Genomic DNA, 230,686 nt, shown 5'->3' on the forward strand with positions numbered 1-230,686 from the left:
GGCGGTACAGAACAACATTCCTTTCTGGCACCGTACCAACATGACAGAGTTTGACAAGTATCTTACACAAGAGCATCTGAACCAGTATATCAATCACGACAGGTATAAAAATGTTAAGGCTGCGGAGAGTGGTGATGCTGTGGATGGTAGTGAATAAAAGGCCTTACAGACTCAGCATAGACTTGATGAGCTTCAACTGAGGTTAGGATATGGTCAGGATACATAAGCGCAGTCAGCCTTCCGCCAAACACGCAGCCTGTATCAATGTTAATGGTGTTGTTGCGCCAACGCGGCTCATGAACCGGAGTATGCCCGTAGATTACAATGGCTTTGCCGCAGTAATCGGCAGCCCAGTCCAGGCGAATGGGTAAGCCTTTTTCATCGGTGCCACCCGTTGTTGGGCCATATAGACATAGTTCTCTTACTACTTTTGTATTACGGCCATGCAGCCGCTCCTCTAAACCGGCATGGGCAACAACTAGCCGTCCTTCATCTAATATGACATGGTGTGGCAGGCTTTTAAGAAAATTTTTCACGCGGTTTAGAAAGGTTTTGTCATAGGGCTCCAGCTGCTCTTTGGTAAGCTCCAGGCCATGCCTGATTTTTACGTTTCGCCCGATAAGCATGCGGTAAAGCTTGTCGTCGTGATTGCCGCTCACACAATAAGCCACACCCTGATCCACCATATCCATAACCAGTCGAAGCACTTCCGGGGAATTGGGTCCGCGGTCAACCAGATCGCCAACAAAAACGGCCTTACAACCTTGGGGGGCATCAACTTTATAGCTCTGCTCTGTATCAGAAAAGCGTATAGTATAACCCAGGCGCTGCAGCAGCAACATCAATTCATCGAAACAGCCGTGCACGTCCCCGATCACATGAAAGGGCCCGTGCTCATGCAGGAGTTCCAGGTTGAATATATGATCGCCGTTATTATTACTCATTTTAGCGGAATTCTTGTGAAAATGTAATCTATCTCTGCCCAATAGGCACTACCTTCTTTTAATAACAGTAAAAACCACGCAGAGGTTAAGGAAAGCTACATTATTTTTACTTAACAAGCTGTAAAACAGATGAAATTTAAGTTGGGGTTGGTGCTGCTTCTTCCTAATTTTGTAGAATCAAAGTCCAAATTTTTCAGGCTTACATCTGAAATGCCTTATTATAAAAAAACAAAAATCCCTCTGCTGTGGTTGCGCCGCCATACCTCTGACCGTGAGTTTATGCTCATTTCCAGTGTGTTGGTTGGCCTTACGGCAGGTTTAGCCGCTGTTGTTCTAAAGACGCTGGTACACTACATACATGTGCTGCTTGCTTACGGAAACCGATTACTGGACCAGCCCTATTGGCTAGTGGTTTTTCCGATCATAGGCATATTGCTGACCGTAATCGTGGTGAAGTATATCTTTAAAGGAAGCATAGGCCGTGGCACGGCGGGGGTGCTGTTTAATATTTCCCAGAAATCCAGTATGGTAGAGCGGCATAAGATGTACTCCCACATAATTACGAGTGCGCTTACGGCTGGCTTTGGTGGTTCTGCCGGTCTGGAGTCTCCTATTGTGGTAACAGGCTCAGCCATAGGCTCAAATTATGGACGGGAGTATCACCTGAATTACCGAGACCGCACCCTATTGTTAGCTTCCGGTGCCGCTGCCGGTATCGCTGCTGTGTTTAATGCCCCAATTGCCGGGGTGTTGTTCGCCATTGAGGTGCTGTTGACGGATATAAGCATCTCTGCATTTATCCCGCTCATCATCTCTGCGGTTGTCGGGGCATTGTGCTCCAAAATGATCCTGCAGGAGGAGATACTCTTCAATATTGGACAGCGTGAGTTTTTCGAGGCTTCGCACCTGCCCTTTTATGTGATGCTCGGCATACTTTGCGGGATGATTTCGGTGTATTATACCCGCATGGCCTTACGTGTGGAGGAAATGTTTGAAGCGTACCAGAACAAGAGCTATAGCCGCGCTATGGTGGGCGGTATTCTACTGGGTTTGCTTATTATGCTATTCCCTCCTCTCTTTGGAGAAGGCTACGACAGCATCCGATTACTGGAGGGCAACAATGCGCAGGAAATGCTCCAAAACAGCTGGCTCGCATTTTTCGGCACCAACGAGTGGTTTATACTTTGCTTTGTCGGGGCGCTGGCGCTGGTTAAGGTGTTTGCCGCTACCATTACCATTGCTTCTGGCGGCAACGGGGGAAATTTCGCTCCGTCAATGTTTGTGGGGGCAAGTACCGGCTTTTTCTTCTCGCGGCTGGTAAACCTGCTCAGCCTGAACAACCTGCCGACAAGCAGTTTTTCGATGGTAGGTATGGCTGGCATTTTGAGTGGAGTAATGCATGCGCCGCTCACGGCAGTATTCCTTATTGCAGAGATAACGGGAGGCTATACATTAATGATCCCGTTGATGATTGTGGCAGCCACCTCTTACGCCATGGTAAAATATTTCGAGCCATACTCGCTGGATACTAAAAAGCTGGCGCAGAAAGGGCAATTGCTCACGCATAATAAGGACCGCACCATTCTGCGCATCATGAAAATCCGACACCTGATAGAGACGGAATTTCAACCGGTTTCTCCGGACGCAACGCTTGGTGAGCTCGTCGAGGTAATTGCGCACTCCCGCCGCAACCTGTTCCCGGTGGTTACCCAAGACCGCAAGCTTGTCGGCGTTATTCTGCTCGAAAACGTGCGCGAGATCATGTTTAAAACCGAGAAGTATGACTTGGTGAAGGTTAAGGAGCTAATGATAAAGCCGCCAGCCATTGTGCAGTATGACGATAGCATGGCCGATGTAATGAAGAAATTTGATGAGTCTGGTGCGTGGAACCTGCCTGTGCTGCGCGAGGAATGCTATCTTGGCTTCGTTTCAAAATCAAGTATCTTCACTAAATACCGCAAACTGCTAATCAAGACCACCAACGTAGCCTAAGCAAAATTATAATCAAGCTTCCTGCGACGCTCTGAACCAAAGTGCACCCTGCTCAATCTGCAGCGGCGAGGGAATGTTGTTGTGGTATAATTGTCCGGTCCCAAGTCCTTGTGGCGTGGTTATGTCGTACTGCGCAGTAAACTGGCTGATGGCATTAAGCCCAATGTTTGACTCCAAAGCTGATGTAATCCACCAGCCTGCCCCCTTGGCTTCTGCAAGTTTTATCCATGCAGCACTGGAAGCCAAGCCACCCACTAACGTGGGTTTCAGGATGATGTACTGCGGGTTTACGGTTTCTAGTAAATGCTTTTTTTCTTCGGACGAGCGTATTGCGATCAGTTCCTCATCTAAGGCGATGGGTACAGGGGTATAGGCACACAATTTAGCCATTTCATGCAGTTGGCCTGCTTTAATGGGTTGCTCAATCGAGTGAAGTTCATACTTTGCCAGCCTTTCCAGTTTCTTAAAGGCTTCCTGCGGCGAGAAAGCTCCGTTTGCGTCTACCCGCACCGTTAGGCAATCGGCTGGGGCCACTTCGCGGATACTCTGCAATAGGTCAAGCTCAGCCGTAAAATCCAGGCTCCCGATTTTCAATTTCAGGCAGGTATAACCCTCAGCCAGCTTCTTCTCGATCTGCTGCTGCATAAATGCTTTGTCGCCCATCCAAATCAGCCCGTTGATGGGTATGCCAGTTTCTCCTTGGCTAAAGGCATTATCAAATATTTTCCAGCCACCGCCATGTTGTAAGTTTAGCAGCGCGGTTTCCAGGGCAAATGCAATGGCAGGCCAATCACATAAATCAAGCTCTTCTGCCAAACGGTTGACCTGCAGCAGTTCCAATTCTCTGCTGTTAACCTGCTGAACCAATTGCTCCAGCTTTTGCTCTAAATCAGGCCGGTAGTCTATACTTAAACCTGCCAAAGGCGCGCATTCACCCGTGCCATACACTTCTGGTTGCTCCTTATCCCATACTTTTAAATAGTACACAATGTGCTCAGAAATAGCTCCCCTAGATGTTCGGGCATCAAACTTAAATTGTAAGGTATGGCGGGTATAGCTTAGGCAGAGGCTCATAAGTATAAACGTTATTCAGGTGGCAAGATAAACCATTCGTGGCAAATCTGTCGTAAATGAAATACAATGTATAACCAATCCGTGGCAAAGCAAGTACATAGTTCGTCTGCTATCTACGGCCAGTCACCTACAGGTGGCAACCAGACTTACATAAAAATAGAATTTAGGCCTTACCCCAAGCATATATAAAATCCTCCTATCTGGCCAGATAAATCATTCAATATATGAGCACACTAACCACGTCAGCCACATACGCCTTGTTGCAGCGCTACCACACTACCCGCAAACAGACTGTAAAACTCTGCGAACCTTTAGAGCCGGAAGACACAGTGGTGCAGCCCATTATTGATGTAAGTCCGCCTAAATGGCATATGGCCCATACTAGTTGGTTTTTCGAGACGTTTATACTTGTGCCGCACCTGCCGAACTATAAACTCTTTCATGAAAGTTACAGCTATCTGTTTAACTCTTACTACAACAGCGTAGGCAGCCGTGTGCAGCGCGACCAACGCAGCACACTTACCCGCCCGCCGCTCCGTGATATCTATTCCTACCGAAACCATGTGGACACGCATATCACTCAGCTGCTCGAGCATATATCCGATGAGGACTTGCTTAACATTTTGCCTGTATTAGAGCTGGGTTTACAACATGAGCAGCAGCACCAGGAGCTACTGGTTACAGACATTAAGTATATTCTTAGCACCAACCCTTTGCTGCCTGCCTATAAACCCCAGTCCAATGGTAAGGTTATTGAAAAGGCAACAGAGGCACGTTTTCTGGAAATACCCGGAGGAGTTTACAAGATTGGCTACACCGGAAACGATTTTTGTTTCGATAATGAGTTAGGCGTGCACGAGGTGCTGGTCAATGATTTCGAAATTATGAACAGGCTGGTGACAAACGGCGAGTACCTGGCATTTATGGAGGACGGCGGTTACCATGACTTCAGGCATTGGTTAGACGAAGGATTTGCCATGGTAAACTGTGACAAGCTGGAGGCACCGTTATATTGGGTAAAACAGGATGACGAGTGGCACCGTTTTACCATGCATGGCTTGCAGAAGGTAAACCTAAATGAGCCTGTAACGCATATTAGCTTTTACGAAGCTAATGCTTATGCCACCTGGGCCGGCAAGCACCTTCTTACTGAGTTTGAATGGGAAGCCGCCTCGCAAGTATACCCGCCGCAATCAGGCAATTTTGTTGAAAGTGAGCACCTAGAACCAATCGCCGCTGATCCGGCTAAAGATAGCTTGCAACAGATGTACGGTAACCTTTGGGAATGGACTTACAGCGCTTACCACCCATACCCTGGGTTCACCAAAGCCCCCGGAGCAATCGGCGAGTACAACGGCAAATTCATGATCAACCAGATGGTGCTCCGCGGAGGCTCCTGCGCTACCCCCGAAAACCATATCCGTACTACGTACCGTAACTTTTTTCACCCAGACAAGCGCTGGCAGTACACAGGCATACGGCTAGCCAATAAACGATAACATATGATTTCAACCGCAACGATAGCATCCATGGTTAACTTAAGCCGCAAACAGGACGGCTCTAACGACACAGCAGCCTTTGCCAACGATGTGGCCGAGGGCCTGAGCCAAGAACAAAAAACGCTTCCCTCCCGCTACTTCTACGATGGCCGCGGCAGCAAGCTTTTTCAGCAGATTATGGATCTGCCGGAGTATTACCTTACTCGCGCCGAATTCGAAGTCCTGACGGATAACAGGCAGGATATGGCCGCATATTTCTCGGGGGAAGGTTTTTTCCATATGATTGACCTTGGCGCCGGAGATGCACTTAAAACCAAGATTCTCCTCCGCGAGCTGGAAAAGCAACAGAGCATGTTTGATTATGTGCCGGTTGATATATCGGGTGATGCCATGCAACAACTCAGTGAGAGCTTGCATGACGAACTGCCTGAGTTGAAGGTGGAAGCTGTGGTTGGTGAGTACTTTCAAGCCTTAGAGTGGTTGCAAGATAATAAATCGGAGCGTAAGGTGGTCCTGTTTCTAGGATCAAACATTGGCAACTTCGAGCTTACTGACAGTAAAGCTTTCCTGAAATCTGTCAGAAGTTATCTGAAATCGGGTGACCGCCTGCTTATGGGTGTGGATTTACGCAAAGACCCACAGGTTATTTTAGATGCCTATAACGATGCAGCGGGCATAACCGCTGAGTTTAACCTGAACCTGTTGCACCGCATAAACAGGGAATTAGGGGCGGATTTTGATGTAAACCAGTTTAATCACTATGCCTTGTACAACCCCCAGGAGGGCGTTATGCGCAGTTTTCTGGTGAGCAAGCTAGAACAACAAGTTACTATAAAGGCAACAGGCCAGTCTTTCTCGTTTGATGCCTGGGAATCTATCCATACAGAAAACTCTCATAAATATACGCTTAATCAGATTGAGGATTTGGGTAAGGAATGCGGTTTTGCCATCGAAAAAGTATTTTACGATAGCCAGCGTGGGTTTGCGGATGTACTTTTTACAGTAAGCTAAAGTATGATCGCCAGCGAAGGCCCCTGCAAGTATGGAATTTATGTTTTATACTTGCAGGGGCCTTCGCATTTAAGCTTTACCCGAAATAATTTAAGATAAGTAAACAGCAACCATGGAAGTAATCTCCCTTGCCGCCGGCACCTCTTATTTTAAAAGCCCTGAGACTGCCATAGATGCGGCAGTACAAGCCTTGGAGGCGGGCCATACCTTATATGGCCCCACAGAAGGGACTTTGGCATTGAGGGAGACTATTTGCAGAAAGTATAATTTAGATGGAATAGATTTAAGTGCTTCTCAGGTAGTTGTAACGCCGGGTACAAAGCAGGCGCTATTTAATTTATTAACCGTACTCATCCAGCCGAATGATGAGGTAGTTGTGCCGACCCCTGCATGGTTCGGCTTCCATGAGTTGATGCGCTACAGCCCGGGTAAGCTGGTGCCATTACCAACACACCTACAGGATGGGTACAAGCTTAGCCCGGAAATGCTGGAAGCAACCCTCACTGAACGCACACGCATCCTGTTGCTAACAAACCCTGGCAACCCCAGCGGCAGACTTTACAGTAAAACAGAGTTAGAAGCTCTGCTAGCAGTTACTAATAAATATCCTAACCTTTACATTATCTCCGATGAAATATATGACCTTATTACTTACAGCCGGGCTTTTACTACTATCCTTTCCTGCGAAGGGGCGAAAGCGTCAAGAACAATCATTGTAAATGGTTTTTCGAAGACGTTTGCTATGTCTGGTTGGCGCCTGGGGTTTATAATTGGGCCAAATGACCTCGTTAAAAAGAGCATCGATTTTCAGGGTGCTACCTTTTCGGGGGTGAGTGTTTTTTTACAGGAGGCGGCTAAAGCTGCTATTGAGTTAGGAAGTGCGCATTTAGCCTTGCAAAAAGATGTGCTGACGCGAAACCGTGAGATTATGCGACAAGGCCTAGAAGCCATCCCTAATGTGAGGTTTTACCTTCCGGATGGCGCGTATTATTTTTTTCCGGATTTGAGTGACTATCTCGGCCACACCAGTATATCCGGCGAGCAAATCAGAACGACTGATGACCTTTGCCGCTATTTTCGGAGCTGTTATAACCTTGAGCTCGCCTCAGGTGACTTGTTTGGCGCGCCCGGGCACGTCCGGATGTCGTTTGCTGTAGAGCCCCATCGGTTACAGGATGCAATGCAGCGTTTGCGCCAGGGGTTGCTCCTGTTAACGGCGTAAAGTATACTTTCTGCCAGGGCTTTACATGCATGTAGTGCCAAGCCTACAACCATAATGGATTAAAAGCTGTGGTTGTCGGTTATTTCCTCTAATTTTGCGGCCGTTTACCCCATACTTTTGCCGCATGGACAGCCTCAGTTATAAAGATCATTTCGCCAAAAACTTCACACTTGCCTTTCCGGTGGTACTTAGCCAACTGGGTCATATTTTGGTGAGCGTGTTCGATAGCCTGATGGTGGGGCGAATAGGAACACTTCCGCTGGCTGCCGCCTCGTTGGGCAACAGCATTTTCACCATCACGCTGGTGTTTGGGCTGGGCGTATCCTATAGTATAACGCCGTTGATCGCGGCAGCCGATGGCCGTAACAACTATACCCGTATTTCGCTTTTGCTGTTAAATGGCCTGATCTCCAATGTTATGCTTGGCGTGCTTCTCTTCATTGCTGGGTATTTTTTATCCCCGTACATTACGTTGCTTGACCAGCCCGAAGACGTAGTAACGCTTGCGGTGCCGTATATCAACATTCTCTTTCTATCCATGGTGCCGCTGATGGTGTTTCAGGCTTTCAGGCAGTTTGCTGAGGGGCTTTCGCTCACTAGGCAGGCCATGTATATATCCATCATTGCCAACGGCATCAATATCATCCTTAACTATATCCTGATATTCGGAAAATTTGGGGTGGAGCCCATGGGTCTGGTTGGCGCTGGGTGGGCAACCCTTATCTCCAGAATACTGATGGCTATTGTAATGGCTGTCTGGGTTCTATATGCCAAAAGGTTTGAGGTTTACTGGCACTTTCTGCGCCTGAGGCATTTATCTTTCATCCATATGTACCGCATTTTCAAATTGGGCTTACCAATTTCAGGGCAGATGATCTTTGAAATGGGGGCCTTCAGTTTCTCAGCGGTAATGATAGGTTGGTTGGGAGCCAAAGAGCTGGCTGCACACCAGATTGCCATAAACGTGGCCTCCGTAACCTACATGATGGCCAGCGGGATAGCTGCCGCTGCTACCATTCGGGTAGGCAACCAAAAAGGGCTGGGCAATTATATTGCTATGCGCATGGCTGGCTACAGCAACCTGGCAATGGGCGTTGCCTTCATGATGGGTAGTGGTTTGTTGATGGTACTTTGCAAAAATCTCATCCCAATGCTGTATATTGATGATGTGGAGGTAATCCAAATGGCTTCCAGCCTGCTTATTATAGCTGCCTTGTTCCAGATATCTGATGGTATACAGGTAGTTGGGTTGGGTGCGTTAAGGGGATTGGAGGATGTACGAATTCCGAGTCTTATCTCGTTATTAGCCTATTGGGTTATTGGCCTACCAGTCGGATATTATTTGTGCTTTAAATCTGATTTCGGGGTGAACGGCATCTGGTTGGGGTTATTGGTTGGCCTATCGGTGGCAGCCGTATTACTGACTGTGCGTTTCCGAATATTAAGTAATCGCTTGATAATCAGGTAAAGTACAAATTACTGGCACTTTTTATATTTTACAGCTGTTGCAGTTTGTAAGCAGATTTACACTTTTAGCCAAAGTATAACATGTTTACTTTCACCCTTTTCCTATCCTTATGGGCAAGGATATTTACGCCCATGCCTGATCCAGGTGTGCCGCTTATTGCCGATACAAGTAACGGCAATGACTTCGCAGCCCAGGTTGTATGGTCTGAAAGCAGGCGTTTAACTTGGGAAGACTTCAAAGCACTCCCTGATAACGATAACCCTCACCACGCTCTTACTGCCGCCAACCTGGCAGTAAACGCCAAATGCAAAGACGGTAAGTTTACATACATTGTAAACTGCGTATTTCTACCCGAGCAGTCTTGGACCAAAAACAATAGCTCCGAAAAGTTGCTGGCGCATGAGCAGCTGCACTTTGACCTGACGGAAGTGCATGCCCGCCAGCTTCGCCGCGATTTGGAAGCATTAAGTTGCGGCACTCTTAAAGCCAGCCTGAACCCAACAGTAGCCAATGCCTTCAAGAACTGGAAGGCAGAGCAAGACGCTTTTGATAAAGCATGTCGGCATGGGCTAGACAAGCAAGAGCAGCTACTATGGGCACAAGACATAACCCAGCGGCTACACAGTTTAGAAATGTATAGATAAATTGAGTATTGTTTATAAAGCATCAACGGCGGCTAAAGTAAGATTTAGTCGCCGTTGATGCTTTTTCGCTCGGTAGCTTTATTCTGCTGGTCCTAGGTCGTGTTTAGTTGGGCCAGTAATTACTTTACCAAAAGGGTCAAACCTGGAGCCGTGGCAAGGGCAATCCCAGGAGCTTTCCACGCTGTTCCAACTAACCACGCAACCTAAATGTGGGCAAATGGCAGAACACTGGTGCCTGATGCCATCCTGATCACAATATACCGCTACCTTAGATGCGCCTTTGCGTATGATTTTACCTGTGCCCGGCATGACCTGCATAGGGTTCCCTACATCTCCCGAAGTTAGGTAGTCCTTTATTTGGGCTGCTACATTCATGTTTTCCTTGATGAATGTGCCAGCTGCCTTTAAGCCGCTCCGCGATGGATCATATAATTTTTCCCAGGCGTTAGGCCTGCTCATAATTAGATCAGTGATAAGCATCCCTGCAATGGTGCCATGGGTCATGCCATGGCCTGAGTCACCGGTAGCTATAAATGTATTTTCGCCATGGCTCGGGTCGCGGCCAATGTATGCCAATCCATCAACAGGCTCAAACACCTGCCCAGACCATTGGTAAAGCACATCTTCAGCCATCGGGAACTTCAACCTCGTCCAGCGGATCAGCTCCTGAAAACATTCAATGGGGTGGTTGTGCTGGCCTGTTTTGTGATCTTCCCCACCAACTATCAACAGGTCGTACTGCTCTTCGGAAGTAGTGTTCTTCTGCAGCCTGATATAATGGTAAGGATCTTGTGTATCCCAATACAAAGCATCCTCAACGGAGTTAGCCGGTATCTGTACGCCAATGGCATAGGTTCGGTATGGCGCTTGCTTGGTATGAATTTGAAAGCGATGGTTAACCGGCGTATTGGTTGCAACAACCATGTGGTTAGCCGAGACGGCATGGCCTGTTGTGGTTACAGCCGTTGTAACCATGCCTGGCTGAAAATCAATGACATGAGAATCCGTAAAAATCTTTCCCCCTAAGTTCAAGAATGCTTGCGCGAGCCCTGCCAAGTATTTCATGGCATGAATTCGGCCCTGATTCGGGAACTGCAGGCATGGTAGTGCGGTAAGCGTGCCAACCGGCGACTTTTTGCGCAGTACCACGTCGGCCCAGCCTATTTGCTGAACTGCTTCTAGCTCCTGCAGCAGGTTTTCTTCTTCTTCCCGGTTATTTGCAAACAGATAACCATCAACCCGTACAAAGTCGCAGTCAATGCTCTCAGCTTTAGCAATCTCCTCTATCTTATCAATAGCCTGCGCATGGCTTTGGCAGGCCAGTCTAGCAGATTCTTTCCCAAACGTCTTAATCAGGTTTGTATAGCGTTCATCCAAAGCATTGGAAAGGTGGGCCGTAGTGCGGCTGGTTTCTCCCCCTCCTATCTCCTTAGAATCCAGAACTACAACTCGTTTGCCCTCTTTCGCCAGCAGGTAAGCTGTTGTTAACCCGGCAATGCCGGCACCAACCACACATACATCGCACGTTACATTTTCCCCGAGCGGGTGTGTGCTTGGCAGCTTCACGTGGTTCATCCATGCAGTTAAGGTAGATCCGGATTCTCTTTTCATAGTTTTTTATTTTGTACGAATGGCTGATAACTACCTTTGCAGAAGCTTGAACAGATAGTTGCATAGGATTACGGAGCATAGGGGCATATGTTGCCAAAGTATGGCAATACAGCGATTCAAGGCAGTTTAAGACGGTTATTGCAGGATCAGTATGCTTTTATAGGTAAGTTGTGCTAACTTGAAATCCTTAAGCAAAAAAGAGATAAAATATGTATGCACCAGCAGAAGCCATGGACGATATCTCGTGGAAGCACTTTGAGCAAACCGATTTACGCGCGGGCACAATTGTGGCCGCCAAAGAATTTCCGGAGGCTAGAAAGCCTGCCTATAAATTACAAGTGGACTTAGGCCCCTTGGGTATTAAAAAAACAAGCGCACAAATAACACAACACTATAGGCCCCAAGAGTTGGTTGGGCTGCAGGTGATATGCGTGGTGAACTTAGGCAAAAAGCAAATTGGTAGCTTCATGTCTGAAGTGTTGGTGACAGGCTTTGCTGATGAAAACGGAGATATTTTACTGGCGCGCCCTGCTGGTTATGTACCCAACGGCAGCAAATTAATGTAGCAGGCTTACTCAGCTGTCAGTTCCTCTAGCTCAGGTTTCTTGCCTTCTCTGATCTGTATTTTAGTTTCGCGCAGGCTAAGTGTGTCTACAACTGTTTCGTAGAGCGCATCCATTTCCGTTAGGTTTTGCAGGTAATAGCGGTATGTTTCCTTGAAAGACTCAGAGGTTACGCCATACTTTTCAAATATTTCCTCCTGCTCTTTGTTAAACACCATCAGGGCAGTATCCGGATAGATGACGTTGGACTCAATCAAGGCCTCGGTCATATGGATATCTGCCAAAATAGGTACCAGCTTACTTTCCGGTATCAGATTATCAGGCTTTTTATCGTTCTGGCGCTGGCAGCCAAGCAGGCTGAGGCAAAAAAGTATGCAGAAAAGTTTTTTCACGGATGAAAATTACGAGATTATACTTTAATTTTAAAATCGGACCTGAGGGCACCTCCAGATGAAAGAGCTTGTAAAGAAGCTAAGAAAATACGAGATACGCATACGAAAAGCTATAACCACACAAATGCAGGGTGATTTTCATTCTGTATTCAAGGGAACGGGCTTGGAATTTGACGATGTGCGCGCCTACCAATACGGGGATGATGTACGGGCCATTGACTGGAATGTGTCCGCCAAGGGCCATGGCACTTTCGTGAAAACTTACCGCGAGGAAAAAGAACAGTCGGTTTTTCTGATGCTGGATGTTAGCGCCTCGCAGCTGATTGGCACCGGTGAGCAGCAAAAGCTGGATGTGGGCAAGGAGATATGCGGGGTGCTGGCACTTTCTGCGGCCCGCCAGCAAAGCCAGATCGGCATTATCTGCTTTTCAGATCAAAAAGAAAAATACTTGAAACCCGGCAAAGGCATCCAACAGGCCTACTCAATTATTAAGGCGCTGAACGAGCTGGAACCTGTATCGCAGAAAACCAACCTTGCTGCCGGCATTAAACTTACCCTGGATATTATCAAGCGCCGAAGCATTATCCTGCTTCTCTCTGATTTTATTGATAACGACTACGAGAAAGAGCTTGGAATGCTGGCCAAGCGCCACGACCTGATTGTGCTGCACCTCCAAGACTTGCGCGAGCAGCGCTTGCCCGCCATGGGCATCGTACCTATATTTGACAAAGAAACAGGGCGCACACATTGGCTGAATACCTCCGGCGATGAATTCAGGAAGCGTTACCTGGCAAGATATGCCCAGAATAAGCAGGAACTAATGCGCATCTGCCAAAAGTATCAGGCCAATTACCTTACCATCGAAACGAATGAAGATTATGTGCCGCAACTTATAAACCTGTTCAGGCTCCGTAATAAGTCCACCAAGAAAAGTGCGTAACCATTCTATATTCTTTATACTTTGCCTGATGCTGCCTTTCTCAGTTCTGGGGCAGCAACAAAGGCTCCCCCTGGGGCAGTTTAGCCGGGATAGCATCCAACTGGGCGAGTTGGTCGAGTATACCTTGGTGTATCGCCATCCGGCAGCAGAAGAGGTCGTTTTACCCGCCGAAAAGTATAACTTCTCCCCTTTCGAGCTTGTCCGTAAATCGTTTCACCCGACAGTTACAATGGGGGGCATTAGCACCGATAGCGCCATTTATACCTTGCGCACATTCGAGACAAATGCGGCGCAGCAATTATCCTTGCCTGTATTTATACTTAGGGAGCAGGACACCGTGCATGTTTTTGCCGCAACTCGTGAGGTACATGTTAAGCAACTGGTCAGCAACCTGGCAGAGCCGCTACAGGTAAAAGCCATTACCGACCTAGCCCTTGTGGAAGAACGTTTTAACTGGCCTGTGGTATTGCTCTGGGTAATCGCCAGTATCACTTTTCTGACACTTGTATGGCTGATTTTCGGTCAATCTATCAGGCGGAAGTATAAACTTTATCGCTTGCGTAAGGATCACTTATACTATGCTTCGCGCTTTAACTCGCACAAAGACCGCTTCGAGAAATCCGGTGCGCCGGTAAGTATAGAGAAAGCCGTTACCCTCTGGAAAAACTATTTAACCAAAATGGAACGCAAGGCCATTAACTCCTTCACCACTAAAGAGATTGTAGAATTTTATGACAACGACGAAGAAGTGAACACTGCCCTGCGCATCTGCGACAAAGCAATCTATGGCAACCTCCAGTCTGAGTCGGAGGGCGAAACTAATCTGGCCCTAAGTATGCTGCGCCGCTTTGCAAAAGCCCGCTATAAGACACACCGAGAACTCATCAGCAATGCTAGAACTAGATAACGAACACTGGGACTGGCTGAGCTTTGACTGGTTTAGCTACGCTACGCTCCATTCGTTCGATTGGGTATACCCCTTGGTGCTATATGCGCTGCCGGCCATTCCGGTTATTTTTCTCCTCAAATCCATACTTCGCCGTAACACCCGCAATAAGGTGGATGTCGCCCTATTTGCAGGCACTACCCGCTGGCAATGGACGAGCCTGCTTCGCTTTGTGCCCCGCATTGTTTTCATGCTTTTTGTGTGCCTGGTGATGCTGGCTCTGGCTAGGCCGCAGCGCGTTAACGAACAATTGGAACTCACATCCGAAGGAATAGACATTGTGCTGGTGCTCGATGTTTCTGGCTCTATGGAGCTGCAAGACATCTCGCCTAATCGCCTGGAGGCAGCCAAGGAAGTGGCGCTGGACTTTATAAATGGGCGCGTGCAGGACCGTATCGGGATGGTGGTTTTTGCCGGAGACGCCTATTCCCTGGCACCATTAACTACTGACTATGACCTGCTGCGCGAAAGCATAAACTCCATTGCCCTTAAGATGATCCCCAACGATGGCACAGCCATTGGAAGCGCCCTGGCCGTGGCCATAAACCGCATGCGCGAATCAGAGGCTAAAAGCAAAGTGGTTATACTTATCAGTGACGGCGAAAACACTGCCGGCAGCCTCGACCCCGAACTTGCCGCTCAATTAGCCTTCGCTTACGACATAAAACTTTATAGCATCGGGATTGGTAAAGATGGGCAAGTACCTTACCTGGATGAGAATGGAAACACGATGTATATAGAAACCCAAATGGATGAGTCTAGTCTGCGGCAGATTGCCAGCATCGGAACCGGTAGGTTCTACCGTGCTGACTCCCGTGATGCGTTGCAGCTCGTGTTCCGTAATATTAATCAGCTGGAGAAAACAGAGGTAAAAGAACTGCGTTTCCGCGACACGCAGGATTACTACCAGGTCTACCTGAAGTGGGCACTGCTCCTGCTCCTGCTCTGGATGTTGCTTAAGAACACGTTTATTAGCAATGTGCTAGAGGATTAGCCGAGCGTAGATTATACTTTAACTGACGCGCGATAAATTGTTAGCATATAAACTCTTATATATCACTCTACAGAATAAAACATGAGCATCAAAAATAATATTTTATACTTCGATGAGCAGCTGCGGCCTACACCCTGCCGCTTGGTTGCCGTTTCTAAAACCCACCCGGTAGAGGTAATTAAAGAAGCCTATGACGCGGGGCACAGACTCTTTGGGGAGAATAAAGTGCAGGAACTAATTGAGAAGTATGCATTGCTGCCCCATGATATTGCCTGGCACCTTATTGGGCATCTACAAACTAACAAAGTAAAGTATATCGCTGAGTTTATCGATACCATACAGTCGGTGGACAGCCTGAAACTACTAATGGAGATTAATAAAAGGGCCGAAATGCTAAACCGCACTACACCCATTAATTGCATGTTCCAGATCTCCATTGCTGACGAAGCCACAAAGTATGGAATGACTTGCCAGGAAGCAGAAGCTATACTTCAGTCGGATGCGTACCGCGCTATGAAGTATATCCGCATCACGGGCGTGATGGGCATTGCTACAAACACAGAAAATGAGAACAAATTGCGCAGCGAGTTCCGAAACTTACGCGCCTGCTTCACCCGCCTGAAGGAAACTTTTTTTGCAGCCAACGATGACTTTAAGGAAATATCTATGGGTATGACCTCTGATTGGCAATTGGCGCTGGAAGAGGGCAGCACCATGATCCGGGTGGGCAGCGGCATTTTTGGAGCAAGAGACTACAGCAACTAAGCTTAAATTGCCTTTGGTCAAAGTATAGCTCATGCAGAGTTTCCTGCCATAGGAGCAGTAACCTTTGGGTTTAAAAAAAGCCTTAGCTAATGCTTTTTATTGACTTCCGAAGCGTACAAAGTATACCATATGGATTATACTGCCCTCCATAGCAAGCTGCTTAGGTTAGCCTACAAAGTCATTGGCTTGTGAGAGCTTTAACGCTAGTAACGGCTCCCTAAAGCAGTGGAGTGTGGACAAGCCTAGATTCAACTCTCAAAACTTGAACCGCAAGCTATAGCTGTTAACTCCAAATCTGGCTTATAGCATAAGTATGCTCATATTTGTGTAATTTGCTGCAAATTCATAGATTTAGATATAAAAAGGGAAAAGATCATGACAGAACATGCCGCAGACATCGAAAAGCAATACAAGACCTTCATTCAGCGTGTTGTAGAGACTGGGAAAGTATGGGGGCTTACCAAAGATGAAACTTGGGCTACTTCCAGCTCATCAGAGTTTGAAGACACAGAAGTGATCCTTTTCTGGTCTGAGCAAGAGCTCGCAAAAGCCTGTGCCGCCGATGAGTGGGAAGAGTATTCTCCAGAATCGATTTCTTTGGCTGAGTTTCTTGAGAACTGGTGCGTAGGCATGTATGGCGATGAGCTGCTTGTTGGCGCTAACTGGGATGATAACCTGATAGGTAAAGAAGCCGAACCACTTGTTGTTGCCCTGGATGTGGTAACCCAATTAAAATCCGAAGGCAAAACTATAGAGTTTGAGCAATACGACAACCAACAGGAGTTTGAGGATCAGGTAATTGAGGCACTAGAGGCAGAATAAGCGTTAACATCCGTGACACAGAAAACCATAATCTTAATTGCCAGCTTGCTGGGGGGGCTTACTGTAGCTATTGGTGCCTTTGGGGCGCATGCCTTGTCGGCCACATTACAGGCTACCGGCCGCGTGGATACTTTTGAAACGGCTGTAAAATACCAGATGTACCATACCTTGGCACTGCTTGCCGTAGGGCTTTTGCTGTTCCGTGTAGAGCAGCCCGCGCTACAGGTTGCCGCTTGGTGCTTCTTTCTGGGGATACTAGTGTTCTCAGGGTCATTGTACACACTTTGCGCTACCGGTATCACCTGGCTTGGCGCCATAACTCCTATTGGCGGAACACTTCTTATAGTTGGCTGGGGCGCATTGTTTTATGCCATCATGAAAGCTCTATAAGTTTTAGATAAGAATTATTTTTAGAGAGCTGCCATCGGTGTTCAGTACATCATCCGGCAGCTCTCTTTCTTTATTAGAACCTTCGGCTCAGGCCAAACTGCAGCAAGCCTTCATACCCATACCCAAGTTCAGCGAATAAGCCGGTTTGCTTCGTAGTTCTTATACCAATGGCTGTCACTTGGTAGGCCATGTTGGTTTCTTGTTCTGTAGATCGCTCAGCATAGTTATAGCTATAGGTCGTGTGGTTTATGCCTAAAGCCAGACCACTGTAGGCTTCCAGACGCTCCTTTTTCCCTAAGTATACATTAACTTCTGGCATCAAAGTATAATATTTTCCCCTTGATTTAATGGAGCTGTTCCCATTCTTGCCCCCTGACTCCCGTAGGGTTAATTGTGCGAAATTAGCATTCATGCCAATATTAACCCGCTCATTGAGGTGGTAGCTATACTTTAGACCGATTGGACCCAATGCGCTTAAAGCATCATCTCCGGGAACAAAAAGTTTAATGAAGCTTGTCTCCAGCACTCGCGATGTGGCGAAGCCATAGCTCACGCCAACTTCATGAGGCTTATGCTGTTCCGATGCCTGGTTACAGCTTAGCAAAGCAACAGCTGCAAGGATAATTTTAACTTTGTTTTTCATATAGATGTTTTGGGGATGTGCATTTTTCGATAACAGATGTTAATAGGTTTTACTGGATTGGTATGTTATAGCCAATATTTAACAAGCCATCAAAACCAGTACCGGAATCAATGTAGAAGCGTTTTTTACGGCCAATGCGTGCACCCAACGGCGTAACGTGAAAGGCTGGCACAAAAGCATGTGTAACATCTTCGTTAGTAGACTTTTCGTGGAAGAAAGACGCCCCCAGCTTAATGCCGGAGTAAAACTCGACTTGCGGTAGCCTGGCCCAGTAATACTGAAACTGTGGCATCAGGGTGATAAAATGGTTTTTGGAGTTTACCTGATCGGAAGTATAGTCTTTGTTTATGTAGTTGGCATAGTTGGCTTCTATGCCAAGACTAAGCTTTTCGGAAGGGAAATAATTATAGCCTATTATAATTGGCCCCATAAACAGAGTGCGGCTTTGCCCCCTGGAAAACGAGTCGCCGATGGCATCTGCAAGTATAGAAACCAGTTGAGGCAGCGACATAAAACCGTATCCGGCGAAAATCTCGTGCTTGATTGGGGGTGCAGCAGCTATATCTTGTAAACTGGCGTCTGGAGGAGACGATTGTGCCCATGCCAGGTTTATACAAAGCAGCGAACCACTACAGGTAAGCTTAAATTTGTATGCAAGTTGTCTGTTTTTCATAGGAGGTTCGCATTGCTTTGATTAATACAATATCAACCTAATATTCAACTATTTAAAATATTTAGAAGAAAATAATTGCTAAATACTATATAAAAAGAAAAGCCCTCACGAGGAGGGCTTTAACGTAATTAATACGTGCTAGGCTACTTATTTCTGAGAAGCGCTGGCAGTTGATTTGTCTTTGATATTAGTAACGATGTAAACATACTTCGTGCCTTCTGCCGCGTTTGAATGTATGGTTAAAGGCTTCTTTTGCTGGCCCAGTTTACCGGCGCTGTTAAATTTGGCAGTGATGAATCCACTCTTACCCGGCATTACAGGCTCCTTAGTCCAGTCTGGGGTGGTGCAACCGCAGGAAACATCCACGCGCTCAATAACAAGCGGCTGGTTACCAGTATTCTTAAACTTAAACGTGTGCTCCACTACATCACCCTGGGTGATATCGCCAAAGTTATGCTCGGTTTCTTCAAAAGTGAGGGCAGCACCAGTTTTGGCTTGCTCCTGAGGGGCTGTAGTTTTAGGTTTTTCCTGGGCAACCGCTCCACCGGCAACAAGGGCGGCAAATGCAAACGAAAGAAGTACTTTTTTCATCTTATGAAAGGGTTAAAGTTATTACGATAGCTTATATACTAATTTTGCTTCTTAAACGATGCAAAATAATATTTCTTTTGTCAGTCAACTAATAATTGCTCATTAAAGTTCAGCAGGAATAGCTCTTCGGATGACCTTGTAAGAGCCGTATACAGCCACCGGGCGAGTTCTTCGTTCACCATATCTTCCTTCAAAAAACCCTGGTCTACGAACACAGCCTGCCATTGGCCACCCTGCGCCTTGTGGCAGGTGAGCGCATAGGCAAACTTAACCTGTAAGGCATTAAGGTATGGGTTTTTCTTTAGCTCCTTGTAGCGCTCGCGCTTGGTCGGGATGTCCATGTAGTCTTTCAGCACTTCCTCGTAAAGCTTCTTGTTCTGGTCCGAGGGTAAAGCGGGGGCATCGGTGTAGAGGGTGTCAAGCATTATTTTAACTTCTTCCTCTTCCGCATCAGGGTAATCCACGAAACGGAGCCGCACATCCGCGAAGCGGAAGCCATACATCTCCTCGTCGCGGATAATCTTGGTTATCTCCACAAAATCACCGTTCGCCATAAAGCCGATATCCGAATCCTTGGCAAGCCAGAAGTAGTTGTTGCGCACTATCATCAGGTAATCTCCCACACCGATTTCGTCCTCGGCAAAGAACATGCGCCGCCGGATGTGCTGGTTATACATGTTGGCCGTTTTATTAGAACGGCAGATCACAATTGTGTTTTCGATGCCAAACTTATCATAAGCATAGCGTAGCCCGTCCTCTAGCTTTTCCCCTGTCATCCGGAAAATATCGCGCCAGCCTTTGGTAAACAGTTTTATCTCGAGGGGCTGCTGTTGCATGCGGTCCCGGAGTTGGGTGGCATTCATGAGTATGCCAGAAGCTTCTGCCTGGCGCATTACCTGCCGAAGCTCCATGCCTTCCACATGGCACCGGAAGTTGTTTTTCATATACTCCATATCCAGCGAAGGGCTCAGCGCCTGCCCTACCGGCGGCAGCTGCGCCGTGTCTCCGATCAGGAGTAGTTTGTTATTCTTCTTATCAAAAACATACTTAAGCAGGTCCTGCAACAAGCCATTCTCACCGAAGCCGCTTTCGTCCGAGATCATCGAGGACTCATCCACAATATAAACCGTATGGTCTGATTTATTTGGTTGCCGCGTAAACGCAAGCCCCTCGGAAAAGGGATTTGCAGTTTGACGGTAAATTTTTTTATGAATGGTAAAAGCCGTACGCCCACTGTAGCTGGCCATTACTTTTGCCGCACGGCCCGTGGGAGCCAACAGCACATACTTATAGCCAAATTTGTTCAGGATTTTGACCAATGAGGTAACCACCGTTGTTTTACCGGTACCGGCATATCCTTTCAGCAGGAAAACCTGCCGTTCATCCGTTTTATTAAGTATAAATTCATCCAACTTGGCAAACAGCTTTGCCTGGTCCTCTGTCGGTTCAAACGGAAAACTATTCCGTAAAGCTTCTACTGTGCGCATAGCGGCAGTTAATAAGTTTTAGAGTAGGAGAGTTTGTGAGTTTTAGGGAGCCGAATTTTAAACTCTTTACGCCTCTTTCCCTTTAACTCTCAAAATGTCTTCCGGGGTGATGGTGGCCATACTTGTGCTGGCTTTGGCGATGAGCAAGGGTTTCCCTTCTCCTTTTACAGCATACACTTCGGCTTCGCAGAAATTTATTTTCCGCCCTTGCTTTAAAACATAACCTTTGGCCAGCAGCTTGTCTCCCAACCCCGGGTGAAAGTATGATACCTTTATTTCAGCCGTAACCACATGATGATCTTTGGGGACTAAACTCACCGCTGCAAAACCCGCCACGATGTCGGCGAGGGTGGCAATAACACCACCGTGCGCAAAACCTTTATGCTGCAAATGCTTTTGTTCTAAAACCAATTCGCCTTCTATCCTGCCAACTTCTATCTTTGTTACGTTAAAGCCCATGAGTTGCATAAATTCTTGCCGCTTTAGCTTCTCACGGATGTCAGCTTCGTAATCGGGGTTGTACGTTTGTATCATTCTGTAAAAATACTATTAAAAACACCCATAGCCAACCATGCCAGATTTAAACCCAGCTGCCAGCACATTTGCCCACAAATTACGCGTACGTGTTTGCGGCATCTGCATCCAGGATCATAACTTGCTTTTAGTGCGCCACGCAAAAACGCTGGCTAATGATGTGTTTTGGGCCCCGCCGGGTGGAGGGTTACAGTATGGGGAAAGTATGCAGCAATGCCTGATACGTGAGTTTAAAGAGGAAACAGGCTTGGATGTGGAAGTCAGCAGATTCTTGTTCGTGAATGAGTTTGTATACGAACCACTCCACGCAATTGAGTTTTTCTTTGAGGTACAGGTTTTAAACGGAGAGCTGCAAAAAGGCACTGACCCGGAGCTAGACGAGCAAAGCCAATTGATTGAAGAAGTAGCCTGGATGAGTATGAAAGAAATCCAAAGTATACCTATCCCAGACCGACACCGTGTGTTACAATATTTAATATCGCTGGACGATCTGATGGGGATGCCGCATAATTTTATGCCATAAGGCGCAGAATGCTGCCAATTGCCATAATTTTTTTATACTTGCATAAGCGCGCCCGGGCCGCAAAAGCATTCACAGGATTCCAGACACTTTGAACACCATTAACACACATTACAGGCTCTCCCACCAGATTCAGGATGAAGCTTTTATACTTTCGCAGGCAGCCAAGTGCAATCTGTACCTTTCTATCAGCCAAAAATCTATTCGGCTTGCAGTTATGGATACGGAGCGTAATAAGTTTGTAGTACTGGAGGATTACGAGCTGATCACGGTGTTTACCCCGATGCAGGTAGCTGAGCAGCTTCGCCTCATTGCGCAGGAAAACCCACTGTTGCAGGAGCAAAAATGGAATACCATCCGTTTGGCTATCAGTAACATACATTTCACGTTGGTGCCCGAAACGCTTTATGACCCGGCTCATCAGCATGATTACCTGCGCCTGCATTCAGACCTTAACCCATTGCAGGATGTGGTGTTGGCCTACCGCCACAACAGCCTTGAGGCAATCAATATATTTTCGCTGGATGCCTCTACTTATCAGGCTTTGGAGGCTTTGTTCCCGGAACGCCAGTTGCAGTTTGTGCACCAAACCAGCACGCTTATAAGAAGCGTTTTACACTTGGCACCTCGTACAAACCTGCGCAGCATGTATGTTTTTGTGGAGCGCAATTATGTAACGTTGCTCGTGGTGGGGCCATCCGGGTTAGAGTTCTGCAATATTTTTCATTACCTGAGCCCCGAAGATTTTATTTATTACATCATTTTCGTGATGCAGGAGCAAAAGATGAACCCAGAGCAGGAAACGATTATGGTATGGGGCGATATCACACACGACTCCTCCTTGTTTAACATACTTCAGAAGTACATCCGGCAAATTAAACTGGGTAAAAAACCTTCTGACCTGGAGTACAGTTATAAGTTTCATGACATGTTTGAGCACCGCTACTTCGAGCTATACAGCCTGCACCTGTGTGAGTAATTTTTTGTTGGATTGTTTGAAAGTATAAATGTCTGTGATCCGCTTCGTCGAACGATACAGTAATCCCAACCAATAACAACTAGAAAATTCAGCAGCCTGCCTAATCAGCGTACATCAGTTTAACCATCAAGCCATTCAACAATAATCTAATGAAAAGAATTGCCCTCTTCCCCGGTTCATTTGACCCTTTTACCAACGGCCATTATGATGTGGTGATGCGTGGGGCAAAGCTTTTCGATGAGGTAATTGTGGGGATAGGGAATAACAGCAGCAAGCAGCGCTATATACCCGTAGATAAGATGCTGGATATTATGACCCGCATCTTTGAGAATGAGCCAACTATAAAAGTGCAGATGTTTACCGGTTTAACGGCAGAATATGCCCGTGAGGTGGGTGCACAGTTTTTGCTGCGTGGCCTGCGCAACACTACCGATTTTGAATATGAAAACACAATCGCTCAGGCCAACCGCCATGTAAACCATGATTTGGAGAGCGTTTTTCTGATAACATCACCTCACCTTGCCGCCATAAGCTCTTCCATTATCCGGGAGATTCATCGCTTTGGCGGCAACGTGGATGAGTTTATACCTTTCCAGTTTTCTGAGATTGCAGATATTGTCGGATAATGAAGGCAATGGAAGTATACGCTTTTGGCAGCACTTCCTGTACTTCTTCCGGCGTCATCCAGCGCACTTCCTCAATAAACTCCTCGGCTTGCGGCTTCATTAGGCTATCGTCGGTGCACTGCATTATATACCAGCTGGTTTTCTTCAGGATTTTTTTGCCTTTAAATGCATAGGAGTGCCAGGTTTTGGGTAATTTCTCTATCACCTCCACCTTTATGTTGCACTCCTCCTCTACCTCGCGCAGGGCGCCTTGCTGCACTTTCTCTTTTTTCTCAAGCTTGCCTTTCGGAAGGTCCCATACACCCAGGCGGTAAATCATAAGAATTTTTCCGTCCTTAAGCACTAAGCCGCCTGCTGCGCGTATTATTTTGAACTGATCTTTCAGGTGCTCGATCAGCTTTTTCTTTTTCTGCCCCACCAAAGTAAGTGATTTCAGCTTCTTAAGCTTCTTCACCTCCATTAGCCGTACCAGGCGGTCGATCAGGTGCGGATCAGCCTCTTTAATGAGGACGTCTCCCACTAGGTCTTTAGAAGTAAAATGGTCAGACGCTTTAAGTATAAGGTCATACTCATGCTTGTAAACTTTGTCTGAGGCCTTTTTAAGGATTAAGGGAATATCGTTAATAAAAACGTTCATGTGGTTTGGGTGCTTCTGCTGAAGCGCTAATTTATACAAAACAAAAAATAAATCGACTCTTTCAAAATACGCATCCTTAAAAAGGAAGATTATTTATGTAAATTCGGGCATGGATTCTATGACAACAGCACATCAGGTTGCCTCTTACCTGCTAGAGACAGAGGCGGTGAAATTAAGCCCCGATCAGCCGTTTAAATGGAGCAGTGGCTGGAACTCACCTATTTACTGCGACAACCGTGTAACGCTTTCCTTTCCGCACATACGCAGCTACATAAAGCAACAGCTTGCTGATCTGATTAAGCAACAATACCCCGAGGCTGAAGCTATAGCAGGCGTTGCCACAGCCGGTATAGCCCAGGGAGCCCTTGTGGCTGACTTGCTCGAAATGCCTTTCCTATACGTGCGTCCGGAGCCAAAGAAGCATGGTATGGGTAACCAGATTGAGGGCCGTTTGTTGCATGGCCAAAAAGTGGTGATGATAGAGGACCTGATTTCTACGGGCGGAAGCTCCCTTAAAGCCGCTGAGGCCGTGAAAGTTGCAGGTGCCGAGGTAGTTGGTATGGCTGCCATTTTCACCTATGGTTTTGCCTTAGCAGATGAAAACTTTAAACAAGCAGGCATTCCGTTGTTCTGCCTTAGTAACTATAACGCGCTGCTGGAGGCCGCCGCCAAGCAAGGTTACATTCAAGAGTCTGCCATGGATACGCTGGCACAATGGCGCCAGTCTCCGGACACTTGGAACGTTTAAGACTTTACTCTTTTAATTATATCAAGGCAGTGGCATCGGGGGGGCACTCCTTTTCCACTGCTTTTGTTTTAAGTGAAGCCTCAGCTGCTTTTTAAGCATACGCTCAAAACATGCTTGCCTAAAAGTCAGTATCATCTACCTGACCAATAGACCTACTATGCTTAAAATTGGACTGCTTTCAGACACCCATTCATACCTCGACGACCAGATCCTGCGCCTTCTCGCTGACCGCGATGAGATATGGCACGCTGGTGATTTTGGAAATATGGAAGTATCGGATAGATTGCGGGAGTTGGCGCCGTTGCGCGGCGTGTACGGCAACATTGATGGTGCAGACATCCGTCATGTTCACCCGAAGGTGCAGCGCTTTGTAGCAGACGGTTTAGACGTAATGATGACACATATTGGCGGCTACCCGGGAAAGTACCACCCGGATGTGCGGGAAAGCATAAAGCTAAACCCTCCGCAGCTATACATTACCGGCCACTCACATATTTTAAAAGTGATGCCCGATAAAAGCATTAACAACCTGCTGCACATAAACCCGGGTGCTGCAGGAAAGCACGGCTTTCACAAAATCCGGACAATGGTGCGCTTTGCCATAGACGCCGGCGTGGTGCAGGGCCTGCAAGTGATAGAACTAGGCAAACGGGCATAAAAAAAGTGTGCCTGCCTAAGCAAACACACTTGAAGTCTTTTTTCAGTAAGCCGCCGCCATTTGCTTGGAACAGCAGCGGCAGCAGATGGTCTTACTTACGCGAAATAAAAAAACTATTCAGCTGCAGTTTCTTCCGTCTGCTCAGCTTTCTTGTTTTTTGGCGCTTCACCGAACTGAGCTCTCAGTTCATCCATATCAACGTTCTTGATAACTGGTGTCAACAGAAGTTGCTTAATTCTAGCTACTTTGTTGTTTGCTCTTGCCTTATTTCTGCGATCTTTTCTTTTTAATCTAGTAACTCCCATCGTTGCAATGTTTTTAATTTGAACGGCAAAAGTAAGTTATTATTTTTACAATGTAAAGCATTCCTAGAGCAAATTCATGATTCAAAATATAGACCTCCGCTCCGATACCGTAACAAAACCAACGCCCGAAATGCTGCAAGCCATGTTTGCCGCACCTGTTGGCGATGATGTTTACGGCGAAGACCCCACAGTGAACGCGCTGGAAGAAAAGACCGCTGCCTTGTTTGGCATGGAGGCCGGCCTCTTCTGCCCTTCCGGCACCATGACCAACCAGATCGCGATAAAAGTGCATACGGCCCCACTCACTGAAATCATCTGTGAGGTAGACTCGCACATACACCAGTATGAAGGCGGCGGTATTGCCTTTAACTCGGCAGCATCTACGGCTTTAGTACACGGTGAGCGGGGCAAGATGACACCGACACAGGTTGAGGCGCACATTCGGCCGCTAAACAATATACATTTCCCGGAAACGCGCCTGGTGTCCTTGGAAAACACTTGCAACAAGGGTGGCGGCTCCTTTTATACCTTGTCAGAAATTGCCGCGGTTTCTGATGTTTGCAAGAGGCATAGCCTAGCAATGCACCTAGATGGGGCCCGCGTGTTTAACGCCCTAGTGGCCTCCGGTGATCGGGCTGCATCTTATGGCCTTTACTTCGACAGTATTTCCGTGTGTTTATCGAAAGGATTGGGAACGCCAGTTGGCTCAGTCTTGCTGGGTACTAGACCGTTTATTCAGCAGGCCAGGCGCGTACGCAAAGTATTAGGGGGCGGCATGCGACAGGCAGGCTACCTGGCAGCAGCAGGCATATATGCACTAGAAAATAATATTGAGCGATTAGCAGAGGATCATGAAAAGGCAAAACAGCTGGAGCAGGTCCTTAAAGAAGCCAATTACGTTAATACTGTGCTTCCCGTGGATACAAACATTGTCATCTTCAAACTGAACGACAGGTTTACCGACGCACAGTTTGTGGACGCCTTAGCAGAACAGAACATACTTGCCAGCAGCTTTGGCCCGCAGATGATCCGCCTTGTGACGCACCTTAACATCACTGATCAGATGCAGGAAAAGCTTTTGGATACGCTTAAACGCCTATAACACCTAACTGCTCAAGCTTATCATACTTCATACTTCCTGATGCAAGATTCCCAACAGAATAATCCCGGCGAAGAGATAATGCAGGCACTTGCCTGTGATGAAACTATTTGCAGAATAATTCGTGCTGGCAGGCCACTGAAATCCTCTCGTTCTGAAGATTTATACTTTAAACTGCTAAGCTCGATTGTGTCGCAGCAGCTGAGCACCAAAGTGGCTGCCATTATCTTTAAACGCTTCACAGAACTTTTTCCGGAACAGTACCCGCATGCGCACCAACTGCTCGATGCTCCGGATGAACTACTACGGGGAGCTGGCTTATCTTTTCAGAAAATCGGTTATGTACGCAATGTAGCAGCCTTTGCATCCAAAGGTAACTTGCAGCACAGCACGATCAGCACCATGGAAGACGAAGCACTCATCAGGCATCTGACCCAGATTAAAGGCGTGGGCCGCTGGACCGTTGAAATGCTGCTCATGTTTGCCCTAGAGCGACCGGACGTTTTCCCGGTGGATGACCTGGGCATACAAAACGCCATGAAACGCCATTACAATCTGGAGTTGAGTGGCAAAGCCTTGCGGGTAAAAATGCAGGAGATAGCCGAGAACTGGCGCCCTTACCGTACCGTTGCAAGTAAATACCTATGGCAGTCGCTGGAAAATATGCCGAAATAATTAAGCCGCTTTCTTCTCGCGGGCTACACGCTTCAGCATTTTAAGCACAAATTGCTCGGTAGATGACAAATGGTTTTCCGGTGAGTTTTCCGCGTTGTGCCGCTCCAAATACTTTAGCAGGCGGTCTTCGCGAAACATGTTGACCACCTCCGGGTGGATGTAATACTTTGTACAAACCGTAGGAGTGTTTCCTAAGCCTTTTGCCACAGTTTTCACCGCTTCTCGTATGGTTTTCTCTTTATCGCCATCTTCCTTTTCCTCAATCACTTTCTCCAGGCACTCCACCATGCGCACGGTGCCGCCCCAAGTCCGGAAATCTTTAGCCGTGAAATCATACTTGGTGACCTCGCGCAGATACTCATTCACATCGCCAGACTCCAGTACTTGCCTGTTGCCGTCTTCGTCGTAATACTGAAACAGGTCATACCCCGGAATATCGCGACACTTTTTCACTAGCTTTGCCAACCTGCGGTCTTTTAAGTCAATCTCATGCTCCACACCTTTTTTGCCCCTGAAAGAGAACTTTATACTACTGCCATTAATTTTAACGTGCTTATCGCGAAGGGTCGTTAGACCATACGACTTGTTTGACTTGGCGTAATGCCGGTTCCCTATGCGTATCAGGGCATTATCCATCAGAGAAAGCACAAGCGCTGTAACTTTTCTGCGATCGAGGTTACGGGTACTAATATCAGCATCGATCTGTTCCCGGAGCTCTGGCAGGCACTTACCAAACTCAATCATGCGGTCGAATTTAGTGAGGTTGCGTGCCTGCTGCCACTGCGGGTGGTAAATGTACTGCTTGCGGCCTTTAGCATCTCTGCCGGTAGCTTGCAAATGGCCTTTGACGGATTTGCAGATCCATACATCCGTCCAGGCTGGCGGAATCACCAGTGCCTTTATGCGGGCAAGCTCCTTTTCATCCTCTAGGCGTTGACCTTTGTTGTCGAGGTAATAGTATCCTTTTCCGGCGCCTTTTCTGGTATAGCCGGGTTTATCGTCTGAAGTATAGCGTAAGCCTGCCCATGCTGCTGATTTGCTCGGGTCGGCGTAGAGTGCGTGTACCTTGTTGGTTTTTGCCATAGTATTAAGCCTTGTTTAATAGTGGCTTTCAGAACTTCATACTTCAGATTTCAGCAAAAGTTGTACAATTAAATGCACCTAAGTAGTAGGTTTGCCTGTAATCAGGGTCATGCTTGCACATTAGACAGTTTTCTGCCACTATCCCACACCAGACTATTTCTATCATACTTTTATCAGGATTCTGGCTTATCTTTAAGCTCGATTTAAGCGCGCAACCAAAACATTTATGCACAAAAACATCTCCTACTTATATGCATTTTTCGGCTTCTTTATGCTTGGCTGCGGCATTGTAGCCGTAGACTTGGCCGGCGAGCAAGCCAAAACAGCTTTAATTACAGGGGCTATTGGCGGCTTACTGGGTTTAACCGCCGGGCATTTCCTGAACCGTGGCAAACGCTGGGGCTTTGTGTTAGGCACTATAGAGGCAGGCCTATTAACAATGCTGCTCGGTTGGCGTGCCGGTACTTATTTTATTCGCTTGCTAGGCATGGTGCAGCAGCCGCAGGGGCCAGAAACCACCGAAACCGCAGGAATGGCTTTTTTGCTTACCACTGCCATGCTTGTCATTGCCTTGCTCACGTTTACAGTCTCTGTTATGTTTGGTAAGCAGGTGTTAAGCGAGACAAAATAGGGTTTCGTCTATAAAATTTCATATTAATATTTTGATGTGCTATCTTGATTAGGAAACTAAATTTCCAATCAACTAACATCGCACATGGTAAATAAAACCGTCCTGAGCATGATACTTACCGCAAGTGTGGTAGGTGTTGCAGAAGCTCAGACAAAACTCGTGGAGCAGGTAACCAGAAAAGGAGATGAACTGGTTATTCCTTACACCAAGTATAAACTTGCCAATGGTCTTACACTGATCGTTCACGAAGACCACTCTGACCCTGTAGTACACGTAGACGTGACCTACCATGTGGGTTCTGCCCGAGAAGAAGTTGGCAAATCAGGTTTTGCGCACTTTTTTGAGCACATGATGTTCCAGGGATCAGATAACGTTGCCGATGAGGAGCATTTTAAGATTGTGTCGGAATCCGGCGGGACGCTGAACGGCACCACCAACCGCGACCGCACCAACTACTACGAGACCGTGCCAAGCAACCAGCTCGAGACAGCCCTATGGCTGGAAGCCGACCGCATGGGTTTCCTGCTGGATGCCGTAACGCAGCCTAAGTTTGAAGTGCAGCGCGAAACCGTTAAAAACGAGCGCGGCCAGAACTACGATAACCGCCCATACGGCCTAGTGTATGAAATGACCTCTAAGAACCTGTATCCTTACGGGCACCCATACTCCTGGACGACTATCGGCTATATAGAGGATCTGAACAGAGTAAACGTAAACGACTTAAAGAATTTTTTCCTGCGCTGGTATGGGCCAAACAATGCCACTCTAACGGTGGGCGGCGACGTGAAGCCAGCAGATGTTGTAAAGCTTGCTGAGAAATACTTCGGATCTATTCCGGCGGGACCTGCGGTGGAGAACATGAAACCTGCACCAGCCAAGCTCTCCGAAGACCGCTATGTTAGCTACGAGGATAACGTGCGTTTCCCGATGCTGCGCATGACCTTCCCTACCCCAGAAGCCGGGCATAAAGACGAGCCTGCACTGGACGTGCTCGCCGAGGTGTTAGGCCAAGGCAAAACGTCTATCTTCTATAAAAACTTCGTGAAGGAGCAGAAAGCCATGCAGGCGTCTGTTTATAATTCAACCTCCGAGCTTGCCGGTGAGTTTGGCATTTCGGTAGTCGCTTACCCAAACATGAAACTTTCTGAAACAGAAGCATTGGCGCGCCAGTCAATTGCTGAGTTTGAGAAGCGTGGCGTAACCGATGAAGATCTGCAGCGCTTTAAGGCACAGGCCGAATCAAGCCTGATTAACCGCATGGCCAGCGTGAGCGGCAAAGTATCGCAGTTGGCATACTATGAGACCTTCCGCAATAACCCGAATTATATTCAGGAAGAAATCAAGCGTATTCAGTCGGTAACCAAAGAAGACGTGCAGCGGGTTTATAACCAGTATATCAAAGGAAAAAACGCTGTTATACTTAGTGTGGTACCAAAAGGCAAAACAGAGTTACTTGCCAAAGCTGATGATTACACTATTTCTAAAGATGGCTTTAAACCGGCTGCGGATGAGTACAGCGGCCTGAAATATACAAAAGCCGTTGATACCTTTAACCGTTCTCAAAGACCTTCATCGGGCGCAAACCCAGTGGTTGCTGTTCCTAACTATTATACTTCAAACTTTAAGAATGGCCTGAAGCTGATCGGCACTAAATCTGATGAGATTCCGACAGTAACCATGCAGCTTAGCATAAAAGGCGGACACCGCTTGGAAAGCAATAACCCCGGCAAAGCAGGTGTTGCCAACCTTACGGCTGATATGCTGAACGAGGACACACAGAACTATACTTCAGAGCAGTTCAGCAACGAGCTGGACAAGCTAGGCAGTTCTATTCGCATCGGGTCCGGCACTGACGAAACTTACGTTATAGTGCAGTCGCTGAAGAAAAACCTCGACAAAACCCTTGCCTTGGTTGAGGAGCGTTTGTTCCGCCCTAAGTTTACGCAAGAGGATTTTGATCGCTTGAAAAAGCAGCAGCTTGAAGCCATCGCAAATCAGGCTACACAGCCAACTGCCATTGCCAACAACGTGTATAATAAGCTTCTCTATGGCGAAGGTAACATCATGGCAATCCCTACTTCAGGTACCTCCGAAACTGTGGAGAATATTACGCTTGCCGATGTGAAAAACTTCTATAACAACTACTACTCTCCTTCTGTCACAGAAATGGTAGTTGTAGGTGATATTTCGGAAAAAGAGCTAATGGGCAAACTTAACTTCCTTAAAAACTGGAAGAAAAAGGATGTAAAACTGCCTGTTGCCGCTAAAACTCCTTCCATCGATAAAACACGAATTTACTTTGTAGATAAGCCTGATGCCGCGCAATCTGAGATCAGAATCGGTTACATGGCTATGCCTTTCGATGCCACCGGCGAGTATTACAAAGCCGGACTGATGAACTATGCACTGGGTGGAGCGTTTAACAGCCGCATTAACCTGAATCTGCGCGAGGACAAAGGCTATACTTACGGTGCCCGCTCATACTTTAGCGGTGGTCAGTTTGCTGGGCCATTCACGGCGTCTGCCGGCGTGCGTGCCGATGCTTCCGCAGAATCGGTTACAGAGTTTATGAAAGAGCTTACCAACTTCCATAAAAGCGGAATATCTGAGGATGAGGTTAAGTTCATGAAGAGCTCCATTGGCCAGGCTGATGCGCGCAAGTATGAAACGCCGTATCAGAAAGCCGGTTTCCTGGGCCGCATCCTGGAGTATAATCTGAGCAAGGATTACGTGAAGAAGCAAACAGATATCCTCAACAACATCACTAAAAAGGATATCGATGCACTTGCCGCGAAAAACCTGCCGGTGAATAACATGCACATTGTGGTAGTGGGTGACAAAAAAACCGTACTCCCAAAATTGGAGGCTCTCGCCTACGATGTAGTTGAGCTTGACACAGATGGCAACCCGATTGGGAGCTCGTCCGTAAAGTAAGCAGCATACTATACAAAAGTAAAAGCCTCCGCAAAGCCGGGGGCTTTTTTATTTTGCACGCTTTTTGGCATATCTTCGTCCGCAACCTTGGCTATGGCCATTTACGTAAATCATGTTGCCGTTGTAAATATAGCTTTACGCAATTATTTGACCTGGCAAGTATAAAAGTATGGCGCAGCAGCGTTGCACTAAAACCAACTAGCACTTATGATGAAGAAAACCCTTTTTGCCCCATTATGGCTATTAGCCTTGGCATGCACCCTTACGCTTACGAGCTGCGACAGCAACGACGGCGTTATTTTTTCGATACAGGATGATATTAACCTAGGTAACCAGGTAGCTCACGAGGTAGACTCTACGTACAAAGCACAAGGCAAGCTCCTTGACCGCAGCAGCAGTAACGCGAATACCCAAAAGGCCTACCAAAACCTCGACCGTATCGTAAACCGTATTCTAAACTCAGGGCAGGTAAAGTATAAGCAGGAATTTCCGTGGAAAGTAACCATCATTAAAGAGGATAACACCCTAAATGCCTTTGCTACACCTGGCGGGCATATTTACGTGTTTACCGGACTGGTTAAATTCCTTCAGGACGAGGACCATTTTGCAGGCGTGCTTGCGCACGAAATTGCTCACGCCGATAAGCGCCACAGTGTAAAGCAGCTTCAGCGCGATTACGGTATAGCGTTGCTCCTTTCGGTAGCTCTGGGTAATAATGCAGGTACCTTACGCCAGATTGCAGCCCAGCTGACCGGTACGCTGGCCGGCCTTAAATTTAGCCGCGACGCAGAATCTGAGGCAGACGAAACATCAGTGGCATACCTTGGCGGTACAAGCTACTACGCCTGCGATGGCGCTGCTGGTTTCTTCGTAAAGATGGAGCAGGAGTCGCAGCAGGGAGCTACCCCTGAGTTCCTGAGCACGCACCCAAGCCCTGAGAACCGTATTCAGGATATACAGCAAGAGGCAAAAGACCGGGGATGCAGCACATCGTCTGCACCGGATTCAGACTTTCAGCAGCTAAAAAGCGCACTGAATCTATAACTTTAAAATGCCTGCCCTGAACCAGCAGGCATTTTTTTTTATAAGCTCTTAACTATGAAAAACCTAAAGGACAAAGCATCTAAATTTATACTTAAGGGAGAAGAAAAACTCGATCTTCTTACGTTTCAGCTTAAAAATAAACTAAAGCTGAACACTCCCCTGCAAATCGTTACTTACAGAAGCTACGGCACCCCAGAGCGCCTCTATGTAAAAGGCCGCGTGCTGGTAGACAAAGGTATCCGGCAGTCGGAGGAAAACGATACCACCTGGGAAAACCTAATGAATATGTACCGCCGCTTCGAAAGCGATGAAATACCGAACGCGCGGGTGCAGCTAAGTTTGCAAGGCCAGCAACACGAGATAACGACGGATGCAGAAGGCTATTTTGTGCTAAACCTACAGCCTGAATCGCCCTTAGAGTTAGATGATATCTGGCACCCCATCAACATAGAGCTTATTGAAGCGCCTGTGCATGATTTTAAATCGGGCATTACTGAAACGGCTCATGTGTTGGTGCCGCCACCGGATGCAGAGTATGGCATCATTTCAGACATCGATGATACCATTGTAAGAACCGGAGCCACCAGTTTATTGCAAACTGGCAGAAACGTGCTCCTAAATAATGCCCATAGCCGCATCCCCTTTCATGGTGTGGCGCAGTTTTACCGCTCTCTGCAGCTGGGCCGAAACGGCAAGCGCAACAACCCGTTCTTCTATGTTAGCAGCAGCCCCTGGAACAACTATGACCTGCTCTACCATTTTCTGGAACTGAACGAAATTCCACAAGGCCCACTCCTTCTCCGCGACTTTGGCATTGATGAGAATAAATTCTTAAAATCGGACCATATGAGCCATAAGTACAAGGAGATCGAGAACATACTTATCACTTATCCGCACCTCAACTTTATACTTATCGGCGACAGTGGGCAGGCAGATGCAACCATTTACAGCGAAGTTGTAAAGAACCATCCTGGCCGAATCATGGCGATCTACATTAGGGACGTAAATGTAGAAAATCGCTCTAAAGCAGTTACTTTGCTTGCCGATACACTCAAAAAAGAGGGTGAGGTAGAGATGGTTCTCGTAAAAGATACCGCCGCCGCCGCCGCACATGCCGCTGAGTGTGGCTTTATATTTACCGAAGAGGTGGAGGAAGTTGAGAAAGAAGCTGAATTGGATAAAAAAGGAGATGCCTAACTGAGGCACTTACTAGAACAAAAACAGCAGGTATAACAACCTGCTATTTTTATGGCTCTGCCAGTAAAAGTAGCTTAAGTATACTTTCTCTCGTATCAGCCTATAAACTGAGAATGCAACATGACAGAAGAGCTTTGGTACAAAAACGCAATCATCTATAGCCTGGACCTGGAAACATTTATGGATGTAAACGGTGATGGAGTAGGTGATTTTGAAGGCTTGGCACGCCGCCTGGATTACCTCCATGCCATGGGCATCGACACGGTTTGGCTTGCGCCATTCCAGCCTACACCCAATAAAGACAATGGCTATGACATTAAAGACTATTACGGTGTAGATCCAAGGCATGGCTCTAGCGGCAATTTCGTAGAGTTCATGCACCAGGCCAACAAACGCGGCATCAAGGTAATCATCGACTTGGTCGTAAATCACACATCTGATCAACACCCCTGGTTTAAAGAAGCCCGCAGCCACGAGGATTCGAAATACCGGGATTGGTACATCTGGTCTAAAGAGCGCCCCTCCGACTGGAATGAGGGCATGGTTTTTCCGGGCGTTCAGGAAGAAACCTGGACTTACGATGAGAAAGCAAAATCATACTATTTTCATCGGTTCTACAGTTTTCAGCCTGATCTAAATATTGAAAACCCGGCAGTGCGCGAGGAGATTTGCCGGATTATGGGCTTCTGGCTAGAGCTTGGCGTGGCAGGATTTAGGGTAGATGCGGTTCCATTTATACTTGAGACAACCGCTCCCGGCAAAGCCACCCCGGAAATGCGCTTCGAATACCTGCGCGAAATGCGCCGCTTTCTGCAGTGGCGCCGCGGCGACGCCATTTTGCTCGGAGAGGCCAATGTGCTTCCTGAAGACAGCAAAGCCTATTTTGGGCATGAAGGCAGCGGCATTCAGTTAATGTTTAACTTCTATGTGAACCAGTACATGTTTTATGCGCTGGCCACCGGAGATATAGGCCCGTTACAGGAGGCGCTGGAGGAAACCCGCGTGGAATTCCCTATTTCGCAGTGGGCTCACTTCCTGCGCAATCACGACGAGTTGGATCTGGGCCGGCTCACGGAAGAGCAACGGCAAAAGGTATTCGCCAGGTTTGGCCCCGAAGAGCACATGCAACTGTACGAACGCGGCATCCGCCGCCGCCTGCTGCCCATGCTTGGCAACAGACCGCAAACCGAAATGGCCTATAGCTTGATGTTCTCATTGCCGGGTACGCCCGTTATCCGTTACGGGGATGAAATAGGAATGGGCGATGACCTAAGCCTAGAAGAACGCAAAGCCGTCCGGACACCCATGCAATGGTCTGACGACAAACAGGCAGGTTTTTCTACTGCTGACAAACTGGTGCACCCGGTTATTGACAAAGGGCCTTATGCCTACCGCCACATAAATGTCGAAAACCAGCGCCGGGAACCGGATTCCCTACTAAATTGGATGACGACACTCATTCGGCTTCGCCAGGAATGCACTGAAATAGGTTGGGGAGACTGGCAGCTAATAGACACCGACGATGCCAATGTACTGGGCATGCATTACAGCTGGCAAGGTAGCTCCTTGCTTATCTTCCATAATTTTGATGAAAAAGCGCACGAAATTGTTATCAACCTAAAAAGTGAGAAAGAAACCAAACTGATTGACCTGATGGTAAAGTATACCAGCGAAGCCGATGCAAAAGGTCGGCACCACATTACCTTGGATGCCTATGGCTACCGCTGGTTCAGGGCAGGTGACCTTAGCCACCTCATGAAAAAAGGTTAAGCCTGACTAACCAAAACGATATGAGTAGAGCTTTTGTAAAAGAAGATGATGCCGGCGAACCACCTTTAATACCTTCTCGGCCTGCATTGCCGCCCGGAACGGCAAATTACGTGACACCAGAAGGGCTACGGAGGTTAAAGCAGGAGCTTGATGAGCTGGAAAGGGAAAGGGCTGCTGTTGAAGCTAACCACGACGATGAAGCCAATAGAACACGGCAACTGACTATACTTAATGGCCGCCTAGCTGCTCTGTATGAACGAATCTCGAGTGCAAAAATAGTTGAATTGCAGAACCAACCCGCGGATGAAGTACGCTTTGGGTCTACAGTTACGCTTCGTACGCTGGAAGGAGGTAAGGTTGGGGCTTTACGAACATTCCAGTTAGTCGGCGTGGATGAAGCGTCTATTGCCGATAGAAAGATTGCCTTTATCGCCCCTATCGCAAAAGCCATTACCGGTGCCCGGCAAGGGCAGCAGGTTAGTGTGCAATTGGGCCGAAACCGGGAGGTTGTTGAAGTTATAAGTATAAAGTACTAGCTGGAGTGGTCGGCTATTATTCTCCAGCCCTCCTCAAATTTTTGGAAGATAACTGAAAAGTGGCCCTGCAAATCTCCTTTTGCTGCCTCACGCTTTAAATGCCACTTGCCCACCACTAACATTGTTTCCGGCGATAATTCTTTCACCTCCTTGAGCTCAAAATCGAGTTTGCCCATAGTCGCAGGGTCGGGGTAGCTGCTTTTGTAATTATCTAGCGTTTGCTGCCAACCATAGGTCAACCCTCTCGACCCGATAAACAACAGAGAGTCTGATTTCCAGTAACCCTGCATATAGCACTCTAAGTCCCCTTTGCTCCAGCAAACAGCCTGCTCAGCCAAAACCTGCTTTACAGCAGCGGCTTCGGAGTTTGTTTGTCGATTCGGGAATTGGGTGGCACAGGCCGTACAGAAGGCCAGCAAAAGTATAAAGTAGAAATTAGTTCTCATCCTCTTCTGGTAATATTTCCTGAATATACGTGGTTCCTCCCAATCTGCTCATGGCTCGTGCAATGCGGGCACGGCGCGTGCGCACATACCCTGATGGCCTCTTGGCAGAAAACCTGATCGGGTTGGGCAGTACGGCGGCAAGCAGGGCAGCTTGTTGCCTGCCAAGGTCCTTGGCAGGTTTATTAAAGTACGTTTGCGAAGCAGCCTCTACCCCGAAAACGCCATCACCCATTTCGGCTATATTCAGGTATACCTCCATGATGCGTTCTTTACCCCAGAGCAATTCAATCAGCATCGTGAAATAAGCTTCAACCGCCTTTCGTACGTAGCTGCGCCCGTGCCACAGAAACACGTTTTTGGCTACTTGTTGGCTTATAGTGCTTCCTCCCCTGATTTTTTCCCCTTTTTGGTTTCGTTTGAAAGCATCCCAGATCGCATCAAAATCAAATCCGTGATGGAGTAAAAACAATTGATCTTCTGAAGCGACGACTGCAAGCGGCAACTGTGGCGACATATCCTTTAATGATACAAAAGTATACTTTATCTCTGGTTCAGGCTTGCCAGCGGCACCTGCCTCGGCGCGGCGCTGAATCATGTGCAATGTAGCTGGCGGAGAAACCCATCGATATAATAAAACCCAAACCACACTCAGCAGAAAAAGGCTAAGCACCAGTTTTACGAATAGCAGCCTTATTTGCTTCAGCCCCAATCGTTTTTTAGCCATATATATTATTGGTTTAAGGGCGCAAAGGTAAGCAGTTTGCACCATTTTTCTATGTTTGGGAGGCAAATGCTGTCAACTGAATTAGCACTGTAAGCGTAGTCTGAACATAGATGCGCTTGTCATTATTTTAGATGCGCTACAGTTTCACCCTCTGCCCTTGCCAGCCATGAACGCTAGAACTAAATACCTGCCCCTGTTTCCGCTCAGCATCGTAGTATTTCCGGGCGAAAAGCTTAACCTACACATTTTTGAGCCACGGTACCAGCAACTTGTCATGGACTGCATAAACGAAGAGAAAACGTTTGGCATCCCAACTTTTTTGGAGAATAATGTAGGGATGTACGGCACCGAAATAGAATTGCTCGAAGTGGAGAAGAAGTATGATAACGGGGAAATGGATATCAGAACGCGCGGCTTAGAGATTTTTAAGATCAATCAGTTCGATAAAATGGCTCCGGGCAGGTTGTATGCGGGCGGTGAGGTAGAGTATGTCGATAATAAGTATGACGAAGACATCATCACAAAACTTAAGATTAAGGAATACCTAAAAAAGTTATACGATGAGCTTGGGATAACCAAGCTATACCTTGACCTGCCGGAAGATTTCAAAAGTTACGATATTGGCCACCAATTAGGCTTGAGCACTGATCAGGAGTATACTTTACTACAACTTTTTAGTGAGCAGGAACGGCAGGAAGCTATACTTCAGCACCTGCAGCAGGTACTCCCGGTTGTGCTTGAAACAGAACGGTTAAAGGAACGCGTACGGCTGAATGGCCATTTCAAGAATCTTACACCGCCAAACTTTTAGAGCTGCTGCTGTTTATACTTATATGCTGGTATACTTTCTTATTATCGTCCCGACGCTGCTTTTTACATTCTTTGCTTTTAGCTACTGGCAGGAGCGTAAATACCGTCGCAAGCCATTTTACCGCCTCTCCGACTTGGGGTGGAAACGGCAAGCTCCTCCCTCAACCGGCCTGCTTCAGTCTGTAGCTTTGCTTGGCGATGCTGGCGCTATTCAAACGGATGGGTCAGATCCGGTGATGAAACTAATCAAACAATGGCAATTAGAGGCGGGCAAAAAGGGAACAATGCTCTTTCTGGGGGATAACCTATACCCTATCGGCTTGCCAGAAGCGGGCCACCGGCATCGCCTGATGGCCGAAACCCGCCTACAGATGTTTATCAACAGTATAAAAGACTATTCGGGCAAAGGCATTTTTCTGAGCGGAAACCATGATTGGCTTAAAGGCCGCAAAGGTGGATTAGAGCAAATGCTACGGCAACAAGAATATGTACTGCAGCACCTGGACCAGCAAGACAGTTACCTGCCACTTAACGGATGCCCAGGCCCAACCTGCCTTCAGCTTGATGAAGGGCTGCTACTGCTTGTAATCAACACACAATGGTTCGTGCATCGGGGCGAGAAACCGCTTGGCCATGCACAGGGCTGCCCTTACACTGATATCGAAGAGTTTTTTGTGCAACTCAACAAGATACTTAAGCGAAATAGACACCAGCGTATACTAATTGCTGCACACCACCCACTATATAGCAATGCCCTGCATGGAGGTAAGTTTACTGTAAAGCAGCATATTTTCCCGCTTACGGCCATGCATCGCCGGATTTACATTCCATTGCCTGTGTTTGGCTCGCTGTACCCGTTTTACCGTAAGTTTTTTGGGGCTTACGAAGACATGTCGCACCGTAAGTATAAACGCATGCGCAAGCGTTTGCTTAGAATCCTGCACCGCTATAACAATATCACTTATGTGGCCGGCCACGACCACAATTTGCAGCATTTTGAAGTTCGCGGGAATAACTACATTGTGAGCGGCTCGTGCAGCAAAACGGCTTTTGTGAAAAAAGGCGGTAAAGCTACTTTTACCCTAGAAGAGCTGGGATTTTTTGTGTACAACTACTATAGCAACGGAGAAGTATGGATTGAGTGCCGCACCGTTTCCGAAAGCGAGGTTAAAGGCCAGACAGTTTTCCGGAAAAAGCTCAATTATACTTTAACTGAAAAACCGGCTACCGTGGTAGCAGCCGGTTAAGCATCTACTCTTCGTCCTCAGGCAGCGGCAGAATTACCTTAAGGCTTCTTGGCTTAATAGCGACTTCCACCATTTCGCCCATGTTCGCCGGTTCTCCATCAATATGCATTACTTCGCCATCCAGGTTGTATATAGTGGCCCGAGTGCAGCTGATGGTGCGTGTATACACACTGCTGTCGATGCTATCTGTATAGAGCTTATAGAGTATACCTATGCCAGCGGCTTTCGGGAAAGGCTCTATTAGGCAAATCTCAAATTTACCATCGTTTAGTATCCCTTCGGGATTAATATTGGCGTTGCTTCCAAAGGCATTGGCGTTAGCCACTGTCACCATAAAAGCCTCCCCCTCAAAATTCTCCGTGTCAGTTTCTATTTTATATCTTTTAGGCTCATAACTAAGGTACTCCTGCATAGCGATCCAGGCATAGGAGCCGGGCCCACGAGTTTCCCCCTCACTAAAAAGCTTAACAACCAAGGCGTTAAAACCAAAATCGCAGAGGTGTATGGAGGGCTGCCCATTGAGCGTGATTGTATCAATATTTCTGACAATGTGGCGGCCAATCAACTCAAAGGCTTCTTCGGTATCCTGCGGGATATTAAGGTCTTTAGAAAGGCCATTTCCTGAGCCCAGGGGTATGATTCCAAGGGGGGTGGATGTATCAATTAAAGCAGCTGCAACCATGTTCACGGTGCCGTCGCCACCTATTGCGTAAACGGCATCATACTTTTTTTCTTCAAGCTGTTGTTTTACCTTTTTCTCATCTTCCTCACCGGTTGTTTTGTAGATGTCATACTTAATCTTAAGTTCCCCGCAAAGTGATGCAATCTCCTCCTCTAGGTCGTCTTTCTCCACATCACCGGAGATTGGGTTTAATACAAACAGGAGTTTGGTGTGTCTGGTGGTATCCATAGTTTATTAGGCAAAAATCTTTTGCCAATCATACGAGAAATTGCACCAAAAGTAAGGAGCTGAAACAATTAATACCTCTACCGGATTCTTAAGTGCTTAGTCTTCATAAAAACAAGCTAGTATGATATCAGAAATATAAATCTATGCTGAACAACCAATCAGTGTAAGTTATTGCTTCAACCCCTGTGGCAAGCCATTTGGATATTCCTTTGCAATAGCCTTTTCAATTTCTGCTACACGGTTGCCGGGGTTTGGGTGGGTTTGCATAAACTCCGGCCCGCCGGCGCCGCCACTGGCTTGCTCTAGGATGCGCATCACATCCATCATGGCTCTAGGGTCATAGCCAGCTGCTCCGGTCAGCTGCACGGCCAACCTATCCGATTCCAATTCGTCTTCGCGGCCATAACGCATGTTCATTAGTTGGCCAACCATGGCAGCCACGGCGGCCCCTGCCCCGCTTGATGGGTTTTCAGGGTCATAGGTTGCAATGGCGGCAGCACCGCTGAGGCCTTGGGTAAGTTTTGCCTTAGCCAACTGCTGTGCAGAATGCCGCGCTACCACATGGCCTATTTCATGCCCTAATACCCCAGCGAGCTGCGCCTCCGACTCTAAGCGGCTCAGCAAGCCTGCGGTGATGAATATTTGCCCACCAGGCAGTGCAAAGGCATTCACAGTTTGCTCATCGGCCAGTAAATGAAAATCAAATGAATAAGGGGTTTTACTGGCGCGTGAGCTTTGCACTAACTTTTGCCCTATTGCCTTTACGGCTGCTGCTGCCTCCCTGTCAGGGTGCAGGCCACCGTATTGTTGTGCCATTTCAGGGGCTGCCTGCAGCCCCAGTGCAATTTCCTGTTCCACGGTCATATCAACGTGCTGCTGCTCACCTGTAAACTCGTTCTCATCGGTGCTACACCAGTAGGTCACTAACGAGACTGCTGCAACTAGCAGCGCAATAATAAATTTTATGACTCCTCTCATGTTAATTCACGCATTAATGTGCTTAGGCTCTAAATGTCATGATCAACGTGCTTCGTAAGATTCCGGTTGTTTGTGCGTCTTGTTCCTTGAATTGAGCAGGCCGGTAATCGCACAATTATTTAATTCTTACTCAGCTTTCGATCAGAATTTATACTTTATACAATTTCCTGCGTAAAAGGCCTATCCGTTGCAATGGATGCAGCGGCTATGTAATAAACCTTACGACCATGAATCAGAAAAGAACATTTGGCACCCTGCTTACAATACTTGGTATTGTGGGTATTATTTGGGGAGCTTATGCCTTTTTAATGGGTGGGGATGGTGCCGCAATTGGAAAGTATACTTCTGTAGTACCGTTTCTGGTAGGCTTGATTTTCTTTTTTTCAGGCATTAACCTTATTAAAACCACCAAGGATCAGGCATAGCCTAGCGCTCATAAAAAAACCACCTGCCGGGTACCCGGCAGGTGGTTTTGTATATCTATAGTTGCTAAAAAGTAATATCAGATATTTACAGCTGTATTCAGGCCGGCTTCCTGTGCAAAGGTTTCTATTGCCTCGTAACTGTCCAGGAACCGCGAAGCATAGTTAGTATCATTACCATGTATATAGAGCACAGATTTATCCTTAATAGTCAGAATCACCTCTTTAGAAACCTCTGAGGGTACTGATGGGCAACCAAGGCTGCGCCCCAATCTTCCGTACTTTTTCACAAAACTCTCGGTTGCATAATCGGCTCCATGCACCACAATGGCCCTAGACATAGCATTGGTATTGAAGCCTTCGTCCATGCCCTGTAGCCGTAGCGATAAGCCATGCTTGCCGTAATATGTAGCATCAGTAAGGTAGAACCCAAGGCTGCTCATATTAGAGTTTGGTGTATTTGAAAACTGTGTCGCCTTTGCTTCACCAGTATTGCGGCCATGCGCCACTAATGTGTTAAAAAGCACTTTTTTTGATTTCAAATCTATAATCCATAGGCGTTTTTCGGAGCTTGGCTTGTTAAAATCCACAACCGAAAGTATGGATTTAGAAGGTGATATCATTTTCAGCCTCTTAAAGTTCTGAAAACCAACAACAGCCTTGTGAAAAACATCATAGGACAGGCCTTTGCTTTTCAGGTTCGCATCATCGTAAAGCGCTTGTATATGACTTTCGAAGGCTTCCTTCTTTATCGCTGCTGAAGACCTAGATAAGTCCTCTGCCGCCATAGCTATAGTGCTAGGAGCTGCCGCCGAGCTGGCTGTAACGTGTTTTGGTGTTAGCGATGTAAAAGATAATAATCCGAGGGTGATCGAGGTTAGAAATACTTTTACCATAGAGTAGATTAAGCTTCAGTTTTACAGGTTAGTGCTAGATTAACAGGCATTACAACCTAAATTGTTCCATCTTCCTGCATGTCTAATTCCAAACCTAATCAATTTAGAAGCGATTCTTAACTTATGCAACCTTGTTTTTGAAACCATGCCACTTTATTAATCAAGTTATACTAAGTATGCATTTGTTACAATTAAGTGGTTTTTTTAAGCGTAAACTTGTACGGCAAGCGTGCATGCTGCAACTTTATACCCTAAACTATGATGTATGATTAAGCAATTATATTCTATAGCAATTATAGGTGTTTTATGCCTTTCTGCTTGCAGCACCCCGGAAAGCCTTAAAAGCTTTGATAGCAAGACTTGGAAAGATGACCGTTATGCCTGCAGTGGAAAACGAGGTGATCTAGTGGATGACCTAGAAGCCATAAAGAAAGAGCTTTATGGCAAGAAAGAATACGTCTTGCGTAATGTGCTCGGCAAACCAGACAGCGAAGAGCTAATGGAGCGCAACCAGCGTATATATTACTATTACCTAGAGCCTGGCACACAGTGTGAGAACAGAAATATGCTCTCTGATGCCAACAGGGTGCAAGTACGTATTAACTCGTTAGGTAAAGTATCTGAAGTTTCATATTACAGACCTATAAAAACAACAAAGCCCGAGTAAAACCCAGGCTTCGTTGAATTACAATAGAAGTAAGTATAAATTAGTTCTCATCGTTTTCAGAGACAAACTGCATGCTAAACCGGCCTTCCATTTTCTGGTAAGCCTGCAATTGATCTGCAGAAAGCACATCCTGCAAACGTTTGTCGTTAGTAAGGTTGATGGATCTAAACTCTTTAGAGCGCTGCAACGGGTTTTTCGCAAATGTTTTGTCAGCATGCTCTAGCTGCTCGTAGCGGAAGCTATTAAGTTGCGCTACCTGCACATACTGCTCTTCCGATAAATTAAGCTCCTGCCGCATTTCCAAGTTGGCCATTTCTGTGCCGTCCATATCCATTGACAAAACTACTAGGTCTAAGTCATCATCGGTTACGCGCATTTTTTGTGCATTGGCAGCCATATAAATCATGCTGAATGCACATATAAGTAAAAAATTTTTCATCTATGTAAGGGTGTTATTCAGATTAATAAAGGCTTAAAAAGCTGTCTTAGTTGCTTTAACGGATTTCAGCAACGCAAGTTAAATAATTACGGAAATAAATTTATACTAATTCAATACATAATTATCAAATGGCAATATTTGTTTCAATTAAATATTGGATAAGAAAGATAAATATCTTGATTTTGAAATATTGCACTGGATTTGCAACTATACGCTCGCGTAGCGGTATACTTAAAGTATAATTCTAAATAGAACTTTTAAGCAGTTACCCAGCGAAGCATTGAGATTATATCATGTTTCGATTTAAAGAAAACAATATGAGGACACGGTTTTACAACCCAAGCAAATTGGAGGTTAACTTCGCAAAAGCGGTTAAGGATCTGACGCCACAACTTGAAACTAAACTAGACGAGGGTGAGCGGGTAATCGGGATTGAATCCGTTCATGACGCCGATAATCCGCTTGTTATTTTTAAACTCGAAGACAAGGAAGGGGATTTACACGAAGTAGTAGTGCAGATAATTCAGCGGCCAGACAGTATTGTAAAATAGTAAACCATATAAAAAGGGGCGAGCGCCAGTTAATAAGTTTAACTGGCGCTCGCCCCTTTTTATATCTGCTACTAACTCTGTTATGGTTAGGGTGCACCTGGAACCTTATGTTCTCTTTGCTTGAAATACTGCATGGCAATAAATGCAATCATAAATCCAGAAATGACGCCCTCTAGCATAAGAACCGTGAAGATGACCACACCAGGTGTAGCAACTATCCTCTCGCCAAAATACTGTTCAGCAGAAAGCATTTCTATAAGAGCCGTTCCCCCTATCTTTACATAAGAAACCATGAATACAGAGAAGATTGTGGTGCTCACTACCGCAGTCACAATGCCAGTACCTAAACCCTTAAAGTATCCTATTTTGTTAGCTACTTGATTCTTATAAGCTTTAATAGCCAACACTACCCCTACTGCCATAATTACGCCATTAAAAAAACGCAGCTCAATGATATGCACTAAGCCAAGAACCCGCATCAACAGGAAATACACGATGAGCCCGATAGCAGTAAGCAGTCCATACTTTAGGCCTATTTTTTCCATCATAAGAGCGTTACGTAATACATTAATTTAGATTTTCTTGGGCGTAGTGTGGTCCTGTCGCTTAAACCATTGCATCGCAATAAAGGCGATAAAAAAGCCTGGCCAGGTGCCGTGAGCCACTGTAATCCAAAACATGGTAAGTATGGAAAGCCCTTCAGGAAACAGTGCGCTCGCGCTCAAAGAGTCCACAAAAGTATCATCGAACAAGGTCACAAACAGCACCAGGAACAAAGCCAGCATCAACGATGATACAAAGGCAGTTACTACCCCGATGCCAAGCCCTTCGAAATAGTTGATCACGCCGCCCTTTATGCGCTTGAACTTGGAAATAGCCATTACGATGCCTGCTACCAGGAACAATCCGCTGAGATAGGATAGCTCCACGATGTTTATTAGGCTAAGCAGGCGCATCAGCAGGAAATACGCAATGTGCGCTAGGCCCACTAACAACCCATACTTAACAGCTATATTTTGGAAGGATACATTAGCATTTGTCATTCTTATAAATAGTTTTAATTAAACTCAATTTTCTTAAAAAGGAACAGAATAAAAGTCTGATTGGTTATGATATGCAAGCTAAAAGACATCTTTAAGCATGCATTAACAATGCTCACGAATATTATTAAAACTATATACTAAAGTTAGTCTAGTGGCGTTGTGGTTTGAGCTTGTTTTTTTATGGCTGGCAACTTTTATGGCTGGTTTTCAATCGCTATGCTTTGGCGATTATTCCTGTTTATTCCACTCCGGTGCTGTTATGGCTAATAAACCACGTTTTTATTTCGTAGCTTTGTAATCAATTCAAACAAACAGTTTCATACATAAGCTTTTATGATTAGTACGAACAATGTCAGCCTGTCTTACGGCAAGCGCACATTATTTGAGGATGTAACTATCAAGTTTACTCCCGGTAACTGCTACGGCCTAATAGGTGCAAACGGTGCGGGTAAGTCAACTTTTCTGAAGATACTTTCCGGTGAGATAGACCCTAACACCGGCACCGTGGATATACCTGCCAATGCCCGCCTGGCGGTGCTGAAGCAGAACCACTTCGAGTATGATGAGTATCCGGCTCTTCAAACGGTTATCATGGGCCACAAACGCCTCTGGAGCATTATGGAAGAGAAGGATGCCATTTACGCCAAACCCGACTTCAACGATGAGGACGGTCTGAGGGCTGCTGAACTTGAGGGCGAGTTTGCCGACCTGGAGGGCTGGAATGCCGAGTATGAAGCAGCGGAACTTCTTAGCGGTCTGGGCATTACTGAGGACCTCCATCATTCCCAAATGAAAGACCTGAGCGGCAGCGAAAAAGTACGCGTGCTTTTGGCCCAGGCTCTCTTTGGTAACCCGGATATCCTGCTACTTGATGAGCCTACCAACCACTTGGATGCGGAATCCATCATGTGGCTGGAGAATTTCCTTGACAATTTCCAGAACACCGTGATCGTCGTATCGCACGATCGTCACTTCCTGGATGCCGTGTGTACGCATGTGGCAGACATAGACTTTGGAAAGATAAAAATGTTTGCGGGTAACTATGGCTTCTGGTATGAGTCCAGCCAACTTGCCCTGAAACAGCGCGCTGATGCAAACAAGAAAACGGAAGATAAGCGCAAAGAACTGGAAGAGTTTATTCGCCGCTTTAGTGCCAATGCTTCCAAGTCTAAGCAGGCCACTTCCCGCGCTAAGTTACTCGAGAAGTTAACGGTGGAAGACATTCAGCCGTCGTCTCGCAAATACCCTTACATTGCGTTTAAGCCTGAGCGTGAAGCTGGTAACCAGATACTGCATGTAGAGAACCTGAGCAAGTATGTAGACGGTCAACCTATCTTCACCAACATCAGTTTTATGGTGGACAAAGGTGATAAGATCGCCGTTATCGGACGTAATGACTTATCGGCCTCCACGTTCTTCAAAATCTTGTTTGATGAGGAAAAGGCGGATAAGGGTGAGTTTAAATGGGGAACCACTATCACTTCTTCTTTCTTCCCGAAAGATAACCAAGAGTTCTTCGATACAGACCTGAACCTAGTAGACTGGTTGCGCCAGTACTCTGTTGAAAAAGACGAAAGCTTTATCCGTGGGTTCCTTGGCCGCATGCTTTTCTCTGGTGAGGAGTCTCTCAAAAAAGCAGATGTGCTATCCGGTGGTGAGAAAGTGCGTTGCATGTTTTCGCGCATGATGCTTCAGGCTGGCAACGTACTTGTGTTCGACGAGCCTACTAACCACCTGGACCTGGAATCTATCACAGCACTGAACAACTCGCTGCGTGAGTTCGATGGCACTATCTTGTTCTCTTCCCATGACTTACAGTTTGTGGATACAATTGCCAACAGAATTATCGAGCTAACTCCTAATGGCATCATCGATAAGCGTATGACCTATGAGGAGTATCTATCAGACGAGACCATAAAGGAGACGCGTAAGAAGATGTATGCTACTGCCGTTGTTTAATTAACCTTTGATCAACTACATGCAAACTCACGCTTCTTCCCGGCCAAAGCTGTTGCTGGCCGCACTATTTTTCTTTTTTATTAGTTTTCAGTCGATGGCGCAGGTGCCTGACAGCACCTATCGTAAGCCGGAGCTACCTACAGGACCTCCGGTTCCGGTGGAGCAACCGCAGCAGCCACGTCCAAAGCAACGCGTGGAAGAACAGCCAAAGCCTGCACCGGTAGTTGTAGCGTCACAGGAAGAAGAGAAGCAGCAGGAAGAGCAGGAACTTCGTTTTATTGACAAGTTATATGTGGGAGGTAGCTTTGGGCTCCAGTTTGGCACATATACAAATATTTCGCTGCTGCCAACAGTGAGCTACGCCATTACCCCAAAACTTTTTGGGGGGTTAGGTGTGGTTTATCATTATGAGAGTGGAGAAGGTTTTAAGCTCAACCATTATGGAGGTCGGGCATTTACACAGCTCGAGATGTTTGATATTGGTGATGGCGCTGTGTTAGCACATGCTGAGGTAGAGTCTTTATCAATTGAAGTACCTTATTATGATGCTTTGGGCCGCAGGCAAACAGACCGCAATGCCTTAACCATTCCGCTAATTGGCGTAGGGTATCGCCAACGGATATCTAACAAAGGATCCTTTGATATTCTGGTTTTATACAATGGCAACGATGACCTGATAAACCCATACAGCAACCCCGTTATACGGGTAGGATTCAACATACCGCTCACACCTCGGTAAGAGTTATGCATAGCATAAAAAAAGCGCCTTCTAGTAAAATAGCAGGCGCTTTTTTTATATTAATTTCGTACATGTCAACCCCTAATCAGGCGAAGAAGCACAACAATAATTGCAATTACTAATAGTATATGTATCAATCCGCCAACAGCATCAGGGAATCCGAGGAAACCGATTAGCCAGATAATGACGAGTACAACTGCGATTATATACAATAAATTTCCCATAGTTTTGTGTGTTTAGTTTGAGGAATGTTGCTTTTATATTCTATAACGAAAATATTACCAGCAAGTTAGGAACTGCGTATTATACGGAGCAGAACTGCCACAACAGCTAGTACAAGCAGCACATGTATAATACCACCTACGGCGTCAGGGAATCCTAGGAATCCAACCAGCCAGAAAATCACTAGTACGACAGCGATTATATAAAGTAAATTTCCCATAGTTTTAATCTGTTAAATTTATAATGACGGAGGCAGTTAAAGGGCGATATTCCTGGCTTGCAACCGTGTTGTTTTATTTGTATTTTTTAATTTTTAGCATTTACGGTGCACCCTAACAAAGGGTTTATCCTTATGGGTTTAGCAACAGCAATTTTGTTTAAACATCTTGTAAAGTTTATACATTTCTCTGCTATAATTTTAATCTATAGCCTAATTGAGCTTAATATTTCGGGTAAGTATTACAGTATATTCCACGGTTTAAGTGTTAGCATAGGGTATAATGTATATAGTATTATAGCCGAAGTAAATTTTTAAGTATTCGAAGAAACTTAGCAACAAGACCATCTATAGCCGTAAACTTGCTAGCTTTGTATAGATTTTAATTAAGACATATTTATATCATCAACCTATGAAGAAAATTGCAGTAATAGGCTCGGGCACCATGGGCAACGGTATTGCACATGTGTTCGCACAAAACGGCTTTAATGTGTCGTTGGTGGATATCTCAGAGGACGCTTTGCAAAAAGCACTCGGAACCATCTCAAAGAACCTTGATCGCATAATTGCTAAAGGGAACCTGACTGAGGAGCAAAAGCAGGAAACCTTAGGAAATATCAGTACCTATACTTCGGTTCAGGAAGGCGTTAAAGAGGCAGATCTAGTTGTGGAAGCCGCCACCGAAAACGTGGACCTGAAGCTTAAGATTTTCCGCGACCTGGATAGCTTTGCTAAACCCGAAGCCATACTTGCTTCTAACACATCCTCTATCTCAATCACTAAAATTGCTTCGGTAACAAACCGACCGGATAAAGTAATTGGCATGCACTTTATGAATCCAGTGCCTGTTATGAAGCTTGTGGAGGTGATTCGCGGTTACTCTACCTCAGATGAGGTTACTGCTCAGATTATGGAGCTATCGAAGCAACTTGGCAAAATTCCTGCTGAAGCAAACGATTACCCAGGCTTTGTAGCTAACCGCATTCTTATGCCAATGATTAACGAGGCTATTTACAGCTTGTACGAAGGCGTAGCGGGCGTAGAGGAGATTGACACAATCATGAAGCTTGGCATGGCACACCCAATGGGTCCGCTACAGCTGGCAGACTTTATAGGCTTGGATGTGTGCCTTTCTATCCTGAATGTGCTGCACGATGGTTTTGGCAACCCAAAGTATGCCCCATGCCCATTGCTGGTAAATATGGTGCAGGCCGGCCACAAAGGCGCTAAATCCGGCCAAGGTTTCTATTCCTGGACGCATGGGACCAAAGAGTTAGTAGTGGCAGATCGTTTTAAGAAGAAATAATCGGTCTACTTAAATATAACTTCAATCCCCGCTTAGCATTTGTGCCAAGCGGGGATTTTGTTTTCCTCCCCTAACGACAGATACCAAGGTTGCTTCAGTTTAACATAACAATCGCACTAAACAAGTATCACTACCATAGTCAATAAAAAAGCCCCTGCTGCTTTTACAACAAGGGCTTAAGATCTAATTTATACTTTCTGACTGCTTAAACAGCAACCGCGTGGTCGCGCAGCACATCATTCAGTGAAGTTTTCAGGTCAGTGCTCTCTTTGCGCTGGCCAATAATAAGAGCGCATGGCACCTGAAACTCGCCTGCAGGGAATTTCTTGGTGTACGAACCCGGGATAACTACCGAACGCGGTGGCACATAGCCTTTATAAATTTTCTCTTCGCTACCAGTTACATCGATAATCTTGGAACTCCCAGTAATGGTAACGCCAGCGCCGATTACTGCTTCTTTACCAATGCGGCAACCTTCTACCAAAATGCTGCGCGAACCGATGAATGCGCCGTCTTCGATGATTACCGGTGCAGCCTGCACTGGCTCCAATACTCCACCAAGCCCAACGCCACCGCTCAGGTGCACGTTTTTACCTACTTGTGCGCAGCTTCCTACCGTTGCCCACGTGTCTACCATTGTGCCGGCATCCACATAAGCACCAATGTTAACGTATGATGGCATCATAACCACACCTCTTGCCAAGAAAGAACCGTAGCGAGCCACTGCATGAGGCACTACACGTACACCCAATTGCTCATAGTTACGCTTCAGCGTTATTTTATCATGAAACTCAAACGGGCCTACTTCAATGGTTTTCATCTGTTGAATCGGGAAGTATAAAAGCACCGCTTTCTTAACCCACTCATTAACTGTCCACTCATCACCGTTTGGCTCTGCCACCCGGATAGCCCCCTTGTCCAGATCCTCTATAACTGAACGAATGGCTTCAACGGTGTCTGACTCTTTTAACAGTTCACGGTTTTCCCATGCCTGCTCTATTATTTGCTTTAGCTCCATTGTCAAAAATGCTTATAATATATTATTGCGTAAAAGTAAGTAATTTTGGTGGATGTCGGAAAAGAGAATCCTGATTGCCTCGCTACTTAAGCCCATAAACGATACCCGAATGTTCGAGAAACTTGGGCTGTCTTTAAGCAAGCTTTCAGGGGTGCAGGTGCATATAATTGGCTATAAGGCACCTTTACCACCAGCTCCCACCAATGTGTTTTTTCATCCGGCGTTCAACTTTGAAAGGGTAAGCCTTAGTCGTCTGACTGCGCAGCGAACCTACAAACAGCTCCTCGAAAATATTAAGCCGGATTTGCTCATAGCTTGCACCCATGAGCTGCTTGCCGCAAGTCGTAGCTATTGCTTAAAGTATGGTGCAAAACTTATGTACGATGTACAGGAAAACTATGCACTTAACCTTACCTCCCAGCGGAATTATCCGTTACCAGCGCGCGCGTTTTTAGCTAACCTGGTAAGAAAAACAGAAAAAAAAACGGCTCCTTTTATTTCCCATTTCCTATTAGCAGAGCGCAGCTATGCTCAGGAGTTGCCCTTTTTGGCTAAAGGCAAGTATAAAATACTGGAAAACAAGTATAAACCAAATGCCAGGTACGACACCCCTGCAACCCCTGTTTCGCTAGCGAACGGCCCACTAAAGTTACTTTACTCAGGTACCATTGCTACTTTATATGGCGTGTTCGAAGCCGTGAGTTTGGCAGAACAGCTCCACGATATGGATGCAAGCATAAGCTTAACCATCATAGGGTACAGCCCAGACAAACAGACGCTTAAGCATCTGATTAGCCTTATCCAAGGCAAGCCTTTTATTCGTTTAGTAGGAGGAAATCAACTTGTGCCCCATGAGCAAATCTTACAGTTGATAAGAGAGAGCCATGTTGGGCTGCTCCCATACCAACCAAACCCCAGTACTGAGAGGTGCATTCCTACAAAGCTTTACGAGTATATGGCCTACGCCCTACCCATGCTTGTGCAGCACAATAGCATCTGGCAAAGTATACTTGCCGAGAAAAAAGCCGGACTCATGATAGACTTCAAAACTGAGCGGCCATCCGATATACTACTGCGTATACGACAGCAGGATTTTTATACTTCAGGCATTCCACAGAATATTTACTGGGAACACGAAGAGCTGAAGCTGCTCGAAATAATTAAATCAGCCTTAACTGATTGCTGAAATAGCATGATTTAATTTTTAGATGAATCTAAATTCAATTTAAAACAGTATATTTGTCACATAAACCAACTATAAAGTATGCGTAATTCGAGAATTGCAGGCGTTGGCCACTACGTACCGGAGAATGTTGTTACGAACAAGGACCTTGAGAAGCTCATGGATACCACCGACGAGTGGATTCGTGAGAGAACAGGGATCGTAGAGCGGCGCTATTTTCAGGAAGGTGTAGACACTACTTCCAATATGGGTGCCGAGGCCTCGCGAAGAGCCTTAAAAATGGCGGGGCTGGAGCCGCAGGACATAGACCTTATTGTGTTTGCAACGCTTAGCCCAGATTACCTTTTTCCGGGTTCCGGCGTATTGATGCAGCGCGAGCTTGGCCTAAAAGAAATCCCGGCGCTTGATATCCGTAACCAGTGCTCTGGTTTTGTATACGCGCTTTCTGTTGGTGATCAGTTTATAAAAACCGGCATGTATAACAATGTGCTGGTTGTTGGTTCAGAGATTCACTCAACCGGCCTGGATTTTTCTACCCGCGGGCGCGGTGTATCAGTCATATTTGGCGATGGCGCTGGTGCTGTGGTTCTAACTCCTTCTGAGAGCAACGACCAGGGTATACTTTCCACGCATCTTCACGCGGATGGTGAGTTTGCAGAGGAATTGGCTGTAACAGCTCCTAACAGCAACAAGAAAGAACGCCTGACACACGAAATGATTGATGACGGAAGCGTGTACCCTTACATGAACGGCAATATGGTATTTAAGCATGCCGTAACCCGCTTCCCGGAGGTAATTATGGAAGCCTTGAACAAAAACGGTTACCAGCCCAGTGATATTGACCTTTTAGTTCCGCATCAGGCTAACCTGCGCATTACTTCATACATCCAGCAAAAAATGGGTCTGCCAGCTGAAAAGGTTATGAGCAACATTCATAAGTATGGCAACACCACAGCTGCCTCCGTGCCTATCGCGCTGAGCGAAGCCTATCAGGAAGGCCGCATTAAAGAAGGTGACCTGGTTTGCCTTGCTGCCTTTGGTAGTGGCTTTACCTGGGCATCCGCACTGATCCGCTGGTAAGTATAATTTTGAATAACTGAATTTTGAATAATGAAATTAGTCAGTGCAAAAAAAGGAGAAATGCTGTAACGCTTCATAACTGTATTCATTACCAATTATTTACTCCCTGTGGGTTAAGTAACTTATTCAAAATTCAGTTATTCAATTATTCAATATCAACATGAGCCACAGCTATACTGAAGAAAACTATATCAAGGCCATCTATAAGCTATCGGCTAATGGTTCTCAGGAAGTGAACACCAACTCCATTGCGGAAGTGCTTGAAACCAAGGCAGCTTCCGTAACCGACATGCTGCGCAAGCTAAGCTCCAAGAACATAGTTAACTACGTGAAGTATAAGGGCGTTTCGCTAACCAGCGACGGCGAACGTATTGCCCTTAAGATTATTCGCAAACACCGCCTCTGGGAGACTTTTCTGGTAGAGAAACTTAAGTTTAACTGGGATGAAGTGCACGATGTAGCCGAGGAGCTGGAACATATCTCTTCGTCGCTGCTGACCAGGCGCCTCGATGAGTTTCTGGGCTTCCCTAAATTTGACCCGCACGGTGACCCAATCCCTAGCGAAGACGGTGAAATGAAGCTGAAAAAACAGCAGCTGCTCAGCGATATGGAACTTGGCGATGAGGGCAAGGTTGTGGGTGTTAATGATTCGCAGCCCTTATTCCTGCAGTTCCTCGATAAGTTGGGGATCGGCCTTGGCTCCCACATTAAAATCACGGATAAGATCCGTTACGACAATTCTCTGGAGATAGAGCTGAATGGTAAAAAGGAGTTATTGCTATCAGCAGAAGTTTCGAAGAATATTTTTTTATCCGCTTAAGCACAGCCTGCTGCATATTACTATGAGAATAACGCTGCTTACTGCCCTGTTTGGCCTTATCCTATTCGCCAGTGCATGTACTCAAACAGAAAACAAAGGTACCATACCTTCCGGCGAACGCATGCAAGTGGTAACCACTACCAGCATACTAAAAGACGCAGCCCAGCATATTGTAGGCGATCTGTCCGATGTGTCGTCTATCATGGGCAGTGGCGTAGACCCGCATCTGTACAAAGCCACCCAAGGCGATCTGCAGAAATTAACTGATGCAGATGTGATCGTTTACAACGGCCTGTTTTTAGAGGGCAAAATGGGTGAAATAATGGATAAGCTCAGCCGCCAAAAAACAGTGGTGACCGCTACCGCAGGTATTTCCAAAGACAAACTGCGAGCTTCGCCGGTATATGAAAACAGCAGCGACCCGCACGTATGGTTTGATGTGCAGCTATGGCAGGAAGTGGTAAAGCATGTAAGCCAGGAACTGCAGCAAAAAGATCCAGCCAACGCTGAGGCCTATGAAAAGAACACGCAAGCTTACCTGGAGGAACTCGACACGCTGCACCAATGGGTGAAAGAGCAAATTAACACCATTCCTGAGCAACAACGCATCCTTATCACGGCGCACGATGCCTTTGGTTATTTCGGGGATGCTTATAGTATAAAAGTGCGCGGCCTGCAGGGCATTTCAACTGTTTCTGAGTTCGGCCTTCAGGATGTATCGTCGCTTGTGAACTACATTGCCGACAATAAAATCAAAGCGGTGTTTGTAGAGTCTTCTGTATCTCCGAAAGCTATAGAAGCAGTAGTTATCGGGAGCAAGCAAAAAGGCCACGCAGTAAAGGTAGGTGGCACCTTATTTTCCGATGCCCTTGGCGAGGAAGGCACGCCTGAAGGAACATATATAGGCATGGTAAGGCACAATGTAAACACTATAGTATCTTCTCTAAAATAATAACCGCATGATACTTCAAGTAGATAATCCGGTAGTAGAGGTACACGACCTGACGGTGAGTTATGACCGCAAGCCGGTACTTTGGGGCATCGATTTAACCTTGCCAGCCGGTGCACTTGTAGGCGTTATAGGTCCTAATGGCGCTGGTAAATCGACCATGATCAAAGCGATGATGGATTTACTGCCAGTGGGTAGTGGCTATGTCCGGATATTTGATAAACCGATAGACGAGGTACGCAATCGCATCAGTTATGTACCGCAGCGCGAGTCGGTGGACTGGGACTTTCCGGCATCAGTTTTTGATGTGGTGCTGATGGGTAGCTACGGCAAGCTGGGCCTTTTCAAGAGACCGCGTAAAGCTGACAAGGACGCAGCCATGGAAGCTTTGAACAAAGTAGGGATGCAGGCGTTCGCCGACCGGCAGATCTCACAGTTATCGGGTGGGCAGCAGCAGCGCGTGTTCCTGGCCAGAGCCTTGGCGCAAGATGCTGACATTTATTTCATGGATGAGCCTTTTGCCGGCGTAGACATTGCTACCGAAACAGCTATCATCGAGTTGCTCCGCACCATGCGCGAGCAAGGCAAAACCGTAATCGTCGTGCACCACGACCTGCAATCTGCCAACGAGTATTTTGATTGGGTAGTACTCCTGAACATGCGCCTGGTAGCATCCGGCCCTACAGAGCATATTCTTACCCAGGAGCTATTAGAGCAAACCTATGGCGGCAAATTAACTGTGCTCACCAAAGTGGGCGAGCTGTTACGAAAGCAGGAGTTTCCGTCTAGAGAGGCAAAATAATGCAGCCAACATTCTGAAAGTATAAACTGCTTGTATGAACGATTTTGTAGAGTTCTTTTCTTTTTCAGACACCAATATCCGGTACGTTACACTTGGCTCTGTGCTGTTGGCAAGCAGCTCGGCCGTAGTTGGCTGCTTTACGCTGCTCCGCAAAAGGGCGCTGGTAGGCGATGCCGTGGCACATGCCGTGTTACCTGGAGTTTGTCTTGCGTTTATACTTTCAGGCACAAAGAACCCATTTATACTTCTATTGGGAGCCTTCGTAACAGGCTGGCTATCTTTAGTTGCGATAGATTTTATAACTGCCCGCTCCCGCATTAAAGAGGATACGGCCATTGGGCTTGTACTTTCTGTTTTCTTTGGCGTTGGCATACTGTTACTCACTGCCATACAGCATTCCGGAAACGCCGCGCAAAGCGGTTTAGATAAGTTTCTGTTTGGCAAAGCGGCTTCCCTTGTCGGCGAAGACCTGATTGCCTTTGCCATTGTGGCGGTGCTGCTGCTGGTTACCACCATCATATTTTATAAAGAGCTCACGCTGCTATGTTTTGATCAGGCATACGCTAAGACAATCGGTTTTCCGGTGCGGCTACTTGAGTTATTACTAACCACGCTTACAGTTTTTGCAGTAGTGGTGGGCATTCAGGCTGTGGGAGTTGTGTTGATGGCGGCCATGCTGATAACGCCTGCCGCCGCAGCTCGCTTCTGGACTGATAAACTAAGTCTCATGCTGGTGCTGGCTGCGCTGATAGGAGCCTTTTCCGGGGTGGCAGGCGCATTTGTGTCCTACACGGCTCCAGCTATGCCTACGGGGCCATGGATTGTGCTCATCGTATCCATGATCGCTATATTATCCTTCGCTTTCGCACCGAAAAAAGGCTGGGTGTCGCGGTTGCTACGGCAGCGGCGCAACAAAACACAAATTCTGGAGGAAAACCTGCTCAAACTGATGTACCAGCTAGGAGAGCAAAAACCAAATTACGATGCACCGAGGCAACTGCACGAACTGCTGGAGAGAAGAGCCATCCCGCAAAAAGAAGCGAAGGCAGGTTTGAAGAGGCTTCAGAACCAAGGCTATGTAGAGAAGCTGCCTTCAGGCTGGAAACTTTCTAGCCAGGGCCAACGGCGCGGGGAACGTGTAGTAAGGCTGCACAGGCTTTGGGAACTCTACCTAACGCAGTATCTGCACTTGGCCTCCGACCACGTACACGAGGATGCTGAGACCATCGAGCACATTATTACGCCCGAACTGGAGCAAAAGCTCATAGAGGAATTAGATTTTCCGGTAATGGACCCTCACAGCGCCCGAATACCCTAGTAAGTTAAAGAGTTAGAGAGTTTGTAAGTTAAAGAGTTAGTGAGTTAATGCGCTAACATTCAAAATCACCACTTTAATAATCAAGCAATTACGCCATATAACAATTAAATAAGTGAACGCTTTTTGGATCATACTTACCGGATCATTGGTGGCAACGTGCTGTAGTTTGTTGGGCTGCTACTTAATTTTGCGCCGCATGGCCATGGTAGGCGATGCCATTTCGCATGCCGTGCTGCCAGGCATTGTCATTGCTTTTTTGCTAACCGGCTCCCGCGACTCGGTGCCGATGCTGATTGGTGCAGGGCTGTTAGGTGTGTTAACCACCTTTCTCATTGAGTTCTTCCATCGCTATGCCCGCGTGCAGGCCGATGCATCTATTGGTGTTACCTTTACCTGGCTGTTTGCCATCGGCATCATACTTATCTCTGTTTTTGCCGGCCAAGTAGACCTGGACCAGGATTGCGTACTTTACGGAGAGATTGCCTATGTTCCCTTAGACCTTTGGATTACAGAAGGCGGTTTAAGCTTAGGCCCAGGCACCGTTTGGACCTTAGCTTTTGTTACCATACTTATCCTGCTCTTTATAACGTTTGGCTACAAAGAGCTCTTCCTGACTGCTTTTGACCCAGGCTTTGCAGCAGCCATTGGTATTTCAACAACAGCCTGGTACTACTCTCTCATGACAGCAGTATCGCTTACCACTGTTGCCTCTTTCGAGTCTGTGGGTGCCATACTTGTTGTAGCCTTGTTGGTAGCGCCGCCGGCCACTGCTTATTTACTAACCGATAAATTTAAGAATATGCTGCTGCTATCGGTGCTTGCGGGCATCATAGCCTCCGTGGCAGGTTATTACTTGGCCGTTTGGATAGATGGCTCCATTGCGGGAGCAATTGCCACAGTAACAGGAATAGAATTTACGTTGGCTTTTCTTTTCTCGCCAAGCCGTGGCATACTTTTGAAAAGAAAGCAATTACAGCCAGTGCAGCATTAACCAGGAATTTATACAGTAGAATTGCTGTTACCGAAGCTACTTTAAAAACCTTACTTGAACAGTATCCATACAATGATAAAAAGAACAGCTATACTTTCGGTGCTTGGATTTGCTTTACTGGCAGGCTGTAATACCAGTACACCGCAGGCAGTATCTTCCGGCACAACAGATACAGCGCCCATAGCTACTCAAAGCAATACAACACAGGCTTCATCAACCACTAAAGCCACAGAAATACAGTGGCTAAGTATAGAGGAAGTTGCCGCACGCATGAAGCAGGCACCAAGGAAAGTGGTGATTGATGTGTACACAGATTGGTGTGGCTGGTGCAAAAAGATGGATAAAAGCACCTTTACCGATCCTGAAGTGGCTCAACTCGTAAACGATCATTTTTACGCCGTGAAATTGGATGCCGAAGGGAAAGAGCCCATCACGCTAAATGGCAAGACGTTTAACTTTAAGCCAGAGTATAAGGCGCATGAGCTGGCTGTGGCCTTGCTGCAAGGGCAAATGAGTTTTCCGACCACAGTTTACCTGGATGAAAATATGAACATGCTGGCTCCTGTTCCGGGTTACCTGGATGCAAAGAACTTCTCCAAAATACTACGTTACTTCGGGGAGAACCACCATCAGAACATGAATTTCCAGGAGTATGAAAAACAGGCTAAAGGCAATTAAGCTTTAGTTTAAACCTAATTCTCCAAACACTATCTCCATTGAAGTATGAAGTTGAGTTTATACTTTAAGATAGGCAGGACTCCAGCCAAATTTGAGACTTTTTAGGGGCAAGTTCGGTTTCGGCAATTTTGCCTAAATTTGTGCCGCGCTAAACTATACTTCGGTTTGATAAATCATACTTTCAATAACGATACAATTGTAGCCGTAGCTACTGCCCCAGGTGTGGGCGCCATTGCTGTCATCCGCCTTTCCGGCCCTGAGGCAATAACAATTACAAACGAGGTTTTCAAAGGAAAGGACCTTTCCAAACAGGCCAGCCATACTATCCACTTCGGAACCATCCGGGATGAAGGCAAGCTGCTGGACGAAGTGCTTGTGTCGCTGTTTGTGGGGCCTCACTCCTACACCAAGGAAAACGTAGTAGAAATTTCCTGCCATGGCTCTGATTACATTGTGCAGCAGATTATGCAGCTCCTGCTTAAAAAAGGCGCACGACTTGCCAATGCGGGTGAGTTTACCAAACGCGCTTTTCTTAACGGCCAATTTGACCTGGCGCAGGCTGAAGCTGTGGCCGACCTGATCTCCTCTGACTCTGCCCTCTCCCACGAAGTAGCTATGAAGCAAATGCGTGGCGGCTTTTCGCAGGAAATCAAGCGCTTACGTGCCGAACTGGTGCACTTTGCCTCTATGATTGAGCTTGAGCTGGACTTTGGCGAAGAAGATGTAGAGTTTGCCGACCGCGAACAATTGCGCACACTCATCCTGAACATACAAGCCATTATCCGGGAGTTGCTAAAGTCTTTTGAGCTAGGCAACGTGATCAAGAACGGCGTGCCTACGGTGATCGTCGGCAACCCGAATGCCGGTAAATCTACGCTACTCAACAAGCTGCTGAACGAGGAGAAAGCCATCGTGTCAGACGTGCCCGGCACTACCCGCGATTTTATTGAGGATGAGATAAACATCGAAGGCATTACTTTCCGCTTTATAGATACAGCCGGCCTCCGCGAGACCACTGATAAAGTTGAAGCCATTGGCGTAGAACGCACCATGCAGAAGCTAAGCCAATCTTCGTTGATCATTTATCTCTTCGACATGATGGAGGTGACTGCCGAAGAAGTGCAAGCCGAACTGGACAGGCTGAACCCGAAGAAGCTGCCGCTGGTAGCCGTAGCTAACAAGATCGATCAGGCATCGCCGGAGAAGCTTGCGGCCTTTGCAAGTATAGATAACCTGGTACAGATCTCGGCGGCGGAAGGCGCCAACCTGGACGACCTAAAGCAAGCGCTGGTCGAGAAAGTGAACCTCGGTAAACTAAATACCCAAAGCCAAACCATCGTCACGAACCTGCGCCACGTAGACAGCCTAAACAAGACCTACGCCGCCCTAGACGATGTTCTCAATGGCCTGGCACTGAGTATCAGTAACGACTTGGTGGCCGCCGACATTCGCCGCGCTCTCTACAGCTTAGGTGAGATAACCGGAGAAATTACCACAGACGATTTGCTGGATAATATTTTCACTAAGTTCTGCATCGGCAAATAACTTATAATCAGGGTTCGCAGGATTAAAAATGATTTTCAGGATGTGCTATAGTTGAGGTTTATAAGTGCTTCTACTTTTTGTTTCATCGTCCAGGCCCTTCTGCGGACAGGTCGCGACCTGTCCGCAGAAGGGGACTCTTGGTAAAATACATCGTCATTCAAAAAGGCTGAGGTATTTTGAATATAGTTTTTGATGTGTTCATAAGCTCTTTCGTGGCGTATGATATGATCGTGGAAAGAGCGTTGCCAGGCAAAGTTAACCAAACCAGCCTGCCGTATCAGTTTGAATGTGGTGATTTTATAAGCCCCCATCAATTCAGAAATTAATTTTATGTTGTGCGATTGAAATGTATGGCTTGCTGTTTCATCGACAGGCCGTTTCTCGGACTGATCGCCATCTGTCCCTACAAGGTAATGATCAATTTCAATGATAGCATGCACATGGTTCGGCATCACCACAAAAGCGTGTAAAACGACATACGGATACCGCTCTGCCAGCCAATGCCATTGCTGTATTGCCATCTGCCCATACCTATTCAGTTCCATCTCGCAATGCGCCACATACCCAAACACATATGCTTCTCCAACACACAGGAAGTCACAAAATCCAGCCCTTCGCGGCTATAATCATACCCCAGCATCCTGTTCCGTTTCCGATCCGGTAAAGCCAGGAAAAGGTATGCGCGCTTTACCACTCGTAGGGACAGGTCTCGACCTGTCCGCAGCAAAGGCTGACCGATGAAACATAAACTTATCAAGTAGTCAGAATCAGGATTTATAAGATTTATTTTTTTGTGCAGGATGTTCGATAGGTAAGGTTTATCTGATTTATACTTTATGTTGCATCGATAGGCTATTGCACGGTCAGTTCTGAGGAGGATTCGGGAAATTTTTGTGGGAACGATTCAGACAGGTCGCGACCTGTCCCTACGAAGAGATAAATATTTTGCATCATCTATATATTTTTCTTCCTTTTTCTATACCTTGTAATACTGTTTTAACATGGATTACAAGTATACATGGCCACTAACAATACCCCCTCCGCCAAAGCAAAGGCGGATATAGATTTTGAAAACGAACTCTGGAATGCTGCCAACGAGCTGCGTGGCGCTGTAGCCGAGAACCAGTACAAAGACTACGTGCTCTCGCTGCTGTTTGTAAAACACCTCTCCGAGCGCTACGAACTGCGAAAGCAGGAAATACAGCAGGACTTTGCCAACCCCGAAAGCGATTACTATAACATAGAGGCCCACCAGCAAGCCGAGGTACTCGAAGACGAACTGGAGTACCAGGTAAAGAACGTGTACCGCCTGCCCCAGCAAGCCACCTGGGAGTACCTGCGTGAGAACACCGAGCAGGACGACATAAAAGTGAAGGTAGACCAGGCCTTTGTGCTGCTCGATGAGCTGCTGGCCAAACGCAACCCTGACTACAAAGGTGTGCTGGAGTCGATCTTCGTGAAAAGCCAGCTCTCTCCTACGCAGGTGGCCGGGCTCATCAACCTGTTCTCCAAAGAGAAGTTCTCCGAGATCAACAACCCCGAGTCCGACATCTACGGCCGTGTGTATGAGTACTACATCGGCAAGTTTGCCATGGCCGAAGGCTCCGGTGGGGGGCAGTTCTTTACGCCGGGCGCGGTGGTGCGTTTGCTCGTGGAAATGCTGGAGCCGCTCAAGGGCCGCATCATGGACCTGGCCTGTGGCTCGGGTGGTATGTTTGTGCAGAACCTCAAGTTTTTACAGGCGCATGGCGGCGACAAAAACGACATCTCCATTTACGGGCAGGAGCGCTACGAAGGCACGCTGCGCCTCTGCAAAATGAACCTGCTGCTGCGCAACCTCTCCTTCGACGTGAAACTGGGCGACTCGCTGCTGCAGGACCGCTTCCCCGACCTGAAGGCCGACTACGCCCTCATGAACCCGCCGTTTAACATCTCTAACTGGCACCCCGAGTTGCTACCAGACAACGACCCGCGCCTCTTCGGGGCTAAAGATACCTTTACCACGCCCGGCAACGCCAAAACATGTGTAGCCGCATGATTAGGCACCACCTGAGCGAGCGCGGCACGGCTGGCGTGGTGATGGCCAACGGCGCCATGACCACCGGAAGCGCCGGCGAAAAGAACGTGCGCGAGCACATGATACAGCAAGGCATGGTAGACTGCATTGTGCAGATGCCCGACAAGCTGTTCATGACCACCGGCATACCGGCCTGTATCTTTATACTGAGCAAAAACCGCGACGGCCGCGACGGCGAGCACCGCGAGCGCAAAAACGAGATCCTCTTTATAGATGCCCGCAAACTGGGCACGATGGCCAGCCGCCGACTGCGTGTGTTCGAAGATGCCGACGTGGCTCGAATTGCCGACACCTACCATACCTGGCGCAACATCAGCGGCAGCTATACCGATGCAGAAGGCTTCTGCAAGGCCGCTACCTTAGTCGAAGTGGCCGCCAACAATTACGTGCTCTCGCCGGGCCGCTATGTGGGCTCCGAAGCCGAGGAAGACGACGGCGTTCCGTTTGAAGAGAAGATGAAGCTGCTGACCACCGATCTGGCCGCTCAGTTTGAAGAAAGCGCCCTGCTGGAGAAGCGGATTCGGGAGAATCTAAAGGGAATTGGGTTTGACATTAACATCTAATTTTAAGCATGAAAATAGATTTAGAGGAAAAGTCTAAGCAACTCAAAAATTTAGTTGCCCAGTTTGACTCCAAAATGTTTTTAGGAGAACTAAGTGGAATGAAACAATTTATTTCACCAACCAACCAATTAGAATCTCTGAAAGGTTTAAAATCTCCGCTCAGGCAGTTTTACTATTTAGCCAGCCTAAATCTTACATCATCACCTGAAAATATCACAAAGGACCGATTTTCTGATGAGGAGTGGGAAGAAATAAAGTCTCTTCTTATCGAAATAGAAGAAGGTTATATACAATATTTCTTGCCAGATGGCGAAACTGAAATCAGTGAGGAATGGATCAAAAAAAGAAAGGTAGCTATGCCTTCTTTTCTTAATTATTTCAACCAGACTGCACTTAACTATGAAGAACAAGTTATCGAAAGGATCAAATTATACTTTAATCCTTTAGAGAAAGAAATCATAAATCAGTTTGGGCTAAGCATAGATGATTTTATATCCATCTATAATTACATTGATTCTGTACCTAATAAGTTCCTTGAAGAAAAGATTCATAAGAAAGAGGGGCAACAGACATGGGAAGAGTTTGCTGAATCAATGATAGAGCAGGGTATAATGCCAGATAAATGGCAGGAACACATGCCGGAGCACTTTAGCAATTTCTTTAACTTCCTGTATGATCATGGAAGTATGCTAAGATTTACATTTGAACAGTTAGAACAGCAATTCGGTCCAGAGAAAGCAAAAGCATTTTTAGATACTTTCACTATCGAAAGAAATGAAACAGGGTTTTTATACTATACTGAAAAAAATCCATTATTCATAAAGCCTATTTTTAAAGTGGGAGAAAATGAATATCAGTGTTTAGAGTATAAACAAGTTGTTCACGCAATTTATGACACTCTATTTGAGTTCTGTTTTAATGACAAAAAACTAAAAGAAAGGCTTTTAGCGATTAGAGGTAAAAAGTTTGAGGATAAAATAGTAGAGGTTTTCCAAAGCTTCTTTAACAATGAAGCTACGGTATATAAAGGATTTTACACACAAGATGGTCACGAACAAGATCTACTTTTCTTGATTAAAGGCTTAGCATTAATTGTTGAGGCAAAATCATCTAAACGAAAAGAACCCAAAAGAAATCCTGATACAGCTTATCCCTTTATTGAAGCTAATTTTAATGAAACTATTCAAAAAGGGTATGATCAAGCATTTCGTATAAAAGAAAAGTTTATAGATCGAGAAACAATTAAAATTTATAGTGATCAAAAGCTTAAAAATCATGTAATTGATTTAAAACCAAAAAACTTTCATAGTGCCTACTCAATAATTGTAACTCAAGAAGTATTTGGTCATATTCAGATACATTTAAGTGAACTTCTTGATGTTTATGAAGATGATACATATCCTTGGAGTGTAAGCCTAGATGATTTAGAAGTCATACTACTTTATATGAAAAAGGAAGGTTTGAACTTACGTGATTTTATCAAGTTCCTACAAGTTAGAGAGTGCCTTCACGAGAATGTTACCGCAAATGATGAGTTAGACGTGTGCGCCGGTATTCTTTCCCATAAGATTACTAAAGAAGTAGCTAAAGTTGAACATTTACTAGTGATTCCACCTGAGTATGCAGGTATTTTTGATGAACACTACCATAAAGGTGGTCTCGGCTTCAAGGAAGAAAAAAATATGAAGTATAAGACTAGTAATAAGTACATGGTACTTGGATCACATAGATAATAATTTCAGGTAACTAGTTAAATATTTTCATGAGATACCCATTTGAATCAATAAATTTAAATAAACATGATTTTAAGGAGTACACCTCAACTGAGGGCAATGAATTTGTAAGTAACCTATCTAAAATCAACATCTTTATAGGTACAAACAACTCTGGTAAAAGTAGGTTTGCAAGGACACTGTTCTCTAAGAACGACTTTGGTGTCTTATACAGAAATGTCTCAATTGATGAAATCAATAACATAATTGAGGGCTTAAAGGTCGATATAACAAAGTTTTACTCTGACCATAGAATGAATGACTATGGAAATGTACAAAATGAGATATTTCCCAAACTCAAACCATTACATTTTTTCGCTAGTGACTTAGATATTAAAAACTATTTAGTTGAACCATTAAAAAGAATTGCTTCATTAGGAGGAAACGGTGGGTTAAGTGGTAACGTGAATAGACAAGACCTGGCCACATTTCTTAGAGATACTGGAGAGAATTATTTAAGAACATTAGAAGAGCTAGGCATTGTAGATTTTAAACCTGATTTTAGAAAAATCTATATTCCGACATTAAGAGGATTAAGAACTCTTGGCCGTTCAAATGGTAAATTCATTCATGAAGACATTTTTTTAGAAAGAACTAAGGTTGACTATTTTCCAAATATAGATGAGGTGAATAGCAAAATTTATACAGGCTTAAGTTTATACGAAGACACAAAATCTTTATTACTTGGCACTAAAGAAGATCGCGACAAAATCAAAAATTTTGAAGATTTTCTGAGTTCTAATTTTTTCAATAATCAGCCCATCAATATTATACCTAGACAAGGTGATGATGTTGTACATGTTCTACTAGGTTCAAGAGAGTTACCAATTTATAACTTGGGTGATGGTATTCAAGCAATCATAGTTTTAACTTACCCTCTATTCTTTAATCAGGGTAAAGAGATGAAAATTTTTATTGAAGAGCCTGAACATTATCTACATCCAGGATTTCAACGCGTATTTATGGAAACGCTTGTAAGACCTGAATTTGATTCATTCCAATATTTTATAACAACACATTCAAATCATTTACTAGATATTACAGTTGATTTGGACAGTATTTCTGTATACACTTTCAAATCAAACTCTAAAAATCAATTTTTAATTGAAAATGTAGAGAATGAAGACACTAACATATTAGAACTAATCGGTGTCAGAAATGCCTCTGTTTTTTTATCAAACTGTACAATATGGGTTGAAGGCATAACAGATAGAATTTATATAAGAAAATATCTTGAAATTTATCAGAATAGCTTACAGTCTAATTTAGAATTCAAAGAGGATACTCATTATTCATTTGTCGAATATGGAGGTGGTAACATAACCCATTGGTCATTTTTGAATCCTTCTGACCCTAACCACAAGAATATTGAAGTTAAAAAATTATGTGGTAAACTATTTTTGATAAGTGACAAAGATGGAGCTGGCCTAAAGGCTGATGGTCAACCTGATTCAAGAAAGAAAAAGAAGTATGAGCGACATGAAGAACTTAAGAAGAATCTAGGAACTAGATATTACTGTTTAGAGTCCCGTGAAATAGAAAACACATTAAGTTCTAAAATTCTAAAATCCATTGTGACAGATTATGAAACAAGAAAGGGAAATAAAAACTTTAGCTTTACTAAATTCACTCATGATGATTATAAAGACAAATCATTAGGAAAGTATTTAAATAATCACATCGTAGGTAGAAAAAGAGATTATTCTGATGATTCTGAAACAATAAATGATAAATTAAACTTTGCTAAAAAAGCTGTTGAACGTATTAAAGATTTAAGTGATTTAACTGATGATGCAAAAAACTTAGTTGAGCGTATTTACTCTTTTATAAAGGATAATAATTAGACAATGTAGCTTCTTGTAATATCTTGATGAACTGAAGCCGGAGTTTCTCTACAACCCCGGCTCAGATCTGCACCAGCGCAACCACGCCTTCCACCTCAAACTCAGCAAAGGCATCAGCAAAACCTGGAAAGACGACAGCGGCAAACAGCACTTCGGCCACTTCTACTCTATCGCCTACGACGACGTGCACCAGAACGACTTCCGGGTAGTCAACCAGTTCACGATCATCGGCAAAAGCAATCGCCGCCCCGACCTGATCATTTTCGTGAACGGCCTGCCACTGGTGCTCTTCGAGTTCAAGGACATGTTCAAACAGGACACGACCGTAGAAGCCGCCTACAACCAGGTGCAGCACTATACCTACCAAATTCCGCAGCTCTTCGAGTACAACGCCCTCACCATCGTCAGCGATGGCCAGACCACCCTGCACGGCATGTACAGCAGCGGCCTGGAGTAGTTTGCCGCCTGGAAAAGCACAGACGGTCGCGAGGTGGTAAACAATGGATTTGCGCTGGAAACCCTTATTAAAGGCCTGCTCGTGCCAGAGCGCCTTTTGCAATACGTGCGCTACTTCATCTTCCATGAGCCAGACAAAGGCCAGCTGATAAAGAAAGGCGCCAAGTACCACCAGTTCTTCGGGATACAATATGCCCTGCAGGAAACCATGAAGTCGGTAAAGCCCAACGGCGACGGCCGCATTGGCGTGGTATGGCACACCACCCGCTCCGGCAAAAGCATTACCATGGCCATTTATACCGGCATCCTCCGCCAACTGCCCGAGCTCAAAAACCCAACCATTGTGGTGCAGGTAGACCGCTTCGACCTCAACCGCCAGCTTTTCGACGATTTTGTGGCTGCCAAAGACCTGGTAGGCGACGTGAGCATTGCCAACACCACCGACGAGTTGCGCAGCCTGCTGAGCGGAGAAGGCGGAGGCGTGGTATTTAGCACCGTGCAGAAGTTTAACCTGAAAGACAACGCCAATGGCCGCGAGCTGGAGCATCCCGTCCTGAGCACCCGCGACAACATTATTGTGATAGCCGACGAGTGCCACCGCACCCAGTACGGCCTGATACAGGGCTTTGCCAATAACCTGCGCCGTGCCCTGCCGCAGGCCAGCTTCATTGGCTTTACCGGCACTCCCGTAGATAGCAAAGACGCTGACACCGAAGCCGTTTTCGGGGAGATCATCCATACCTACGACATCAGGCAAGCCACCGAAGACAAAGCCGTAGTACCGATCTACTATGAACCGCGCCTGGCCAAACTGCATTTAGGCAACGAGCAGCTAGAGGAAGAAGCCGAAGAGATAACCGGCGGGCTGGAAGACAGCGACAAGAACAAGATACTCTGGGCTGCCATGGAAGACGCAGCCGGTTCTGCCGCGCGTGTGGAGGCTATCGCCAAAGACATGCTTCAGCACTATACCAACCGCAATGCCAGCCTGAGCGGCAAGGCCATGATCGTGTGCATAAGCCGGCGCAACTGCGTAAAGCTCTACGATGCCCTCACCGTGCTGGAGGGTTGCCCCGAGGTAGCCGTAATCATGACCACCAACATCGCCAAGGACCCTGTTACCTGGAACCCGCACGTGCGCACCAAAGAGCAGATGGAGGCCATCAAAAGCCGCTTCAAAAACCCCGACGACCCGCTAAAACTCGTGATCGTGCGCGACATGTGGCTGACAGGCTTCGACAACCCGGCCATGCACACGCTGTATGTAGACAAGGTAATGAGCGGCCATAACCTGATACAAGCCGTAAACCGCGTCGCCACCGTTTTCCGAGACAAGCCCAGCGGCCTGATCGTGGACTACATCGGCATAGGCGACAGGCTCCGCGACGCCACCAACAAATACACCACCTCCGGAGGCCAGGGCAAAGTAGCCTTTGATATTGAGGAGGCGTTCTCACTTACCCAGGAAGTAATAGCGCTGCTGCAAGCGTCATTGCCCGATGGCGTGAACTATAGCCCTTGGCTTGCCTTAACCGGACCTGAAAAGATAAAGCTGGTAAGCCAGACTACCAATCATTTTGTATCGGATGATGAGTTGTGCAAGGCTTTTATGCTGAACGAAAAGAAACTGAGCAGCCTTGCCCCTATTGTAAAGAACCACGCCAGCATTAATGCCATTTCCGTAGACCTTATCTTTTTCCAGCATGTTGGCGCTGCCGTGCGCAAAGTAAAGTACCCGACCACCAACATCAAGAAATCGCAAGGCCAGATCAAAGACCTCATTCACCGCAGCATCGAAAGCGAAGACGTTGTAGACGTGTTCCAGATGGCCGGCATCGAGCGCTTCGACATCTCCATCATCAATGACGATTTCCTGGCCACCGCCAAAGCCCATAAAACCGGCAACGAACTGAAGCTGGAGCTAATCCGCCAGATCCTGAACGATGAGATAAAAGTGCGCTCCGCTAAAAACCTGGCAAAGTCACGTAAGCTGAAAGAGGCAGTAGAGAAAATCCTGGCTGACTACCACAACCACTTTTTCGATAGCCTGGTAGCCATGGAAAAACTACGCGAGGTAGCCAAACAGATGCAGGAAGAAGACGAACGCCGTAACCAGCTCGGCCTCACCGAAGAGGAAGAAGCCTTCTACGAGATTCTGGCCAACCACCCCAACGCAGTGCAGGATTTCGACCTCATAAAGGAACTGGTGCAAAAGATACTGGCCGAAGTAAAGAAAAGCGCCCAGCAACCCGACTGGTACAAAAAGGACGACACCAAAGCTCAACTGCAACTAGCCGTTAAAAAGGTGCTGCGGTTTAAAGTGAATGGTGAACTGCAGGAGATATTGGATGAAGTGATGGAGCAGGCTGAAGCCAGGTATAGCAAGTGGGGTGATATGCGTGTGGCGTAGTCCATTTTTGGTAGGGCCAACTCACGACCTGGCCGCAGAACAGCTAATCTATGTAACCATAAAACAACATCACGATAAAGCAAAATTCTATATTGTGGGAGACGGTTCAAACAACGGAGGATTTTGAATTAGTCTGCTTGCATTACCTTAACTAATCTACTTATACTTCATAACACTAGAGAAACAGGAGAACCCTTGTAAGTATCAGCTTTTTAACTTTATTTCGTGCGAAAATTAATTGATTAGCTTAATTTATGCCAACTTCCTCTCCTATTCCGGCAAATGAGTTTGAACGAGTACTAGACCTGATTGAACTCGACCTCGATTACACAGCCCAGCACGAAAGTTTTGAAGACCTTGTAAAGCTTGCCGCTCGTGTGGCAGGCACAGAGATTTCGCTGTTGAACTTGATCGACTCTTTTACGCAGTGGACAATTTCCAGGCATGGTATGGATATGGAGCAAATGCCACGTGAGGATACTGTTTGCCAGTTCACCATTATGGAGAGCGATTTTCTGGAAGTAAAGAATTTGATGTTGGATGAGCGTTTCCGGGAGAAATCATACGTGGCCGGCGATGCAGCACTACGCTATTATTTTGGAGTGCCGCTAAAGACACCGAACGGGTACAGCATTGGCGCACTTTGTATGCTCGATAGAGTAGAGCACACCCTTACACCGGAAAAGGTAGAATTGCTTAAAATTATTGCGGATGAGATTGTAGCCCGCCTGATCATGGTCCAGGCAATTAACAACCTGAAGTACGATCTGAATGAGGCAAAGGAAGTTAAGAAGCGCGTTGCACATGATATTAGAGGGCCAATAGGTGGCATTATTGGCCTGGCGCAACTTATTAGCCAGCGAGGTGAGAAAAATAAGCTGGATGATGTGCTTCAGTTCATAAAACTTATTCAGAAAAGCGGCACGTCCTTACTGGAGCTAGCCGATGAGATTCTGAATACTGACGTGAAATCCATACAAGCTGCACCTGAGCTTACTGAGCATGAGCTTAACCTTTTAGTATTTAAGGACAAGCTGGAAAAGCTATACTTACCACAGGCTAAAAACAAAAGCATAAGCTTCCTGGTAAATATTAACCCTGAAAATGGCGTAGTGCCATTCCCTAAAAATAAACTGCTGCAGATTACCGGCAACCTTATCTCGAACGCCATGAAGTTTACGCCTGTAAATGGCAAGGTTACCGTGGATTTGGACTTAGAACTGAAAGACAATGCCAAAAACCTGCATATCGTAGTTCGCGATACGGGTGTGGGGTTGGATGTGCCTAAGATGGAGGCTATTCTTAACGGGACGGCTGCCTCAACCGACGGAACGAGTGGTGAACAGGGCTACGGTTTTGGCTTACCGCTTGTGAAGCACTTAGTTGATGGCCTTAATGGTACGCTCACCGTGCAATCAGCCCTTGGACAAGGCGCTATTTTCGACATCAAATTACCTTTTAATTAACCTGACGTATATTTTTGGCTTAAACCGTGTGCTATGAGTTTAAAAAACTAATAGCACACAAGCTATCTTCCTTTTCTATAGGAGCTAACCGGAAATAACCGCTCCTCTTCCAAACTCAATGCATAGGGCGCGCCATTCCAGTGTATAACAGGCACCATGTCGGCGGGTTGTTTTGCGCTGGTGTCGGCGGGCAAATACAGCATGGTGTTACCAGCGTAACTTATACCGCTAATGCCCAGCCTGCTGGATACAAAGGCTATAAAATCGGCTTTTTCTTCGGGTGTGGATGAGTAGCCAATCTCGTGCGTACTTAGCCCTTCGTTAGCATCCTCGCGTAGGTAAACTATTTTGGAATACGTATCAATGGAAATATGCGGAATGGCCAATTGCGGCACTTCTGTTTGCGCCTGAGCGGTTACCACAGGTGCGCGCTGGTTCTGTTTTTTTACAGCCATCACCTCTTTGGTTTCCCGCCTGAACGGCCCAAGCACAAAGGTTCTGCCAATTACCTCCGGCCTTGCTGTTGCTTGCTCTGTTGCTGGCATCTGCATTTCTTTTACCGCAGTGCGTGGCCTTTTTGTATCGATAATAGCCGTGAAAGTACTCAGAAAATGGTCCGTGTGCTGCAGATGAAACAGCTCTAACTCGTGCAGCCTGCCCCGCCCCGAAAGGTACACGTGGATGCGCCGCGTCTTATCATAAACCGTGAGTAATTTTTGCGTATGAGCGGTGCCTTTATAGCGCTGGTAAAGGTCCTGCAGGGCGTCCAGGCGCCTTGCTGAATTTTCAAAGTATGGCAGCTCCTGCTGCTGTACACCTTCCTGTTGGCCAACTACGGCCCTATTGCCGCTGGCGTTCTGTGTCCCGAAAAGCGTTCTGAAAAAACTGTTCATCGGGATAGTATACGTTTGAGATGTTCCGTTTCTATGGCCACCTGCACTTTTTCGGCGAGTTTGAGCTGCTCCTGAATGTCATCCAGCTTTTGCAGGTAAGCATCCAGTAATTCCTCCTGTTCCTCGGTTAGTATGCTGTTAGCGGGTCTGGCAGTATCCTGTGGCATCAGTTCGTTTCTATTCGTTTCGACTTACCAAATGTGCTGATGATTTTATTGTGAAGCTCTTCCTGCACTTCGGCCAACTCTTTCACGGCCTCTGCCCGCTTCTTGCTTCCTTCTTCGGATATCTTCAGCACAGAATCAAGGGTTTCCACCATGTCGCGATTTACTTTTTTAAGCGTTTCTACATCCACTATACCGCGCTCGTTTTCTTTTGCTGCGCTTACAACGTTGGTCTTCAGGAGCTGTGAGTTTTTGAGCAGCATTTCGTTGGTGGTGTCTGTAACTTTTTTCTGAATCTCCAGTGCCTTGCGTTGCTTTTCCAGTCCGAGCGCAATGGCTACCTGCTGCCTCCAAACAGGTATAACCGTTACAATGGAGTTCTGTATCTTTTGAGCGAGTACTTCGTTGGTGTTCTGGATCATCCGGATTTGCGGCATACTCTGGGTGGCAATGGTATGCGAGAGTGTCAGGTCGTGCACCTTTTTCTCCAGGCGCTCTTTAAAGGCAGCCACGTCGCTCAGGTGCTGCACAGCCAGTTCATCCTGATCGCTGGCTTCTACCTCTGCCTGCAGTTTAGGAAGTATAACTTCATCCAGTTCCTCCACCTTCATTTTGCCAGCCGCTATCACAGCCCTTACCTCGTGTATGTACTCCACGGCCTGCTTAAACATAACCTCCAAGCCGGTAGAATCCTTTAGTATACTTTGGCGCGTTTTCTCGAGCTTTACTACCACATCATCCACGTTTTCGGAGATAGTGTTATACTTGGTTGCGATGCGCTGCGAGCGGTCTTTATACTTGCTAAAGAAAGGAATCCGGGACATTAAGCCTTTTTTCTCCTCCTCATCAATACGGATCATGTTTATCTGGTTGAGCAGCTCGTTTATGGCCGCGCCAACATCGCCGGAGTCTTTTGCTTTTACCTTGGTGAGCAGCTCGTTTGAATAGTAGCCTAGTTTACGCTGGGTTTCCACACCAAAATTGGTGAGCGTTTCCGGTTTCTCTGGGTCAATGCTTTTGCTGATGTCAAGGGCGCGCTGTTGTATCAGTTCTTTGTCTTCTACAAGCGAGATGTTAGTGTTTTCCATGGTTCTATACTCCGAAGTGCTCTTGGTGAAGGTTATCGATTATTTGCTGTTGCCTGGTGATGTTATTCTGTTTTTCTGTACGCTCAAACCACTCTATTTCGTTGGCGGGCAAGTAATCGCCGAGCAGTTCGCGAACTTCGCGCAATAAGGCTTCCCCTTTCTTCGTCCTGAATTCCGGGTTCTTATAAAAGGCACTGTGGAAAGTAACTTTTACCTGACCGGCCTGAGTAACGGCAAGCTCCTCTACCTCTACCGTCAGCTCAGAGGTTTGGTTATGATCTGTGATAACGGTGCGATAAACGCCTCGATTGCCTTGTTGCATGGCAGCGGCACAGGCCTCTTTAGCAGTTTGAATAGCCCGGCGCAACTGGCGGTTCGGTTTAATTTGGTGGCCATAAAAATACCCTAGCACTGCTCCTATCACTAAAGCCCAGAAAATTAACATAAGCGATGGTACTTTTGATGCGAGATGTAAGACTATACTTTTATACGTGGATTCTGCACCCTAAGATGGCTGAATACGCGCTGCTCAAAATATTATCCGCAGGCAAATTGGCTACGGACTTGTGCTGTTCGGCTTAGGGCCTACTTTTCTGTGTATAAGGAGTGTATCCGTTCCAATTCCAGGGTGTGTAGGTATCGCCTATACTTACTTCTAGCAACGCTTTAAAAATGCTCTCCGCATTATCGCTATTGCTCAGTATAACCACACCAGTGCCTTGCTCCGGGAAAATAATGGAATAATGCTGAAAGCCCTCGCTGTGCCCTTCCTTAAAAGCACCTGTACCGTGCGGCGTTTGGATCAAGCCCCAACCCAAACCGTAACTCAGCGTTATGCCATCGTAAGCTGTCGTATCTTTTAAACTCAACGGGCCAAACTGCCTTGCAGAGCGAATCCTGATCTGCGGGCGGAACATCTCGCTGGTGGTGCCTTGGCTTATGATTTTATGTTGCAGCACCGCCGAAATAAAACGGGCATAATCATCGGGTGTGGTCTCGAGGGTGCTGGCCGCTCTGGCTTCGTTATCTTTATCCTTTTTGTATAACTCTCCCGAAGAAGTGTGCCCCACAGCATGATCTGCCTCAAAGCGCGGCTGCCAGGTATAAGAAGATTGCGCCATGCCAGCCGGGCCGAACACTTTTTCCTGCATGAGTTGCTCCATCGGCTTACCGAGCAGCTTTTCTAACACAACCTGTAAGTACACCAGCCCTTCGCCAGAGTAGCTGTACCTGCTGCCAGGGCTAAGCTTTACCCTCAGTTTTTTATCCGGTTCAAACCAGCGCCAGTTCGGGAACCCTGAAGTATGCGCCAGGCACATCCTGGCCGTAATACGCGCGTAAAGAGAATCTTCTTTTAAATCGCTGAAATCATCATGCCACTTGGTCTGTGGCTTGTAAGTATAAATTGGTTTTGGTAGGTATGATTGCAAGGGTTTGTCCAGGTCGATTTTCCCCTCCTCCACAAGTTTCATTACCAGCACTGCGAACACCGCCTTGCTAAGCGATGCGCCATAAAAGTTTGTGCTTCCGTTAATCGGTTCTTTTGTAACTGCGTTTTTGTATCCGAACGCTCTTTGGTAAACTGATTTGTTATCGTTAAAAACCGTCACTACCAAACCTTGAACCTGAGCAGCCTTTACAAGCGCATCAATTTTCTGGTCCAGCATTTTAGCTTCTATCGTGGTCCCGTTCAATCTTTTGATTTTTTGTGCTGAAGCGCCTAAAGTGAATGCAGAAAGGAAAATACAAAGGGTGAAAAAGTTTACCATGAACGTTAGATTTATAATGACACAAGCAAAAGTACTATATATGGCTTATACTAGGTTAAAGCATAATAGGTTAAGCGTTAAGCGGCTATGCTGATGTCAATCATTGATTTGATAGTGTTACGGCTTTTCTGTAGGTAGACCTGTATGCAAAATAAACGCTATACACCTCAGAAATTATACGTACCTTTAGCTACAACTATAACCATTACACTTATGGCAAAGTCTCAAGACGCAAAAAAAGATGTGAAGAAAAAGCCAGCCAAAACCGCTAAGGAAAAGCAGGCCGCGAAACTCGAAAAAAAGAAAAACAGCTACGATTAAATAAAAAAGACCTCTGCTTAAACAGAGGTCTTTTTGTTTGCGGGGTATTACCTGTGCAGCGCATACGTATGCGCTGGTATGCTTGCTCTAAGCGCCATAAGCTGTTCTTCGGAGAGCGGTGCGGCATGGGCAGCTGCAAGAGCATCTTTCAGTTGATTTTCGGTACGGATGCCAAGTATAGCCGAAGTAATGCCAGGTTGCTGCAAGGCAAACCGGATAGCTACTTCAGCGGCATTATACTTGTCTGCAACTAGTGCATGTATGGTTTCGGCTGCGTGCTGCACATTTTGGGCGCTATGCTCCAGATATGCTTTTGGCGCCTTTCCTGCCAAAAGCCCCTGGGCCAGGCTTCCTCTTGCCAATATTCCCACCTGATTTTGCGCTAGCAATGGCACCACTGTTTCTTCGGGCCGCCGGTCTAGCAAACTATACTGCAGCATCACACTGGAAATTGCGGAACGACTGGAATACTCGCGGATTACGTTTGGGCGGATAGACGAGATTCCGTATTGCTTTATTTTGCCCTGCTGTTTCAGCAACTCAAAGGCTTCAATGGTTTCCTCGATAGGGTCATCAATGGTGCCGCCATGCAGCTGGTATAAGTCAATGTAATCGGTTTGCAGCCTTTGCAGGCTGGATTCCACAGCAGCAAGTATATAATCCTTACTTGGGTTCCAGTACCAGCCGCTGCCATCGGGCCGCCACTGGTTTCCTACTTTTGTGGCAAGGTACACTTTCTCGCGCAGGCCCTTAAAAGCTTTGCCAAGCGTTACCTCGTTCTGCCCCTGCTGATATAAGTCTGCTGTATCAAAGAAATTTATACCGTTATCCAGCGCTTTAAGTAACAAGGCTTTGTTAACGGCATGGTCGGTGCCCAAAGACATGCAGCCGAAGCCAATTTCGCTTACCTTTATATCTGATTTGCCAAGTTCATTATACTTCATAGTTTGGCCCTTGTTGCTGATTGATTCAATTTTAATTCTTCAGCAATGCGTAGTTTCTGACTCATGATTCACTGCCTTCTGGGTTTTAGGTAAGTTACAGTGATCGCTGCTAGAATGTTCAAACTTTAAATTCTTTTCCTAAGTATGTTTAATCTTCTAAACACATCAAAATCCTTCTAACTTTGTGTAAGTATACTTTTATTTGGATACAAAAGTATAAACCTATGTTAGTGTATCCATTTATGCGAAGATCAGTCATAGAAACGATATAACATGAGCCAACTAATCATCAGAAGCCTGGCTGAACTCACCCAGCACGAGGGCACTGAGATGGGCGTATCAGCCTATCACACCATTACGCAGGAGCAGATCAGTAAATTTGCCGACGCCACCCTGGACCACCAATGGATTCACTTGGATGCGGAGCGTGCCAAAACCGAGTCGCCGTTTGGGTCTACTATTGCCCATGGTTACCTCACGGTATCGCTGCTGCCGTACCTCTGGACGCAGATAGTTTCCATTGAAAACCTTAAAATGCAAGTGAACTACGAGATCGAAAGCCTGCGTTTTAACCAAGCCGTTGCCGTTAACAGCGAAGTGCGCCTGCGTGCTAAACTGCTTTCTGTAAAAGATTTGCGCGGTATAGCCAAAGCGCGCTTAGAGGTTACCCTTGAGATTAAAGACAGTAAGAAACCGGCATACACGGGCATTATCACCTTCCTTTATCATTTCAACAGCTAAGCCCGGAATGATTCTATACTTAAGCAGAGGTATAGCATGACGGCACAGATAGCAAAGCCAAGTTGTAAATGAGCTGGCTTTGTTGTTTAGATACTTACCTAGGCTACCTCAAAGGTGCTTTCGTTTATGCCAAGTTTATTTTTTGACATGAGCTCTACCGGAAAGCCCCACAGATACCGGATATGTTCCAGCGTATTCTTCGCGCTCTGGTGGTCCAGGCGGCGGTCTTTCTGGATATAGTGGGTCAGGTATAACTTGCTGGTCTTGTGCAGATCAACTTTAGTGACTTGTATGTTCGGGACGATGTTGGAGCGGTCGTACTGGTTGCTGAGCTGTTCGCGCACTTTCCGGTAACCGCGCTCATTATGAATAGCGCCAATTTCATAGGTATCCTCGTTCTCATCATCCACAATGGTAAACAGCTTCATATCCCGGATTACCTTAGGCGAGAGGTACTGGAGTATAAAACTGTCGTCGCGGAAGTTCTCCATCACGTAATGTACCTGGTCCAGCCAGTTTTTCCCGGCAAGGTTAGGGAACCAGTACGTATCTTCTTTGGTAGGTTGCTGGCATATGCGTTTAATATCCATGAAAATGTTAAACCCCAACGTGTAAGGATTTAAGCCAGCGTAATATTTGCTGTTATACTCCGGTTGGTAGAGCACGCCGCTATGGCTCTTAATAAACTCCAGCATGAAGCCGTCGTTTACATAGCCTTCGTCGAAGAGCTTGTTGATGATATGGTAGTGCGTAAAAGTGGCAAAGCCTTCGTTCATTACCTTGGTTGCGCCCTGCGGATAAAAGTATTGCGCAACTTTCCGCACAATCCTGATGATTTCCCGTTTCCAGGCTGGCAGTGTGGGCGCATACTTTTCTATAAAGTATAAAATATTCTCTTCAGGCTCTTTCGGGAAACGCTGCTCCTCTCCTGCCGGCCCATGTTCGGGTATGCTTGGCGGCGATGGTAGGGTTCTCCAGAGCTCGTTGTAGTTCTCCCTTTTAACAGTAGCCAGGTTTTTCAGGCGTTCGTTCTCTTGCCGCGCTGAAATTTTGGATGGTTTTTTATATTTGTCTACGCCATGGTTGGACAAGGCATGTGCGGCATCCAATACGCGCTCCACTTCCTCCTCACCGTATTCTTCCTCGCATTTAAGTATAAACTCACGCGCAAACACCATATAGTCAACTATTGAGTCGGCCGAGGTCCAGTCGAGGAACATGTAGTTGTTGGCGAAGAAAGCATTGTGGCCCTGGCAGGCATGCGCAATTACCAGCAACATCATACAGGTGGAGTTGTTCTCCATGTTGTAGCTAATGCAGGGGTCGGAGTTGATTACCAGCTCGTAAGACAGGCCCATGCGCCCCTTGGTATAGTTATTCTGGTTCAGCACAAAGTCTTTCCCAAATTTCCAGTGTGGGTATGAGGTGGGCAGGCCGGTAAGCGCATAGGCATCCAGCATCTGCTCAGAGGTTACAATTTCGATTTGGTTCGGGTAGGTCTTCAGTTTCAGGTATTCGCGGCCAATCTTGCTGATAACTTCGTCTGCCGCTTCCAGCGTGGTGTAATCCCAGTTTGGGTTACAGAACATCGCTTTGTATTGATCTTTGTCCATCATGGCTTTCTTTGATTGAAGGGTGCAGTGTATCACAATCCGGCTTCGGATTATACTTACTAGCGTAGCTTGCTGCCTAATGTATGGTAAAGCATGACACACGGTTAGGCTTCTGCCGGCTCGCTTCGCTTCCTGAACAGGCCCTGGAACACCGGCCAGATTTCATAGGGTTCATAAATGTGCCGGATGGCAAACTCATCATCGTTACTGATCCTGCTATAGGCCTGCCATAAGTCACTCTCCCTACTTTTGTTGCTGATCTCGATATAGGCCATGTATTGTATGGCTGGAAGTATAGTTTCTAGCACGATGCTTTTACATTCCTGGGCATCCTGTTTGGACCATACATCACCATCGGAAGCCTGGCAGCAGTACACGTTCCAGCCCTCTGTATAACGTTCGCGTAGAATCTTGTCCATCAGTTTTAGGGATGGGGCTACCACTGTGCCGCCGCTCTCCCGGGAGTTGAAGAACTCTTCCTCGTCCACTTCCTTGGCTTCGGTGTGATGGCGTATAAACACCAATTCCACGTTCTTGTATTGCCTTGTCAGGAAGATGTAGAGTAACGTGAAGAAGCGCTTGGCAATGTCCTTTTCATGCTGCCCCATAGAGGCCGAAACGTCCATGATACAAAACATGACAGCTGATGTTATGGGCACGGGTACTTGCTCAAAATTATTATAGCGCAGGTCTATGTCTTCAAAAAATGGAATGGTGTTGGCTTGCTTTCTTACTTTCTCTATCTCAACAAGCAGCGTCTCTTTTTCTTCAGTGGCAGTTACAGACTCAAGTTTCTGGTGCAGCACTTTCAGCTTTTTCTCAAACACACCTTTCAGCGCCAACTGACGCCCTAGCGATTGTTGGTAACTGGATTTTATATTCAGGCGCGAAGGAACGCTGTCTTTGGTATAGCCAGCTCGGCGCATGGCAAAGCTATCGGTGCTCTCCATCAGCTTCTTCACCATGTTCGGCAGGGCCAAGTCATCAAAGAAATATTTCAGAAACTCCTCCCGCGATAGCACCACTGTAAAATCATCCTCGGTCACTTCGGGGCTGTTTGATCCCTTTCCTTTGCCGCTGCCCTCGCCGTCCTTGGGTTTAGGCACTCTGTCACCCTCGTTAAACCGGTCGTTGCCTGGCTTAACAATCTGCTTTTTGCCGGTTTTAGGGTCATGGCGAAACTGCGGCTCATCCAACCCGCGAACGGGTACTTTCACGCTGCCGCCGCCGCTACTGTCCTTTATGCTTTCCTGACTGATGATATCGGGGATGGCTCTTTTAATCTGGTTTTCGACGCGCTTCAAAAACTTCTGCCGGTTACCAGTAGATTTCCCTTTATCATTCTTCCTTCTATCGATAATATGGCTCATGGCGTTAAGGGTTAAAGAGTTTGGGAGGTTGAGAGGTAAGGAGTTTAGGGGTTTAAGAGGTAGAGAGTTCGTTTGAGCGTTATTCTTTTAACCTCTTACCCTTTCTAACTCCTAAACTCGCAACCTGTCCTATCCCATAGTTTTTCGAACGCGCATAAACCAATCTACTAGAATCCTGATCTGCTTATCGGTGTAGCCGCGTTCCTTCATTCTGCGGGTGAAGTCTTTGTGCTTCTTCTCATCTTCAGCGTTGGATTTGGCGGTGAAAGACACAACAGGCAGCAAATCCTCGGTGTTGGTGAAGATTTTTTTCTCGATCACGGTCTTTATCTTCTCATAAGAATCCCAACGCGGGGTTTTACCGCCGTGGTTTGCCTTGTAGCGTAACGTAAAATTGGTAACCTCGGCCCTGAAATCTTTCGGATTAGCGATTCCTGCCGGTTTTTCAATTTTCTCGAGTTCAGCATTAAGTATGCTTCTATCGAAAATCTCACCGGAATCCGGGTCGCGGTAATCGTTGTTCTGCATCCAGTGGTCGGCGTAGATCACATACTTCTCGAAGATGTTCTGGCCATACGAGCTGTAAGATTCGATGTATGCCTTCTGAATTTCGTCGGCGATAAACTCGGCATACTTGCTGGCCAATACGGATTTGATCAGGTGCAGGTACTTGGTCTCGGTTTCCGGGGGCAGCATCATCTTCACAACTTCCTGTTCCAGCACATAGAGTAAGTGCACCGGGTTGGCGGCAATTTCCTCGCTATCGAAGTTAAATACTTTGGATAAGATCTTGAAGGCGAAGCGGGTAGAGATACCTTGCATGCCCTCATTAATACCTGCGTCGTCGCGGTATTCCTGCAGCGATTTGGCATTAGGGTCGGTATCCTTAAGGGTTTCGCCGTTGTAAACGCGCATTTTAGAATAAATACTGGAGTTTTCAGGCTCTTTCAACCGGGATAAGACAGAAAATTCAGCCAGCAACTGTATTGTTTTCGGTGCGCACGGGGCATCGCGCAGCGAGCTTTCACGAATTAGTTTTTCGTAGATTTTAATTTCTTCGCTCACGCGCAGGCAGTATGGCACCTGCACTTTGTAGATACGATCCAGGAAGGCTTCATTTTTCTTATCGTTCAGGAATTTGGCCCACTCCGACTCATTAGAGTGCGCAAGTATGATTCCGTCAAACGGGATGGCGCCTATAGGCTCGGTACCTTTATAGTTTTTCTCCTGGGTGGCGGTAAGCAGTGGGTTAAGCACTTTAATCGGCGCTTTAAACATTTCCACAAATTCAAGTAAACCTTGATTTGCCAAGCACAGGCCACCAGTATAAGAGTAGGCATCCGGGTCGCTTTGCTGGTACTCGGCTAACTTGCGGATGTCCACTTTGCCAACCAGTGTCGAGATATCCTGGTTATTTTCATCGCCCGGCTCGGTTTTAGAGATTGCTATCTGCTCCTGAATGGAAGGGTAAAGGCGAATTACTTTAAACTTGTTGATGTCGCCATCGAACTCCCGCAGGCGCTTAGATGCCCAGGGGCTCATGCAACTTGGCACATAACGGGCAGGTATGCTGTACTCCTCCTCCAGTTCATCGGTATAATCGGCAAAAAGGCCAAGCGGGCTCTCAAACACAGGGCTCACCTCGTCGCCGGCTTTAAGCACGTAAATGGGGTGTTGCTGCATCAGGTGCTTCAGCTTTTCCGCCAAAGAGCTTTTACCGCCGCCTACCGGCCCCATCAGGTATAAGATCTGTTTCTTTTCCTCAAGGCCCTGCGCCGAGTGCCTGAAGTATGAAACGATCTGCTCTATGGTATTTTCCATACCGTAAAAGTCCTTGAAGGCAGGATAAACCTTGATCTTCTTATTCGAGAAAATCCTGCTTAATACCGGGTCCTGGCGGGTGTCCAGCACTTCGGGCTCCCCTATCGCATCCAATATCCTTTCGGCAGGTTTGGCATACGCTTTAGGGTCTTTCTTACACTCCTCAAGATAGGCAGCTACTGTCATCTCATTAATCGAGGCACTGTAATTTGTCTTAATCTTTTCTAAAATGTTCATATGATTTGTGTCTTTATAACATAGTCAGAATCATTTTATAATGTGAAGCAACAAGCAGTATCTCAAGTAAATGGATTTGTAGCCTAGGATACTACTAAGGAGCTAATCTGATCATCGGGTATGATGGTTATAGGTTAATAGATTTTATTTCTAATCGGGAAACTTTCGCCTTTTAAATTTATAGCCCCCAGCTTTCTAAGATCTATGTGGCTGTTGCTTATGTCGGTGTCAAGTGTTAGATCTTGCTGCTGCACTATAACATAGCAGCGGATCATGAGTAAATGCAAGCAGCAACAAATTGGCAATACTGTCGCTCGTGGAAGGCTGGATAACTGAAATCTATACTTCTAAAAAGCTACTTCAGGTATCCTATGTTAAAAAGTCTGAATTATCTGGTTAATCAAGACTGGCGCCTCGTTTTGCACCAGTGTGCTATTAAACCTCCTATTGATTGGTTACTACTATATGGAACAGCAATTCGTTTTATTAAATTCAATAGTTGTTATATTTTATAATAAAATTATATACGGATATTTTATTAAGATGGCTTATCCATACATCGTCGTTTACCATAAAGTATAAAAACAGCGATTCTGAGGCGTTTTTATACCTACATCAAGTCCTAAGCAGTACACTTTGTTCCTAGGCTCAAGCAGGCATGGCTTCGAGAAACTTTTTAGGATTCCTGCATGCATATTGAATTACTTAGAATATCAAGTAAGTTTAAGTTTACTCATAGAAAAAGCTTCCATCCAACCTTAAAAAACAATCATACAAGCCTATCTGCAAGGCTTCTAAAGTACTGACCCAGGTGCCTTCGCGTAATCCTTAGATGGAGAATTAAACATGCTTCCTTTTAGCATTTGGATCTGAGCGATATTTTGGATGAAGCTTGAGCAAACACATTAGCCTTATTTTTGTTAAAAGCGGCCAGTGATGTGCAAATGGAGAATTACAAATCAATGACGCAAACCACAACTGCAGCGCAAAAACCTGAGCTAACCCGCTTAACTTTATGGTTAATGACTGTTGCTTCGGGCATAGTTGTGGCCAATATTTATTATAACCAACCCCTGCTTGTAGAAATTGCCCGCACCTAACAGGTAACGGAAGCCAAGGCCGGAATGATTGCGATGTTAACCCAGGTTGGCTATGCCGCTGGCCTGCTGTTTATTGTGCCCTTAGGCGACATGCTGCGCCTGAAGCGCCTTATCCTTTGGGATTTTATCCTCATAATTTTTCGTTGAGGCTGGCCGCCTTTTCCCCTGACATACAGACGCTGATGGTTGCCAGTGTTCTTATTGGTGCTACCTCTGTGGTTCCACAACTGTTTGTGCCCATGGCGGCGCATCTGGCAAAACCCGAAGCTCGCGGAAGAGTGGTTGGCACCGTTATGAGTGGCTTACTGATTGGTATACTTTGCTCCCGAACCTTGAGTGGATTTGTGGGCGCCCACTTTGGCTGGAGGGCTATGTTCATGATAGCAGCTGGTTTGATGCTCGTGCTCTGGGTAGCTCTGTTTTTCCTTTTGCCAGAAGTTAACCCACTATTCTCGGGAAACTATAAATCCTTGATGAAGTCGCTGGTGCACCTGTTTAAAACTGAGCCAAAACTGCGCCTTGCTTCTGTGCGTGGTGCACTGTCGTTTGCCTGCTTCGGAGGGTTCTGGACGGCACTGACTTTCCTGCTGGAAGGTCCGCCATTCTTTGCCGGCAGCGAAATAGCTGGTTCGTTTGGGCTGATAGGCGCGGGAGGTGCTATAATGGCATCAGTTATGGGCCGCCTAAGCGACAAGTTCGATACGCGTAACCTGCTCGTTGCCACCATCAGCATGATCATACTTTCATACCTTGCGTTCGGGTTTTTCGGCTATAGTATGCTTGGGCTCGTAGCAGGCGTTATTCTTCTTGATCTGGGCCTGCAGGCATCACACATTGCTAACCAGGCACTTATTTTCTCACTACAGCCAGCGGCCCGCAACCGCCTGAATACTGTGTATATGTTCTTATACTTTATCGGAGGCGCAACAGGCACGGTGCTAGCCAGCCAGGCATGGCACTTTTGGAAATGGAATGGCGTAGTGGCCGTGGGGCTCATCTTTTCAACGCTTGCGCTCTTGGTGCACCTGCTGTTCTCCATGTCAAGCAATAAAAACGTGGCTGCACAGGCGGAGCAAGTATAGTTTTAAAGGCAGGTCTATACTTCCACGCTGTTATTTGAGGTACCTTTCAAAAACCAAAAATTAAAATCCGCTGTTATAGTATCTTTGCTAAAAGAATACAAAGTATGGAGCATACTAACTGGGATGAGCAAGCATACAAGGATCTTAACACCTATTTCAAGATCAAAATTGAGTTAATGCTTCAGAATGATCCTGCCTTGGCAGCAAACACGTTGCAGCTGGAGGACCTTGTGGCGCAGTTTAACTCGGAAGACCAGGAGCGCTGGACAGAGTTTCTGCGGCTGGATAAACAAAAAATGGAGATCGACATGTGGAATCACCTGAACGGCAATGGCACAAGGTTTCAGCCGGGCGTAGGTTTTGTTAACCCAGATGATGACACTACCTGGTAAGTATGATTTAGCTATCGAAGCTATACTTGGCATCGCTCCAGAACTCATCCAATGCAATAATGCGCGGCTTCAGAAATGAAATTAAGCTAGGCCAATCCTCTTTGTTAAACACATTAACCGGGCTCAGGTCTTTGTAAATGCGGCTCACTATACGCCCCGACTCATCGGTTGAATGCAGCACCCACTCCCACTCCTCGCCAAGCACTGCATGAAGCATCGTTTTGTGCTCCAGAAACTGATCAAACAGCAGCTCCTGCATCTCAACATCCGGGTGCGACAGTTCAATAGCTATATACGCCCGCTTACTGTCTGCATTCATCCGGAAGTAAATATCCTTCACTCCAGTTTTATAGTTTACCCAGTTTACCTTCCAGCCCTCAGCCGAGAGTTGTGGCGAAAGGTATAAGCCAAACGTGGTCCAGAATTGCTGCCTTAGCTGTGATGCCTGATCGCGGGTATACATACCACAAAATTAACCATTTCAAGCTAATTCTGGCAAAACCAAGTTCTTTAAATAATGAGTTACCCAGCGGCAAGCACGAATCACTGCCGCTGGGTATACTAGGAGATACTTCAAAAAAAACTACCGTTGCAGTATAAGCTTTACTGTTTTAGCACCGGATGGTGAGACTATTTTAGCAATGTATAATCCGTTTGGCAGATCTTCCCCATTGATATGAAATATAACTTGCTCTCCTGTATTGGCCACTTGTGTTTGTAATCTTTTCACAACAGCCCCTCTACTATCGTAGAGCGCCGCTGTGTAACCCCCCGGATGTATGGCTGCGATTTTGACCACAGCCATACCCTGGAACGGGTTAGGGTAAGCGAGCACCTCCTCCAACAGGCTATTATCCTCCACTTTCATACTTGCCGATTTGGTTGCCGCCAATAGATCTGTGGCATGCTGAATGATTATTTGGCCTCTCTCCACTTTGTGCAAATATTGCGTCAGGCTTTTCTCCTGGGTTGATGTGCCCTGTGTATCATACACCAAGACATTATACTTGTCCCAAAGCTGAATTCTCATTCTGTCATCCGGATCGTTAAGGCCCGGAGCGCCTGCATCGTTCACTGTAATCAGGAATTTATAGCCAACTTGCCCATCTAAGGTGCCGGTGCCTTGCCATGCGGCACGGTTCCCATTCACCACAAGCCAATCATGAGAGGTGCTTTGGAAACGGTTGCGGCTATTAAGTAGCAGCAGGGTGTTGCCTACAGGTCTGGTGGCAGTGGCATCAGGATACCGGACGGTAAAAGCAAAAGACGATTTTTGATAGCGTTGCACATAGGCCAAAGGCACAAAATCGTGGGCAATCTCGCCGGCGCCGGCTACCGTACCAGCCTCGGTTTTATACACCACTAACTGCTGTTTATAGCTGTTTGATGTAGGTTTCAGGCAACTGGCACCAAAGTCCAGCCCTATAGTATAAAACCCTGTTTCCTGATAGCGGTGCTGCCCAGTTATTCTAGCGCTTCCTGGAGTTGTGTACGCCATAGAGGTGCTACTGTCGCCCCAATCCCACCGTAAATTTTTGTCCGTTAGTTGGGTGTAGTTTCCGAAGTCTGCGGTTGTTCTAACCTGCTCGCCAACGGCCATAGCATGGGGAGGCAAGTATAACTTAACCGGCACTGGCGAAGCACACCCACCCAACATGCCGAACTTATAAATAATAAGCTCTACCAGGCTTGCAGGTTCTTCGGCAGGCATCCGGGTGGCTGCTACAAAAAGGTTGCCTTTAGCGTCAAAATTAATGGATCGCCCATACGTGCGGCTTGTAGTACTCGGTGCATACTTGTTTTCCCAAACCTGCTGACCGGCATCATTATAAAGTATTGAAACAAGCGCAGGCTCCTGTTTATAGATAGGCGGAATGAAGAAAGCTGGTGGCTCATCAAATGCCGCACCGTAGGCTGTCATGGCTATGTTGCCATCAGCATCAATGTCCACGTCGGCAGGGGATAATTCATTAACCGTTATCCCTTTATAGGTATTCAGCGTATGATACCATTTCTTGTGTCCGTTTGTACCTACTTTAGTTATAAAGTAGTCTCGGGTTTGCCTGTACTTTTCTTCCCGGCCAAGTATAACTGCCTCGTCAAGCTTGTTAAAGGCAGCATCCACCAGCAGCGACTCATCGGTATTTCCTACATTTTGTTGCCATTTTAAACTGCCGTTGCTATCAGTTTTGAGCAGAATTACATTAAAAACGTAAATACCTGCTTTCGCACTAGCTAAAATCATTATATCACCGGCGGAAGTTACATGTACTCTTTGCGCCATACTTTCTGTGGCATCCATGCTCTTTAAATCAACATGGTAGTTTTTATCGAGCATAGTTTGGCCATCGGCGTGTTGCAACTTCATTAGATGTATGGTCGGTAGCTCGTAAAACCCTGTAGGGATTGTGCCAGCAACGACCAGGCTGCCATCCTTGGTAAGGGCCAATGAATTTGCGTAAGTACCTGGTGTAGTGCGACTCCAAGCAGTTTTACCGTTCTCGCGAAGTCTTTTAACGATGCTTATACTCTTGCCATTTTTAGTAGTATGCCCCGCTATAAATACCTCCTGTTCCGTGCTTACTATAAAGTCACCAACTCCCTTGAAATTATAGTTATCAGATGTGAATGTTCTTGCCCACAGGCGTTTGCCATCTGGGCTAAACTTTGTAAGCAAGACTCCTGTTGCGCTGGAATCTTCATAGTGATAACTCTGCACATAGCTGTTACCATCTGCATCAACTCGTAGCCTGGCAGGAAATCTTAATCTTTGGTTGCCTTTTTGCCTCGGGCTCAGCTTCCATAGCAATTGCCCGCCTTCAGCGTATTTATATAAAATGATTTCTGAGCTATCGGTTTGTGCTAGAACCAGCAAATTTCCAGACGGGTCAACGGCTGACTCGGTTTGAACTTCGGCCGGCCCAGCATTATCCCCGAAAGGCTCGACTTGCCAAAGCAACTCGTACTGGCTGAAGGCAACGGTAGGTGACAGAAGAATTAATAAAACCAGCGCGAACGACTTTTTCACTAAACTGTGATAAAGTGCGCGGAAGCAGTAAAACGCTTTAAATAGTAAAGTTTTGTTCATAGCTTTTGCTTAGATGTGTAAGGCAAGAAACAAGTACAGAAATAATAGCTCGTTCTAAAGCTTTTGGTTAGCAGCGGGTTTGCGTTTAGAAGAGGACGAAGAGTTTAAGGATACTAGTATATAATTATACTTTGCCAATAAATAGTTGTTTTGATATTCACTAACCTAAAACATACCGCAACAAGAATTATGGTGTAGTTCCGTGCTAAAGTATTATCGTGCTAATATCTGAAGAATTTATACTGAGCGAGCTATAATTATATTCGCTTAATGTTTGATGTTATGATGCGTCACTTTTAAAACCGACATTTCTAAACAATTATGAAATAGTATAACCTTTTGCTTGTGAAACGTTAATAAGGTAGATCGATGAGAATTGAAACATTATTACATTGTTAAAATGAGATATAATGCTATAACTCCATTTCATTTTAGAACAATTTTCTCTAATTTCGCTTTATTAAGAGACACAACAACGGACATAAATAAAAAATAACATGTCAGAATTTGCTGAAATTATTTTAGAAGGTAAATCTTACCAAATGCCTGTAGTAGAAGGCACTGAGAACGAAAAGGCTATTGACATTTCTTCTCTGCGCGCTCAGTCAGGCTATATCACCCTGGATTCAGGATATAAAAACACTGGTGCTACAAAAAGCGCTATTACATTCTTGGATGGCGAGCAAGGCATTTTGCGTTACAGAGGCTATCCGATTGAGCAACTGGCCGAGAAGTCTAACTTCATCGAGGTTGCATACCTGCTGATCTACGGTTCACTGCCAACTGCTTCTGAGCTTGATGATTTTAGCAACAAAATAAAAATGCATACTTTGGTGAACGAAGATATGCGTAAAATCCTGGACGGTTTTCCGTCTGCTGCACACCCAATGGGCGTTCTTTCTGCACTGGTTAGCTCACTAACCGCTTTCTACCCAGAGTCGCTTAACCCGAACCAGACAAAAGAAGAGTTAGACCTTTCTATCATCCGTTTGATGGCTAAGATCTCTACCATTGCTGCCTGGTCTTACAAAAACTCTATCGGGCACCCGGTTAACTACCCTAAAAATAAACTGGATTACTGCTCAAACTTCCTGCACATGATGTTTGCGTACCCAACCGAGGATTATGAAATGAATCCGGTTGTTGTGGATGCGCTCAATAAACTGCTTATCCTGCACGCTGACCACGAGCAAAACTGCTCTACGTCTACGGTGCGTCTTGTTGGATCTGCTAACGCCAGCCTGTATTCTTCAGTATCTGCTGGTATCAGCGCACTGTGGGGCCCGCTGCATGGTGGTGCTAACCAAGCGGTAATCGAAATGCTTGAAGAAATCAAAGCAGATGGTGGCGACTCTAAGAAGTTTATCGAGAAAGCAAAAGACAAAGACGATCCTTTCCGTTTGATGGGCTTCGGACACCGTGTTTACAAGAACTTCGACCCACGCGCCAAGATCATTAAAAAGGCCGCTGACGAGGTACTTACTGCCCTGGGCGTAAAAGATCCAATCCTGAACATTGCCAAGGAACTGGAAGAGGCAGCCCTGAACGACCCATACTTTGTAGAGCGTAAGCTTTATCCTAACGTAGATTTCTATTCAGGTATTATTTACCGTGCAATCGGAATCCCAACCGATATGTTTACTGTAATGTTTGCCCTTGGCCGTTTGCCAGGTTGGATTGCACAGTGGAAAGAAATGCGTGAGAACAAAGAGCCTATCGGCCGTCCGCGTCAGGTTTACACAGGTGCCACCGAGCGTGATTATGTAGATATCGAGAAGCGCTAAGTGCCTAAATAATACTAAAAAAAGGCTGATCTCAGGATCAGCCTTTTTTTTAGATGCCTACCTATGTTTAGCTAATAGGCATGCACCTCTTATTAATTAAAAGATATCTATCTTTAAAGGATCTTCATTTCGATGCGCCGGTTAACCTGACGGTTTTCTTCAGAGGTATTCGGCTTAACAGGTTTGCTTTCGCCGTATCCTTTGTAACTGATACGGCCTTTCCCGATGGCATTGCTATTCAGGTAATCTACCACCGATTTTGCCCGCTTTTCTGACAGCACCTGGTTAGCCTCGTCTGAGCCAACATCATCCGTATGCCCCGCAATCTCGATCTTAACCTGCGGGTTTAGTTGCATAAATGCTATAAGCTTATCCAGTTCGGTTTTAGACTTTCGCTCTAAGGTATACTTTCCTGTGTCGAAAAACAGGTTACTAAGCACTACGGCGGCACCAGCTTTTATAGGCTCCAAGTATACATCCAGGGCAACCGGCGAAAGCGCCTTAGAAGTGTAATCAAAACTCAGGCTGTTTGTAAGGTACCCGGGGCTGGAAACATAAAGCGCATATTGCTTGCCTTGTGTAAGGACAACAGTATATTCCCCGGAAATTCTATCGGAGCTAACCTGCTGCATCAACGAATCAGCATCTATATTATACAGTTGTACTTGGGCCGAAACAGGCTTTTTGGTTTGGGCATCAAAAACACGCCCTTGCGCATAAGTGCTCCTCTCCTTACTCTGCCAGGCAGCCGGTACATCAAATTGAAACAGCTGTATACTTGGCATGCCCGACTCGTTATTAACTTGCCGCGAGTAGTAACCTATTTTATTATCCGGCGTGATAAATAAAGATCCTTCGTCGGCAAAGGTGTTGAGCGGATAGCCAAGGTTTTGGGGTGCTGACCATTTTTTATTTGTCGTCAGGTCGGCTTTGAAAATATCCAGGCCGCCCATACCTGTGTGGCCATCACTTACAAAGTATAACGTGGAGCCGCTCATGTGTATGGAAGGCGCCATATCTCTTGCAGGAGAGTTTATTGGTTGGCCAAGATTGCTGGGCTGTTGCCAGCCTCCATCATCGTTGCGGTATGTTACCCAGATATCCTCTTTGCCATTTCCCCCGCCTCGGGTAGAGGTAAAGTATAGTGTGCGCCCGTCAGCAGAAAGGCTCGGTTGGGAATCCCAAGCTTTGGAATTGACGGTTTTACCCATGTTCTGAGGCCTGCTCCACTCGCTACCAGTCCTGAAGGAGATGTACAGGTCGCAGTCGCCTTGGCTATCGGGGCGGTTGCAGGAAGTAAACACCAGCGTTTTGCCGTCGCCGGAGATAGTAGCAGCACCTTCGTTAGCTGGCGTATTGATGTTAGTTGATATAGGCAACGGGCGTTGCCATTCCTCTCCGGACCTCTGGCTTACATAGATATTCTCATCGTGCTCCGGGCGGGCACTCTCACGGGCAGTGTAGATAAAATAGCGCTGATCGGCGGTTGTGTACGGGAAATACTGTAACCCGAAAGCATTCAGTGTTTTCGGAAGCTGAACAGGCTTAAAATCTACCGGCTGCCCCATAGCCTGCTTCGCAAAATCAGCTGTATTAACCTGTTGCTTTGCCCACTCCACCATCCTAGTATTGCTAGAGCCGGTGTTTAGAAAGGTTTCATACCATTTTGTAGCTGCATCATACTTACCCTGGCTAAAATTTAGTTCGGCCAGCTCAAAGTAATTATTTGCTTGCCCTTTAGTGAATGGCAGCAGCTGAAGCCCTTTTTCCAGGTTATCAAAGGCTGCGGCCTTGTTGCCCATCATTTTGTGCAGGTTAGCTGCACGCAGATAGGCTTCTGCAAAATTTGGGTCTTTGTCTGTGGCTTCAGCCAGTAACTCTAGGGCTTTGTCAAAGTTGCGGCCACGGATGTAGCTATCTGCTTTCTCATACAGTTTCTCTGCCTTGGCAGAAGTAGTATGTAATTGATTGGACTGAGCAAGTGGAACAGAAGCTGCCCCGAATGTCAGGAAGAAAGCAGTAAGCAGTGTTTTATACATTTTTAGATGTTATGGAATATCCATGTACTTGTGGGTCTGCAACGATACGCGCCATCGGGGATTGCTTTTAACATACTCCACAATTAGCGGGGTAATCTCGACGGCTTTGCTCCATTCCGGCTGTAAGTACAGCTGGCAGTCAGGACCAACCAGTGCAGCATGCTCCTCAGCCCACTTAAAGTCGCTCTTATTAAAGATAATGACTTTAAGCTCATTTGCAAAGGGATAAACGCTTTGGTCTGGCGCTTTAAATTTTTTAGGCGATAGGCAGATCCAATCCCAGGAGCCGCTTACAGGATACGCCCCTGAAGTTTCGATATACGTTTTAATGCCGCGAGCCTGCAATTGCTCAGTTAGTGGCTTAAGGTTGTAAAGCAAAGGCTCTCCCCCTGTTATTACCACCGCTTTTCCCGGATAGGCATCGGCAGCGCTAACAATATCCTGCACAGGAGTTAACGGATGCGATTCCGCGTCCCAGCTTTCCTTTACATCGCACCAATGGCAGCCAACATCGCAACCACCAAGGCGAATAAAGTATGCGGCGGTTCCTGTGTTACCGCCCTCTCCCTGTATCGTATAAAAAGCCTCCATTAATGGCAACAGACTCCCATCTTTAGGAACCTGATGAATGGAGGCCGTTTTAGTAGATTTAATTTCTTCCAATGTCAATTTGTTTCGGCCCTGTTTCTAAGCGGCCAAGTATACTTTACAATAGTATGGCTACATGCTTTCGCCATAAAAGAACCTGCAAGTTAGCTAAAAAAGAAACAAGGTGATTACTTCCTATGTTCCTTCACCCGCAACTCTTTACCAACAGCTGTTCCCAGGACTTGTATAAGTATAAACTAGCTTGCCATATCTCAACAAAACAGCCTCATAGTATAAAAACTATGAGGCTGCTGAATATTATACTTGATATCGGTTAACCGTACACTTCTTTCTTTGCGGCACGTAACGTGTTAGTCATCAGCATGGCGATGGTTAAAGGACCTACGCCACCAGGCACTGGGGTTATATAGCTGCATTTCTCGGCTACGTTCTCAAAATCCACATCACCTCGCAGTCGGAACCCGGATTTGCGCGTTGCATCCGGTACACGCGTAGTGCCTACATCAATAACTACAGCGCCTTCTTTCACCATGTCCGCTGTGATAAGGCCTGGCTTGCCTACGGCTACAATTAGGATATCGGCCTGCAACGTATGAAAAGGCAAGTTAACTGTATTGCGATGGCAGATTGTAACGGTAGCTTCGCCTGGATAGGTACACTTAGACATCAGGATGCTCATTGGAGTACCAACAATGTTGCTGCGCCCTACAACTACACAATGCTTGCCTTTGGTTTCAATCTCGTAGCGCTTCAGCAGCTGCAGGATGCCAGCCGGCGTGGCAGGCAAATATGCTGGCAGGCCCGCCACCATGCGTCCCACGTTAGTCGGGTGGAAACCGTCTACGTCTTTTTTGGGGTTGATAGCCTCGATTACTTTCTCTGTGTTGATGTGCTTGGGCAATGGCAACTGCACAATAAACCCGTCAACCTCGTTATCATTGTTCAATTCGTTTATCTTGGTCAACAGCTCCTCTTCAGTAACTGTGTCTTCGTAACGTATGAGCGAGGAGCCGAAACCAATACGCTCGCAGGCCAGCACTTTATTGTTAACGTAGGTAACGGAGCCTCCGTCGTTGCCAACAAGTATGGCTGCCAGGTGAGGTACCTTGCCCCCCTTTTCTTTAATAGCCGCAACTTCAGCCGCTATCTCGTCCTGAATGGTCTCAGATGTTTTTTTACCGTCGAGCAGGTTCATTTTACTATCTATGTATAAATGGGTTGAAATCCGAAGGATTATACGTTGGGTGAGTTTTCTGACTCCTGTTAAAGCACAAGCCCCAACGCGCAGGGGCACATCGGGGCTTGTTATACTTTAGTCGAGTTTTAGCACGGCTAAGAAGGCTTCTTGCGGAATTTCCACGTTGCCTACCTGGCGCATGCGTTTCTTACCTTTCTTCTGTTTCTCGAGGAGTTTACGCTTACGGGAAATGTCACCGCCGTAACACTTGGCCAAAACGTTCTTTCGCATGGCTTTCACCGTTTCGCGGGAAACAATTTTCTGACCGATGGCAGCCTGAATGGCAATCTCAAACATTTGACGCGGCAACAACTCACGTAGCTTCTCGCAAAGGCGCTTGCCCCAATCATACGCTTTATCGCGATGCACGATGGCACTAAGTGCATCCACTTTCTCGCCGTTTAGCATGATATCCAGCTTTACCATGTTTGAAGGGCGGAAACCGATCAGCTCATAATCCAGGGAGGCGTAACCGCGGGAGATTGTCTTCAACTTATCAAAGAAATCGAAAACGATTTCTGCAAGCGGCATTTCGAAGGTCATCTCTACGCGGTCGCTGGTGAGGTAGGTCTGGTTTTTCAGAATACCGCGCTTGTCCATACAAAGCGTGATAATCGGGCCTACGTAATCCGACTTGGAGATAATTTGCGCCTTAATGAAAGGTTCCTCAATATGATCAATATAATTAGGCTCAGGCATCTCCGATGGAGCATTTACCTTAACCATTTGTTCTTTGGTAGTATAGGCATGGAACTGCACCGAAGGCACAGTGGTAATCACCGTCATGTCGAACTCACGCTCCAGGCGCTCCTGCACAATCTCCATGTGGAGCATACCCAGGAACCCGCAACGGAAGCCAAAGCCAAGCGCGGCAGATGTTTCAGGCTCCCATACCAGAGAGGCATCATTTAACTGCAGCTTTTCCATAGAGGCACGCAGTTCTTCGTACTCGCTAGTTTCTACCGGGTAAATACCGGCAAATACCATAGGCTTCACATCTTCAAAACCCTGAATGCCTTTTGCCGGGCGATCCACATGCGTTATAGTATCCCCTACTTTTACCTCTTTGGCATTTTTAATGCCTGAGATCAGGTAGCCCACGTTACCGGCGCCCATTTCCTGGCGCGCTTCCTGGTTAAGCTTAAGCACACCGATTTCATCAGCCTCATACGTCTTACCCGTATTGATGAACTTTACCTTCTCCCCTTTCTTCAGGGTGCCGTTAAAAATACGGAAGTATACTTCGATGCCTCTATAAGAGTTAAATACAGAGTCGAAGATCAGTGCCTGCAAGGGCGCTTCCGGATCTCCTTCGGGAGCTGGAATACGATCGCAGATTGCGTTAAGAATATCCTCTACCCCGATACCTGCCTTACCAGATGCGTGGATAATGTCTTCCCGCTCACAGCCAATCAAGTCAATGATCTGGTCCGAAACTTCTTCCGGCATGGCGTGTGGCAGGTCAATCTTATTTAGTACCGGAATGATCTCCAGGTCGTTGCCAATAGCAAGGTATAAGTTAGAAATGGTCTGCGCCTCAATTCCCTGGGACGAATCTACGATCAATAAAGCTCCTTCGCAGGCAGCAATGGAACGTGATACCTCATAGGAAAAGTCAACGTGGCCGGGCGTATCAATCAGGTTCAGTACATAGTCCTCGCCTTTGTAATGATAGTTCATCTGGATGGCGTGGCTCTTAATAGTAATGCCGCGCTCGCGCTCCAGGTCCATGTTGTCTAGCAGCTGGTGTTGCATTTCACGCTCCGCTACCGTCTGGGTATATTCTAACAGGCGGTCGGCCAGGGTACTCTTGCCGTGGTCTATGTGGGCGATGATGCAAAAATTACGGATGTTCTTCATAAATATCTATACGAAGAACAAAGTTAAGAAGAAAGAAAGTTTATTTACACTACATGCAGCAAAAACGTACAATTAAAGTATGAAATAGCCTCTGAACGAAGCACGGGCTATGGTCGGCTTTATGCCTAAAATTGCCTATATTCGCATCAAATCTGGAAAAAAACTGTTTAGATAAGTATGCACCTCACTACTGTAGAACCATACAAGCCCGTTAACCATATCCGTATCGTAACGGCGGCCTCTCTTTTTGACGGCCATGATGCTGCTATCAATATTATGCGCCGCATCATTCAGTCATCTGGGGCAGAAGTTATTCACCTGGGCCACAACCGCTCCGTGCAGGAAATCGTGGATTGCGCCATTCAGGAAGATGCACAGGCCATTGCCATAACTTCCTACCAGGGCGGCCACATAGAGTACTTTAAATACATGCACGACCTGTTACAAGAGCGTGGCAGCGAGCATATCCGCATCTTTGGAGGCGGCGGCGGAGTTATCCTTCCGGATGAGATCGAGGAACTGCACGGATATGGCATTGCCCGTATCTACTCCCCAGACGATGGCCGCGCCATGGGCCTTCAAGGTATGATTAACGACATGCTGCAGAAGTGCGATTTCCCTACTGGCCAGAACCTAAACGGTGAAGCTAAGCATCTGCAGGAGAAAAACCCAAAGGCCATAGCGCGCCTTATTTCTGCCGCCGAGAACTTTCCGGAGGAAGCCAAGAGTATACTTCAGGAAATAAAGGAGCAGGCTAAAGCCATTACAACACCTGTCCTCGGTATTACGGGTACGGGTGGAGCCGGAAAGTCTTCTTTGGTAGATGAGCTGGTACGGCGATTCCTGATGGACTTCCCGGAGAAAAAAATTGCCATTATATCAGTGGACCCATCCAAGCGCAAAACTGGTGGTGCTTTGCTCGGCGATAGAATCCGGATGAACTCTATTTCAAACGAGCGTGTGTATATGCGCTCCCTGGCCACGCGCCAAAGCAACCTGGCGCTAAGTAAGTATGTGCAGGATGCTGTTGACATTGTGAAGGCAGCTAACTTCGACCTGATTATACTTGAGACTTCAGGCATTGGCCAGTCTGATACCGAGATTATTGAGCATTCTGATACCAGCTTATATGTGATGACACCGGAATATGGCGCCGCCACGCAGCTGGAAAAGATTGACATGCTGGACTTTGCCGATGTGATTGCGCTCAATAAGTTCGATAAGCGTGGGGCCTTGGACGCTCTGCGCGATGTGAAGAAGCAGTACAAGCGCAACCATCAGCTTTGGGATATCAACGATGATGACATTCCGGTATTCGGAACCATCGCCTCGCAGTTTAACGACCCGGGCATGAACCAGCTTTACCGCGCCATCATGGCCAAAATCTCTGAGAAGACAGGTGTTGCATTTGACTCCAACTTGCAAACCTCCAAAGAGATGTCGGAGAAGGTATTTATCATCCCTCCTAGTCGTACACGGTATCTGTCTGAAATTTCAGAAACGATTCGCGGCTACGACAAGTGGGCCAACGACCAGGCTGAAATAGCTCAGAAACTATACGGCATCAAGAAGTCTATTGAGGCTGTGCAAGGTATAGAAGTGGAGGACAAAGACCGTCTGGTAAAACAACTGGAGCAAGCTTATGCTGAAGTAGAGCTGAACCTTGACGGCCAGAACAAGAAAATCCTGGAGAACTGGAAAGAGAAGGTTCAGGCTTATAAAAATGAGTTCTACGTTTTCAAAGTTCGAGACAAAGAGCTGAAGATAAAAACACATACCGAGTCGCTATCGCACCTTCAAATACCAAAGGTTTCTACACCACGTTACGAGGCTTGGGGCGATTTGCTAAAGTGGAACCTGCAGGAGAACGTTCCAGGCGAGTTCCCATACACGGCAGGCGTGTTTCCGTTCAAGCGCGAAGGCGAAGACCCAACCCGTATGTTTGCCGGTGAGGGCGGGCCAGAGCGAACCAACCGTCGTTTCCATTACGTAAGTTTAGGCATGCCAGCTAAGCGTTTGTCTACGGCCTTCGACTCGGTAACCCTTTACGGCGAAGACCCGGACTACAGACCAGACATCTACGGTAAGATAGGCAACTCAGGTGTAAGCATTTGCTGCCTGGATGATGCCAAGAAACTATACTCTGGCTTTAACCTGGCCGACCCGAAAACCTCCGTATCTATGACCATTAACGGTCCGGCGGCTATACTTACCGGCTTCTTCATGAACGCGGCCATCGACCAGCAATGCGAACTTTATATTAAAGAACATGGCCTGGAAGAGGAGATAAACGCCAAGATTGAGGCTATTTATAAAGAAAAAGGTATTGCCAGGCCAAGTTATCAGGGTCCGTTGCCAGAAGGGAACGATGGTTTAGGCTTGATGTTGCTGGGCGTTACCGGAGACCAAGTGCTGCCTGCCGAAATATACGAACCGATTAAAACACGCACCCTGGCTGCCGTTCGCGGAACCGTGCAGGCCGATATTCTGAAAGAGGATCAGGCACAGAACACCTGTATCTTCTCCACGGAATTCTCACTTCGTTTAATGGGCGATGTGCAGCAATACTTTATCGACAAGAGCGTACGTAATTTCTACTCGGTTTCTATTTCCGGTTACCACATTGCAGAGGCAGGTGCCAACCCAATCTCGCAGTTGGCATTTACACTGGCAAACGGCTTTACATTTGTGGAATATTACGTGAGCCGCGGCATGGATATCAATAAGTTTGCGCCAAACCTGAGCTTCTTCTTCTCTAACGGGATTGATCCGGAATATGCCGTGATTGGCCGAGTAGCACGAAGAATCTGGGCCAAAGCCATGAAACACAAGTATGGCGCCGATGCCCGCTCTCAGATGCTCAAGTACCACATCCAAACATCGGGCCGTTCGCTGCACGCGCAGGAGATTGACTTCAACGATATACGCACCACGCTGCAGGCACTTTACGCCATTTACGACAACTGTAACTCGCTGCACACCAACGCTTACGACGAAGCCATCACCACACCAACCGAGGCATCGGTGCGCAGAGCTATGGCTATTCAGTTGATCATCAACCGTGAGCTGGGTCTTGCCAAGAACGAGAACCCGCTGCAAGGCTCATTCATTATAGAAGAGCTGACTGATTTAGTGGAAGAGGCTGTGTTGACCGAGTTTGACCGCATTACCGAACGAGGCGGCGTGCTAGGCGCCATGGAAACCATGTATCAGCGCGGTAAAATTCAGGAGGAGAGCCTATACTATGAAACCCTGAAGCATACTGGCGAATACCCTATTATCGGCGTTAACACCTTCCTTTCCTCAAAAGGCTCTCCAACGGTTATCCCAACCGAGGTTATCCGTGCCACCGAAGAGGAAAAGAAATATCAGATCAACATGGTGCACGCACTTCAGGAAGGCAACTCCAGCAAGTCAACGGAGATGCTTACCAAGTTGCAACAGGTAGCCATAAACAACGGAAACATTTTCGAGGAGATGATGGAAACCGTTAAGTACTGCTCGCTGGGCCAGATCACAAACGCCTTGTTTGAAGTGGGTGGTCAGTATAGAAGAAATATGTAACTCAACATTTTTTATACTTGAGAAAGCCGGGCCATTAGGTCCGGCTTTTCTTTTAGCATGTTAATAATAATTAACTATAACTGAGTTAAGCACTCTTCGTAAATATCATTTTGAATATAACACTAACGTATGAAACGAACTGAAGCAACTCCGCTGCTATACTTGATTGGATCCGCCTTGTTGATTGGAACAGCAGCATGCCTGTTCGTATACAACTGTTTTAGCGGTGATGAATTTGAGCTAGATACTTACGATGAACATAACGAGGATTATTTGTAATGCCTTACCCTTATAAAAAAATAAAAGCCGCGCCCTGACTCAGGGTCGCGGCTTTTATGTATGGTGTAGTTATACTTAGTTTAGCATATAATTGGTGCTGAACTCGCGGGGGGCAGCATGTTTAGAGAAGTATAGTTCTTTAAATGTGGCATGCTTGCCTTGCTCAATCCTTCTGTAAATTTTATCCGGCTTAATATCCGTTAAGGTGGCAAAACCACATGCTTCCATCACCTCAACCGTGGATTTCATGGTATTGCCATGGAAATTAGCCACACGAACTTGCTTGTCTGCCACATCAAGTCCCTTGTATAAGTTTGCATCCTGCGTGGCAATACCAACCGGGCAACGGCCTGAGTCACACTGCAGCGCCTGAATGCATCCAAGTGCAAACATCATCCCGCGCGCACTGTAGCAAATATTGGCTCCGAGCGAAATCGCCTTTATAATATCCACGGCAGTGATAATTTTGCCAGCCGCTACCAATTTAACTTCATTGCGAAGGCCATACTTTTTAAGCGTGCTGTGGGCAAAGGCTAGCGCATCGTATAGCGGCATGCCCAGGCTATCTGTAAATTCGAGTGGTGCCGCTCCGGTACCTCCTTCTGCCCCATCTATCGTTATAAAATCCGGAAACATGTTGTTATGCATCATTTCCTGGCATAGCCGATCGAACTCTTGTTTCTCACCGATACAAAGCTTTATACCCACTGGCTTTCCGTCCGATAAAACACGAAGTTTTTCAATGAAAAGCAGCATGGTAAACTGGTCGTTAAAAGCAGCGTGCGCTGGCGGCGATGCAACCGTTGTATAAGGCTCCACTTTGCGAATAGCTGCAATCTCAGGTGTATTTTTGGCAGCCGGAAGAATACCTCCATGGCCAGGCTTTGCCCCTTGTGAGAGCTTGATCTCCACCATTTTGATGTTTGGATGAGCGGCTTGTGCTTTAAATAGGTCTTCTGAGAAATCACCGTTTTTATCGCGGCAGCCAAAGTATCCGGTGCCAATCTGCCAGATCAGGTCGCCGCCGCCCTCAATATGAAATGGGCTCACGCCGCCCTCTCCTGTGTTGTGAGCAAAGCCTCCCAGTTTGGCGCCCGCACTCAAAGCTTTTACGGCCGTTTTGCTCAGCGAGCCATAGCTCATAGCTGAGATGTTATATATACTAGCATTGTAAGGCTGTGTACAACGGCTGCTCCCAACAGTAACTCTCAGGTCTTCTTCGCGCACATGCACCGGGAACATAGTATGGGAGATCCATTCATAGCCCTGCTCCTGGCTGTTACTTTGCATACCAAACGGCACCGTTTGGCGCTGGTTCTTGGCACGCTGGTATACTACAGAGCGCTGGCGGCGGCTAAATGGTTTACCATCTAAGTCAGATTCAAAGAAATACTGACGAAATTCCGGGCGGATACTTTCAAATAGGTAACGCAGGTGGCCAACCAAGGGATAGTTGCGCAACAATGTATGGCGCGACTGCCTTACATCATACAGATATCCAAGGTGAAATGGAACAAGCACCAGCAGCAACCAAAGCATTTGCCGGTCAAAAATTGATAAAGAAAGAAATACCAAGTAAGCTGCGATAAAAGCATACGACATCGTTTGCCTAACGCTGATTTTTGTTGCCATTTGAATTGAAGGTTTTTACAAGAAGTATTTTATTCGATTAATATCATCCTGAACCCTACGCATACTTGCATGTGTGGGCACCTGAAGTTTGTGCTAAATTTGGGGGAAACTGATTAGGTACAGCAACTCGTGTTTTGATAAGCAAAGTACAATGTATTGTTTTTGTAAGCCGGGAGGCTCACAAATTTTGACTTACTACTCGCCGGACTGTTTTGTATATGTTGCAAACCCATGCATAAAATTTTGCCGCAAAGGTATATCATTCTCCCGGACAAAAACCATAAAGCACACAGATGAATTTTTTGGAAGTGTTATTACAGGCTATCAACCTGGTCAACTATTCTATCATCCGTAATCATGCAGCAATCCTGATTCTGTATAATTAACTGGACAACAAGTAGATGCATAAGATTAATTGATTGATAACTTCTACAAAACCTGCAGTTTACAAGAAATGGCAACCTTGCAAGCGAAATAGCGTTTTAAACCGGAACTTAACTTTAAGCTTTAAAAGAATGAGACAAATTTCAGCTATCTTCTCTCTACCTTTACTAGGAAACAGAGTTGGCCTACTTATAAAGAGCATGTTAGCACCAGATACTATCGTGATTGATCTATCTGAAGAGGATTACCAGCAGTACTTATAACCAAGAATTAAGGTAAACAACTAAGGTGCCTTTATTAAGTGGCCTTAGATGCTTGCACAAGTTCGTTTAGAGCCAATTCATAGGTATATCCACGTTAATTCTATCGCTTAAATAACAAATACTTTAGGATACGAAAAAGTACAGCCCTTTGCATCATTGCTTTTGATCAGCCTAGTGTAGCACAGCATAAACACCTACTTTATCTTATAAGACCTATCTTCTACTTCAAACGACAGTGTGCACACCTGCTTCGATGGCGTGAACACCATTTTGGCAGCGTTCTCCGAATACTCATTAGGTAGCACAAGGATATGCTTTTGAATGACTGTGATCGGCCCCATATTAACTCATTGATGTAGCCATTAATGCACTTTGCTAGTGGCCCTAAATTTTGTAGTTGCGTAAGTTAAAACAAGTAATGCATATTTAAGGCCCACATATTTTAGTAAACTTTTGGTTAAGTATAAAATATGTAGCTTTGTAGTATTACATACTGTAGAAAATTATAAACATATACTTAACAGCACGCTAGCGTGCACAACTACGCACTATGGATTTAAAAGAAAAGATCAGCTACATCATTGGCCGCGACATGGCAACTAACCTGAAGAAGCAAGGCATTGAGGTGGAGGCAGACTCTTTTATGAAAGGACTTAAGGACATACAGTCAGGCACTGAGTCAAGCTTAACGCAGCAAGAAGTTCAGGAAGCTATGATGGCTTTGCAGCAGGAAATGGCGCAGAAACAAAATGCAGCCGGAAGCGCTAACCAACAGGCAGGTGAGGCATTTTTAGCTGAGAACAAGAACAAAGAAGGTGTACAGACACTTCCTAGCGGCCTCCAGTACATCGTTCTGCAGGAAGGCAACGGTAAATCACCGTCTGCAAACGATACTGTTACCACGCATTATCATGGCACACTAATCGATGGTACCACCTTCGATTCATCGTATGAGCGCGGCCAGCCTGCCACCTTCCCGGTGAATGGCGTGATTGCTGGCTGGACAGAAGCCTTGCAAATGATGAAGGAAGGCGCTAAATGGAGACTTTTCGTACCAGCCAACCTGGCTTATGGTGCACAAGGTGCTGGCGACGTTATCGGACCAAATTCAACACTTATTTTTGATGTTGAGCTTTTGCAGGTAAAGTAAAAGTTAAGCAATTAAAGAAAAGGCCTGTGTCAAACATAACACAGGCCTTTTTTGTATCGTTGCTTTAGCCTACGCGGGTGGATGCAGCTAGCTTAAAATCATGCATTTGGTTTAACCACCGCTGTGCCTCCTCTTGATAAAGAAAGTGCTGTAAAATCAAGAAGCTGTTATCATGTATAAACTCATCCCCATTAAGCCCTCCCACTAGGGCATGGAATTGTGTTACCGGAAGTACAACTGCTACAAATAAATCTCTATCAATCCTTCGGAGTATCTCCGGGAAAACTTCCTTGAACACCCATTGCTGATCTTCTTTTGAAATTGGATGCCTTTTATGTATATCTAAGAGCCATTTTTGAGGCTTATAATCCATCAGTGCTTCCCTGATTAAATTATAGCCATTTCTAAGCTCCTTAGAACTCGTCTTCCCCGACCAGTTTACTAGCAAGGTTTTATAAGAGGCGCAGTACTCAATTTTTAAATATGCAGCTGAATACAGTTCGACAGCCGCTTGCTGCTGCTGTGATGAAATTCCGGCTTCATAAATTACTTCATTCATAAACATTGGTTTTGAAGCGCTAATGACTCAATCAATGTAACGTCACTTAGTTAATAACGTCAGGAGCATAACATACTTGCCCCAACGTTAATATAATTTTCGCATGGCAAAATTGCTCTATATAAATATCAAAAACAAATATATAGAATATATAATTTAATAAATTGAACAATTCATTAAATTATGCAACTACCAATCTATCATCATGATGATACTAAAAGCTGGTGATTATACCAATAAATCAAGTTAAGCGAACAAAAGCATCAAAGAGCCGTTCATTAAACATCTGACCAACATCAAAAAATTAGAACCCTTGTATGGCAAACAACTCAAATGAAGGTAGGAAGTTTTTAGACAGCGTCCATCAGTATTTCGACCATGCCGCCAGCTATTCTAGGCTAAGCTCTGGAATTATTGCACAGATTCGTGCCCCAAACAGTGTATATAAGGTTTCCTTTCCGGTAGAGATAGATGGCACCGTGGAAGTCTTTGAAGGCATACGAGTGCAGCATAGCCATCATAAACTACCCTCCAAAGGCGGCATCCGTTTTAGCATGCAAGTTGATGAGGACGAAGTGAAAGCTCTTGCCTCGCTGATGACATTTAAATGCGCCGTTGTGGATGTGCCTTTTGGCGGCGCCAAAGGCGGTGTGAAGATTAACCCTCGAACCAGTTCTGTTAAAACGCTGGAGAAAGTAACCCGTCGCTATGCAGCAGAGCTAATTAAGAAAAACCTTATCGGGCCAGGCATGGATGTGCCGGCACCTGACTATGGCACAGGCAGCCGCGAAATGGCCTGGATTGCTGATACGTATCAGGCCTTAAAGTATGGTGAGACCAATGCTTTAGGGTGTGTTACAGGCAAGCCTGTTGGGCAAGGCGGTATCCGTGGAAGAGCCGAAGCCACAGGATTAGGCATATACTTCGGACTACGGGAAGCACTGAGTGACGGTGACTTGCTTAAGGATAAGCACATGGATGGCAACACCATGGAGGGAAAGCGCATTATAGTTCAGGGATTGGGCAATGTAGGCTACCACGCAGCTTATTTTTGCCAACAAGATGGTGCAGTAATTACAGGCATAGCAGAACGCGAAGGCGGTATTTTTAACCCGAATGGCATTGACGTTAAAGAGGCCTTTAAACACCGAAGCGAGAATGGGTCTATTCTAAACTTTAAAGACTGCAAGAACTTCGACAGTTCCGAAGAGATGTTGGAGATGGAATGCGATATTCTTTTGCCTGCTGCACTTGAGAATGTGATTCATAAAGGTAACGCAGCAAACATAAAGGCAAAAATTGTTGCTGAAGGTGCAAATGGTCCTGTAACCAGAGAAGCTGAGGAGATATTACTCCGAAACGGCATAATCATACTCCCAGACCTATACTTAAACGCAGGCGGAGTTACCGTTTCATACTTTGAATGGCTCAAGAACCTTTCTAATGTTAGATTTGGCCGAATGGGTAAGCGTGCTGAAGAAGCAAGTTACAGACGCCTAGTTAACGCCATCGAAACAAGTTCGGGCAAATCAATGTCTACACAGGAGCGTGCATTTCTTACACAAGGCTCTGACGAGATAAGCCTAGTTCGCTCCGGCCTCGAGGATACGATGATCAACGCTTACCATGAAATACGCGACGTGATGCTAGAGAAGAACATTCCGGACTTGCGCACAGCGGCTTTCTTGACAGCTATTGAGAAAATCGGGGTGAGTTACGAGTCTTTAGGCATTTTCCCATGATCTGCCTTCACTAGTTACAGAGAATTTAAAGGTCAGAGCCTGGCATTGCAACCAGCAGGTTCTGGCCTTTTTTCATTTCCTTTAGCCAAAGTTCCGCCTCTTGCCGGTTGGTGAAATAATTAAAATGTATAAAACGCTGGACTGGCAAAGCTGACGGCACTTTGTAATTGGAAACAATTGCTTTAAAGTGATCTTCTGAGAAAACAACGGCTGCCCAAATATCTTCCGTTATAATGTGCTGCACCTTAGGATAAAACTCCTGCACCAGCCATCCTTCCTGCTGGGCATCAAAAGCACCAATCAGAATCTGATCTGTGTAAAAAAGCCTGATACAGGGTTGGGTTTCTACAAAGTATAAAGCAGAAAGATAGGCCGCTTTAAACTCTGCCATACAAGGTTTTTGTATCCAGGTTATCTGCAACAGGTTAGCTGGCCTGTTGAAATATATACTCACCTTACTCGTTTTAAATAGTACCATTAAGCTCCGTTAACTGGCTAACTACAAGCTGAAAGTTACATAGCTATATTTTAATTTACAAATAGACGCGCTTGTGAAAGCATTACTGTATCTCGTTCATTTTTAGCTTACTAATTAGGTTACACTTCGTAAGGGCTCTATAAACATTAATAACTATGAACAAAAGTAACTTGGTAGCTGCTTCGCTGGTATTGGGTGTGAGTCTCATCATCTGTACTTTATTCTTTACCCTATCTTTAAGAGCCAGGGACAAAGCAAATCAAACAATTAACGTAACTGGGTCTGCTAAGCGAGACATAGTTTCTGACCTGGGTGTATTGCGCAGCAATATACAAGCTAATGGCCCCACCGCTGAAGCAGCTTATAAGCAATTACTGGCGCAGCGCCCGCAAGTTCTCAGCTATTTAAAGTCGAAGGGGTTTACCGAATCAAGTATAGAATTTAGCCCGATCAACCTAAACCCTATCTACGAGATCACTGATAAAGGCTATAGTAGCAATCGTATTTTGGAGTATACTGCCAATCAACTAATTGAGGTTAAAGCAAAGGATGTCATAAAGATTAAGAGTGTGTCGCTGGATATGATTTCACTGGTGAACCAGGGTGTGAATATTACCGTGATGCCCCCAGAGTATTATTATACAGGCCTGGCAGACCTTAAAATAGAAATTCAGGCAGATGCAGCTAAAGATGCTTTGAACAGAGCCAACAAAATTGCGGAAGCCACCGGCAGCGACTTAGGCTCTATCACAACCGCACGCATGGGAGTAATACAGATCACGCCCGTTAACTCTAACATGATTTCAGATTATGGAATAAACGATGTCTCCTCTATCGAAAAGGAGATCACAGCTGTTGTGAGCGCATCGTTTAGGTTAGATTGATAGCAAGCTTTTCAAAGCAAAAGGGCGACAGAATCTGCCGCCCTTTTGCTTTGAGTAAATACTTTGGGATATTAGCTATTGCTGATAGCCAACCACGTGTTGTAAATTTTATCCTGCTCTGGCGTCGGGTTTTCAACGCGAACAAACTGGTAGCGAACGCTAGTGTCTTTAACCATTTTGATAGCGAGTGTCTGTAGTTTCCCATCTCTTGATATCAGGACTTGCGCAGTATCTCCAACGTTCAGGTTTGCAATGAAACGATCCAGGTCATCGCCTACGCGCCACCCGTTTATGGCCAGAACCTCATCACTTACATTCAAACCGCCATCCCAGGCGCTGCTTCCGCGGTTCACGCCACGCACCATTAACTTACCATCAGATAAATACGTGCTAGCACCCCAGTTTATTGCATTGCTGCCTTCATTGGCATTAACAAGTTTAAGGCCGGCTGCATCGTAGAATTTGTTATAGTCCGGAGATTGCGTGCCGTTCACGTAATCACGGAAGAAGGCATCCATGCTTCGCCCAGAAATCGACTCTATAGCTTCTTTGATTTCTGATTCTCTAAAGCCACGGCCCATTTTTTTGTAATATCGTTGGTACATATAACGCATAACATCATCCAGGTTCTTCTCCCCTTTTGTAGCCTCCATAATTTCCATGTTAAGCAAGCTACCTAATACCCCACCTTTGGTATAGTATGATACTTCTGCGTTGTTAGAGTTTTCGTTTCGGCGATAATATTTAATCCAGGCATCGAAACTCGCTTCTGCCACTGGCTGAATTTTATTTCCAGGCGTATTTTCAACAGAGTTTATACTTCCGGCAACGGTGCCCAAGTATGCCTCCGGAGATCTGAATCCGGCTCTGCGTACTATAAGGTCATCATAATAGCTTGTTATACCTTCAGAGACCCAAAGCAAGCGCGTATAGTTTTCGTTATTATAATCGAAAGGGCCAAGGGCTTCAGGGCGAAGGCGCTTTACGTTCCAAAGGTGGAAATATTCATGCGCCACCAAACCTAAGAAGCCATTATAAGCGCTTTCGGAGCCATAGTTCCAACGTGAGGTTTGCAAGGTTGTAGAGTTAAGATGCTCTAAGCCGCCGCCGCCGCGCTGCAGGTTGTGAACGATGAAAACGTAACGGTCTACAGGAAGCTCTCCCATTACCTTTATGGCTTCCTCAGTAATTTTCTGCATGTCAGCCATCAGGCGCGTCGCATCATAATTGCCTTCGCCATACATTGCTACCTCATGAGGAACGCCAGCAGCCGTGAACGTGTAAACTTCGTGGTTGCCAATCTCTAGCGGCGAATCAGCTAGAATATCATAGTTAGGAAAAGTATAGGTGAATTTTCCAGTACTGTTTAAGCCAGTAGACACTTTGCTCCAGCCCGAATAAGGCTTTACAATGAGTGTGCCCTTCTGATCTTGGTAGCCTTCCGGGTACATAAAAATGCTAGTCCCGTTAACATAACCATGCGATGCGTCCAGATAGCTTGTTCTAACGCTCAGCTCATAAGCATACACATCATAGCTAGCTTTAACAACATCGGTTCTGTCGCTGTATACGCGCCAAGTATTTTTATCAATCTTTTCGGCACGGAGCGCTTTACCTTCCTTGTCAGTTGCTTTAAAGCTTTCGACATTTTTGGCAAATTCCCGCACCAGGTATGAGCCCGGTGCCCAAACAGGCAGCGTAAAATCTACATATTTTTTCTTAGCCCCGCTCAACTCTGCCTCAACTTTAAAATAGTGAGTGTGTGGTTCAGGCATCGAAAGCGTATACTTAAGTTCAGCAGCCAATGAGGCGACTGAGTTTCCCAGTGTCAGGAAAAGAACTATTAGAAGTGAAAGTTTAAATTGATGTGGTTTGAGCATGTTAACGTTAGAGATTAGTGAGTAATGCTTTGGCATTTTACAACAAAAACCGTGCTTTTCAAAATCCCTATATAGCTGTTGGCTGTTATAACATACTTAGGAGGCCTTATGGATTGCTTGAGTAACCAACCAATTCTCTGCATCTGTTGCCACACAAAAAGTATTCAAAAGTATGAACGAGTTGTAACTATGCAGGCCATCCTTACCTGAATCGTTTAACAGCTCACGGTAACACTCTTCAGACAATACCATTGCCACGTAGTTTTCGCTCCCCAAGCTCATCATAAGCCTGGGAAAGAGGTAATTACCCAGCCATACTTGCTCCTTTTCGTTAAGCTTTCCAATTTGGCTGAAGTCGAATACCCATTGTTTTACAACGAATGCCTCTGCATAGCGCAGTGCGGCCAATACACCCTCCCTAAATTCCACCACATTCAAATCTGTATTACATTTCAGAGTAAGAATGCTATGGGCATTGTTATAGTTTACTTCAAAAGTGCCTGCTTTATACAACTTCATTAAATCCTCACTTAAGATGCCGGGCAAAAATATACATTATCAAACACTAAATGTAATTTTTTAAAAAAACCTTTCTTTTATATCCTTGAATATGGCAAACGGCCCTGTTTACGTAGCAAGAATGCTTTTACTGCTAGTTAATTTTTTACCTTTTTAAAATAGAATAGACACCCCATAAGTCTAAGTTTTCACGATAAAATACTTGAGAGACTTGTTCTGGCATGAAATTTTCATACTTATAGTTTTACTAAACACAAGGCAACTATGAAAAAGAACTTGATTTTAATTATCACACCTGTCGTCATATTGGCTCTGCTAGTTCTGTTTGCACCTCAGTTCCTGAACAATACTGTGCGTGCAGAGAAACCAACGACCGAATTTTCTAGGCAGGAGCCAATAACTCCAGAAACTCAACCTAATGTACCTTTGCAAAACTCTAAAGCTGAGCAGCTTATTTCTTATGCAATGAGCCTTAAAGGAACACCGTACATTTATGCGGGTATGAGCCCCGATGGATTTGACTGCTCTGGATTTACCGCACATGTCTTTGATGCCTATGGAATTGATATTCCCCATTCTTCTCGCATGCAGGCTGATGAGGGGTTAAATGTTAGTCGCGAAGAGGCTCAGCCGGGTGATCTTGTAATTTTTACAGGCACAAATGCAGCTGTGCGTGAGCCTGGCCACGTAGGAATCGTAATCTCGGAGCCAGGAGACACGATTGCCTTTGTTCATTCTTCATCGAACGGTGGCGTAAAGGTAAGCAAGGTTGAAGGTACGCGCTACAATGAGCGTTTCTTAGAAATTCGTCGTGTACTCTAAGCAAAGCATAACTGATTGCTTATTTTTCGTACACAAAACCATAGCGTGCATTACGGCTATCCAACGTTTAACTCTTAGCTATGGTCCATCCCTATATTATAAATACGTTTAATGCCCTTATACTTATTATTGTCGGGCTTGTTGGTTACTTCACGCAGCCAACGAGCCCGATCATAGCCCTTTCGTTGGGTTTTTTAGGCATTTTGCTTCTGGCGTGTTCTTACCATCTCCACAAACACAACCGATTCGTTTTTCACACGGTAACGGCACTAACATTGTTAACTGGCGCACTTATAATCTGGCAGATTGATCCAGAAACTTTCACTTGGAATTTGAGAAACGCACTATTTCTGATTTCAGGCGTGAGTTGCTTAGTGGCTGTTGGGGTTTATGTTGGCACATTTATACAGGAACGCAGAACGCGGGATAACTCAATTTATAAGGAGGATTTATAGGGCGGGTAGCAAAAAAGAAACACCTGATGTAGCCCGTCAGATTACACCAGGTGTTTCAGGAATCCCTCAACTTCTTAGTAAGCGGCGCTCTGTTATTCAGTTTACCATCTTGTAAGAAGACCAGAGGTAACATCGCTATCTGCGCAAGCAGTAGCTAGTACTGCTTACTAAGCCAGATCACCTTTAGAGTGAACATTATTACCTAGGCTTACTAAGACGACCGATGGATTAGACATAGCACCTCCTTTCTCTTTAGTCCGACATAAACCATGAGCCTGAATCTGGTAGATTATTTGTACCAAAAAGATGCCCAAAGCCCGTGGCACTCGCCACTCACTGTTGTATAAAGTTAAAACTTGGCTCAAAAGTTCACATTTTTTTTGTGTTTTATTTTGCAGAAATAAGTATTTCCGGCACTATTAATGCTAAGTTAATGAGTGTTAAACCGTTACACAATTCGCCTTACCAAGGTAAATTTCGTGGCTTTTGTAAATTTGTAGACACAGCTTCACTATTGAATTAAAATTTAAATTAAAATGTACTTTCATTTTCTGAGCGCTGCCTCATCAGATGAATTATTTTACTTATATTTCGTTAATAACTCACAACTAATTAAACAATCTAATGAAAAAGCACCTTCTAACCCTGCTTGTGCTCATGCTTTTCTCAACCTGCGCATGGGCTCAAAAGCTGTCTCCGCTAGGCGTCTGGACTAATGAAGACGGAAAAGCAAAATTTGAGATTTACCAGTGCGGCGATAAGCTTTGCGGTAAAATTGTATCGCTTAAAGAGCCAAACCGAAACGGCAAGGCTAAGCTCGATGATAACAACCCTGAAAAAAACCAACGCATGCGCCCACTCATGGGTATGGTTTTTATGAAAGGTTTTGAGTATGAAGGCGGTAACAAATGGGACGAAGGCACAATCTATGACCCGGAAAGCGGCAAAACTTACTCCTGCTACATGAAAATGCTTGGCAAAGATAAAATGGAGGTGAAAGGGTATATTGGTATCTCGCTGATTGGCCGTGCCCAGACTTGGACACGCGTGAACTAGCATAACATAAAATACAGAGCAAAGAAAAAGGGTTGGTAAGGCACCAACCCTTTTTTATTAACCCTTTACAAGGTTATTAACTGCCATTTAAGGATTTTTGTTTTGATAATTTGCTTAGCAAACCAAGATTCTAAAAAACCTGCAACACCTTATACGTTTTGTCTCTGAATGTAAACTCCTCTCCCGCTGTTTTGCCAGCCATCGCCTTGTACAACGGCGACATGCCGGATATGGCAAAGTAAGACTCTCCTTCAACTTTTAGCTCTCCTATACTAATCCCAATATAGTAATTCTGGAAATCAGTATGAACAACCGCGCCTAACGAAACATCACGGTTAAGCTTTGTGGCATTAATACGGCGTAGCACACTTTGCGTGGTAATAAGCTCATCAAGCTGGCGCGCATACATGTCTCGTTGGATCTGGCAGTTCTCCCTGAATGATTCAAACTTATCTTCCATGGCTCCCTGGTGGTCGTTGGCGCTTGCCTGCGCTTCGTCCATGGCATCTTTGGCAGCTTTTATCTGCGCGCTTAAAAGGCGGGAACACTCCTGAAGCAACCGTTTTTTAGTTTCGAGCTCTTGTGTAATCATTTCCATATATTCTCAGCGTTAGCACCAGCTTTTGTTATTATAGCCAGCAGATCATAGCCTGCATATAAACACGCAACTGGTAATGTTACGTTTGTTTTACCTAATTTTAAAGTTTGAAAGGGTAATATTAGCTCATCCCTTGGCAAAGAATAAACTATTTAGGGTATACCATGTTTAATGGATAAATTATCAGATGCCATTTAACGATTTTTTTTTCCGATTGTTGGGATTGAAAGACAATATGCCCACTTGTACCAGGCTTGAACGCACCCATAAGTTCAAGGCGGCATATCGTGCATGGGTAGATAAACAAGTATATCTTAACTGGACTGAACCGTTTTTTAAAGCCTACCACTTCCAAAAAGCTGGTATGGCCAGCACTCTTCGGGTGCAGTTAATTAAGGACGAGAACCTGAGTGGCGCTGTGTTTTTCTATGACCCTAGTATTGGGGCGCAGAACTTCGGTTTCTTATTTGACCTACTGAAAGATCGTGTGCAGAACTTAGGCTATACGTTGCATAGCTGTGACAAACTGGAAGTGAGGCATGAGCGCTACACAGAGCAGATAGAAAAGCATTTGCTGACACCCCCCGCCTCAGACCTTCCTGGGAGCAGCCTTTGCAACCAAATGTATGGCAATGTTTTGCTAGACTATGTCTTAATTAATAAGCAACCTGGGTTTATCAAGTTTATCGCAAATACATACCAAGACTCGTATTTCTCCCCTCCTCTTACTTTTGATGAGCTGTTAAAGAAGGTGCTTCGGCCTGATGACAACCAGCTATGAGAAGAATATATACTTTAATATATAATTAGTATCTCTATAGTATAAACTTCTGGTATTTTGTTTCAATTTATCTGAATTTAAGGTAGATTTAGATCCCTGAGAACAAATACTTAACTTACTAAATTACGCCTATGCTGCAGCGTTTACTTTGTCTGTTTTTCCTGCTGTCAATATCTTTTGTTGCCCGCGCCACGCATATTGTAGGAGGCGAGTTCGAGATGCAGCATGTGCAAGATTATAATTACCGACTGCAGCTTAACCTCTATTTTGATGCGGTAAACGGAAGCCCAGCCGCTTTGGATCAAACAATTACTGTTACAATTTTCGAGAAAGGCAGCAACAGGTTGGTTCGTACGGAGCTCATGCGTATAAAAGAGCAGTCATTTGTGCCCTATACCAATATCGATTGCACGGTAGGCCAGCTTAGCACCAAGAAAATTGTTTATTACGAAACGATATACTTGCCGCCTGCCACTTTCAGTAACCCACAAGGCTATTATGTAACCTGGGAGCGCTGCTGCCGAAATGGCACAATCAATAACATTGTGAGGCCCCAGGACGCTGCCCAAACCTTTTACATGGAGTTTCCGGCAGTCGTTAAAAACGGGGAGCCTTTTATCAATTCATCTCCTATACTTTTTCCTCCTTTAAGTGATTACGCCTGCGTAAACGAGCAGTTTTACTTCGATTTCAACGGCTCAGACCCAGACGGCGACTCCATTGTGTATGATATGGTGACTCCACTCAATGGGTATACCACGACTTCGATGCCAATTTATACTACTCAACCGCGCCCCGCACCATACCCTGAGATCTCTTGGGTTGCTGGCTACAGCACAAACGCACAGGTTCAGGGTAACCCTGCCATTAACATCAATGCAGAAACGGGGCAGCTAACCATGCGCCCTTCCTCTAAAGGTTTATTTGTTTTTGGTATTCGTGCGCAGGAGTATAGAAAGGGTATAAAAATAGGTGAAATAAGACGCGATTTTCAAGTATTGGTGCTCGATTGCCCAAGAAACCAAACTCCTAAAGTACTGGCTAAGGAAACAAATAAGAAAGAGTTTTACCAGGAAGGTCAAGTACTCAAGATCAACTCAACAGATGCCAACCGCTGCCTTAACGTACTTTTCACTGACCCGGACCGTAGCGAATACGTGGAGCTCCGTGCCAGGCCCGTTAACTTTTCGCGCCGAGACTATACTTTCCAAGGCTTAACCAAAGGCACGATTAACCAAGGTGCCTCTTCTGACACACTTAAAGCCACACTTTGCTTTGATGAGTGCTTCGATACGGAAGGGAAAGTATATTTAATGGACCTGATCGTAAAAGATGACGGCTGTAGCTTACCGCGTCAGGATACTGTTCGCGTGAGCTTTATCATTGAGCCTACGCCTGATGCTCCTCCTGCTCTCTCGCTGTCTACTGCTAAACGGGTTTTTGAGGTGCAACAAGGCGATAAGCTAAACTTTGACGTTCTAGGTGTTGACCCAGATCAGGATGTACTGTCGTTAACGGCAGAGGCCAGGAACTTTACGATGGCTTCGCAACAGATTAGTTTTGCTAATAAGAGCGGTGCAGGGCAAGTCTCCTCGCCTTTTTCCTGGGATATAACCTGCGAAACACTTAAACAAGAATCTTATACTATCGATTTTGTGCTTAAAACCTTGGTCTGTAACAAAGAGGTTGTGCGCAGGGAAACAATTGAGGTTAAAACTATCTCTACTAACAATGTCCCGACGATAAGCTCAGACCAAACAGCGCCAGTAATTGAACTGATGATTGGCCAGCCCTTCACTGCAAGCATACTAGGAAAAGATGTTGACCTTGATGCACTCGCTTTAACAGCCACCGGCGAAGGGTTTGACCTGAATGCTTATGGCATGGCTTTTTCCAGCACGGGCGGAAAAGGAGTGGCAAACGGCAATTTCAGTTTTACACCAAGCTGCGCAGCCATCCAGAAAGGGAATTTAAAAGTGAAGTTTGTACTGAAAGAAGAAGCCTGCTCTTCGTCTCCTGACCAGGAACTCGTGATGGAGTTCATTATCAAAGACCCGAACAATGCGCCTGCACTTACTTCTGATCAGAGCATAACTTCCATTAGCCTAAAATTGAATGAAGCGTTTGAAGCAAACCTCGATGGCTTGGACATAGATAAAAACATCCTGATAATGACTGCCGAGGGCGATGGATTTAACCTGGCCGATTATGGAATGACCTTTACATCAGCGGGAGGCGTTGGCCAGGCAGTAGGTAAATTTAACTGGGTGGCTACTTGCCTGGGCTCTGAAAACACTGTGCTGCGCGTTAATTTTTTGCTGAGTGAAGATGCCTGCAACCCAAAGCCCCAAAAGCTGACAATGGAGTTTACGGTTGTTGCGCCCAAGATTTCTGACTATGTTCCGTCAAACATATTTACACCGAACGGCGATGGCAAAAATGACTTTTTTGAAGTGCCAGGCTTGCCTTCAGATTTCTGTTCAGCCACTTTCACTAGCGTCCGAATATTTAACCGTTGGGGCCGTGAAGTATACCGCAGCACAGATAACAATTTCCGCTGGGATGGCAAGGACGTGAATGATGGTGTATACTTTTACGTGATTGATTATGCTACCAGTTCGTATAAAGGAAGCGTGACGCTTGTGAGGTAAGCTATAAGTATAACGTAACAGAAAGCCCGCCTAAGTATGAGTTACTGAGGCGGGCTTTGTTTTATATATCAAAGAGAAACTAAGCTATAAACAGAAATACAACATAGAGCGCCATCCAAAGAAAATCCATGAAGTGCCAATAGCTATTGAGCATAGCCAGTTGCAGATGGCGGAACGGATCGCGGATAAAAATGAGGCTGCGCACGCCATCGCTTTTCACATAGATGGTTTTAAAAACCATAAAAGACAGAAAAATAATACCACCGGCCAGGTGCAGCATGTGCAGCGCTGAAATAAGGTATAGATAAGTACCAGACGCTTTTCCGGAAAAATGTATACCCGTTCTGGACATCTCATTCCAGCCGATTAGCTGCGCAACAATAAAAAGCAAACCCAAGCCGAGGGTAAAGCCAAGGTAGCGGGCCATTTTCTTTAGCTTTTCCTGCTTATAAAGCCTTGGAACTTTAGAAATGGTATAGCTGCTGAAAAGTAATAGAATAGTGCTTATGCTGAAGAATTTAGGTAGCTCGAAGTTTTGTGATGGAAAGCCGCCCGTCCGGATGAAAGCCACAATCAGAATAAAAAACAAAACCCCAATCCCAATCATGCTCAGGTATAAAAGCATTTTGATTGGGTGCATTTTCTCGATCCTCCTAAAGGCTGAGCGTTGCCTAGAATCTACTTGGTTTTTTTTATCCTGGTTCATTCGCTACACGTTATCAGAGGCTGAGAAATTTGCCGTAGGTCTTTGAGGGCATTATGTGTGTTTAACCTCTGTATACTACATTTATACCTTCACTACCATCTTATAGTTTTCTAATTGCGGAGTTAATTTTAAGCAACTACACTGCTTCAATATACAACAAACATAGGCTAGCTTTGTTGCATTCAAATATTCAGACCAGGCAAAGACCGTGAGCACCACCCTCACCTCAAAACCTGCGTTAGTATAAGTATAGTTTAAGAAACAATACTTTATGAAAAATAAGCTACCCATAGTATACCCTATGTTAGTACTATTGCTGTGTATAGGCACATTTAACAGCTTTGCACAACAAGGGCCAGCCGCATATACAGGCAGTAACCGCATTATAATTGCCTTAGAGGGGCCAACCTCAATGTATGAGTTTATGTCGCGGCAGATGATCGTACGCCATAACAAAGCAACCCAAAAGTTAGAGTGTGTTATTCCAGTATCAACGTTGATACCTTTAAACGATACAATTCCGGCTGATATGGCCTTCGAAGTGCTTTTCGGGGCAAAGTATCCCCAATTGTATCTCAACATCGATGCACCTTTACAAATAATAAGTTCAGGAAATTTAACGCCAGAGACAGTAAAGCGCATCATTTCTATTGGTTTACAAGGCGTAAATAATGAATCGGCCATACCTGTGGCCTTTACCACCGAGAATAATGCGTTATACTTTTCTACTAACTTTGAGATAATGCTTGATAATTTCCAGGCATCCCTACCCGTCAAGTACCTGCCATACTTAACAGGCCGCATGCAAGTTTCTATAGACCGGGCTCGCTGGGTTAGCAGAGATATGCGCTAATTTACCGTTAGCGAGCGCTTGCTGTTGGTAAAGTAATTGTAAATGCTACTTTTGTTTTCACAAAACTTGTAAACACCCGTTCATGAAAAAAACAATACTGATAGTAGCTATGGCAAGTATACTTTATAGCTGCCAGCAAAATACTGCATCCACAGAATCTGCAGCGGCAGAAACCAGTGCCGAAGCACTTGCCACAACTTACGGCGCTGACTTTGCGCCGGGAGAAGACATTATTGCAGCAGATCAGTTGCTAAAGGCGCTGGCTGGTAAGGATTCCGTTGAGACAACAGTTCAGGCTGTTATCAATGAGTCTTGCCAGGCAAAAGGATGCTGGATGGACGTTAAACTTGGCAACAGTGAAACTATGAAAGTTACTTTCAAGGACTATGGCTTTTTTCTGCCAGTTGAGGACCTGACCGGGCGCGAGGTTATATTTAGAGGTACGGCCAAAAGAGAAATGATTTCAGTTGAAGACCAACGACATTTTGCAAAAGATGCAGGTAAATCTGAGGAAGAGATAGCCTTGATCACAGAGCCAAGAGAAGAGTTTCGTTTTGTGGCGGATGGCGTGAAGTTGAAGCAGTAGAATTAAAGTAACGGCTCCATTGTTCAGGAGCCGTGCTCTTTTAGCTTATCTGGTACCTGATATTACTTTACAGCCGTCTTTCCAGCTAACTTTTTTATTCAGAGGCTGACCACTTGCCCTTAAACCTACGTAGTTGGCTATATTCAGACTTTGTCTTATAGATACTACATATGGAAAACAATTTGAATGGAGACCAGATGCACGGCTCAATCTTTGTGTTCCTAAAACGCTTCGTTGAAAGCACCTATGATTTTAGCACCTGGATTAGACTCTCGGAGGAAACGGGAGTTAACCGCACCACTTACCAGATGCACGAGATGTACCCCGTAGAAGAGCTGAACACAATTATCAAGGCTATATCCGAAACATCAGGTAAAGGAGCCCACGAGGTTTTGGAAGCCTTCGGCACCTTTCTGGTTCCTGACTTGCTTCTTATCTTCAAGAAGTATATCGATCCGAACTGGGGTACTTTTGAGATGATACAAAACACCGAAACAGCTCTCCACGGTGCTGTCAGGTTGCAGGATAACCGTACCAACCCTCCCCGCTTGAATGTTACCAGAGTAAACAAAAACTTACTCGTAGTGGATTACTATTCTAAAAGGCGAATGGCTAGTATAGCTATTGGCATCATAAAAGGGATTGCACAGCACTTCAATGAAATCGATTGCTATAAAATCTGGCCGCTTACAGACCTCGACTCTGAACGTGTTCAGCTACGGATTGAGCGCCTGGAGAAGCAATTGTAAAACCATACTTTCATAGTCTCATTCTTTGCATCAAAAATAAGAGGCATTTTAGGGATAATATACTGGTAAGTGAGCTATTACTATTATAGCCGCAACTTATTGTTGCTATCATATACCATCACCAATATTCCTTATAAGCTTATGCATCGTAAACTACTCTTCTCCTTTACTTTCCTCTCTCTGTTGCTGGCGTTCCAGGCGCTGGCCCAGGAAAAACAATTGCGCGTGGAGCCTGCCTTCTGGTGGACAGGCATGAAAAATACAGAGCTCCAGCTAATGTTGCATGGTGATAACATTGCAGCACTCACACCTGAGCTCAAACATTCAGGGGTTGCGTTAAAGGATATCATTAAGGTTAAAAGCCCTAACTACCTTTTCATCAACCTCGATCTCAAAAACGCTAAACCTGGTAAGTTTGAAATAAAGCTTAAGCAAGGCAATAAAATCATCGAGCGCTATGCTTACGAGCTACGTGCGCGCGCTGCAAATTCAGCTCTGCGCGAAGGCTTCAACACCTCTGATGTTTTGTACCTCATCACCCCTGATCGTTTTGCCAACGGTAATCCAAAGAATGATACTGTAAAAGGAATGGCTGAAAAGCAGAACCGCGCAGACAGGGGCGGCCGCCACGGCGGAGACATTGCCGGCCTCATTAAAAACCTTGATTACATAAATGACATGGGTTTTACGGCAATCTGGGTCAATCCTGTGCTCGAAAACGATCAGCCTTCTTACTCGTATCATGGTTATTCTACTACTGATTTTTATAAGGTCGACCCGCGTTTTGGAAGTAACCAGGAATATGTTGAGCTGGCCAAGCAGGCGAAAGCAAAAGGCATAAAGCTGGTGATGGACATGATTCTGAACCACTGCGGTTCTGAGCACTGGTGGATGAACGACCTGCCAACAGACGATTGGTTAAATTTTCAGGATGGTTTCAAGATAACGAATCACCGGCGCGAAGTGGTACAGGACCCTTATGCTTCTGCTTACGACTACAAAATGCATACACAGGGCTGGTTTGTAGAATCTATGCCTGACCTGAACCAGGAAAATGAGTTAATGGCCACATACTTAATACAGAATACCTTATGGTGGATAGAGTATGCTGACCTTGGTGGCATCCGGATGGATACTTACTCCTACCCTAACCCCGAGTTCATGACCGAGTGGACACGCCGCGTTATGGAAGAATACCCTAATTTTAACATGGTGGGCGAAGAATGGTCGGTGAATCCAGCCATTGTCTCTTATTGGCAGCGCGGCAAACAAAATAGAAACGGCTATACTTCGTACTTGCCAAGCCTAATGGATTTTCCGGTACAGCACGCGTTAGCTGAATCGCTTAAGAACGATGAGAGCGGTTGGGATACAGGCTGGATGCAGCTTTACACTATGCTGGCGAACGACTTTTTGTACCCTGAGCCTGAGAACTTGGTTGTTTTTCCGGATAACCACGATATGGACCGCATTTATACGCAGCTTAACCAGGACGCTGACCTTACAAAGCTTGCCGTAACATACATACTTACCACGCGGGGAATTCCGCAATTGTACTACGGAACCGAAATTCTGATGCATAACGATGAGAAAGGCGACCACGGGATCATACGGACAGATTTTCCGGGCGGCTGGTCCGGCGACAAAACAAATGCTTTTACAGGCAAGGGGCTAACGCAGCAGCAACAGGATATGCAGGACTTTACCAAAAAACTGTTAAACTGGCGGCAGTCGGCCAAGGTGATTCATGAAGGCAAGCTTACACATTATGCCCCTCACAAAGGTGTGTATGTTTACTTCCGGGAAAAAGATCAGAAGCGTGTTATGGTCATTCTCAACAAAAATGCCGAACCTTATACCCTAGAGCTAGACAAGTTTGCGCCCCAGCTAAAAGGCACGCAGCAAGGCAAGGATGTCATCACTGGTAAAGCTTTCGACTTGAGCAGCCAGAAATTGGAGTTGCCAAACAAAGCTCCCCTTGTGCTTGAGCTACAGTAAGCATAGTTAGTAGTATAGTTAAACAGGAAAGGCACTTTTAATAAGTGCCTTTCCTGTTTCTGCGTTTTGTTGATGCCTGCCATATATTGCTTTCCCTATCCTTAGCGGCCTTTTATGCGTATGCCTTAGCTGGTGTTAAAAGCGCCATTTATTTTTCATGTCATCAAATCACCAAAACTTAACATAAAATTGCATTTATGAGTGACTTTTTGAACAGAGTATACTTCGAGAACACTGTCCAATCTTATCTTATTTCTTTAGGTTTTATACTTATCGGATTCATACTTATCCGGTTCTTCAAAAACTCTGTACTAACGCGTGTTGCCCGGTTAACACAAAAAACCAGTACCAGTATTGATAATTTCTTGGTAGAGAGCATTGCCAGGTTTGGCGTACCGGCGCTCTATATCACGGTGGTATACCTTGGGCTTAACTACTTAGTGTTATCAGAAAGGGCATTTAAGATTATACAATTCGCCACCATTGTTGCCGTAACCATTCTTGTTATCCGGCTGCTGTCATCTACCATACTTCTCATGCTTCGCTCTTACATACACCGGCAGGAAAACGGCGAGGAGAAAGTTAAGCAGTTGGGCGGCATTATGCTGATTATTAATATCGTGATCTGGGGACTTGGCTTCCTGACGCTCTTAGATAACCTAGGCTATGATGTAACTACAGTAATCGCAGGTCTGGGTATTGGTGGTATTGCCATTGCCCTGGCGGCTCAGAACATCCTTGGTGACCTTTTTAATTACTTCGTAATATTTTTTGATCGGCCCTTCGAGGTTGGAGATTTTATTATCATTGATGATAAGTTAGGTGTGGTGGATAAAATAGGCATCAAAACCACGCGCCTAAAAAGCCTTTCGGGTGAGCAGCTTGTTTTTGCCAATTCAGACCTGACCAACTCCCGCATCCATAACTATAAGCAAATGCAACAGCGGCGGGTTGTATTCAAGATTGGAGTTATCTACCAAACCACTTATGAGCTGGTACAGGAAATCCCGAACCTTTTAAAGAGAATTGTAGAGGAGCAGGAGCCCGTGCGTTTCGATCGCGCGCATTTCTCATCCTACGGTGATTCCAGCCTGGATTTTGAAGTTGTATATTACGTGATGTCTTCTGACTATAACATATATATGGATATACAACAGCGTATTAACCTTCGTATCTTCCAGGAGTTTCAGCAGCGCGCTATTGAATTTGCATATCCGACGCGCACGCTTTTTGTCGTGAACGAAGAGCAGGAGAAATCAGACACGATACCCATTAGGCCTTAAATATACCGATATGTTAAGTAAGAAAAGAGCGCTGCAACAGCGCTCTTTTCAGTTAAGATGTTTTCAAAAAGAAAACCCGCTACAGAGTAACGGGCTTTAACCTATATGTCTAACTATTTTAATTATGTTCAGGCATTAAATCCTAAACATTCCTAAAAATACATAATTCAACTTTAAAATTAAACTATTTAACTTCGCAGCATATTTTATCCAGCTCATGCGCAAAATAATTTACCTGTTCACTTTGCTATCGCTGTTTAGCTGCGGCCCTCAAACCCAGCAAGAACCTGCATCCTTACAACATACCACAGATCATGAGGTTTTGGAGCAAGATACATCCATCCAGCAAGCTAACTCCCTTGAGGGGGTTTTCTCCCCTACGCTGGATACATTAGCATTATCCCCTGCGCCAGCCACTCTCTGGAAACTTTTGATGGAAGGCACATACCATAAAAAGGAAGTATTTAAAGGCGCAGAACGTCTGGAGTGGTTTGGTTTATACTTTAAGGACGGGAACTACACGCTGGAGCCAACCAAGGTTACTGTGAATGTTGTAAAGGACCCGGTGGCCGAAAAAATTAAAGGCGTTCTATCGGGGCGGCAGGTCATAAGCAGTTTACCCGACGCAGCTTTCCTGGTTGCGGCACTCAAAGGTATTAAAGCAGGTACAGTTGACACAGCCCGCTACAGCCGTACCACGATGCCAGCAAACCAGCAGCTGAATATTCTGTTCAGAAATAAAGAATACACAATCAGCGCATATGCCGACAGCACGGCGGCTGACATTAAGACATATACTTATACACGCTATGGCTGGCGCATTCGGGGCAAACGTAACGGGCGCATGCTGACACAAACGCTGGCCGAGGATGTTGATTTTGAAGACTCAATCTACGTACTGCTTTGGGCCGGAGACTTGGACCGAGACGGCATTCCCGACCTCTTGATAGATTTATCGAACCACTACAACGTAAGCCGCTACACTCTCTTTCTTTCGTCGCTGGCTGAGCCTGGTAAGCTTTACAAGAAAGCAGCCGTCTTCGAAACCGTCGGCGCTTAACAGATTACTTTTTTGGTGGCTGGTGCGGGTTGCGGTTGCGTTTCGGTTGCAAAGTATTTCTTGCGGAACCATTGCGCTACATTAACCAACAAGATAAGGGCAGGCACTTCCACTAACGGGCCAACTACACCGGCAAAAGCCTGCCCGGAATTTATACCAAACACACCTATGGCAACAGCTATGGCCAACTCAAAATTATTGCCAGCGGCCGTAAAAGATATGGCTGCACTCTGTGCATAGTTCGCGCCTACCATTTTGCCCGCAAATAAACTTACCACAAACATCACGGCAAAGTAAATGCAGAGTGGCACGGCCAACACCAATACATCAAAGGGTATTGTTATAATGGTATTTCCTTTTAAGCTAAACATTACTACTATGGTAAAAAGCAGCGCGATGAGCGTAACAGGACTAATGGCTGGCAAAAATTTATCCTGATACCAAGCCTCCCCTTTTGCTTTAATAAGTATAATCCGGGATAGTATACCAGCTGCGAAAGGTATACCAAGGTAAATGGCAACGCTTTGGGCAACCTCACCCATGCTTATTTGCACTACCTCTCCTTTAATTCCGAAGTATGGCGGAAGCACAGTAATGAACAAGTAAGCAAACAAACTATAAAATAGTAACTGAAAAATGCTGTTGAATGCCACTAGGCCAGCTGCATATTCTCTATCGCCTTCGGCCAGTTCATTCCAGACGATAACCATGGCGATGCAGCGGGCCAAGCCTATCATAATCAGACCTACCATATACTCGGGGTAAGCTCTGAGGAATATCAGCGCCAAAGCAAACATAAGCACCGGGCCAATCAGCCAGTTTAGCACCAACGACACAGATAATACCTTTACATTCTTGAAAACCTTTCCCAGTTTCTCGTAGCGGACTTTTGCTAGCGGCGGATACATCATCAGAATAAGTCCGATGGCAATAGGCAGGTTTGTAGCACCCTGCTGAAAGCCATTAATAAAACTAGCCATACCAGGAATAAGGTATCCTAGCGCTACTCCAAGCCCCATGGCTAAAAATATCCAAAGGGTTAAGAACCGATCAAGGAAAGACAGGCGTTTGCGCTGATAGGTAGGGTTGCAGGTTGTCATATTAAGAAAAGTGGCTGGTTATGATTCGAATCTGGTTAATAGGCTTGCCGTAGCATATCCGCAAAAGCGTCTGGTAACGGACTATCCTCAACGGCTTTGGCAGCCCGTTCCACATCGTAAGGCACTCGCACAAACTCAACTTTTATACTGTCCGGGTTAGCGGTGCTACTTTTATCGTTTAGCTCCAGAAGTACATAGCAAGCAGTGTTATCACCGTCTTTTGGTTTGCCAACAGACCCCAGATTAATTGCATGCCTATACTTAATCTGGTCTTCGCTCTCCTGCGTCAGCGTGCGGTGATATGGCTTGTGCGTATGCCCGAAGAGCATAATGTCAGCATTAGCATCTTCTAATAGCCTCAGCAGGCTTTTCTCCGGCCTATCCTCAAAGAGATATTCGTTGATTTTGCGTGGGCTACCATGAACCATTAAAACATTGATTTTCTCACCCGGCACTGGTTCAAACTCAAGAGTGATGTGCCTTGGCAACTCGCGCAAATACTGCCTGTTTTCCGGGGTGATTTGCTTATTTGTGTAAGCAATAGATTGCTGCCCGCGCGCTTTGTCTTCTTCGGTTTTGTAGGCGCAGCCACAGTCATCGCTATGAAGTCCTACCCCTTCGTCATAGTTTCCTGCAATGGTCGGGATGCGGTGTTGCCTGATTAAGTTTACCACTTCGTTTGGCCAGATATTGTAGCCAACCAGATCGCCCAGGCAGTAGATCATGTCTGGCTTACGGTTGGCAATATCATGTAATGTGGCTTCAAGGGCTGGTAGATTTGCGTGTATATCGCTGATGAAGGCTAATTTCATAGTATAGGAGGCTTAACGTTATGCGTTGCTTGTTATGTTAAAGTTAGCAACAGCCGCTGCCGGGTGTGCACGATGTGGATTCAACCGGCATGTAGGAAATGTTGGTTAACTGTAATTTCTGCTGCTGAGGCTGCTCAGAAGGCATGCAGCAGGCACTGGCATCCTGCTCCTCGAAATGTGGATCATTAAAGGCTGCATCCTCATGGAAATAGTATACTTCCCACTGCACACCATCCGGATCCTCTACCCAAAATTTATCCTGCACGGCGTAACAGCATGCGGTTCCAATCTCCTCGCGGTTTACAAGCCCCTTGGCCTTAACATCTTCGAGGTACTTTCGGAGCTCGTTCAGCGTTTCCACCTGAAAGCCCAAATGGCCAAAGTTCTGCTGCACCCTCGCAGGGTTTTCTACAAACGAAATGATTAAGGCAGGTTTACTCAGCATGAACTTGGCATAGCTCGGCTTCACCTTGTCTGGCTCCTGGCCAAAGAATGAAGTATAAAATTCAACTGTTTTTGCTAGGTCAGTCACGTATAGGCTCACGTGCATTCTAGAGAAAGTAGCTGATGTCATCGGGTTATACTTTAGAAGGTTATATTATACTTAGCAATCGCACTGGTCGGAGCAGCATACGCTCTTGATCCTATGAAGCAGTTGCTCCATCACCTTTCGGGCCTCGTCAAAAACTTCCTGATCAATACAATAGCACACTGTTAATCCTTCGATTTCGCCTTTTATCAGACCGGCACTTTTCAATTCCTGCAGGTGCTGTGACACCGTGGTTCGGCTTAACGGCAGAACTTTAGAAATATCACCGGATATGCAGGATTTAGTTTCGGCCAAGTGCTCAAGTATGGCGATCCGGGCTGGGTGCGACAGCAATTTTGCAATGCGTGCCACCTCCTGTTGCTCCTGGCTAAACGCTAAGGCTTTTGTATAAGTCATGAGGGTCAATACTATGTATGTCGTAAACATACGTCATAGTATGATCAATGTCAATTTTTGATCACATATTTTTTTGAAGTCTCGCTTTTTAATAAGATTGGGGAGAAAGAAAAAAGCCGCAGCTTACGCTGCGGCCTTTCTCAGATGGAAATTTAATACTAATGTACATGGCTTTATACGTACAGGTTACAGTTAGTATACACTAATTATCTGTTGTACCCACCAAAGTAGCCATAATAACGCGTGTGCCTGTCTTCGTCGCGGCGATAGTGGTCGTTACCAAATTCCCTGAAATTATCTTCATTCCCATAAGAGCCATCGTGGCGATAACCATGGTTTCCGCGGCTGTCAAAATCACGGTACCTGTCTCCTTCCTCCGGGTTATCATAATTAGGGTTATACCCGCCACGATAGCTATAATGCCTTGGCCGCCGTGCATAAGGGCTCTCTGCATACGGGAACTGCTCAACGCTATCCAGATCATTCTCTGCGCCTCTAGGCAAGCCATAATCCGAAAAACGTGGCTGATCGCTGTAATTTGCAGTATCGTACATCTCTTTGTAATAATCTTCACGCGTACCAGCCGGGCCTCCTTCTCTGCCGTAACGCTCGCTCTGCTGCAAACGGTAATACTCTCCTGGCTCACGCCTAGTATCACCTAAGTGCGCGTGTTCTCGCCCATGAAAACGCCAGTGCCTGTGGTTTCCATGGTCTTCTTGCCTATAATTCCGGCTAAAGTCGCCGTAATGCATGTCTTCTCTCCTATCTCTCATAGTTATCTATTCTACCGTACAACGTGCTGGCTTGCGCCTTTACACTTTTTTACATCTATTGAATTTTATCGTCTATCTCTGTTACGGAGATATTGATCATAGTTCTCATCGTTTTGGCCTTGCCAGCGATCCATTTGGCTATAATGCTGGCCTTCGCCATAATGTGGCTGGCCTGGTGCATAATTTCTGCCAGAAAAGCCTCCCCTGTAGTTATTGTCGTAATTCGGGTTGCCTTCTTCATACCTTCTATAAGATTCGTAGTCGCCTCTGCCTCCGCGGGTCCAATTGCCTTGTGGTTCACGCCGGTTAACGTCGTGACCGAAGCGCTCATCAGCCATACCAGTCCGACCCGATTGCTCCCTTTGCCTGAATGCCTCGTAGTCTCTATCTGTGTAGTCTGCCTTTGCCTCATAGTGGCGGCCGGAGTTATGATCATCCTCCGGGAAATAGCTCATCCCATATGGATTACCACTACGATTATCCTGGGTATAGTCCGGGCCAATATACTGCGCCCCTCCCGGTTGAAACCTTCCCTGCCCTGACATCTGAGACTGATCGGCATTACTGTTAAAGCTTCGGCTATCTGCGTACTGGCTGTAAGCGTTGTTGCCATAGCCACGGTTAAAATGCGAGTCCACGGTATAGTTACCGCGGTCAGAGCTCTGGCCTTGGTGATGACCGTGCAGCCAACGCGCACTTCTGTCATCCCGGTAATTATTATTGTCTCTGTAATTATCTCTGCTTTCGTTGTTCATAGCTTGTTAACATTTAGTGAAACATCTGATCGTTACTCATCTTACGGCTGTAAAGTGCACTTAGGTTAAACCTGCCTGCTTCTCATGCGTTAGAATGGGTACAGTCATATAACTAGAATACACACACTATGGAAAACAATAATTGGAATTACGGCGAACGCCCTAACTCGCCAAGGCATAGAAATAACCCAAACTATGATGAAGTAAACCCGGATAGTTATCGTGGCGCTTACCGTTTCGATAACGAGAGCGATCATCATAATGTATCAACTTGGGATAACTCAAGAAACACTGGCAATAACAGCCAGTACAACCAGCGCCAGGACTACAACCAGAACTATAACCGTGATTACAATAGGAATTATAACCGTGATTACAACAGCTCTGGCTATGACCACGACAACTACAATTTAGACAGCCGCTACAGAAACAACGATAACTCTTACCGCAGCAGCAACAGTTCGGATTGGGGCCGCCATCATGATCAACGACAGCAGCAGCGCCGTTCGGACTATCAGTCACAGCATCATCAACCGCAACAGCACCGCAGTGTGCATGACCGCATCGAAGACCAAGACCCATATGGAGTAGGTAACTTCCAGGCAAATTACGGCCCAGACTCTTATGGCCAGGGTGGTGGAGAAAACTATGGAAATGAGGCTGGCTCGCTGAGTTATGGCTACGACGGCTCTAACAATTATGATCCTGACTGGAACAGGCACTATGATCCACAAACCGGACATAGAAGGAGCTATCACGGCAATTACACCAGCAGGCATCCTGAGCCATCTCAAAACCGCGATGATCGTGAGAACAACTATCCTCAGGGCAATCAAGACAGGTACTAATATTTAAACATTCCGCTTTAATAGCATAAACTTTAACCTAAAATTGACATAACCATGAACACAAACGATAAGAACAAGGATCAACTAAAGAACGAAGATCCTAACAAGACAATCAATAAAGGCAACTCGGTGCCAAATATTAACCCGACTGGCCAGCAGAAAAAAGTAAACGAAGATGATATTATTAAAGGTAAGGTTGGCGGAGCACCTTCACAGAAAAGTGGCAGCCGTGGCAGTGCCGATGTACAAGATGGTGGCACTGATATAGGCAGCAGTGCAGGCAGCCACTAAGCCTATACTTCTAAAACAGAAAAGCCAGCAAATATTTGCTGGCTTTTCTGTTTTAGAAGTATAATGTATAAAGTGTTAAGCCTTTTATTGCAATTCTTCTTGCTCCATGAATTCCCACATGGCATCTTCGCTTGCACCCGTCTTAACGGCATACACCAGCATAGTAGTATAAACACCGATCAGTAAAAAGCTCAACGGGATTGAGAATACGAAGGAAACAATCAGTGTTTTAACCGGGTCAGGCTTTGATTTCATTTTGGTTGAAGCGTACCAAAAAAACAGCACATTAAATATACCTGATAGTGCAACTAGATTAATAATGTCAACCATTGGCTAAAAGTTATAGTGTGATGAGGGAAAGTATATTGCTCGTTTGTGAATTCCTGTACTTTATCATCATCAACAAGGTGTTATACACTGACCGGCTGTTTTATAATTATCTTTATTCCTGAACAGCTTAATGCAATTTAAAAGGCTATTGTCTAAATCACAAGTTTTAGACAAATTAATTTCATAAAAACTTAACACTAATGGTATGCACAAACTCACTATTAATCAGCATTTTGTCTTTATTTTTGAATTTTATTCATAAAATCACTTTACACTGCAGGCTACATATTAGCAAAAGTCTGCTTAATGATTGAATACTATATAGTATGAGTGATTTTATTATTATTCCAATTAGTTTGTAGCTGGAGGTATATTGCACTGAAATATTATAGCCGTTGAACATGCCTGGCTAATTGGTTTCATACTTGCTAGCAAACTTAACCTCAATAGTTAAATGTGAAGGTACTATTTACAAAAGTGACTTAAACTACATATTTTTACATCTCTCACGCGCTGAAGTATATCAGTATGTTTAGTGAAGCGCTCTACTAGAAGGATTAAATCTTAGAATGCCCAATGGAGGTAATGGACAACCCACGTAACCGTATTATTGCCGAGGCAAAAGAATTGTTTTTTAGGCACGGCTATAGCAAAGTGCTAATGGCAGACTTAGCCAAGAACCTGGGGATGAGTAAGAAGACGCTTTACCAATACTTTAAAGGTAAAGAGGAACTGCTCAATGTCATCATCATACAACATGGGAATGACATACAGCATGAAGTGGAACGGATTTTAAAGAGCGAGGCAATTGAATTTCCTGAAAAAATAAAGCTGATCTTCAGTTATGTCGGTACGAAGCTACATTACATCAACCCAGGCTTTGTTCAGGACATTAAGAAGAATGCTCCGTCGAGCTGGCAACACCTTCAGAAACACAAAGCTGATGCAGCTTTCCTCCGCTTTAACTCCCTCCTGGATGAGGGAATGCGTAAAGGCTATATTCGCCACGACACCAACAGAACCATGGCTGTACTGCTGTATGCCAGTGCTCTAGATACCATCCTCAACCCCGAATTTACACAGCAAGTGCCATCCGAATTGATACAAGAGTTACCTCAAACCCCAGCTGCGGTTTTTGATGGACTTGTAAAGATAATATTCAATGGCATCATCAGCCTGAAGCCTGAGCAGGCATAACTTATATTCAGTTGCAATTCATAAAAAACGTCCACTAGCTAAAAGTTTGTGGACGTTTACTTTAGGGATACTTGTGTTTAGTACAAGTACCCTGCCTGTGAAAGTTTGTTTATAGCTTGGAAATTTGGCGCATCATAGTACTCTCTCATGAGTACCGATATATGTTTAAACGTCAACTAATTTATATCGTTCAAGTACAAATACTGATTTATACCCCGTATTAACCTCATATTTATAAATTTGTCAAAGCTGTAACTACCCAGTAGTTACTTCATTTTTGTTCATAAAAAAACCACTGCATTTTGTGCAGCGGTTTTTTTTATGATGCCCCGAAAAGCTACAAACTCATAGTCAGAATCTGCTTCACGTCCGGTATCTGGATATCGGCACGCTCTCCTAGATCTTTAACGCCCCGTTCTTCGAACCGGGCAACTATTTTTTTGATGGTATCCTCCCCTACTTCGTAATCCGAAAGCTTGGTCTTGATGTCTAAGGACTCGAAAAATGCGATGGTAGCCTGAATGGTAGCTTCTATACGCTCATCTTCGGTTCCTGCGTTTACGCCCCATACCCTTGAACCATATTGCAGCAACTTCGCTTTTTTGTTCCCGCTTTTATACCGCAGTAACGATGGTAATACCACTGCCAGGGTTCTGGCGTGGTCAATTCCGTGAAGGGCCGTTAACTCGTGCGCGATATAATGCGTTGCCCAGTCGGTTGGCACGCCTGTACGGATAACGCCATTTAGAGCCATTGTTGCGCTCCACATAAAATTAGCCATAGTATCATAATCCTGAGGATTATGTACAGCTTTTGGGCCCTCTTCTTTCAGCGTTAGCAGCACCGCTTCTGCCATACGGTCTTGCAACGGCGCATTAACTGGGTACGTCAGGTATTGTTCTAACACGTGTGTAAATGCATCTACAACCCCATTGCTTATTTGCCTTACCGGGAGAGTAAATGTTGTTTCAGGATCTAAGACTGAAAATTTTGGGAAAGTAAACGGGCTTCCAAATGCCAGTTTTTCCTGCGTTGAAACGCGGGTAACAACCGAGCCAGAATTCATTTCAGAGCCAGTAGCTGGCAAGGTTAGTATAGCGCCAAATGGTGTAGCGTTCGTTACTGGCTCGCGCTTCGCTAATATATCCCAAGGATCTGCCCCCTTATACTCCATCGCTGCCACGATAAACTTAGTGCCGTCGATTACGGATCCTCCGCCAACTGCTAAAAAGAAATCGATCTGCTGGCGCTTGGCTATATCCACAGCCTGCATCAGCGTCTCGTAATGCGGATTTGGCTCAATGCCACTGAACTCAAGTACCTCAAAGTCCTTCAGGGCTTCCATTACCTGGTCATAAACCCCGTTCTTCTTTATACTTCCGCCGCCATACGTAACCATGATACGCGCGCCTTGCGGAATCTCATTTGATATGGCACTAATCTGCCCTTTCCCGAAAAGTATTTTAACCGGGTTGTAAAAGGTGAAGTTATTCATATGTAATTATATTTCGTTGAGTGTTCAAAAAATGCAAATTAGTTGCACTTTAACTTATGGTGATGGATTGATAGATTATACTTCTCTATCAGCAACTTTTACCAGTTGCTTTCCTGTATTTTCGCCTGTGAACAGGCCTAGAAAAGCATGGGGTATATTTTCAAAACCTTCTGTTATTGTCTCCTGATATTGAAGTTTACCGTCTTTTACCCAACCGGCTAAGTCTTTAGCTGCTGTTCCAAAATCTTTCGCAAAATCGCTTACTATAAATCCTTTCATTAGGGCGCTTTTCTTCAAAAGTATAGGCTCCACGCGCAACCCTGTAGCTGGGCTTGTGTTATTGTAATATGAAATTTGCCCGCAAATAGCGATTCTAGCAAACTTATTGATTACATAATAAACTGCATCTGAAATTTCTCCTCCCACATTATCGAAGTATACATCAACGCCATCAGGACAGGCGTCTGCAATTGCCTGGTTAATATCTTCCGCAGTCTTATAGTTTATAGCCTCGTCGAAGCCAAGTTCATCTTTTAGGTATGCTATTTTGTCATCTGAACCAGCAACTCCCACTACTCTGCAGCCTTTGATTTTGGCTAACTGCCCAACGATGGTTCCTACTGCCCCTGCGGCGCCAGAAACCACTACAGTTTCGCCTGGCTTAGGGTCACCGATGTGGAGCAGCCCAAAATATGCAGTTAGGCCAGGCATACCTAAAATTCCTAAATGATAGCTAAGCGGAGCAACATCAGGATTTACTTGGTTCAAACCTTCACCATTATGAACAGTATATTTCTGCCATGGCAGGTTACCGACAACAACTGCTCCCTTTGAAAAATCATTGTGTTTACTCTCGACTACCTCGGCTACTATACCTCCTGTAATGGCACTGCCAACCTCATACGGCGCCACATACGACTTTGCATCACTCATTCGCCCACGCATGTATGGGTCAACAGACACTACAAGGGATTTGAGGAGGATTTCCCCATCTTGTAAGGCTTTAATTTCTGCTGTTTCGAATGCAAAATTGTCTATACTTGGTGCCCCTTTCGGGCGATTAGCTAATATTATTTTCTGGTTTTCCATTTAACTCTGTGATACTGTTTAAGTTTATTACAACAGAGGTTCAGAAGTTTTGTTTAAGCTCTATTTAAATAGATGTAGTTATGGCACACCAAACCCACAGGAAATCAATAGTTTAAAATTCAAATTCACATATACTCTTTAAACAAATGGGCTTAAAACAGAAAGGGCTTAGCGATTAGCTAAGCCCTTTCTGTAATATATCTGGAAGTAATTATTACTTTACTTTATCGATAATAGCTTTGAAAGCCTCTGGGTGGTTCATCGCCAGGTCAGCAAGTACTTTGCGGTTCAGGTCGATGTTAGCCTTCTTCAGGCCACCCATTAATGTAGAGTAAGACAAGCCATGCTCACGTGCACCTGCGTTAATACGCTGGATCCATAAGGCTCTGAAGTCTCTCTTCTTAGCTTTTCTATCACGGTAGGCATATACTAAGCCTTTTTCTACCGCATTTTTCGCAACTGTCCAAACATTCTTGCGACGGCCAAAGTAACCTTTGGCCATTTTCATCATTTTTTTTCTTCTGTGTCGTGCTGCAACGACATTTACCGATCTAGGCATTTCTTAAAAGTTTTGGCGGCTGGTGATTCTAAAAAATCTTTCTAAAGACCAGATACCGGGTTCGTACTAAAAATTAACCGACTACTAATTCTATCGCAGAATTAGATTTTCAGCATGAATTTAACGTTTGCTTCATCAGCTTTGCTAACAAGGCCGATGTGCGTTAAATTACGCTTCTGCTTTGTGGTCTTCTTGGTCAGGATGTGGCTCTTGTAAGCGTGCTTACGCTTGATTTTGCCAGTACCTGTCAAAGAAAAACGCTTCTTTGCACCAGATTTGGTTTTTACTTTTGGCATGAGTATAAAATTAATTAAATGAAACTACTTCTTCGCAGGAGCGTTCTTCGGCGACAAAATAAGAAACATTCTCTTACCTTCCAGCTTCGGCAACTGCTCAACTTTAGCTAAGTCCTCCAGTGCTTGGGCAAACTTCAGAAGCAAAATCTCACCGCGTTCTTTAAACACGATTGACCTACCCACGAAGTGAACATAAGATTTGATCTTATAACCGCTCTCAAGGAATCCTTTGGCATGCTTCAGCTTAAACTCGAAATCGTGGTCATCTGTGTTCGGACCGAACCTGATTTCCTTGATAACGACCTTTTGCTGCTTGGCCTTCATCTCCCTCGTTTTTTTCTTCTGCTCGTACTTGAACTTAGAATAGTCGATGATGCGGCATACCGGTGGATTAGCTGTTGGCGAAATCTCGACGAGGTCAAGATTTTGCTCGTTAGCTATTCTTTGAGCATCTCTGGTTGAGTATACTCCTTGCTCAACATTGTCACCAACTACCCTTACTTCTCTGGCAGTTATCTTTTCATTGACTTTGTATGGCTCCTCCACCTTTCCGCGTGGGATATAGCGCCTATTTTGCGTAGCTATGGTTGTACCTCCTTAATTTAAATTCCACAATTAAGTTGCGAATATCGCAATTTATCTATCAAAAAGAAAATTGTTTTCCTAATTGTTCAGCATTTCGGCCACTTTGCCTTGGAAGAATGCACTGAACTCTTCAATTTTCATGGAGCCTAAGTCTCCCTCTCCGTGTCTTCTTACGGATACCGCTCCGTTCTCTTGTTCCTTTTCACCTACTATCAGCATGTAAGGTACTTTACGAACCTCTGCATCTCTGATTTTGCGGCCAATCTTCTCATCGCGGTTATCAACATATCCCCGGATATCATCCTGCTGCAGGCGGTCGTAGACCTGTTGCGCAAAATCGTGATACTTTTCAGAAATAGGAAGTATGGCAATTTGCTCTGGGCTTAACCACAACGGGAAATTACCTCCGCAATGCTCGATCAGCACGGCCACAAAACGCTCTAGGGATCCAAATGGCGCACGGTGAATCATTACAGGGCGGTGCTTCTGGTTGTCAGCGCCAATGTATTCCAATTGGAATCGTTCAGGCAACTGATAGTCAACCTGAATAGTTCCAAGCTGCCATTTACGGCCAAGGGCATCTTTCACCATAAAGTCGAGCTTTGGTCCGTAGAACGCAGCCTCTCCCAGTTCGGTTACAGTTTTAAGGCCTTTCTCCGCAGCAGCCTCGATGATAGCCGCCTCGGCTTTGTTCCAATCCTCATCGGCCCCAATATACTTTGTTTTATTCTCAGGGTCGCGGAGCGAGATCTGAGCAGTATAATCTTCAAAGCCGAGCGCTTTAAACACGTATAGTACCAAGTCAATTACTTTCAGGAATTCCTCTTTAACCTGATCCGGACGGCAGAAGATATGCGCATCGTCTTGCGTGAAGCCACGAACGCGGGTCAGGCCATGTAATTCGCCGCTTTGTTCGTAGCGGTACACTGTACCGAACTCTGCAAAACGCACAGGCAGCTCTTTGTAAGATCGTGGGCGGGTTTTATATATCTCGCAGTGGTGCGGGCAGTTCATCGGCTTCAAGAAGAACTCCTCCCCCTCGTTAGGCGTCTTGATGGGCTGGAACGAGTCGGCGCCATACTTTTCATAATGGCCAGAAGTTACATAAAGCTCCTTGCTACCGATATGCGGCGTTACAACCGGCTGATACCCGGCTTTAACCTGAGCCTTGCGCATGAACTGCTCCAGGCGCTCACGCAATAATGTGCCTTTTGGCAACCAGAGCGGTAGGCCCATGCCCACTTTTTCTGAGAAAGCGAAAAGCTCCAACTCTTTACCAAGCTTGCGATGGTCGCGCTTCTTAGCCTCCTCAAGTCTTTCTAAATACTCAGTAAGCTCCTTCTGCTTCGGGAAGGTAATACCATAGATACGGGTTAGCTGCTTGTTCTTTTCATCACCGCGCCAGTATGCACCGGCAATATTAGTGATCTTAGCTGCTTTGATGAAACCAGTATTAGGCAGGTGCGGGCCACGGCAAAGGTCTACAAACTTGCCTTGCTCGTAAAAGGTGATAGAGCCATCTTCCAGGTCCTTGATCAGATCAAGTTTATACTCATCGCCTTTCTTGCTAAAGTACTCGATGGCATCGGCCTTAGAGACCTCGCTGCGCAGGTACTCATTTTTCTGGCGGGCAAGCTCCAGCATTTTCTGCTCCAGCTTGGCTAAATCCTCCTGAGAAAGGTGATGCTCTCCCAGATCAACATCATAGTAAAACCCATTTTCGACCGGCGGCCCAATCCCAAACTTCACGTCCGGGTACATGTCTTCCAGCGCCTCTGCTAAAAGGTGAGCAGATGAATGCCAGAACGTATTTTTGCCTTCGTCGTCGTTCCAGGTGAGCAGCTGTACGGCAGCATCCTCGTTTATAGGGCGCGTAGCATCCCAAACAGAGCCGTTTACTTTAGCAGCAAGCACGTTGCGAGCTAAGCCTTCGCTTATACTCTGTGCGATCTCAAAGCTGGTTACGCCTTTATCATACTGGCGCACCGAGCCATCTGGCAGTGTGATGTTAATCATAGTTGTTTATCTTTCTATCTGTTCCTGTAGGCGTACGGCTGCACTATCAGGTATTGGTTTCGAAATTTTATACTTCAGCCTGGCAATAGCCTGGTATGCATACGTTGCTCTTGGCTCAACCTCAACAAGCAACTGATACGTTGCCAGAGCTTTAGAGTACAAGCCCGCTCGTTCGTATGCACTAGCAAGCTTACCTAAGTATTCAGGCTTCGATTTAAAGGCAGCATAAGCCTTATCGAGATGCACCAGCGCCTCATCGTTGTTGCCTTGGCCATGATAAAGCACACCTAGCTTATAATTAACCTCAGGTAACGTATCATTTATACTTTCGGCATTCTTAAAAGCCTTAAAAGCGCTGTCGGATTTTTGCTCAGACTGGTAAATAAGCCCCATGTTATACCATAACTTAGCATCCTTAACGCCTGTTTTCAAGGCAGACCTAATGTATGGCTTCGCTTCTGAAAAGTTATCCATTGCTACGTACAGGCCCGCAAGCTCTCGCTGTGCCTGTAAGAATCTTTTTGAGTGCTCAAGCGACAAGGCATAGTTTTTTATCGCCTTCGTGGTGTCGCCTAGCGCTTCCTGCACACGGCCTTTGTAATAATACACAAATTCATCAGCGGGTGATAAGTTCTCGGCCTTCTTGAGGTAACTCAGCGCCTGACCATACTCCTTTTTGTGCAAGTACAACTCAGAGAGCAATACATATAAGGAGGCACTTTGATACGAGTTTCTTTCAGCTTGTAGTGCCAGCTGCAATGCTTCATCTCTGTTGCCGGTTGCTCTGAGAACCTGCGCCTTTACAAATAGGCTTGATGGCTCGCTGCCCGTAAGACGAACAGCTTCATTAGCATCCTTCAATGCTAAGTCCAAACTGCCTTTTTGAAGTAATATCACTGCACGCCGGGCATAAAGGCTACCATCCCGCTTAGAACGTTCGATGGCATCATTTAAATTAATCAATTGTGCATCAGGATCGTCTTTAACCACGCGGAGATCAACCATTTTTTCATGGTCGTTCTCGTTAGGTGCACAAGCAGCGAATAAAACCGGAGCCACCAACAGCAATACTTTCGCAATTCGCACCATTCCGGCCTTTCCTCTATATTTTATAATTGCACAAGTTTATACTTATGGGCGCTAAATTAAGACATTTTGCTAAAAGAGAAGCATCTACTCAGGATAAAACAGTTCCTACCGCTATAAACAAAAAGCCTGCCACCAAAACGGAAGCAGGCTTTCTTATAGTAATTCTTTCTTTCAAGTACTTTGAAGCTCCTTTAGCATAATTTTGCAGCGCCTGCTTAGCTCCAACTCTTCCTTCGTTTCAAATGTTAAGGCCAAGGCCTTTTGAAGCGTGTTGATGCACGCATTGGTTTCATTCATCTCTTTGTAGACGCTTGCCAGGTCAAAATAATATTTGATGTTGTTTGGCTCGAACACTACTGCCTGCTCAATTGCCTCGGCAGCTTTTTGGTTAGTAGCCTCGCCGCAAACCCCTCCGAAAAATATTTTAGCCGCTGCTTTTTCTGCAAAATTCAGGTTAGCCATTTTAAAGTACCAACGACCCAGTATATACCAAGCTCCGGCATGCTGGCTATTATCAAGCAAGGCCGCATCTACAAATGACTTAACCTGGTTAATGCCCTCTAAACGCTGCCTGGCCCCTTCTGTCATGGCGCTGCAACCTATAGCCAATGCCATGGCATAGTTTGCCTCGGCATCGGTTGGTTGCAATTCATAAGCCTTGAAGGCGTACTTCTTTGCCTGCAAGAAATGGTCGGATTTCCGGGTCTCGTCCGAAAACCTGTCGCCTATACGGCAATGTAAGTAACTGGCTTTGCACAATGCTTCGTAATTATCGGGCGATTGTGTTATTACCTGCTCAAACAAAAGAAGCGCTTCGCTGTCTCTGTAATTACTGAGAAGTTCTTGTGCCCTTTGCATGAGCTCAGTGCTTGAGGCGGAGCCGCCTTCCACCCAAACGGCGGCAGGGGCTTCTCCACAAAGCAAACAACTCAAAAGAATAGCAGTTAAAAATCTCTTCATATACTTAGACCTGTCTAACAATCTACGGAGAACCAGAGACTTTAGCAAGAGCAGGCGTAAGTAATTAGAAAATATCGAGTTGCTTTTTCTCTTTCAGAGCCTTTTTCTCTTTGCTAATATCGGTATCCGCATTTACGGCCTCTCCCGGGCCAGGGTTAGCACTACTTACACGGGCTGCCTCATCGGCAAGCTCCTTTAACTGAGAAGGCAAAGTTACAGGCTGCCGTTTGGATGTCTTCTTTGCTTTGGGCTTGTCGTCCTCTGGCTGCTCAACCTCCAGCATCTTAGGCACATCCACTTCATAAATCTTAAAGTAGTTTAGCTTGTTTCCTAATGCTTTCCAGCCTTTCACATCAATAAACTCATTTAGCAGAAGCTTCTCAGTTTCACGCTCACCGCGCAGCGATCGTTTAAACTTGATAGTTGCTAACGGTTCAGGATGCGCAGACACTGCCTCCAACCTCGAATTCTTGGTTTCAGGTATAAAGCTAAAGCGTTTGCCAATGGTGGTCGTTTCTATCTTGAAGCGCTTAACATAGTAAATTTTGTTCTCGCCTTCGTAGTAAATTGTAGAAATAACGGTTTCCGGGTCAAACTTCTGCAGCACTTTGAGTTTCTCAACAGTGTAGTGGTTTGCAAGATCAAATGAGGTAAGCTCATACGTTCCATCATCGTACACGGCAAGTATAGAATCGTCCGTATTAAAAGAGCCCAGATAGCGCCCTCTGCCTTCTGTATTCAAGCGGCCGATAACTTCATCGTAATAGATTTCGCGGCCACCAAGCGTTGACTCGCCCAGGCTCTTCTGCACAACTTTCTTGACAGCGTATTTCGTGACAATATTACCATTGGAGCCTTTGCCTTTGATCATAAGCTCTGCAAAATCATAGTCAAGCACTTTGTTTCGGGCTTGGGCATTTGGCGAAAGCGTGATGGTTACCACCTCTGACTCTGAGTTAGGATTGGCTGTCAGGTACTGCACCTTGGAGCCTTTATTGCCTTTAGTCAGGTCATATTCCTTGTCGCGCGTGACGGATTTAACAGAGAAGCGCTTGGCATACGACACACCTGATTTCCCATCCAGGTATATCATGTTATACACCATGTGCTCATCGTTCTTGTTATAAACGCCAGCAAGTATGATGTCTTTGCCTACAAAGGTTTTCTCGGCCACTTTTGTTACCATGAACTTACCATCCTTTCGGAAAACGATGATGTCGTCCATGTCAGAGCAATCGCATACGAAGTCGTCTTTGCGCAGGCTGGTACCTATAAAGCCATCTTTGGCATTCATGTATAGTTTCTGGTTGGCAATGGCAACGTTCTGTGCGTTAATCACATCAAAGGTTTTCACCTGTGTGCGGCGTTCTTTGCCTTGGCCATACTTCTTCAGGAGGCCTTCAAAGTATGCAATCGCATAGCGGATTAGGTTCGCCAGGTTATCATCCACCACAGCCATCTCCTCTTCCAGTTTATTGATGTACTCATCCGCTTTAAAGGAATCATACTTGGAGATGCGCTTGATCTTAATTTCAGTTAATCGAATTATATCGTCCTCAGTCACCTCGCGGCGGAGTAAGTTTTTGAAAGGGTCCAAGCCTTTGTCGATGGCATTTAGCACCGCTTCCCAAGTCTCACACTCCTCAATGTCACGGTAGATGCGGTTCTCGATAAAGATTTTCTCAAGCGATGAGTAATGCCATTTATCCTCCAGTTCTCCTTTGCGGATTTCTAGCTCACGCTTTAAAAGGTCCACTGTCTTGAACGTAGAAATGCGCAGCAGCTCGTCCACACTCATAAAGTGCGGTTTATCCTCGATAATTACACAGGCGTTCGGAGAGATGGATACTTCACAATCGGTAAAGGCGTAGAGTGCGTCGATGGTCAGGTCCGGGGAAACGCCCGTTGGAAGTTGCACCTGAATCTCTACATCGGCAGCGGTATTATCTACCACCTTTTTAATTTTGATCTTATTATTCTCGCTGGCTTTAACGATTGACTCCATCAAGCCGGTAGTGGTCGTACCATAAGGTACATCCCGGATGATGAGCATCGTTTTATCAACCTTCTCAATCGTTGCGCGCACACGAATCTTTCCACCACGCATACCGCCGTTATAGTTCGTAACGTCGATCTGCCCGCCAGTCAGAAAATCGGGTAGCAGTGTGGTACTACGGCCTTTTAGCACATCAATAGAGCCTTTGATCAGCTCCTTGAAATTGTGCGGCATAATCTTGGTGGAAAGACCTACCGCAATACCTTCCACACCCTGGGCAAGCAGCAACGGAAACTTAACCGGCAAGGTAATCGGCTCGTTTTTACGGCCATCGTAGCTTAGCTGCCACTGCGTTGTTTGCGGGTTGAATACTACATCCAGGGCAAACTTAGAGAGGCGAGCCTCAATGTATCGTGGTGCGGCAGCGCTGTCGCCGGTGCGTACATCGCCCCAGTTACCCTGCGTTTCAATCAGCAGGTCCTTCTGGCCAATGTTCACCATGGCGTCACCGATAGAGGCATCACCGTGCGGGTGATACTGCATGGTTTGGCCTATTACGTTGGCTACTTTGTTAAAACGGCCGTCGTCCATCTCGCGCATGGCGTGCAGGATACGGCGCTGCACAGGTTTTAAACCATCTTCAATAGCTGGTACCGCACGCTCCAGAATCACATAAGAAGCATAGTCGAGGAACCAGTTTTCGTATAAGCCAGAGACAGGAGTTACATTATGGATGATTTCCTCTTCCCCATCGGTAAACTCCACTTCCAGCTCTTCGTTCTCGTTGTATTCTTGGTTGTTCAACTCGTCGTTATGCATATACCTCTTCAACTATATCTTTTTCAATCTTCAGGTTTTCGATAATAAACTGCTGACGGTCAGGCGTGTTCTTACCCATGTAGTAGCTCAGCATCTTCTGGATCGTGGTATCCTTGTGCAGGATTACCGGCTTCAGTTTGATGTTATCACCGATAAACTTGCCAAACTCGTCCGGAGAGATCTCACCCAAACCTTTAAAGCGCGTGATTTCAGGCTTTTTACCTAGCTTTTGAATTGCCTCCTGCTTTTCAGATTCGTTGTAGCAATAGATCGTTTCTTTCTTGTTGCGTACCCGGAACAGCGGTGTTTCAAGTATAAATACATGGCCGTTACGCACCAGGTCCGGGAAGAACTGCAGAAAGAACGTTAGCAGCAGCAGACGGATGTGCATGCCGTCTACGTCGGCATCCGTCGCGATCACCACACGGTTGTAACGTAGGTTTTCAAGGCCTTCCTCAATGTTCAGGGCGTGCTGCAACAAGTTAAACTCTTCGTTCTCGTACACCACCTTCTTTTTCATGCCATAGCAATTCAGGGGCTTACCGCGCAAACTGAACACTGCCTCAATATCCACGTTCCTAGACTTTGTGATGGACCCGCTGGCAGAGTCGCCCTCAGTGATGAACAGCGTGGAGAGCACAGACTTCTCGTGCTTGTCCTCGTTAAAATGCAGGCGGCAATCACGGAGCTTGCGGTTATGCAGATTGGCTTTTTTAGCTCGCTGATTTGCAAGTTTCTTAACACCAGCCATATCCTTGCGTTCACGCTCACTCTGCTCTATTCGCTTGCGGAGTGCATCGGCAGTTTCAGGGTTTTTATGCAGGTAGTTATCCAGGTGCTCCCTTACAAAATCGTTAATGAAGGCACGCACGGCTGGTCCGTCTGGGCCCATCTCTATAGAGCCTAGCTTGGTCTTCGTCTGCGATTCGAAAACGGGTTCCTGCACACGCAATGAGATCGCCCCGATGATAGACCCACGGATATCTGCGGCATCGTAATCCTTCTTATAAAAATCACGCACGGTTTTAACTACAGCCTCGCGGAAAGCCGCTAGGTGTGTTCCGCCCATTGTAGTGTATTGGCCATTTACGAAAGAGTAATACTCTTCGCCATAATCGTTGCCATGCGTAAGGGCCAGTTCAATGTCCTCCCCTTTCAGGTGGATGATCGGGTAGCGTATACTTTCCTCATCGGCTTTGTTGCGGAGCAGGTCTAGCAGGCCGTTTTCTGAGTAATACTTCTTGCCGTTAAAGTTTATGGTGAGCCCAGCATTCAGGTACACATAGTTCCAGATCTGATTCTCGAGATAGTCTGGGTTAAACTGATAGTTCTTAAAGATGGTGTCGTCCGGAGAGAACACGGTTAAGGTACCATTACGCTGGCTAGAATCCTGTACCTCAAAATCCTCGATGAGCACTCCTCTTTCAAACTCGGCTGCTTTCATTTTGCCGTCGCGCACCGATTGGATGCGGAAGTGGCTGGAAAGGGCATTTACCGCTTTGGTACCAACCCCGTTCAAACCAACCGACTTCTGGAAAGCCTTACTGTCATACTTACCACCTGTGTTAATCTTGCTAACACAATCAATTACCTTACCCAGCGGAATACCTCGCCCGTAATCACGAACCTGTACCTTATGATCGGAAATTTTAATTTCGATGGTTTTACCGAAACCCATCACGTGTTCGTCAATAGAGTTGTCGATAACCTCTTTCACTAAAATGTAAATTCCGTCATCCGCCGACGAGCCATCGCCAAGCTTACCGATATACATACCCGGCCTTAGCCTGATGTGTTCACGGGGTTCGAGGGAACGGATGCTGTCTTCGTTGTAATTATGCTCTAACTCTGCCATTCTGTAAGCGTAAGTGTAGTTGAAAAGGTAGTATCAATCCGAAATATAGGAAATAATAAAAGACAAGACCCAATCTATAAGTTCCTGCCGCATGCTAAATTAAGAAGAACGACTTAATTTTACTAACCTTGTTAGCTTAAATAGCTCTAAAAGGTGCGTACAGGTAAATAACCAATAGTATGTAAAGTCGGTTCAATACTCCTTAGCTATTTAAGGGAATTAATAGCTAATTTTTTTAGCATTTTTATATATAGATTGTTAGATACAAAAAGGCCTAATATTTACTTACCTTGAGCCGCAAATGTAGATGCTGCACAGCAATAATAAATACACAAGTATACCTTACATGGAAATAAAATTACCCCCCTACTTCAAATACACCATCATTCTTCTGGGCCTTACCCTATTAATCTTCGGGCTCATCACGTTTAAGCCCATCCTAATGCCGCTGGCTTTCGGCTTACTATTCGCGTTGCTCCTGTTGCCACTTAGCCGCGACCTGGAGATTAAACTGCGTTTTCCGAGGCCTTTAGCCATTCTCTGCAGCATTACGCTAGTAGTGGTAGTGCTAGGCATGATTGCCTGGTTTGTGTCGTTACAACTTGTTAGCCTGACATCTGATTTAGATACTGTGGGCCAGAATATTGAGGCGCTGCTGGCACGCGGCCAAGATTTTATGGCCTCTAAATTTGGCATCACTCCCCCAAACAAAACCGAGCTGATTCAAAACGCTATCGGAAGCATACAGGATATTTCGGCCACGTTTTTAGGAAGCACAATTTCTATGACAACCGGGGCATTAACCATACTCACCCTGGTTCCAATCTTTATATTCTGCTTGCTTTATTACCGCGACCACCTGGAACAGTTTATGTTTAAGTATGTGGCTAAAGACCGCCGAAGCGGCGTCATTCAAACTGTGTCAAATATTCAGCATGTGGTGCAGAGCTACATTTCAGGGTTGATGATTGTGATTGTGGTGGTGGCGCTCTTAAACACGGCAGGCTTGCTTATGCTTGGAGTAAAGTATGCGATTTTCTTTGGGGTGTTTGCCTCCATACTAACCATCATCCCATACATCGGAATAATGATTGGCGCCTCTCTGCCCGCTCTTTTTACGCTGGCAACAACCGGCAATTTACTGGACGCAGTACTGGTAGTGCTTGTATTTATGTTTGTGCAGTTCCTGGAGGGTAATTTTATCACGCCGTTTGTGGTCGGCTCAAAAGTAAGTATAAACCCGTTTGCCGCAATTGTGGCCCTGCTGTTAGGTGGTGAGATATGGGGGGCCGCCGGAATGGTGCTTTCCATACCTATGATTGCGATGATGAAAGTTATTTTTGACGTTTACCCCCCTTTGCAGCCCTTTGGTTTTCTGCTTGCTGATATTGAGGACTTAAAGCCCCAACGCAAACGCGGAATACGCAATTGGCTGGCCGAGTTAGTGAACGGCCTTGGCCGCGGCAAACGCGACACAGACAGTTAGTTTTGCTAACTATATTTGCAGTGATAATACATATACACAATTTTGAAACGGAATACTAAAAATATTGGTTTAGGTAAGGAGCCTGTGGAAGCTAGCGCAGGCGCGTTTGACCAAGACTTAAACCAAAGCAACTTGTACGCGATAGTAGACATAGAAACCACGGGGGGCCAGCCTCACCAGGACAAGATCACTGAGATTGCCATTTTTATACACGACGGAGATAGGATCGTTGACAAGTACCATACGCTTATTAACCCGGAGCGCCCTATACCATACTTTATTACCCAGCTAACCGGCATAAAAGACGACATGGTGCAGGAAGCACCAAAGTTTTACGAGGTAGCCAAAGAGATTGTGGAGTTTACCGAGGGCAAGGTTTTCGTGGCACACAATGTGCGCTTCGACTACTCTTTTATGAAGAAGGAATTTGCTGACCTTGGCTTTACTTTCCAGCGTAAAACGCTCTGCACCGTACGCCTGAGCCGCGCGCTCATACCTGGCCTGCCATCTTATAGCTTGGGTAAGCTTTGCCATAGTGTAGACATTCCGTTGCGCCAGCGCCACCGTGCCATTGGCGATGCAGAAGCCACTGCCCTGCTTTTTGATAAGCTCTTGAAAATAAACAAGCCGGTGGTAGATGGCAACATGAACATGGCTTCGGAGAACACGTCTCAATTGTTAAAGCAGGAAATTAAAACATCGCTGCTGCCCCCAGCTATTAGTAAGGAGCAGGTAGATGCATTGCCCATGGTGCCGGGTGTGTACTATTTCCATAACGAGGAAGGGGAAGTTATCTATGTCGGCAAAAGTATAAATATAAAGAAGCGCATCATTCAGCACTTCAACATCGATTATAAAAGCCGTAAATCACTGGATTTCAAGAACAGCATCACCGACATAACCTATGAGCTGATGGGTAACGAACTGGTGGCGCTGCTCTTTGAGTCGGCTGAGATTAAGCGCATGAAACCGCAGTATAACCGTGCGCAGCGCCGCAGCGTGTTTAACACGGGCATTTTTGTGTACGAGGATGAAAACGGCTATAAGCGCCTGACGTATGGCTCGGTAAATAAAGCCGATAATGAGAGCATGACCCCAATCATCGCGCTGTCAAACCATTTTAAGGCAAAGGGCTTCCTGTTTCATAAAGTGGCGAAGTATAACCTGTGCCAAAAGCTTTGCGACCTGTACAAAACCACAGGCGCCTGTTTCGACTATCAGGTGCACCAGTGCAACGGTGCCTGCATAGGCAAAGAGGCCCCGGAAATTTACAACCAGCGCGTGGAGGAAGCCATTGAGTCGTTTACGTACGAGCACGACAGCTTCGTGATCGTGGGTAAGGGGCGCGAACCCGGCGAGAAATCTGTGGTTGTGGTGGAGCACGGCACATACTTAGGCTTCGGTTTTGTAGACCAGACCTTTTCGGCCAGCAGCCTCTCCGACTTTAAGGATGCTATCCAACGCTACAACGACAACAAGGATGTGCAGCAAATCATTCGCAATCACATACGCAGCAAGCACAAAGACAAAGTGTTGATATTTGACTAAGATGAGCGGCAGGTTTTATACTTGCCGCTTTTTGTTTATGATTTATCAGTTATACGTTTTGCAGGCAGTCTGTCGGGTTTAATTTAGATGCCTTGAACGCCTGTGTGCTTACAGTTAACCAGGCAATCAGCAGCGCTGCGAAGCCTCCGCTCATAAAATACCAAGGCTCCAGTTCTACCCGGTAGGCAAAGTTTTCAAGCCAATTGGCGGCAAGAAAATAGCTTATCGGGAGCGCCAGTGCTACTGACACCAGAACCAGCTTTGTAAAATCGCTGGTGATCAGGTAAACAATGCTCCACTCGCTTGCCCCCAGCACTTTTCTCACGCCGATCTCTTTCTTTCTTCGCTCAGCCGTGAAAGCTGCCAACCCGAACAGGCCTAGGCAGGAGATAAGTATAGCTAAGCAGGCAAAGTATTTTGCAAGGTCGGCCACGCGCTGCTCTGAAGTATAAAGTGCTTGATAGGCTTCGTCCAGAAATTTATAATCAAGTACAAAGCCTGGGTTAAATCTGTTGTAAAGTGCCTGAATATTCTCAACCGTTTCTTTCTCCCGACCGGCATCAATCTTAGCCATAACCTTTAGCGCTGGCTTTGGCTCCAACCGAAAAAACAGCGGCTTCACCTTTTCATGCAGCGTCTGAAAATGAAAGTCTTTTACCACTCCGATAATCATTTTATTCTCACCCCACACATTCACCACTTTGCCAATCGGCTCTTGCAGGCCCATTGCCTGAATTGCGGACTCATTGAAAACGATGCTGGCAGAGTCTGCACCGAATTCCCTTGAGAACGATCGCCCGGCCTTGATTTTTATACTTAGCGTTTCGATCATGCCATAGTTGACAGGCAGTGTTTGGAAAGCTATGGCTTGGTCGGGGTTTGCCCCCGGCCAGGTTAGACCTACGGTGGAGCCATAGTCGCTGAGAATGCTACCGCCGCTGGAAGCGCTTTTGACGCCAGGCGTTTTCTCCAGTTCGTCTAAAAAAGCTTCCAGTTTTTCCTGTACATTGCCTTCTGCGGTGAAGTAGATAATGTTTTCTTTACTGTAGCCCAGGTTTTTGGTCTGGACATACGCTATTTGCCTGAATACGACCATCACAGAAATGATCAGCACCACGGATAACGCAAACTGAAACACCACTAACCCCTTACGCGCCCAAAGCTCCCCGGCAAATGCATCTAACTTGCCACGCAGCACAGTTGCAGGACTAAAACCGGAAAGGTACAAAGCAGGATAGCTGCCGGCCAGTAAACCGGTAAACAGTGTTAAGCTTAGTGCCCCAAGTATAAATAACGGATGATAACTAAGGGAGAGCTGCATACCGGTAAGCCGGCTAAATGGGCCAACCAGCAGCTCAACCAACATCAGGGCAACAATAAGCGAGGCAAAAGCCACAAGCATCGACTCGCCCAGATACTGAAGAATCAAAGATCTCCGACTGGCCCCCATGGCTTTCTTAATCCCCACTTCCTTCACTCTTCTGGATGCCTTCGCTGTGGAGAGGTTCATGAAATTTATACAGGCAATGATAAGTATGAAGATTGCGATTAGCGAAAAAAGTTGAACATACTCTATCCTTCCGCCAGCTTGCACGCCATTTTCATACTTATTGTAGAGGTACTTATCAGCATACGGCCTTACAAACAAGGCCACATTAGAGTCAGGAGTTTTTGTTTTAAGAAACCCGGATAGCTTTCGGTTAAACTGCTCAACATCCACGCCACTTTCTAAGAGCAGGTATGTTTTGGCCTGGTGGTTATCCCAGTGCATGGCGCTGCCAAGCATGGACTTAAACTCTTCAAACGAAAGAAAAAAATCATAGCGCTCGGAGGCGGTGGAAGGCATGGTTTGGAATATTCCGGTTACAATGACTGGTTTCTTAAAATGCAGAATCTGCCACTGCATGGTTTTGCCTACAACATCTTGCGTTGTGTTAAAGAGTTTCAATGCCAGCTCCTCCGAAATAACAATGCCATTACGGTTGGAAAGCACCTGGCCTTTTGCGCCATGAAGAAGTTGATAAGAAAAAATATTGAAATAGTCTTTACTCACAAATTGGCCTGCCGCGCTGATGTGCTTCTCAGAACCTGATACAGTGAATTTTTCAGGGATATCCGATGAGCTTACCGCATACTTAATCTCTGGCATGTCAGCTTGAAGGGCCTCCCCTAACAGCCCCGGACCAACTTCCCACGTCACCGTACCGCTGGCGTTATGGTGGTTTGTCATTACCTGATAGAGCTGCTTGGCTTGCTCATGAAAAGAATCCATGGCTAGCTCTTGCTTTACCCACAGGAAGATTAGCAGCGCACAGGCCAAGCCCGTAGACAAGCCAATCAGGTTTATCACAAACGTGCTTTTAAACCGTATAAAGTTTCTATAGATAAGCAGGAGGCTGTGCTGCAGCATAAGTTTACTAGAGTTTTATGAGAAAGATTCTGGTTGGTAATGGCATTACAACTAATATACCACATTGCTAATGCTCAAAATTAGCCTGTAAAGCCACTTCGGAATTCTACTACTGTTCGTTATCAGACACTGAAACGCACGAAAATGCACAGCAAAAACCAACGAATAAGTTTGGGTATTAATATTCTGATCCGACAGCAGCCATTTAACTTTGGCTAGAAAAAGTTAAGAAGCAAGCTAGCCCATGATCTCAAGCATTTAACTGCCGTTTGATTTCTTTATTTGTAAACTAAAGTATAATTTTACTCTGTCCGCTGCATCTAAAATTGTGGCTGAAAGTATAACTCTGTCTAACAAACTAAAAAAATATAACTGTGAACGAAACAACTAAGAAGTTTAGAGCCGGCGTGCTTTTCGGCGATGAGGTAACTGAACTGTTTAAGTACGCGAACGAAAACAACTTCGCCCTACCCGCTGTGAACGTGATCGGCACAAACTCTGTAAATGCCGTGCTGGAGACAGCCAAAGCTGTTAACTCTCCAGTAATTATCCAGTTCTCACATGGCGGCGCGCAGTTTTTTGCTGGCAAAGGGCTGAACAATGATGATCAGAAAGCTGCTATTGCTGGTGCTATCTCGGGTGCCCAACATGTGCACCTGATGGCTGAAGCTTATGGCGTGCCCGTTGTGCTGCACACTGACCACGCTGCTAAAAAATTATTGCCTTGGATTGACGGCCTGCTTGATGCTGGTGAAAAATTCTATGAGCAGCATGGCAAGCCACTCTTTTCGTCGCACATGCTTGATTTGTCTGAAGAGCACATTCAAGAAAACGTGGAAACCTGCTCCAGCTACTTTACGCGCATGAACAAACTGGGCATGACCGTTGAGATTGAATTGGGTGTAACTGGCGGCGAAGAAGACGGCGTAGACAACTCTGGCATTGACAGCTCACGCCTGTATACGCAGCCCGAAGAAGTGGCTTATGCTTACGAAGAACTGAACAAGATTAGCGACAGGTTTACAATAGCCGCCGCTTTCGGCAACGTGCATGGCGTATATAAGCCAGGCAACGTAGAGCTGCGCCCTGAGATCCTGAAAAACTCTCAGGACTTCATCAAAGAGAAGTTCGGCACAGGAAATAACCCGGTTAATTTCGTATTCCACGGTGGTTCAGGTTCTGAGAAGAGCCAGATAAAAGAAGCTATCGAGTATGGCGCCATTAAAATGAACATCGACACGGATATGCAATGGGCATTCTGGGATGGCGTGCGTAATTTCTACGAAGGCAAAAAGGGCTACCTGCAAAGCCAGATCGGTAACCCAGATGGAGAAGACTCTCCAAACAAAAAATACTACGACCCACGTGTGTGGCTACGTGAAGGCGAGAAAAGCTTTATCGAGCGTTTGAAAGAAGCCTTTACAGACTTAAATGCGAACAATCGCAACTAGGTCCAAAATTTACTAAATCAAAAAAGGGAAGCATAATAGCTTCCCTTTTTTGATTTATACTTGCTGCACTTTGTGCTCCTGTAGCCATCTGAAAATCTTGTCTGTATCCTCTTGCCGGCAGAGCTCCGAGCCTGGGGTCATGGTGGCTGCGGTACCGGCTGCAACGCCATAACGCGCCACGTCACCTAGGGAGTTGCCATTTAGTAAGCCAAGCACCATGCCTGCCACCATACTATCGCCTGCCCCTACGGCACTTTGCTGCGGTACAATTGGCGGCACCACATAGCTAATTCCATCTTTCGAGGCCAGCATCGCCCCTCGGGCACCCAGCGAAACCACTAGCACTTTACATTTGCCCGCATTTATTACCTGCATGGCAATCTCCTCTTGCTCCATGGCAGAGATCTTCTCTTTGCCAGCTAAAGCGGCAAGTTCACCAATGTTAGGTTTTAAAAGGTAAACCCCCTCTCCGGCTGCTTTTAACAAGGCATCCCCCGAAGTATCAACCAATAATTTAAAGCCTCTCGCTTTAGCTATCCCTGCCAGCTGAGAGTAAAAATCTTCGGGCACACCTGGCGGCAGGCTGCCGCTGGCAACTACAAACTTTGGCAGCTCCTCGTCAGGCATTTGCGTTAATTGTTTCAAGCATCTCTCCCATTCGTCCTCATAAGTATAGGGGCCTGGCATTCCAAACCGGTATTGGTTCCCGGAGTTGTCTTCCATCACCATTAGGTTTTCGCGGGTCCAGTTTTTAGTTTCAACAGCCCAGACATCTACACCTTCGGATTGAAGCAGGGCGCAAAGTCTCTTGCCAGATGGGCCGCCCACCCATACCCAGGCACAGGAGCTGCCACCTAGTTTCTTAAGCGCCCTCGATACGTTAACGCCTCCGCCGCCTGACTCATAGGTTGGCTCGTTGCAGCGTAGCTTCTTTTCTGGTAAAACCTGTGCCACATGAGTGCTTTTATCTAGGGCAGGGTTTAGCGTAATCGTAATGATGTCATGCATATTTTTGGAACGTAATATTTTATTTACTGGCTGATATCGAATTCGCGCTGTTCTCCTGTCTGGAAAGTATAAACCTTGCCCAGCACGCCTATCTGCACTTCTTTAGACCAGCCTCTATCGAATGTTATCCTGATTTTCTGATGTGTGAGGTGCAAGGAGATCCAGTGGCTACGGTACCTGATCTGAAAGTTAAGGCAATTGATTTCATCCGGAAGCGCAGGGTTTAACCACAGTACATCGTCTCGAATTTCCAGCCCAGTGAAACCGCGTTGCACCAGATCCACAGTACCTGCCATTGCACCCAAATGAATACCCTCGGGAGTAGTGCCGCCTTGCACATCTTCTACATCGCTGACCAAAGCTACCTCGAAGTTATGCCAGGCCCGTTTACGATCTGAGCGGGCTAGTACCCACGAGTGCACTATTTTGCTAAGAGTAGAGCCATGCGACGTTCGCTGCTGGTAATAGTCAATGTTTTCGGGGATGTTTTCCGGCTTAAAATCATAGTCCAGGGTTTGGAAGATCTGTACCAGTTTTTCGGATGAAAACAGGTAAAACAGCATTAAAACATCGGCTTGCTTACTGGCTTTATACTTGTTCACGTTGTCGCCTTCGCTTTCCAGAATCCTGTCCAGCCGCATTGTCTCGCCATACTTTACCTGATACTCCTGCCACGGAAATTCCTGTAGCTGGCCGTAGCCCTCAAACTGGGCAATTATACTTGTGTTCTCTAGAAACGGTATGTACATTTTGGACGCGATATCTTCCCAACGCAAGACGTCCGCTTTTGTAATATCTAGTTTCTGAAAAAGCTCATTTACCCGCGAGTCATCCAGAATTTCGATGAGCTTTAGCGCAGTTTGTATCACCCAAACTGCCATCACATTAGTATAAGCATTGTTGTTCAGCCCTATTTCATCTGACCCTGGATAGTCAGTATGGTACTCGTCTGGCCCAACAACGTTGTGGATCTCATACCTTTGGCGCTCGGGGTTAAACTTTGAGATGGTAGACCAGAACTGGGCAATGTCGAACATCATTTCGCCGCCCATATAGGTCATAAACGCCATGTCTTGGTTTGCCTGGTAATACTGCCATACATTGTATGCGATAGCTGCACTGATGTGCCGTTGCAGGTAGGTGTTATCGGGTAGCCAACGCCCTGATTGCGGATTTAAGTGTATAACCTGGCTTTCTTCGCGGCCGTTGCTGCCGCTTTGCCACGGGAACATACTGCCTTTGTAACCAGCCTGTGATGCGGCATAGCGCGCCTCGCGCATGCGGCGGTAACGGTAAAAAAGCAACTCCCGCGTTAGCTCAGGCAGGCGCAGGTTCAGAAAAGGAAATATGAAGAGCTCATCCCAGAATATATGGCCCCGGTAAGCCTCGCCATGCAAACCACGGGCTGGCACGCCCACATCCAACCCTACGGTGTTAGCCGAAACTGTTTGAAGCAAATGGAAGATATGCAACCGCAGTACAGACTGTGCTTTATCATTACACTCTAGTTGCAAATCGCAGCGGTTCCAGAGCCGTTCCCAGGCCATGGCATGCTTGCCCAGGAGGTGCGAAAAGCTACCCTGCCGGTCTATGTTCTTACGGGCTTCTTGCAGCGTCTCGGTAATGGCGTGGTCCCGGGAAGTATGAATTTGAACGACTTTTTCGACACGCAGTGTCTGACCAGACGTGCAATTAACACTGATTAGCTGCTCAACAAACCCATCCTCTTGGTTAAGCACTCTTTCAGGTTGGCCAGTATCAGGTGCTGTGAAAATATGTGTTCTGGCAGCCTGTGCCATCCGCATCCCGGACTGCACGGTTTCTACCTGCAAGTAAATAGTTTCGTTGTTATGCTGGCCTTGCGCCAATGGCGTCAGGTGTTTTCCATTGAGGGCCCTGTAGCGCGCCACGCCGCTGTTCGTTGTGCGACCATCCAGGGCAGCGGAAATTTCTATAGGCCCCGACCAGTTAAGTGGAGTTAGCTCCCATGCCAGTGCCACAACGTGCTTGTTGGCCATACTTACCAACCGCCGCGTGTGTAAATCGCTTTCCCGGCCAGCTTCATCCCTATACCGGATTATTCGCTCCAGTACACCTTGGTGCATATCCAACTCCTGCCTGAAGCTAAGTAATTCCACAAGGCTCGTATGAAACCACTTCTCACCTGGGTGCCTGTACTTTAGAGGCAACCAGTTTGGCCAATTCACCAGATCCTCGTTTTCGATTTCCTGACCAGCAATCTGAGTTACAAGTCGGTTGTAGCCGCCAGCCAAATAAGTGCCAGGGTAGTTTATGCTTTCGTCTGCTGAAGCCTCCTCAAAAGCCCCACGCGTAGCAACATAGCCATTGCCAAGCGTGCATAGCGCCTCGCGCAGCGGCTGCTGTTCCGGCTTCCATTGATCATAAACTACTTTCCATCCGGGCATGCTATTCTTTTTTTACAAACAGCGTGAGCGCTTCCAAGAAGGCTTGAACTTCTTCAACATCCTCAAGTCTATATTCTGCTGCCGTGTCTTCATCGTGCTCTCCAACAAGTATACCTATGCCGCTGCCCTGTAGCTCTGCAAAAGCATCTTCATCTGTCAGGTCATCACCAATGTATAGAGGTATAATATTGGGCTGGTTCAGGTCTAGCTCAGCTAGTAACCACCGTACGGCCTTACCTTTATGCCAGTCGAGATTTGGTTTCAGTTCCAGTACTTTTTTGCCTGGCCCTGGTTTAAGCTCTTTATGCCTTGTCAGCACCTCGTGTGCCGCATCCAGCACCCTCTGCACCTGCTCATCGGGCACGTTACGGTAATGCACGGCTATGGCATAACGCTTACGCTCTACCAAAACACCCTTTACGCCGGTTAGCAGCTTATTAAGCTCTACTTGGGCGTTATCGAGCGCAGGAATGGCGGCTTTGGCGCCTCCGGGTTCTGTATGCATGTTGCCCGGCCCCGAAATGTCGAACCCGTGCGAGCCGGCGAAGTATAAATTATCCAGCTTCACTAGGCCTTCCACGTTGGCACGGTCGCGGCCGCTTACTACGGCTACCGGGCATACTTCAGCCAGCTTTTGCAGTGTTTCCCGCATCTCGGGAGTTAAAACCGCCATTTCAGGATCTTTCACGATGGGGCTTAGGCATCCGTCGTAATCCAAAAAAACGGCTGGGGTCTTACCGTGCAGCAGTTCACTTATTTTATGGAGAGCGGAGGGCAAGGTTTTACCATTATATTTCTGGATGTTGGTTGCTGATGGGTTTGTCATGCTAATTTATGGTTTAGGAAATTTATGGAGCACTAAATCGGCGCCATGAGTTAATAGTTCTTCTGATACATTGCTACGGTTGATGCCTACTACCAGCGAAAATTTGCCGGCTTTACCGGCCTCAACACCAGACAAGGCATCCTCAAAAATCGCTGTGGAGTACGGCTCAACATTAAGTTGACGGGCTGCCTCCAAAAAGACGTCTGGTGCAGGTTTCCCTTTCAGGCCTAACGCTTCAGCTACCACGCCATCTACGCGCACTGCAAATAAGTCTTCTATACCTGCAGCCGCCAGTATGACCTGGCAGTTCTTACTGGCCGAGATCACGGCTGTTAAGAATCCTTTTTCTCGCATATGTTCTATAAATGCAACAGTGTCGGCGTAAACCTCAACACCTTGCTGCTTTATTACTTCCTGAAAATATACGTTTTTTTGGTTTCCTAGTCCAGCGATGGTTTCTGTGCCTGCTTTATCAGCAGGTGTTCCTGCTGGCAGGGAGATGCCTCTTGAAGCCAGAAAGTTTCTGACACCATCGTGCCTTGGAATTCCGTCAATATATCGGCGATAATCCGTTTCAATACTTAGAGGATTATACTTTATACCGTTCTGATCGCCCTTTGCCTGCAAATAGGCGTCAAATGTGCGTTTCCAGGCTTGTGCATGTATTCTGGCCGTTTGGGTAACCACACCATCCAGATCAAAAATCAAGGCCTTTATGCCTTTATCTGTTAGCGCTTGCAAAAGGTCAGGATCGGGCATCTGTGTTTGAAATTATCTTATTAAAGGATATGCCTGCCACAATTTATTACTCCATTTTAAAGGCTTAAGTTATGGTAGTTTAGCACGGGCAATGTATAAAACGCATGTAACAAAAACAGCCGAAGCCTCTGTTGATTAAGAGACTTCGGCTGTGTTGAAACTTTAAAAGTAAAAAGTTTAGCTAAACGTAGATGCGCTTTTGGCTCGCACTTCGGAGGCGAAGCCTTTAATAACTGCGTCCGCTCCCTTCATCTCAAAATCTTCTTGTTTAAAGCTATGGTCTACCCCTACAACCAGCCCGAAGCCTCCAGCTTTGGCGCCTTCGATACCTGCCGCTGAATCCTCGAATACAGCCGTTTCATTAGGTGATACATTCAGGCGGCGCGCTGCCTCCAAATACACATCCGGGGCAGGTTTATTTTGCAGTTTCAGTTCAGCAGCCACTACTTTATCCACGCGCACTTCGAACAGCTTATCGAGGCCGGCGCGGCGCAAAATAGTAAGGCAGTTACGGCTCGCAGAAACTATGGCTGTTTTCATGCCTGCTTCCTGTTGCTCTTTTACCCACTGCACGGCTTTATCGAATACAACCACGCCGTTTTGTTTGAGCAGCTCATGGAAGTATAAATCCTTGCGCTCACCCAGCCCAACAATTGTGTTGCTGTCTGCATCGTCCTCTGGGCTGCCTTGCGGCAATGTAATCCCGCGCGACTCCATAAAGTTACGCATGGCATCCAGGCGTGGCACATCGTGTACAAACGTGCGGTAATCTTCTCTCAGGTTGAAAGGAGCATAGGCTTTACCATCTTCCTCACTTTTCTGTCTCAGAAAAGAATCACAAAGCTTTTTCCATGCTTCGGCATGAAGGCCTGCGGTATTGGTCACTACACCATCCATATCCAAGATCAGGGCTTTTATGTTTCTCTCTTTTATAAGGTTGCTCAGATCACTCATTACAGAATATTTTTTGTTGACAAATTCCAGAAATAAAACCGGTTATGTTTTTGAGGCAGCTATTACACTCACAAAAGCTATACTCAACTTTGAGGGCTTGGCCCTACTTTATCTATACGCAGAAGCGAACCCAAGATAGCTAAATGATTCCGCTAAAAGAAGCTATACAGAAACGCTGTACATTTGTTTCCATTTCTCTACGGGAAGCTCAGCCAGCGTTACGCTGTATTATGGTTAGCCACTGAAATAGTATAGGTCAAATATAGGTATATACCCATGTAATTGCAGCATCTTCTTATAGTTTATTGTTGCGTTGATTTACTCTGTGCTAACTTTCATGCGTTTACCTGAAAGTGCTCTCATGACAAATGGCCAATGCGGCAATTACAAAGTATAATTTTATAGTACTATCGCTATTTCTTAATCAGGTATTTATAAACCTCCGCTACCCAAACTACCAAGCTCGACAAAGCAAACAAAACGATTAGGTCCAGGAGTGGCAGTTTCTCAAACCGGAATATGCCGCTTAAGAAAGGCGTGTAAATTACGACCAACTGCAACGCTACCGATGCTAAAAATGCCATATTCACGTATTTATTACTGAATGCACCGATACTAAAAATAGAGTATTCCAGGCTGCGCATGTTAAAGGTATTGAACACCTGCGTCATGGCTATTACAATGAAGACAGCGGTGCGGGCAATTTCCTGATCTTTGGGTAAATAATAAGCAAACACGCTTAGCGCCAAGCCTAGCATCACTACACTCATCAGCAAAATGTATGGCACAACAGAACGATCCAGGATATTGGCATCTCTAGGCACAGGCCTATGCTTCATAATATCGCCATGGCCGCGCTCTGTGGCAAGGCCCAGCTCCATCACCCCGTCTGTAACCAGGTTTACCCATAAAATCTGGGTAGCTGTAAGCGGGAAAGGCCAACCAATGGCTATAGCTACTATAAACACGGCCACGGCTGCGAAATTGGTCGTCAGCAGGAAAAAACTTGTCTGCCGCACATTCTGAAAGACGATCCGCCCCTCGCGCACCGCACGCACAATGGTTGCAAAGTTGTCGTCTGAGAGCACTATTTGAGAAGCATCTTTGGCTACATCCGTACCTCGGATACCCATGGCTATGCCCACATCAGCGCGCTTTAAGGCAGGCGCATCATTTACGCCATCACCAGTCATGGCAATCAGGTGGCCTTTGTCGCGGAGGTGCTCGGCTATGCGTAGCTTTGTTTGTGGGCTTACCCGCGTGAACACAGAGACTTCGCTCACTAGTCTAGCGAACTCCTGCTCCGATACATCCAGCTCATCCTCCTGCAGGGCTTCTTTATCTACGTTGCTGGCCGCTTGCTCTCCGTCTAGTATGCCAACTTCACGGGCAATGGCAGCCCCGGTTTTTTTATGGTCGCCGGTCAGCATCATTACCCGAATGCCCGCAGATTTACAATCCTGAATTGCTTCCTTAACTCCTTTGCGGGGCGGGTCAACGATGCCAGTTACACCTACCCAGGTCAAACCCTTAACGCTATCTGGGTTTAGCTCTTCTAATGCTTCCGCGCGCTCTTTATAAGCGAGGGCTAGCACCCGCATGGCATTATCCGCCCAAGCATCGTGTTTAGCCTCTACCTTTTTCCGTAGTTCCTCTGTCAGCTCCTGCGGGCCGTTTTCTGTTAAAATATGATTGCTTAGCTTCAGGATTTTTTCGGGAGCGCCAACCACGTATATTTCTTGTGTTTCGTTTTGCTGTACTAGCGTAGCCCGGAATTTTTGTTCAGAGTTAAAGGGTAAGTCATCCAGTACATTTACTTCTGGCAATGCATCTGGCGTGTGGTCAAGCGCCTTATGGGCCAGCACCAGTAGCGCCAGTTCTGTCGGGTCGCCGGACACGTCCGGCTCATTAACTCCACTAGCCATGCCTGGCTTTTGCTCACCCAGACTTGCGTTGTTGCATACTTTGGCGATAAGCAGCAACTTTAGCAATACCGGGTTTTGCTTTGCATATATATGTTGGCCATTGCTCTTTAACTCGCCTTCTAGTGCATACCCTGTGCCTGTAACCTCCAGCTCGGTGCCATCGCCCAGGAACACGCGCCTCACCATAAGTATACTTTTGGTGAGGGTGCCAGTTTTGTCGGTGAGTATAACCGAAACCGAGCCAAGCATCTCGGTGGCAGTAAACTCTCTGATAATGGCATTCTGGCTCGCCATGCGCTTAGCTCCGATGGCTAGCACGATAGATATAACAGCAGGAAGACCCTCCGGAATGGAGGAAACCAAAGTGGCAACGGTTACAAGCAACACTTCCTCAAAGGCATAATCTCTTAAGAAATAACCTACTCCGAAAACGATGGCAGATGTAATAATAGAGATTACAGCCATTTGCTTCCCGAGGCGCTCGGTCTTCTTCCGGAAGTTTGTGCTGGTTGTCTTAATCTCGCCAAGGGAAGTAGAGATTTTACCAAGTTCTGTATCGTTTCCCGTTGCTACAACAACTGCAATAGCTGCGCCACGGGCCACATGCGTTCCTTTCCAGATCATATTGGTCCGGTCACCGAGCGTTGTATTTTCGGGCAGCGGCTCGCATAGTTTTTCTATGGGTAGCGATTCTCCGGTTAGAGACGCCTCTATAGTCTGGAAGTTTTTTGCGCGAAGCAGGCGGGCATCTGCAGAAACGCTGTCTCCCTCCTCAAGCTCTATCACGTCGCCGGGTACTAGTGCCTTCGCTTCAATAACCTTCAGCTCTCCTCCACGCCTTACCTTGGCCTCATGCTTTAACATGCTTTTGAGGGCCTCTATCGCTTTCTCGGCCTTGTATTCCTGTACAAAACCCAGCGCAGCGTTAAAAAAGATTACACCAAGTATAACATACACATCAACAAACTGCCCGGCGTACCAAGCCACGCCCGCTGCCAACACCAGTACTAAAATCAGAAAATCTTTAAACTGTTTCAGGAAGAGAAGAATGGGATTTATGCCTTCTTTTCCACTCAGTTCGTTTGGGCCATAGGTTTGTAGCCGTTGCGCCGCCTCCGCCCCTGTAAGCCCCCCAATCTGGCTTTCAAGTTTTTGAAGCGTCTCTTTCCCGGTGATAGTATGGTATGGAAACTTCTGTTCTAGGGCCATTGCTGCAGTGTAGGTTCAGGGTAATTTTAGAGTGCCTGGAGTTTATAGCTTGGTTTGCCCCGGAGGATTATCTGTTTTTGGTTTATGTAAGTGAGGAGTAGCATAATTGGCATAGCCAGTAGGCCCGGGAGGGGTACGTTTGCCATCATCTTCCCTAAGAATAGCTTTATTTTGTTTGCCTGCGCTCGGTTGATTTTTTTCCCTGTCTTTCATGTGCATTAAATTTTATAGTGATTTAAGTTTGGCGTTCTGCTTTAAGTATATTTTGGATGCCTTGTGCAATGGCGTCAGGGTTAAAAGAGATGCTATCTATCCCCTGTTCTACTAAAAACTTTGTAACCTCAGGGAAGTCGCTGGGAGCCTGGCCGCATAAGCCGATTTTCTTGTTATTTCGTTTCGCCCCGGCAATGGCCATCGCTATCATTTTCTCGGCAGCGGGGTCTCGCTCATTAAACAGTTCACTGATTGTTGAAGAATCTCGGTCAATGCCAAGGGTAAGTTGCGTGAGGTCGTTTGACCCGATCGAGAAACCATCAAATATTTCTGCAAACTGGTCCAGGAGTATGACATTGCTGGGCACTTCCACCATCATGTAAAGCTCCAACCCGTTCTCGCCCTGGGTTAGCCCCTGCTCTGCCATTAGCTCTTTAATCCTGGCAGCTTCCTCGGTGGTGCGGCAAAACGGAATCATCAGCTTTACATTAGTCAGCCCCATTTCGTCGCGCACAACGCGCATGGCTTGGCATTCTAGCTTAAAGCCTTCCATATACTTTTCGTGATAGTACCTTGAGGCGCCCCGGAAGCCCAGCATTGGGTTTTCTTCGTGCGGCTCGAACTGTTGCCCACCCAACAAGTTCGCGTATTCATTACTTTTGAAATCGCTCATGCGTACAATCACGTCGCGAGGGAAAAAGGCAGCTGCTGTGGTGGCCACCGCCTGCGAAAGCTTCTCTACAAAGTATGCGGAAGGGCTTTCATAGTTCTTCGTTAGCTGTTCAAGCTGTGCTTTTGTCTCGTGGTCCTCTAGGTCTTGCAGGTGTATCAGCGCTAAGGGATGCGCTTTTATACTATTATTGATAACAAACTCCAGGCGCATCAGTCCTACGCCGGCTACAGGGTACATCGCATAGAAAAAGGCTTGTTCCGGGTCTCCGAGTATGAGCATTGCTTGGGTTTTTGTCTGGCCGAGTTTGTCCAGCTCCATGTTATGCTCCTCCCATGCCAGTATTCCTTCGTATACCTTGCCTTCCTCGCCTTCGGCGCAGGATACGGTAACCTCCTGGCCATCTTTTATACTTTGCGTGCCGTTTCCTGTGCCCACTACGGCCACGGCTCCAACTTCTCTCGCAACAATGGCAGCATGGCTTGTCCGGCCTCCGCTATCCGTAACAATAGCGGAGGCTTTTTTTAGAACAGGATCCCAGTCTGGGTTAGTAATACCGGTTACCAGCACATCGCCTTGCTGTAGTTTATCAATCTCTTTCGGGGAATGCAGAAGGCGTGCCTTGCCAGCTGCTATTTTGCCGCCCACACCATTGCCACGCGCTATTACCTGCCCTTCGGAAGTTAGATGATAGCTTTTGAGGCAGGTTATGCTTTTGCCGCTGTGCACGGTTTCGGGGCGTGCCTGCACAATAAACAACTCACCGGATTCGCCATCCTTGGCCCACTCAATATCCATGGGTTTAGTGTAATGCTCCTCTATCTGCAGGGCCCATGCTGCCAAGGTGGTAATTTCATTGTCATTTAGCACCCATTGCTCTTGCTTGTCTTTAGGTGTGGAGATGTTTGTGGTGTTTAAATTTTCGCCTGCCTCAGCTGCGGCAGACCCTTCCCCTGTTTTTTCATTTTGATTGGCAGGCGCATCTGTAGCGTACACCATCGTCATTTCTTTTGTCCCAAGCTTTTTTGAAACAATTGCCTTCTTTTGCTGCCTAATCGCATCCTTGAATACATAAAACTCATCAGCGTTTACTGCACCCTGCACCACATTCTCGCCCAAACCCCAGCTGCCGGTCATAAAAAGAACAGTATTTAAACCTGAGTCAGGGGCTATGGTGAATATTACCCCAGCACTGGCTTTATCTGACCGCACCATGCGCTGCACACCTGCCGACAGGGCTACCTTCATGTGCTCGAAGCCATTGTCGGCACGGTATTTTATGGCCCGGTCGTTAAACAGTGAGATAAAGCATTTCTGGCAGGCACGCATTACTTCTTCAGCACCCTGCACATTTAAAAACGAATCATGCTGGCCAGCAAAACTGGCTTCGGGCAGGTCTTCGGCAGTGGCGCTGCTGCGCACGGCTACGGCTGTCAGGTTAACCTCCGAAGCTTTTAGCTGCTCATAAGCCTCTTTTATAGCGTCAACTACATCATTTGGCATGTTGGCTTCGCGCACCATTTTGCGTGCCTGCTTTCCAATTTCGTGCAAGTTTGAGAAGCTATCTGTATCCAGTGTATTTAGTAAATCGGCAAGCGGCTGCTCTAAGTTATTATGCCCTAGAAAGGCACGATAGGCAGTAGCAGTGGTAGCGAAGCCGTCAGGCACATGTATGCCTTTAGAGGTTAGCTTCTGAATCATCTCGCCCAATGATGCATTTTTGCCTCCCACCACACTTGTATCGGTGTTGGTGATTTGGTTAAACGGAAGAACAAGCTCAGACATAGGCGGGCATTTTATACTTAACACTCAAGTATTTACCTACGCACACAGCTTGGATTAGATGGTATTCTGAAAGGAAGTATTATAGCAGAAGCATGTATTAAATCTGTGAGTAAGTATTCGGCAGTAACTATACTTTAAAGTAGTTTTTATAAATTTGGCAGGCCCGCAGCTGTGCGGTGCATGTAAGCTAATTGTAGGTTTCCTGCAACCTGAAGTATAAAATCAAAGTAGTTCAGGCGGGATGCCACGCTCACCACTAAGAAAAAAGATATGCTTAAAAATTACTCGCCAACACAAACCGAAGCCTGGAAAAAGCTGCAAGATCATTTTGCGGCCGTTCAGCCAAAGCACCTGCGCGACATGTTTGCACAGGACCCGGAGCGCTTTCAAAAGTTTACGTTTCAGGTAAACGATACGCTGTACGACCTCTCCAAGAACCGCATCACCTCTGAAACACTTAGCTTGCTTACACAGCTAGCCAAAGAAATGGATGTGCCGGCCGCCATCGAAAGTATGTTTTCAGGGGAGCGCATTAATGTTACCGAGGACCGTGCCGTGCTGCACACTGCCTTGCGTAATTTTACCGATGAGGCACTAAGCATTGATGGCGAGGATGGCTCGAAAGAGGTGCGTGCGGTGCAACAACAGATGAAAGTCTTTTGCAACAAATTACACAGCGGCGAGTGGACTGGCTATACAGGGAAGCGTATGACTAGCATTGTGAACATTGGCATTGGCGGCTCTGACCTCGGCCCTAAAATGGTAGTAGAGGCTCTCAAGAAATATCAAAAGCCGGATCTGGAAGTACACTTTATCTCTAACGTAGATGGCACTGATGCCGCCGAAGTACTCCGTAAGCTAGACCCCGAAACCACGCTGTTCATTATCGCCTCTAAAACTTTTACCACAAAGGAAACGATTACGAACGCGGAAACAGCCAGAGGCTGGTTTCTTAACAAAGCTGTTGACAGAGAGCATATCAAAAAGCACTTTGTGGCACTTTCAACTAATATCGATGCGGTCACCAAGTTTGGTATTGCACAAGAAAACGCTTTCCGCTTTTGGGATTGGGTGGGCGGTCGCTTCTCTATGTGGTCTGCCATCGGTTTGTCTGTTGCATGTGCACTCGGGTATGATAAATTTGAGGAGGTGCTGCGTGGCGCTGAGTCTATGGACAAGCATTTCAGGAAGGCTCCACTCGAGGAAAACGTGCCCGTCTTAATGGCGCTGCTCAGCATCTGGTATACAAACTTCTTCGGGTGCCAAACGCACGCCATACTACCGTATGACCAATACCTGCGCCTGCTACCTGAATACCTGCAGCAACTCCTGATGGAGAGCAACGGAAAAAGCGCTGACCGCAACGGAAATAGGGTTACTTATCAAACCCAGCCAGTTGTATGGGGCGCCGCCGGCACCAACAGCCAGCACTCTTTCTTCCAGCTGATTCACCAGGGCACCGTGTTAATCCCATGTGATTTTATTGCGCCGGCTAAGAGCCATAACGAAGTTGGAAACCACCACGCGCTGCTGCTGTCTAACTTCTTTGCCCAGACAGAAGCCCTTATGAAAGGCAAAACCGCTGACGAAGTTCGTGAAGAATTAAACCAAAAAGGTATGGCTGGCGAGGAACTAGAGAACCTGCTTCCACATAAGGTGTTTGAAGGCAACAAACCAACAACATCCATAATGATGAAACAGCTGACGCCGTTTGAACTTGGAAGCCTGGTAGCCATGTATGAGCACAAAACTTTTGTGCAGGGTGTAATCTGGAACATTTACAGTTTCGACCAATGGGGTGTTGAGCTTGGAAAACAACTAGCCGGCACCATTGAGGGAGAGCTGCTACAAGGCAAGTCTTCCGATCACGACAGTTCAACTAATGGACTGATGGACTTCTACCGTAACAACAAGTAAAGCAAAGTATAAGTAGTTAAGGCGCTTGGTTACCTGAAAGGCGCTGAAGCCTCTAACTACTACTCCCTTTTTATTTTAAAGCAGAGATTATGTGGCGTGTGATGCTTGTGCTGTTGTGCAGCGTATTTTTTTATAGCTGTGCCGACGACGATTTTTTTCAGCATGACGCGCTAAGCTCTGAAAGGCAAAACGGGGAAGCCGCTGCTAGTCAGGATAGCGCCTGGGTAACCGTGGGGCGCCATTACGACCGTAGCAGCTTCCATCGTTTCTTCTGGGGAAATCATAATCGGGCTCTATGGTCCGAACCTGTAAAGCTTCCTATATTTAAGCTAAACGCTGTTAAAGGAGGGCTGAAAGTAGTTGATATTGGAGGCGGCTACCAGACAACCAGCTTTGAGCTGCAGGATAGCGCGGGCAGGCATTATGCACTCCGCTCCTTGGATAAAGACCCTGTGCACGTGGTTAGTAAGTTCTGGCAACAAACCTTTGTAGCCAATATTCTCCGTGACCAAACCTCTGCGGCTAATCCGTTTGGTGCTTTGGTGGTTCCCGCGCTTGCTGAGGCTGTTGGCGTTTACCATTCTAACCCTGAACTGTACTATATCTCTACTTCCGATAAAAGCTTTGGGCGCTATTCCACTGCTGTACAGGGAAAGGTATTTATGCTCGAAGAGAAGTATGAAAACACCTCTGACATCACTCCTGATTTAAAAGGCGTTCTCGATTTTGAGGACTCCGAGGACATGCTGCAAAAGCGTTTTGCCAGCAACAGCCACCACGTAGACCAACTTGCTTTTGCCCGCGCTCGCTTGCTGGACTTACTGATCGGGGACTGGGACAGGCACAAAGGCCAATGGGAATGGGCAGTTATTAAAAACGGAGCTGACACCTACTACAAACCTATTCCTAAAGACAGAGACCAGGTTTTTCTGAAAATGCAGGATGGAGTGATACCATTTATTGCCACTAATAAGCTGCTAGCGCGCAAATTTCACAGTTTTGATGATGATTTTAGCGATGTGAAAGCTTATATGATTAATGCTGCCTTTGTTGATGCACGCTTCCTAAATGAGCTTAGCCTTTCACAGTGGCAACAAACCGCCCGGCACATGCAGCAGCAACTCACAGATCAGGTTATTAATAAGGCTGTAAGCCAGTTACCAAAGCAGGTATATGCGCTGGTGGGAGAGAAAATTGCCAGCAACCTTAAATCCAGACGCGATCAACTGCCAGATGCGGCTTCTAAAATGTATGAAATTCTGGCCAAACAGGTTGTTGTACCAGGTTCTGACGAGGTAGAGCATTTTAGAGTAGACCGGCTTGATGATGAACATGTGGAAGTTATCGTATTAAGGCCTGCTTCATCAGCTTTACCAGCCAAACAAATATACCACCGTGTGTTTAACCGAAAGGAAACAGAGTTGATCATCCTAAGAGGCTTAGCTGGAAAAGATAAATTTATCATCACTGGAAATGTGCGGGAAAGTATACCTGTAAAAGCATACGGCGGCCTCGGCGAAGACAAGATCATAGATTCGTCTGTTGTAAAAGGCTGGAAAAAGTATACGTTGATTTATGATACCAGCCGCGGAAACGAAATTATCTTCGGGTCAGAAGCCAAGGATATGACGACGGATGATGTGCGCGTACATGCTTTCGACCGCGAAGGAAACTAATGCAGTTTATACTTTAGCTCTCGATTCTGTATTATCTTAAAGCCATACGAAAAGCTTATCGTACCTTCGAGCGCTTTACTAAGTATGAGTATAGCACTTTATCGAAAGGTTCATTTATGTCTACGGGCACAAAGTCGATCTTGTATTGCCCACATTTCAGCGCTAGTTCCCGTTTATACTTGGCCACCGCTGATTGGTATTGCTCCCGTACCTGCGATGGCTGAAGTTTTAGTTCCTGCCCTGTTTCCATATCCACAAAAACGTAAGGCCGGTCGGCAAAATCAAATGCTTCTTCAGTTTTGCTATCCATCACATGGAATAGCAGCACCTCATGCTTCTGATGCTTCAGGTGTTGCAAGCCGGCGAAAATATCATCCAGGTCATTGTGCTGCGAAAGCATGTCGCTGAAGAGGACTACAAGCGATCGTTTGGGAATTTGCTGCGCAATTTGATGCACTACCTCGGCTACCTGCGTGTCCTTGGTCAATGGTTCCTGATCAAGCTGCTTTTGTAATAAGAGTAGCAGCGTATGAAGGTGCGAGGCGGTAGAGCGAACAGGAGTCTGCTGCTCTATTTTATCGGAGAATGTAACCAGTCCCACCGCATCGCGTTGCCGCCGCAACAGGGTGGCCAGGGCCGCAGCGCATAGCACCGAAAAAGCAAGCTTACCTTTGTTCTCCACAGGGTAATGCATTGATGCTGATGCATCCAGCAAAATGTGGCAGCGTAGGTTAGTTTCCTCCTCAAAGCGCTTTACGAACAGTTTATCGGTGCGGGCGAAAACCTTCCAGTCGATGTGGCGGGTGCTTTCGCCGCTATTGTAAAGCCGGTGCTCCGAAAATTCAACCGAAAAACCATGGTATGGCGATTGGTGCAGCCCCGTTATAAAGCCTTCCACTAACTGCTTGGCCAGAAACTCCATGTTCTCGAATTTCTGTACATCGGCAAGGTTCAGGCTTTTGCTCATGGCTACTGCTTAGGGGTTGCTCCTGCTTCTGAAACGGCTAGAGGCGTATCTGGTTGTAAAATATCCTCGGTTACTTCCGTCAGTTTCACCGCTGCGGTGCCATCACGGACCATGCCCAGTTCTACGGCAGCCGCCCGGGAAACATCCAGAATATGGTGCCTGCTACGAGCCATGCGGTCGTTGATCTTCACTACCACAGACTTCCCGTTTTTCAGGTTTGTCACAAGTACTTTGGTGTTGAACGGGAGCGTTGCATGGGCTGCTGTAAGTTGGTTTTTGTCGTAACGCTCGCCACTGGCGGTGCGATGGCCCTGCATGCGGTCGGCGTAGAAGGATGCTTTTCCGTTAGCCGCGTATTTTGATGATCCGCTAAAGAAAGAAAGGATTAAAATCAATACTACTGAACATATATTCATAGTATTATATAGTTGGTCCGCAACAAATATAAGTCTAAATTTTTTATCAGAATTTTAAATTCGAAAATTTTTATATATCAGAAGTATATGTTACTTTTAGGTTCATAAGGTTGAAATTAACGTCTAAAAGCGGTGGAAGAGAACAACGAAAAAGCAGAAATTTATTCCCAACGAGTTAGAGCCGGGAAGCGAACGTATTTCTTTGATGTCAAGTCAACTCGTTCAAACGACTACTACGTGACCATCACGGAGAGCAAGCGTAAGTTCAAGGATGACAGCTTCTCTTATGAGAAACACAAGATTTTCCTTTACAAAGAAGACTTCGTTAAGTTTATGGATGCGCTTCAGGGTACTTTAGACCACGTGAAATCCGAATTGTTGACAGAAGAAGCCCTTGCCGCGTTGGAAGCACCGGTTACAGAAAAGGAAGCCTCTTATGACGAAGAGCTAAAGTGGGAGTAATTTACTTCCCTTGTTGATAAAAAGTACTTGAAGCCTGTAGCCACGCTATAGGCTTTTCTATTTTATGGCAGGTACGCCAACTGCACTAACCTGCCCCACTATTTCCTGCCTTAAGTGGCGCGAAGCTGCTTAATTTATTGTATCTTTGCGCCCTGAAATAAACAACTAAGTATAAATGGGACTACGATGCGGTATTGTGGGCCTGCCAAATGTAGGCAAGTCTACCCTGTTCAACGCTATTTCTAACGCCAAGGCAGAGTCTGCCAACTATCCTTTCTGTACCATCGAGCCAAACGTGGGCGTGATTACGGTGCCCGATGAGCGCCTGCAGATACTGGAAGAGCTAGTGCACCCGGAGCGCGTGTTGCCAACGGTAATAGAGTTTGTGGATATTGCCGGCCTGGTTAAAGGTGCCAGCAAAGGCGAAGGGCTTGGCAATAAATTCCTGGCAAACATCCGTGAGGTGGATGCCATTATCCACGTAGTTCGTTGTTTTGAGGACGAGAATATCGTTCACGTAGACGGCAAGGTAAACCCAATCGCTGATAAAGAAATCATCGACACAGAGCTGCAGCTGAAAGACCTGGAATCAATCGACAAGAAGATTCTGAAAGTTGTTCGTTCTGCTAAATCTGGCGATGCAAAGGCAAAAAAAGAACTGGCCAGCCTAGAAAAGTATAAAGCACACTTGGAGGCCGGCCTCAACGCCCGCAGCCTGGATGTGACTGAAGATGATCTGGAAGCTGTAGAAGACCTTAAGTTACTCACTGCCAAGCCCGTTATCTATGCTGCTAACGTTGATGAGAACTCTATGATCAACGGCAACCCTTTTTCTGAGACACTACGCGAGCACGTGAAGGATGAAAATGCACAGGTTGTGCTCATTTCGGCCTCTATTGAAGCGCAGATCGCAGAATTAACAGACCCAGAAGAGAAAGAAATGTTTCTGTCTGAGTATGGGCTGAAGGAGTCTGGCTTAAACAAGCTAATTAAAGCCTCTTATGACCTACTTAATCTGATCACATACTTCACTGCTGGTGTGAAAGAAGTACGCGCCTGGACGATTGAGAAAGGCTGGAAAGCCCCGCAAGCTGCTGGTGTTATCCATACTGACTTCGAAAAAGGCTTTATCCGGGCTGAGGTTATCAAACTGAAAGATTATCAGGAGTATAAAACGGAAGCTAAAATCAAAGAAGCCGGTAAAATGGCTGTTGAAGGCAAAGAGTATGTGGTGCAGGATGGTGATATCATGCACTTCCGCTTTAACGTCTAAATTTACTAACATATAAAAACAGAAAAAGGCAGGTTTAGTACCTGCCTTTTTCTGTTTTTATACATTTACCTTTCCGCACTTATCTCCTGTTAAAGTAAAACTTGTCGTAGCCAATAATCAAGTCGGCGCGGGAGCCTGGCGGGCGGTAGTAAATTAAGATATCGTAAGTGTTGTTGGTTTCGAAGTGGCTTCCTTCAAAGTAGCTATCGTCCGGGGCGTTTGCTGCAGCCTTTAAGGTGTAAAAGTAATTATAGTACCCTTGCTTCAGCAGCATACGGCCAGTATAGGCACTTATTGAAGGATCAAAGGTCATTTTGGATTCGCTGGTCTGGTTCCAGTTAGTTAATTCGCCTTGAATATATACCTCACCGGGTGCTTTTTCAGAGGCTTTTAATACGAACTGCACCCAGGCATAATCTCCATTCACGTCCCCGTTTCCGTACTGCCTATTTCCGAAAATACGTTTACCATTTACATCCGGGTCTTGGCTATAGGCTAACCCGGCACGGCTTTTATCAGGTTGCAAGGTAACACCAACTGGGTTTTCCTGTAAGTTTATACTTGCAATGCCAATGCCGTTGAAGTTTAGGCTCCGCGAGTCAAAAGCACGAAATTCGCTCAGGCCCTTAAACAACTCTTTTGGCTCGAAAAATACATATTCTAAGCGGCGCTGCGCATCATGCACGTACGTTGGCCGGGCTATTTGCTTGGCATTATCCCAACGTAAATTCTGGCGAACCACGGCCTTAACCTCAGCTGCCGGATTTATAATTTCGTAATCGGCGTAGAATACATTAAACTCTACAGGTTGGCGCGTTTCCCTGCCTTGCGGACCTAGGGCAGCGCCTAATTTACTAGCCACCGTCACAAGTTCCTGGTATACTATCAATCGCTGCGATAGCAACAGGCCGCCTCCCTCTTCTTGCACTACTATCAGATAATTGCCGCTTAGCTTAACGCGAGGCACTTGAAAACGGTAGTGCACATAAGGTACACGCGTATTGATAGAGTTCTGGGCATCAGTTATAAAGAACTCATTAAATTCATTTAGAAATTGCGTATCGCTGAGGGTAGACGGCGCCCAGTTAGCATCACAGTGAATGAGTTTCGCCACTAAGCGTTGGGGTGTTGCATTTAAACGGTCAAACTCAAGTATGATGGGCTCCGATTGACTAATAGGTACGACAGGCGCCTCCAGCACCTCTTCCTCGAAACCGGTGGCCACATAAGCCTGCACAGACTGTATGCTAGTATCGTACACGTAATCCTGATAGCGCAGGGCTGTTTGGGTAGCGCTGTTACTTTGCACCTGCTGCTCAATGGGCACACAGGCAACCGCACCAACTGCCAGCATTGCGCTAAGCAGGTAATGTATAGTTTTGACTTTAAACATGCATTGGAAATCAGCGCACCGAGTCTGGCTGGCTGAGTTTTGTTAATGGAACGAATATAGCTAAAAAGTGTAAACCTTTAGCCAAAGTTCACACTTTACCCATTTTATTCCAGATCAGGTAAAGTATAAGCCCTCTGTGCAGCACCTACGAAAGTAACTCAGTAGACACCTTCATTCCAGCCTGTAACGTTTTCTGAACGGGACATTTTTCTGAAATTGCTTTTAGGCGTTTAAGCTGCTCTGGCGATAATTCTCCAACCAAGCGCAGCTTCTTGGTAACATGGCTGAGGCGGGCATCCTGATCTTCGCAATTGCCGCAATCGTCAGCGTGTATGCGTTCATGGCGCAGCTTTACCTCCGCCAACTCCAATGGCCATCCTTTTCGCTGGGCATACATATGCAGGGTAATAACCGTGCAGGAGCCTAAAGCACCCAATATATAATCATAAGGATCTGCACCTGCTTTTATACCTTGCGCAATCCCTGATTCATCAATCGTCATTACATCGGTGCCTGCCTGTATTTTGGCTACCATAGGCGCTGTGCTTTCAGCGCTCACCGTTACAAATCCCTCTACTTCCGTTAAACTCATATTTTTATATCTGGACAACAGCTTTTATGCAGTTTTTAGGTATAAGCGTAAGCGGTGCCTAAAAGGTTATACTTTAAAACGAGGCCATGGCCTGGCGGGCAGTAGCCAGTGAGACCTGGAATCTAAAAAATGAGCACGAAGGCAGTGCCCTTGCCAAGTTCTGACGTAGCCTGAACACTGCCTCTGTGTAACCGCATAATTTGGCGCGACAGACTCAGCCCGATGCCCGAGCCCTGTTTTTTAGTAGTGTAAAACGGAATAAATATTTTTGACAGTGCTTCCGGAGTCATGCCTGGCCCGTTATCTGTTACTTTTATTGTTACCCGGCTGCGCGCATCAAGAGCAGCCTCAAGGGTAATTCGCCCATCATCCTGCTCCGATACAGCTTCCATGGCATTCTTTATAAGGTTGATCAGAACCTGCGCAATCATACTTCTGTCGGCTTCTAACAGTAAGTTTTCGCCGGGCGTTTCTATAGATAGAATAATGTGTTGCGCTGCTAGTTGTTCGCGCAGCAAGGTCTTGGTTTCCTGTAGCAATTCTGCCACATTAAAGCGGCTCAAATGCGGCATGGTAATAGTGGTCAGACTCCGGAACTCGTTCACGAACTTTATTAGCCCATCAGAGCGCCTGCTGATGGTTTGAAGGCACTGACCAACATCCTGCAGCTCTTCCCGCAAGAGTGTAATTTCCTCCGCGTCTGTATCGGTATAACTTGATATTTCCTCTGACGCGCTGGCAGAAAGCGAGGCAATAGGCGTCACGGAGTTCATAATCTCATGCGTCAGCACACGGATTAGCTTGTTCCAAGCCTCCATCTCATTCTCTTCCAGCTCACTCTGTATGTTCTGCAAAGATGCCAGCCGGATCTGCTCACCAAGCAAAGACATCTCCACAACATGAACCGATAGGTTTGCCTGGTTACTACTACCCACCCTAACCGGCACCAGCGCTCTGCCCCCGCTATGCAGCTCCATCAAACCGAAAACCAGCTGTGGGCTTAGCGGTTCCAGCTCCTGCACCTGATTGGTTCGCCCCACCTTCAAAAGCTTTTTGGCAGCATGATTCATCAAAAGTATACGCCCGTCTGGTTTAAAACTGATGATGCCAATGCCAATGTGATGAACTATCAGCTCAAAGTATTGCAGGTTTGCTTCCTTTTCAGCGCGTATGCTTCGGAACTTGTCCATGACGCCATTCAGGCTTTCAGCGAGTGCGCGTTGCGTCTTACCCTCGTTGCTCAGATGAAACTGCTCCGTAAAATCATCATACTTTATGGCGTTTAAAAAGCGTAAGAAAAGTTTATCGGAGCGATGGAGGTAGCGCATTAGCAGCCATACTTGCAAAACAATGGCTAGGCTAAGCCCTATGATGGTACTCCGCAGCGCTATGCCGAACTCAAGCCTTGCAAGTATAAAAACACTCGCGCAAAGCAGCAGTATGCGGAGCAGAACCTGCAATTTATAATGCTTAAAGCCCATACTTTTCTAACCTTCGGTAAAGCGCCCCGCGCGATAGGCCAAGCTCTTTTGCCGCCTTGGATATGTTGCCGTCATGCTTTTGTAACGCCTGTTGTACAGCTTCCCTTTCCAGCTCATCCAGATCAAGGCTCTGCGGTTTTTCCAGCGTGTTAGCGACAACCAGCTCATCTTTCAAAAAGAAAAAATCTCCAGGCTGCAGTTCCCGATGGTCGCTCATGATAGATGCACGCTCCAGCGCATGCTGCAGCTCACGCACATTTCCGGGCCAGCTGTATTTCGTCAGCTTAGCTAAAGCATCTTTACTGAGCCGCTTCAGTGGTTGTTTATACTTGTTGGCATACACCTTCAGAAAATGAGTCGCGAATAGTGGCAAATCCTCCAGTCGGTCACGAAGTGGGGGGAGTTGCAGCTCTACTGTATTTATCCGATAAAGTAAATCCTGCCGGAACTCACCCTTGGTAACCATTTCTTTCAGGGGCATATTCGTTGCGCAAATCAGCCGTACATTTACAGGGATGGGCTTGTTCGTACCCACCCTAATGACCTCCCGGCGCTGTAACACAGTGAGTAATTTAGCCTGCATGGCCGGTGAAAGGTTGCCGATTTCATCCAGAAACAATGTACCGCCATCGGCAGCCTCTATCCTTCCGATCCTGTCTTCGCGGGCATCCGTAAACGCGCCCTTCTTATGGCCGAACAGCTCACTTTCAAAAAGAGACTCTGTCAAAGCACCCATGTCCACTGTCACAAAGATTTTCTCTGCCCGCAAAGACCGCTCATGTATAGAGCGCGCTATTACTTCCTTGCCGGTGCCATTTTCGCCGAGCAGCAGAACATCGGCATCAGTCTTTGCCACCTTATTGATAATATTAAAAAGGTGCCGCATGGTTTTGCTTTCACCTTCAATTATACTTTTGTCAGGGTTGAGCTGTGAGCTTAAGGTGCGGTTGGCTTCACGTAAACGGCTAACCTCTTGGTATGAGTTTCTGAGCTTTGCAGCTGCAGACAAGGTGGCGAGCAGTTTCTCGTTTTGCCATGGCTTTAACACAAAATCCGTTGCCCCATCCTTTAGGGCTTTTACAGCCATCTCTACATCACCGTATGCCGTAATCATGACCACAACTGCCGAAGGATCATAGTCTAAAATTTCCTTTAGCCAATAAAAGCCCTCCTGCCCACTTGTAATATCATGGCTGAAGTTCATATCCAGAAGTACAAGGTCAAATTCCTCATTGTTCATCAGGTATGGGATTTTCTTGGGGTTCTTCTCCATCACTACCTCACGGGCATACTTACGAAGCAGCATTTTGGCAGAGAAGAGTATATCTTCGTTATCGTCGATGACCAGGATGCGCCCCAGGTTTGGTTCTTCCATAGTTTTGGTTCGTAGAAATTCAGGCTACTGTATAGAAATACAATGCCAAAGCTTGATTTTCTAATTTAATCGAATTCAGGTGATTTTTAAAATAAGCAGCTGTCCGGTGCTGGACAAAAAGTGTCCGGGACTGGACAGGCATATAAGGGTAAGACACTAACCACTGCTGTTAAACACACTTTTCCTGGTTTGGCACATCGCTTGAAAAGTGTAAAGCAGATACTGCACACTTTACTAACCACGAGAGTATAAAACCATGAAAAAAATCAGCACTACCCAAAGCCAGTACCTGTTAGCACAGGCAACTTCTTCGCCTCTGTGCCTTTACCTTAATCGCCTGTAACGTTATGCTTAAACTATACTTCCTGACTGCCTTCCGCTCACTGAGGCGCAACAAGAGCTACAGCATCCTCAACATTGCCGGTCTTGCCCTTGGTATTACGTGTAGCATTCTACTGTTTTTGGTTATAACTCATGAATTAAGCTACGACAGATTCCATAGCAAAGCCGACCGCATTTACCGTGTAAATACGCACATGAATTTTGGCGATGGTTTAGATAAAAACCCTGGCACAAGGTATCCGTTGCCAGCGTTGCTTCGCGCCAACGGCCTGCTCGGCTTTGAGGCAATTACACACGTTTCAGCAGAGTCTGATGCTCAGATAACAATAGGCGGGGACATAAGCGGCACCAAAAAGAACTTTCTGGAGACAGGGTCTATTGTTTTTGCAGAGCCTGAGTTCTTCGATATTTTTGATTTCGATACGGGCGGCTCAGCTGCACGCCAAAGCCTGGCAAAACCGAACACTGTTGTACTAACACAAAGCCTGGCTGATAAATACTTCCCGGGGGGCTCCGCTGTGGGCAAAGTATTTAAGTATAACAACTTGTTAACCCTGAAAGTAGGAGCCATTATTCCGGACTTTCCCTCTAATACAGACTTTCCGTTTATTATGCTCATTTCCTACAGTTCGTTTAAGAACTATACGGATCTAGATCTCTCGACTTATAATGTTCTGTCTAGCAACCACCAGTTGTTTGTGGTTTTGCCAGAAGGTGCATCTGCTGAGGCCAAAGCGGCTGAGCTTTCCGACTTCTACAACAGAAATAAACCGGATGATAAGCTGGTAAAAGAGACCTTCATGCTGCAACCTCTCAGCAACCTGCATTACAACGTAGACTATGGGAATTTTGGGAACAGAACGATCTCTAAAGAGATGATCTGGTCAATGATGTTTATCGGGTTCTTTCTGGTGCTAGTGGCGTGCATCAACTTTATAAACCTGGCAACGGCTCAAGCCGTGAAAAGGGCTAAAGAAGTGGGGGTAAGAAAAGTTCTGGGTAGTAGCAAGAAGCAGCTAATGGTACAACTCATGGCCGAGACGTTCCTGATCACGCTGTTCGCAACGTTTCTGTCCATTATCCTTGTTGAGCTGAGCTTGCCCTACTTAAACGATTTGCTCGAACTGCAAATAGAGTTCCTGATTTTGAAAAACCCGGCGCTACTGCTCTTCCTGGTATCGGAAGTGTTGTTTGTAACATTGCTGGCGGGTTTATATCCAGCAATTATACTTGCACGCTTTGAGCCATTAACAGCGCTTAAAAGCCGAATCACGACACAGCAAGTGGCAGGCTTTTCACTGAGACAGGCGTTGGTGGTGCTGCAGTTTACCATTTGCCAGATTTTGATTATCTGCACGATCCTGGTAAACGATCAGATGGAATACTTTAAGAGTAAGGAATTAGGTTTTGATAAGAATGCCGTGGTTACGGTGCAACTGCCTAACCAGGCTGGCAAGAAAATACAGCCTTTGCGAGATGTCATGCTCCAAAACCCGGCTATCATAAATGTAAGTTTTGCCGGGGCGCCTCCCTCCTCTAATATCACCTGGGGCTCTAATTTCAAGTTCGACAACTCCAGTGAAGACGCTACCTTTCAGGCAAACATGAAACATGCCGATGAGAACTACCTGGAACTGTTCGACATCAAGTTGGCAGCAGGCCGTTCGTATACAAACACCGACTCAGCCGCATTTATCATAAACGAGACCATGCGCCGTAAACTAGGCATCCCTACTGCCGCAGATGCCTTGGGCAGGACGATTACTATTGGCAATAAAAACTTTAAGGCGCCCATAATTGGTGTTGTAGAGGACTTTCACCAAAATCCGCTTCATTTGCCCATAGACCCTACCATTATGGTGGTCAACCCGAAAGCCTATATGTTCTTGTCTGCCAAAATTGACATGAGCCGCAAACAGGAGGCGCTGCAACACTTAGAGAAAGTATGGCAAATGGCTTACCCAGACGATGTGTTCAGTTATGAGTTTCTGGATGAGACTATCGCTAACTTTTACCGGGACGAGGCGCGTCAGAACAAGCTTTTCAAGATATTCTCGTTTATCGCTATCTTTATAGGCTGCCTGGGCTTGTATGGTTTAGTTGCCTTTATGGCCGCGCAACGTACCAAGGAGGTTGGTATCCGGAAGGTACTGGGAGCTTCTGTGTTTAGCATTGCTATCTTATTCTCTAAAGAGTTCATTAAGCTTGTACTAATAGCCTTTGTACTTGCAACTCCCATTGCTTACTATATTATCTCGAACTGGCTGGAAGACTTTAGTTATCGTGTAACTATTGGCTACTGGCCTTTCATACTTTCGGGTGTAGCCACTTTGTTGATTGCGCTCTTAACCATGAGTACAAAAGCTATACAGGCTGCACTAACAAATCCGGTACTATCACTTAAGACTGAGTAAAGTATGATTCAAGCACAAGAAAGGCCGCCCGCGTTAACACGGGCAGCCTTTCTTATTTAATATCAAGGATTTATCAATAATTAGACTCAGAGGCAGGAACATCAACCAAGATAAATGTGGCAGCCGCTGCCCCATGCAGCGAAATGGCATCCTGTTCTTCAAGGCGTACCTGGTCATGCTTATCTACTTCGATGTTATTAATAAGCATGCTGCCATCCAATACATATATTAATGACTTGCGAAGCTTAAACGTCTTGAATTTTATACTCTGCCCCTGCGAAACTTGTCCATAGTATACAGTAGAATTAGAGTTGAGGAAAGGAACGTTTTCCAATACTTTTTGGCCAGTAATCAAAGGCACCAGCTTATCCTTTGAGTCTAGAAAGTCCAGGGTCATGTGCTCATACGATGGCGCTAACCCCTGCTTGTTTGGTGAAAACCACAGCTGAAGAATTTCCGCCGATGCATCGCTATCATTTGTTTCGGAGTGACTAATGCCAGTACCTGCTGTAATGCGCTGTACGTCTCCGGCTTGCAAGGCCACCTCGTTCCCGAGGCTATCCTTATGCACTAGCGCTCCATCCAGTACAACAGTTATTACCTCCATTTCGGCGTGCGGATGCGTGGGGAAACCGTTATGCGCCTTTATCAAATCGTGGTTGAATACACGCAACGGCCCGAACTGCACATTGGCAGGGTCAAAATAATCTGCAAAGGAGAAAAGGTAATGCGATTGCAACCAGTCCCCGATAGTGGCCTTATGCCGTTCATTAGCTGTAATGAGTTTTATCATAGTTAAGTCTTACAGAGGTTCGATATGAAACTGAGATGAGACTGATTAGCCTATACTCGTAAGACTTTACGCAGTCAGTAACTTCTTGTTAAGAAAAGCTACCTTTAGAACAGCTGAGTCACAAAAAAAGGCCAGCAGCTTTACCTTTGTAAAAGCTGCTGGCCTAAAGTAGCCTGTCAGACAAATTAATCTACTTTCTTGAGCTTTTGCATCTCCTTCTGCAAATCAAGCACGATGCTCGAAAGCTTATCAAGAGAAAGATCCGCGATTGGGAATGTAGAGCTAATGTATGATTTTGCTTCCCAGATCTCCACTACATCCTGTAGGTGCACCTCATACGGTGAGTACACCGGGTTGTCGGAATGAAGGCGCAAGGTAGAGCTGCCTTCCGTTTTATTGAAGATACGCTTGAACACAACGCCTTCTTTCTGGCTTACAACAATGCAAGGGGTACCGTCTTTAACCTGACTCCAGTCCTCCACAAAGCGACCTACGATAACAGTGCCTGAAGCGATAGGCAACATAGAATCACCGCTGATTTCAAAGGCACGGAAAGTACCGGAGTTACCTAGCATAGGAAGTTTAAAGCGTGGTAGCTCTTCTATAAACTCAGCATCTGCATACCCATTAAGGTAACCTGCACTGGCTTTGTAAGGCACCAGCTCAATGTTCTCCCTTTCATCTTGGTCTACAGTGATAGCCAACACACGCAGGTTTCCACCTGCTGCCCTGTCAGTCCCGCCAGCATTACCATAAGGTGCCGCATGCTGCAGGTCACGGGTTATCAGGTCGTCTAAGGACACTTGAAACAGTTTGGCTACATTTACAAGTGTGCTCAGTTTAGGCTCTGCCCTTCCCTCTTCATACGCCCCCACCAATGAGCGTTTAATATCTAGTTTTTCAGCAAGCTGTGCCTGGGTATAACCGGCATGCTTGCGTAAGTGTCTGATGTTAGATGTAACCAACTGCATAATTGCCTGTTTTTAGATCTCAATGCTACCCGATAAGGTCCTCTTCTGTAAAACTAATACAATTTTAGTTATTATACTAATTTAATTAGCAAATATTTTACAACCACCTAAATGTTATATTGCATTATTACATATATAGAATTTAAATTTTAGTATATTTTTCAATATTCTTTATTTAGTACAATATTACACTAGCACAATACCTAATACAAAATTGCTTTTCTGCTTTTAAACGCACACTTTTATGCCAACAACTTAAAACCAGAAAAGATATATGCAAAACAACTACATCTCCTTAGAATAGAATTCTGAAATCCATAGTGCAATTACACCAGAATCTGCATCAAAAAAGCTTTAATTAAGTGCTCAGAATAAAGCTTGCAGCGTGTTTTTGCACATTTTTGTGCCCATTACTCAATAGCTTTTAATTGAAGCAAATTAAAGTGAACCTTTTAAACAAACGCCCGGTTACGTAGGCTAGATATAAAAGTTGCGCTTTAACCTAAAAAATTTATCCCCCTTATAAATTTTATAACCTAATGGCTACGTTACGAGCAGTAAAACAAACAGTGTCTTTTATAGTACTCACAGCAGCGGTCACTTTTACTAGTTGCCAGAAAGAGGAACTTATGGAACAGCAGTTCAATGAGCCGCAAGCTATTGCTTCGTCACTGGATGGCCAGACCATTGAGGGGCAATATATCGTAGTTTTTAACAATAACTCATCCGCAGATCTGAGTTCTTCTGGGCAAAGCTTCAGTAATAGCAGAATTGCCTTTGCTACTATGCGTACACAGGCGCTTCAGGCAAATGGCATCTCGGCAAAAGATATTGAAGTTGAATATAACGGTGTAGTTAACGGCTTTGCTGCCCGTTTAACACCCGCACAAGTTGCCGGGCTCCGTAAAAACCCTGATGTTGCTTCAATCGAGCAGGACCGTATAGTTACACTCAACCCTGTAGTAACTGAAAATGTAAACACAATAGCCAGCCCTCAAGGTAAAAGCGATACCAATAATGGCAAGAAGAATACCGGTATCCCGCAGCCAGTTGGCAATGAACCAACTCCACTTAACCCCAATCCAACGCCAGCCACTATACCATCCTTACCATATACTCCAATCACCGCACTCCAAGGCGAGACTATTCCCTGGAATATAGAGCGTGTTGGATATGGCGATGGTACTGGCAAAACGGCATGGGTAATTGATTCTGGCATTGATACAGACCATCCCGATCTAAATATTGATTTGGCACGCAGCACCTCATTCATATATGGCAACGCGTCTATCGAGGATGGCTATGGTCATGGGACTACAGTGGCTGGTATAATAGGTGCTAAGAACAACGGGACAGGTATGATTGGTGTGGCTTCGAATGCAACTCTGGTGGCACTGCGTGTTTTCGACAACGCCGGTGCTGGCACCGTTTCAAGAGCGATCGCTGCTGTTAATCATGTAATCAATAACGCCGCGCCCGGCGATGTAGTTAACATGAGTTTAGGCAGCGGCATTTCATCTACCCTCGACAACGCTGTTAAAACTGCCGCTGCTAAAGGCATTCTATTTGCAGTAGCTGCAGGCAATAGCTCTGTAGACTGCTCAGGCACCTCTCCTGCACGCGTAAACGCAGAGGGGGTTTACACTATATCAGCGATGGACAGCTATAATAAGATGTGGGCGTCTTCTAATTATGGTGCAGGAGTTGACTTTGCTGCACCAGGCGTGAATGTAACCGCTACAACAATTAAGGGTACAATTGGTGGCGGACACTATGGCACGTCTATGGCAGCCCCACATGTGGCCGGCATCCTTTTGCTTCGAGGTGAAGTACTGAGCCAGGGCACCATTACCGGTGATAAAGATAATACACCAGACCCAATCGCATCTCTGAATTAATAGGTTGAGAAGTATAGTTAGAGAAAGAAATGGCTGCCGGTATTCCTGTCAGCCATTTCTTTTTAGGTTTGTATTACCAACTATTTTCTTTCTTGTATATAGAGATCGATAGCCTGATCTTATAGTACTCATATTTCTCTCCCAAGGCCTCATAAAGATCCTTTAGTTTTGCATCAGCACCCTGCTTGCTGATTTGTTTTGCAATAACGCTGTACTCGCTTTTGCTCACATACCGAGATAAATCCACGGCATAGCCCTGCTCATAAAGCGTCGCCAGGTGCGAGAATACGGTTACAGGGTTCAGATTGCGCTCTTTTGCCACAAGCTCTACACTATAACCCTTCTTTAAGAGCTCAAAGGTGGCTAAATGTGTCGCGCCTTTAATCTTGTTACCCTTATTTTGTTCTTCATTAATAAAATCAATGATCGCAGTGATGAAGGCATCGCCGTAACGCTCGTATTTTTGTGCCCCCACCCCTGAAATGGCCAGCATCGCGATTTTGTTAGTAGGCCTTTCGGCGGCCATTTCCTGCAGTGTTGTATCTGTAAAGATCACATAGGGAGGCACGCCATACTCATCGGCCAGACTCTTACGGAGCGTACGAAGTTTTTCGAACAGTGCATCTTTAATAAGCTCTCTTTTAGGCCGTGATTTAACAGCTGCTTCTTCCTGTTTTACTTCCTCAAATTTAACAAGTTGCACCTTGCGGCCTTCAAAAAGCACTTGCTTGCTCTGCTCCGTCAGCTTTAAAGTATACCCTTGGTCATAAGCCATCTCAATCAGCCCTTCGTTAAGCATCTGGTGCAGGTAGCGGTTCCAGTCTAGAGTGCTAACCTCGCGGCCTACGCCATAGGTCTTCACCTTATCAAAACCAGCCTGCAGCACTTGGGCGTTGCGTGCGCCACGCAGCACATCTACAAGCAGACTCATGTTAGACCGTTCTTGGGTACGCGCAATGGCAGAAAGCGCTTTCTGAGCTATAACGGTACCATCAAAGCGTGTTGGCGGGTTACGGCAAATGTCACAGTTGCCACAGTCTTTCGTCATCGTTTCTCCGAAATACTGCAGCAATATGCGGCGCCGGCATGCGGCTGCCTCGGCAAACTGCTGCATCCGCTCCAGTTTAACCAATTGCAGTTCAGTTTGAGCCTCATTCTGGTTATCCTGCAGCATGGAGCGCATGTTCATCACATCGGCATAGCTGTAAAACAGCAATGCATCCGAACTTGCGCCATCACGCCCGGCACGGCCAATCTCCTGGTAATAGCCTTCCACGTTCTTGGGCAGGTTATAATGGATCACCCAGCGCACATTAGATTTATCGATGCCCATACCAAAGGCAATGGTTGCACACACAATGAGTACATCATCATTCAGGAAAGCCTCCTGTGCTTTTGCGCGCTGGTTAGGCGACATGCCCGCATGGTAAAACGTGGCGTTAAACCCGCTTCTTTTAAGCTTATCCGCCAAAGATTCTGTTGCCTTTCGGCTCAAGCAATAGATAATGCCTGGTTGGTTATGACGCCGCGCCAGGAAATCGGTGATTTTATTGAATCTGTCGCGGCCCGGCTTTACCATCAGGTTGATGTTTGGCCTGTCGAAGGAGGCAACGTATACTTGCGGGTTGCGCAGGTATAGCTGTTCTTGAATGTCTTTCTGTGTGAGTTTGTCGGCGGTGGCAGTTAGCGCGATAACCGGTATACTTGGGAACTGCTGCTTCAGGGCTTTTAGCTGGGTATACTCCGGCCTGAAATCGTGCCCCCATGAGGAAATACAGTGCGCCTCATCCACAGCAAACAATGACACGTTAACGCGCCGCAAGAAAGCCAAGAAGCCAGACGAAAGGAGCTTCTCAGGAGAAACGTAAAGCAGCTTAAGTTGGCCTTCAAGACACTGGTTCTCGATCTGGTACTGCTGCTCGGCAGTCTGCGAACTGTTGATGTAGGCAGCCGGAATGCCGTTGGCCAGCAAAGCTTCCACCTGGTCTTTCATCAGGGCTATCAGCGGAGACACTACCACACAAATGCCAGGCTGCACCACGGCAGGCACTTGATAGCAAACAGATTTACCACCGCCTGTGGGCATCAGCACCACTACATCTTTCCCCTGCAGCACACCTTCAATAATCTGCTCCTGCATGGGCCTAAACTGCTCATACCCAAAGTATAATTTTAAGGCTTCCCTCGCCTCCCTGATCGTTGCCATACGTAATATCTCCCACTGCGGCTTTCCCGCACCTGCTTCATCAAACTATTCTTCAAAGATACCCAATAAGCCTCTCAAATACGAATGCTATACTTTGTATTGCCGGCCAAATAATAACCCTGATTAACTGACCTCGTACCTATAGCATATAAAAATTTAGAAACTTAAATACCTATAAGCTATGAAATCTGAGATTACGAATAACCTGGAGCATGTTCTGATTAAATGCATGACTGCCTGTGAGACTTGTGCCACTATGTGCCTGCAGGAGGACGATGTAAAGAAAATGGTGCGTTGCATCATGATTGACCGCGACTGCGCGGATATCTGCCTTCTAACAGCTCAGTTTGTGGCGCGTAACTCTCCGCATGCCAAGCATGTTATGCGCGAGTGCATCGAGATCTGTAGATTATGCGAGGAAGAATGCCGTAAGCATGACATGGATCATTGCCAGCATTGCGCTGACATCTGTAAAGAATGTGTGGAGGCTTGCGAAAACTGGATGAAATCGAAATAATTTTTCATACGTGGATTAAACAGAAAGAGGCCGCACTTAATTTATAGTGCGGCCTCTTTCTGTTACTTTAAAGGAAGCAGCTTAGAAGATCATATCTAGTATGGCTACGATAATGGATAGTACAAGGCTAAAAAGCAGTGCGGCAAAGAAACCTGAGACATCGAAGCCGGCTACTAAAGCATCGGCCATTAGTATCATTAGCGCGTTTATAACAAGCAAAAATAGGCCAAGGGTAAGCACGGTAACCGGAATAGTTAAAAAGATAAGTATTGGCCGGACAATGGCATTGAGCACCGCTAAAACCAATGCCAGTATGATGGCGGTCAGGAAGCCATCAATGGCGACTCCGGGTAAAATATATGCGGCAAGCATGGCTGCTACGCCCGTTAATAAAATCTTAACAATAAATCCCATAGTTTATAGTTTTAGACAAATATAGTTGAATTGCTTTATTACATTAAGCAGTGTACGGCAGAGGGCTATCAAAGATGGTTGGCTTTTAAAGAATTGTAATAAAAAACCTCATAGGCAATGTGCCTGTGAGGTTTTTTAAGTATAAACTAGCCTTTTTCGGCCATAGATCTCAGCGTGTTAAAACTGCGCTTCGAGTTTTTTCTGGGAAACGGCCATCCAGTTAACCAGTTTCATCAGCACGCGGGCTCCCACATTGCCGTTCCACTCACTATCGCCTGGCGCTACTTCGCAAAGGTCAAAACCAATGATCTCACGGCCAGACTTCACCAACTGCTTGATCAGGTAATTGGCTTGCTCAAACTCCAAGCCGCCTGGCACCGGGGTTCCAGTAGCAGGGCAAAGCTTCGGATCAAGCCCGTCAATATCGAAGCTGATGTATACTTTCTGAGGAAGCTGAGCAATGATCTTTTTGCACTCCTTTTTCCAGCTATCGCCGGCATACATGTTCTCCTTCAGGGTGGCATCGTAAAAAATGGTTACGCGGCCATTAGACTGCTCAGCCAATTCTGTCTCGGCCTGGCAAAGGTCACGGATACCAACCTGCACCAGCTTTTTTACCTGCGGCAACTTAAGGGCATTAAACATGATGGAAGCATGCGAATACTCAAAGCCCTCGTAAGCATCTCGTAAGTCAGCATGCGCGTCAATCTGCAGGATACCATACTCCTCATGCTTTTCGGCAAGGGCATGCATCAGGCCAAGCGGTGTGCTGTGGTCGCCGCCAAGCACGCCAACCAGTTTGCCTTGCTCCAGGTAGGTCAATGCTTTTTGTTTCAACCACTCCAGCAGTTCTTTGCCTTTGGCAGTTACCTCAGCAGGCAGCTTCTCAAACTCAGCCTTGCCAATTTCAGGGCTTCCGGCTTCCAACCAGCTGATGTAAGCCTCCGCTTTGTCACGCAGGGCATTGCTTGTGGCGGCCCATTCCTCAGAGATTTCCTCCATGGCTACACCCAGTTTCCAGGCATCTTTTATACCTGGCTCAAACAAATCGAGCTGTGGGGAGGCATCTTTAATGGCCTGAGGCCCCTGCGCTGTGCCGGCGCTGTACGAAACAGTCACTTCCCAAGGCATCGGGATAACCACCACTTCAGATTCCTCCACGGTAAATGGCAAACCGAAAAGACCACCGCTTATATCTCCTACCCCGTTGGGATCGAAGTCTTGGATTTTTTGTTCTTTGCTATTCATTGGTTGGCTCTGCTGAGTATGCGTCAATGGCTTCCTGCGACCCGTTGTTCAGCAACTCCTTCACGAAGTTTGGCAATGCAAAGGCAGCCATGTGAATGTCCTCGTTATAGTATTTCAGGCCTTGCTCTTTCGAGAATCTGGCTGCTGCCTCACGATCGAATGTAAGCGGCGTTGAGTTGCCTTTAGATGAGTAGGAGAAGCTCCAGGTACCGGTTGGGTAAGTAGGGATGGCTGCCAGATAGCAATGTACCTTATCCTGCCCGAAGATCTGCTTGTAGGTCTCGTAGATCTCTACAAACACGGCACTGTTAAAGCGCGGCGACTCAGACTGCGTGATCATTACGCCATCAGGGGTCAGGCAGCGGTGTACCTGGCTGTAGAACTCAGCCGTGAACAACCCTTCGCCTGGGCCAACCGGATCCGCAGAGTCCACAATGATCAGGTCGTAACGGCCATCCTCGCACTCGTTAATATATTTAATACCGTCCTCAACCAGCAGGTTCAGACGTGGGTTATCAAAGGCTACCGCAGTTTCCGGCAGGTGCAGCTTGCAGGCCTCAATCACCAGTTCGTCGATCTCAACCAGCGTTACCTCTTCCAGTTGCTCATGGCGAAGCAACTCGCGTACGGTACCGCCATCGCCGCCGCCAATTACCAGCGCGCGCTTGGCTTTGGTGTGGCTGAACATTGGCACGTGCGTGATCATCTCGTGGTATACATACTCATCTTTCTGCGTGCACATCACCATGCCATCCAGCGTCAGCATGTTGCCGTACGCCAGTGTTTCGAACACCTCCACACGCTGATAAGGCGAGTCTTTTTTATAAAGCTGGTTACCAGAGTGCTTCAGCGAAAGAGCGATGTTCTCGTCGCGCTCGGTGAACCATACATCACGGGTAATGGTGCCAATCTCTTCCTGTGGCTTAGCCGAAACATCGCGCAGTGACTCCAGGTTGAAATCGTTACGCTTCAGCAGACTAAGCTGGCCGCGGCGTAATTCCATAGAGGAGCCGTGGCCCGACTGGAAAGCTTCTTTTAAATAGTTGTAAGATACCCACGGATCAACGGAGTCGCCGCACGTAAAAAGGTCCACGGCTGCGTAACCGTACTCTGGCCAAGTATGAATAGCCAAATGGCTTTCCTGGATCACCACCACACCGGAAACACCGTATGGCGAGAAATGGTGAAACGTGCTGTTGATAACAGTGGCTCCGGCCGTTTCGGCAGCGGCTACCATGCTGTTCTCGATATGAACTACGTCGTTCATCAGCTCAGGAGAGCAATCGTAAAACTCAACTAAAATGTGTCTACCTAAAGCGTTCATCAATGGGTATAGAAGGTTAAAAAATTAATAAGAGAGCAAAAAAACAAAATATACCGCTATTATCAAAAGTAAAACAGCAGCACAAAGGTATACTGCATTGTGCACCAATGTGTTAAATATTTATAGCTTTTGTTACTGAAATCTGCCTATAGGTATGCCCAGGCTTAGGAGCGCGGCAGTTCCTGGGCCACAATGCTCTCCACTTTATATGCTTCTTCCATGTCCTCAAACACATCGAAAACATTGTTTATAGTGTTAAACTCTTTGAGCAAATTGAACTGTGCAATGTGATAAATCAGGAAAAGCTCTGACTGTGTGAAGTTTGCCTTAGTTATAAAACTATAATACTCTCCCTGGTCCTGGGCCTCGGTTCTGTACTTCTGAATAAGTTTGAACAGCACGCTCAGGTTTTTGAGGTATGGGTTCAGGGAGTTTTGGTAAAATGTGAAGTGGTATGTAAAATAATCCTGAAAGAGATGCAGCAAGTATGGCTGTGTTTTGTCCTGAGGCTCCAGGCTGCGTACTTTTTGCACAAAAGAAGTCAATACCTTTTCCTGAAAGAAGACAAAGAAATTGGAGCCGCTCCAGGTGCTCTCGTTAATATCATAGGCTGTGAGGCCGTCTATGATGTCGTTGTGCTTTTGGATGAAGCTGATGTAGAGCGTGGAGAAATTTTGCTGCTGAAATATTTTCTGGGTCTTATGCAGTTCGAAGCGCTGCAGTTCGAACTCCCGCTTCTGATAAGTTAATGTGGCGAAAAACAAAAACACGCCCGCCAGCGCCCATAAGGAACCGACTATGCCACCGATAAACTCGCCAAATTGCCCAAGCACGCCTTCGCGGTTAGCGGGGTCAAGGTACAGCTCTTTTATCAGTTCAAACTTAACGGTGCCCCATACCAACACCACAGCTCCCGCTATAATCAGAATATAACCGGTAAGCTCATATCGGCTCAGTTTGTGTTTGGGTTCAGGCATGGGCTAAGTTGAGCGCTTGGTTATAACGTTATACTTCTGGTGCTGCAAGCAGGCAGTTTTATTGAATTAGAATATCATACCCGTACTTAGTTTCCGCTCAGTCAGTTTCCAGCAGGTTATTTTTACCGAGGTCGAAAGTTCGGATGATTTCAAGGATTTTAAGAAATGTCTTCGAGTCGAAGAAGAGTAGCAATGGTAACTCTACGCTCTTGGAGTTGTGTGTAAAGCGGGTAATAACGGTAAAGACCAACGGCTGAAAAAGCGGATGCTGTACCAGTATGTCTTTAAGAGAATCGGCTATATGGCTTTTGGGAGCTTTTGGCGGCGATCCGTAAATATAAGCTTTAAGTATGTTTGCCAATTGTGTTACCAATGCCCCGGTAATTATATTGCTGATCTCCAGCAGCAAAGACTCCTGCATAACCGAAAGCTCGCCTTCCTGCACCTCCAGCATACCCAGGCATACTTCGGATAAGCGTACGATGTGCCCATCTGAGAAAAGCATTAGCGTGGCGCCGTTAAAATCGCCCTTGATATCAGATTGTATAATGACATGCGTGTCCTCATACTTTGCCACTAGGTTCAGGAGCTCTTTTACTTCAATCAGCTGTATATCCGGCACCTTTAACAATACCTTATCTTTAGCGATAGCCGCAAATGAATCTGCCGCCCTTGCTAAGCCAATATTTAAGATCTCCTTGATAATATCTCTCTCTAACTCTGTTATGTGAGGTTCAATCATCATTTTTGTCGCGTTTAGATTACTCTTTTCCATCGCCTCGCCCCTGCCTCATGTTTATAAAGTAGCGCGTAATGGCCGGCACATCCAGTACCAAGCATACCCTACCAGTACCTAACAGGGTAACGCCACCATAAATATCAATCTGCTGCAGCGGTTTGCTTAGCGGTTTCACCACTATGTCCTGCTGTCTGTACAGTTTATCTACAATTAACCCGAGCTTCCTGTTGTTGTAAGATACAATAATAATATTCTGTACCTGTCCGTTCAGCCGTGTTTTGTCACCGAGGTTCATGTTTGCCTCCGGGGCATTGAGAAGCTCATTAAGGTATACTACCGTAATGGTCTCACCTTTCAGATTAGCGACGATTACATCTCCCACCTCATGTAATTCATCTCTATCTAAGGCTACCACTTGGTCTGTGTGGATCAAGGGTATAGCGTAATAAATGTTATCAACCTCAAAGAGCAAGGCGCCTTTCACCGCAATGGATGTTGGCAGCTGAAGTATAAATGTAGTGCCTTTGCCCTTCTCAGAGTCCACTGTAATCCTGCCGCCTATAGAATCGATCGCATTCTTAACAACATCCAATCCTACACCGCGACCGGAGAACTCCGTTATTTCTTTAGCCGTGGAAAAACCCGGCTCGAATATGAAAGAAAGTACTTCATTGTCAGCCAAATCTTTCGCTACCTCAGCTGCAACCAGTTGGCGTTCTACGGCTTTCTTCATAACCGTTTTCATGTCAATGCCCCTGCCGTCGTCCTGCAGCGTGATTAACACGTTATCGCGATCGCTTTGTGCGCTCAGGCGTAGCTCTCCGGCTGCCTTCTTTCCTTTCTTCTCCCGCTCTTCAGGTTTTTCTATGCCATGTGTGATGGCATTTCGTACCAGATGCAGCAAAGAGTCTGTTATAATCTGCAGGATATTCCGGTCAATCTGGATATCCTGCCCTGATAGTGACAAGTTCACTTCCTTATTCTCGGCTGCTGCAATATCACGCACAATGCGTGGAAACTTATTAAACAGAGAGCCAATATTTACCAGCCTGGCATCCATCACGCTGTACTGCAAGTCCTCTGTGATGCGGTACAGGTGCGAGCTTACCGATTTCAAGTCATCGTTTCCTAACTCTCTGCTAATAGAGATGATCCGGTCGCGGTCTATCATCAGCTCTCCTACCAGGTTCATCATGTGGTCCAGCTTTTTAATCTGGATGTAGACAAGCTCTGAGAGCGACAGGTTTTTAGACGTGTTGTACTTCTGTACTTTCGCCAGTTCAATCGTGCTCTCCGAAAGGTTCTCTACAATGATGTCTAGGTTGCGCAACAGAATGGGGTCGGGCTCGCTAAACTTGGGGTTATCCACGTTATGGATAAGCTCTCCCAGCATATCGATGCCATCGAACAGCACTGTCACAACTTCATCGCTAAAAACTAACTCTTTACTGCGGATAAGGCTAAAGGCAGTTTCCAGCTTATGCGATATATCCGAGATCTGCAGGTAGCCAATGGCTTTAGAGTTGGCTTTCAGGTTATGGAGCAAACGGAAAATTTCGGCCAGGGTCTGTTCGTCCTCCGGTTGTTTCTCCAGCGTGCTGATATGCCTGTTGAGCGCATCAAAATACTCTAGGGCCTCGGCAATAAATATTTCTTTATACTCCTGTTCTCTCGATTTCATAATCCTCGCCAGTTGCACTGACCTGTTGTTCTGATACTAGCTTGTTCAGAAACAGTGGTATTTGCTGCAGCGGCAGCACCTTATTTATATAGCCTCGCTGTATGGCTGACCGAGCCATGCCGAACACGCTCGACGTTTCCTTATCCTGTGCAATCATGAACCCTCCCCGGTTTTTTATGGATAGTGCACCGAGTGTACCGTCTTCCCCTAAGCCCGTAAGTATAACCCCTATTATATGCTGCACAGCGCTGTTGGCAACGGAATGCATTAATAGGTCTATAGAAGGTTGATCGTAAAGCTTTGTGACTTCCTCAGTAAAACCAATCTTAAGGTTTGATGCGTTGCCCATGACGGGCTCCACAATCATATTCCTGTTGCCGGGAGCGACTATTATAGTACCTTGCTTTAACGCCGCCCCCTTATAGCCTTCCACTACCTCAAGCAGTGTGAGCTGCTGCAGGCGTTTAACAAATGCTTTCGTAAAACTTTGCGGTAGATGCAGCGCTACAAGTATCACTGCCTGCAAGTCTGGGCTTAGCTTCTGCAAAATACCTTCAACAGCCTGTGTGCCTCCGGTAGAGCCTCCGATTACAATTACAGTTTTAGGCTTGAGTGGGCAAGCTGCTTCTAAACGGAACACAAATTCGTGCTGCAATAGCTGAAGCCTATGTTGCGTGGTGTGCTGTGCTGCTGCTTGCATCCCACGGACCTTGCCAAGTATACCCGAAGCTATACTTCTATAATTGGCATAAGGCCCTTGCCCAGGCTTACAGAGTATGCTGTATACACCCAGCGCAACCACTTCACGCACAAAATCTAGGTTAAGCTGCTCTGGCTGTACTAATAGCAAAACAGGTATGGGCATTTCTGCAGCAATGCGCTTGAGTGCCTGCGAACAGTTGTTTCCAGGGAGATCATAATCCAGCACTAACAAATTTGGCTTACTTACCAAAACTAGCTCTAGCAGCTCGGTAGTGGTACCAGCTAGTCCATTTACATGCAAATCTGACTCTGAGCCGATAATATCTTCCAGTATCAGCCGTACATACCTCGACCTGTCTGCAATAATAACTTGCAATTTCCCCCTCTCTCCTTACACGGATTTACCCAGTTATACCTTTGCTTAACGCAACCTGAAGCGATAGCTTTGCCTACTCTGACAGGACCTTGCTCACAACCTCCAGCACCTTCTCCTCAGAGAATGGCTTCACGATATAAGACTTGGCGCCATACTCCATAGCTTCGTTTACAATTACCTCCTGCCCTACAGCGCTTACTATAATCACTTTTTGGTCAGGCTGCTCGGCCCGGATGCCTTTGAGCACATCAAGGCCAGTGTTGTCTGGCAAAATCACGTCGAGCGTAATGAGGTCAGGCTTTGTTTCTTTTGCCAGTTCCAGAGCCGTTTGCCCATTAGGTGCCTCTCCTACAATTTCGTACCCGGCATCTGAAAGCATGTTTTTCAGCATGGTACGCATATAGAAGGAATCATCTACGATTAGTATTCTTTTCATACTTTACAAAGTATAGTTTCTGAGTTTATGATTTCGACAGCTGGTTTATTTCGTCCTGCGTCAAGATTTTGTGCATGTCCAGCACAATGATCAAACGGTTATTAATTTTAGCGAGGCCTTCTATAAAATTCTCGCTTACACTTACATCCTGCAGAAACGAAGGGGCTTTGTCTATTTTAGTAACAGGTAAGTTTAAAGACTGTGGCACTTCCTTTACTTCTACACCTATACTATAGTCCTTCGCCTCGATAACCAGAGTGTAACTTTGGTTCGAAATTAAACCATCTATAAGTTCAGCTGGCCTGATTTGGAACCGCTTCTCCATATCGATGATCGCAATAATATCACCTCGTATATTTGCCACGCCTTTCACGAAATCCGGGGTCCGGGGCATACGTGTAACGCTAGGTGTAGTCGTTACTTCTTTTACCTGGTCAATTTTAATTGCATACTCTTCCGTACCTAATTTAAATACGATCAGATGCACCATTTCGGCTTCCGGTTGCGCAACATCTGCCTCTCCCTTCTTAGCTCCTTGAGTTTGGCCTTCTGCTGCCTTAGGCTCTGCCGTTGCACCAGGATTTGTAATTGATTTGTCCCTAGCCATACTTATACAGTGCCGCCTCCCCTTTTAATGGTCCCGTTGTTTGTTGCTGAAGACCGTGTGGCCAAACGTGTATTACCTGTCTGGTTTCTTTCCCCTCGCTGATTCAGGGGCACGGAGCTCATTAACTTTTTTTTATTGTTGAATACCAAGTTTCCATCAATCAGCTTAAATGCCGAGATACTTACTTGCAGGTCTGCGGCGATATCGTTCAAGTTTTGAGACGATGAGGTAAGCTCTTGCATGGAACCCGAAAGCTGCTTTGCCGTGCTTGCCACCTGCTGCGTGCCCGAAGCTGTTTGCTCTGCAATGGCTACTACTTCTTCCACATACTTCACTACGTCGCCGATAGATGCCTTCTGTACTTCTGTGGCTGTTAAGATATCCTGGGCCGTACGTAGTGTTTCACCACTAGAAGAGGCAATGTTTTTAAAAGCACCCGATGCCTCGAAGGTAGCATTCTTACCCTTCATTACGCGGCCTTCCATGGTAGAAATGGCCGTAGCGGCTGAGGCAGTATCTTTTTTCACGTCATCAACCAGCGTTGCAATTTCGCTGGCCGATTTGCGTGAGCCCTCTGCCAGTTTGCGAATCTCCTCGGCTACCACCGCAAAACCGCGTCCTGCATCGCCGGCCCGGGCCGCCTCTATGGCAGCGTTCAGGGCAAGCAGGTTCGTTTGGGCGGCAATATCAGTTATCACGCCCAGGGATTTGGATATCTCCTGCGAACGTGTGCTTAGCACTTCAATGGTTCTGGCAGTCTGGGCGGCGGAGCTGGAAATTTCCTCCATGTTTTTCACCACTTCTGCTACTGTTTTTAGACCCAGCTGGGATGTTTCCTCACCTACTTTCGCAGATTTGTTCACCACCTCGGCTCTGTTTGCAGTTTCCTTGGTCGCCTTCATGATCTCCTCAATCAGCTTAAAGGCTTGGTCTGTTTTAAGCGCCTGGTTCTGCGCACCCTCCGCCATTTGTTGCATAGCCAATGCCACATCAAGGGTAACTTTATTCATCTCTAAGCCTTTTTCAGCCATTTCTTCGGAAGAAGTGCCTACTACTAAAGATGAATCGTTAATCTCGCCGAGTAATGCATTCAGGTTATCAACGGCAAGGTTAAGCGCATTGGCCATGTCCAGGATATCCCCGGCGGTTTGCGCTTCCACTTTCTGTGTTAAATCACCTTCCGAGATAGCACGCACCACTCTGGATACTTCTAGTACTGGCGTTACAATCGACTCAAGTAAGTCGTTCAGTGTATCTACCAGTTCTTTCCAGCTGCCGCCTACACCTTGCAGGGCCGCGCGCTCTGTTAGCTTACCTTCCACACCCGCCACTCTGGCCACACGGCTAACCTCACCGGCAAGGCGGTTAAGGTCAACCACCATGTTATTGATCGTATCGGCAAGCTCTGCTACTTCGCCTTTTGCATCCAGGGTCAGTTTCTGCGTCAGGTCACCTTTCGATACTGCGGTTACTACTTTAACTATGCCGCGCACCTGTGTTGTCAGGTTGCTGGCCATAGTGTTTACATTATCAGTCAGGTCTTTCCACACACCGGCCACGTTTGGTACGTTAGCCTGGCCGCCTAGGCGACCTTCGGTGCCCACTTCCAGTGCCACGCGGGTTACCTCCCCGGCAAAGATGTTGAGCGAGTCCACCATGCGGTTGATGTTCTCCTTCAATTCGGCCATCTCACCCTTCACATCCACGGATACTTTCTGGGTCAGATCACCTTTCGCTACAGCCGTAGATACTTTGGCGATGTCACGTACCTGCAGTGTCAGGTTGCTGGCCATGGTGTTCACGTTGTCGGTGAGCTCCTTCCAGGTACCTCTAACTTTCGGTACGTTGGCCTGGCCGCCCAGCTTACCCTCGGTGCCCACCTCGCGGGCCACGCGGGTTACCTCGTCTGCAAACACGTTCAGGGAATCAACCATTTGGTTCAGGTTCTCCTTCAGGTCCAGGATCTCGCCACGCGCCTCTACCGATACTTTCTGGGTTAGGTCGCCTTTGGCAACGGCGGTTGCTACTTTCGCAATATCCCTTACCTGAGAGGTCAGGTTGCTCGCCATGGAGTTTACATTGTCAGTCAGGTCTTTCCATGTACCGCCTACGTTTGGCACGTTGGCCTGGCCGCCCAGTTTACCCTCGGTGCCCACCTCACGGGCCACGCGGGTTACCTCGTCTCCAAATATATTCAGAGAATCCACCATGAAGTTGATGTTCTCTTTTAGTTCTGCTATTTCGCCGCGCGCCTCAACCGTGATTTTCTGCGTCAGGTCGCCTTTGGCAACGCCAGTAGCCACTTTTGCAATACCACGTACCTGTGTTGTCAGGTTGCTACCCATGGTGTTCACGTTATCGGTCAGGTCTTTCCACACACCGGCCACATTTGGCACATTGGCCTGGCCGCCCAGGCGTCCTTCGGTACCCACTTCCAGCGCCACGCGGGTTACCTCCCCGGCGAAGATATTGAGCGAGTCCACCATCTGGTTGATGATATCCTTCAGTTCGCCAAGTTCTCCCTTCACATCCACGGACACTTTCTGGGCCAGATCGCCTTTTGCCACGGCGGTTGCCACGTTGGCGATGTCGCGCACCTGGCTGGTCAGGTTGCTGGCCATGGTGTTCACGTTGTCGGTCAGCTCTTTCCATACTCCCCCAACATTCGGCACTGTTGCCTGGCCGCCCAGCTTACCCTCGGTGCCCACCTCGCGGGCAACACGGGTTACCTCATCAGCGAAGATATTGAGCGAGTCCACCATCTGGTTGATGTTCACTTTCAGCTCGGCTATCTCGCCTTTCACGTTTACTGTTACTTTCTGGCTCAGATCGCCTTTGGCCACGGCGGTTGCCACGTTGGCGATGTCGCGCACCTGGCTGGTCAGGTTGCTGGCCATGTAGTTCACGTTGTCGGTCAGCTCCTTCCAGATACCGGCCACGTTCGGCACATTGGCCTGGCCACCAAGTATACCCTCAGTACCCACTTCGCGGGCCACACGCGTTACTTCCGCACCGAATACATTCAGGCGGTCCACCATTTCGTTCAGGATGTCTTTCAATTGGGCTATCTCGCCCTTCACATCCACCGTAATTTTTTGGCTTAAGTCACCTTTTGCCACGGCGGTTGCCACGTTGGCAATGTCGCGCATTTGGCTGGTCAGGTTGCTGGCCATCGTGTTCACGTTGTCGGTGAGCTCCTTCCAGGTACCCTCTACGCGTGGCACATCTGCCTGCGCGCCCAGTTTACCCTCGGTACCTACCTCACGGGCAACGCGGGTTACCTCTCCGGCAAAAACATTAAGCGAGTCCACCATCTGGTTAATGATATCCTTCAGGTCCGCAATCTCGCCCTTCACGTTAACCGTTACTTTCTGGGTCAGGTCGCCTTTGGCTACGGCGGTTGCCACGTTGGCGATGTCGCGCACCTGGCTGGTCAGGTTGCTGGCCATGGTGTTCACGTTGTCGGTCAGGTCTTTCCATACACCGCCAACGTTAGGCACTCTTGCCTGGCCACCTAGCTTACCCTCAGTGCCTACCTCGCGGGCCACGCGGGTTACCTCGTCAGCGAAGATGTTGAGCGAGTCCACCATCTGGTTAACGTTGTCCTTAAGCTGGGCAAACTCACCACGCACATCCACAGATACTTTCTGGGTCAGGTCGCCTTTGGCCACGGCGGTTGCCACGTTGGCGATGTCGCGCATCTGGCTGGTCAGGTTGCTGGCCATGGTGTTCACGTTGTCGGTCAGGTCTTTCCAGATACCGGCCACGTTCGGCACAGATGCCTGGCCGCCCAGTTTACCCTCGGTTCCCACTTCCAGGGCCACGCGGGTCACCTCACCGGCAAACAGGTTCAGGTTATCGATGGTCCGGTTAATGGTCTCGGCCATTACTTTAAAGTCACCAGACACCGGAATCTGGAAGGTTTCGTCCAGGTTACCGCGCGAGATATTCTTAAGTACCTTGCCCACCTCCAATACCGGTACCGCGATAGAGTCTACAAGGCCGTTGATGTTGTTTATCATGTCCTTCCAGAAACCGGAAGCGCTCTCTGCGGAGGCGCGGGCTTTCAGGTTACCCTCTACCCCGGCTACTTTGGAGATGCGCGACACCTCGCCTCCCACGCCGCCGATCATCTCCACCATGGAGTTGTAGGCCTCGGCGATGTCCGCAAAGATGTCGTCGTTCTGCTTGGTGAGTCTTACCGAAACGTCCCCTTTCTTGAAGGCATCGAGTGCGTAAAGTACTTTATTGAGTTGCTCGTTTATATAATCGGGGCTGCTTGGCAATTTCCCTTGCCTAAGTTTCTTAGATGCAGCCGGGCTATCTGCGGGGTTAGTGGGTGCTGCCGCTGGTTTATTGGCAGGGACACTGGCTTCTGCCGTTACGGGGGGCACTTGGGCAGGCTTTTCAGCTACAGCCTTTGTAGCACCTGTTTTCTCGGCTTTCGCGGTCGGAGCAGTGCTCTTCTTCTCTTCTTTGGCTTCTACGTCACTGATGAGCTTGTCTTTGCTCAACTTCATATTTTTACCTAAGGCCATAGTTTCATTGGTTGGAAAAGGGTGTTTCTAAACCTTACGCCAGGCGGCCCCGCAGTACGCGCTCGGCTTCAGGACTATCAACAGGTTTAAACAAGGGCAATTTAATCAAAATAGATTCAAGTATAAAATAAGCTTGGCACCAGTTAAGGCACTAATGCCAGATACTCTTCAGCCAGTGCGCGATAATCTTTCGCGCCATTTGATGTTGCATCATAATCCAACACGCTTTTGCCAAACGACGGCGCCTCCGCCAGCTTCACGTTCATACGTATCTGGCTCCGGAAAATTTTCTCCTCCACACTCCCCTGCAGGTATTCCAGAACTTCCTGACTAAGTTTGCGACGCATGTCAAACATCACCACTACGATACCTTTTATTTTAAGTTTTGGATTAAAGGCTTTTTGGACTCTTTTCACGGTAGTCATAATCTGATCCAAACCCTGCAGCGTAAGCACCTCCATCTGTAGGGGTATCAGCACCTCCTGCGCAGCAGTGAGGGCGTTCAGAGTTAGCACCGACAAGGAGGGTGGGCAATCGATCAGCACAAAATCAAAGCCCTTAACCTGCGAAAGTATGTTTTTGAGGAATTCCTCGCGGTTTGGCTGTGTTACAAGCGATATCTCGATATCGACCAGGTCGTTGGAGCCGGGCGCTATCCAGAGGCCATCTTTTTCTACCAGGATATCATTTATAGTTTTTTCACCCTGGAACACATCTGCCATGGTAGCCTTAGCAGTACTTACTGCCAGCGAATAAGACAGGTTGCTTTGTGGGTCCAGGTCCAGCAGCAGCACTTTTTTGCCCAGCTTACTTAAGGCGCTGCCAAGGTTTATGGTTGTAGTTGTTTTACCAGTGCCGCCCTTTTGGTTTATTACGGCCACTACATTCGTCTTCATACGTTCGTATTAATTAAGCACTGCGGCAGATGAAGGCTCTACCCTGGCTCTAAGCTATGGAAATTATATATAAGCTGAAAATTATACTTGCGCTAGGGCTACTAGTGCGTAGGCTCCAGATTGTGGGTAAGCAGCACGCCCGTGGTGATATGGATATCCTGCCAGCTCTCAAGGTTAAGCACAATAGCTACTGCCTTGCCTGGGTCTAGGTAACCGAGATGGTGCTGCTGCGTTAATTCACGGGCAAGGCGGGTAATGCCTGGATTGTGCGCCACCAGAAGCACCTGCTTTACCTCACGGGGTAACTCGCCAAGGCTTTTTATCAGCTGTGTTTCGCGGGCGTTATAGAGGTCAGGGTTGTAAGAGATTTTTGCCTCGTCGAAGTATAAACGGCTGGCAATTATACGGGCTGTAGCGTTGGCGCGCACGGCAGGGCTGGCCAACAACGCGTCCAGCTTCAAAAATTTTTCGCGCATCCATTTACCAGTGCTGCGGGCTTGTTGCTGGCCTGCTGGCGTCAGTTCCCGCTCAAAGTCGGGTTGCAGCGCATAAGGGTCATGGGTCTCGGCGTGGCGGCAGAGGAGTACAATTCTTTGCATAAAGTCTTAAACTGACCGTATAGTTATAGGACTAATCTGCCGGGTAACGACAGTATTTTTATATGGTATTAAACCTATGTTATACGGATGGGGTTGTAATTGTTGAAAAAAAAATTTGAACTTTGGGCAAATTTTGGCCTGATTCGCCTTGTAAATATAAAGGATGATAAAAAACTTAGTCATAGTAGAGTCGCCTGCAAAGGCAAAAACTATTGAGGGATATTTAGGGAAAGACTTTGTTGTGAAGTCTAGCTTCGGCCATGTGCGCGACTTGCCTAAAGACAATAACGCCATTGACATTGCGCATGGCTTTAAGCCAACGTATGTGGTGTCGAGCGATAAGCGCGAAGTGGTTTCGCAGCTGCGCAAGCTTGCCAAAGAGGCTGAGGTTGTGTGGCTTGCATCGGATGATGACCGCGAGGGAGAAGCCATTTCGTGGCACCTGACAGAGGCCCTGAACCTGAACGACTCCAAGACACGCCGCATTGTTTTCCGGGAAATCACCAAAAACGCCATACTTAACGCCATCAATTCCCCACGGGGCATTGATATGGATTTGGTAAATGCACAGCAGGCACGCCGTATTCTGGACCGCCTGGTGGGTTTTGAATTATCTCCAGTGCTCTGGAAAAAAATTAAAACCGGGCTTTCGGCTGGCCGCGTGCAGTCTGTGGCTGTGCGTTTGGTAGTGGAGCGCGAGCGCGAGATCGAGCGTTTCAAGGCTGAGGCATCATTCCGGATCACGGCTTCTTTTGATGTGCAGGGCCGTACCCTGGAAGCGGAATTGCCACAAAAGTTTAAAACTGAAGAAGAGGCACATGCGTTTCTGCAGCAGTGCGTTGGAGCAGATTATAAAATCGAGAACCTGGAGAAAAAACCGCTGAAACGCAGCCCGGCGCCTCCATTTACAACCTCTACCCTGCAGCAGGAAGCTAGCCGTAAGCTATACTTCTCGGTGGCCCAGACCATGACCATCGCGCAGCGCTTGTACGAATCTGGTAAGATCTCCTACATGCGTACCGACTCCTTGAACCTTTCGGATGAGGCTGTGCAGGGCGCCACACGCGAGATTCAACGCTCATTTGGGGAGAACTTCGTGAAAACACGCCGCTTCAAAACAAAGTCAGCCTCTGCACAGGAAGCGCACGAGGCCATTCGGCCTACTGATTTCTCGCAGATGGTGGCCAGCTCCGACCGCAACGAGCAGCGCCTTTACGAACTGATCTGGAAACGGGCGATTGCCTCGCAGATGGCCGACGCTGAAATAGAGAAGACAACCGTTACGATCGGTATCTCCACCCAACCAGACCAGAAACTACAGGCAACCGGCGAGGTCATAAAATTTGAAGGCTTCCTGAAAGTGTACATCGAGTCTAAGGACGATGATGAGGCCGACGAAGATGTAAAAGGCATGTTGCCGCCATTAACCATTGGCCAAGCCATAGACCTGCGCCAGATGCTGGCCACGCAGCGTTATAGCCGCCCTGCCGCCCGTTATACAGAAGCCAGCCTTGTAAAGAAACTGGAAGAAATGGGTATCGGTCGTCCGTCTACCTATGCGCCTACCATCTCTACCATCCAAAAGCGAGGTTACGTGGAGAAAGATACCCGCGAAGGGAAAGAACGCAACTACCAAGTGCTTACCCTGAAAGGCAGTGATATTACTACCCAAACTAAAACCGAGATTACAGGTGCCGAGAAAGCAAAGCTTTTCCCGACAGATACGGCCATGGTAGTGAATGACTTCTTAGTAGAGCATTTCCCTAACGTGATCGATTACTCGTTTACTGCCCGTGTAGAGGCTGAGTTTGACGAGATCGCCCACGGCCAGAAAGAATGGGAAAACATGCTAGACCAGTTCTATAAGAAATTCCATGAGCGCATCGAGTCCAGCGAAAGTATATCCAGGGCTGATGTGTCGGGTGCGCGCGAACTGGGCACAGACCCGGTTACCGGCAAAACCATACTTGCCAAGCTTGGCCGCTACGGCCCTTACGTGCAGCTGGGCGAGGAAAACGAGGAAACCGGCGAAAAGCCAGTGTATGCTAGCCTTCGCAAAGGCCAGTTTATAGAAAGCCTTGCGCTGGAAGATGCCCTGGAGCTGTTTAAGCTGCCACGCATTGTGGGCACCTTCGAGGACAAGGACATGACTGCCGCCATCGGCAGGTTTGGCCCATACATCCGCCACGACAGCAAGTTCTTCTCGCTGCCTAAAACACTGGACCCAATGAAGGTGACGGCAGAGGAAGCTATTGAGTTGATACAGGCCAAACGCAAAGCCGATGCTGAGAAGCTGATCAAAACATTCCCAGAAAACCCGGACATCCAGGTGCTGAACGGGCGCTATGGCCCATACATTGTGGCTGGCAAAAAGAACGTGAAGATTCCGAAAGACAAGGAGCCAAGCGAGCTGACGCTGGAAGAATGCATTGCCCTGGCTGATGCCACACCGGAGAAGAAAGGCCGCGGTGGTTTCAAGAAAAAGGCAGATGCCGACAAGCCTGCCGCCGAAAAGAAAAAAACGACAAAGGCAAAGGCTAGTACCACTAAAAAGGCGGCGGCTAAAAAACCGGCAGCCAAAAAGAAAGCCTAACCCCAACGGTTACACTTCTAAAAAGTCCGCTCTCTGGCCAGGGAGCGGACTTTTGCTTTTTATACTTTTCTGGTTTTATAGCTCTCGCATTTGACACTTTTAATCCTATATTTTCTTACTTACCCACTATACCAGCTTTCAGATTTTTTATCCAATTTAGTGGCCTGATATTTAACATGTACCTTCTATGAAGCAAACGTTACACAAGTGCATCTTGCTGCTCTTCGCCTTTATTCTATCCGCTTTAAACCTGCTCGCGCAAACTTGCCAGGTAACAGCCACAGCGGCTCATACTAGCTTATGCGCAGGCGGCACCACAGCAATTACCGCAACGGCCTCTTTTGCAGCCACAGATTGGAAATGGTATAAAGAAGGCGAAGCAACGGTGCTAGGTACCTCGGCCAGCCTACAGGTAAGCGCTGCCGGCAAGTATAAAGTGGTAGTAACGGGCTCGGATTGCAGTGCTGTTACCTCCAATACCGTTGACATTGTGGAAGCCACTATTCCTGCAATGAGCGTTGTTAGCGGCCCCACTAGTTTCTGTGCGGCAGGCCAGGAAGTTGCCTATAGTATAAACCTTGTAAGCGAGGCCAATAGCTATACTTGGTCTGTGCCGGCAGGTTGGGTTATTCTTTCTGGGCAGGGTACTGCCAGCATACTTGTGCGCGTGGGCAGTACTGGAAGCGTTTCCGTTGCTGCAGCAAACCAGTGTGGCCCCGGGGCTACTGCGGTTTTAGAGGTAAATGTGCAGCAGCCGATTGCTGCCCCGGCAGTGCTTGGCAACAAGGTTTGCGCCGGCGAGTCTGCTTTTTTACAGATAAGCAACCCGCAGCAGCACCTGACTTATACCTGGTACAGCAGCAATACCAGCAGCACCCCGCTTGCCACAGGCGCTACCTTTAACACCCCTCCCCTGCTAGGCGCCACTACTTATTATGTGGCAGCCACTAACACGACTTCTGGCTGCGCCAGTGCACGCACAGCTTTCACCGCTGATGTTACGCCTGCCATTTCAAACAACTTCATCGCGGAAAACCAGAGCCTATGCCTGGGGCAGCTGCCTGCCCCTTTAACCAGCGGACTTCCTACAGGGGGAGAAGGCATCTATAACTATCAATGGCAGACAAGCACCGATGGCCTGCAGTTTATGCCTGTGCCAGGCGCTAATACAATTATTTTCAACCCTGGTCCGCTTCAGCAAACCACGTGGTTTAGAAGAGTGGTAACGTCTGGCAGTTGCCAGAGCGTAAGCAATAGCGTAAAGGTAACGGTGTATCCGGTGCCTGCTCGGCCAACAATCACTTTCAGTGACTCCACCCTCACTGCAAGTATAACCGAGGCAAGCTACGAATGGCTAAAGGATGGCCTGGCACTACACGCCACTACGCAGCGCATTACGGTAAAAGAATCCGGGTATTACCAAGTGCGTGTAAAAAATACTGCGGGCTGCGCCTCTGCGGTTTCCGATTCGCTGTACGTAGAACTGCAACCTGTTTCAGATGACCAGAACGCGCCCGTAAGCTTCTACCCCAACCCGTCGCTGGACAGCAAGATAACCCTTACCGTGAAACAGCCGCTGCACAACGTGCAACTGTCGGTGCTTAACACCTCGGGCACTGCTATGTATAGCATCAAGCTGCCGAAATGGAAAGACGCGCTGGAGGTAAACCTGGAGCACCTGCCGCAGGGCTTATACTTTGTCTACATCATTTCTGATGAACTGCGCTCGACGCAACGCCTCATGCTCCGGCACTAAGTATAACCTTATACTCAAACGCATCCCCAGCCACCGCACAAGTTGCCGGCAGCTGGGGATTTTTCATACTTATACTTTTGCTGATACTCGCTAAAAACCTGCTATACTTCCCGTTCTTGCTCATGCAAAAGCTTAGCGGGTTACCCGAAGCAGGCCATCCATGGAGGTAGTATAGCAGGCCGATGTGTGTTCCTCGCGCAGCATCCAGACGGCATCTTTTTCTCCCTGTACTGCATACTTTACCGTATGGTGCCCGAAGCGCTGCCGCAGTGCATCCAGGGTGTGCATTAGTTGGTTTTCTTTGGCCGGATTTACGCGCTCAAACAAATCCAGCTGCACCTCGGCAACCGGCACCAGGTCGTTAAGTATGATGCCGACCTTTACGTAGCGCTTGCCGGGCCGGTACATTTGCCGGAGCAGATGCAAGGCGTGGCGCAGCAGGTCTAGCTCGTTGTGCGTAGCGCGTGGCAAGGGCATGCTGCGGCTGTTATAGTATGCTGGCTCCGTGGTTGAGAAGCGGTTGGTCATCAGGAACACGGTGAGGCTGGCCGCGCAGCTGTTTTGCCGGCGCAGTTTAGTGGCGCAACGCACGGTGTGTGTCGAGAGGGCTTCTTCTATATCTTTCAACTCTGATAAAGGCTTGCCGAAAGAGCGCGAGGTGCAGATATTTTTCTTGGTGGGCGGCTCCAGTTCCAACTCCTGGCAGGGCTTACCGCGCAGCTCCAGCAAGGTGCGCAGGCCGGTGACGGCCATGTTCTTTTTAACCCAGCCCTCCGGCAGCTGGCGCATGTCCCAGGCGGTATGCACATCCAGTTCCTGTAGCCTTTTGGCATGCTGCCGTCCAATGCCCCATACATCGCCAATGCCTGTTTTCCGGAGTGCCTGCTCCGTTTCCGCTTCGTGCTGCAACACCAGCACACCCTCCGAGCCCGGCCATTTTTTTGCCAGCTTGTTCGCTACTTTTGCCAACGTTTTGGTGCAGGCCACGCCCACCGATACGGGTATCCCTGTCCATTGCCGAACGGTTTTCCGTATCTGCACGCCGTATGCCTCCACTTCGTCCTCGCGCAGGTGGCTCAGGTCCAGGAAGCACTCGTCTATAGAGTAGATCTCCAAGTTGGGGGTGAACTGCGCCAGGGTGTTGGCCACGCGCCGCGACATGTCGCCGTAGAGTTCGTAGTTAGAGCTGAACACTTCCACGCCTTCCTTCCGCACCAGGTCTTTTACCTGAAAGTATGGCGTACCCATTTTAATGCCCAGCGCCTTGGCCTCATCAGACCGGGCAATTACGCAGCCATCGTTATTGCTGAGCACTACCACGGGCCTGCCATTCAGCTCGGGCCGGAACACGCGCTCACACGACACATAAAAGCTGTTGCAGTCTACCAGGGCAAATCGTGTGGTTTTCATCGGCATTTATACTTTCTTCACAACACCCACTACCACACCCCAAATCAGGCCCATGTCCGGGTCGTTTACTTTTATACTTTCATACTTTGGGTTTTCGGGCTCCAGGTAGGCACCGTCCGGTTTCAGCATCAGGCGCTTGATGGTAAACTCGCCAGCCACAAAGGCCAGCACAATGCGGCCGCTGCTCGCCTTCACGGAGCGGTCTATCACCACCAAGTCGCCGGGCTCTATGTGCGCGCCAATCATGGAGTCGCCTTCTACGCGGGCCAGAAATGTGGAGGTTGGGTTTTGGGTGAGGTATGCGTTGAGGTCTATCGGGTCGGCGTGGTAATCTGTTGCCGGGCTCGGGAAGCCCGCACGTACCGCCGAGGCAAATAATAACAGCCGTTGTTCCGAAGCATGCTGCAGTTGCACCACATCCGGGTAAGGCTTCATAAGTATAACTTTTGCTTCCATGCTGCTAGTTTACGAATAATATTAGCAAAAGCTATATTTAAATACTAAATATTTTAGCAATTAAAAACTTATTGTCAGTCTTGTATCAACTATAATTCTTATGGGCAATAAAATTAAGAGCGTTCGCACATTTTTAACCTGCTCTATTACAAAACCTTATACCTTTTCATGAATAAGTTTACAATCAAAGGTTACACACTAACCGATATATTTATATATTAGCAGGTCTAAATTTTTAAAAAAATACATTTTCTATGAACAAACTTAGATTCTTACCTCTGCTACTGCTTTGCTTTTTCGTCATCACGCTTACAAGCTGCGATAAGGATGAAAAAGATGACGTGTCTCCTAATATGTCGCTTATTACCGCAGGCACTTGGACGGGAAGTGCTATTTATATAGACGGTGAGAACATAACCAATGAGTTTGAGGAAGAAACGGGCTTAGATTTTGGCAGGTATACTTCCAAGTTTGAAAGAGATGGGACTTATACTGACACTTATGACGGAAGAGTTGTAGTGGAAGGCACTTGGGAATATGGCAATAACGAAAGGATAGTTATTTTTGAAAAAGGCACTACCAATAAATATGAGGTGGTAATATCAAAGCTTGATGAAGATGAATTCTTTTACCAGCAGTCAGGGATAGAGTATAGGTTTAAGAGATAAACCATCTTGAAGTGCACAACCCCAGAAAACAGAAAAGGCTCCTTTGCAGGAGCCTTTTCTGTTATAGTATAAATACTTACTTCAGCACGGCTAACGTAGCGCCATCGCCGCCGCGCTCTTCGGCTTCGTTGCCTACGCTGGCTACCTCGCGCACCGAGTACAGGTAATCGCGGACTACCTGCCGCAGCACGCCGTTTCCGCGGCCATGTATGATCTTGATCTCCGGGATGCCCAGCATCAGCGCCTCATCGGTAAAGTTCATCACCTTGGTTAGCGCGTCTTCGGCATACTCTCCCCGAATATCCAGTGTGCTCGTGAAATCAGACATGCGCTGGGTCATGTTCATGCCACGGCTAAAGCCGCCAGCATTCTCCATCTTAGACTTCTTCGGCTTCTGCGACACCTGGCCCTCAATGCGCTCCAGGTTATCTACCTTCACGATGGTTTTCAGGCCTCCGAAAAGTACTTCTGCCGTTTTGCCTTTTATACTTACCACCTGCCCTACGGAGTCCTGTCCAATCAGCGCCACATTATCGCCGGGCTTTACGCTTCCGTTGGCGATGCGCTTGTGGGCAGGGCGCGGCTCGTCTTTGCGCACTTCCTGGGCAAAGGTTTCCAGGTCGCGGCGGGCCTCTTTGGTTTTCTCTTTCTCGGCCTGGCTCTGCTTGATCTGTTGGATGGTAGCTTCAATTTTCTGATTCGCATCCTTCAAGAGCAGCTTGGCTTTACCCTTGGCTTCGCGCATCACGTCCTGCTTGCTTTCCTCCAGGAAGTTGCGCAGGTCGCCATACTCCTTCACAGATTTGGTAAGCTTTTGTTCCAGTTTGCTGGCTTCGCGCACCTTCTTTTCCAGCTCCTGCTTTTCGGTTTCCAGCTCTTCCAGCAGGCGGTCGTAGCGGATCTTGTCCTTACCTACCAGCTTGCTGGCCCTGTCGATGATGTGCTTGGGCAAACCGATTTTCTGGGCAATCTCGATGGCGAACGATGAGCCCGGCTTACCAATCTCCAACTGGTACAGCGGCTGCAAATGCTTGTGGTCGTAACGCATGGCACCGTTCACGATGCCCGGTGTGCGCTCGGCATAGTTTTTCAGGTTGGTATAGTGCGTGGTAATCACACCGTACACGCTGCTCTCGTTCAGGTTTTGCAGCACGGCCTCAGCTATGGCGCCACCCAGCACCGGCTCAGTACCTGTACCAAACTCATCTATCAGTACCAGGCTGCGCTTGTCGGCCACCGTCACAAACTTTTTCATGTTAGTCAGGTGCGAGCTATAGGTACTCAGGTCGTTCTCGATGGACTGCTCATCCCCGATATCAATAAAGATATCATGGAAAACACCCGCCTCCGAGTTATCTGCCGCCGGAATTAAAAGGCCGCATTGCAGCATGTACTGCACCAGCCCCACTGTTTTCAGGCTCACGGATTTACCACCGGCGTTTGGCCCCGAGATAAGGAGCAGGCGCTGATCGCGGTTAAGCTCCAGATCCATCGGCACTACGGGCTTGCCTGCCTGCTTGTGCGCCAAGTATAAAAGCGGGTGAAATGCCTGCTTCCAGTTAATCAGCGGATACTTGTGCAGCGTGGGCTTGGTAGACTCCACGCGGCGCGCAAACACAGCCTTTGCCCGGATAAAATCGAGCAGGCCGAGGTACTGGTACGCCTTGCGCAGTTCTGGTATGTGATGGCGCAGGGTATTGGTAAGCCCAACCAAAATCCGGATCAGCTCGCGGTGATAGGCGTTCTCCAGGTCCTTGATGTCGTTGTTGAGTTCAAAGATAGACTCCGGCTCGATATAAACCGTCTGCCCCGTGTTCGACTCATCGTGGATCAAACCTTTGATGCGGCGCTTATGCTCCGCGATAACAGGTATAACCAGGCGGCCACCGCGTATGGTTGGCTCTACGTCAGAAGGTGTCCAGCCCTCATTTTTGGCGTGCCTGAGGATAGAGGAAATGGTTTTACGAAGGGCTGCCTGCTGCGCGATCAGGTCGCGTTTGAGGCGCTGCAACTCCGGGGTGGCATCGTCGCGCACGGCGCCAGTATCGTCCACTACCTTATCCAGGGCGGCCAGCAGCGAGCGCTCCACGGCCACGTTGGCACCCAGTGCCTTCAGGGCCTCATACTTGCCTTCCTCAGATTCCGAGATAAAGCGCAGCGAGTCGCGGATGGTGCGCAACGACATCTTGATCTCGAAGAACTGCACCACATCCAGGAAAGTACCTTCCAGGGCGGCCCGGTCCAGGTAAGCGGTAGGGTCGTAGTAGTGCTGCAGCGGAATTTCGGCATCCGACTCCAGCAGTTGTTTAAATTCTTCGGTTTGCTGCAACAGCCTTTCCAGCAGGTCGTGGCGGTTCAGGAATTGCATGCGGCTTACAAAGTGGCGGCCCAACGGGCTCAGGCAAAGCTCTGAGAGCATCTCGCGCACTTGTGCAAAGCCAATTTTTATTTCAAAGTTTTCTGGGTAGATCAATTGTTATCTTTTAATTTACTGCAAAATTAGCAATATCTATAACAAGTATACAGGCCTGTTTTGTTCGCTTAAAAACACATAAGATTCAACACGCAGGCCAACATAGAATTGGCGCATTTTCGCCACCTTGCTAATATTCTAACTTTTAAACCTTCTAACTTAATATGGTTCTCGATAAACTCAGTAATGCCACGCGTTATACGTGCATGCACCCATTATTTGTCCAGGCCTTTGCTTATTTGCAGGAAACGGATTTAGCAAGCGTTGCCACAGGCGTGCACGAAATAGAAGGTAAAAGGCTCTTCGCGATTATTTCTGAAGACAAGGGCATAGCCAAGGAAAATGCCAAACTGGAAGTGCACCGCAAGTACATCGACATACAGTACGTAATTTCGGGCACCGACCACATGGGCTGGAAAGACCTGGCGCAGTGCAGCCAACCCAACGACCCTTACACCGAGGAGCGCGACGCAGCTTTTTTTCCGGATAAAACGCAGAACTGGTTCGATGTACCGGCAGGCTCTTTCACCATCTTCTACCCCGACGATGCCCACGCCGCCATGATAACCGGCGAGGTGGTGCGCAAAGTGGTGCTCAAGATTGCGGTAAGCTAGCATACACCGGGCTTTCTGCCCTGCCTGAAAGTATACCTGTAAAAGCTGGAAAATTTATTTTGAGGCCAAAGTATGCGGCTGCGGCACGTGCGGGCCAGATTTGAAGATCAACGTGTAAACGTCAGTTATAGAGCAGGCTTATACCTGCCTACGTGCTTCTTTGCAAGCTCCATGGTTTTACTAACTTTGGCTCTAGAAAAATCAACTAAAAGCCAAATGAAAGTTTTAAAGACCACCCTTATCGTTGTAGCCATACTTGTGGCTGTGCCCTTGCTTGTGGCCCTTTTCGTGGACCAGGATTACGCCGTGGAGCGCGAAATCGTGATCAACAAGCCGAAGCAAGAAGTGTTTAACTATGTGAAGCTCCTGAGGAATCAGGATAACTACAGCACCTGGGCAACCCGTGACCCGAACATGAAAAAGACTTACTCTGGCACCGATGGCACCGTAGGTTTTGTATCAGCCTGGGAGAGCGATAACGAGGAAGTAGGTAAGGGCGAGCAGGAGATCAAGAACATTGTAGACGGCGACAGAATTGATTTTGAGCTTCGCTTTTATGAGCCTTTCGAAGCTACCGAGCCGGCTTATATGGTTACTGAGCAGGTTTCTGACAGCGAAACAAAGGTAAAATGGGGCTTTAACGGCCATATGGATTACCCAATGAACCTGATGCTCGCCTTTATGGATATGGAAGAAGCAATTGGCAACGACCTACAGACCGGCCTGGACAACCTGAAAATCCAGCTCGAGAAATAACCATCCCTGGAAGCGCACCGCGCTTGTTGCAAGTATAAAATCATGGCAAAAAGTAATGGCCCGCGCTGTTACTTTTTGCTTTTTATGCCCGATTCCACTGCTTGTAAAGCGAAAGTATAAAGTGCTGGCTACCTGTGTGCCTGCAAATGCCTATTGTTCCGTAACTTCGTGTTTACTAGTCCAAGTTATATTTCACTCCCAATGTGTAAACTTATTGCACTATTTGCAGCGCTTGTATTGGCTGCACTCCAGGCTTTCGCCCAAACCAACGAGCCCAGCGACCCAAGGCCAATCGGGGGCGTTAGCAAAGCGGTGCTACCTTTTTACAAGATCGATTTTTCGCCAGCACAGCGGGAGCTGTTGCAAGGCCAGTCGGTTGAGTTGCTTTTTCTGGTGAATACTACAGGCACAGCTACTCTTGAGGACATCAAAGGTACAAGCGACAGCGCCATCCGCGACAGCCTGCGACAGGCCGCAGCAACTATGCCTGAGTTTTACCCGAGCATGGCAGGCAACAAAAAGGTGGAGGCTCTTTACTTCCTGCAGTTTGAGTTGCCTACCTATACGCAGGCCCGCTTAGTGCAACCCTCGCTGCACCCGCTGTTTTTCATACAGCACGCTTACGAAGACTATGAGTATATCCATAAGTCGGGGAAGCGCCTGGATATACTAATGGGTGCCGCTGCAAACGCATTTGCAGGCAAACCAGCAGAATACTTGTCGCCGGGAGGCGGCATAAAGATGGATATTATGTACACGGGCGCAAAGGGATACGGCGGCGGCATGGTAATGAGCATTTATGGAAATCAGCTTAAAAAGCCATACCACATCAACAGCGCCAGAGAGCAGACCAGCGCCCCGCCAACCTTCCTGCTGGGCGTAGGCATAAACAAAATACTTAAGCAACAAGAAAGAAACGAGCTACAGTCACAGCTAGAGCTAACCTATGCCGGCCAGAACATTGTGCCAAAAGAAGACACGCACGACGAAGACTGGGTGCAACTCCAAGGCTTTAGCCCCGGCCTCGTGCTGCATTACCTCATCAAGCTCGGCAAAGACAAAACCTCTTTTTACTACACACAGCCCGCCATTGTAAACCACAGCCTTAACCTGCACAGCGCTGTGCGGCCTTTGTTTCTTAACCTGAAAGAGGCAAGTGGCGTGATGCTAGAGTTGGGCGTATCGTATAGGTTCACCACCCACCTGGTAGATGAGTACCGGTTGAAACAGTAAAGCACAGCAGCACACATGGCAAAAAATCAGTCTTTCCTGCAGCTTGTATCGGCGGCCATCAGAGGCAAAGAGCAGGATTATACTACGCTGGGCATTAAGCAGAGCATCGTGCTGCTGGCCATCCCGATGATTCTGGAGATGCTGATGGAATCATTGTTTGCCATCGTGGATATTTTCTTTGTGGGCAAGCTGGGCTCCAACGCACTGGCCACTGTTGGCCTAACAGAATCGGTGCTGATGATCGTTTATGCGGTAGGCATGGGTATTAGCATTGCAGCCACGGCCATGGTGTCGCGGCGCGTGGGCGAGAAGAATTACACCGAGGCCGGCAGCATTACATTTCAGCTGATGGTAACTGGCTTGCTGCTGGCCCTGCTTATGGGCGGCGTTGCGACTTATTTCGCCTCTGATTTGCTCACTCTGATGGGCGCCACGCCAGAGGTTGTGCGCACGGGCGTTACCTACACACAGGTTATTTTTGCCGGCAACGCTGCCATACTTATGCTTTTCCTGGTAAATGGTGCTTTTCGTGGAGCCGGGCAGCCGCACCTAGCTATGCGCGCACTCTGGATTGCCAACGGCACCAACATCATTCTGGACCCGCTCCTAATCTTTGGCTTGGGTAATTTTGAAGGTCTTGGATTGGCAGGTGCCGCCTGGGCCACCACCATTGGCAGGAGCCTGGGTGTAGTTTATCAACTGTACCATTTGTTCAATGGCAAGCACCTGCTGAAAATAGCGCGCGAAAACCTGGTGCTTAGCGTTGGGGTGATGTGGCATATTCTTCGGCTGTCGGCGGGTGGCGTGGGCCAATACCTCATCGACTCGGCCAGCTGGATATTTTTGACCCGCCTGATTGCCGAGTTTGGCAGCAACACACTGGCAGGTTACACCATTGCGTTTCGCGTAATCATCTTTACCCTGTTGCCTGCCTGGGGACTATCCTCGGCGGCTGCCACGCTGGTGGGGCAAAACCTGGGCGCCAAAAAAGCGAAACGCGCGGAGCTGGCCGTATGGCTCACGGCACGCTACAACATGATCTTTATGGCCGTGGCTACGCTGAGCTTTATACTGTTTGGCAGGTATGTTTCCGATTTCTTCTCGAACGATGCCGAGGTCATACACATCGCCACGCAGGCCTTACAGATCATCACGCTGGGGTATATTTTCTTTGGGTTGGGCATGGTGATGGTGCAGGCCTTTAACGGCGCCGGCGATACGCGCACGCCGGCCTTCATTAACATCGGTGTGCTGTGGCTGCTCGAGATCCCGCTGGCATACTTTCTGGCAATGTACTTTGGCCTGGGAGCTACCGGTGTTTTCATTGCCATTGCTTTTTGCCACTCGTTTCATGCCCTTGTTACAGGCTGGCTATTTAAGCAAGGTACCTGGAAGCGCGTGAAAGTATAAACCGGCCAAAGCTACCCTGGCACGCAATTCTTGCTTATACTTGCTCCTGCAAAGTATAAAGGCACATTATCCTGATGATCAAACTACGCAGAACAAGCTCTGATGACCCTGACTTCCGGCCGCTGGTAGCCTTGCTCGACCAGGACCTGCGCATCCGTGACGGCGAAGACCACGCGTTCTACGCGCAATACAACAAGCTCGACAAGATAAAGCATGTGGTGGTAGCCTACCGTGAAGGCGAACCCGTTGGCTGTGGCGCCATCAAGGCGTACGACGACATGACCGCCGAGGTAAAACGCATGTTTGTACTGGAGCAGCAGCGCGGACAGGGCATTGCCTCTTTGGTGCTTGCCGAGTTAGAGCAGTGGGCCGCAGCGCTCGGTTATACTTCGTGCATCCTGGAGACCGGCACCAAGCAACCGGAGGCCATTGCGCTGTACCGTAAGTGCGGCTACACCGTAATTCCGAACTATGGCCAGTATGCCGGCGTTGAGAACAGCGTGTGCATGCAGAAAAAAGTATGAAACCATTGGCTGCAAAAGGTGTTTCAAAGGCATCTTCCAAAGTATAAATCAACCAAAACATGACCTATAACCCACCCGAGCTCAGAACCGTGGACGTAACGCGTTACGTTACGCCGCTGCGCGAAGGCGGCTCGCTGCCTGCCCTGGTAGAGGCCGACGACGAGTTCCTGTACGTGCTTAAGTTCCGGGGTGCCGGCCAGGGTATAAAAGCCCTGATTGCCGAACTGATTTCCGGGGAGCTGGCGCGTGTGCTTGGCTTCAGAGTACCGGAGCTGGTATTTGCCACCCTGGATGAGGCTTTTGGCCGCACCGAGCCCGACGAGGAAATACAGGACTTGCTGCGCGCCAGCGAAGGCTTGAACCTGGCGCTGCATTACCTCTCCGGGGCCATAACGTTCGATGCCCTGGTAACCACCGTGGATGCAACGCTCGCCTCGCAGGTAGTATGGCTCGATTGCCTGATAACCAACGTGGACCGCACGCCGCGCAATACCAACATGCTGATGTGGCACAAAGAGCTTTGGCTGATAGACCACGGCGCATCCTTATACTTTCACCATGCCGGCTACAACTGGGAAGAGCAGGCCAAGCGCCCTTTTGCGCAGGCAAAAGACCACGTGCTGCTGCCCCAGGCTACCGAACTGGAAAGCGTGGATGCAGCCTTTAAAGCCATACTTACACCGGAGCGCATCCGCGCCATCGTTTCCCTGATTCCTGATGCCTGGCTGGCCTCACCCGACACGCCTTTTGAGTCGGTGAGCGAGCACCGGGCCGTTTATTCCAACTTCCTGGAAAGCCGGGTTGCCCATTCAGATATTTTCATTAAAGCCGCACAACATGCCAGACAAGCACTTATTTGAGTACGCCGTCATTCGCGTGGTGCCTTGTGTGGAGCGCGAAGAGTTTATGAACGTGGGCGTTATTCTGTACTGCCAGCCACAAGGATTTCTGCAAACAAAGTATAAACTTAACCCGGAGCGCCTGCGCGCCTTCTCCGATAAGCTGGATCTGGATGAACTGCAGGAGCGCCTGCATGCCTTTGAGCGCATCTGCGCCGGCCGCAAGGAAGGTGGCACCATTGGGGCTCTGCCCATAGCCTCGCGGTTCCGTTGGCTCACGGCAACGCGCAGCACGGTGGTGCAAACCTCAGCCGTGCACCCCGGCCTCTGCCTCGCCACTGCCCAGGAAACGCTGGATAAACTGTTCGACCAGCTCGTATCATGAGCATCCTATAACATACCGGAAGTATGGAATTAAAAGATCAGATTGCTGCTTTTCTAAAAAAAGAATTCCCACAAACCAAAGTTAGCGTGGAGCAGGTCGGCGAACAGTCGGCTACGGTACGCCACACGATTGGCCCTGAGGAACTTCGCCCGGGCGGCACCGTGTCTGGCCCCGTGATGATGGCAGTAGCCGATGTGGCGCTGTATGTGGCCATACTAGGCGAGATCGGTTTGGAGGCGCTGACGGTTACCACCAGCCTCAACTTTAACTTCCTGCGCAAACCTTCCGCTTCTCAGGATATTATCGGAGTTTGTAAGCTTCTGAAACTCGGGAAAAGGCTGGCCGTGGGCGAAGTAAGCATCTACTCAGATGGCGAGCCCGCTCCTGTGGCGCACGCTGTTGGCACCTATTCTATACCTCCCAGATAGCTTTAAAGTATAAAAAAAGCGCCTGCAGTCTCATGCTGCAGGCGCTTTTTTTATACTTGCGGAGTTGATTATACTTAAGCTCTTACCTGGCCCTTTCCTTTCACAACCCACTTATAGCTTGTCAGTTCATCCAGGCCCATCGGACCGCGGGCGTGCAGCTTCTGCGTACTGATGCCAATTTCGGCACCCAGGCCAAATTGCGCCCCATCGGTAAAGGCGGTAGATGTGTTGGCATACACGGCGGCGGCGTCCACGGCTTTCAGGAAGTGGTCCACATGCTCCTCGTTATCCGAGATAATGGCCTCGCTGTGCTGCGACGTATAGGCATTGATATGCTCAATCGCCTCTTCCAAATCCTCTACCGTTTTAACCGACATCTTCAGCGACAGGAACTCCGTCCCGAAATGCTCTGTGGTGGCATGGTGCAGCTTATCGGCAGGGTACGTTTCCTTTAAGGCCTCGTAAGCCGGGGCATCGGCAAAAATCTCCACGCCTTTCGCGGCCAGCCCGGCTCCTATCTCAGGTAAATCGCTCAGCCGCTTTTTATTGATTACCAGGCAATCCAGGGCATTACACACGCTCACGCGGCGGGTTTTAGCGTTTACTACAATGTCTTTGCCGCTGGCCAGGTCCGCGAACTCATCAAAATAAGTATGCACAATACCAGCGCCGGTTTCGATCACGGGTACTTTGGAGTTTTCACGCACATAGTTTATCAAACCTTGGCTACCGCGCGGAATGATAATATCCACATAGTCCACGGCATGCAGCATTTCATGGGTTGCCTCGCGGTCTGGCGGTAACAGCTGCACAATGTTTTTATCTACGTCGTGCTGCTCCAGCACCTCGTGTATCAGCTTTGCAATGGCCGCGTTAGAATCTTTTGCATCGCTGCCGCCTTTCAGCAGCAACGCATTGCCAGAGCGCAGGCACAGGCTAAATACATCGAAGGTTACATTTGGCCTGGCCTCATAAATGATACCGATCACGCCCAAAGGTACCGACACTTTTTTCAGCTCCAGGCCATTATCCAGGCTGCGCTCCGAGAGCACTTTGCCCAGCGGCGAAGGCAGGCTTGCCACATTTCTGATATCAGCCGCAATCGCCTCAATGCGTTCTTTTGTCAACTTCAGGCGGTCATACTTCGGGTCGTTGGCATCCATGCGGGCCAGGTCCTGCTTGTTGGCGGCAAGTATGGTTTCGGTTGCTGCCAAGGCCTTATCGGCCAGGGTTTCCAGCACCTGCTTTATTTTATCTTCTGATACTAAGTTTAGTTTTCTGCTCGCTTGTTTTACGTTTTTAAAAACTTCTTGCAAAGCCATAGTTTTATAGGTTATGATATTTATATAAGTACAAATAATTATAATGCACGATCGGCTTTTGGTTATTTAGGCCAATGCGCTCAGCGGCTTTTTTAGAGCCATATTCTGCTTTCCCGAGGCCCAGCTTTTCGCCGTTTTCATCCGTAATCCGAATGATGTCGCCTTTCGAAAAATCACCTGTAATGGCTACCACACCCACGGGCAGCAAACTAGCGGCTTCGTCGGCATGAAGAGCCACGCGTGCGCCTTGGTTTACAATCACCTCGCCCTTGGTATAGTTGCCGCTGTGCGCTACCCACTTTTTAGGATTAGGCTTGGAGGAGTGCGGTTCAAAGTATGTTGACTTGAGCTGCCCTTTGTAAAAGTCCAGCAAAACATCGTCGCGGTTACCATTGGCAATGAATACATGTATGCCCAGGTAAGCGGCTTTCTTAGCCATTTTCATTTTGCTGCCCATACCCCCACGCCCGAAACTGGATTTGGAGGAGGCAATGTAGCGGCTCACACCTGAAGTGCGCTGGCCAACGTGCTCTATCAGCTGAGCATCGGGATCATTGGGGTGGCCCTTATAGATACCGTCCACATTGGTGAGCAGGATCAGGGTGTCTGCATCAATCATGGCGGCAGTCATACTTGCCAGCTCATCATTATCGGTAAACATCAGCTCAGTTACTGCTACGGCATCGTTCTCGTTTATAATCGGGATGATGTTATGGTTAAGCAGCCCAAGCAGGCAGTCTTTAATGTTTAGGTAATGGCGCCGCGACAGAAAGTCCTGCGGCGTTACCACGATCTGGGCTATTTGGTGCCCTTCTGCCTGAAACAGCTCTTTGTAGGACTGCACAATGTCTATCTGCCCGACAGAGGCAAGAATCTGTTTCCTGACAACAGAGTCTGTTTTCTCTTCTATTTTGATGTTGTTTCTTGCAAAGGCTACTGCCCCCGACGAAACCAGCACGACTTGCAAGCCTTTTTCTTTCAGGTGGGCAATCTGTTTTACAAGCGAAGCCATGCGTTGCCTGTCCGGCGAGCCATCTGCTTGGGTAAGCACGTTGGAGCCTATTTTTACGACAACTAGCTGTGGCTGATAATCCATATTGTTTTTGATTTGTTTCACAATTCTAGGTGGCTGGCTAAACTTTAGAGCCAAGCCATATAGTTAACAAGTGTTTTAATGCGGGTAGCGCTTCTTAACAGAGGCACAAAAAGAAATGCTGTTCTGCAGCAGTGTAAGCCGGGGCGTTAGCGCACCGAACCTGCTACAGAACAGCATACTGTTTATCTTTGGATACTACGCCGACTCTCTCTCCCGTTGCTCTTTTAGGTCCAGTATTCGTCTGTGCGAACCCACCAAACCTTTAATTACGGCAGAGCTTAAGCCCTGGTGCTCCATCTCGTTAAGGCCAGTTATGGTGCAGCCCTCAGGCGTGGTAACCTTATCAATCTCCTGCTCTGGGTGCGATTTATTGATTGTTAACAACGTAGAAGCGCCTTTGCTTACTTGGACCGCGATTTTCTGCGCGTCTTCGGCATCAAGGCCCAGCTGTATACCACCCTGGGTTACGGCGCGTATAAAGCGCATATTAAACGCAATGCCGCTCGAGCAAAGCACCGTGGCTCCGGCCATTAGCTCTTCCTCAATCACCAAAGCTTCGCCGAGGCAGTTGAAGATCTCGATCACCTCTTTCTCCACAGAGGCAGCCTTCTTATTAAAGGCAAGGCAGGTCATGGATTGATGAACGGCGATGGCAGTGTTTGGCATGCTGCGCACAATTGGGAAATCGCCGACAATGTTGGCTATGTTTTCTATAGTGATACCTGCAATAACGCTAAGCAATACATGCTTCTCCGGGTCAAGGATTGGCTTAATTTCCTTAAGCACATTTTCTAGATGCGCTGGCTGTACGCAAAGCATAATGTAGCGGCAGTTTTTAACGGCATACGTATTGTCGGTAGTTACCTGCAGGCCTTTGTCTTTTAGTTGCTGTAACGACTTCGTGTTTCTCCTGGTGACAAAGATGTTTTCCGGCTCATACTGACCATTGCTAAGAAGTCCTTCCGCGATTGATTTTCCGAGGTTTCCGGCTCCCAGGATAGCTACGTTATCTGTGTGCATTCTATCGATATCTAGTTTATTTATTCAGAGTGATCTGAGTTAAAAGATTTTGTTTACAGACACAAAAGTACAAAAACCGATCCGGTATTAAAAATCACAACAAATTGATGCATACTATTTAAAGCCAATATTTAGGGGTTATCCAAAGGGTTTACATTGCCGTCATAATCCTATTATTTATACTTCATAAGGTCAATATCGCACGTAAAGTGCAATCAATAAGCCATGCAGGTTTCTGCCCTGAAATGCCTGTTAAAAAATCTTTAAATTTGTTGTGACAAGTATGAATTTCAGGGCCAATTATCGCTTACAGGCAGCCCAGGCTATCTGCTATAATATATCTGTTTAAACCCCTGCCGGCAAGCGGCTAGCTTAAAACTTCTCCTCCACACCCAGCCCGAAGAGCGCATAATCATACTTCACGGGGTCTGTGGGGTCGAAGGCGCTGAGGTGAGCAGTAAGTTCTGCCGCGGTTTGCCAGTCCATACTTGGGCGCGTAATCAGGCCAAGCCGCCGGGCTACCCGCTCCACATGCACATCGCAGGGGCAAATAAGGTCGGCCATGGGCATGGCGTTCCATATCCCGAAGTCCACGCCACCATCATCTTTGCGCACCATCCAGCGCAGGTACATGTTCAGGCGCTTGCACGCCGATTTGCGGGCGGGCGTGGCAATGTGCTTGCGCGTGCGCTGCGGCGCATCCTCCAGGCTAAAAACCAGGTTATGAAAATGCTCCAGCCGCTCTTTTTGCGTGGCTAACGTATGCCCCTCCCCTACAAAGGCCGTTTCCAACGACTCGTACTTACTGTAATATTCCCTGAAAAAGTGGATCAGATACAGCAGGTCGGTGTCGTTGAAGGTGCGGTGCTTGAAGCCCAGAAAGCGCGGCAGGTCTTTTTCCTGGTGCTGAAGTATAAATTCGTGCGGGGCGTTGTCCATTAGGTCCATCAGTTTCAGGCAGTTGTTTATAATGGTCTTGCGCTGGCCCCAGGCAAGTATAGCCGCAAAAAACCCGCTTATCTCAATGTCTTGTTTCTTTTGGAAGCGGTGCGGAATGGAAACCGGGTCGTTTGGGATGAAGTTTGGTTGGTTATACTTTAGGACTCTATCGTCTAGCAAAGCTTTTACAGCCGCAAAATCAGGGTGTATCATGTATCAACTATACTTTTTAACAGGAAACCGGGATATTTTTTTTGCAAAATAACAGAGCTCAGATACTTGCGCCGCCATATCTGCAGGTTTGTGCCGGGTTTTAAAGAAATTTTCATCAGATTAACTAACTTTGTTTTGCAAGACAGCAAAAACAAGCATAGTTTTACCTCCTTATTAAGGATACAAATAAGTTAACTTATATGGCAACCACAGCTGATATTAAAAATGGTGTTGTAATTGAGTATAACAACGACCTTTACGTGGTAATTGATTTCCAGCACGTAAAGCCGGGCAAAGGCCCAGCGTTTGTTAGAACCAAACTGAAAAACGTGAGAAGCGGCAAAGTGCTGGATAACACGTTCTCGGCAGGACACAAAATCACGACTGCACGCGTTGAGCAGCGCCCTCACCAGTTTATCTTTAAGGATGACCTAGGCTACCACTTCATGGACCTGAACACGTTTGAGCAGGTTGCACTGGACGAAGCCATGGTGCCGTTTGCGGACTTGATGAAGGAAGGACAGGAAGTAACCATACTTTTCCATGCCGAAACAGAATCCCCACTGACGTGCGATATTCCTCCGTTTGTGGAGTTGACCATAACTTACACTGAGCCAGGTTTGAAAGGAGATACAGCTACAAACGCCTCCAAACCTGCCATCGTTGAAACAGGCGCTACCATTCAGGTGCCGCTATTTATTGGCCAGGACGAAAAAATTAAAGTAGATACTCGTACGTACTCATACGCAGAAAGAGTTAAATAACACATGAAAGCGAAAGAAATCCAGGACCTCATCGACTTTATCGCCAAATCTGGCCTGAATAAAGTTAACATCGAAACAGAAGAGTTTAAGATCTCGGTTAAGCGCGATCCAGACCAGAAGGTAACCTACGTGAAAGGTGCTGAGCCAAGCGCTCATGCCGCTCCGTCGGCTCCTGCCCCACAGCCTGCAGCCTCTGCAGCTCCGGCAGCGGCCCCTGCTCCGGCTGCAGCGCCAGCCCCGGCCGCATCTGACGACAGCAAGTATATTGCTATCAAAGCGCCTATGATCGGAACGTTTTACCGTGCATCAAGCCCGGAAACGCCAATGTTTGTAAACGTTGGCGACGAGGTAAAAAAAGGACAGGTGATCTGTATCATCGAAGCCATGAAGCTGTTTAACGAGATCGAGTCAGAGGTATCAGGCAAAATCGTAAAAGTGCTGGTTGATAACGCTTCACCAGTTGAGTACGATCAGCCGCTGTTCCTGGTAGATCCGTCTTAATTAGAAATTACAAATTAAAAATTAGTGGTGGAGGGAGCTGCAAGCACGCATCCCTCCTACTTTCTATTTCTAATTTCTGATTCCTAATTTCTAATTTGAATAGTATGTTTAAAAAGATACTCATCGCCAACCGTGGCGAGATTGCACTGCGCATTATCCGTACGTGCAAAGAAATGGGCGTTAAAACAGTAGCCGTTTACTCTACCGCCGATAAGGAAAGCCTACACGTGCGCTTTGCTGATGAGGCTGTTTGTATTGGCCCTGCTCCCAGCGCACAATCCTACCTGAACATCCCGAACATTATAGCCGCCGCCGAGATCACTAACGCCGACGCTATCCACCCGGGTTACGGCTTCTTGTCTGAGAACGCTGAGTTCTCAAGAATCTGCGCCGAAAACGGTATTAAGTTTATCGGTGCCTCTCCGGAGATGATCAACCAGATGGGCGACAAGGCTTCTGCTAAGGCAACCATGAAAAAAGCTGGCGTGCCAACCATACCTGGTTCCGAAGGCCTGCTGAGCTCTGTAGAGGAAGGCCTGAAAATAGCTGACAAAATTAAGTATCCGGTTATACTTAAGGCAACTGCCGGTGGTGGTGGCCGTGGTATGCGTATCGTGAAAGACCCTTCTGAGTTTGAGAAGGCCTGGAACGATGCCCGTACCGAGTCCAAGGCTGCTTTTGGTAACGATGGCCTGTATCTGGAGAAATTCGTGGTAGAGCCGCGCCATATCGAGATTCAGCTGATCGGAGACCAACACGGACAGGTAGCGCACCTTTCGGAGCGCGACTGCTCTATCCAGCGCCGCCACCAGAAGCTTGTTGAGGAAACGCCATCCCCGTTCATCACCGACGAGCTGCGTGAGAACATGGGCCAGGCTGCCATTGCAGGTGCCAAGGCTATCAACTACGAAGGTGTGGGTACCATCGAGTTCCTGGTAGATGCTAACCGCGATTTCTACTTCATGGAGATGAACACCCGTATCCAGGTAGAGCACCCGATTACGGAAGAGGTAATTGACTACGACCTGATCAAAGAGCAGATTAAGGTAGCCGCCGGACATAAGATCACCGGTAAGAACTACTACCCTAAAATGCATGCCATCGAGTGTCGTATCAATGCTGAAGACCCTAAGAACAACTTCCGCCCTAGCCCAGGCAAAATCACGACGCTGCACACCCCAGGTGGCCACGGCGTGCGCGTAGACTCGCATGTATACTCTGGCTATGTTATCCCGCCGAACTACGACTCTATGATCGCGAAGCTGATCGTGAGTGCGCAGACACGCGAGGAGGCATTAGTAAAGATGAAGCGTGCCCTGAGCGAATTTGTGATAGAAGGCATTAAAACCACAGTGCCTTTCCATCTGAAGCTAATGGATGACCCAGGCTTTAAAGAAGGTAACTTCACAACAAAGTACCTGGAAGATTTTGACTTTGGCTCAATTGAGTAACAGGTAGCATAAAACGAAAAACCCCGGCCAGCAATGACCGGGGTTTTCTGTTTTAGGGGACAGCCAGCTATAGGCTATCAAATCAGGAAAAGTCTTATTTATCTGACTTTTGTTTTGTTTTGATAACTACCACGCCACTTTCACCGTCTTTTCCATACTCCGCAGTAGCCTTTTCTCCCTTCAGCACATTTACAGACGCTATCGTGTTAGGGTCCAGTGACTGCATTACTTTCGTACTGACCTTGTTTCCGTCTAAAATATAGATAGGTTCTTTAGCCTCTAGTAGCTTGGCGCTATCACTCTGGGATTTGGCGGATGAATCATCTTTCCCTTTTATCATAGAAACCTTCAGGGAGTTTCCTTTTTCATACACCGCATCAAGCTTTGTTTTTAGCGCGCGCACTGCTTCCGAGTCTTTGCCAGCTTTGGTGGTGATCAACGTAATGCGCTTAACATTTTCGTCACCAATGAGATGGCTGGCATTTGCTGCGCCCAGCATATCTATCTTTTCGATCTCAGAAGGGTCAATCTGTTCAGCTTGTGCCTCATCAGCACGGATTCCGTCAATAAAAAAGATATTCCCACTCTTGTCCGTGCCATGCAAGCCGGCTTTTGTCGTATCATGGGGAGATGTAAGTAGGCCCTGGCTTACACTCTGCGCCGCCACTTCTGCTTTTGAAGTTGTTGTTAATAAAGCCACTAGCATAATGGCCGGCGGTAATAATAAGTACTTAAACTTGTGTACCGGGTTGGTCTTCTGTTTGTTCATCATCATAATTCTATCTTTTATAGGGTTAAGGTTAAAGCGGCTGGTTAAGTTAGAGCTCCCTGGTGCTGCTTGCCCAAGATGCACTAAACTATACTGATAGCTTTTAGCATCTAGGCCCTGCGCCAGTACCTGTTCGTCAGCCAGGTACTCCAGGTTCTGGCGTATCTCGTGCTGCATTAGCCAGGCGAGTGGGTTAAACCAAAATGCGATGCGAAAAAGCTGGCCAAGTAAAATATCAAGCGTATGCCATTGGGAGCAATGCACCTGCTCGTGTAACAGCAAAGCCTTGAGTTGCTGCTCCGAATGCGCTGAACTTTGTATATAAATGGCACGCCAAAAAGAATATGGATTGATAGGTTCAGCCATTTCGCGATAGGCAACACCCTCATGTTTGGCAGGCGCAGACTGGCGGTGCAGTTGCCACAACGAGAAAACCTGAAGTATAAAACGGCCTGCCATAACCAGCGCCCCTGCTGCGTACAGGCGCAGCATCCAGAACCAAACATCAACGCCTTGCTCCGGCGCATGCACGGCATTTAAGTTACCGGGCCATACCAGCAAAGCACCGGTGGCCAATTGCGTTGGCTCTGCAATAATATGCGAAACCTCAAGTAGCGGAAAGCCGATGTAAACAACAGCCCTGCCAGAAGAAAGAACCGATTATAAGTATAAAAAGTCAGGCCGCGAAGCAAGAGCCGGTAAGTAACATAGACCAATACCAGCGCCACAATTGCCTTTAGAAGATAAAGTATAAATGGAGGCATATCAGTTAGCTTTTCCTTTCTCAATCATTTCGATGATCTCCTTGAGTTCCTCTGCACTTATCTTCTGCTCTTTCGCAAAAAACGAGACAAGCTCCTTGTAAGAGTTTCGGAAATAACTACCGATAAAGCTGTTCATAAACTCCTTGCGATAATCTTCTGCGTTAATTAGCGGAGTATATAAGTATGAATTGCCTAGCTTCTCTCCGCTTACATAGCCCTTGCGCTCCAGGTTTTTAACTGTTGATGCTAGAGTAGTATAAGGTGGCTTGGGGTCAGAAAGGTGCTCCCGGACATCTTTTGTAAAGCCTCTGCCAAGCAGCCAAAGCACTTGCATCGCTTCTTCTTCAGGTTGTGTTAGTTTCTCCATTTTATACGAACTTTTCGTAATTATACGAAATATTCGTAGAAAATTTATTTATTTAGAACTGGATTTAAAAAAAAGCCGCCATCGGAATGATGTCGGCTTTGAATATCAATTAATTATAACTAGAAACCTATCTAAGCATCGAGCCAGGCCTGGGCTTCATCTATAGCTGTGAAACTCTTTACATCAAATTTTGTAACGCCGGAGGCCTCAGCTCTTGTCACCACAGACTCAAGTGCGATGCGGGTAAAGAGTGTGTCAGGTAACACCCTGGCTAGTTTCTTTAATTGCGTTTGCGAGAGTAGTTCATAAAATTTAGCAGACATCCATTCTTTTGCTTCCGCAGAAAGTGAGGATAGCACAGTTGCGTCAGCCACCCCCTTTTCGACCTTCGTATCCCGAAGGACTTCGAATAGCTTCGTTCCGCCCTCTATCATCTCTTCTGTACTAACAGGACGTAGCCATTTAGATTTTAGAAGGTTTTGGCATTCATCTACCTCAATGCGGTAAAATGAGGAGTCATATTTAACTTCAAAAGGCATAGGCTGAGTGACAATAGTAATTGATTGGACAAATAAAGGCTAAAATATGGAGTAGTACAGCAGATATGAATTGTTATACTTTATTATTGGCTTCTTCTGTTGCTATTAGCTGCTCAAGCTCATCATACCAGTCCTGGCCATACTTAAGTATCAACGGGTCTTTCAAAAACTGATATACACGCACTCCCAAATCCTGGCCGAAACTGCAGGCGGAGCTGCATATACTCCAACGGTCATAGTTAAGGGCCTCAAAACCATCATACTTGGTAATCCTGATCGGGTATAGATAACATGAGATCGGTTTTTTCCAGCTGATTTTACCGTCATAGTATGCTTGCTCAATGGCACACTTCAGCATGTTGTTTTCATCGTAGATCGCATAGGCGCACTCTCTGTTATTGATCGTCGGAGTTGAGTAATCTCCTTCCCAGTCTTTAATGTAATGCCCTTGCTCCTCCACGGCTTTTTTACCGGTTTCGGACATGTATGGCTTGATGTACTCATAGTTATCCTCTAAAATGGCAAGCTCCTCTTCCTCTAGCGGTGCGCCCAGGTCACCTTCCACGCAACAAGCGCCCTTGCACTTTTCGAGGTTACAAACAAAGAACTGGTCGCGCACATCGTCGCTTATTACGGTATTCTGAAGAACTATCATCTTGAGTAAAAATAGAAATAACTTTAGCGCAGGCGCAACATTAGCATAATGGCTCCGGCCTAAACTTTAACCAAAGACAAAGATATGTATTAAATAGTTTAAAATAGAAGCCCCAAGCCCCCCTGACATATACCCTCTTTCCTATAAAAAAAAGAGGCACCTTTTAGATGCCTCCCCCCATACTTCGGACTAAACTATTAATCTTGCTTGCGAGGTGAGCCAGAAGCTAAAAGTATGTTTTGCACGTTTTCGTGCTTTGTAAAATCTATGGCAGCTTTGCCGGCATTGTCTGTTAATTTGGAATCGGCACCGGCCTGCAGCAACGCAAGAATAATTTCGAAGTTAGAATCGATCTCACAGGCCAGCATCAGCGGGGTTTTCCCTTCGTTGTTCTGTAAGTTTGGGTTTGCGCCGGATTGCAGTAGCTTCTCCAGCTCCATAATGCCTACGTGTTGCCCTATTGTAGCCTGAAGCGCCTGAGCGAGTACAGTATTACCTGCTTTGTCTTTGATGTTAGGGTTGGCGCCATTTTTAAGGAGCAGTTCAATTAGCTGCACCTGCTCCAGCTCATACAGCTCGGTTCGCACCCGGCTGCTGCTTACCACATAGTGCAAGGCAGTTTGTCCATTTATATCCTGCGCATTTACGTCGGCACCCGCCTTTAAAAGCAATTCGGTAGTTTTAACCCTCACTTCTGGCTCATAAACTACGCCATAGTCTTCCAGAAGCATGGGCACATACAGGGCATGCATCAGCGGCGTGCGGGCATACAGGTTGGCGTCATACTCATTGGGTACTTCATGCGTGTTTACATCGCCACCAGCGGCTATAGCTCTTTTCAGCATGTCAGGATCACGGTTCACGGATGCCAGCACCACCTTTTGGTTCGGCGACTCGTTAATGTAACGCAGCTGCTCATATGCATTCACGCTACCCTTGGCAACAGCTTTGCGGTAGAGTTTACGCGCTTCGTTAATCTTCACTTCTCCTAGCGTGCCTTCCTCATAAAGCAATGCCAACGTATACATGGCTTCGCGCTCGCCGGCATCAACTCCTTTTTGCAACCAGTAAACCGCCTTCTCCTTGTCCTTCCCCACACCCTGGCCATTTAAGTACAGGTTAGCAAGCGAAGTATAGGCAATCACGTCATTGGCTTCGGCGGCCCGGCGGAGGTAATTATAGGCAAGCGAAAAGTCCTGCAGTTCCCCGAAACCGGTATAATACATACTTCCAAGTATTCTGTTGCAGAAGGCATCCCCATCTACCGCACGTTCCCGGATAACGATGGCAGCCGTGCGCATGTGCTGCATAAAGCGGTGCACATCGTCTTTAGTCTGTAGTGTCATCAGTTCGGCCATGCCCAGGTGGCCCAGCACACTGCCACTATCCAAGGCCAGTTGGTAAAAATACCGGGCTGAATCGCGGTTAGCAGAAAAATATTTTTCGGCATTCTGGATCTGCTGCAGCGTATCAACCACCACATTATCATACTTTAATTCGCGGTACTGGCGCATACGGCCCATAAAATAATAAGCGTCCGCATCGCCATTGGCAAGGGCCGCTTTAAACTTCTGCTGGGCTTTCTGGTAGTTCAGGGAGCTATAATAATGCATGGCCTCATCCATCTGCGGGGTTCGCCACACACGTCTAAAGACAGGCGCATTGCTTGCCGCAGCCTTTGCAGGTGTGCTAGCTTTGGCTTTTCTGCTTGTTGCAGGCGTTTTTTTTGACGTTACAGCTTTGGCTGGCTTTGCCGGCGTTTTTTTAGCAGGCGTGCTTTGTGCCAAACCTACATGGCTGATACCGCCCAAAAGGAGTAACAGCAGATATTTCTTCATGGTTGGCACACTAGGTAAGTGGATAGTATACATCAGGGTAAGTAAGATAATACTTTTGTTAAGGGTACAAAGTAACGCACTAATGCCTAACCAGGCAAAAATGCTACCAAAACGGCTCAGTAACGCATACTGGCGGCAAAAGTTATACTTGCCCCCAGAACTAAACGCTTTGAACGGAAAAGGTGTTCATGTTGGGGAGGTGTTCTACAGGTTCAGAGATAAAGGATTCCGGAACTAAACGCACCTCTGGTTCTGAAAAAGGAATTGTATTCGTAAATTGCATAGATTTTTAAGCACGCGGAAGAGAAGAAATGGATTATATAAGCTTACTGAACGAGTCGCAGCGCGCGGCGGTACTACACACCAACGGACCAGCTATGATTATTGCAGGTGCAGGCTCTGGTAAAACCAGAGTGCTGACCTATCGCATTGCCCAGCTCATCAGTCAGGGTGTGGACCCGTTTAACATCCTGGCCCTTACCTTTACCAACAAGGCTGCCAAGGAAATGCGCCACCGGATTGAGAAAGTTATCGGCAACGAGGCCAAGAATATCTGGATGGGTACGTTTCACTCGGTATTCTCGCGCATACTTCGTGCTGAGGCCGAGAAAATAGGCTACCCTAAAAGCTTTACCATTTACGATACCGATGACTCCAAAACGCTCATTCGCAACATTGTGAAGGAGATGAACCTAGATGATAAGCTGTATAAGCCTAACGTAGTGCTGGGCCGCATATCTTCAGCAAAAAACAAGCTGATTTCTGTGAAGCAATACCTCAACGATGCCACCATACAGGCAGACGATGAGGCGGCCATGCGCCCAAAAATCGGCAAGATCTACGAGATGTACCAAAACCGCTGCTTCCGGGCCGGAGCCATGGACTTCGACGATTTGCTCTTTAACACCAACGTGCTGTTCAAGGATCACCCCGATGCACTGAACAAGTACCAGAACATCTTTAAGTTTGTGATGGTGGATGAGTACCAGGATACGAACTACTCGCAGTACCTGATCACGCGCAAGCTTTCTGCCCAGAACGAGAACATTGTGGTGGTTGGCGATGATGCCCAGTCAATTTATGCTTTCCGGGGTGCGGACATTCAGAACATCCTAAACTTTGAGCGCGATTACCCTGACCTGAAAGTATTTAAGCTGGAGCAGAACTACCGCTCAACCAAAAACATTGTACACGCCGCAAACTCTGTTATAAAGCATAACCAGGCGCAGCTGCGCAAAGAGGTTTTTACGGATAACGAACAGGGCCCGCTGATTGAGGTTATCAAGGCCAACTCTGATAACGAAGAAGGCAAACTCGTGGCCACCACTATTTTCGAGGAGAAAATGAGCAACCACCTCTCCTACGACGATTTTGCCATACTTTACCGCACCAATGCGCAGTCCAGGGCGATGGAGGAAGCCTTGCGCCGCATGAATATCAAGTATAAGATCATTGGTGGCTTGTCGTTCTACCAGCGCAAAGAAATTAAGGACTTGATTGCCTACCTGCGCCTGACCGTAAACCCGAACGATGAGCAGGCACTGCGCCGTGTCATAAATTACCCGAAGCGCGGCATCGGCGAAACCACCGAGCAAAAAATATTCGTGACGGCCAACGAAACCAACCACTCGGTTTGGGAAGTAGTACAGAATGCCTCGCAGTTTCTGGGCAGCCGCGTAGGCACCACCATCGAGAATTTCTCGATCATGATAAAGGATTTCGCGCGCATTGCCGAGCACTCTGATGCCTTTGAAGTTGCCAAGCACATTGCAAAGCAATCTAAAATAGTGGATGAATTGCATCAGGATAAAACCGTGGAGGGCCTGGCACGTTACGAAAACATACAGGAGCTCCTGAACGGTATAAAGGAGTATGTAGATGACCCGGAGAAGGAGGACAAGAGTCTGGATGCCTTCCTTCAGGACATCGCCCTTATTACAGATGCAGACACCAAGGCCGACGATGACGGTGAGTTTGTAACCCTAATGACGATCCACTCGGCTAAAGGCCTTGAGTTTAAGAATGTATTTATTGTTGGTATGGAGGAAAACCTCTTCCCGAGCCAGATGATGCTGAACTCGCGCGCTGATTTAGAGGAGGAACGCCGTCTATTTTATGTGGCCATTACCCGCGCCGAGAAAAAGCTATACTTAACCTACGCAACCAGCCGTTACCAATGGGGTAACCTACGGGCCTGCGAGAAAAGCCGCTTCTTGGATGAGATTGATCCGAAGTTCATCAACTTTAAGTATGGCGAGAGCCACTCTTCCGGAGGCAACGTGTTCGACCGTGTACTGCAGCGCAAAAGTAGCATCAGCAACCTGGTAACACCGCCACCACGCAAGCAGGCAGCCAGCAACTACACGGCACCAGCAGATTTTACACCAAGCGACACCTCTACCCTGGCAGCCGGCATGAAGGTGGAGCACCCTAAATTTGGTTTCGGAACCGTAACCAAAATGGATACGCAAGGCAACAGCACCAAAGCCATCATCAACTTTGATGAAGTCGGTGAAAAAACCTTATTGCTCAGTTTTGCCAAGCTGCGCATACACAACTAACTTTAATTAAAAATTAGAAATCAGAACATATCAAACCCAAGTTGAAGTATAACAAACATGTATTTGTCTTCTATTTTGAAAGTAATTAGACGATATACTTCAGACAAACGTAATTTTTAATTACTAATTTTTAATTTTGAATTCACTCAACAGATACAATGGAAGCTAGTACCTCTTTTAAACAAGACTTATTGCTGCGGGAGTATGGCCGTAATGTGCAGGACCTTGTAAACTACATAACCAAAGTAGAAGACCGTGACGAACGCACACGCCTTTCGCATCTCTTAATAAACCTGATGTCGAAATTAAACCCACAGCTGCGCGACACGCAGGATTTTCAGCAGAAACTGTGGAATCACTTGTTTGTAATGTCTGGCTCCAGTCTGGATGTTGACGCTCCTTACAAGCTCAGCGCCATGGAGTACCTGAACGACAAGCCACAGACCATGGATTACCCTCTGGATACACCAAACTTCAAGCACTACGGCAAAAACGTAGAGCTATTGGTGCAGCGGGCTACCGAGTTGGAGGATGAAAAAGAGCGTGAAGCTGCCATTGTATCCATCGGCAAACTGATGAAGACGCTTTATAGGTCTTACAACAAGGAAAATATAACGGATGATGTAATTCTGGGAGACATTCGCCAGATATCTAACGGCCAACTGGACATGGACCTGCAGTACATCGAAAGTAACAACCTGTTTGAGTCTAATGTAGGCCGACAACAGGACAGCGGTTACCAGCGTTCCCAGAACCAGAACCCGCGAAACAAGAAAAGTAACCGTTCCTCAAATCAAAGAAATAAGTAATACATGGCTTCTTTTGAAGTAATTGGTGGCAATAAGCTTAAGGGTGATATATACCCACAGGGTGCTAAAAACGAAGCGCTGCAGATTCTGTGCGCTGTACTGTTAACTCCCGAACCTGTTACCATCTCAAATGTGCCCGACATCCGGGACGTGAATAAACTGATCGAATTGCTCCGTGACCTAGGCGTGAAAATAACGCGCACGGCACCGGATACATATATTTTCCAGGCCGACGACATTAATCTGGAGTACCTGCAAACAGAGCAATTTGTAGAGCAGGGACGTGCTATCCGAGGTTCGGTAATGATTGTTGGCCCACTGCTTGCTCGTTTCGGAGAGGCTAAAATGCCAAAGCCAGGCGGAGACAAGATTGGCCGCCGCCGCCTAGACACGCACTTCATCGGCCTTGAAAAGCTGGGCGCCAAGTTTAACTACGATACCCCGGACATTTTCTACAGTGCCACTGCTGAGCGCTTAAAAGGTGCATACATGCTCCTTGACGAAGCATCTGTTACCGGTACTGCTAACATCTTGATGGCTGCCGTGCTGGCAGAAGGCATTACTACTATTTATAACGCCGCTTGCGAGCCTTACGTGCAGCAACTTTGCCGTATGCTTACCCGCATGGGCGCTAAAATTACCGGAACAGGCTCTAACCTGCTCGTTATAGAGGGTGTGGAGAAACTAGGTGGCACAGACCACCGCATGCTACCAGACATGATCGAGATTGGCTCGTTTATAGGTATGGCTGCCATGACAGGCTCAGAAATTACGATTAAAGACTGCCAGATTCCAGAGTTAGGCCTTATTCCCGATACGTTTCAGCGCCTGGGCATTAAGATGGAATTTAGAGGTGATGACATTTTTATTCCGGAGCAGGACCATTACGAGGTTGATACTTATATCGATGGCAGCATTCTAAACATATCGGATCATACTTGGCCAGGCCTTACCCCTGACTTATTGAGCGTGGCGTTAGTAACCGCAACACAAGCGAAAGGTACAGTACTAGTTCACCAGAAAATGTTTGAAAGCCGCCTGTTCTTCGTGGATAAGCTGATAGACATGGGGGCTCAGATCATACTTTGCGATCCGCACCGCGCAACGGTTATAGGTATGAACAAGCACATACCGCTGAGAGGCATCCGTATGACATCCCCGGATATTCGTGCCGGTGTAGCCTTGTTGATAGCAGCACTTTCCGCTGAAGGGCGCAGCATCATCGATAACGTAGAGCAAATTGACCGTGGCTACCAAAATATTGATGGAAGACTTAATGCCATCGGCGCGCAGATCAGAAGAATATAATGGATAACCCCATATTATAAACAAAAAGAGCATCTCGAAAGGGATGCTCTTTTTGTTTATCAGTAGTGTTTAAATCTATAACTTAAACAGATGTTTGGAGACAACATATGTCGTTATAAATCATTATTGTTGAGCTGCTAAACACATGCAAAAGTAAACGTACGTCTATTCTTCCCCACCCTTCCGGCTTCCGCGGTATAACTCATACTTTAGCAATCGGCACTCGATGGAGCCATTGTAAAGCGGCACACGGCGAGAAGTCCGAAGGCCTATACTTTTAGCGGCTTCCAGGTTACCGGTGAATACGAAAGCATCAAAACCTTGGTAATTCTGCTTTAGCGTGTCACCGATGTTTTTATAAAGCAGGTTGATATCGTCTGACTGGATACGCTCGTTGTAAGGTGGGTTCATCACCACTACCCCATGGTCAGCTGGTGCTTTTGTATCGAAGAAGTTTGCCTGCTCCAGTTTAATAACACCCTGCAAGCCTGCATTCTCGATGTTGCCAAGCGCTGCCTCAATATAGTCTGCATCCAGGTCGTAACCAATGATCTGGGCTTGCGGCGCAGTTTTAGCCTTGGCCTCAGCGGTGTTCCAAACCATCTCAAATAGCTGCTCATTGTAGTCTTTCCATTTCTCAAAACCGTACGGGTCGCGGCGAAAAAGGCCGGGCGCCATGTTTTGGGCCATAAGGGCAGCTTCTATCAGGAATGTTCCCGAGCCGCACATAGGGTCGATAAAGGCTGATTTTTTATCCCAGCCAGACAGGCCGATGATGCCGGCGGCAAGCACCTCATTGAGCGGGGCCACGTTGGTTTGCAGGCGGTAACCACGGCGGTGCAGCGAGTCGCCGGACGAATCCAGGGACAGCGTTACCATGTTCTCGTGCATATGCAGGTTCAGGCGCACATCAGGTCGGATACGGTCTACGGATGGGCGCTCGCCGGTTTTCTTTCGGAACTGGTCCACAATGGCATCCTTGGTTAGCTGCGATACATACAATGAGTGCTCAAATGTAGAGTGGCTAACAACAGCATCGATGGCAAAAGTCATGTTTAGGTCAAAAACCTCGGACCAATCAGTTTTTTGTACCTGATCGTACAACTCTTTCTCGTTGCGCGCCTTAAAATTGCGTATCGGCCGAAGTATGCGGATAGCCGTGCGGCACCACAGGTTTGCCTCGTAAAGCTGGCGAAGATTGCCAGAGCAGGATACTGCCCGGTTACCCACTTTCACAAACTCCATATCCAGATCGCGCAGTTCCTGCGCCAATACCTCTTCCAGGCCCGCCAGCGTGGTGGCCACTATATTAAAGTTCTCGTTCGAGTTTTTCTTCGCCATACTTTATACTTGCTAAAGTTGCAAAGTTAACATTTCAGGCGGTATACTTTTGGGGTTTCTTAAACAGGTCGTTTCAAAATCTATTTTAAGATTACCGTGATAACTTTGACCATTAACTTTCAACTATATGCAGCTTTTCTTATTTTGTGTCTTTTTAGCAGACTATGCACTTACCAGAGCCTGCAAACTTTCAACCTAAACCCTAACCTTATTCATGCACCTCGACCTGATTGACTGGATTGTGATGGGCGCTTTCGCCGTCGTCACGCTTGTTATTGGTATTAGTTACACAGGCAAAGCCAGTGGAAGCCTTGCCAATTTCTTCCTGGGCGGCCGTAACCTGCCCTGGTGGATTGCCGGCACCTCCATGGTGGCCACTACCTTTGCCGCCGACACACCGCTTGCCGTAACAGAACTTGTAGCACAAAGCGGCATCTCAGGTAACTGGTTATGGTGGAACATGCTGCTGGGTGGTTTGCTCACTACATTCTTCTTTGCCCGCCTCTGGCGCCGCGCAGGCATCATCACCGACCTGGAGTTCATCGAGATGCGCTACTCAGGCAAACCTGCCTCTTTTCTGCGCGCCTTCCGCTCGGTATACTTAGGCATTTTCATGAACAGCTTAATCATTGGCTGGGTAAATGTGGCCCTGATGTCCATTATCGAGGTTTTCTTTGAAGTGCCAAAGGGCGAGCAGCTATTTTATGTGGGTATTGCCATGGTTATTGTTGTGGCTTACTCATCATTATCAGGCTTACTAGGCGTTGCCATAACAGATGTTATACAGTTTGTGATAGCCATCGTGGGCTGCATCATACTTGCCTACCTTGTAATTACCTCTGAGCAGATTGGGGGCATTGTTGGCTTGAAAGAGAAATTGCCCGCCTCAACCCT

208 protein-coding genes (2 of these 208 running past the window's edge) are annotated in these 230,686 nt (G+C 46.8%); 102 read left to right on the forward strand and 106 right to left on the reverse strand.

What is annotated here, in order from left to right; all coding sequences use genetic code 11:
• Positions 1 to 157, forward strand: partial view of a monovalent cation/H(+) antiporter subunit G gene (gene mnhG / locus D1627_RS07050; RefSeq protein ID WP_119431519.1) — the final stretch only. It extends 284 nt beyond the left edge of the window; the window shows 157 of its 441 coding nt (coding positions 285–441); its start codon lies off the left edge, out of view; the stop codon is at positions 155 to 157.
• Here the strand turns inward: mnhG and D1627_RS07055 are convergent.
• Complete coding sequence (locus D1627_RS07055; RefSeq protein WP_119431520.1) at positions 114 to 944, reverse strand: metallophosphoesterase; 831 nt, start codon at positions 942 to 944, stop codon at positions 114 to 116. The genes mnhG and D1627_RS07055 overlap by 44 nt on opposite strands.
• Positions 945 to 1,073: 129 nt before the next feature.
• Here D1627_RS07055 and D1627_RS07060 point away from each other — a divergent pair, with 129 nt between their 5' ends.
• The gene (locus tag D1627_RS07060; protein WP_233555541.1) at positions 1,074 to 2,936 is read left to right on the forward strand and encodes a chloride channel protein; all 1,863 of its coding nucleotides are present in this window, start codon (positions 1,074 to 1,076) and stop codon (positions 2,934 to 2,936) included.
• A gap of 12 nt (positions 2,937 to 2,948) precedes the next feature.
• Here the strand turns inward: D1627_RS07060 and D1627_RS07065 are convergent, their stop codons facing one another.
• Complete coding sequence (locus D1627_RS07065) at positions 2,949 to 4,010, reverse strand: o-succinylbenzoate synthase (protein ID WP_119431521.1); 1,062 nt, start codon at positions 4,008 to 4,010, stop codon at positions 2,949 to 2,951.
• 224 nt (positions 4,011 to 4,234) lie between these two features.
• Here D1627_RS07065 and egtB point away from each other — a divergent pair, with 224 nt between their 5' ends.
• The 5 genes from egtB to D1627_RS07090 all read left to right on the forward strand — a co-directional run bounded on the left by egtB (position 4,235) and on the right by D1627_RS07090 (position 9,854).
• Positions 4,235 to 5,509, forward strand: a complete 1,275-nt coding sequence (egtB, locus tag D1627_RS07070; protein ID WP_119431522.1) for an ergothioneine biosynthesis protein EgtB — start codon at positions 4,235 to 4,237, stop codon at positions 5,507 to 5,509.
• Between the two features lie 3 nt (positions 5,510 to 5,512).
• Positions 5,513 to 6,520: an L-histidine N(alpha)-methyltransferase gene (gene egtD / locus D1627_RS07075; protein ID WP_119431523.1), complete on the forward strand. Its 1,008-nt coding sequence runs from the start codon at positions 5,513 to 5,515 to the stop codon at positions 6,518 to 6,520.
• A gap of 112 nt (positions 6,521 to 6,632) precedes the next feature.
• Positions 6,633 to 7,742, forward strand: a complete 1,110-nt coding sequence (locus D1627_RS07080; RefSeq protein WP_119431524.1) for an aminotransferase class I/II-fold pyridoxal phosphate-dependent enzyme — start codon at positions 6,633 to 6,635, stop codon at positions 7,740 to 7,742.
• A gap of 124 nt (positions 7,743 to 7,866) precedes the next feature.
• Positions 7,867 to 9,210, forward strand: a complete 1,344-nt coding sequence (locus D1627_RS07085) for an MATE family efflux transporter (protein WP_119431525.1) — start codon at positions 7,867 to 7,869, stop codon at positions 9,208 to 9,210.
• Between the two features lie 131 nt (positions 9,211 to 9,341).
• On the forward strand, positions 9,342 to 9,854 hold the full coding sequence (locus tag D1627_RS07090) for a DUF922 domain-containing protein (RefSeq protein WP_233555542.1): 513 nt from the start codon (positions 9,342 to 9,344) through the stop codon (positions 9,852 to 9,854).
• A 78-nt stretch (positions 9,855 to 9,932) separates the two neighbouring features.
• Here the strand turns inward: D1627_RS07090 and D1627_RS07095 are convergent, their stop codons facing one another.
• Positions 9,933 to 11,465: an FAD-dependent oxidoreductase gene (locus tag D1627_RS07095; RefSeq protein WP_119431527.1), complete on the reverse strand. Its 1,533-nt coding sequence runs from the start codon at positions 11,463 to 11,465 to the stop codon at positions 9,933 to 9,935.
• 209 nt (positions 11,466 to 11,674) lie between these two features.
• On the opposite strand from D1627_RS07095, the gene D1627_RS07100 reads away from it, so the two are divergent.
• Positions 11,675 to 12,031, forward strand: coding sequence for a tRNA-binding protein (locus D1627_RS07100; protein WP_233555543.1), 357 nt, complete (start codon positions 11,675 to 11,677; stop codon positions 12,029 to 12,031).
• Positions 12,032 to 12,036: 5 nt separating this feature from the next.
• Here D1627_RS07100 and D1627_RS07105 read toward each other — a convergent pair whose 3' ends face one another.
• Positions 12,037 to 12,420, reverse strand: coding sequence for a DUF4296 domain-containing protein (locus D1627_RS07105; RefSeq protein WP_119431528.1), 384 nt, complete (start codon positions 12,418 to 12,420; stop codon positions 12,037 to 12,039).
• Positions 12,421 to 12,478: 58 nt separating this feature from the next.
• Here D1627_RS07105 and D1627_RS07110 point away from each other — a divergent pair, with 58 nt between their 5' ends.
• The 6 genes from D1627_RS07110 (at position 12,479) to D1627_RS07135 (ending at position 17,277) form a co-directional block, all read left to right on the forward strand.
• On the forward strand, positions 12,479 to 13,360 hold the full coding sequence (locus D1627_RS07110) for a DUF58 domain-containing protein (protein WP_119431529.1): 882 nt from the start codon (positions 12,479 to 12,481) through the stop codon (positions 13,358 to 13,360).
• The gene (locus D1627_RS07115) at positions 13,353 to 14,267 is read left to right on the forward strand and encodes a hypothetical protein (RefSeq protein WP_147383235.1); all 915 of its coding nucleotides are present in this window, start codon (positions 13,353 to 13,355) and stop codon (positions 14,265 to 14,267) included. Before D1627_RS07110 ends, D1627_RS07115 begins: the two co-directional genes overlap by 8 nt.
• The gene (locus D1627_RS07120; RefSeq protein ID WP_119431531.1) at positions 14,251 to 15,300 is read left to right on the forward strand and encodes a vWA domain-containing protein; all 1,050 of its coding nucleotides are present in this window, start codon (positions 14,251 to 14,253) and stop codon (positions 15,298 to 15,300) included. The genes D1627_RS07115 and D1627_RS07120 overlap by 17 nt, the downstream gene beginning before the upstream one ends.
• Positions 15,301 to 15,381: 81 nt before the next feature.
• Positions 15,382 to 16,065 (forward strand): YggS family pyridoxal phosphate-dependent enzyme, encoded by a 684-nt coding sequence (locus tag D1627_RS07125; protein WP_119431532.1) that lies wholly within the window; start codon positions 15,382 to 15,384, stop codon positions 16,063 to 16,065.
• A 375-nt stretch (positions 16,066 to 16,440) separates the two neighbouring features.
• Positions 16,441 to 16,887, forward strand: coding sequence for a DUF2750 domain-containing protein (locus tag D1627_RS07130; RefSeq protein WP_119431533.1), 447 nt, complete (start codon positions 16,441 to 16,443; stop codon positions 16,885 to 16,887).
• Positions 16,888 to 16,899: 12 nt separating this feature from the next.
• On the forward strand, positions 16,900 to 17,277 hold the full coding sequence (locus D1627_RS07135; RefSeq protein ID WP_119431534.1) for a DUF423 domain-containing protein: 378 nt from the start codon (positions 16,900 to 16,902) through the stop codon (positions 17,275 to 17,277).
• A 73-nt stretch (positions 17,278 to 17,350) separates the two neighbouring features.
• Here D1627_RS07135 and D1627_RS07140 read toward each other — a convergent pair whose 3' ends face one another.
• The 5 genes from D1627_RS07140 to D1627_RS07160 form a co-directional block, all read right to left on the reverse strand.
• The gene (locus D1627_RS07140; protein WP_119431535.1) at positions 17,351 to 17,920 is read right to left on the reverse strand and encodes an outer membrane beta-barrel protein; all 570 of its coding nucleotides are present in this window, start codon (positions 17,918 to 17,920) and stop codon (positions 17,351 to 17,353) included.
• Positions 17,921 to 17,969: 49 nt separating this feature from the next.
• Positions 17,970 to 18,593 carry a hypothetical protein gene (locus D1627_RS07145; RefSeq protein WP_147383237.1) on the reverse strand — a complete coding sequence of 208 codons (624 nt, stop codon included), beginning with the start codon at positions 18,591 to 18,593 and terminating at the stop codon, positions 17,970 to 17,972.
• 147 nt (positions 18,594 to 18,740) lie between these two features.
• Positions 18,741 to 19,184 (reverse strand): DUF1573 domain-containing protein, encoded by a 444-nt coding sequence (locus D1627_RS07150; RefSeq protein WP_119431537.1) that lies wholly within the window; start codon positions 19,182 to 19,184, stop codon positions 18,741 to 18,743.
• Positions 19,185 to 19,264: 80 nt separating this feature from the next.
• The gene (locus D1627_RS07155; protein ID WP_119431538.1) at positions 19,265 to 20,671 is read right to left on the reverse strand and encodes an ATP-dependent DNA helicase; all 1,407 of its coding nucleotides are present in this window, start codon (positions 20,669 to 20,671) and stop codon (positions 19,265 to 19,267) included.
• Between the two features lie 66 nt (positions 20,672 to 20,737).
• Positions 20,738 to 21,205: a PaaI family thioesterase gene (locus D1627_RS07160; RefSeq protein WP_119431539.1), complete on the reverse strand. Its 468-nt coding sequence runs from the start codon at positions 21,203 to 21,205 to the stop codon at positions 20,738 to 20,740.
• A 37-nt stretch (positions 21,206 to 21,242) separates the two neighbouring features.
• On the opposite strand from D1627_RS07160, the gene D1627_RS07165 reads away from it, so the two are divergent.
• The 3 genes from D1627_RS07165 (at position 21,243) to coaD (ending at position 23,330) form a co-directional block, all read left to right on the forward strand.
• Positions 21,243 to 21,728 (forward strand): NUDIX domain-containing protein, encoded by a 486-nt coding sequence (locus tag D1627_RS07165; protein WP_119431540.1) that lies wholly within the window; start codon positions 21,243 to 21,245, stop codon positions 21,726 to 21,728.
• A gap of 88 nt (positions 21,729 to 21,816) precedes the next feature.
• Positions 21,817 to 22,704 (forward strand): DUF3822 family protein, encoded by an 888-nt coding sequence (locus D1627_RS07170; protein ID WP_119431541.1) that lies wholly within the window; start codon positions 21,817 to 21,819, stop codon positions 22,702 to 22,704.
• Positions 22,705 to 22,853: 149 nt separating this feature from the next.
• A complete protein-coding gene (coaD, locus tag D1627_RS07175) occupies positions 22,854 to 23,330 on the forward strand; it encodes a pantetheine-phosphate adenylyltransferase (RefSeq protein WP_119431542.1) in 477 nt (158 codons plus the stop codon).
• Here the strand turns inward: coaD and D1627_RS07180 are convergent.
• Complete coding sequence (locus D1627_RS07180; protein ID WP_119431847.1) at positions 23,287 to 23,967, reverse strand: NUDIX hydrolase; 681 nt, start codon at positions 23,965 to 23,967, stop codon at positions 23,287 to 23,289. The two genes, coaD and D1627_RS07180, sit on opposite strands and share 44 nt — an antisense overlap.
• Positions 23,968 to 24,076: 109 nt before the next feature.
• On the opposite strand from D1627_RS07180, the gene pyrE reads away from it, so the two are divergent.
• On the forward strand, positions 24,077 to 24,715 hold the full coding sequence (pyrE, locus tag D1627_RS07185; protein WP_119431543.1) for an orotate phosphoribosyltransferase: 639 nt from the start codon (positions 24,077 to 24,079) through the stop codon (positions 24,713 to 24,715).
• Positions 24,716 to 24,872: 157 nt separating this feature from the next.
• Positions 24,873 to 25,373, forward strand: a complete 501-nt coding sequence (locus D1627_RS07190) for a metallophosphoesterase family protein (protein ID WP_119431544.1) — start codon at positions 24,873 to 24,875, stop codon at positions 25,371 to 25,373.
• Positions 25,374 to 25,486: 113 nt separating this feature from the next.
• Here D1627_RS07190 and D1627_RS07195 read toward each other — a convergent pair whose 3' ends face one another.
• A complete protein-coding gene (locus D1627_RS07195; protein WP_119431545.1) occupies positions 25,487 to 25,678 on the reverse strand; it encodes a hypothetical protein in 192 nt (63 codons plus the stop codon).
• Between the two features lie 76 nt (positions 25,679 to 25,754).
• Here D1627_RS07195 and D1627_RS07200 point away from each other — a divergent pair, with 76 nt between their 5' ends.
• Both D1627_RS07200 and D1627_RS07205 read left to right on the forward strand, forming a co-directional pair.
• Positions 25,755 to 26,780, forward strand: a complete 1,026-nt coding sequence (locus D1627_RS07200) for a threonine aldolase family protein (protein WP_199688392.1) — start codon at positions 25,755 to 25,757, stop codon at positions 26,778 to 26,780.
• A gap of 39 nt (positions 26,781 to 26,819) precedes the next feature.
• A complete protein-coding gene (locus tag D1627_RS07205) occupies positions 26,820 to 27,452 on the forward strand; it encodes a DNA-3-methyladenine glycosylase family protein (RefSeq protein ID WP_119431546.1) in 633 nt (210 codons plus the stop codon).
• Here D1627_RS07205 and D1627_RS07210 read toward each other — a convergent pair whose 3' ends face one another.
• Entirely contained in the window at positions 27,453 to 28,535 is a 1,083-nt protein-coding gene (locus D1627_RS07210; RefSeq protein ID WP_119431547.1) for a DNA topoisomerase IB, read from the reverse strand. It lies immediately after the preceding gene.
• Positions 28,536 to 28,761: 226 nt separating this feature from the next.
• Between D1627_RS07210 and D1627_RS07215 the strand changes: the two genes are divergently transcribed.
• The 6 genes from D1627_RS07215 (at position 28,762) to D1627_RS07240 (ending at position 36,647) form a co-directional block, all read left to right on the forward strand.
• Complete coding sequence (locus D1627_RS07215) at positions 28,762 to 29,166, forward strand: hypothetical protein (RefSeq protein WP_119431548.1); 405 nt, start codon at positions 28,762 to 28,764, stop codon at positions 29,164 to 29,166.
• An 84-nt stretch (positions 29,167 to 29,250) separates the two neighbouring features.
• Positions 29,251 to 32,100, forward strand: a complete 2,850-nt coding sequence (locus D1627_RS07220; RefSeq protein WP_119431549.1) for a M16 family metallopeptidase — start codon at positions 29,251 to 29,253, stop codon at positions 32,098 to 32,100.
• Between the two features lie 210 nt (positions 32,101 to 32,310).
• On the forward strand, positions 32,311 to 33,144 hold the full coding sequence (locus D1627_RS07225) for a M48 family metalloprotease (RefSeq protein ID WP_449421206.1): 834 nt from the start codon (positions 32,311 to 32,313) through the stop codon (positions 33,142 to 33,144).
• Positions 33,145 to 33,198: 54 nt separating this feature from the next.
• Positions 33,199 to 34,341, forward strand: a complete 1,143-nt coding sequence (locus D1627_RS07230; RefSeq protein WP_119431551.1) for an App1 family protein — start codon at positions 33,199 to 33,201, stop codon at positions 34,339 to 34,341.
• 120 nt (positions 34,342 to 34,461) lie between these two features.
• Positions 34,462 to 36,111 (forward strand): alpha-amylase family protein, encoded by a 1,650-nt coding sequence (locus tag D1627_RS07235; protein ID WP_119431552.1) that lies wholly within the window; start codon positions 34,462 to 34,464, stop codon positions 36,109 to 36,111.
• Positions 36,112 to 36,131: 20 nt separating this feature from the next.
• Positions 36,132 to 36,647, forward strand: a complete 516-nt coding sequence (locus D1627_RS07240; protein ID WP_119431553.1) for a GreA/GreB family elongation factor — start codon at positions 36,132 to 36,134, stop codon at positions 36,645 to 36,647.
• Here D1627_RS07240 and D1627_RS07245 read toward each other — a convergent pair.
• Both D1627_RS07245 and mtgA read right to left on the reverse strand, forming a co-directional pair.
• The gene (locus D1627_RS07245) at positions 36,644 to 37,093 is read right to left on the reverse strand and encodes a YybH family protein (RefSeq protein WP_119431554.1); all 450 of its coding nucleotides are present in this window, start codon (positions 37,091 to 37,093) and stop codon (positions 36,644 to 36,646) included. The two genes, D1627_RS07240 and D1627_RS07245, sit on opposite strands and share 4 nt — an antisense overlap.
• Positions 37,083 to 37,817, reverse strand: a complete 735-nt coding sequence (gene mtgA, locus D1627_RS07250; RefSeq protein ID WP_119431849.1) for a monofunctional biosynthetic peptidoglycan transglycosylase — start codon at positions 37,815 to 37,817, stop codon at positions 37,083 to 37,085. The genes D1627_RS07245 and mtgA overlap by 11 nt, the downstream gene beginning before the upstream one ends.
• Positions 37,818 to 37,983: 166 nt before the next feature.
• On the opposite strand from mtgA, the gene D1627_RS07255 reads away from it, so the two are divergent.
• The gene (locus tag D1627_RS07255; protein WP_119431555.1) at positions 37,984 to 38,628 is read left to right on the forward strand and encodes an LON peptidase substrate-binding domain-containing protein; all 645 of its coding nucleotides are present in this window, start codon (positions 37,984 to 37,986) and stop codon (positions 38,626 to 38,628) included.
• A gap of 22 nt (positions 38,629 to 38,650) precedes the next feature.
• A complete protein-coding gene (locus tag D1627_RS07260; protein ID WP_119431556.1) occupies positions 38,651 to 39,874 on the forward strand; it encodes a metallophosphoesterase in 1,224 nt (407 codons plus the stop codon).
• A gap of 4 nt (positions 39,875 to 39,878) precedes the next feature.
• On the opposite strand, the gene D1627_RS07265 is transcribed toward D1627_RS07260, so the two are convergent.
• A complete protein-coding gene (locus tag D1627_RS07265) occupies positions 39,879 to 40,784 on the reverse strand; it encodes a diacylglycerol/lipid kinase family protein (RefSeq protein ID WP_119431557.1) in 906 nt (301 codons plus the stop codon).
• A gap of 168 nt (positions 40,785 to 40,952) precedes the next feature.
• A complete protein-coding gene (locus D1627_RS07270; RefSeq protein ID WP_119431558.1) occupies positions 40,953 to 41,762 on the reverse strand; it encodes a M48 family metallopeptidase in 810 nt (269 codons plus the stop codon).
• 227 nt (positions 41,763 to 41,989) lie between these two features.
• Here D1627_RS07270 and D1627_RS07275 point away from each other — a divergent pair, with 227 nt between their 5' ends.
• Positions 41,990 to 42,187, forward strand: a complete 198-nt coding sequence (locus D1627_RS07275) for a hypothetical protein (RefSeq protein WP_119431559.1) — start codon at positions 41,990 to 41,992, stop codon at positions 42,185 to 42,187.
• 77 nt (positions 42,188 to 42,264) lie between these two features.
• Here D1627_RS07275 and D1627_RS07280 read toward each other — a convergent pair whose 3' ends face one another.
• Positions 42,265 to 43,080, reverse strand: coding sequence for a murein L,D-transpeptidase catalytic domain family protein (locus D1627_RS07280; protein WP_119431560.1), 816 nt, complete (start codon positions 43,078 to 43,080; stop codon positions 42,265 to 42,267).
• Positions 43,081 to 43,345: 265 nt separating this feature from the next.
• Between D1627_RS07280 and D1627_RS07285 the strand changes: the two genes are divergently transcribed.
• Entirely contained in the window at positions 43,346 to 43,747 is a 402-nt protein-coding gene (locus D1627_RS07285) for a hypothetical protein (RefSeq protein ID WP_119431561.1), read from the forward strand.
• A 40-nt stretch (positions 43,748 to 43,787) separates the two neighbouring features.
• On the opposite strand, the gene D1627_RS07290 is transcribed toward D1627_RS07285, so the two are convergent.
• A complete protein-coding gene (locus tag D1627_RS07290) occupies positions 43,788 to 44,186 on the reverse strand; it encodes a hypothetical protein (protein WP_147383239.1) in 399 nt (132 codons plus the stop codon).
• Positions 44,187 to 44,503: 317 nt separating this feature from the next.
• Here D1627_RS07290 and D1627_RS07295 point away from each other — a divergent pair, with 317 nt between their 5' ends.
• A complete protein-coding gene (locus D1627_RS07295) occupies positions 44,504 to 44,737 on the forward strand; it encodes a hypothetical protein (RefSeq protein ID WP_119431850.1) in 234 nt (77 codons plus the stop codon).
• A gap of 86 nt (positions 44,738 to 44,823) precedes the next feature.
• Here D1627_RS07295 and D1627_RS07300 read toward each other — a convergent pair whose 3' ends face one another.
• Both D1627_RS07300 and D1627_RS07305 read right to left on the reverse strand, forming a co-directional pair.
• Positions 44,824 to 45,285: a DUF4199 domain-containing protein gene (locus tag D1627_RS07300; protein WP_119431563.1), complete on the reverse strand. Its 462-nt coding sequence runs from the start codon at positions 45,283 to 45,285 to the stop codon at positions 44,824 to 44,826.
• A 24-nt stretch (positions 45,286 to 45,309) separates the two neighbouring features.
• Complete coding sequence (locus tag D1627_RS07305; RefSeq protein ID WP_119431564.1) at positions 45,310 to 45,780, reverse strand: DUF4199 domain-containing protein; 471 nt, start codon at positions 45,778 to 45,780, stop codon at positions 45,310 to 45,312.
• Between the two features lie 333 nt (positions 45,781 to 46,113).
• On the opposite strand from D1627_RS07305, the gene D1627_RS07310 reads away from it, so the two are divergent.
• Together D1627_RS07310 and D1627_RS07315 are read left to right on the forward strand one after the other, a co-directional pair.
• Positions 46,114 to 47,739: an ABC-F family ATP-binding cassette domain-containing protein gene (locus tag D1627_RS07310; protein WP_119431565.1), complete on the forward strand. Its 1,626-nt coding sequence runs from the start codon at positions 46,114 to 46,116 to the stop codon at positions 47,737 to 47,739.
• 19 nt (positions 47,740 to 47,758) lie between these two features.
• Positions 47,759 to 48,478 (forward strand): hypothetical protein, encoded by a 720-nt coding sequence (locus D1627_RS07315; RefSeq protein WP_147383241.1) that lies wholly within the window; start codon positions 47,759 to 47,761, stop codon positions 48,476 to 48,478.
• A gap of 74 nt (positions 48,479 to 48,552) precedes the next feature.
• Here the strand turns inward: D1627_RS07315 and D1627_RS07320 are convergent, their stop codons facing one another.
• Together D1627_RS07320 and D1627_RS07325 are read right to left on the reverse strand one after the other, a co-directional pair.
• Positions 48,553 to 48,702: a lmo0937 family membrane protein gene (locus D1627_RS07320; protein WP_115566706.1), complete on the reverse strand. Its 150-nt coding sequence runs from the start codon at positions 48,700 to 48,702 to the stop codon at positions 48,553 to 48,555.
• A 65-nt stretch (positions 48,703 to 48,767) separates the two neighbouring features.
• On the reverse strand, positions 48,768 to 48,920 hold the full coding sequence (locus tag D1627_RS07325) for a lmo0937 family membrane protein (protein ID WP_119431567.1): 153 nt from the start codon (positions 48,918 to 48,920) through the stop codon (positions 48,768 to 48,770).
• A 409-nt stretch (positions 48,921 to 49,329) separates the two neighbouring features.
• Here D1627_RS07325 and D1627_RS07335 point away from each other — a divergent pair, with 409 nt between their 5' ends.
• Positions 49,330 to 50,223 carry a 3-hydroxybutyryl-CoA dehydrogenase gene (locus D1627_RS07335; protein ID WP_119431569.1) on the forward strand — a complete coding sequence of 298 codons (894 nt, stop codon included), beginning with the start codon at positions 49,330 to 49,332 and terminating at the stop codon, positions 50,221 to 50,223.
• A gap of 205 nt (positions 50,224 to 50,428) precedes the next feature.
• On the opposite strand, the gene D1627_RS07340 is transcribed toward D1627_RS07335, so the two are convergent.
• Positions 50,429 to 51,241 carry a 2,3,4,5-tetrahydropyridine-2,6-dicarboxylate N-succinyltransferase gene (locus tag D1627_RS07340; protein WP_119431570.1) on the reverse strand — a complete coding sequence of 271 codons (813 nt, stop codon included), beginning with the start codon at positions 51,239 to 51,241 and terminating at the stop codon, positions 50,429 to 50,431.
• 52 nt (positions 51,242 to 51,293) lie between these two features.
• Here D1627_RS07340 and D1627_RS07345 point away from each other — a divergent pair, with 52 nt between their 5' ends.
• The 9 genes from D1627_RS07345 to mnmE all read left to right on the forward strand — a co-directional run bounded on the left by D1627_RS07345 (position 51,294) and on the right by mnmE (position 60,607).
• Positions 51,294 to 52,427, forward strand: a complete 1,134-nt coding sequence (locus D1627_RS07345) for a glycosyltransferase (protein ID WP_119431571.1) — start codon at positions 51,294 to 51,296, stop codon at positions 52,425 to 52,427.
• A gap of 78 nt (positions 52,428 to 52,505) precedes the next feature.
• Entirely contained in the window at positions 52,506 to 53,504 is a 999-nt protein-coding gene (locus D1627_RS07350; protein ID WP_119431572.1) for a 3-oxoacyl-ACP synthase III family protein, read from the forward strand.
• Between the two features lie 160 nt (positions 53,505 to 53,664).
• A complete protein-coding gene (locus tag D1627_RS07355) occupies positions 53,665 to 54,324 on the forward strand; it encodes a metal-dependent transcriptional regulator (protein WP_119431573.1) in 660 nt (219 codons plus the stop codon).
• A gap of 22 nt (positions 54,325 to 54,346) precedes the next feature.
• Complete coding sequence (locus tag D1627_RS07360) at positions 54,347 to 55,276, forward strand: metal ABC transporter solute-binding protein, Zn/Mn family (protein WP_119431574.1); 930 nt, start codon at positions 54,347 to 54,349, stop codon at positions 55,274 to 55,276.
• A 7-nt stretch (positions 55,277 to 55,283) separates the two neighbouring features.
• A complete protein-coding gene (locus D1627_RS07365; RefSeq protein WP_119431575.1) occupies positions 55,284 to 56,075 on the forward strand; it encodes a metal ABC transporter ATP-binding protein in 792 nt (263 codons plus the stop codon).
• Positions 56,076 to 56,109: 34 nt separating this feature from the next.
• Entirely contained in the window at positions 56,110 to 57,393 is a 1,284-nt protein-coding gene (locus D1627_RS07370; protein ID WP_119431576.1) for a metal ABC transporter permease, read from the forward strand.
• Positions 57,394 to 57,505: 112 nt separating this feature from the next.
• On the forward strand, positions 57,506 to 58,384 hold the full coding sequence (locus D1627_RS07375) for a metal ABC transporter permease (RefSeq protein ID WP_119431577.1): 879 nt from the start codon (positions 57,506 to 57,508) through the stop codon (positions 58,382 to 58,384).
• Between the two features lie 72 nt (positions 58,385 to 58,456).
• A complete protein-coding gene (locus tag D1627_RS07380; protein ID WP_119431578.1) occupies positions 58,457 to 59,062 on the forward strand; it encodes a thioredoxin family protein in 606 nt (201 codons plus the stop codon).
• 165 nt (positions 59,063 to 59,227) lie between these two features.
• A complete protein-coding gene (gene mnmE, locus D1627_RS07385; RefSeq protein ID WP_119431579.1) occupies positions 59,228 to 60,607 on the forward strand; it encodes a tRNA uridine-5-carboxymethylaminomethyl(34) synthesis GTPase MnmE in 1,380 nt (459 codons plus the stop codon).
• 35 nt (positions 60,608 to 60,642) lie between these two features.
• On the opposite strand, the gene D1627_RS07390 is transcribed toward mnmE, so the two are convergent.
• Positions 60,643 to 61,128: a transposase gene (locus D1627_RS07390; protein ID WP_199688393.1), complete on the reverse strand. Its 486-nt coding sequence runs from the start codon at positions 61,126 to 61,128 to the stop codon at positions 60,643 to 60,645.
• A 497-nt stretch (positions 61,129 to 61,625) separates the two neighbouring features.
• On the opposite strand from D1627_RS07390, the gene D1627_RS18585 reads away from it, so the two are divergent.
• The 7 genes from D1627_RS18585 (at position 61,626) to D1627_RS07415 (ending at position 71,195) form a co-directional block, all read left to right on the forward strand.
• Entirely contained in the window at positions 61,626 to 62,645 is a 1,020-nt protein-coding gene (locus D1627_RS18585) for a class I SAM-dependent DNA methyltransferase (protein WP_262697021.1), read from the forward strand.
• A complete protein-coding gene (locus D1627_RS18590) occupies positions 62,642 to 63,247 on the forward strand; it encodes an SAM-dependent methyltransferase (RefSeq protein ID WP_262697022.1) in 606 nt (201 codons plus the stop codon). Before D1627_RS18585 ends, D1627_RS18590 begins: the two co-directional genes overlap by 4 nt.
• An 8-nt stretch (positions 63,248 to 63,255) precedes the next feature.
• Positions 63,256 to 64,980: a hypothetical protein gene (locus D1627_RS07400; protein ID WP_119431580.1), complete on the forward strand. Its 1,725-nt coding sequence runs from the start codon at positions 63,256 to 63,258 to the stop codon at positions 64,978 to 64,980.
• A gap of 29 nt (positions 64,981 to 65,009) precedes the next feature.
• On the forward strand, positions 65,010 to 66,863 hold the full coding sequence (locus D1627_RS07405) for an AAA family ATPase (RefSeq protein ID WP_119431581.1): 1,854 nt from the start codon (positions 65,010 to 65,012) through the stop codon (positions 66,861 to 66,863).
• A gap of 67 nt (positions 66,864 to 66,930) precedes the next feature.
• On the forward strand, positions 66,931 to 67,320 hold the full coding sequence (locus tag D1627_RS18515; RefSeq protein ID WP_233555568.1) for a type I restriction endonuclease: 390 nt from the start codon (positions 66,931 to 66,933) through the stop codon (positions 67,318 to 67,320).
• Positions 67,321 to 67,353: 33 nt separating this feature from the next.
• Positions 67,354 to 69,729, forward strand: a complete 2,376-nt coding sequence (locus D1627_RS07410) for a type I restriction endonuclease subunit R (protein WP_233555545.1) — start codon at positions 67,354 to 67,356, stop codon at positions 69,727 to 69,729.
• A gap of 254 nt (positions 69,730 to 69,983) precedes the next feature.
• Entirely contained in the window at positions 69,984 to 71,195 is a 1,212-nt protein-coding gene (locus D1627_RS07415) for a GAF domain-containing sensor histidine kinase (RefSeq protein ID WP_119431582.1), read from the forward strand.
• 62 nt (positions 71,196 to 71,257) lie between these two features.
• On the opposite strand, the gene D1627_RS07420 is transcribed toward D1627_RS07415, so the two are convergent.
• The 6 genes from D1627_RS07420 to D1627_RS07440 all read right to left on the reverse strand — a co-directional run bounded on the left by D1627_RS07420 (position 71,258) and on the right by D1627_RS07440 (position 76,374).
• Positions 71,258 to 72,088: a hypothetical protein gene (locus tag D1627_RS07420; protein ID WP_119431583.1), complete on the reverse strand. Its 831-nt coding sequence runs from the start codon at positions 72,086 to 72,088 to the stop codon at positions 71,258 to 71,260.
• Entirely contained in the window at positions 72,085 to 72,255 is a 171-nt protein-coding gene (locus tag D1627_RS18440) for a hypothetical protein (protein ID WP_199688394.1), read from the reverse strand. Before D1627_RS18440 ends, D1627_RS07420 begins: the two co-directional genes overlap by 4 nt.
• The gene (locus D1627_RS07425; protein WP_119431584.1) at positions 72,255 to 73,340 is read right to left on the reverse strand and encodes a toxic anion resistance protein; all 1,086 of its coding nucleotides are present in this window, start codon (positions 73,338 to 73,340) and stop codon (positions 72,255 to 72,257) included. Before D1627_RS07425 ends, D1627_RS18440 begins: the two co-directional genes overlap by 1 nt.
• Before the next feature lie 4 nt (positions 73,341 to 73,344).
• Positions 73,345 to 73,785 (reverse strand): hypothetical protein, encoded by a 441-nt coding sequence (locus tag D1627_RS07430; RefSeq protein ID WP_199688395.1) that lies wholly within the window; start codon positions 73,783 to 73,785, stop codon positions 73,345 to 73,347.
• A 133-nt stretch (positions 73,786 to 73,918) separates the two neighbouring features.
• Positions 73,919 to 75,034: a serine hydrolase domain-containing protein gene (locus tag D1627_RS07435; RefSeq protein ID WP_233555546.1), complete on the reverse strand. Its 1,116-nt coding sequence runs from the start codon at positions 75,032 to 75,034 to the stop codon at positions 73,919 to 73,921.
• A 443-nt stretch (positions 75,035 to 75,477) separates the two neighbouring features.
• Complete coding sequence (locus D1627_RS07440; RefSeq protein WP_119431586.1) at positions 75,478 to 76,374, reverse strand: aldo/keto reductase; 897 nt, start codon at positions 76,372 to 76,374, stop codon at positions 75,478 to 75,480.
• Between the two features lie 273 nt (positions 76,375 to 76,647).
• Between D1627_RS07440 and D1627_RS07445 the strand changes: the two genes are divergently transcribed.
• Entirely contained in the window at positions 76,648 to 77,115 is a 468-nt protein-coding gene (locus tag D1627_RS07445; protein WP_119431587.1) for a MaoC family dehydratase, read from the forward strand.
• A gap of 98 nt (positions 77,116 to 77,213) precedes the next feature.
• Here the strand turns inward: D1627_RS07445 and D1627_RS07450 are convergent, their stop codons facing one another.
• From D1627_RS07450 to D1627_RS07460, 3 genes are all read right to left on the reverse strand, one after another.
• On the reverse strand, positions 77,214 to 78,731 hold the full coding sequence (locus D1627_RS07450; protein WP_119431588.1) for a SpoVR family protein: 1,518 nt from the start codon (positions 78,729 to 78,731) through the stop codon (positions 77,214 to 77,216).
• Between the two features lie 101 nt (positions 78,732 to 78,832).
• Entirely contained in the window at positions 78,833 to 80,098 is a 1,266-nt protein-coding gene (locus tag D1627_RS07455) for a YeaH/YhbH family protein (protein ID WP_119431589.1), read from the reverse strand.
• Positions 80,099 to 80,227: 129 nt separating this feature from the next.
• Positions 80,228 to 82,156, reverse strand: coding sequence for a PrkA family serine protein kinase (locus tag D1627_RS07460; RefSeq protein WP_119431590.1), 1,929 nt, complete (start codon positions 82,154 to 82,156; stop codon positions 80,228 to 80,230).
• 917 nt (positions 82,157 to 83,073) lie between these two features.
• Here D1627_RS07460 and D1627_RS18445 point away from each other — a divergent pair.
• From D1627_RS18445 to D1627_RS07470, 4 genes are all read left to right on the forward strand, one after another.
• Positions 83,074 to 83,256, forward strand: coding sequence for a hypothetical protein (locus D1627_RS18445; RefSeq protein WP_199688396.1), 183 nt, complete (start codon positions 83,074 to 83,076; stop codon positions 83,254 to 83,256).
• A 24-nt stretch (positions 83,257 to 83,280) separates the two neighbouring features.
• Positions 83,281 to 83,403 (forward strand): hypothetical protein, encoded by a 123-nt coding sequence (locus D1627_RS18595; RefSeq protein ID WP_262697023.1) that lies wholly within the window; start codon positions 83,281 to 83,283, stop codon positions 83,401 to 83,403.
• Positions 83,400 to 84,338 (forward strand): MFS transporter, encoded by a 939-nt coding sequence (locus D1627_RS07465; protein ID WP_262697027.1) that lies wholly within the window; start codon positions 83,400 to 83,402, stop codon positions 84,336 to 84,338. Before D1627_RS18595 ends, D1627_RS07465 begins: the two co-directional genes overlap by 4 nt.
• Positions 84,339 to 84,442: 104 nt before the next feature.
• On the forward strand, positions 84,443 to 84,730 hold the full coding sequence (locus D1627_RS07470; protein ID WP_119431591.1) for a hypothetical protein: 288 nt from the start codon (positions 84,443 to 84,445) through the stop codon (positions 84,728 to 84,730).
• A gap of 7 nt (positions 84,731 to 84,737) precedes the next feature.
• Here D1627_RS07470 and D1627_RS07475 read toward each other — a convergent pair whose 3' ends face one another.
• A complete protein-coding gene (locus D1627_RS07475; protein ID WP_119431592.1) occupies positions 84,738 to 85,193 on the reverse strand; it encodes a DUF4268 domain-containing protein in 456 nt (151 codons plus the stop codon).
• A 120-nt stretch (positions 85,194 to 85,313) separates the two neighbouring features.
• Positions 85,314 to 87,818: a T9SS type A sorting domain-containing protein gene (locus D1627_RS07480; RefSeq protein ID WP_119431593.1), complete on the reverse strand. Its 2,505-nt coding sequence runs from the start codon at positions 87,816 to 87,818 to the stop codon at positions 85,314 to 85,316.
• Between the two features lie 497 nt (positions 87,819 to 88,315).
• Between D1627_RS07480 and D1627_RS07485 the strand changes: the two genes are divergently transcribed.
• The gene (locus D1627_RS07485; RefSeq protein ID WP_119431594.1) at positions 88,316 to 89,602 is read left to right on the forward strand and encodes a citrate synthase; all 1,287 of its coding nucleotides are present in this window, start codon (positions 88,316 to 88,318) and stop codon (positions 89,600 to 89,602) included.
• Positions 89,603 to 89,715: 113 nt separating this feature from the next.
• Here the strand turns inward: D1627_RS07485 and D1627_RS07490 are convergent, their stop codons facing one another.
• From D1627_RS07490 to lepA, 4 genes are all read right to left on the reverse strand, one after another.
• On the reverse strand, positions 89,716 to 91,641 hold the full coding sequence (locus tag D1627_RS07490; protein WP_199688398.1) for an OmpA family protein: 1,926 nt from the start codon (positions 91,639 to 91,641) through the stop codon (positions 89,716 to 89,718).
• Between the two features lie 9 nt (positions 91,642 to 91,650).
• Positions 91,651 to 92,232, reverse strand: coding sequence for a 7-carboxy-7-deazaguanine synthase QueE (locus tag D1627_RS07495; protein WP_394342576.1), 582 nt, complete (start codon positions 92,230 to 92,232; stop codon positions 91,651 to 91,653).
• A 331-nt stretch (positions 92,233 to 92,563) separates the two neighbouring features.
• On the reverse strand, positions 92,564 to 93,445 hold the full coding sequence (locus D1627_RS07500; protein ID WP_119431595.1) for a bifunctional 5,10-methylenetetrahydrofolate dehydrogenase/5,10-methenyltetrahydrofolate cyclohydrolase: 882 nt from the start codon (positions 93,443 to 93,445) through the stop codon (positions 92,564 to 92,566).
• A gap of 117 nt (positions 93,446 to 93,562) precedes the next feature.
• Positions 93,563 to 95,347, reverse strand: a complete 1,785-nt coding sequence (gene lepA / locus D1627_RS07505) for a translation elongation factor 4 (protein ID WP_119431596.1) — start codon at positions 95,345 to 95,347, stop codon at positions 93,563 to 93,565.
• A gap of 177 nt (positions 95,348 to 95,524) precedes the next feature.
• Here lepA and D1627_RS07510 point away from each other — a divergent pair, with 177 nt between their 5' ends.
• The gene (locus D1627_RS07510) at positions 95,525 to 98,911 is read left to right on the forward strand and encodes a methylmalonyl-CoA mutase family protein (protein ID WP_119431597.1); all 3,387 of its coding nucleotides are present in this window, start codon (positions 95,525 to 95,527) and stop codon (positions 98,909 to 98,911) included.
• A gap of 354 nt (positions 98,912 to 99,265) precedes the next feature.
• Here D1627_RS07510 and D1627_RS07515 read toward each other — a convergent pair whose 3' ends face one another.
• Complete coding sequence (locus D1627_RS07515) at positions 99,266 to 100,822, reverse strand: FMN-binding glutamate synthase family protein (RefSeq protein ID WP_119431598.1); 1,557 nt, start codon at positions 100,820 to 100,822, stop codon at positions 99,266 to 99,268.
• Positions 100,823 to 102,019: 1,197 nt separating this feature from the next.
• Between D1627_RS07515 and D1627_RS07520 the strand changes: the two genes are divergently transcribed.
• Positions 102,020 to 102,619 (forward strand): FKBP-type peptidyl-prolyl cis-trans isomerase, encoded by a 600-nt coding sequence (locus D1627_RS07520; protein WP_119431599.1) that lies wholly within the window; start codon positions 102,020 to 102,022, stop codon positions 102,617 to 102,619.
• A gap of 64 nt (positions 102,620 to 102,683) precedes the next feature.
• Here D1627_RS07520 and D1627_RS07525 read toward each other — a convergent pair whose 3' ends face one another.
• Positions 102,684 to 103,178 carry a hypothetical protein gene (locus D1627_RS07525; protein WP_147383243.1) on the reverse strand — a complete coding sequence of 165 codons (495 nt, stop codon included), beginning with the start codon at positions 103,176 to 103,178 and terminating at the stop codon, positions 102,684 to 102,686.
• A gap of 317 nt (positions 103,179 to 103,495) precedes the next feature.
• On the opposite strand from D1627_RS07525, the gene D1627_RS07530 reads away from it, so the two are divergent.
• A complete protein-coding gene (locus tag D1627_RS07530; protein ID WP_119431601.1) occupies positions 103,496 to 104,920 on the forward strand; it encodes a Glu/Leu/Phe/Val family dehydrogenase in 1,425 nt (474 codons plus the stop codon).
• Positions 104,921 to 104,945: 25 nt separating this feature from the next.
• On the opposite strand, the gene D1627_RS07535 is transcribed toward D1627_RS07530, so the two are convergent.
• The gene (locus D1627_RS07535) at positions 104,946 to 105,311 is read right to left on the reverse strand and encodes a hypothetical protein (protein WP_147383245.1); all 366 of its coding nucleotides are present in this window, start codon (positions 105,309 to 105,311) and stop codon (positions 104,946 to 104,948) included.
• 242 nt (positions 105,312 to 105,553) lie between these two features.
• On the opposite strand from D1627_RS07535, the gene D1627_RS07540 reads away from it, so the two are divergent.
• Positions 105,554 to 106,282, forward strand: a complete 729-nt coding sequence (locus D1627_RS07540; RefSeq protein WP_119431603.1) for an SIMPL domain-containing protein — start codon at positions 105,554 to 105,556, stop codon at positions 106,280 to 106,282.
• Positions 106,283 to 106,353: 71 nt separating this feature from the next.
• Here D1627_RS07540 and D1627_RS07545 read toward each other — a convergent pair whose 3' ends face one another.
• Both D1627_RS07545 and D1627_RS07550 read right to left on the reverse strand, forming a co-directional pair.
• Positions 106,354 to 108,198: a M61 family metallopeptidase gene (locus D1627_RS07545; protein WP_317125200.1), complete on the reverse strand. Its 1,845-nt coding sequence runs from the start codon at positions 108,196 to 108,198 to the stop codon at positions 106,354 to 106,356.
• A gap of 60 nt (positions 108,199 to 108,258) precedes the next feature.
• Positions 108,259 to 108,681, reverse strand: coding sequence for a hypothetical protein (locus tag D1627_RS07550; protein WP_119431605.1), 423 nt, complete (start codon positions 108,679 to 108,681; stop codon positions 108,259 to 108,261).
• 264 nt (positions 108,682 to 108,945) lie between these two features.
• Here D1627_RS07550 and D1627_RS07555 point away from each other — a divergent pair, with 264 nt between their 5' ends.
• Complete coding sequence (locus D1627_RS07555; protein WP_119431606.1) at positions 108,946 to 109,503, forward strand: C40 family peptidase; 558 nt, start codon at positions 108,946 to 108,948, stop codon at positions 109,501 to 109,503.
• A gap of 1,079 nt (positions 109,504 to 110,582) precedes the next feature.
• Complete coding sequence (locus D1627_RS07565; RefSeq protein ID WP_233555547.1) at positions 110,583 to 111,014, forward strand: DUF2147 domain-containing protein; 432 nt, start codon at positions 110,583 to 110,585, stop codon at positions 111,012 to 111,014.
• Positions 111,015 to 111,144: 130 nt separating this feature from the next.
• Here the strand turns inward: D1627_RS07565 and D1627_RS07570 are convergent, their stop codons facing one another.
• Positions 111,145 to 111,612, reverse strand: a complete 468-nt coding sequence (locus D1627_RS07570) for a hypothetical protein (RefSeq protein ID WP_119431608.1) — start codon at positions 111,610 to 111,612, stop codon at positions 111,145 to 111,147.
• A 364-nt stretch (positions 111,613 to 111,976) separates the two neighbouring features.
• Here D1627_RS07570 and D1627_RS07575 point away from each other — a divergent pair, with 364 nt between their 5' ends.
• Complete coding sequence (locus D1627_RS07575) at positions 111,977 to 112,393, forward strand: hypothetical protein (protein WP_147383247.1); 417 nt, start codon at positions 111,977 to 111,979, stop codon at positions 112,391 to 112,393.
• A 131-nt stretch (positions 112,394 to 112,524) separates the two neighbouring features.
• Entirely contained in the window at positions 112,525 to 115,044 is a 2,520-nt protein-coding gene (locus D1627_RS07580) for a gliding motility-associated C-terminal domain-containing protein (RefSeq protein ID WP_119431610.1), read from the forward strand.
• A gap of 79 nt (positions 115,045 to 115,123) precedes the next feature.
• Here D1627_RS07580 and D1627_RS07585 read toward each other — a convergent pair whose 3' ends face one another.
• Entirely contained in the window at positions 115,124 to 115,750 is a 627-nt protein-coding gene (locus tag D1627_RS07585) for a cytochrome c oxidase subunit 3 (RefSeq protein ID WP_119431611.1), read from the reverse strand.
• A gap of 301 nt (positions 115,751 to 116,051) precedes the next feature.
• Between D1627_RS07585 and D1627_RS07590 the strand changes: the two genes are divergently transcribed.
• The 6 genes from D1627_RS07590 to D1627_RS07615 all read left to right on the forward strand — a co-directional run bounded on the left by D1627_RS07590 (position 116,052) and on the right by D1627_RS07615 (position 122,279).
• Positions 116,052 to 116,603, forward strand: coding sequence for a hypothetical protein (locus tag D1627_RS07590; RefSeq protein WP_147383249.1), 552 nt, complete (start codon positions 116,052 to 116,054; stop codon positions 116,601 to 116,603).
• Positions 116,604 to 116,685: 82 nt separating this feature from the next.
• Complete coding sequence (locus tag D1627_RS07595) at positions 116,686 to 117,189, forward strand: DUF4920 domain-containing protein (protein ID WP_233555548.1); 504 nt, start codon at positions 116,686 to 116,688, stop codon at positions 117,187 to 117,189.
• Positions 117,190 to 117,359: 170 nt separating this feature from the next.
• A complete protein-coding gene (locus D1627_RS07600; RefSeq protein ID WP_119431613.1) occupies positions 117,360 to 117,938 on the forward strand; it encodes a heme NO-binding domain-containing protein in 579 nt (192 codons plus the stop codon).
• A 141-nt stretch (positions 117,939 to 118,079) separates the two neighbouring features.
• Positions 118,080 to 119,936 carry a glycoside hydrolase family 13 protein gene (locus D1627_RS07605; RefSeq protein WP_119431856.1) on the forward strand — a complete coding sequence of 619 codons (1,857 nt, stop codon included), beginning with the start codon at positions 118,080 to 118,082 and terminating at the stop codon, positions 119,934 to 119,936.
• A gap of 197 nt (positions 119,937 to 120,133) precedes the next feature.
• Entirely contained in the window at positions 120,134 to 121,219 is a 1,086-nt protein-coding gene (locus D1627_RS07610) for a mechanosensitive ion channel family protein (RefSeq protein WP_119431614.1), read from the forward strand.
• A 217-nt stretch (positions 121,220 to 121,436) separates the two neighbouring features.
• Positions 121,437 to 122,279, forward strand: a complete 843-nt coding sequence (locus D1627_RS07615) for a hypothetical protein (RefSeq protein ID WP_119431615.1) — start codon at positions 121,437 to 121,439, stop codon at positions 122,277 to 122,279.
• Here the strand turns inward: D1627_RS07615 and arsB are convergent.
• From arsB to D1627_RS07645, 6 genes are all read right to left on the reverse strand, one after another.
• Positions 122,276 to 123,379 carry an ACR3 family arsenite efflux transporter gene (arsB, locus tag D1627_RS07620; RefSeq protein WP_119431616.1) on the reverse strand — a complete coding sequence of 368 codons (1,104 nt, stop codon included), beginning with the start codon at positions 123,377 to 123,379 and terminating at the stop codon, positions 122,276 to 122,278. The genes D1627_RS07615 and arsB overlap by 4 nt on opposite strands.
• A gap of 35 nt (positions 123,380 to 123,414) precedes the next feature.
• On the reverse strand, positions 123,415 to 124,191 hold the full coding sequence (locus D1627_RS07625; protein WP_119431617.1) for a metallophosphoesterase family protein: 777 nt from the start codon (positions 124,189 to 124,191) through the stop codon (positions 123,415 to 123,417).
• 43 nt (positions 124,192 to 124,234) lie between these two features.
• Positions 124,235 to 124,765: an ArsI/CadI family heavy metal resistance metalloenzyme gene (locus D1627_RS07630; RefSeq protein WP_119431618.1), complete on the reverse strand. Its 531-nt coding sequence runs from the start codon at positions 124,763 to 124,765 to the stop codon at positions 124,235 to 124,237.
• 30 nt (positions 124,766 to 124,795) lie between these two features.
• A complete protein-coding gene (locus tag D1627_RS07635) occupies positions 124,796 to 125,137 on the reverse strand; it encodes an ArsR/SmtB family transcription factor (protein WP_119431619.1) in 342 nt (113 codons plus the stop codon).
• A gap of 206 nt (positions 125,138 to 125,343) precedes the next feature.
• On the reverse strand, positions 125,344 to 125,910 hold the full coding sequence (locus D1627_RS07640) for a hypothetical protein (RefSeq protein WP_119431620.1): 567 nt from the start codon (positions 125,908 to 125,910) through the stop codon (positions 125,344 to 125,346).
• A 65-nt stretch (positions 125,911 to 125,975) separates the two neighbouring features.
• A complete protein-coding gene (locus D1627_RS07645; protein WP_119431621.1) occupies positions 125,976 to 126,665 on the reverse strand; it encodes a hypothetical protein in 690 nt (229 codons plus the stop codon).
• Between the two features lie 128 nt (positions 126,666 to 126,793).
• Between D1627_RS07645 and D1627_RS07650 the strand changes: the two genes are divergently transcribed.
• Positions 126,794 to 127,513 (forward strand): hypothetical protein, encoded by a 720-nt coding sequence (locus D1627_RS07650; RefSeq protein WP_119431622.1) that lies wholly within the window; start codon positions 126,794 to 126,796, stop codon positions 127,511 to 127,513.
• Between the two features lie 54 nt (positions 127,514 to 127,567).
• Positions 127,568 to 127,804: a hypothetical protein gene (locus D1627_RS07655; RefSeq protein WP_119431623.1), complete on the forward strand. Its 237-nt coding sequence runs from the start codon at positions 127,568 to 127,570 to the stop codon at positions 127,802 to 127,804.
• Between the two features lie 84 nt (positions 127,805 to 127,888).
• Here D1627_RS07655 and D1627_RS07660 read toward each other — a convergent pair whose 3' ends face one another.
• Entirely contained in the window at positions 127,889 to 128,059 is a 171-nt protein-coding gene (locus D1627_RS07660; RefSeq protein WP_233555549.1) for a hypothetical protein, read from the reverse strand.
• A gap of 651 nt (positions 128,060 to 128,710) precedes the next feature.
• On the opposite strand from D1627_RS07660, the gene D1627_RS07665 reads away from it, so the two are divergent.
• Positions 128,711 to 129,331 (forward strand): TetR/AcrR family transcriptional regulator, encoded by a 621-nt coding sequence (locus tag D1627_RS07665; RefSeq protein ID WP_119431625.1) that lies wholly within the window; start codon positions 128,711 to 128,713, stop codon positions 129,329 to 129,331.
• Between the two features lie 337 nt (positions 129,332 to 129,668).
• On the opposite strand, the gene D1627_RS07670 is transcribed toward D1627_RS07665, so the two are convergent.
• The 10 genes from D1627_RS07670 to D1627_RS07715 form a co-directional block, all read right to left on the reverse strand.
• The gene (locus tag D1627_RS07670; RefSeq protein ID WP_119431626.1) at positions 129,669 to 130,826 is read right to left on the reverse strand and encodes an iron-containing alcohol dehydrogenase; all 1,158 of its coding nucleotides are present in this window, start codon (positions 130,824 to 130,826) and stop codon (positions 129,669 to 129,671) included.
• Between the two features lie 75 nt (positions 130,827 to 130,901).
• The gene (locus D1627_RS07675) at positions 130,902 to 131,915 is read right to left on the reverse strand and encodes an NADP-dependent oxidoreductase (RefSeq protein WP_119431627.1); all 1,014 of its coding nucleotides are present in this window, start codon (positions 131,913 to 131,915) and stop codon (positions 130,902 to 130,904) included.
• Positions 131,916 to 132,129: 214 nt separating this feature from the next.
• Positions 132,130 to 132,474, reverse strand: a complete 345-nt coding sequence (gene rplT / locus D1627_RS07680; RefSeq protein ID WP_119431628.1) for a 50S ribosomal protein L20 — start codon at positions 132,472 to 132,474, stop codon at positions 132,130 to 132,132.
• 101 nt (positions 132,475 to 132,575) lie between these two features.
• The gene (gene rpmI, locus D1627_RS07685) at positions 132,576 to 132,770 is read right to left on the reverse strand and encodes a 50S ribosomal protein L35 (RefSeq protein ID WP_025605954.1); all 195 of its coding nucleotides are present in this window, start codon (positions 132,768 to 132,770) and stop codon (positions 132,576 to 132,578) included.
• 24 nt (positions 132,771 to 132,794) lie between these two features.
• Positions 132,795 to 133,316 (reverse strand): translation initiation factor IF-3, encoded by a 522-nt coding sequence (gene infC / locus D1627_RS07690; RefSeq protein WP_119431629.1) that lies wholly within the window; start codon positions 133,314 to 133,316, stop codon positions 132,795 to 132,797.
• 117 nt (positions 133,317 to 133,433) lie between these two features.
• Positions 133,434 to 135,371: a threonine--tRNA ligase gene (thrS, locus tag D1627_RS07695; RefSeq protein ID WP_119431630.1), complete on the reverse strand. Its 1,938-nt coding sequence runs from the start codon at positions 135,369 to 135,371 to the stop codon at positions 133,434 to 133,436.
• 6 nt (positions 135,372 to 135,377) lie between these two features.
• Positions 135,378 to 136,460, reverse strand: a complete 1,083-nt coding sequence (locus D1627_RS07700) for a tetratricopeptide repeat protein (RefSeq protein WP_119431631.1) — start codon at positions 136,458 to 136,460, stop codon at positions 135,378 to 135,380.
• Positions 136,461 to 136,631: 171 nt separating this feature from the next.
• Positions 136,632 to 137,420 carry a tetratricopeptide repeat protein gene (locus D1627_RS07705; RefSeq protein ID WP_233555550.1) on the reverse strand — a complete coding sequence of 263 codons (789 nt, stop codon included), beginning with the start codon at positions 137,418 to 137,420 and terminating at the stop codon, positions 136,632 to 136,634.
• Between the two features lie 64 nt (positions 137,421 to 137,484).
• The gene (locus D1627_RS07710) at positions 137,485 to 140,235 is read right to left on the reverse strand and encodes a DNA gyrase/topoisomerase IV subunit A (protein WP_119431632.1); all 2,751 of its coding nucleotides are present in this window, start codon (positions 140,233 to 140,235) and stop codon (positions 137,485 to 137,487) included.
• Positions 140,228 to 142,090, reverse strand: a complete 1,863-nt coding sequence (locus D1627_RS07715) for a DNA topoisomerase IV subunit B (protein WP_119431633.1) — start codon at positions 142,088 to 142,090, stop codon at positions 140,228 to 140,230. The genes D1627_RS07710 and D1627_RS07715 overlap by 8 nt, the downstream gene beginning before the upstream one ends.
• 346 nt (positions 142,091 to 142,436) lie before the next feature.
• Here D1627_RS07715 and D1627_RS07720 point away from each other — a divergent pair, with 346 nt between their 5' ends.
• On the forward strand, positions 142,437 to 143,576 hold the full coding sequence (locus D1627_RS07720) for an AI-2E family transporter (RefSeq protein WP_119431858.1): 1,140 nt from the start codon (positions 142,437 to 142,439) through the stop codon (positions 143,574 to 143,576).
• 42 nt (positions 143,577 to 143,618) lie between these two features.
• Complete coding sequence (locus D1627_RS07725; protein ID WP_233555551.1) at positions 143,619 to 145,124, forward strand: exonuclease domain-containing protein; 1,506 nt, start codon at positions 143,619 to 143,621, stop codon at positions 145,122 to 145,124.
• Positions 145,125 to 145,173: 49 nt separating this feature from the next.
• Here D1627_RS07725 and D1627_RS07730 read toward each other — a convergent pair whose 3' ends face one another.
• The gene (locus D1627_RS07730) at positions 145,174 to 147,534 is read right to left on the reverse strand and encodes an ABC transporter permease (protein WP_119431634.1); all 2,361 of its coding nucleotides are present in this window, start codon (positions 147,532 to 147,534) and stop codon (positions 145,174 to 145,176) included.
• 374 nt (positions 147,535 to 147,908) lie between these two features.
• Here D1627_RS07730 and fbaA point away from each other — a divergent pair, with 374 nt between their 5' ends.
• Complete coding sequence (gene fbaA, locus D1627_RS07735; RefSeq protein ID WP_119431635.1) at positions 147,909 to 148,985, forward strand: class II fructose-bisphosphate aldolase; 1,077 nt, start codon at positions 147,909 to 147,911, stop codon at positions 148,983 to 148,985.
• A 54-nt stretch (positions 148,986 to 149,039) separates the two neighbouring features.
• Here the strand turns inward: fbaA and D1627_RS07740 are convergent, their stop codons facing one another.
• The 8 genes from D1627_RS07740 to ppsA form a co-directional block, all read right to left on the reverse strand.
• Positions 149,040 to 149,993, reverse strand: a complete 954-nt coding sequence (locus D1627_RS07740; protein WP_119431636.1) for a 1-phosphofructokinase family hexose kinase — start codon at positions 149,991 to 149,993, stop codon at positions 149,040 to 149,042.
• A 23-nt stretch (positions 149,994 to 150,016) separates the two neighbouring features.
• On the reverse strand, positions 150,017 to 152,419 hold the full coding sequence (locus D1627_RS07745; protein WP_119431637.1) for a glycoside hydrolase family 65 protein: 2,403 nt from the start codon (positions 152,417 to 152,419) through the stop codon (positions 150,017 to 150,019).
• 1 nt (position 152,420) lies between these two features.
• Positions 152,421 to 153,245 carry a trehalose-phosphatase gene (gene otsB, locus D1627_RS07750; RefSeq protein ID WP_119431638.1) on the reverse strand — a complete coding sequence of 275 codons (825 nt, stop codon included), beginning with the start codon at positions 153,243 to 153,245 and terminating at the stop codon, positions 152,421 to 152,423.
• A gap of 6 nt (positions 153,246 to 153,251) precedes the next feature.
• Entirely contained in the window at positions 153,252 to 154,004 is a 753-nt protein-coding gene (locus D1627_RS07755) for an HAD family hydrolase (protein ID WP_119431639.1), read from the reverse strand.
• A gap of 177 nt (positions 154,005 to 154,181) precedes the next feature.
• Complete coding sequence (locus D1627_RS07760; RefSeq protein WP_119431640.1) at positions 154,182 to 154,958, reverse strand: HAD family hydrolase; 777 nt, start codon at positions 154,956 to 154,958, stop codon at positions 154,182 to 154,184.
• A 413-nt stretch (positions 154,959 to 155,371) separates the two neighbouring features.
• Positions 155,372 to 158,092 carry a cation-translocating P-type ATPase gene (locus D1627_RS07765; protein ID WP_119431641.1) on the reverse strand — a complete coding sequence of 907 codons (2,721 nt, stop codon included), beginning with the start codon at positions 158,090 to 158,092 and terminating at the stop codon, positions 155,372 to 155,374.
• Between the two features lie 42 nt (positions 158,093 to 158,134).
• Positions 158,135 to 158,305: a hypothetical protein gene (locus tag D1627_RS18315; protein WP_158607155.1), complete on the reverse strand. Its 171-nt coding sequence runs from the start codon at positions 158,303 to 158,305 to the stop codon at positions 158,135 to 158,137.
• A gap of 22 nt (positions 158,306 to 158,327) precedes the next feature.
• Entirely contained in the window at positions 158,328 to 160,760 is a 2,433-nt protein-coding gene (gene ppsA, locus D1627_RS07770) for a phosphoenolpyruvate synthase (protein WP_119431642.1), read from the reverse strand.
• Positions 160,761 to 161,030: 270 nt separating this feature from the next.
• Between ppsA and pgi the strand changes: the two genes are divergently transcribed.
• Both pgi and D1627_RS07780 read left to right on the forward strand, forming a co-directional pair.
• Positions 161,031 to 162,677 (forward strand): glucose-6-phosphate isomerase, encoded by a 1,647-nt coding sequence (gene pgi / locus D1627_RS07775; protein ID WP_119431643.1) that lies wholly within the window; start codon positions 161,031 to 161,033, stop codon positions 162,675 to 162,677.
• Between the two features lie 89 nt (positions 162,678 to 162,766).
• Complete coding sequence (locus D1627_RS07780) at positions 162,767 to 164,353, forward strand: hypothetical protein (protein WP_119431644.1); 1,587 nt, start codon at positions 162,767 to 162,769, stop codon at positions 164,351 to 164,353.
• A gap of 55 nt (positions 164,354 to 164,408) precedes the next feature.
• Here the strand turns inward: D1627_RS07780 and D1627_RS07785 are convergent, their stop codons facing one another.
• Positions 164,409 to 165,320: a DUF58 domain-containing protein gene (locus D1627_RS07785; RefSeq protein ID WP_119431645.1), complete on the reverse strand. Its 912-nt coding sequence runs from the start codon at positions 165,318 to 165,320 to the stop codon at positions 164,409 to 164,411.
• A gap of 2 nt (positions 165,321 to 165,322) precedes the next feature.
• Positions 165,323 to 165,736 carry a septal ring lytic transglycosylase RlpA family protein gene (locus tag D1627_RS07790; RefSeq protein ID WP_119431646.1) on the reverse strand — a complete coding sequence of 138 codons (414 nt, stop codon included), beginning with the start codon at positions 165,734 to 165,736 and terminating at the stop codon, positions 165,323 to 165,325.
• A gap of 132 nt (positions 165,737 to 165,868) precedes the next feature.
• On the opposite strand from D1627_RS07790, the gene D1627_RS07795 reads away from it, so the two are divergent.
• Both D1627_RS07795 and ychF read left to right on the forward strand, forming a co-directional pair.
• The gene (locus D1627_RS07795) at positions 165,869 to 166,198 is read left to right on the forward strand and encodes a DUF3276 family protein (protein ID WP_119431647.1); all 330 of its coding nucleotides are present in this window, start codon (positions 165,869 to 165,871) and stop codon (positions 166,196 to 166,198) included.
• Between the two features lie 175 nt (positions 166,199 to 166,373).
• Positions 166,374 to 167,471: a redox-regulated ATPase YchF gene (gene ychF, locus D1627_RS07800; protein ID WP_119431648.1), complete on the forward strand. Its 1,098-nt coding sequence runs from the start codon at positions 166,374 to 166,376 to the stop codon at positions 167,469 to 167,471.
• A gap of 79 nt (positions 167,472 to 167,550) precedes the next feature.
• On the opposite strand, the gene D1627_RS07805 is transcribed toward ychF, so the two are convergent.
• The 4 genes from D1627_RS07805 to D1627_RS07820 all read right to left on the reverse strand — a co-directional run bounded on the left by D1627_RS07805 (position 167,551) and on the right by D1627_RS07820 (position 172,312).
• Positions 167,551 to 168,864, reverse strand: coding sequence for a type IX secretion system plug protein (locus D1627_RS07805; protein ID WP_119431649.1), 1,314 nt, complete (start codon positions 168,862 to 168,864; stop codon positions 167,551 to 167,553).
• Between the two features lie 145 nt (positions 168,865 to 169,009).
• Complete coding sequence (locus tag D1627_RS07810) at positions 169,010 to 169,456, reverse strand: OsmC family protein (protein ID WP_119431650.1); 447 nt, start codon at positions 169,454 to 169,456, stop codon at positions 169,010 to 169,012.
• A gap of 122 nt (positions 169,457 to 169,578) precedes the next feature.
• Positions 169,579 to 170,937 (reverse strand): sensor histidine kinase, encoded by a 1,359-nt coding sequence (locus D1627_RS07815; RefSeq protein ID WP_119431651.1) that lies wholly within the window; start codon positions 170,935 to 170,937, stop codon positions 169,579 to 169,581.
• Positions 170,927 to 172,312 carry a sigma-54-dependent transcriptional regulator gene (locus tag D1627_RS07820; RefSeq protein WP_119431652.1) on the reverse strand — a complete coding sequence of 462 codons (1,386 nt, stop codon included), beginning with the start codon at positions 172,310 to 172,312 and terminating at the stop codon, positions 170,927 to 170,929. Before D1627_RS07820 ends, D1627_RS07815 begins: the two co-directional genes overlap by 11 nt.
• A 347-nt stretch (positions 172,313 to 172,659) precedes the next feature.
• Between D1627_RS07820 and D1627_RS07825 the strand changes: the two genes are divergently transcribed.
• Positions 172,660 to 175,068, forward strand: coding sequence for an ABC transporter permease (locus tag D1627_RS07825; RefSeq protein WP_119431653.1), 2,409 nt, complete (start codon positions 172,660 to 172,662; stop codon positions 175,066 to 175,068).
• A gap of 73 nt (positions 175,069 to 175,141) precedes the next feature.
• Here the strand turns inward: D1627_RS07825 and D1627_RS07830 are convergent, their stop codons facing one another.
• Entirely contained in the window at positions 175,142 to 175,861 is a 720-nt protein-coding gene (locus D1627_RS07830) for a pirin family protein (protein ID WP_119431654.1), read from the reverse strand.
• Between the two features lie 185 nt (positions 175,862 to 176,046).
• Positions 176,047 to 176,832 carry an XRE family transcriptional regulator gene (locus tag D1627_RS07835; RefSeq protein ID WP_119431655.1) on the reverse strand — a complete coding sequence of 262 codons (786 nt, stop codon included), beginning with the start codon at positions 176,830 to 176,832 and terminating at the stop codon, positions 176,047 to 176,049.
• Between the two features lie 629 nt (positions 176,833 to 177,461).
• Between D1627_RS07835 and D1627_RS07840 the strand changes: the two genes are divergently transcribed.
• Positions 177,462 to 178,730, forward strand: coding sequence for a S8 family serine peptidase (locus D1627_RS07840; RefSeq protein ID WP_119431656.1), 1,269 nt, complete (start codon positions 177,462 to 177,464; stop codon positions 178,728 to 178,730).
• A gap of 73 nt (positions 178,731 to 178,803) precedes the next feature.
• On the opposite strand, the gene recQ is transcribed toward D1627_RS07840, so the two are convergent.
• Positions 178,804 to 180,936, reverse strand: coding sequence for a DNA helicase RecQ (gene recQ, locus D1627_RS07845; protein ID WP_119431657.1), 2,133 nt, complete (start codon positions 180,934 to 180,936; stop codon positions 178,804 to 178,806).
• Positions 180,937 to 181,117: 181 nt separating this feature from the next.
• Between recQ and D1627_RS07850 the strand changes: the two genes are divergently transcribed.
• Complete coding sequence (locus tag D1627_RS07850) at positions 181,118 to 181,453, forward strand: four-helix bundle copper-binding protein (protein ID WP_119431658.1); 336 nt, start codon at positions 181,118 to 181,120, stop codon at positions 181,451 to 181,453.
• Between the two features lie 81 nt (positions 181,454 to 181,534).
• On the opposite strand, the gene D1627_RS07855 is transcribed toward D1627_RS07850, so the two are convergent.
• The 12 genes from D1627_RS07855 to D1627_RS07910 form a co-directional block, all read right to left on the reverse strand.
• Positions 181,535 to 181,867, reverse strand: a complete 333-nt coding sequence (locus D1627_RS07855; protein WP_119431659.1) for a phage holin family protein — start codon at positions 181,865 to 181,867, stop codon at positions 181,535 to 181,537.
• A 177-nt stretch (positions 181,868 to 182,044) separates the two neighbouring features.
• A complete protein-coding gene (locus D1627_RS07860; protein ID WP_119431660.1) occupies positions 182,045 to 183,115 on the reverse strand; it encodes an agmatinase family protein in 1,071 nt (356 codons plus the stop codon).
• Positions 183,108 to 184,439, reverse strand: coding sequence for a polyamine aminopropyltransferase (gene speE / locus D1627_RS07865; protein ID WP_119431661.1), 1,332 nt, complete (start codon positions 184,437 to 184,439; stop codon positions 183,108 to 183,110). Before speE ends, D1627_RS07860 begins: the two co-directional genes overlap by 8 nt.
• A 164-nt stretch (positions 184,440 to 184,603) precedes the next feature.
• Entirely contained in the window at positions 184,604 to 185,416 is an 813-nt protein-coding gene (locus D1627_RS07870; protein ID WP_119431662.1) for a hypothetical protein, read from the reverse strand.
• Between the two features lie 97 nt (positions 185,417 to 185,513).
• Positions 185,514 to 186,161 (reverse strand): chemotaxis protein CheC, encoded by a 648-nt coding sequence (locus D1627_RS07875; RefSeq protein ID WP_233555552.1) that lies wholly within the window; start codon positions 186,159 to 186,161, stop codon positions 185,514 to 185,516.
• 16 nt (positions 186,162 to 186,177) lie between these two features.
• Positions 186,178 to 187,836: a chemotaxis protein CheA gene (locus D1627_RS07880; RefSeq protein WP_119431663.1), complete on the reverse strand. Its 1,659-nt coding sequence runs from the start codon at positions 187,834 to 187,836 to the stop codon at positions 186,178 to 186,180.
• Positions 187,811 to 188,914 (reverse strand): chemotaxis protein CheB, encoded by a 1,104-nt coding sequence (locus D1627_RS07885; RefSeq protein ID WP_119431664.1) that lies wholly within the window; start codon positions 188,912 to 188,914, stop codon positions 187,811 to 187,813. Before D1627_RS07885 ends, D1627_RS07880 begins: the two co-directional genes overlap by 26 nt.
• A gap of 73 nt (positions 188,915 to 188,987) precedes the next feature.
• The gene (locus tag D1627_RS07890; protein ID WP_119431665.1) at positions 188,988 to 189,350 is read right to left on the reverse strand and encodes a response regulator; all 363 of its coding nucleotides are present in this window, start codon (positions 189,348 to 189,350) and stop codon (positions 188,988 to 188,990) included.
• A 25-nt stretch (positions 189,351 to 189,375) separates the two neighbouring features.
• Positions 189,376 to 189,957 (reverse strand): chemotaxis protein CheW, encoded by a 582-nt coding sequence (locus D1627_RS07895; RefSeq protein ID WP_119431666.1) that lies wholly within the window; start codon positions 189,955 to 189,957, stop codon positions 189,376 to 189,378.
• A 2-nt stretch (positions 189,958 to 189,959) separates the two neighbouring features.
• Complete coding sequence (locus D1627_RS07900) at positions 189,960 to 194,477, reverse strand: HAMP domain-containing protein (protein ID WP_233555553.1); 4,518 nt, start codon at positions 194,475 to 194,477, stop codon at positions 189,960 to 189,962.
• A 161-nt stretch (positions 194,478 to 194,638) separates the two neighbouring features.
• Positions 194,639 to 195,391: a ParA family protein gene (locus tag D1627_RS07905; protein WP_119431668.1), complete on the reverse strand. Its 753-nt coding sequence runs from the start codon at positions 195,389 to 195,391 to the stop codon at positions 194,639 to 194,641.
• Positions 195,392 to 195,492: 101 nt separating this feature from the next.
• Entirely contained in the window at positions 195,493 to 195,990 is a 498-nt protein-coding gene (locus D1627_RS07910) for a SixA phosphatase family protein (RefSeq protein ID WP_119431669.1), read from the reverse strand.
• Positions 195,991 to 196,153: 163 nt separating this feature from the next.
• On the opposite strand from D1627_RS07910, the gene topA reads away from it, so the two are divergent.
• The gene (gene topA, locus D1627_RS07915) at positions 196,154 to 198,583 is read left to right on the forward strand and encodes a type I DNA topoisomerase (RefSeq protein WP_119431670.1); all 2,430 of its coding nucleotides are present in this window, start codon (positions 196,154 to 196,156) and stop codon (positions 198,581 to 198,583) included.
• Between the two features lie 187 nt (positions 198,584 to 198,770).
• Positions 198,771 to 200,339: an Ig-like domain-containing protein gene (locus tag D1627_RS07920; RefSeq protein ID WP_119431671.1), complete on the forward strand. Its 1,569-nt coding sequence runs from the start codon at positions 198,771 to 198,773 to the stop codon at positions 200,337 to 200,339.
• A gap of 132 nt (positions 200,340 to 200,471) precedes the next feature.
• Here the strand turns inward: D1627_RS07920 and D1627_RS07925 are convergent, their stop codons facing one another.
• Together D1627_RS07925 and D1627_RS07930 are read right to left on the reverse strand one after the other, a co-directional pair.
• Positions 200,472 to 201,749, reverse strand: a complete 1,278-nt coding sequence (locus tag D1627_RS07925) for a Y-family DNA polymerase (protein WP_119431861.1) — start codon at positions 201,747 to 201,749, stop codon at positions 200,472 to 200,474.
• Positions 201,750 to 201,755: 6 nt separating this feature from the next.
• Positions 201,756 to 202,205: a LexA family protein gene (locus D1627_RS07930; RefSeq protein ID WP_199688399.1), complete on the reverse strand. Its 450-nt coding sequence runs from the start codon at positions 202,203 to 202,205 to the stop codon at positions 201,756 to 201,758.
• A gap of 254 nt (positions 202,206 to 202,459) precedes the next feature.
• On the opposite strand from D1627_RS07930, the gene D1627_RS07935 reads away from it, so the two are divergent.
• On the forward strand, positions 202,460 to 202,873 hold the full coding sequence (locus D1627_RS07935; RefSeq protein WP_119431672.1) for a hypothetical protein: 414 nt from the start codon (positions 202,460 to 202,462) through the stop codon (positions 202,871 to 202,873).
• 76 nt (positions 202,874 to 202,949) lie between these two features.
• On the opposite strand, the gene D1627_RS07940 is transcribed toward D1627_RS07935, so the two are convergent.
• On the reverse strand, positions 202,950 to 205,346 hold the full coding sequence (locus D1627_RS07940) for an endonuclease MutS2 (protein ID WP_119431673.1): 2,397 nt from the start codon (positions 205,344 to 205,346) through the stop codon (positions 202,950 to 202,952).
• A 164-nt stretch (positions 205,347 to 205,510) separates the two neighbouring features.
• Here D1627_RS07940 and D1627_RS07945 point away from each other — a divergent pair, with 164 nt between their 5' ends.
• From D1627_RS07945 to D1627_RS07980, 8 genes are all read left to right on the forward strand, one after another.
• The gene (locus D1627_RS07945; RefSeq protein ID WP_119431674.1) at positions 205,511 to 205,960 is read left to right on the forward strand and encodes a YhcH/YjgK/YiaL family protein; all 450 of its coding nucleotides are present in this window, start codon (positions 205,511 to 205,513) and stop codon (positions 205,958 to 205,960) included.
• A 216-nt stretch (positions 205,961 to 206,176) separates the two neighbouring features.
• Positions 206,177 to 206,716 (forward strand): SRPBCC family protein, encoded by a 540-nt coding sequence (locus D1627_RS07950; protein WP_119431863.1) that lies wholly within the window; start codon positions 206,177 to 206,179, stop codon positions 206,714 to 206,716.
• 201 nt (positions 206,717 to 206,917) lie between these two features.
• On the forward strand, positions 206,918 to 207,949 hold the full coding sequence (locus tag D1627_RS07955) for a hypothetical protein (protein WP_119431675.1): 1,032 nt from the start codon (positions 206,918 to 206,920) through the stop codon (positions 207,947 to 207,949).
• A gap of 15 nt (positions 207,950 to 207,964) precedes the next feature.
• Positions 207,965 to 209,359, forward strand: coding sequence for an MATE family efflux transporter (locus tag D1627_RS07960; protein ID WP_119431676.1), 1,395 nt, complete (start codon positions 207,965 to 207,967; stop codon positions 209,357 to 209,359).
• A 74-nt stretch (positions 209,360 to 209,433) separates the two neighbouring features.
• A complete protein-coding gene (locus D1627_RS07965; protein ID WP_119431677.1) occupies positions 209,434 to 209,883 on the forward strand; it encodes a GNAT family N-acetyltransferase in 450 nt (149 codons plus the stop codon).
• Between the two features lie 59 nt (positions 209,884 to 209,942).
• A complete protein-coding gene (locus tag D1627_RS07970; RefSeq protein ID WP_119431678.1) occupies positions 209,943 to 210,743 on the forward strand; it encodes a HipA family kinase in 801 nt (266 codons plus the stop codon).
• Positions 210,721 to 211,107, forward strand: a complete 387-nt coding sequence (locus D1627_RS07975; RefSeq protein WP_119431679.1) for a DUF3037 domain-containing protein — start codon at positions 210,721 to 210,723, stop codon at positions 211,105 to 211,107. Before D1627_RS07970 ends, D1627_RS07975 begins: the two co-directional genes overlap by 23 nt.
• Positions 211,108 to 211,130: 23 nt before the next feature.
• A complete protein-coding gene (locus D1627_RS07980) occupies positions 211,131 to 211,535 on the forward strand; it encodes a PaaI family thioesterase (RefSeq protein ID WP_119431680.1) in 405 nt (134 codons plus the stop codon).
• 74 nt (positions 211,536 to 211,609) lie between these two features.
• Here D1627_RS07980 and D1627_RS07985 read toward each other — a convergent pair whose 3' ends face one another.
• From D1627_RS07985 to D1627_RS08000, 4 genes are all read right to left on the reverse strand, one after another.
• Positions 211,610 to 212,857, reverse strand: a complete 1,248-nt coding sequence (locus D1627_RS07985; RefSeq protein WP_119431681.1) for a glutamate-5-semialdehyde dehydrogenase — start codon at positions 212,855 to 212,857, stop codon at positions 211,610 to 211,612.
• A gap of 4 nt (positions 212,858 to 212,861) precedes the next feature.
• Positions 212,862 to 213,974 carry a glutamate 5-kinase gene (gene proB, locus D1627_RS07990; protein ID WP_317125201.1) on the reverse strand — a complete coding sequence of 371 codons (1,113 nt, stop codon included), beginning with the start codon at positions 213,972 to 213,974 and terminating at the stop codon, positions 212,862 to 212,864.
• Between the two features lie 174 nt (positions 213,975 to 214,148).
• The gene (proC, locus tag D1627_RS07995) at positions 214,149 to 214,973 is read right to left on the reverse strand and encodes a pyrroline-5-carboxylate reductase (RefSeq protein WP_119431682.1); all 825 of its coding nucleotides are present in this window, start codon (positions 214,971 to 214,973) and stop codon (positions 214,149 to 214,151) included.
• A 372-nt stretch (positions 214,974 to 215,345) separates the two neighbouring features.
• On the reverse strand, positions 215,346 to 216,125 hold the full coding sequence (locus D1627_RS08000; protein ID WP_119431683.1) for a TIGR02757 family protein: 780 nt from the start codon (positions 216,123 to 216,125) through the stop codon (positions 215,346 to 215,348).
• A 200-nt stretch (positions 216,126 to 216,325) separates the two neighbouring features.
• On the opposite strand from D1627_RS08000, the gene efp reads away from it, so the two are divergent.
• The 3 genes from efp to accC all read left to right on the forward strand — a co-directional run bounded on the left by efp (position 216,326) and on the right by accC (position 218,841).
• On the forward strand, positions 216,326 to 216,889 hold the full coding sequence (efp, locus tag D1627_RS08005; protein ID WP_119431684.1) for an elongation factor P: 564 nt from the start codon (positions 216,326 to 216,328) through the stop codon (positions 216,887 to 216,889).
• A 3-nt stretch (positions 216,890 to 216,892) separates the two neighbouring features.
• Positions 216,893 to 217,390, forward strand: coding sequence for an acetyl-CoA carboxylase biotin carboxyl carrier protein (accB, locus tag D1627_RS08010; RefSeq protein WP_119431685.1), 498 nt, complete (start codon positions 216,893 to 216,895; stop codon positions 217,388 to 217,390).
• Positions 217,391 to 217,494: 104 nt separating this feature from the next.
• Positions 217,495 to 218,841: an acetyl-CoA carboxylase biotin carboxylase subunit gene (accC, locus tag D1627_RS08015; protein ID WP_119431686.1), complete on the forward strand. Its 1,347-nt coding sequence runs from the start codon at positions 217,495 to 217,497 to the stop codon at positions 218,839 to 218,841.
• A 94-nt stretch (positions 218,842 to 218,935) separates the two neighbouring features.
• On the opposite strand, the gene D1627_RS08020 is transcribed toward accC, so the two are convergent.
• From D1627_RS08020 to D1627_RS08040, 5 genes are all read right to left on the reverse strand, one after another.
• Complete coding sequence (locus D1627_RS08020; protein ID WP_119431687.1) at positions 218,936 to 220,186, reverse strand: M56 family metallopeptidase; 1,251 nt, start codon at positions 220,184 to 220,186, stop codon at positions 218,936 to 218,938.
• A 189-nt stretch (positions 220,187 to 220,375) separates the two neighbouring features.
• The gene (locus D1627_RS08025) at positions 220,376 to 220,741 is read right to left on the reverse strand and encodes a BlaI/MecI/CopY family transcriptional regulator (RefSeq protein WP_119431688.1); all 366 of its coding nucleotides are present in this window, start codon (positions 220,739 to 220,741) and stop codon (positions 220,376 to 220,378) included.
• A 131-nt stretch (positions 220,742 to 220,872) separates the two neighbouring features.
• Positions 220,873 to 221,280 carry a hypothetical protein gene (locus tag D1627_RS08030; protein WP_119431689.1) on the reverse strand — a complete coding sequence of 136 codons (408 nt, stop codon included), beginning with the start codon at positions 221,278 to 221,280 and terminating at the stop codon, positions 220,873 to 220,875.
• Positions 221,281 to 221,353: 73 nt separating this feature from the next.
• On the reverse strand, positions 221,354 to 221,935 hold the full coding sequence (locus D1627_RS08035) for a DUF3109 family protein (RefSeq protein WP_119431690.1): 582 nt from the start codon (positions 221,933 to 221,935) through the stop codon (positions 221,354 to 221,356).
• A 197-nt stretch (positions 221,936 to 222,132) separates the two neighbouring features.
• On the reverse strand, positions 222,133 to 223,773 hold the full coding sequence (locus D1627_RS08040) for an ankyrin repeat domain-containing protein (RefSeq protein WP_119431691.1): 1,641 nt from the start codon (positions 223,771 to 223,773) through the stop codon (positions 222,133 to 222,135).
• Positions 223,774 to 224,084: 311 nt separating this feature from the next.
• Between D1627_RS08040 and D1627_RS08050 the strand changes: the two genes are divergently transcribed.
• From D1627_RS08050 to murA, 3 genes are all read left to right on the forward strand, one after another.
• Positions 224,085 to 226,334, forward strand: a complete 2,250-nt coding sequence (locus tag D1627_RS08050; RefSeq protein WP_119431693.1) for an ATP-dependent helicase — start codon at positions 224,085 to 224,087, stop codon at positions 226,332 to 226,334.
• Positions 226,335 to 226,492: 158 nt separating this feature from the next.
• Positions 226,493 to 227,143, forward strand: coding sequence for a DUF4290 domain-containing protein (locus D1627_RS08055; RefSeq protein ID WP_119431694.1), 651 nt, complete (start codon positions 226,493 to 226,495; stop codon positions 227,141 to 227,143).
• 3 nt (positions 227,144 to 227,146) lie between these two features.
• Positions 227,147 to 228,451 (forward strand): UDP-N-acetylglucosamine 1-carboxyvinyltransferase, encoded by a 1,305-nt coding sequence (gene murA / locus D1627_RS08060; RefSeq protein WP_119431695.1) that lies wholly within the window; start codon positions 227,147 to 227,149, stop codon positions 228,449 to 228,451.
• Between the two features lie 165 nt (positions 228,452 to 228,616).
• Here the strand turns inward: murA and D1627_RS08065 are convergent, their stop codons facing one another.
• The gene (locus D1627_RS08065) at positions 228,617 to 229,792 is read right to left on the reverse strand and encodes a THUMP domain-containing class I SAM-dependent RNA methyltransferase (protein WP_119431696.1); all 1,176 of its coding nucleotides are present in this window, start codon (positions 229,790 to 229,792) and stop codon (positions 228,617 to 228,619) included.
• 214 nt (positions 229,793 to 230,006) lie between these two features.
• Here D1627_RS08065 and D1627_RS08070 point away from each other — a divergent pair, with 214 nt between their 5' ends.
• Positions 230,007 to 230,686, forward strand: the 5' portion of a protein-coding gene (locus D1627_RS08070) for a sodium:solute symporter family protein (protein WP_119431697.1). 1,069 nt of this gene lie beyond the right edge of the window; the window shows 680 of its 1,749 coding nt (coding positions 1–680); it begins with the start codon at positions 230,007 to 230,009; the stop codon falls past the right edge of the window.

The sequence above is a fragment of the Pontibacter oryzae genome (assembly GCF_003576375.1).
In the GTDB taxonomy this organism is placed as follows: domain Bacteria; phylum Bacteroidota; class Bacteroidia; order Cytophagales; family Hymenobacteraceae; genus Pontibacter; species Pontibacter oryzae.

Excerpts from the sequence above, each read along its gene's own strand:
- D1627_RS07055 (WP_119431520.1), bottom strand. The coding sequence starts at position 944 with ATGAGTAATAATAACGGCGATCATATATTCAACCTGGAACTCCTGCAT.
- D1627_RS07060 (WP_233555541.1), top strand. The coding sequence starts at position 1,074 with ATGAAATTTAAGTTGGGGTTGGTGCTGCTTCTTCCTAATTTTGTAGAA.
- D1627_RS07065 (WP_119431521.1), bottom strand. The coding sequence starts at position 4,010 with ATGAGCCTCTGCCTAAGCTATACCCGCCATACCTTACAATTTAAGTTT.
- egtB (WP_119431522.1), top strand. The coding sequence starts at position 4,235 with ATGAGCACACTAACCACGTCAGCCACATACGCCTTGTTGCAGCGCTAC.
- egtD (WP_119431523.1), top strand. The coding sequence starts at position 5,513 with ATGATTTCAACCGCAACGATAGCATCCATGGTTAACTTAAGCCGCAAA.
- D1627_RS07080 (WP_119431524.1), top strand. The coding sequence starts at position 6,633 with ATGGAAGTAATCTCCCTTGCCGCCGGCACCTCTTATTTTAAAAGCCCT.
- D1627_RS07085 (WP_119431525.1), top strand. The coding sequence starts at position 7,867 with ATGGACAGCCTCAGTTATAAAGATCATTTCGCCAAAAACTTCACACTT.
- D1627_RS07090 (WP_233555542.1), top strand. The coding sequence starts at position 9,342 with ATGCCTGATCCAGGTGTGCCGCTTATTGCCGATACAAGTAACGGCAAT.
- D1627_RS07095 (WP_119431527.1), bottom strand. The coding sequence starts at position 11,465 with ATGAAAAGAGAATCCGGATCTACCTTAACTGCATGGATGAACCACGTG.
- D1627_RS07100 (WP_233555543.1), top strand. The coding sequence starts at position 11,675 with ATGTATGCACCAGCAGAAGCCATGGACGATATCTCGTGGAAGCACTTT.
- D1627_RS07110 (WP_119431529.1), top strand. The coding sequence starts at position 12,479 with ATGAAAGAGCTTGTAAAGAAGCTAAGAAAATACGAGATACGCATACGA.
- D1627_RS07120 (WP_119431531.1), top strand. The coding sequence starts at position 14,251 with ATGCTAGAACTAGATAACGAACACTGGGACTGGCTGAGCTTTGACTGG.
- D1627_RS07125 (WP_119431532.1), top strand. The coding sequence starts at position 15,382 with ATGAGCATCAAAAATAATATTTTATACTTCGATGAGCAGCTGCGGCCT.
- D1627_RS07130 (WP_119431533.1), top strand. The coding sequence starts at position 16,441 with ATGACAGAACATGCCGCAGACATCGAAAAGCAATACAAGACCTTCATT.
- D1627_RS07140 (WP_119431535.1), bottom strand. The coding sequence starts at position 17,920 with ATGAAAAACAAAGTTAAAATTATCCTTGCAGCTGTTGCTTTGCTAAGC.
- D1627_RS07145 (WP_147383237.1), bottom strand. The coding sequence starts at position 18,593 with ATGAAAAACAGACAACTTGCATACAAATTTAAGCTTACCTGTAGTGGT.
- D1627_RS07150 (WP_119431537.1), bottom strand. The coding sequence starts at position 19,184 with ATGAAAAAAGTACTTCTTTCGTTTGCATTTGCCGCCCTTGTTGCCGGT.
- D1627_RS07155 (WP_119431538.1), bottom strand. The coding sequence starts at position 20,671 with ATGCGCACAGTAGAAGCTTTACGGAATAGTTTTCCGTTTGAACCGACA.
- D1627_RS07160 (WP_119431539.1), bottom strand. The coding sequence starts at position 21,205 with ATGATACAAACGTACAACCCCGATTACGAAGCTGACATCCGTGAGAAG.
- D1627_RS07165 (WP_119431540.1), top strand. The coding sequence starts at position 21,243 with ATGCCAGATTTAAACCCAGCTGCCAGCACATTTGCCCACAAATTACGC.
- coaD (WP_119431542.1), top strand. The coding sequence starts at position 22,854 with ATGAAAAGAATTGCCCTCTTCCCCGGTTCATTTGACCCTTTTACCAAC.
- D1627_RS07180 (WP_119431847.1), bottom strand. The coding sequence starts at position 23,967 with ATGAACGTTTTTATTAACGATATTCCCTTAATCCTTAAAAAGGCCTCA.
- pyrE (WP_119431543.1), top strand. The coding sequence starts at position 24,077 with ATGGATTCTATGACAACAGCACATCAGGTTGCCTCTTACCTGCTAGAG.
- D1627_RS07190 (WP_119431544.1), top strand. The coding sequence starts at position 24,873 with ATGCTTAAAATTGGACTGCTTTCAGACACCCATTCATACCTCGACGAC.
- D1627_RS07195 (WP_119431545.1), bottom strand. The coding sequence starts at position 25,678 with ATGGGAGTTACTAGATTAAAAAGAAAAGATCGCAGAAATAAGGCAAGA.
- D1627_RS07200 (WP_199688392.1), top strand. The coding sequence starts at position 25,755 with ATGATTCAAAATATAGACCTCCGCTCCGATACCGTAACAAAACCAACG.
- D1627_RS07205 (WP_119431546.1), top strand. The coding sequence starts at position 26,820 with ATGCAAGATTCCCAACAGAATAATCCCGGCGAAGAGATAATGCAGGCA.
- D1627_RS07210 (WP_119431547.1), bottom strand. The coding sequence starts at position 28,535 with ATGGCAAAAACCAACAAGGTACACGCACTCTACGCCGACCCGAGCAAA.
- D1627_RS07215 (WP_119431548.1), top strand. The coding sequence starts at position 28,762 with ATGCACAAAAACATCTCCTACTTATATGCATTTTTCGGCTTCTTTATG.
- D1627_RS07220 (WP_119431549.1), top strand. The coding sequence starts at position 29,251 with ATGGTAAATAAAACCGTCCTGAGCATGATACTTACCGCAAGTGTGGTA.
- D1627_RS07225 (WP_449421206.1), top strand. The coding sequence starts at position 32,311 with ATGAAGAAAACCCTTTTTGCCCCATTATGGCTATTAGCCTTGGCATGC.
- D1627_RS07230 (WP_119431551.1), top strand. The coding sequence starts at position 33,199 with ATGAAAAACCTAAAGGACAAAGCATCTAAATTTATACTTAAGGGAGAA.
- D1627_RS07235 (WP_119431552.1), top strand. The coding sequence starts at position 34,462 with ATGACAGAAGAGCTTTGGTACAAAAACGCAATCATCTATAGCCTGGAC.
- D1627_RS07240 (WP_119431553.1), top strand. The coding sequence starts at position 36,132 with ATGAGTAGAGCTTTTGTAAAAGAAGATGATGCCGGCGAACCACCTTTA.
- D1627_RS07245 (WP_119431554.1), bottom strand. The coding sequence starts at position 37,093 with ATGAGAACTAATTTCTACTTTATACTTTTGCTGGCCTTCTGTACGGCC.
- mtgA (WP_119431849.1), bottom strand. The coding sequence starts at position 37,817 with ATGGCTAAAAAACGATTGGGGCTGAAGCAAATAAGGCTGCTATTCGTA.
- D1627_RS07255 (WP_119431555.1), top strand. The coding sequence starts at position 37,984 with ATGAACGCTAGAACTAAATACCTGCCCCTGTTTCCGCTCAGCATCGTA.
- D1627_RS07260 (WP_119431556.1), top strand. The coding sequence starts at position 38,651 with ATGCTGGTATACTTTCTTATTATCGTCCCGACGCTGCTTTTTACATTC.
- D1627_RS07265 (WP_119431557.1), bottom strand. The coding sequence starts at position 40,784 with ATGGATACCACCAGACACACCAAACTCCTGTTTGTATTAAACCCAATC.
- D1627_RS07270 (WP_119431558.1), bottom strand. The coding sequence starts at position 41,762 with ATGAGAGGAGTCATAAAATTTATTATTGCGCTGCTAGTTGCAGCAGTC.
- D1627_RS07275 (WP_119431559.1), top strand. The coding sequence starts at position 41,990 with ATGAATCAGAAAAGAACATTTGGCACCCTGCTTACAATACTTGGTATT.
- D1627_RS07280 (WP_119431560.1), bottom strand. The coding sequence starts at position 43,080 with ATGGTAAAAGTATTTCTAACCTCGATCACCCTCGGATTATTATCTTTT.
- D1627_RS07285 (WP_119431561.1), top strand. The coding sequence starts at position 43,346 with ATGATTAAGCAATTATATTCTATAGCAATTATAGGTGTTTTATGCCTT.
- D1627_RS07290 (WP_147383239.1), bottom strand. The coding sequence starts at position 44,186 with ATGAAAAATTTTTTACTTATATGTGCATTCAGCATGATTTATATGGCT.
- D1627_RS07295 (WP_119431850.1), top strand. The coding sequence starts at position 44,504 with ATGAGGACACGGTTTTACAACCCAAGCAAATTGGAGGTTAACTTCGCA.
- D1627_RS07300 (WP_119431563.1), bottom strand. The coding sequence starts at position 45,285 with ATGATGGAAAAAATAGGCCTAAAGTATGGACTGCTTACTGCTATCGGG.
- D1627_RS07305 (WP_119431564.1), bottom strand. The coding sequence starts at position 45,780 with ATGACAAATGCTAATGTATCCTTCCAAAATATAGCTGTTAAGTATGGG.
- D1627_RS07310 (WP_119431565.1), top strand. The coding sequence starts at position 46,114 with ATGATTAGTACGAACAATGTCAGCCTGTCTTACGGCAAGCGCACATTA.
- D1627_RS07315 (WP_147383241.1), top strand. The coding sequence starts at position 47,759 with ATGCAAACTCACGCTTCTTCCCGGCCAAAGCTGTTGCTGGCCGCACTA.
- D1627_RS07320 (WP_115566706.1), bottom strand. The coding sequence starts at position 48,702 with ATGGGAAATTTATTGTATATAATCGCAGTTGTACTCGTCATTATCTGG.
- D1627_RS07325 (WP_119431567.1), bottom strand. The coding sequence starts at position 48,920 with ATGGGAAATTTACTTTATATAATCGCTGTCGTACTAGTGATTTTCTGG.
- D1627_RS07335 (WP_119431569.1), top strand. The coding sequence starts at position 49,330 with ATGAAGAAAATTGCAGTAATAGGCTCGGGCACCATGGGCAACGGTATT.
- D1627_RS07340 (WP_119431570.1), bottom strand. The coding sequence starts at position 51,241 with ATGGAGCTAAAGCAAATAATAGAGCAGGCATGGGAAAACCGTGAACTG.
- D1627_RS07345 (WP_119431571.1), top strand. The coding sequence starts at position 51,294 with ATGTCGGAAAAGAGAATCCTGATTGCCTCGCTACTTAAGCCCATAAAC.
- D1627_RS07350 (WP_119431572.1), top strand. The coding sequence starts at position 52,506 with ATGCGTAATTCGAGAATTGCAGGCGTTGGCCACTACGTACCGGAGAAT.
- D1627_RS07355 (WP_119431573.1), top strand. The coding sequence starts at position 53,665 with ATGAGCCACAGCTATACTGAAGAAAACTATATCAAGGCCATCTATAAG.
- D1627_RS07360 (WP_119431574.1), top strand. The coding sequence starts at position 54,347 with ATGAGAATAACGCTGCTTACTGCCCTGTTTGGCCTTATCCTATTCGCC.
- D1627_RS07365 (WP_119431575.1), top strand. The coding sequence starts at position 55,284 with ATGATACTTCAAGTAGATAATCCGGTAGTAGAGGTACACGACCTGACG.
- D1627_RS07370 (WP_119431576.1), top strand. The coding sequence starts at position 56,110 with ATGAACGATTTTGTAGAGTTCTTTTCTTTTTCAGACACCAATATCCGG.
- D1627_RS07380 (WP_119431578.1), top strand. The coding sequence starts at position 58,457 with ATGATAAAAAGAACAGCTATACTTTCGGTGCTTGGATTTGCTTTACTG.
- D1627_RS07390 (WP_199688393.1), bottom strand. The coding sequence starts at position 61,128 with ATGGCAATACAGCAATGGCATTGGCTGGCAGAGCGGTATCCGTATGTC.
- D1627_RS18585 (WP_262697021.1), top strand. The coding sequence starts at position 61,626 with ATGGCCACTAACAATACCCCCTCCGCCAAAGCAAAGGCGGATATAGAT.
- D1627_RS18590 (WP_262697022.1), top strand. The coding sequence starts at position 62,642 with ATGATTAGGCACCACCTGAGCGAGCGCGGCACGGCTGGCGTGGTGATG.
- D1627_RS07400 (WP_119431580.1), top strand. The coding sequence starts at position 63,256 with ATGAAAATAGATTTAGAGGAAAAGTCTAAGCAACTCAAAAATTTAGTT.
- D1627_RS07405 (WP_119431581.1), top strand. The coding sequence starts at position 65,010 with ATGAGATACCCATTTGAATCAATAAATTTAAATAAACATGATTTTAAG.
- D1627_RS07415 (WP_119431582.1), top strand. The coding sequence starts at position 69,984 with ATGCCAACTTCCTCTCCTATTCCGGCAAATGAGTTTGAACGAGTACTA.
- D1627_RS07420 (WP_119431583.1), bottom strand. The coding sequence starts at position 72,088 with ATGAACAGTTTTTTCAGAACGCTTTTCGGGACACAGAACGCCAGCGGC.
- D1627_RS18440 (WP_199688394.1), bottom strand. The coding sequence starts at position 72,255 with ATGCCACAGGATACTGCCAGACCCGCTAACAGCATACTAACCGAGGAA.
- D1627_RS07425 (WP_119431584.1), bottom strand. The coding sequence starts at position 73,340 with ATGGAAAACACTAACATCTCGCTTGTAGAAGACAAAGAACTGATACAA.
- D1627_RS07430 (WP_199688395.1), bottom strand. The coding sequence starts at position 73,785 with ATGTTAATTTTCTGGGCTTTAGTGATAGGAGCAGTGCTAGGGTATTTT.
- D1627_RS07440 (WP_119431586.1), bottom strand. The coding sequence starts at position 76,374 with ATGAAGTATAATGAACTTGGCAAATCAGATATAAAGGTAAGCGAAATT.
- D1627_RS07445 (WP_119431587.1), top strand. The coding sequence starts at position 76,648 with ATGAGCCAACTAATCATCAGAAGCCTGGCTGAACTCACCCAGCACGAG.
- D1627_RS07450 (WP_119431588.1), bottom strand. The coding sequence starts at position 78,731 with ATGATGGACAAAGATCAATACAAAGCGATGTTCTGTAACCCAAACTGG.
- D1627_RS07455 (WP_119431589.1), bottom strand. The coding sequence starts at position 80,098 with ATGAGCCATATTATCGATAGAAGGAAGAATGATAAAGGGAAATCTACT.
- D1627_RS07460 (WP_119431590.1), bottom strand. The coding sequence starts at position 82,156 with ATGAACATTTTAGAAAAGATTAAGACAAATTACAGTGCCTCGATTAAT.
- D1627_RS18595 (WP_262697023.1), top strand. The coding sequence starts at position 83,281 with ATGATTGCGATGTTAACCCAGGTTGGCTATGCCGCTGGCCTGCTGTTT.
- D1627_RS07470 (WP_119431591.1), top strand. The coding sequence starts at position 84,443 with ATGGAGCATACTAACTGGGATGAGCAAGCATACAAGGATCTTAACACC.
- D1627_RS07475 (WP_119431592.1), bottom strand. The coding sequence starts at position 85,193 with ATGTATACCCGCGATCAGGCATCACAGCTAAGGCAGCAATTCTGGACC.
- D1627_RS07480 (WP_119431593.1), bottom strand. The coding sequence starts at position 87,818 with ATGAACAAAACTTTACTATTTAAAGCGTTTTACTGCTTCCGCGCACTT.
- D1627_RS07485 (WP_119431594.1), top strand. The coding sequence starts at position 88,316 with ATGTCAGAATTTGCTGAAATTATTTTAGAAGGTAAATCTTACCAAATG.
- D1627_RS07490 (WP_199688398.1), bottom strand. The coding sequence starts at position 91,641 with ATGTATAAAACACTGCTTACTGCTTTCTTCCTGACATTCGGGGCAGCT.
- D1627_RS07495 (WP_394342576.1), bottom strand. The coding sequence starts at position 92,232 with ATGGAGGCTTTTTATACGATACAGGGAGAGGGCGGTAACACAGGAACC.
- D1627_RS07500 (WP_119431595.1), bottom strand. The coding sequence starts at position 93,445 with ATGAACCTGCTCGACGGTAAAAAAACATCTGAGACCATTCAGGACGAG.
- lepA (WP_119431596.1), bottom strand. The coding sequence starts at position 95,347 with ATGAAGAACATCCGTAATTTTTGCATCATCGCCCACATAGACCACGGC.
- D1627_RS07510 (WP_119431597.1), top strand. The coding sequence starts at position 95,525 with ATGCACCTCACTACTGTAGAACCATACAAGCCCGTTAACCATATCCGT.
- D1627_RS07515 (WP_119431598.1), bottom strand. The coding sequence starts at position 100,822 with ATGGCAACAAAAATCAGCGTTAGGCAAACGATGTCGTATGCTTTTATC.
- D1627_RS07520 (WP_119431599.1), top strand. The coding sequence starts at position 102,020 with ATGGATTTAAAAGAAAAGATCAGCTACATCATTGGCCGCGACATGGCA.
- D1627_RS07525 (WP_147383243.1), bottom strand. The coding sequence starts at position 103,178 with ATGAATGAAGTAATTTATGAAGCCGGAATTTCATCACAGCAGCAGCAA.
- D1627_RS07530 (WP_119431601.1), top strand. The coding sequence starts at position 103,496 with ATGGCAAACAACTCAAATGAAGGTAGGAAGTTTTTAGACAGCGTCCAT.
- D1627_RS07535 (WP_147383245.1), bottom strand. The coding sequence starts at position 105,311 with ATGGCAGAGTTTAAAGCGGCCTATCTTTCTGCTTTATACTTTGTAGAA.
- D1627_RS07540 (WP_119431603.1), top strand. The coding sequence starts at position 105,554 with ATGAACAAAAGTAACTTGGTAGCTGCTTCGCTGGTATTGGGTGTGAGT.
- D1627_RS07545 (WP_317125200.1), bottom strand. The coding sequence starts at position 108,198 with ATGCCAAAGCATTACTCACTAATCTCTAACGTTAACATGCTCAAACCA.
- D1627_RS07550 (WP_119431605.1), bottom strand. The coding sequence starts at position 108,681 with ATGAAGTTGTATAAAGCAGGCACTTTTGAAGTAAACTATAACAATGCC.
- D1627_RS07555 (WP_119431606.1), top strand. The coding sequence starts at position 108,946 with ATGAAAAAGAACTTGATTTTAATTATCACACCTGTCGTCATATTGGCT.
- D1627_RS07565 (WP_233555547.1), top strand. The coding sequence starts at position 110,583 with ATGAAAAAGCACCTTCTAACCCTGCTTGTGCTCATGCTTTTCTCAACC.
- D1627_RS07570 (WP_119431608.1), bottom strand. The coding sequence starts at position 111,612 with ATGGAAATGATTACACAAGAGCTCGAAACTAAAAAACGGTTGCTTCAG.
- D1627_RS07575 (WP_147383247.1), top strand. The coding sequence starts at position 111,977 with ATGGCCAGCACTCTTCGGGTGCAGTTAATTAAGGACGAGAACCTGAGT.
- D1627_RS07580 (WP_119431610.1), top strand. The coding sequence starts at position 112,525 with ATGCTGCAGCGTTTACTTTGTCTGTTTTTCCTGCTGTCAATATCTTTT.
- D1627_RS07585 (WP_119431611.1), bottom strand. The coding sequence starts at position 115,750 with ATGAACCAGGATAAAAAAAACCAAGTAGATTCTAGGCAACGCTCAGCC.
- D1627_RS07590 (WP_147383249.1), top strand. The coding sequence starts at position 116,052 with ATGTTAGTACTATTGCTGTGTATAGGCACATTTAACAGCTTTGCACAA.
- D1627_RS07595 (WP_233555548.1), top strand. The coding sequence starts at position 116,686 with ATGAAAAAAACAATACTGATAGTAGCTATGGCAAGTATACTTTATAGC.
- D1627_RS07600 (WP_119431613.1), top strand. The coding sequence starts at position 117,360 with ATGGAAAACAATTTGAATGGAGACCAGATGCACGGCTCAATCTTTGTG.
- D1627_RS07605 (WP_119431856.1), top strand. The coding sequence starts at position 118,080 with ATGCATCGTAAACTACTCTTCTCCTTTACTTTCCTCTCTCTGTTGCTG.
- D1627_RS07610 (WP_119431614.1), top strand. The coding sequence starts at position 120,134 with ATGAGTGACTTTTTGAACAGAGTATACTTCGAGAACACTGTCCAATCT.
- D1627_RS07615 (WP_119431615.1), top strand. The coding sequence starts at position 121,437 with ATGCGCAAAATAATTTACCTGTTCACTTTGCTATCGCTGTTTAGCTGC.
- arsB (WP_119431616.1), bottom strand. The coding sequence starts at position 123,379 with ATGACAACCTGCAACCCTACCTATCAGCGCAAACGCCTGTCTTTCCTT.
- D1627_RS07625 (WP_119431617.1), bottom strand. The coding sequence starts at position 124,191 with ATGAAATTAGCCTTCATCAGCGATATACACGCAAATCTACCAGCCCTT.
- D1627_RS07630 (WP_119431618.1), bottom strand. The coding sequence starts at position 124,765 with ATGACATCAGCTACTTTCTCTAGAATGCACGTGAGCCTATACGTGACT.
- D1627_RS07635 (WP_119431619.1), bottom strand. The coding sequence starts at position 125,137 with ATGACTTATACAAAAGCCTTAGCGTTTAGCCAGGAGCAACAGGAGGTG.
- D1627_RS07640 (WP_119431620.1), bottom strand. The coding sequence starts at position 125,910 with ATGAGAGATAGGAGAGAAGACATGCATTACGGCGACTTTAGCCGGAAT.
- D1627_RS07645 (WP_119431621.1), bottom strand. The coding sequence starts at position 126,665 with ATGAACAACGAAAGCAGAGATAATTACAGAGACAATAATAATTACCGG.
- D1627_RS07650 (WP_119431622.1), top strand. The coding sequence starts at position 126,794 with ATGGAAAACAATAATTGGAATTACGGCGAACGCCCTAACTCGCCAAGG.
- D1627_RS07655 (WP_119431623.1), top strand. The coding sequence starts at position 127,568 with ATGAACACAAACGATAAGAACAAGGATCAACTAAAGAACGAAGATCCT.
- D1627_RS07660 (WP_233555549.1), bottom strand. The coding sequence starts at position 128,059 with ATGAAATCAAAGCCTGACCCGGTTAAAACACTGATTGTTTCCTTCGTA.
- D1627_RS07665 (WP_119431625.1), top strand. The coding sequence starts at position 128,711 with ATGGAGGTAATGGACAACCCACGTAACCGTATTATTGCCGAGGCAAAA.
- D1627_RS07670 (WP_119431626.1), bottom strand. The coding sequence starts at position 130,826 with ATGAATAACTTCACCTTTTACAACCCGGTTAAAATACTTTTCGGGAAA.
- D1627_RS07675 (WP_119431627.1), bottom strand. The coding sequence starts at position 131,915 with ATGGAAAACCAGAAAATAATATTAGCTAATCGCCCGAAAGGGGCACCA.
- rplT (WP_119431628.1), bottom strand. The coding sequence starts at position 132,474 with ATGCCTAGATCGGTAAATGTCGTTGCAGCACGACACAGAAGAAAAAAA.
- rpmI (WP_025605954.1), bottom strand. The coding sequence starts at position 132,770 with ATGCCAAAAGTAAAAACCAAATCTGGTGCAAAGAAGCGTTTTTCTTTG.
- thrS (WP_119431630.1), bottom strand. The coding sequence starts at position 135,371 with ATGATTAACATCACACTGCCAGATGGCTCGGTGCGCCAGTATGATAAA.
- D1627_RS07700 (WP_119431631.1), bottom strand. The coding sequence starts at position 136,460 with ATGGTGCGAATTGCGAAAGTATTGCTGTTGGTGGCTCCGGTTTTATTC.
- D1627_RS07705 (WP_233555550.1), bottom strand. The coding sequence starts at position 137,420 with ATGAAGAGATTTTTAACTGCTATTCTTTTGAGTTGTTTGCTTTGTGGA.
- D1627_RS07710 (WP_119431632.1), bottom strand. The coding sequence starts at position 140,235 with ATGCATAACGACGAGTTGAACAACCAAGAATACAACGAGAACGAAGAG.
- D1627_RS07715 (WP_119431633.1), bottom strand. The coding sequence starts at position 142,090 with ATGGCAGAGTTAGAGCATAATTACAACGAAGACAGCATCCGTTCCCTC.
- D1627_RS07720 (WP_119431858.1), top strand. The coding sequence starts at position 142,437 with ATGGAAATAAAATTACCCCCCTACTTCAAATACACCATCATTCTTCTG.
- D1627_RS07730 (WP_119431634.1), bottom strand. The coding sequence starts at position 147,534 with ATGCTGCAGCACAGCCTCCTGCTTATCTATAGAAACTTTATACGGTTT.
- D1627_RS07740 (WP_119431636.1), bottom strand. The coding sequence starts at position 149,993 with ATGCATGACATCATTACGATTACGCTAAACCCTGCCCTAGATAAAAGC.
- D1627_RS07745 (WP_119431637.1), bottom strand. The coding sequence starts at position 152,419 with ATGCCCGGATGGAAAGTAGTTTATGATCAATGGAAGCCGGAACAGCAG.
- otsB (WP_119431638.1), bottom strand. The coding sequence starts at position 153,245 with ATGACAAACCCATCAGCAACCAACATCCAGAAATATAATGGTAAAACC.
- D1627_RS07755 (WP_119431639.1), bottom strand. The coding sequence starts at position 154,004 with ATGCCCGATCCTGACCTTTTGCAAGCGCTAACAGATAAAGGCATAAAG.
- D1627_RS07760 (WP_119431640.1), bottom strand. The coding sequence starts at position 154,958 with ATGAGTGATCTGAGCAACCTTATAAAAGAGAGAAACATAAAAGCCCTG.
- D1627_RS07765 (WP_119431641.1), bottom strand. The coding sequence starts at position 158,092 with ATGGCCCTAGAACAGAAGTTTCCATACCATACTATCACCGGGAAAGAG.
- D1627_RS18315 (WP_158607155.1), bottom strand. The coding sequence starts at position 158,305 with ATGAAAGACAGGGAAAAAAATCAACCGAGCGCAGGCAAACAAAATAAA.
- ppsA (WP_119431642.1), bottom strand. The coding sequence starts at position 160,760 with ATGTCTGAGCTTGTTCTTCCGTTTAACCAAATCACCAACACCGATACA.
- pgi (WP_119431643.1), top strand. The coding sequence starts at position 161,031 with ATGCTTAAAAATTACTCGCCAACACAAACCGAAGCCTGGAAAAAGCTG.
- D1627_RS07780 (WP_119431644.1), top strand. The coding sequence starts at position 162,767 with ATGTGGCGTGTGATGCTTGTGCTGTTGTGCAGCGTATTTTTTTATAGC.
- D1627_RS07785 (WP_119431645.1), bottom strand. The coding sequence starts at position 165,320 with ATGAGCAAAAGCCTGAACCTTGCCGATGTACAGAAATTCGAGAACATG.
- D1627_RS07790 (WP_119431646.1), bottom strand. The coding sequence starts at position 165,736 with ATGAATATATGTTCAGTAGTATTGATTTTAATCCTTTCTTTCTTTAGC.
- ychF (WP_119431648.1), top strand. The coding sequence starts at position 166,374 with ATGGGACTACGATGCGGTATTGTGGGCCTGCCAAATGTAGGCAAGTCT.
- D1627_RS07805 (WP_119431649.1), bottom strand. The coding sequence starts at position 168,864 with ATGTTTAAAGTCAAAACTATACATTACCTGCTTAGCGCAATGCTGGCA.
- D1627_RS07810 (WP_119431650.1), bottom strand. The coding sequence starts at position 169,456 with ATGAGTTTAACGGAAGTAGAGGGATTTGTAACGGTGAGCGCTGAAAGC.
- D1627_RS07815 (WP_119431651.1), bottom strand. The coding sequence starts at position 170,937 with ATGGGCTTTAAGCATTATAAATTGCAGGTTCTGCTCCGCATACTGCTG.
- D1627_RS07820 (WP_119431652.1), bottom strand. The coding sequence starts at position 172,312 with ATGGAAGAACCAAACCTGGGGCGCATCCTGGTCATCGACGATAACGAA.
- D1627_RS07825 (WP_119431653.1), top strand. The coding sequence starts at position 172,660 with ATGCTTAAACTATACTTCCTGACTGCCTTCCGCTCACTGAGGCGCAAC.
- D1627_RS07830 (WP_119431654.1), bottom strand. The coding sequence starts at position 175,861 with ATGATAAAACTCATTACAGCTAATGAACGGCATAAGGCCACTATCGGG.
- D1627_RS07835 (WP_119431655.1), bottom strand. The coding sequence starts at position 176,832 with ATGCAGTTGGTTACATCTAACATCAGACACTTACGCAAGCATGCCGGT.
- D1627_RS07840 (WP_119431656.1), top strand. The coding sequence starts at position 177,462 with ATGGAACAGCAGTTCAATGAGCCGCAAGCTATTGCTTCGTCACTGGAT.
- recQ (WP_119431657.1), bottom strand. The coding sequence starts at position 180,936 with ATGGCAACGATCAGGGAGGCGAGGGAAGCCTTAAAATTATACTTTGGG.
- D1627_RS07850 (WP_119431658.1), top strand. The coding sequence starts at position 181,118 with ATGAAATCTGAGATTACGAATAACCTGGAGCATGTTCTGATTAAATGC.
- D1627_RS07855 (WP_119431659.1), bottom strand. The coding sequence starts at position 181,867 with ATGGGATTTATTGTTAAGATTTTATTAACGGGCGTAGCAGCCATGCTT.
- D1627_RS07860 (WP_119431660.1), bottom strand. The coding sequence starts at position 183,115 with ATGAATAGCAAAGAACAAAAAATCCAAGACTTCGATCCCAACGGGGTA.
- speE (WP_119431661.1), bottom strand. The coding sequence starts at position 184,439 with ATGAACGCTTTAGGTAGACACATTTTAGTTGAGTTTTACGATTGCTCT.
- D1627_RS07870 (WP_119431662.1), bottom strand. The coding sequence starts at position 185,416 with ATGCCTGAACCCAAACACAAACTGAGCCGATATGAGCTTACCGGTTAT.
- D1627_RS07875 (WP_233555552.1), bottom strand. The coding sequence starts at position 186,161 with ATGATGATTGAACCTCACATAACAGAGTTAGAGAGAGATATTATCAAG.
- D1627_RS07880 (WP_119431663.1), bottom strand. The coding sequence starts at position 187,836 with ATGAAATCGAGAGAACAGGAGTATAAAGAAATATTTATTGCCGAGGCC.
- D1627_RS07890 (WP_119431665.1), bottom strand. The coding sequence starts at position 189,350 with ATGAAAAGAATACTAATCGTAGATGATTCCTTCTATATGCGTACCATG.
- D1627_RS07895 (WP_119431666.1), bottom strand. The coding sequence starts at position 189,957 with ATGGCTAGGGACAAATCAATTACAAATCCTGGTGCAACGGCAGAGCCT.
- D1627_RS07900 (WP_233555553.1), bottom strand. The coding sequence starts at position 194,477 with ATGAAGTTGAGCAAAGACAAGCTCATCAGTGACGTAGAAGCCAAAGAA.
- D1627_RS07905 (WP_119431668.1), bottom strand. The coding sequence starts at position 195,391 with ATGAAGACGAATGTAGTGGCCGTAATAAACCAAAAGGGCGGCACTGGT.
- D1627_RS07910 (WP_119431669.1), bottom strand. The coding sequence starts at position 195,990 with ATGCAAAGAATTGTACTCCTCTGCCGCCACGCCGAGACCCATGACCCT.
- topA (WP_119431670.1), top strand. The coding sequence starts at position 196,154 with ATGATAAAAAACTTAGTCATAGTAGAGTCGCCTGCAAAGGCAAAAACT.
- D1627_RS07920 (WP_119431671.1), top strand. The coding sequence starts at position 198,771 with ATGAAGCAAACGTTACACAAGTGCATCTTGCTGCTCTTCGCCTTTATT.
- D1627_RS07925 (WP_119431861.1), bottom strand. The coding sequence starts at position 201,749 with ATGAAAACCACACGATTTGCCCTGGTAGACTGCAACAGCTTTTATGTG.
- D1627_RS07930 (WP_199688399.1), bottom strand. The coding sequence starts at position 202,205 with ATGGAAGCAAAAGTTATACTTATGAAGCCTTACCCGGATGTGGTGCAA.
- D1627_RS07935 (WP_119431672.1), top strand. The coding sequence starts at position 202,460 with ATGAACAAACTTAGATTCTTACCTCTGCTACTGCTTTGCTTTTTCGTC.
- D1627_RS07945 (WP_119431674.1), top strand. The coding sequence starts at position 205,511 with ATGGTTCTCGATAAACTCAGTAATGCCACGCGTTATACGTGCATGCAC.
- D1627_RS07950 (WP_119431863.1), top strand. The coding sequence starts at position 206,177 with ATGAAAGTTTTAAAGACCACCCTTATCGTTGTAGCCATACTTGTGGCT.
- D1627_RS07955 (WP_119431675.1), top strand. The coding sequence starts at position 206,918 with ATGTGTAAACTTATTGCACTATTTGCAGCGCTTGTATTGGCTGCACTC.
- D1627_RS07960 (WP_119431676.1), top strand. The coding sequence starts at position 207,965 with ATGGCAAAAAATCAGTCTTTCCTGCAGCTTGTATCGGCGGCCATCAGA.
- D1627_RS07965 (WP_119431677.1), top strand. The coding sequence starts at position 209,434 with ATGATCAAACTACGCAGAACAAGCTCTGATGACCCTGACTTCCGGCCG.
- D1627_RS07970 (WP_119431678.1), top strand. The coding sequence starts at position 209,943 with ATGACCTATAACCCACCCGAGCTCAGAACCGTGGACGTAACGCGTTAC.
- D1627_RS07975 (WP_119431679.1), top strand. The coding sequence starts at position 210,721 with ATGCCAGACAAGCACTTATTTGAGTACGCCGTCATTCGCGTGGTGCCT.
- D1627_RS07980 (WP_119431680.1), top strand. The coding sequence starts at position 211,131 with ATGGAATTAAAAGATCAGATTGCTGCTTTTCTAAAAAAAGAATTCCCA.
- D1627_RS07985 (WP_119431681.1), bottom strand. The coding sequence starts at position 212,857 with ATGGCTTTGCAAGAAGTTTTTAAAAACGTAAAACAAGCGAGCAGAAAA.
- proC (WP_119431682.1), bottom strand. The coding sequence starts at position 214,973 with ATGCACACAGATAACGTAGCTATCCTGGGAGCCGGAAACCTCGGAAAA.
- D1627_RS08000 (WP_119431683.1), bottom strand. The coding sequence starts at position 216,125 with ATGATACACCCTGATTTTGCGGCTGTAAAAGCTTTGCTAGACGATAGA.
- efp (WP_119431684.1), top strand. The coding sequence starts at position 216,326 with ATGGCAACCACAGCTGATATTAAAAATGGTGTTGTAATTGAGTATAAC.
- accB (WP_119431685.1), top strand. The coding sequence starts at position 216,893 with ATGAAAGCGAAAGAAATCCAGGACCTCATCGACTTTATCGCCAAATCT.
- accC (WP_119431686.1), top strand. The coding sequence starts at position 217,495 with ATGTTTAAAAAGATACTCATCGCCAACCGTGGCGAGATTGCACTGCGC.
- D1627_RS08025 (WP_119431688.1), bottom strand. The coding sequence starts at position 220,741 with ATGGAGAAACTAACACAACCTGAAGAAGAAGCGATGCAAGTGCTTTGG.
- D1627_RS08030 (WP_119431689.1), bottom strand. The coding sequence starts at position 221,280 with ATGCCTTTTGAAGTTAAATATGACTCCTCATTTTACCGCATTGAGGTA.
- D1627_RS08035 (WP_119431690.1), bottom strand. The coding sequence starts at position 221,935 with ATGATAGTTCTTCAGAATACCGTAATAAGCGACGATGTGCGCGACCAG.
- D1627_RS08040 (WP_119431691.1), bottom strand. The coding sequence starts at position 223,773 with ATGAAGAAATATCTGCTGTTACTCCTTTTGGGCGGTATCAGCCATGTA.
- D1627_RS08050 (WP_119431693.1), top strand. The coding sequence starts at position 224,085 with ATGGATTATATAAGCTTACTGAACGAGTCGCAGCGCGCGGCGGTACTA.
- D1627_RS08055 (WP_119431694.1), top strand. The coding sequence starts at position 226,493 with ATGGAAGCTAGTACCTCTTTTAAACAAGACTTATTGCTGCGGGAGTAT.
- murA (WP_119431695.1), top strand. The coding sequence starts at position 227,147 with ATGGCTTCTTTTGAAGTAATTGGTGGCAATAAGCTTAAGGGTGATATA.
- D1627_RS08065 (WP_119431696.1), bottom strand. The coding sequence starts at position 229,792 with ATGGCGAAGAAAAACTCGAACGAGAACTTTAATATAGTGGCCACCACG.